Origin of the sequence: Uliginosibacterium sp. 31-16 (assembly GCF_030730865.1) — a bacterium.
Taxonomy (GTDB): Bacteria; Pseudomonadota; Gammaproteobacteria; order Burkholderiales; family Rhodocyclaceae; genus Uliginosibacterium.
In genome coordinates, this window is sequence record NZ_JAVALZ010000003.1 from 342,574 (window position 1) to 573,259 (window position 230,686).

Below are 230,686 nucleotides of genomic sequence, written 5' to 3' on the forward strand. Positions count from 1 at the left end.
CTCGCAGAGGCCGCTGCGTCTGGCCGCCATGACTGCGAGTTTTCCCTTATTCTACCGGCCGAGCGGTTTTTGACCAACGCGGGTGCCTGCCCGCCTGGTTTGTGTCTGTCCCGGGGGTGGAATGAAAGTCCTGTTGAAGGTGGCGCACGGCATTGATGCGCTGAATGAATGGGTGGCCAGGATCGCGATCTGGCTGGTGCTGATCGTGACCCTGGAGACAGCGGCCAGCGCCATCGTGCTGAAGGTGCTGGATGTGGGTTCGAATGCCTTTCTGGAAATCCGCTGGTACCTGTTCTCGGCCATTTTCCTGCTCGGCGCGGGCTATGCGCTGCAGAAGAATGCACATGTGCGCATCGATGTGCTGACGGGGCGTCTGAGCCGGCGTGCCCAGGCCGCCATCGACATCATCGGCACCCTTTTCTTCCTGTTTCCGGTCAGCCTGATGGTGATCTGGATGTCCTGGGGCGTGTTCGCCGAATCGTTTGTTTCCAGCGAGGTGTCGAGCAGCGCCGGTGGTTTGTTGCTATGGCCCGCCCGCCTGCTGGTGCCGGCCGGCTTTGGCCTGCTGCTGCTGCAGGGCGTGTCGGAAATGATCAAGCGCCTGGCCTTCCTGAGCAATCAGGGGCCGGACCCTCTGGGCGAGAAAAAGATGTCGGCCGAGGAAGAGCTGGCCAACGAAATCCGGCGTCAGCGTGAAGCCGCCGGGGAGGGCGTGAAATGATCGCCTTCATCGTCGACAACATGGCCCCGCTGATGTTCGCCACCATGGTGCTGTTCCTGCTGCTGGGGTATCCGGTGGCCTTCGCCCTGGGCGCTTGTGGCGTGGTTTTCGGCCTGATCGGCATCGCTACCGGGATGATCCCTGCCGCCCTGTTCGGCGCCCTGCCGGATCGCATCTGGGGCGTGATGAGCAACGACACCATGCTCGCCTTGCCCTTCTTCACCTTCATGGGACTGATTCTTGAGCGCAGCGGCATGGCCGAGGACTTGCTCGAAACGATCGGCCAGCTCTTCGGCCCGATCCGTGGCGGTCTGGCGTTTGCGGTAATTTTCGTGGGGGCCATGCTGGCGGCGACTACTGGCGTGGTGGCCGCCTCGGTGATCTCGATGGGCCTGATCTCGCTGCCCATCATGCTGCGTTATGGCTACAACAAGCAGCTGGCGAGCGGCGTGATTGCCGCGTCCGGCACATTGGCGCAGATCATTCCGCCTTCGCTGGTGCTGATCGTGCTGGCTGATCAGCTGGGCAAGCCGGTGGGGGACATGTACCGCGCCGCCTTCGTGCCGGGACTGGTGCTGACAGGCCTGTACGTCGCGTATGTGGCGGGTGTGGCCATGTTCAAGCCCGGCTGGGCACCGGCGATTCCGGTCGAGGCACGGACCTTCCGCGAGGCCAATGGCCGCAGCGGCATCCTGTCTCTCCTTGGCCTGTCTGCGCTGGCCGGCATTGCCACGTATTTCTTTGCACAGAGCAGCTGGCCCTTGAGCCTGATCGTGACGCTCTCCAAGGGCTCGGTGACCGAGGTGGCCAACGATGCACTGATCGTGCTGAGCCTGTGTGCATGGATGGCCGCTGCATTCTGCGTGGCAGGTCTGCACCGCGTGCTGAAGCTGCGTCTGCTTTCCCGCATGGCAGAGCAATTCACCTTCGTGCTGGTGCCGCCGCTGGGGTTGATCTTCTTGGTGCTGGGCACGATTTTTCTGGGCATTGCGACGCCGACCGAAGGCGGTGCCATGGGCGCCACCGCCGCGCTGGTGATGGCGTTGGTGCGCAAACGCCTGAATCTCGGCCTGCTCAAGCAGGCCATGGAATCCACCGCACGCCTGACCTCGTTTGCCGTATTCATCCTGGTGGGTGCGCGCGTGTTCAGTCTGGTGTTCTACGGCGTGAATGGTCACCTGTGGGTCGAGCATCTGCTCAGTGGTTTGCCGGGCGGGCAGATCGGCTTCCTGATCGTGGTGAACCTGCTGGTCTTCGCGCTGGCCTTCTTCCTCGATTATTTCGAGCTGGCCTTCATCATCATTCCGCTCCTGGCGCCGGTGGCCGAGAAGCTGGGGATCGACCTGATCTGGTTCGGCGTGCTGCTGGCCATCAACATGCAGACCTCCTTCCTGCATCCGCCTTTCGGGTTCGCACTGTTCTTCCTGCGCTCGGTGGCGCCTGCCACGGTGCGTACAGCCGAGATCTATCTGGGTGCGATTCCCTTCGTGCTGATCCAGATGCTGATGGTCGGGCTGGTGATTGTCTTCCCGCAACTGGTCAGCGTGGGGCTGGGTGAGGTCAAGAAGATCGACATCGATCAGGTGCAGATCGATATCCCGATGGGAGACCAGAGCGAGCAGTCGGTCGACGATCTGTTGCAGCAGCAACTGGAGGGCGGCAGCCCGCAATCGGCGCCCGCCGGAGGCGATCCGCTGGAAGATGCCATCCAGCGCCAGATGCAGCAGGAATCCGGCAAGTAGAAAAAAAGGGCGCTGCGGCGCCCTTTTTGCGGTGCCCGGAAACCCGCTCCTGACGGGCATCCTGGGCTACCCGCCTTGCACAGGCTCGTCGATATAGGCTGTCCGGGCAGGCATGCTGGAGAGGCTTGCTGCAAGCCGCTCTGCGGGCGGGATGCTGTTTTTACTGCCTTGCCCAGCCGATCTCGCGGGCGGTCACAGGGCCGATCAGGGTTTCGTCCAGACTGACGGGAATCTCGGCGTGTTCTTCATCACGCGGAATGCGCCCGGCCATGATTTCAGCCTGCAGCTGTGGCAGGCGCGGAGTGCGCGCCGGCTCTGCGTAGCCTTCGGGAAACCGCGGCAGCCCGTTGCGGGGCTCGTATTTGTCGGTGGCTCCCAGCGTGTGCAGCAGTTCATGCGTGCTCACCACGAGGTTGCTGCCGTGCATCGTGCGCGTGGCGAACAGGTGGGCAATGCCGATCTGCCCTTTGGCGAGACCCGCGGAATCCGGCACGCTGGTGTGGGTGGCCGGATCGTAGTAGAGCAGGTACAGGCGCACATCCGGATGAATCGCGGTGGCCGGCGTATGGCGCCAGGCCCACCAGCGCATCGACAGGCTCCAGCGAATGGCATCCAGCGCACTGCCACCACGCGGCTGGGGCGGTGGCAGGGTGCGGATGACCGGGCCAAGGCTGACCCGTACCGGGTAGAGCATTTGCAGGCCATGCGCGCTGGCCTGCTCGCCGAGGTATTTGCTGATGGGCTCGATACTCTCCGGCTGCAGCGCCTCGATGTAGCGCTGGCTGGCCGTGCTGCCATCTGCATTGATCGGAAAGAGCGCGACCTGCAGGGTGCTTTTCCAGCCGGTGACCTTGGCGTTGGCACGCCAGGCCGAGATGGCGACGGTGAGCAGGATGAACAGCAGGATGCCGATGCGCAGGCGTTTATACATGGTGTTTCCGATAACAATCTTGTGTTGCGGCGCGCAGCCGCGTTGTGCCAGCACGCATTACAATCACTGCCGACGCGGCAGAGACCGCTCATCAATTCAAAAACCGGAGACATTCTGGCACGCCTGTGCCAGCGGAGAAAAACATGCACACGATGAACCGATGGCCGGGCCTGGCCCTGCTGGCCCTGCTCGCGCTGGCTGGCTGCGACAGGCCGGTGACCGACGCCGCACCGCTCGCGCCGGCCGCGCGCGAAGTGCGTTACACCCCCGAAGTGATCAACCCGACCCTGATGAGCCTGGCGGTGGAGCCGCAGGGTGGCGCCATCCTCGCCAGTGGCAGCGACGGGAGCATCTGGCGCAGTCCCGATGCGGGCAAAAGCTGGCTCGGCACCCGGGTGCCGATGGCTGGCAACGTCCTCGCGCTGGCGGCCAGCCCGGATGGCAAACGCCTGTTCGCTGCAGGCGAGGGCGGCAGCATCCTGATCTCCGATGACAAGGGTCTGAACTGGCTGGCGCGTGGCAGTGCGGTAACGGAAAACCTGCTCGGTCTGGGCATTGATGACACGGGCAAGCACCTGCTGGCGGTTGGCACGCAAGGCGCCGTGACACATTCGGCGGACGCTGGCGAGAGCTGGCAGGCGGTTGATCTGGGCGTGCAGGTGGGGATCGGCTCCGTCCTGTTCGACCCGGCTCACCAGACCTGGCTGATCGGCGGCGAGAGCGGCCTGCTGGGCTGGTCTGATGACAACGCGGCGACCTGGACCTCGGCCAGCTATCGGACCACGGCAGCGATCACCCGTCTGCTGTTGCTGGCGGATCGCTCGGCGGTGCTGGCGACGACCTCTGACGGCAGGATCCTGCGCTCGACCGATGGCGGCAGGAGCTGGCAGCTGAGGCATGCGGGCCGCAAGGATGAGTATCTGACGCGCATCGTGCAGGCGCCCGATTCTGCCACCCTGATTGCGGTGACGGCGATTGGCAGCACGATGCGCTCGGAAGATGGCGGCAAGCGCTGGACCCCGGTGAAAACGCCCAGCAGCCAGTACATTTCGAGCATTGCCTTCATGCCGAATGCGCCGGGTGTAGTGGTGGCAGCGGGGGATCGCGGACTTTTCCTGCGCTCCGTGGATAGCGGCAAGACCTGGGCGCAGGTCGCGGCGCCCTCCCGCCTGAATGCCGAGTCCATGGTTCTGGAGCCCAGGAGCAATACCTTGCTGGTGGTGTCGCCCGGCGCGCAGGTGCTGGCTTCGACCGATGCCGGCCAGAGCTGGCAGTTGCGCCATGAAGCCACCACCGACTATGTGCATGCCATGGCACGGGACCCGCAGACTGGTGCCCTGATCACGGTAGGCGCCAACCGGGCGGTGTCGCGTTCAACCGATGGCGGCCGCAGCTGGCAGGTCAGTACGCTGACGCAGCTGGTCGAGCCGGCTTACCTGTTTGACATTCAGGTCGAGCCGAAAAGTGGTGCGCTGGTGGCGGCGGGCGGGCAGCGCTCGGTCATCGTGTCGAAGGATGGCGGCGTGAGCTGGCGCAGCTCCAGCAAGCTGGGCGAAACCTACCAGGGGCTGGTGGTCGACCGGCGCAGCGGCGCGGTGCTGATGTTTGGCGATCAGGGCGCGCTGGGGCGTCTCGATACGGTGGATGGCGAGGCGCAGCCGCTGGCGCCCTTCACGGACAAGACCCTGTTTGGCGGCATGAGTGATGGCGCCGGGCGCATCTGGGTTTTCGGCGAGAACGGCATGCTGGCCAGTACCGACGATGCGGGCAAGAGCTGGCAGATCGCTGCGCATGGCTACGACGCCAAACTTTTCTCGGGCTACAGCGATGCAGCGGGCAAGCTGTTGATCGTGCTGGGCGATGGCGGTGTCATCCTGCGCTCGGCCGATGCGGGCAAGAGCTGGCAAGTCGCCAATAGCGGCAGCACCCAGGCCTTGCGCGGCATCACCGCCACAGCCAGGGGGGATGCGCTGATCACGGTCGGCACCGATGGCCTGATCCTGCGCTCGACCGATGCTGGCGCCAACTGGCAGAGCATCGCCAGCGGTACTCACGAATCCTTGCGTGCTCCTGTGCTGGACCTTGCCAGCGGTGCGTTGCTGATTGCCGGGCGGGGCGGTGTGGTGTTGCGCTCCGTCGATGATGGTCTGAGCTGGACGCCGGTGGAAACCCACAGCACGGCGCGCTTCAAGCGGGTCTTCGTCGATCCGGCCAGCAAGGCGCTGTTCGCGCACGGCGACCGTCTGGTGCGGCTGGATCCGGTGCCCTGAGGAGGCGCTCCCCGCCTTGCTCTTCGGGCGCCTTGCCCGAAGAGCGTTGCCCTGCTTGGCTCTGCAGGAGTGAGGCCTGAAGAACCACGCTGGATGCGGCTCTTCAGACTGGGGTCGCTGCGAGAGCGGCAATCACGCTGTCCCAATCATCATGGCAGGGCTGGCGGAACAGGCGCATGCCCGGATACCAGGGGCTGTCGGTGCGCTCCAGCAGCCAGCGCCAGTCCGGCTTGGCGGGCAGCAGCAGCCAGGTCGGCCTGCCCAGCGCACCGGCCAGATGGGCGACCGAGGTGTCGACGCTGATGATCAGATCGAGCTGCTCGATCAGCGCGGCCGTGTCTTCAAAATCCCGGATCTCGTCGCGCAGCTCCAGCAGGGCCGGGCTGTTCGCCAGCGCGGGCAGATCGCTCTCCCGCACCTCGGGCTGCAGACTGATGAATTGCGCATCGCCTTCGAGCAGCGGACGCAGCCGCGCCAGCGCGATGCTGCGTTTGTGATCGTTGCTGTGACGCGGGTTGCCGGACCAGACCAGGCCGATCCGTTTCTTGCCGGGTGCGCAGCGTGCCGCCAGCACATCCCGCCAGTGCGCCAGCCGATCCGCCCGGGCGTGCAGGTAGGGCGTGTCGGCCGGAATGGTGTCGAGACCGGTGCCGAGCAGGCCCGGCAGATCCAGCAGAGGCACGCAGAAATCCACTGCGGGTGGCGCTTCGCCACGCCGCACGATCTGGCTGACCCCCGCCACCCGGCCCAGCAGGCTTTCCAGGGCGGGCCAGGTTTCCAGCAGGACATCCGCACCCTGTGCGGCGAGCAGGCGGGCGTAGCGGCAGAACTGCAGCGTGTCGCCCAGCCCTTGTTCGCTGAGCAGCAGGATGCGCTTGCCGGCCAGCGCTGTGGCGCCGTCCCAGCGCGGAGCGGGCAGGGGACGATCATTGAGACGGGCGTCTTCGGCGTGTTCGCGCCAGCGGTAAAGCGGCCAGCCCTGTTCGAATTCACCGAGCAGCAGATGGCACAGCGCGGCATTCAGGTGCGCCATCACGTGTTGCGGGTTGGCCGCGCGGGCTGATGCGTAGCTTGTCAGGGCCTGCGCGTAGTCGCCCCGCATTTCCAGCGCTGCGCCGCGGTTGTTCCAGCCCTCGGCATGGCTAGGGCTGGCGTGCAGCAGGGCATCGTAGGCGGCGACGGCGGCATCGAAACGGTACAGGGCACGCAAGGTGTTGGCGCGGTTGAAGAGGGCTTCGGCATAGGCCGGGCGCAGCTGCAGTGCCTGTTCGAAACTGGCGAGCGCTTCCTCGAAGCGGCGCAGGTCGAAGAGTACGTTGCCCCGGTCATTCAGGGCTTCCGGAGAATTCGCGTGCTCCGCCAGCACCGCATCAAGCACGGCGAGCGCTTCGTCGAAGCGGCTCAGGCGGCGTAGCGCATTGGCCCGGGCGATCTGTGCCCGCCGTAATCCGGGATGGATCTGCAGGGCCTTGTCGCAGGCGGCCAGCGATTCCTCGAAACGACCGAGGCCGCGCAGCGCATCGGCACGGCTGGTGTGGGCTTCGGCATTAGCGGGTTGCTGCGCGCAGAGCTGCCCGAAGCAGGCCAGCGCTTCGTCGTGGCGCTGTAACTGATTGAGGACTCCGCCCAGGTTGTTCAGCGCCGTCGGTTCGCCAGGCTGCCGTTGCAGGGCGCGCCCGATCAGTTCTGCCGCTTCGTCGGGCTGCCCGCGCTGGGCATGCAGGACGCCCAGCATGTGCAGGCTGTCGACAAAATCCGGTGCCTGTTTCAGGGCCTGTCGGTAAAGGGGGTCTGCTGCGTCGAGCTGACCGGCTTTGTGACGGATGAGGGCCTGAGCGTGCCATTGCGCCGCAAGGGTGGCGGCCTTGTTGCTGCCTGAGCTCTTCTTCATGTCGCAAAAACGAAGTGGATATGCTGCAGATTGTAGGGTGCGTGGGAGGCGGTAAACAGCAAAACCCCTTTCTCCGGAGAGAAAGGGGTTTTGCTGCAGAGACTGCGGGTATTACTTGTAAGTCACGTTCGACTTGGTGAGCTTGCAGTTGGCGGTGTTCCACTCTTCACCGATCTTCGGCGACTCGGAACCCTTCTGCACGCCCTTGTAGGTCACACAGACCTTGGTGCCGCTCGGAACGGTGATGGAGCTGACCGTGGCCACGTCGCCAAAGTTGCTGTTGATACCCAGCACGGTGCCGGAAGACGGCTTGTTGGTGATGGTGGTGCTGCTGATCGTCACCTTGCGCGGGCCGCCATTGCTGGAGCAGTTGCCACAGGAACGATACAGCTTGCCGATGCTGGTGGCGGTGAAGCCGGAGATCTTGACCGTAGAGCCGATACCGTTGTGCTGGAAGACCTTGTCAGCTGCGTTGGCCGCCGAGCCGCCGGTCACGGTCATGGTCTTGCCCGAACCGCCCTTCATGGTGGCAGCATCTTCGCAGACGTCAGGCCACTTCACGTTGGACAGGGTGCAGGAACCTGCGCAGTGCACGCCGTCAGCGGCGGCACCCTTCTTGATCACGACGTTCTTCAGCGTGCCGCCGTCCTTGATCAGGAACACAGGCGACTGGCTTTCGGACTGGCCGTCACAGGAGGTGCCGACGGTGGCGCCACCGTAGTCCTTGGTACCGGAAATGGTGGTGGTAGCAGAAACGCTCAGAGCAGAGATGGTGAGAACGAGGCCCAACAGAAGCTTGCTATACATGTTTTTTGTCTCCAAACAAAAGTACTTCTGGTTATGTATCCCGACTGCCCGGCCAGGGGCGGGCAGCACGGGATTGCGACATCACGGTCATTATTTCGACGAGCGGTAAGAGGTTCTCTTACTGCACATCTTCGTTACATGCTGACGTTGATGTGCATGCAATCTGGCTGCTCAGACTGGCTTCGTCAAGAATAATTGCGAGATGAAAATGTCTGACAACATTGCTGAATTTGCTTTTTTTGTTATCGGTACCAGCCAGTATGTTATCGGTTACATGCTCAAAGTTGTTGGAGCGGCCCGTCTTTGTGGGGTTTTGATAATTTGTTTGTTTGCCGGATTTTGTGGTTTTGGTTGTCAAGCCAATTTCGCTGGAGATTTTTGTTTTCGGACGAACGGTTGGCGTTTGCTGGCTGCGCAATCCGTGGTTTGCCTGTCTGGCCGCAGGTCCGCTTGCAGCATCGTCTGCATGGTGCGACAGCCGTGGCATGCATCGGCGATGCCCTTTTGATTTTATAAGTGTTTGTTTTTAAGTGGTTTAAAGACGCTTTTGGAGAGGTGTTAGGGTGGTTTTCCAGCCACAGGATGGCTGCCTTGAGATAGATGGATTTGTAGGAATTATTCTTACTTAAGTAATGGTTGTTTATCTGTCTTGTCGGGTGGGTTAAAAACCTGCCGTTTGTCGGATTCTTCCGGTTTTTTGAGTTCCGAGCCTGCGTCGCAAAAATCGCCAAGTGCATATTCATAACTAATTTGCAGCCCTTGCCAGGCGTGTTCTGGCGAACGCGTCAGCTTTTGCCAAAAGCATGTTCTGAAATTAAAAAACCTTTCAAATCAATTTGTTGTCATGCCTGCTTTCTTGATCTTCATGTCTCTGTGCGCCAGATTTCACTGGCCTCGGGAATTTCCGGACCGGGCTCCTGCCTGGACGGGCTTGAGGCTTCACATAAACAGACATACATCAGGAGACAGCACATGATTCACAAGCTCATTGGCGGCATAGCCGCCGTTCTCATGGTGGCGGGCGTGCAAGCCGCCACCGACTATCCGTCGGGCTATACCAAATGCGCCCAGAACACCGGCGCCACCTGCTCGATGTCGGGCACCCGCAATGTGGCGCTGGGCAAGTCCGGGTCCTTCGTTTATGCGGTCAAAACCGGCAGTTTTGCCTGTACCGGCTCCGCTTTCCCGAGCAACAGCTACGCCTCATCGGCCTGGTGTTCGTATGGCGCCACTGCGAGCTCCAGCAGCTCTTCATCGTCGAGCAGTTCGTCGTCCAGCTCCAGCAGCTCCAGCTCGGGTGGTTCCAGCAGTGGCGGCATTACTGGTGCGACCTGCACCTCCACCGGTTCCGTGTCGATCTCTTCGACCATCAACGTGACCGGCACCTATGACGGTGGTTGCAAGACCTTCAACCCGACTTCCGCAATGGGCGATGGTTCGCAGGACGAATCACAGTCGCCTGCCTTCAAGATCAGCGGGGGTACGCTGCAGAACGCCATCCTCGGCAACAACGGTGTCGATGGTGTGCACTTCTACGGTGGCGGCACGCTGAAGAACTTCAAATGGACCAACATCGGTGAAGACGCCTGGACCGTCAAATCCTCCGGCACCGTGAATATCAGCGGTGTTTCGGGTTACAACGGTGAAGACAAGTTCGGTCAGGTCAATGCGGCTTCGACGGTCAATGTTTCCAACTGCATCCTGGACGGCGCAGCCAAGTTCGTGCGCCAGAATGGCGGCACGACCTTCAAGATCACGGTCAATGTCGACAAGTGCAAGATCTCGAACCTGAAGGAAGGCGTCTTCCGTTCGGACAGCTCCAGCTCGGTGGCCAAGCTGACCAACAGTGTGCTGAGCAACGCTGGCTCCCTGTGTATCGGCAAGTGGGCCAGCTGCACAGGTTCGGGCAACACGGGTAAGTAAGTCTGTTGCAGGGCCGGCGCGCATCCCACACGCGCCAGCTGCATTCAGGAGGGCATATGGCGCTGGTCGTATGTCCTTCTTTTTTGTGCTTGTGCCACGATGCGCTGCTGCGCATGCGTTCAGGGTTTTTTCTCATGTCGATGGTGAAATTCATTCGGGTTTGTCGTGTGCTGTCTTTCCTGTCGGGAGTGCTGCTGGCCTGCTCGGCGCTGGCGCAATCTGCCGGAGCCTCGGCAGAGGGCATTGCCTATGCGGCCCAGGTCATCAATCCACACTACAAAGGCATATTGCTGGAGCCCCGTTCGCAGCATCTGCTGGCTTGGGGGTCTGACGGCATGGTGCGCTACTCGGCCGATGGCCTGAGCTGGCAGGCTGCCCGAACGCCGGTGAACCGGACGCTGACCAAGATGGCCGTGCACGAACGCAGCGGCCTGTTGATTGCGGTAGGCGATCAGGGCCAGATCATTCGTTCCACGGATGCCGGGCGGAGCTGGTCGCAGGCCGATTCGGGCAGTCGCGCAGACCTGCGTGATGTGCTCGCCTTGCCTGCAGAGGACGCATGGCTGGCGCTGGGCAGCAGCGGTGTCATCCTGCGCTCGGCAGATTCCGGCGCGCACTGGCAGCCTGTGGCGAGTGGTGTGACGCACGAGTTGCTGAGCCTGTATGCAGACCCCGTCGGAAAATTCGTGATGGCTGGCGGCGTGGAGGGCCGGCTGCTGCGCTCTACCGATGGCGGGCGCAACTGGCAGGCATTGAAGGTTTTGACCGATACACCGGTGACAGCATTTTTCCGGCAAGGGCGCTTCCTGTTCGCGCTGAGTGCGCTGGGGCGCCTGCTGCGCTCCAGTGACGAAGGTCGCAACTGGACGCTGATCCAGACAGCTTCCAAGGGTTTCATTACCGATCATGCCTACGACCCGCGACACAGGACGCTGCTGCTGAGTACCCACATCGGAGACATTCTCCGTTCCACCGATGGCGGGCTGCGCTGGCAGGTGGAGAAAGCCAGCCGACAGGTCTACGTGACAGCGATCAATTACGATCCGCCCAGCCGCACGTTGATCCTGAGCGCGCATCAGGGCATGGCCGCCCATTCGCCGGATGGTGGTACCAACTGGGCGCTGGGGCGGATCGCGGACAAGCCGGATTTCGACGCTGTGCTGCTGGATTCGCGGCGCGGCCTGATGCTGGGTGCGGGCGATGGCGGCCTGATGTACGTATCGACCGATCGGGGCGCCAACTGGCGCAGGCTCAGCCCGCAGCTTTCCGAATACATGAATGTGGTGACTCCTGCGCCGGATGCCCCTGCCATGCTGAGCACCGGCACGCTTGGCCTGACCCTGCGTTCGCAGGATGGCGGGCAGAGCTGGACGCCGATTCCGCTGGAGTGGCGTCAGCCCATGGTGCCAGCCAACATCCTCAGCCTGCAGACCGCGCCGGATGGCAAGACCCTGATCGGCGCCGGCCCGCCCGGCACACTGACCCGCAGCTCCGATGGCGGGCGCAGCTGGCAGGTGGTGCATGACACCTTCTTCGAGGAAGGGGCGACCTTTCCCCAGGTGATGCTGGATGACCGGCGCGAAGCCGTGCTGAGCTTCGAGACCAAGGGCGATGTCTTCCGTTCTACAGACAACGGTGGCAGCTGGAGCAAGACCGGCGTGCCGCTGGACAAGACCCTGCTGCGCACCGGGCTGGCCAACCCGGCGGCGGGCAGCCTCGTGCTGGCTGGCAAGGGCGGGCAGATCCTGCGCTCGACTGATCAGGGCCGCAGCTGGAGCGTGCTGGAACTGGGCGGCGACTACAACCTGTTCGGCGCCTGGCTGGACGCGCGCAGCGGCGCGATGCTGCTGGTCGGCGAGGGCGGAGTGATCCTGCGCTCTGAGGATGGCGGCACTCGCTGGCAACGCATCGAAACCCCCGCGCCGGCAGCGACGCTGCTCGCCGTGCACGCCGATCCGGTCTCTGGCGCCTTGCTGGTCAGCGGACGGGGCGGCAGCATGTTGCGCTCCGGTGATGGCGGCAAGCACTGGCAGCAGATCGATGCCGGTACGCAGGAGGATCTGCGCGTACTGCTGATCGAGCCGCGCAGCCAGCGTCTGATCGCCGTCGGGCGGGGCGGCACGATCCTGCGTTCGCCGGATGGCGGCCTTAGCTGGCAGCCGTTGCCCAGTCACAGCCTCGCCAATTTCCGCGCCGCCAGCTTCGATCCGGTCAGCGGGGCACTGATTGTTGTGGGCGAACGCATTGCCGTGCTGACGCCGCAAACCTGATCAGACGATGCCTGCAGAGCCGCTTGTGGCGGCCTTCTGCAGGCAAGCATCGCGCTCACGCGCTACACTGGAGCGTCTTCACTGACTCGGCCCCAAGATGCCCACCACAAGCCGCTCTCCAGTCATCCCTCTGACGCTTGCCCTGGTTGTGCTCGCCGCGCTGCTGGGCTCCGGCATTGCACCCTTCGACCGCCTTACCTGGATCATGGAAGTCCTGCCCGCCGTCATCGCGCTGGGCGTGCTGGCCGCGACCTGGCGCCGCTACCCGCTCACCGATCTGCTCTACGTCCTGATCGCCCTGCACGCGCTGGTGCTCATCCTCGGCGGCGCCTACACCTACGCCCGCGTGCCGCTGGGCTTCTGGCTGCAGGATCTGTTCGAGCTCGCGCGCAATCCCTACGACCGCCTCGGCCACTTCATGCAGGGCTTCGTGCCCGCCATGGTGGCGCGCGAAATCCTGCTGCGCGGCGGCTACGTGCGTGGCCGGCGCACGGCAGCCTTCCTCTGCGTGTGCGTCGCGCTGGCCGTCAGCGCCTGCTATGAACTGATCGAATGGTGGGCCGCCGTCGCGCTCGGCCAGGGCGCCGATGAATTCCTCGGCACGCAAGGCGACCAATGGGATACGCAGTGGGACATGTTCATGGCGCTCATCGGCAGTGCCTGTGCGATGCTCCTGCTCGGGCGCTGGCATGACCGACTGCTGACGAGGTTTGGCACCGGTCAGCCGGGTTGATCAGGGCTGGCGGCCAGACAGCGCAGCAACGGGAAAATGTGCTCCCAATCGTAGGAAACGAGCAGGTAATCCATGCCGGCGGCGAGTGCGCGGTGCGACGAATCGCACAGGCCACGGTTGAACACCGCACCCATGGTCATGTCATCAGTGATCAACGGGCCACGGTGTTGCCAGCCGTTGCGGATCACGCCGCCGATCACCGCCGGCGACAGCGTAGCGGGGTGCGCCGGGTCGATGTCCCGCACGACAACATGCCCGACCATCAGTAGCGCCGGCGTCTGCGCGAGGACCTCGCGAAACGGTCGCCAGTCGCGCGCTTCCAGTTCGCTGCGCGGCAGATCGAGGCTGGCACTGAAGTGGTGGGTGTCGCCCGTCACGCTGCCTAGCCCCGGAAAATGTTTCAGTGTTGGCCGCACGCCCTGTGCCAGCAGCCCCCGGCTGTAAGCCAGTGCGACGCGCGTCACGGAGGCTGGATTGGCCGAAATCGCCCGGGTGGCGATGCGGGTGTGGAAATCCAGTGCATCCGGCGCCTGCGCCGGTTTCAGATCGACGACCGGTGAAAAATTTACTGTCACGCCCAGGCTCGCCAGCGCCTTGCCCTGTTCGGCACCATAGGCTTCGGCGCGTCGCTCGGCTTCCTCCAGTGCCACGCCCGGTTCGAGCAGGTGAGCCAGCGCCGGCTGGCGCGGCAGCGGTGGTGAGAGCCGCGAAACCGGTCCGCCTTCCTGATCGGTCGTCACCAGCAGCGGCGGCAGCCCCGCCTCGCGGCTCAGCGCCTGCAGGTCGGCTATCTCGGCGCGCAGTTGGGCGAAGTCCTTGCCTTCGACGTTGCGCCGGGTCACAAAGATTCCGGCCACGAAACCACGCCGAACCAGCTCGCGGATCTGTTCCGGGCGCTCGTAGCCGATCACCAGATGGCGGCCGAGCCGAGAAAAATTTGCCGCGTCCGCGCCCTCGGCCGTGAGTACTGCATGCCGGTCCAGCCGGAAGGCAAGCTCGGCGAAAGTCGTGAGCCCGATTACGATGACCCAGATCAGCGCGAAGAGCGCCTGCCAACGTCGCTGCCGCGCCAGCCACAGGGAAAGGCCCAGCCCGGTCAGCGCGATGCTGCCGAGCAGCGCGGCCTCCCAGGCCCGGATCGGCAACAGATGCGGGTCGCGCAGATGCGTGGCCCAGAACAGAGCGGTCGCGGCGAGCAGAGCGTGCAGGATCAGACCGAAGGCGAGCAGGAGGCGGTGTAGCCAGTGGGGCAGGTGCATGATTCAGGGTACAGATTTTTTTCTGCGACGTTGGTTGGGTGGCCCTTCATCCAGTTCGAACAGACGATTGCGCTGGGCGGTAACGTCGAAGGCGTAGCGCCGGGCGGGGATCTGCCACAACGCCGAAAGCTGGCGGGCGAAGGCGAGGGATTCTTCTTCCGTTTCTGCCTGATGCAGCATGTTCAGGCGCGGGGCTTCGCTGTATTTCTCCAGCCCCTCGAATTCATTCGCCCGGCACAGGGCGATGTCGTAGGTCACACCTTGTTCCCAGTGCTGGTCGATGCACACCAGCAACAACTGATCCAGCGGTAGGCTGGCGTTCCGGGTGGGCAAGCTGCCATCCGGAGACGTGAGCCCCCGGCTTGCCCCTTCGGGATCAAGCCGCCCCCCGTGGGGGTCAGGAAAGTCTTGGGGCGGCCCGGCGACTTTCCCGAAAGCCTTGCGGGCGTGCCAGGTGCGGGTGCTGAAATCCAGCCATTCGGTGAGCTGCCAGACCTTGCCGGGCGTGCGCAATTCCCGCCAGGCGGCACGCGCCATCACGCCGAGCATGATGAGGATGAAGCCGGCCAGCGTGACCGGACGGTTGTCGGTGATATGGCGCAACCCGGCCATGATCAGCAGGGCGGGCAGCAGAGCTACGAAGGCATGGGCCAGTGCGCCGGCGATGGCGGATTTACGCCGGTCTTCCTCGGTCTGCCGCGCGTAGCCCAGCAGCAGGCGCTCGGGCAGGGGCGTACAGGCGGCGAGTACTTCTGCCGCACTGAAGCCGTAGAGCACATCGGTGCCGCCGTGGCGCTGGGAGAGTATCTCGCCGGCGGAGTAGTTCAGACCCTCCGCTGTGACGCTTGCGCCGTCGGAGCTGATTTGCGGAAGCTGACGCAGCGCAGGCTGCTCGCTCATGGCACGCCAGCCAGCGTCTTGCTCAGCGCCGCCAGCGTGCGCTCGCCCAGCCACTGGCATTGCGCCTCATCCAGCACGTAGGGCGGCATCCAGTACACCGTATTGCCGATGGGCCGCAGCAGCAGGCCTTCTGCCAGGGCATGGGCGTGGAAGCCGCGTGCAAAGCCACTCTCCGGGCACGCTACGTCGAAAGCCAGAATCATCCCTTGTTGGCGAAGGTGCTTCACGGCGGGGTGCGCAGCTATTGGCTCTGCAGCGCGAGCCAGCCAGGCGGCGCGCTGGGCGTTGGCCTCCAGTACACGCTCGTCGCGGAAGATTTCCAGCGTGGCCAGCGCCGCCGTGCAGGCCAGGGCGTTGCCGGTGTAGGAGTGCGAATGCAGAAAGCCGCGCGCCACTTCGTCGGCGTAGAAGGCCTGATAGACCGTGTCGGTGCTGAGCACCAGCGAGAGCGGCAGGTAGCCGCCGGAGATGCCTTTGGAGAGACACAGGAAATCCGGCCAAACCCCTGTGTGCTCCATCGCGAAGAACTTGCCGCTGCGCCCGCAGCCGACGGCGATTTCGTCGGCGATCAGATGCACCTCGTACTGGTCGCACAGCGCGCGGGCGCGGCGCAGGTATTCGGGGTCGTACATGGCCATGCCGGTGGCGCATTGCACTAGCGGCTCGACGATCAGCGCGGCGGTTTCGGCGTGATGCTCGGCCAGAAAATGTTCCAGTGCGGCGGCGGCGCGGATCGCCACATCAGCCGCGGATTCACCCGGCTCGGCGGCGCGCGCATCGGGCGAGGCGACGGTAGCCGCCGCGCGCACCAGCGGCGCGTAGGCTTCGCGGAAGAGCGCGATGTCGGTGACGGCCAGGGCGCCCACGGTTTCGCCGTGATAGCTGCCGGCCAGACTCACGAAGCGGGTCTTGGCCAGGCGGCCCGTGTTGCGCCAGTAATGCACGCTCATCTTCAGCGCGATCTCGGTGGCCGAGGCGCCATCAGACGCATAGAAGGCATGGCCCAGCGCGTGGCCGGTGAGGGCTGAGAGCTCTTCGGAGAGGCGCACCACCGGCTCGTGGGTGAAGCCGGCGAGGATGACGTGCTCCAGCTTCTCCGTCTGCTCGCGCAGGCGCTGGTTGATGTGCGCATTGCAGTGGCCGAAGAGATTCACCCACCAGGAGCTGACTGCGTCGAGATAGCGCTGCCCATCCTCGGCGATGAGCCACGGCCCTTCGCCGCGCGCGATCGCGATCAGCGGCAATGTTTCGTGCTGTTTCATCTGCGTGCAGGGATGCCAGACGGCGGCGAGGGAGCGCTGGAGCAGGGACATGGCTTTCCGGTTGATGGCGGCAAAGCGCGCAGTCTACGGGGCTGGCGCGGAGAAGGGGAGCGCCGCGCCAACTTTTCCTGCGATCCCTGCGTGTAGGATTCGTCTTTGCCTGTTGATTCGGCCCGATTTTGCCTGCGCTTTGCATACCCCGGAAGAGTTCGCGCCGGGCGCCAGGCGAGGTGCGGTGTATCGAGGAATTTCGCGCTCCGTGGCATGCCCGATTGAACGCCCCGCAAGGCATGGCCTGCATAGCCGCACCTGGCAAGCCTTTTCAGGCAGCCTGCCGTGAGAATCACGCAGGGCGGGCCTGTCTGGGGTGTGAGCCTGAAGAGTGCCGCTGCAAGCGGCTCTCCGGGGCATGCCTTTGCGCCAGGAAAATCCAGCCCGGCCGGGCGTATTGCCCGCCTGCAATCCTTTCGGCTCCTGTTCCTTGACGCACGGAAAATGCTCAACCAGTATTGTCTGTGCATCCCGCTGGCGGAAACCCGGCGGAGATCACCGGCCCGCAGCACAGAATCGGGTCGTCAAACATCAACAATTCAGGAGACAAATCAATGAATGCAAGACGCATCGCGCTTGCCGCACTTGCGCTGGGGCTGAGCTCCAGCGCGTGGGCGGCTAACCGGCCTGCCGGCTACACCACGATCTGCACCGAAGGCAAAACCTGCACGGTCGCCGCCAACACCACGGTGGCTTACGGGCGCTCTGACAAATTCACCTACAAGGTTCTCTCTGGCAGTTTCGTTTGCAGCGAAGCCACTTTCGGCGCCGGCACCAAGGTCGCCGGCGGCACCAACGAATGCTCGACTCCCTCCGGAGGCAGCGGTTCGTCCAGCTCTTCAAGCTCCTCCAGCTCATCGAGCAGCAGCTCCGGCTCTTCATCTTCATCCAGCTCTTCGTCCAGTTCTTCCAGCTCCAGCAGTTCGTCCTCGTCCAGTTCCTCGGGCGGCACGACCACCAGCACGGTCACGCTGCCGGCCTGGCCGGGTTGCCCGGCCTACGTGAATGTCGGCGCAGCCAGCACCGTGCCGCTCACCGCCACCCATGTCGTGCCTGCCGGCACCACCTATGACGGCGGCGGCAAGCGCTTCCAGCTTTCCAACGGTGGGCAGGCAGAAGGCCAGCCGCCGGTGTTTCTGCTGGAAGAGGGCGCCTCGCTGCGCAACGTGGTGATCGGCAACCTGGCCGCTGACGGCGTGCACTGCAAGGGCAACTGCTCGGTCTACAACGTGTGGTGGGAAGACCTCGGCGAAGACGCCGCTACCGCACTGGGTGGGCCAGGTACCACCATGCGCGTCGATTGCGGCGGTGCCTTCCTCGGCACCGACAAGACCTTCCAGCACAACGGCCAGGGCACGCTGCACATCACCCGTTTCGTGGCAGACAACTGGAAGAGCAAGGGCGGCAAGTTCTATCGTTCCTGTGGCGACTGCACCGGCAACAAGGGCCCGCGCACCGTCATCATCGAGAACTCGCGCATCCACAACCACCAGACCATCGTGGGCGTGAACAGCAGCTACTCCAACGGCTCGCCGCGCGACACCGCCACCCTGCGCAATGTGCTGCTGCTGCGCTGGAATGGTGAGATCGAGGTGTGCCATACCTTCAAGGGCGTGGAGAAGGGCTCTGGCTCATCGAGTGATATCGGTTCCGAGTGGAACACCGCCACCTGCAATCTCAGCGCCTCGGACGTGACCGCCATCGACAAGACTGGCGGCAGCAAGAAGACCGGCATCGCCCCCGGCAACGGGCCAGATCCGGCACCGGTGAAGCGCATCCAGGAAAGCTGGACCTACTGATCGGGCTGCGTCCCTCTCAGACTCTAACGCCCGGCTTTCCGGGCGTTTTTTGTTTCCGGATCAATGCCGTCAATCGTGTCCCGCTGTCGGCGTTGTGTTTGAAAATGAAGGTAAAGGTATGCAGCCAGCGCTTGGCGCTGTGCTCTCATTACTCATTCTTTCCTGAAAGGGTTTCCCATGTTTCGAACGACACCGGTCGCTTGCCTGAGCCTGATACTTGCCGCGCAGGTGGTGCATGCGGCGGAACCCGCCAGCCTGCCTGGATACACCGAAGGTGCGCAGGTCATCCGTGTCACGCAGGACTCCGGGCAGATCGACGCGATTAGCGGCGTCATCTATTCGCAGTTGAAGGGCACGCGTTCGGTTCGCCAGTTGCGGATGGCATTGCTCGTGCCCCGTACGACCGATCTCAAACCTGCCATCGTGTATTTTCCGGGCGGCGGCTTCATCTCCGCGGAGCATGAGAAATACATCGAAATGCGCATGGCCCTCGCAAAAGCCGGTTTTGTTGTCGCGGCCGTCGAATACCGCACGGTGCCGGACAAATTCCCCGCGCCGCTCGAGGACGCCAAAGCGGCTGTGCGTTACCTGCGTGAACACGCCGATGAATACGGCATCGACCCGGCGCGGATCGGCGCATTGGGTGATTCGGCGGGTGGCTATGTCGCCCAGATGCTCGGTACAACCAATGGCGAGCGGCGTTTCGACAAGGGCGTGTTCCTGGACAAGTCCTCGGACGTGCAGGCGGCGGTCACCTTGTATGGCATATCGAATCTGCTGAATATCGGTGCCGGACTCCCGGATAACATCCAGAAAGTCCATGAGTCACCGGCTGTGACCGAGGCGCTGCTGGTGAATGGTCCGGCATTTGCCCGTTTTCCGGGCGCAACGGTTCAGAGCGTTCCGGAGAAAGCGCTCGATGCGAGCCCCATGGGCCACATCGCCGGCAAGAAGCCGCCATTTCTGATTTTCCATGGCAGTGCGGACACGCATGTCTCTCCCGTCCAGAGTGCCCAGCTCTACAAAGGCTTGCTCGCAGGAGGTAATCAAGCGGAGTACGTGCTCGTGGAAGGTGCAGGGCATGGCGATCTCACCTGGTTCCAGAAGCCCGTCATCGAACAGGTCGTCAGCTGGTTCCAGCGGACGCTCGGCAAGCCCATCAAAGGCAAGGGGCCTGCCGGGGACGCAAACGCCAATCTGTGACCGGGAAGCCGGTTCTCCCGCATTCCCTGAGGTGGTGCTGTTGCGCTCTGTGGCGCGCAGGATCAGCCCTGATGGTAAGCCACACATTCCCGGGGCTATAGTGTATTTCAACGTACCCGTCGAGGAATGTCATGCTCCATCCCCCTCATGGTGAATGCAAGGTGTACTGGTGCGATCAGGCATGCTTCGCGGTGCTGCAGGGCAGTTTCAACCGCGAAGGCGTGCTGGTCATGACGGCTGCGATCCAGCAAGCCTGGCGTGACGCCGGCCAGCCCGGGCACTGGGCGCATGTCATGGATCTGCACCTGTGGCAGGGGGGCACCCAGAGCGGGTTCGCCGCTTCGCACGATCTGCTGGTATGGGCGACCAGCCATGGCGCACACGCCATTCTCCGCATCCACACAGCTCGTTTTCTCGCCCGTGTGACTGAAAACCAGGGAGTGTTCAATGGCATCGAAGTCCCTGTTGTCACCCTCAACACGCGTGAACAAGCCTGGGAATGGCTCAGCGCAAACGGGTTTGAATGCGATCCCCGCAAATTGCTTGAAACCGTCACAAACGGCCCTGCCGCATAAAAGGAGCAGGGTAGTAAAGCATTGAGGATCTGCAGGAATCCAACAGGCTGTTGAAAACAGCCCCTCCGCCTTCGGCGGCCTTTGAGCCGATTTCGCCCTGCGCACTCGACCGCCGCTACCAGCCGCGCGCATGAACGATCTTCAGGCACACGGTCTGAACCAGGCCCGGCGGACGCGACTGAGCGGGCAGGCAGGCTGTAGAGGCGCGCCGGGAGCCGCTCTGGGGGCAGACAAAAAAGAGAGCCGCAAATGCGGCTCTCCAAACCCAGTCCGGAGGACTGCAGGAGCTGGCAGATCAAGTCCCGCCCCCGGCTTCTCCGGACCCGGCGCTCCGACGAGCTAGCGCGCCATCAACGCGAACACGCCCCAGCCCAGGTACTCCCGCGTATACGTTGCGTAGCGCACGGGTTCCGAGTCGAGCCGGGCGCGCACCTCGGCGACCATCTCGTCGGCGGGGTTGGCGTTCAGCCAGCGGCGCATGGTCAGCCACTTCGCCGCCTCGTAGCGATCCCAGCCGTCCTGGTCCGCCAGCACCATTTCCACGACGTCGTAACCCAGCCGCTGGAATGACGCCAGCAGTTCCGGCAGCAGTAGAAAGTCCGCGCTCGAATGGGCCAGGCATCCCCTGGCGACCTCTTCGCTCGGTGGTGACTGGCGCCAGTAAGGCTCGCCGATGAGGATGGTCCCGCCGGGGCGCAGGCTGCGCGCCAGCAGCGCGATGCTGCCCGCCACACCGCCGGCGATCCACGTCGCGCCCACACAGGCCGCCACATCGACCTTTTCATCGGCGACATAGCCGGCCGCATCGGCGTGGATGAAGCTGAGCCGGTCGGCGACCCCGAGTTCTTCCGCGCGGCACTTCGCCTGCCCGGTGAACAACAGGCTCATGTCGACGCCGATGCCGCTGACGCCGTGATCGCGCGCCCAGGTGCACAACATCTCACCCGAGCCACAGCCAAGGTCGAGCACCCGCGCGCCAGATACCAGCCGCAGGGCAGATCCCAGCGTGGCCAGTTTGTCGGGTGTGATCGGGTTATGGATGCGGTGAGCACTCTCGGTGATGTTGAAAATCCGTGGAATATCCATTGCAGAAACTCCTCTCAGTCAGTCATGGTCAGGGTGTGCGGCAGCGAGCCGGCAACCGGGTGGATGGAGTCGGGCGCAAACAAGGCCGACATGGTCAGAACGATGATCGTCATAGCTGTGTTTCTCCAAAGCATAGGAGCAACGGCCAGTGGATGACCGTTGCCCACGTCGGCTTATTGATTGTCGAGTTGCGCGCGCACCGCACGCAGACCCGCCTTGTTGATCTGGTAGGGCTGCCCGTTCTTCGAACAGATGAGGCGTTTGCCGCGCAGCTTCTGGAAGACCGGAAGCGAGCATTCGGCGAGCAGCAAACCGTCGCGGGTATAGCAATCGACAGAAGAAATGTGACCCGATTCATCGCGGCAATGCACGATGCGGCCACCCTTGGCGAGGACATGCAGCGTCCTCTGCTCAGGCCTGGAAAGATTCATGTTGGAAACGCTTTCAGCAATCAAAATGCATGACAGGCGACCGACCCGCCGGGCCGTCACCGATTCTTTTGCATTGCGATAACTCACCACCCGGAAGCAGCGGGAGTTACCGGATCGCTACAATCTCCAACATATCCACAAACCTTTACGTTCGAAATCCGGCGACATTGCGCCTGCCGGAAGGGGCCGATTATAGGCCGGTAAGGCGCCCACGCAAACGCATCTGTGCGTGAGCGCTTCAGAGATATTCCTGGCGGAAGAAGAGAGTCTGGCCGCCTATCTGCGATTCAATTTGCCGGGGCCGGCAGGTACTCGACCTGCGCCGAGAATTCTTTCTCGCCGCAGCTGAATTTGAGTACATCCGGAGGCGGGAAAACGGTGTTCGAGGCGAACATCCAGTAAGCGTGCTCGCCGTCAAAGAAACGCTGGCTGCTGGAGCCCACCAGAATCGCCACGGGGTTTTCCTCGTTGAAATGCAGGTTGCTGGCACTCAGCGGACTGGCCGGAATTTCCTGCACGACATACATCAGCGTCATCGGAAGTTCCTCTGTTTTCAAATGAAAACCAAACCAGGCGCGTGTGGTCCAGGCGGAACTCTTTTCCAGCCACGCATCATGTACGACGCAATCCCCCTGATCGGCCGTATCAAACTTCAGCCGCGCCAGCAGTTGTTCGCGCTGCTGTGCCTGCTGGCTGGAGATGTTGGGGCTGGCGGATTCAAGTGTCGTCTCTTCGCGATAGCCCTTGAATGTAATGGCTGCCAGCCCGGCAAGCAGCAACAGCCCGGCAAGGGAGAGGCCGGCGCGTTTCAGGATTCGTTTCATTGACAGTCTGCTTTCATGCTGCGCGAGATTCATGTGTATCCGGCCACTCCAACCAGCCACCAGCGCCGGACGGGGAGCTCCCGGAATCTTATGCGGTTTGATGGAAACGATTAAACCGTCAATCAAATAGACATCGCTCGTCCTGCGTGTCTCGACGTCGCAGGCGCTGCCAGCGCAGCCTCAGGCGATCTGACTGCCGGGGTAATCATTCGCGACAGGTTCAAATCATTCCGCCGCCTGGCCTTGCCTGAAGAGCCGCACCTGACGGACTTCTTCAGGCACTGTGCCACAAGATGCCCGTCTAGATTAGCTCTTGGAGCGGCACGCCTGAAGAGGTCCGCTGGGCGCGGGGTTTCAGTGGGCTGATACAAAATTTCGGAATGCAGGAACTGGCCCCGCGTCCCTTGCTGGCTGCTTGCGTGCAATGCCATCAAGTTCAGGGCAAGCATCTCGATTGGCGTCATTCCGGCGAAAGCCGGAATCCAGCGCGGCCGCGCCGATCTCTGGGCTTTGGCATCCGCCGGGATGACGGCAAGGGACTAACTCAGTGGCTTGTTCCCACGGGGCGCATTTTGATCAGGCGGGCCGGCCCGGCGCGGAAGGATGGATTTCTCGCCGCTGCAGCCTGCATGTGCTCCGTTTTGCCATGTGCTGCCAGCGCCTCCTCCGACGCCCATTGCTCGACGAGAATGAATTTGTTTTCATCCTCTGCATCGCTGAAAAGTTCGTATTGAATACAGCCCGGCTCCGCGAGTACCAGAGGGCGGAGCTTCTCGAAAGCTTCGATCTGAATATCGCGTTTGCCCGGCTGCACCTCGATCAATACCAGCAGATTGACTTCTTTCATGACTTTTCCAGTTTATTCAGGGTGGAGAGGAAACACGCGGGGCGGCCTTGCCGATACGAACAGTTTAAAAAAGGTAAAAGGAAAGACCTGTTCCATACCTTGAAGAGCTGCACTCGTCGGGCGTCTAAGGCATGGCTATCGGCTCAGGCAAGCGGAATATGGCTGGCCGGGAAGGCTGCCTGAAGACGGCCGCTGGGCACGGTTTTTTTGGGAGCTAAAAGACCGGTTTATTTAAAATCAGGGGACAAAAGGCAAGACCTGCCCCCAGCTTTCGTGCCCCCGGCCTTCGCTATCAATTCGACCCAGGTCCATTTAATTCGTCTTGAGTGTTGTGGTAGTTGCGTAATTGAAGATTAACATTTGCGATGGAGTAAAAAAACAATACAAGCCCGAGAATTATAGCTGGCCACTTCGCATCAAAAAAATTCAACGTGTTAATGGCGAAATAGAATAGTGCACATGTCTGACCTATTACCGCAAACTGAAGCCATGTCTGACCGCTATACCACCACTTTGCAAACGCCTTGATGTTTTTGCTGGCAAGTCCATGTTGATGATGTCTGAATCTAACCAACGCGTTAAAAACAGCAGCCTGAAATACGAAGCAAACGGACAATACGATGCCTACGAACGTTGATTTTTCGGCAGCCAATTCAATGCTTTTGAAATCGGCTGTTGAAATATAGGCAACGCTGGTAATGGCGAGAAGGAATATTGCTGTGCTCCATACTGGAAGTTGCCATATTAAGTTATCAAAGTGTTTGTAGTCGCCACTGTAGCCTGGGTGATTTTCTGGATTTGTCATGGAGGTTGCCTTTCGTGATGATGATTTTGATAGTAATTTCGCTGTTGAGAAAGACGGGGTCAGGTCTTGCCTTTTACGGCAAAAGGCAAGACCTGACCCGGCCCTCGCTGGGGCTTTACTTACGCCGCTAGCGTTTACTGGTTTCCTTTGGGCGATGGTGCCAACAGGCCTGCCAGCGCACCAACGGCGGCCGAGCCCAGCGCGATGATGCCCTCGGAAACATTGGAACCCGATGTGGCCGTGATCACCATTCCACCGATGACGGTGGATAGCACCGTCAGGCCCAGAAAGCCGACGACCATGCGGTAAATCCATGGGTCCCACTGCAGCGGCGAGGCGACTGGCGTCAGCGTTGCCAGCAGATCCTGCTTGACCGTATCAGGAATGCCGGATTCGTCTGAAATCAGCGCTATGGCTTTGTCGATGGCAGCTTTCTGGTCCATTTTTGCACTCCCCTGTTAGCGATTGACGGTGATTTCCGGACGAAAATATTCCGCCGGAAAATCGATGCTGGTGATGACCTTCTTGTTCGCATCCAGGATCGATGCGTAGTAACGCCCGTTGATCGGTGTGGCTTTGTTTGCATGCGTGCGCCAGGTAAAAACGCCGCCGCCTTGCTGAGCCTTCCATTTGATCCCTGACTGAGCGGTTTGCCACTGCCCTAGCGTAATCCCCACGTCCATTGCCGGGTCGGTCAACCAACCGTCGCGTCCCCAGCGCAGATACACCGGCAGTTTGCCCAGCGAGCGAAGATATTTCAGCCCGCTCTTGTTGATCTGGATATTCAGCCACAGATGCAAGCGCTTACCCTTCTGTAACACGGCCGGGTCAGACAGAACGCCGACGGGTTCCAGATTCATCACCGAGCGGGAAAACGAATAGTTCACCACCGACACCATCGGTTCTGCCGCAGCCGTTAGATCGGCCAGCAGCAGACAGGCTGGGATCAGTAAAAACCGGAGCAGCGAGCGGATTGACGAGCAAGCTTTCATGAGCAGTGGCCCTGTAGCAAGTGCGATTTAACAACGTACGGGCGTTCGATAAGGCTCAAACCAGAAACAATGCACACGTTCATAAGAAAATAGAACTTGAATAGAACCCGAGTCCCTGTAATCGGTAATGGTAAAAGAAAGATCTAATCCCGGCCTTTTCGCCAATGGCAAATAAGAAACACTCGGCATCTGAATCGTTTTGACGGAAATTAATCCGAGCTGGCCCGTTTTGTTACGAAGCTTTTCGCGTGGCTACTTGCAAATTTTCCGCGCCTCAGATACTAAGATATCCCCACAAGTCGCAGGCGCACTCAGAATACGACGTGCCCGCGCAATTTCTTTACGTACAGGAATCCAAACATTCCCATCGCCACGACTGTAGAGCATCAGTAGGCCATGCTGTTGTAGAAGTCGAATTGCATCTGGAACTAGTTGACGATCATTTAGATCAAGACCCCTATAAAGCGCTGACTCTGCACGCCCACTCAGGCTTTGGATAAATAACTTGCGTAATATTGTAAAAACAAGCTTTTCTCCACGACTTAGATTTGAATTAAGTATTGCAGACTGGGTTTCCGACGAATCCGCAAATTTCTCATAACTACATCTATTGTCAAAACGTGAACTTGGCATATCTTCACGACAGGTTCGTCCGCGAACAAGAAGGAATATACAGCCTTGAAATTTTGGCAGAAAGCTAGAGTTGGCATCACTAGAAATTTCAATACACTCAAACAAGCAATCTCGAAAAATGAGATTGCTTAGATCCGTCTCGCCGCTTGGCAGTACCAGTGTGTAGTTCTCAAATATCTCACCGCTCACTACCGTTTCAGTGGCTAGCGGATGTGATGCCTCAACTGCAAGAGCAGCTAAATCAGCACGCAACGCACCGATTTCACCATTCGTTGCGGATGCTTGTAATGCAGCATCAATCTTTGAGGACGCAAGCTTTCTTTGTTCAAGTAAGTTCCGACTAACCCGAGTAATCGCTGTCTGCCCGGAGAACGCAGAAGCTAACTGCATAGCCCCTTTCCATCCATCATCCTGGAGCAGTCCATATGGATTAACAACAAAATCGGTGATGTCTCTAGCCCGACAAACTTCGGCCAATTCAACATCTACGAATGTTCTTGAATCATCTTCATCTCTGTAAACACCGAGGCCAGGCAATCGCTGGAGCAAAAGGTTGGCTTGCTCATCCGGTTCAGACTCACAGATTTGGATATAAGAAGCACGAATCTGTTGCTGTGTAATTGGCCCCAGCCCATCGTTGGTTGATCGAGCAACCGTTGCGAGCCTCTCGAGAATTCGACGCAGAGTAATTCCGTCGAGACTCGGGCTGATTTTTGACTCTCGCTCAAATATACGATCAAGCAACAAATGCCAGCCGTCAGTCGAGTCAATAGACTGCAAAACATCGCCTAGCTCGTCCAGTAATCCTCTGGTGGCGATGTATGCCACCAGAAGTGGTCGAGTTGGTAGCCACGGTGGCAGCGTAAGCTCTTTGCCAGCAATTTGCTTAAGATAGCTAGCAATCTGCTTTCTGGTGAGTTCACCAACGGCAATAGTCTTGGTATTCGTTCGAATACCAAGAGCTGAAAGGCGCTCGTCTGGACTGCTAAAAAAGTGATCTCTTCCAGCAATTATGAATCCTGCTTCACGCGGTGTTTGTGCGATCAGTGCTCGCACTGCCTCCAAAGAGCGACGTCGTGCTTCGCGGAGCTTGCTGCGCGCAGCTGAGACTCCTAGAGTAGTAATCTCATCAAACCCATCAAGGATTAATAACGCAAAGCCAGCGCGCCAAGCACTGACTAAACTATGGGGCTTATCAAAGCCTAATCGTCTAGCGTGTCTTTCAAGCACTTCAGATGGGTCGTCCTGCCCGGAATGCTCTCGAAGGTTTAGATAAATTGGAAACTTTGGCGTCCCCCCACTTCGATATTTGTCACGCAACTGAAAATATAGTTGGCGCAAAGTCATGCTCTTGCCCGCACCGTAATCCCCGAGCAATGTGTAACTCTCACCATTACTTAGGCCAGAGGCAATGGCATGAACATCAAGCAGATCACCATTCGAAAGCAAGGTCAAGTCAAGAGGGATGTATGATATTTTTGTTTTTAATTCTCCAGTTACCGGATCAGCGATACTCCCAAAAAAATGATTTTCGCGCTTCGAAAAATATTGCGGAACATCAACCAATGCTTGTTGAAATTGTGAAAATGAAACAGCCTTAACCTGTCCTTTTCCATACTGACGAACAGCCTCTCGTTGATCTGCGGTTGGTTCGTCTTGAGTAACAAACCAACCAATCGACCCCTTCATTGACCTTTGGCGTTGTTGCTCAGTCATTAGACCAAACATTTTCTTTGTATCGTCCTTTGCTTTCTCTTCTCGCCTAGACCGCGTTGTTTCGACGTAATGGATTACATCGTCGGTCTCAAAAACACCATCACGCTCGCGACCATCGATCATGGCTGAACCATCAAATTGCGCTTGTGGCCATCGTGCTCTAGCTATTCTTCTGACCTCATCCTCAAAGAAAGAGTCTTCTTCAAAAGTCATGTAGTTTCATCCCTTCTCTTACAAGGTGCGCGAGTCTGTTAATAGGGGGCGCAGACAGTCACCATCTGCGGAAATTTCAAAACAACGAGAAAACCGGGGTCAGGTCTTGCCTTTTGCCCCCAATATAAAAACATCAAACCCCACTCCCCACCAAAACCAAGCGCTCCGTCGCCCTTGTCATCGCCACATACATCAACCTCGCCTCTTCCTCATCCTCAGAAGACAAAGCGCCTGCCCCCGGTATCACCACCAGCGAGAACTCCAGCCCTTTGCTGCTGTGAAAGGGCAGCAGGCGCACGGTGTCTTGCGCGGAGTCGAAGCGGATATCGTCTTTCCAGGTGGCGGGGATACCGAGTTTGTTCAGCTCGGCACGCACGGCCTTGCAGGTGGGGTAATGCCGGTACAGCACAGCCATCTCGCGCCAAGGTGTGCCGGCGGCGTGCGCTTCCTTGAGGTGGCGGGCGATCCATTCGCCTTCATCCTCCACCTTGGGCAATTTGATCAGCAGTGGCGCGTCGCCATGCCGGCCGGCTGACATTGGCGCCAGGCGCGGCACGCCGTCTTCGTCGGCGTCGCTGGCGGTGAGGCATTCGGCGGCGAATTGCTTGGCGAAGTTGAGCACTTCGCTGGTGTTGCGGTAATTCACCTTGAGCACGGTGGTGCGGCCCTGCGCCTGGATGCCGACGCTCTTGAAGCTGAAGTTGCGCTTCTTGCCCGCGTCGTAAATGGATTGGGCGTCGTCGTAGAGCACCAGCAAGGCGTTGCTCGCTGGATCGACCATTTGCACGATGAGGCGCAGCCATTCGGGGCGGAAGTCGTGGCCTTCATCCACCAGCACGGCTTCGTATTGCCCGGCGGGGATCTGGCCGCGCGCGGCGGCGTCGATCACGGCTTGCACCTGCGCGGCGAAGAAGGCGTCCGCATCCTCGCCTTTGGGCGGCGAATCGACGTGGTAGGTCTTGAGCTGGCTGGCGCACCAGCTGTGGAAGGAGCGCACATTCACCTTGTGCGCTACGCCCCGGCTTTTCATCCATTCTTCAAGGCGGGCGGCGAGCGCTTTGTTGTAGCAGAGCACGAGGATGGGCTTGGTGGCGGCGCGGGCGAGATGCTCGGCGCGGTAGCCGAGGATCAGCGTTTTGCCGGAGCCGGCCACGCCGTGAATCACGCGGTGGCCGTCGCCCAGACTGCGGGCGAGCTGCTCTTGCTGGAGGTCCATGACCTGCATGATGTCTGGCAGCGCGGCGGGCTCGGCTTCAGGCTCGGCCTCAACACCAAAGAGCGGGGCTTGCACGCCGATGCGCACTTCGGGAAAGAGCTGCCAGCGCACGCGATCAATCTGCGGCAGGCTCAAGAGGCAGGTAAAGCGCACGCGGAACATCTGCCACAGGCGCTCCTGAAAGGCCTCGGGCTCGACGGCTTCGGTCATTTCGTCGGAACAGATGACGAGGTTTTCCGGGATCACCTCATTGAGCTGGCCGTCGTCGAACTGCTTGCGCGTCATGTGGCTGAACACCACGCCATATGCCCAGGGCAGGCGCAGCTTGCCTTGCTCGCGGCCGCTGCTGAAGGTGAGCTGCGGATCGCGCTGGAGGATGTTGGATACGGCCTGCGCGTAGTGCCGAGCCTGCTCCAGCGGGTTGAGCACATGCTTCACGCCATTGGGCGTGAGGATGGCGGCATCGCTGCGCGTGATGGATTGCAGCGTATCGGGCTTCCAGTCTTTCACCTCAAGGATGAGGATGCCGCGCCGGGGATGCAGGATGATGAAATCGGGGTGATCGTTGCGCGCGCTGCTGAGCGCTACGTCGTACCAGCACAGGTAGTCGTCTTCGAGCTTGGCTTCGAGGCGCTGCGCCAAACGCCGCTCGCCGGCCTGCATGCGGCCGGCGCAAGTGCTATACGCTGGAATCAATGTTGCCACGCGTCGCCCCTTCGGTATTTATCCGGGATTCTACGAGCCATGCCGTGTCACGGGGCGGCCAGAAAGACGATCTGGGTCAATCCTTACGGGATATTCCGGCGTGATCGTGAATTCCGTCACGATCGACTGAGTGATGGCGATGCCATCCAGCTGGAAGAGCGGCGCCGCCCAGATTTTCCGCAAGGGTGGTGTGAGGGCGGGGGTGAGGGCGAGAGCGGGCCGTTGCCGGAGATGAAAATTTTCGGAGAGCGGCTGGTCTTAAGTTTCGGCTAAGTGAGCCTCGTTAAAGTGCTCTCCACGGACAGGCACACAGCCTGACCCGCTTCCCCTACATAAAAGAAACAGGAGTTTCATCATGAACAAGAATGCATCCATCATCGCTGCCGTGCTCGGCCTCGCCATCGTCTCTGCATCGGCCCAGGCGTCTGTCGCTGTTGAGCAGACCAAACAGGTCAGCAGCGGTTTGACGCAGGACCAGGTCATCCAGCGTCTTGGCAAGCCGGACAATGCACCGACCTGGCTGGATGGCAGCCAGTCTCTGGTGTATGAGCTGCGCAATGGCGACAAGTCTGGCTCGCGCGTCTATGTGAATCTTGGCCGCAACAAGACTGTTACCAGCGTCCAGTTCGGCGACGACGGCAGCAACTGAGCGCTTGCGTGCGCGCCGTGGCAGTTGCCGCAGCGCTGCACGAGCACTTTCAGAACAGGACGGAGGCCTCATAATGGGCGCTCCGTCCTTGTCGTTCAGGAAAGACCTCGGCCATGCGCCTGCTGCTCGTTGAAGACGACCTGATGATTGGCGAATCCGTGCTGGACTTGCTGCGCGCCGAGGGCTATGCCGTCGATTGGGTGCGCACCGGGCAGACTGCCGATAGTGCGCTGATTACCGAAGAGTATGACCTTGTACTGCTTGATCTGGGCTTGCCCGGCAAAGACGGTCTGGACGTGCTGCGCGATCTGCGCAAGCGCAAGACGCGTACGCCGGTGCTGATCGCCACCGCACGCGATGCAGTGCCACAGCGCGTGCTCGGGCTGGATGCGGGGGCGGATGATTACATCGTCAAACCGTATGATCTTGAAGAGCTGCTCGCGCGTATCCGTGCTTTGCTCCGGCGCAGTGCGGGGCGGGCCGAGCCGGTTTATGAATACCAGAATGTGAGCATCAATCCGGTGACGCGGGAGGTCAGCGTCGACGGACAGGCCGTGCTGCTGTCTTCGCGCGAATGGGCCGTGCTGGAGCCGCTGCTGGCTCGTCCGGGCCTGATTCTGTCGCGTGCCCAGCTGGAAGAGAAGCTGTTCAGCTGGAAAGATGAAGTCAGCAGCAATGCTGTCGAGGTCTACATCCATGGCCTGCGCAAGAAGCTGGGGGCGCAGCTGATCCAGAACATCCGTGGCGTCGGCTACCTGATTCCCAAAGAGTGAGCAATTCCATGACCTCCTTTTGTTCGGTGCGTTCGCGCCTGCTTTTCGTGGTTGGTTTCGGTGTCGTGGTCGCCACGCTCGCTCAGGCTGTCGTGGCGTACAGGGTTGCGCTGACGGAGGTCGATACGATCTCCGACTTTCACATGATCGAAATGGCGCGGGCGGTGGGCCGCAGCATGCCGCAGACCATGACCCAGATTGTGCCCATGCCCGCAGGTGATCGTCTGCCGGTCTCGGAAGACAACTGCTTCACGCTGCGTATCCAGCGCAAGGAAGGCGTGCCCTCTGTTAGCGTTGCGCCACAGCATGTGCAACGCGTGTTCTCCATCCGGAAAGACGGCAGCAAATCGCTGCGGGTGCTGGAGGTGGATGCTCCGGACGTTCACATCGAGGTGTCGCACGACCTGGCTGTGCGGGCGCAAACCGCCGGTGCGCTGGCCTTCAGAACCATCTTGCCGGTGATCGCCACGGCGCCGCTGCTGCTGCTGTGCGTGGCCTGGGGGGTGAGGCACGCGCTGCGTCCCCTGCGCAAGGCGCGGCGTGAGATCGGCGAACGCGCGGCCGATGATCTGCGCCCGCTCACCACCGAAGGCGTGCCGGATGAAGCCCAGCCCTTCGTGCGGGAAATCAATTCCCTGTTTGCGCGGATCAATACCGAGTTCGAGGCCCGCCGGAATTTTGTGGCCGATGTTGCGCATGAGCTGCGCTCTCCGCTGGCCGCCCTGAAGCTGCAGGTCGAATGCCTGGCACGCGCCCAGACGCCTGAAACACGCAGCCTGGCGCATGAACGCGTGGTCGCGGGCATCAGTCGCGCCACCCGTCTGGTCGAGCAGTTGCTGGTGCTGGCGCGCGAAGATGCGGCCCCGCCCGGATACTCCGTCACGACCTTGCCGCAGGTTGCGCGGCTGGCGCTGTCTGACGCATTCACCCTGGCGCATGCCCGCCAGATCGATCTGGGGGCCGACCTGCAGGAGAATCTGCCCGAGGCCGTGTTCACGGTTTGCGGGGATGTTGAAGCGCTGCGCACGCTGCTGCGCAATGTGCTGGACAACGCAGTCAAATACACGCCGGCAGGTGGCGTGGTGAACATGACGCTGCAACGCGAGCCGGAGGCGATCATCCTGCGCATTGAAGACAGCGGTCCCGGCATTCCGGCAGAGGAGCGCGAGCGGCTGTTCGAGCGCTTCCAGCGCGGGAGCAGTGGTCAGGATGCGGGTGGTAGCGGTCTGGGGCTGGCTATCGTGCGAACCATCGCGAACCGGCAAGGCATTGAAATGACACTGGATACGTCCGCCACGCTGGGTGGTCTGGCCGTTGTGCTGCGTTTCCGGCCGGCCACGCCGCCTGGCAGTGCAGGTGGGCCGGTGGAGACGAGCAGGTCTGAAGCTTGAAGGCGGCGGGTTCGGGAGAACTCAGCCGCGGCCCTGCACGAGGATCGAGGCCAGCGGCATGCAGGCGACGATCAGTGCAGCGATCCAGGTCGCCATTTCGGCGAAGCGCTGGGTGCGGGGTGAAAGAGTGTTTTTCATGAGACTGGCGATGATCACGCCGGCCTTGTGCAGTCGGGCATCAGCCCGGGCTGCGGCAAGACCGGTTCAATCAGAGCGCATTGTGGAAGGTCAGCACGATCGCCGGGGTGAAGGCGACGGCAACGGCGGCGCCCCATGCGGCAACACTGGAAGCGGCGGATACTGCGGAATTGACGGCTTTGCTCATTTTTTCTCTCCGTGGGGTTAGGGATATCACTGTCAGCGCGGATGTCACGTTGACGGCTTCATTATTTGAGACATCGGGGCTGAAGTCCAAATGAGCTTTTGGATCTTGATATCCAATTGATTTATAAAGGTAATATGCGTTTTTTGAATGCCCTCAATACATTCTTCTATGCGGCCTGTACGACAAGGCTTGCGCTATCATTCGCAGCCCGGCACCCGTTTGATTGAGTCCATGCTGATCGTCGTTTCTCCCGCCAAATCGCTTGATTACCAGAGCCCGCTTCCGACCCGGAAATTCACCCAGCCGGCCTTTCTCGACCAGAGCGAAGCGCTGATCGGAATCCTGCGGGAGAAGAGTCCGGCCGAAATCGCCCAGCTGATGACGATCTCCGATGCGCTCGCCACGCTGAACTTCACCCGCTATGCCGAGTGGTCGCGTCCCTTTACGGCGAAGAATGCCCGCCCGGCGATGTTTGCCTTTGATGGCGATGTGTATGGGGGGCTGGATGCGTACAGCTTCACGCCTGCGCAGATCGACTTCGCCCAGACGCATTTCCGCATGCTCTCCGGTTTGTACGGCGTGCTGCGCCCGCTGGACCTGATGCAGGCTTACCGGCTGGAGATGGGTACGAAGCTCGCCAATCCGGCGGGCCGCGATCTGTATGCGTTCTGGGGCGACACGATCACCCTGGCGCTGAATGCGGAACTGGCGCAGCAAGATGGTGAGCCGGTGCTGCTGAATCTGGCCTCGGAGGAATACTTCAAATCGGTGCGCCCGAAAAAGCTCGCTGCGCGCGTGATCACTCCGGTATTCGAGGAGAAGAAGGGCGCGGGCTACAAGATCGTGAGCTTTCATGCCAAGCGCGCACGCGGCCTGATGAGCCGTTACGCCATCGTCAATGCCATTACCGATCCCGAGGCGCTCAAGGCGTTCGATGCGGAAGGCTATGCGTTTTCGCCCGCCGCGTCGGATGGTGAGCGTTGGGTATTCCGGCGCGAGGCAGCGTGAGCATGCGCGGCCTGCTGGCGCTGTGCGCGCTGCTGTTCTGCGTGGCCGCGCAGGCTGATCCTTGTGCTGGCGCTGATCGCAGTCTCGATGCGGCACGTCGCGAGGCACTGGCGCCGGTGGTGTCGCGTGACGTGACTCTGCTGCTGTGGCCGCATTTCAAGGAGCGTTTCGATCTGGCGCCGGAGCAGGTGCGGGCATCCTTGCGCATGCGCGGCTGGTCTGTGCTGTACGTTGAAACGGGCAAGACCGATGCGGCCGTCCTGTTCTACGCGGGCGATCCGGCCAGCGGCGGGCGTTACGCGGGGGAGTGGGGCGGCTCGGCACCCATGGACGAAGGCCCGCAGCTGCGGCGTGCGCTGCAGCGCGATATTCGTGGTCTTCCGCCTGCGCTGGCGCGGTGCTTCGCCTGGCTGGTGACCCAGCACCCCGAGCACCATTCCTGGCCATGATCCGTTTTTCGCCGCCGCGTGCGTGACGCGGGCGATCCCTCATTTTTACTCTCCACTCACTTTTCACTTCCGACTCATCATGATCCACATCAGCAGCCAGTTCGACAGCGGCAACATCGAAGTCCGCGACGCTTCCAATCCGCAAGACATCCGCCTGGCGATCCGTCCCGATGCCGGCGGCGAGTTCCTGCAGTGGTTCCACTTCCGCCTGCATGGCGTGCGCGGTGTGCCGCTGCGGCTGGTGATCGAGAATGCCGGCGCGTGCAGCTACGCGGCCGGCTGGCACGGCTACCGCTGTGCGGCGAGCTACGATCGTGCGGACTGGTTCCGCATTGGGCAGACGAGCTACGACGGCCAGCAACTGGTGATCGAATTCACGCCGGAATCCGACACCGTGTGGCTGGCGTATTTCGAGCCGTATTCGCAGGAGCGCCGGCTGGACTTCCTCGGTCGTTGCGCGCGCTCGCCGCTGGTGCGCGTGGCGTGCATCGGCACGAGCCTGCAGGGGCGTGATCTGGATGTGCTGCACATCGGTGAGGGGCCGAAGAATGTGTGGGTGCAGGCGCGCCAGCATCCGGGCGAGAGCATGGCGGAGTGGTTCATGGAAGGCTTCATCGAGCGCCTGCTGGACGCGGCCGATCCGGTGGCTCGCGAGCTGCTGCGGCGCGCCAGCTTCCACCTGATTCCGAACATCAATCCGGATGGCAGCGCGCTGGGCCATCTGCGCAGCAACGCCGCCGGGGTGAACCTGAACCGCGAATGGCATGCGCCGACGCTGGAACGCAGCCCGGAAGTGCTGCATGCGCAGGCCGCGATGAAGCCGGTGGGGGCAGATCTGTTCCTCGATGTGCACGGCGATGAGACCCTGCCGTACGTGTTCATCGACGGCAGCCACATGGTGCCGGGTTATGGCGAGAAGAATCTGGCCTTGCAGGCCGCGTTCCTCGAAAACCTCAAGCGTGCCAGCCCGGACTTCCAGACCGAGCAGGGCTACCGCGACGATCGCTTTACCGGCGAGATGATGACGCTGGGCTCGAAGTGGGCCGCTGCGACGTTCGGCTGCGTGTCGCTGACGCTGGAAATGCCGTTCAAGGACAACGCCAATGCGCCGGACCCGCGCACGGGCTGGAATGGCGCGCGCAGCCAGCGCCTGGGTGCGGCCTTCCTGCAGCCGGTGCTGGAGCACCTGCGCGCGCTGGACTGAGCCTGCCTGAAGAGCCTCTTGCAGTGGGCGTCTTCGCGGCTGTGCCGTGAAGACCCGCGTGGCGATTGGCTGTTCAGGATGGAATGCTGAAGAGCTACGCCGGACGCGGCTCTTCAGGCATGAGCCTACTGCAGTGTTGAGTTGATGATCTGTGGCGTGCCGGCACCCTGAACGAAGATCCCCGGGTAGCCGGAAGTCTCGAAACGCTGGCTGACGTTGCTGCTCAGCGTCGAGTCAGTGATGCTCATCGAGCCGGTGTAATCGTTGCTGACGAAGAAGATCGCGCCGCCGCCTTCGTTCGCGTGGTTGTTGCTGATCCGCGTGCCGCACAGGTTCAGGCTGAAGGTGTTGCCGTCGGTGTAGATGGCGCCGCCACTGCCACCGCCGGGCGTGCCTGCACGGGCCGGATTGGCGCCGTTGCCAACAGCGCTGTTGTAGCTGAACAGGCTGTTGCGCACGTGGTACGACACGCCGATGGCGGACAGGCCGCCGCCATTCGAGCAGCTGTTGCCCAGATCGCTGCGCCCGCCGAAGGTGCTGCCGGTCACGTAGAGTGGCAGACCGTTGTATTGCTGGAAGGCGCGCACCGCAGCGCCGCCGACATCCGGCCCGGTCGCGTCGCAGCTGTTGCTGAAGAAGCGGCTGTTGACGATCTTGAGCCGCCCGCCCTGCGCGTAGATCGCGCCACCGCTGCCTTCAGCGTCGCTGCTGCCGCTGCTGGCCTTGCCGTTGATGAATGTGAGGTTCTGCACAGTCAGTTGCGGGTGATCCTGATTGTCGCAGTGTGAGGTGGTCCACACCTGATTCTGGTCACAGGTATTCATGTACAGGATGCGCCGGGCGCCGCCACCGGAAAGGGTGATCTTGCCGCCACCGTCGATGACGATCTTCGGCCCGGTGTTGTTCACGATCTTCGCTGTCTGGCTGAGCGTGATGGTCAGCGGATTGGCTCCGCAGTTGAAGGTGATGATGCCGCCCTTGGCGATGGCCGCTACCACCGCGGCCGAGGTGCAGCTGGCGGGTGTTCCGTTGCCGATGACGGTGGTGGGGCTGGCCACGCTTTCGGCGGCGGCTTCGGTCGGCACGCTGCAGTTGCCATCCGGGTTGCCGGCGGCGGGGTAGCTGTCCGTACTGCCGCCCGAGCTGCTGGAGCTGGAGGAGGAGCCTGACGAGCCGCCGGAAGAACTGCTCGACGAACTGCTGGAAGAGCTGCTGGAGCCACTGCCGGGGCTGCCACCACCACTCCCGCCCCCGCCACCGCCTCCACAGGCCAGCAGGAGGGTACTCAACAGGACAGGGACAAGCAGACGTGATCGCATGGCGGGCTCAGTAAATCGTGAAGTACGTCACGTTTAGCTGGCCGCTTGGTTCGGGTCAAGAATTCTCCGGCAGGCGTCTCCCGGCGCCGCCGGGTGGGGGCGTGGCGAGCATTCCGGGGATGTCGCGAGTGCCTGCTCAGTGCGGGAAGTAGTCCTGCAGCGGACGCTTCAGATGGATCAGCCAGAGCTGGGTCGGCTCGCCATTCGGCCCGAGCTGGTAGCTGCCTCTGTCGCTGAGCTGGCCGGCGCGGATGGTGTAGGCCCCGGCGTCGGAGCCCTTGTCGCCGCTGATGCGGGTCTGCATGCTGAAATCGTTGTCGTTGATGACGGCAATGCCTCCGGGGATGAGCGCCAGCCCCTCGGCTTTCTCCGCTTCCCAGCCGAGTTCGCGCAGGTCGAACACGCGCTGTTTGCGGATGAACTGTAGCTCGGCCAGCTCGCTTGCGCTGGCGTATTCGAGCGCCTGGCCGCTGTGTGTCTGACGCGTGCTGATGTCTTCTGCGGTGGCGATGTCGATCACGTACACCACATTGCGCATGCCATGCTTGCCCAGGCCCTGATCGATCAGGGCAAAGTGGCTGTCGTCGATGGCGACCAGATCGCCCAGTTTGGTGTCGCCGGGGCGCGCGTAGTCGTTCAGATCAAGCGGGTACGCAAACTGGCGGGTGACGCCACTGGCAGGGTCAAGTTCGACGATGCGGATGAAACGGGCGGTGTTTTTCGTTTTGCCATCCACATCCAGTGTGGATTGCACGGCTGCATAGATCTTGCCGGATGGGGTGATCGCCAGACCCTCAAAACCGCGGTTGGGCTGACGCTGGGCGAGGATGGCCGGCAGTCCCTTGCCCGGCGCGAACTGGCGCAGTACACGGCCTTGCGGATCGGCCTGCACGATGAAGGGTCCGTATTCGTCGGAGAGCCAGAAGTTGCCGGCACGGTCGGTAGCGATGGATTCGGGGTCCAGCCCGCGCGGGCTGAAGGGCAGGGGCTGCAGCCGCTCGTCCAGCGCCACTTCACCGGTGGCGCCTGTGTTGCCCGGCGCTATCGGCAGGCCGGAGGCGAGTTGACCGTCGTAACTGAGCGGGATGCTGCGTGTCACACGGGCCTGCTGGCCGGGTGTGACGAGGATTTCGGCGAGGCGCGGCACGAAATCCGGGGTCAGGAAAACCTTGCTGGCGTGCAGCTTGCCGTTGATGTCAATCCTGGGTGAGTCGCCATTCGGACCACGATCACCGATGCCCCAGAACAGCAGGCTGCCATCGGCTTGTGTGCTGCGGTAGCTGAGGCCGGAGCCCGGTGCGAAAGGCAGGCTGGTGCCGAACTCGCTGGCATGGCGGCCCTGATAAGGCAGGCGTTCGCGAGCCGGCAGCAGCACTTCGTAGCGGTCAATATGGCTGACGGCCGGCGTGGTGCCTGCGCTGCGCGCAAAGCCCTTGCCCAGCGGGGCATCCAGGCGTTCCGGATTGCCGGCGCAGGCAGCCAGCAGGGCGATGGCTGGAATAAGGGTGAGCTTGAGGCGCAACGCGTGGGTCATCATGGCATTCTCCAGGTAGCCCTGCAGGATCACCCGGAGGTATTACAGCTGTATTACGGCGGGAGCTACGGGCCCCCGCGTTATCGCTGCAGAGGGCCCCCGTGCCGATGCGTCATGCCAGGCTCTTGTAGTGCGCCTCGATGGCCTGATAGCGTTGATTGGCACGATGCAGATTGATGATCCACAGGGTGCCGTGCAGGAACAGGAAGGCGGCGCCGATCAGCAGGGCGAGCAGGCGCAGCAGCGCCGGCAGGGCGTTGTCAGGGGTGCGTTGCGGATCGATGGCGAGCACATGATCACCGCGCTCGTTCTTGCCATTGCTTACCAGCAAGCCGGTCAGCTCCACGCTCTTGGTCTTCTCCGGGGTGGCGAGTGTCTGGTAGGCCGCCCACTGGGTTTGCCAGTCGGAAGACTGCTCGATTTCCTCTGCCGGGGCTTCTGCCGCGGGAGCGGCTTCGGCGGCGGGAGCCGCGCTGTCGGTGGCCGGCGCCGTGTCAAAGGGGGTGTCACCGAGCGGCAGGATGATGCCTCCGCGCTGGCTGGCCAGTGCCGTCTGCAGCGGTTTTTCGTAGAGCTGGCGCATGCGCGGCCGGGCCAGATCGCGCAGGCCGGAACGCAGGCTGCTGATCACCATCTGGTTGCCCAGGGCGGAGTCACCGCTTTCCTTCAGACTGCCATCCCTGGCTTTCTTGAGCAGTGTTTCCCAGCCGATATCCTTGTCGCTGTCATCCACGATGAGCTTGCTGCCCAGTGCGTGCTGCAGGTCCTGACACGGCACGCGGCTGTCGGCGGTGAAGTCGCGGCATTCCCGCTCGATGGTCAGGACCAGTGCGCTCAGATTGCTGATGGTCTGGACGGATGTGCGCGGCGCATAGGGGTTGTAGCTGTTGCCTTCACGTGCCATCTGCATCTGCAGCATGATGTCCAGCATCGGATTGCTGCGTGCTTCCAGCAGCTTTCCGCTGTAGAGATCCAGCAAGGCCTGGTCCGGCGTCACCGCGTCGATTTGCGGAATCTCGCCGCCCCAGCGCACCTGCCTGCAGTCAATCGGTGCAGGGTCGTTGCCGTTGGCAGCCGTGATCTGGCAGCGCGCCCGGGCCTGCACGTGCACCATGCTGCCGGGGGCCGGCGGCTGGGCGAGGACTGCGTCAACGCTGGCGTAGCTTTGCACAGCTCCGGGCTGCAGGCTGGCACGGGCGTGCGCCAGGTCGGCATCCAGTCCGGTGCTGAAGAAGAACCAGGCGGCAAACAGCATGACGCCGCCGGCCAGTGCAAGGGTCAGATGGCGGCCCCAGTAGACCGAGGGGCTGCGCTGCTCTTCGGCATCAATCGACAGCTTCTTGCCGAAGCGTACGATCGAGTAGTCCTCCACCCGCATCTCCAGCGTCACCTGGCTGTCTGGCGGCACGAGAGCCCATTTCCTCCAGTGTGCAGGCAGTTCCAGCGGGAATTTGTCTCCCAGAAAGAGCTGGCTGCGTGTCATGTTGGAGTTGCTCGGGCTTTGCAGGGTGACCGCCGTCAGCGTGCCTTCGACACGATTGACCTTCTGCGGCACCGCTGGCTTGCGTGGCCGCCAGATCAGCCACAGGGCCAGGGCCAGCAAGACCAGCGCAGGAGTCAGCCAGGGCCAGACCGTATCGGCGTAGCCGGCGATCAGCAGCAGGATGAAGGCGGGGGTCAGAAGCAGCAGGGGCAGACCGCCCCAGCCGGGATTGGCGCGCACGGCGGCTTCGGCAGGCGTTTCATCACGCTGGCTGAGGATGCGTACGCGGTTGATGTCCTCTCCGGTTTCGCTGGCGTCGGCAGTCTTGTCTGTTTCGTCGCTGCCCGCCTGGGCGTTCAGTCCGCCCGGTAGCTCGCCGTGCTGGCCGGCATTCCACTGGTGTTGCTGGGCCTGTGCCTGCTGCGCGCGCTCCCGGCCACCTTTCAGGTCGAAGCTCTTGTTCAGGGTGATGACAAGGGCAAATTTGGGCGTCAGCACGACCTCTGCGTGATTGCCCGAACCGAGAAAGTCGCGTGCGTCATAAGGCAGCACCACATCCACATCGCCCAGCGTGTCGTGCAGGGTGTCGCCGCCATTGCTGACATGCAGGCCATGGCGGACGAACTCGCCATACAGGTCGTACACGTTTGCACTGAGCAGCTCGACGATCTTGCCCGGTTTGGCCGGGTCCACCAGGAAGGGCTGCAGCAGGCTTCGCTCTTCGGCGGTCAGTCCCCGCGTCGGCTTGCCCTGGGTCTTCAGCTCGTGCAGCGCGTTCTTGTTGCCGGAGCGGCGCGCCGTGTAGGCGATCAGGCTGTAGATGGAATAGAGGGTGACGCCGATGAAAAGGAGGAGTTGCAGGGTTTGCATGGCAAGGACTCGGGCATTCGGGGGCGGGAGAAAACTGCGCGCGATTCTATCCGGACAGCCTGTGCGGGCTGGCTGAAGACAGCCCGACGGCTGGTTTCATCCGTCGGAGCGGGCGGGGGCGTGCCGAAACAGTCCGGCGCTGATGCGGCTTGACCTTGGTGCACTGCAGCGTGCATCATTTGCCCATGCATTCCGCACACGCCACCATCATCCGACGCCGCGCAGCCCGCCGATCAGGCAGGCTGTGGCGCGTGCGTACGGGCGGGCTGCGGAACCCGGCAAGGCTGACTTAGCGCCTTCCAGTTCTTCACCAGTTTTCCCCAGCGGGCCACGGCTTCAACCGTGGCCCGCTTTTTTTCGTCTGTCGTTTCCGGAAAGGATGTTTCCATGAATACCGCTGTCGTTTCGCATGCCCTGATGCAGATTACACCCAGACCCGAACTGGTCTTCGTGCGGGGGGCTGGTGCCCGCCTTGTTGACGATGCCGGGCGCAGCTATCTGGACTGGGTGCAGGGCTGGGCGGTGAACAGCCTCGGCCATTCGCCGGCGGTGGTGGTTGAGGCACTCGCACAACAGGCAGCCCGCCTGATCAATCCGAGCCCGGGCTTCTACAACCAGCCAGCACTGGATCTGGCGGCCCGTCTGTGCGCGCATTCCTGTTTTGATCAGGTCTTCTTTACCAGTTCCGGGGCAGAGGCCAACGAAGGGGCGATCAAGCTCGCACGCAAATGGGGACGCGTGTACAAGGGCGGCGCGCACGAGATCATCACCTTCAGCAATGGCTTTCACGGCCGCACTCTGGCCACCATGGCGGCGACCGGCAAGGCGGGCTGGGACCGCCTGTTTGCACCGGCGATGCCCGGCTTCGTGAAGGCGCGCTACAACGATCCGGATTCCGTGCGTGCGCTGATCGGGCCGCAAACCGTGGCGGTGATGCTGGAGCCGATTCAGGGCGAAGCCGGGGTGATCGCAGCGGCGCCGGGATTCCTGCAGGCTTTGCGCGCGCTGTGTGACGAGCACGGCCTGCTGCTGATCGTGGATGAAGTGCAGACGGGCTGTGGCCGCACCGGCACACTCTTCGCCCATGAACACGATGGCGTGCGCCCGGACATCATGACCCTGGGCAAGGGGATCGGCGGTGGCGTGCCGCTCGCCGCATTGCTCGCACGCGAGTCCGTGTGCTGTTTCGAGTACGGCGACCAGGGCGGCACCTATTGTGGCAATCCGCTGATGTGTGCAGCAGGTCTCGCGGTTATGCAGAGTCTTGCCAGAGCGGACTTTCTGGCCCGGGTGAATACGCTTGGCGAGCAGCTTGCAATGGGGTTGCGGAGGCTGAGCCAGCGCTTCGGGCTGGGCGAGGTGCGCGGCCGCGGCTTGTTGCTGGCGCTGGTGTTGTCGCGTGATCTCGGCGCAGAGGTGGTGTTGCAGGCACGCGAGCGGGGTCTGTTGCTCAATTCACCGCGCCCGGATCTGCTGCGCTTCATGCCGGCACTGAACAGTACGCATGCCGAGATCGAGGAAGGCCTGGAGTTGCTCGGCGGCGTGCTGCAACAGCATTTCTGAGCGTTTGCCGGCACGGTCGCCAGTGGCGGCTGTGCCGGACGTGTGACAAGGCTGCAGGAGGTCAGCCGGCGTGTTGCCTGATTCGGGCGCCGAGGCGGGCTTTGCGCAGCCGGGATTGCGCCTTGTAGCGGAAATGGGCGTGGCTGTGCAGCGCAGTGAGCACGCAGAACACCAGCACAGTGAGCAGCAGGATGAGGGCGCGCAGCATCACCCCGATGGTGACCTTGTCATCCAGTTCGATCATGTGCTTGCCGTGTGCGTCGGTCCCGAAGCGCACCAGCATGCCTTCGTACTGCATTTGCGGCTGGCAGGCTTCCCGATCCAGCGCACGGAATTCCTGCCAGAAGCCTAACCAGTCCAGTTGGGATTCGCTGATATCTTCCAGCGGGATGCGCTTCCAGTAGGGTTCTTGCGCGTCCCGGACAAAACCGGCATCGCAGCGCTCGCTTGATCTGTCGAAGCGCGTGCGGGCGTTGCGGATCAGGATGCTGCCGCGCTCGTTCGCCAGCGCGTTCTGCAGGGCCTGACCGTAGTGCGCCTGCATCGCGGCAGGCGCGACTCCATAGAGCGCCGCACGCAGGTGCCGCAGGTTCGCGCGTGTGATCAGGGCGCGGTCGCTGTCAGGTCCTGCGGTCTGGCGCCCGCTGCGGGCCAGCGCCAGCCATTCCGGCCAATCGACAGGCTTTGCGGTGCCGTCAGGCATCACCAGGCTGTCGCGGAGCGTCATCTGCAGATGCCTGCAGGCCGCTTGCGCATCAGGGCCGGCCTGAGCGCAGTGCGCGTCGATAGCCAGCAGCAGGGCGCTGACTTCCTCGACCAGCATGGGCGATCCGCCCATCTGGCTCGCCTGAAGGGCGGCTTGCTCGCGTGGATCGACGGGGCGGACCTTCAGCGGCGCACCACTGGCCAGGCGCAGTGCCGGATCGCTGGGCGAGATATCGGTGACCCGCAGGGGCTCGCCGCCCCAGCGCAGTTGGGAACAGTCGATGCGGGGTGGATGCGGGGAGGTGGTCGCTTCGACGCCGCAGCGCGCCTTACCGCTCAGCGTCACCTTGCTGCCCAGCGCTGGCGGATCGGCGAGAAACTCTTGTGCACTGTCATATACCAGCAGTTCGGCGGGCCGGAACAGGGCCTTGGCGTAGAGCGTCACGATGTCGAGGTTGCCGCCGACGTACAGCGTCGTGAAGAGCAATAATGCTGAGATGCTGGCAAACAGACCATGCTCGCCAAGCGGCACAGAAGGCATGCTTTGTTCTTCGGCTTCGATGGAGAGCTGATCGCCCGCGCTCACCAACGAGTTGTCGGACGAGCGCAACTCGACGCGCAACCGGCGATTGAGCCGGGCACGCAACCAGGGCTGCCAGTGATCGGGTGCCTGTAACTGATACTTGCCGATACAGAGGTATTCGACACGTCCGCCCTCGGTGTATTCGCCTTCCACCTTGCGCAGCGGGCCGGAGATTCTCAACACCTCTTGCGCGGCAGGTGACTGCTGTTCGCGCCGCCAGGCCAGCCCGCACGCGCTTGCAAACAGGGGAAGGCCAAGGAGCAGCCACCAGGCCGAGCCGTTTCTCAGGCCGCTGATGAACAGCAGAAAGCCACCTAAGAGATACAGCCCCAGTGCCATGAGGCCCGGGCCGCTATGGCTGCGTGCGGCAATTTCTCCCGGGGTTTCCGGGCGGCGGTCGAGCTCTTCGACTTCGTCCTGTGACGGATCGCCGGGCGGGACGAGGGGCGCTTCTTCGTCAGCCGCTAGCGGTGCCGGGTCCCCGTCAAACGCCTCGGTATCGGGGATGGGCTGGGCGAACCAGAACAGGGCATAGATGATTCCGCCAAGGGTCACGCACACGAGGACGACGATCTCTGGCAGGGAAAGACCGTTGGCAACCCCTCTGAAAATGAGTGCCAGCAGCTCAAGTACTACGATGATGCCAAGCAGAACGTTCATGAGAGTGCGGAGTCAGGCGGAAAAAGGACGGAGCAGCGTTTGCTGCGCGCGGCGAGGCATATTAAGCGAAATGGTTCGGGCCGGAGATGTCCGCCGACGTTGGTCCTGGGCAAGGTGGGCGGCGGCGTAATGCTAGCTGCATCGCTGCTGCTGGTGTTGTCGCGCGAGGTCGGTGCCGAGGTAGTGACGCGGGCATGTGAGCAAGGCCTGTTGCTCAATTCCCCCCGCCCGGATCTGCTTTGACAACCTGATGCTGATCATACAGGGAGTAAGTATCGGGTCAGGGACGAACGTGTGTTCGTGCCCTGACCCGGTGTCGTGCTTATTGCAGGCGGAAAGTGTACTGATATGTTCGCGAGCTGCCACCCACCACCACGTTGCTGATCGTCACGCTGTAATCGGTGTTGGCCGTCAGGCCGGCGACTTTCCATTGCAGGTGATTGGGCAGGCCGTAGCCTTCGTAGTTGGCAGACTGCTCGGAGATGGCGAGGCTTTGTCCGCTGCCATTGGACACGGTGACGCTGGCGTTGGCATAGCTGACCTGGCTGGCGCCATTGGCCCACACATTGGTTTTGCTGGGCATGGCCGAGAAGGACAGGAACCAGCTCGCGGAAAACTCGCTGCTCGGGTAGGTACCGTAGGGGTAGGCCACGAAATCATTGCTCATGCTGACGCTGCTGACGCCATTCTGGGCCTTCATGGCCGAAGCCATGTAATAGGTGCTGCCGTTCGGCTGACCATCCACGCGGCCATAAGTGGTCTTGCCTAGATAGGGATTCAGTACCCAGCGGCGGTGACCCAGCGAGGCAACGCCGCTGTCGATCAGATAGCCGACGATGGCATTCGCACTGGGCGTGCTTTCGGTGCTGCCGCTGCCCCAGGTCATGTGCAGGTTGCTGGTGCTGGCCAGGCGATAGGCATTCGCGGAGTAGCACTTGCCGGTGCTGTCAGGTGCGTGGGTCAGGGTCTGGTTGGCGGCCATATACAGCGCCGCTTCGGCGGCAGCACCATCGTCGCTCGCGTCATAACTGACCGCAGGCAGACCATGGCGGGCGCGGATGGCGTTGAGTTTGGCCAGAACCGAGGTGCGCTCAGCGTCTTTCAACTGCCCGGTGATGCAGCTGGAGATATTCGGCAGGCTGGAGTACAGACTGTTGCCGCCTGCACCGGAAGAAGAGCTGGACGAGGAGGATGAACCGCCGGAGCTTGAACTCGAAGAAGAACTCGACGATGAGGACGAGCTGCCCTGACCCGAGGATGAACCCGAACCTGACGATGAACTGGAACTCGCGGTACCGTTACCTGAGTCATTGCTGCCCGAACCACCCCCCCCTCCGCCGCCGCAGGCTGCAAGCATAAGGGTCGCGCAGAGTGCGGTCATGGTGGGTGCAAGACGATGGTGATGCCAGGAGGGGGTCGGGCGCATGATGAGATTCATTGATTGGATAAGTGCTGCGCATTGTGCAGCCCGCCTTCAAGTGAGCGACGTACTTGCCGCTGGTCTGCGATGACTGATTGGGCGACGAACGGATAAGCGTGTGTGGTCGATCTTCCTGACCATCGGGTGCTGTCAGGCCGGTCAGGGCAGGATGCGATGGCTGGTTTGACAAAGACCTGCCGCAAGGCGGTGTTTCAATTGGAGGGCAGGAGCAGCCCACCGTCCAGCGCAGCTTTCCAGGCTGCGAGTTTTTCAGCCGGACGCATGCCGGCGTGAGCAGGGCTGGTCGAAGGCAGGCGCAGGAAATCGACAGGGCCCGACGCGAGAGGCGGGCGAACGTGACGACGGAACAGGGATTCGGCCGTGCCGCCGTTGAAACACACGCGCCGGATCTGCGGATGCGCAGCGAAGAAATCAGTGAAATCGTTGATCAGTACGCTGGTCGCATCAATGTCGGCATCCAGACTGCCGGGACGCACGCAGCTTTGCAGCACATCCCATACGGCGACGCCTGCAGCGACAAGGTGTGTGCAGCGTTCGGCATAAGGCGCTGCCGGATCGAATCCCAGCGCTTCACCCATGATCGGCCAGAACCGGTTGTGCGGATGAGCGTAGTAGCGTTGCGCCTGCAGCGAGGCCACGCCGGGCATGCTGCCGAGGATCAGGATGCGTGCATTGGGCGCCGCAAGCGGAGGGAAACTGCAGACGCGCATCACGCGGGTTCAGACGATGAAGCCGGGGCCGTCGCCCATCTTCGCGTTCATCTCGTTCTTCCGCGAGGCAGAGACATTTGCGCGCAGGGTATAAGCCTCGCCGAAGCACGGACTGCTCGCCAGCAGTGCCTGCTGACGCGCGAGATAGTCGGCTGTCGTGCCGAGCACGCGTGCCGGATTGCCGGCTGCCAGGCTGCCGGCCGGGATGTCGGCGGTGACGACGCTGCCAGCGCCGATGATTACGTCGCTCCCGATTTTCACGCCTGGCAGCACGATGCTGTCTGCGCCAATGAACACCCGGTGGCCGATCGCCACCTTGCCCAGGCGCACGTAGCCCAGCGCGCGTTTGGTGCTGGCGTCGTGCGCGAGGATGGTCACGTTCGGGCCCAGCGTCACATCGTCACCAATCGTGATGTGCCAGCAATGGCAGGCGTCGATCACGCAGCCATCCTGCATGTAGAAATTGCGGCCGACAACGAGGCCGCGGCGGACCAGCGTGGCGAGCGGGTCGCGGCCGCTCAGACGGCGGAACAGGCGGCGAAAGAGGCCGAGAATCAGGGATGGCATGCTGAGATCAGATGGCTGCGTCGCAGGTGCAGAGGACGAAATCGGCCTTGAACGGCGCTTCGGGCAGAGTGCGGCCGTATTCCACGATCCAGTCTGCGTGTTCGATTTCTTCCCGGAAACGCTGCCGGTACGGCGCCGGCACTTCGGCCAGTGCGAAGACTTCCCGGGCAACCGTACTGTCTTCGTCCAATACATAGCGGTAGGAAATCATTCCGCCGGACAGTTTGCTCAGTTCCTCGTTTGCCATGGTGTCTCCCGTGCCGGGTTGCAGGCTTCAGTGCCGCCTGCATTCTGCGGTCATCCAGCGGCGCTGTCATCCCCATGGCGTGATTCAGCCCTGATCGCCACCACAGAAACCGGCTTCGTCCGCAGACTTGAAGCGTTTGCCGCGTCTGTCGCCATCCGCATGCCAGAAGAATTGCCAGCGGTAATCCGCCTGGCCCGGCCGGGTCTGATAGCGGATCGAGAGCCGACCGGAATACTCGTCATGACACGGCCGCCCGCTGCGGTAATCGGCTTCTGAAAAGCACGCCCGGATCATCTTGTTGCAGCTGAAGGGAATGCCGGCGTGCAGTGCGGCATCTGTCCCCAGGGGGATGAAGTCGGCGCGCTCGAAGCTTGCGCCGCCGCCCGAATACATCTCGCTGCGCCGGCTGAGCAGCGCCACGGCCCATTGCGTGGGGCTGACCGGGTAAAGCGCCGGAAAGATCCGCCGTGGCCCCTCATCGGCCCAGCCCGCGGCTGTTTCGGTGCTCTCTTCAACCCCGTCCGGCTGACCGAAATCCTGCCGGAACTGCAATTGCAGCGCACCCGTCGGACCGAACTTTGCCGCGAGCAGCGCGGGCTTGCTTTCGTCGATCAGATACAGGTCCACAGGCATCGGGCGGGAAGGCACGAAGGCGCTCAACTGCGCCGGATCACATGGCTCCGGCAGGCTCGCACAGAGTTGCGCAATGGCCTCGGGTGCAGGCTTGCCTTTGGGGGCGGGCTTGAGCAATACCGCACGCGGCGCAGCGGGCGCCGCGGCGAATGCCGGCTGCCCTGACAGGACAGCCAGAATCAGGGAGGCCGATGCGCATGAGGTCGAGATGCGTGTCACGCGTGCCTATTTCTTTTCCGACTGCTGCAGCCACTCCGTCAGCATGGGCTCCGGAGCGGCATGCTGGCTCAGCGCGCCATCGTATTTCACCCGGGGTTCGCGCAGCGTGTTGGGTTGGTTGGGCAGATATACCGTGCCGCTGTCGCGATCAAGGCGCAGCAGCATGTAATCGCGGCCGTTGCGCGTTGTCGTATAGCTGCGGGTGCCGTCCCGGTCTCCGGCGTCGACGCGTGCTTTCTGGATCACGCCATCCAACGGATGGTCGATGCCTGCAATCTGCACCAGCGCTTCGGCTTTCTCCGGAGCGCCCAGGCGCAGAACGAAGACCTTGACGCCTTCTTCACCACTGTAGGCTTTCACATAGCGGCCCACTTCGGGGCGATCTGCTGCATGGGCCAGCGCGGTGATGCACAGACTGGCGAGGAGGAAGAGTTTTTTCATGGGAATTCCGGTTGGGGAGAGAGGCAGAAAAGCTTGCGAGGATAAGCGCCTCGTCCGCGCAATGCTGCGCTGACGTGCCCTTGGGCAGACCTTGGGGGACGAGCGGTTTGAATCATTTTCTGAGAAATTGCCTGCCTTGTTAGGTAGCGCGTCGGAACGGATTGTCTGCGCGGGGGCTGGCTCATTAGCGATGTCTGGCGTGTTCAGTCCGGAAACGAGTCGCGGATCCATCCGCTCAGGCTCGTACAAAACTCGCTCTGCGAATTTTCCCGGGAGCAGCGGCGCTGATAGGTGTCCTGGGCGGAGCGAAGCGTCTCGTCGGCTTCCTTCTTGCGCCGTGCCTTCTCGTGTTCGATCGCCCGTTGCACCGTTTCCTTGTGTTCCGGGTGTTGTTGTTCGTACTGCCGAAGGCCGGATCCGGGCTGGTGTGCCAGGGCGTTGAGCAATGCCTGCAGTTCGGCTTCGGGCAATTGCGACATCGGGATGTTCTGGGGAAGTGCCGGGCTGCCCGGGGTTTCCTGCGCAGCGCTACGAAGCGCAGTGTCGGGCGAACGAAAGGATTCACGACTATTGCTGACGACCGCCTGGGTGCTCATCTGTTTCAGGGCTTGGCTCATCACCTCGGGCGGCGTGTTTTTCACCGCGATCCAGTCCAGCGAGACGAGTTTGTGCCGTCCGAAGAGGCCTGAGTTCAGGGTAACACGTGCCACTTCGCCGTTGCAGGGCATGGCAGGATCCTGAGGGCACTCGACGTGTCGCGTTCCCCGGTTGTCTCTCAGTTCAAACAGCTTCCGGTTCCATTGACAGGACGGGATGGAGGCACGCACAAGCTTGCCGGTCGCCAGGTCTGCAAACTCGATTCCCTTGCATGAATAGGACATCGGTTGCGCATCGTAGGGGAGGTCCCCGGCGTCCGGTCCTAAATCCTGTCGGGCTGTATTCCAGTCTCCCGTGACGCGAACAAAAAAGTGCTCTTCGGCGCGCCCGAAACGATCCACGATGTTGATGCCAATGGAAATGACCGTCAGGCCGCTCAGCGCAGACCACATTATTTTCGAGATGATCCTGCTGCGCGCCTTCGAGGGATCTTCGGGACGCTTCTCATCGATGGATTCAAGGAAAAACTTGCAGGTGAGGAGGACGTACAGCGTCAGGCCGTAATGGCAGAGCCTGGTGAGCTCCGTTGACCAGCCCAGCGGCGTCGCGATCAGCCCGTAAGCCAGAAAATCCATTAAGAACCAGGCGGGAATAGCGAGAAGCAGCATGGCGTTACGGACTTCTCTGCTTATCGCGTGGCCGCTATATGGGTGATCGTACGTATGGACTGCAAGCTCATTTTTCTGCCGGTTGATTCATCTGCCGCAGCAGCTGCCAGGCCATTGCCACCATGCCCAGTACGCCCAGCACCAGCACGCCCCACAAGGCGATCTTCTTCCAGTCGCGCTCGCCGTCGGCGGTCTGCGCGACGCTTGATGTGCTGCCTGAAGACGCGCTCTGGGCGCCGTTCTTCGCAGCATCCTCGAGGACGCTGGCGGAGACGATTTCCGGGCTGTCCGGCTTGCCGAAACCGGGCACCAGCGTGGCGGCGCCCAGGGCGGCGTCTTTCGCTTCCTTGTTGCCGACGGCCAGTGTGTAGGGGCCTTCACCGCTGGCGAGGAACACCAGTTGCGCAGGCTGCACGGCGAAGCTCAGCTGCGGGCCTTCCGCGAGCGGGTTCAGGCGCGGGTCGACGCGCAGCACGAATTCCTGCAGCGCGTAAGCGGGCAGGGGGATCTCGCTGTTGCTCCACTCCCGGCCCTTGTTGCTGATGCGATAGACCACCGTGCTGGCGAGACTGTTCCAGTAACGGCGCTCGCGCCCCGGGGCGAGGATTTCCACCGGCAGGAGTTGATTGCCCGGTGGCAGGGTGAGGCGCAATTTCGTCAGGGGCAGAGGATGGGGCAGGCGGAAACGGTATTCGCCGGGCTTCAGGTCGCTCCCGCCCGGGCTCGCTGCCAGTGGCGCAGACCAGGCCAGCGGGGCGGCCAGGTAGCGCGAGCTGCTTTGCTCCAGGGTGGCGCTGGCGAGCTGCGGCGCGGCGGCGGGCTCACGCCAGAGCAGGCGCAGGTAGCGGTCACGGAAGCCATTCAGTTCGATGCGCCGGTTCTCGATGCGCGCGCCGTTGTAGTCCAGCCGGGCCAGCTGCACGTGCCTGGCCAGACGCTGCCAGTGCTGCAGATCGTCGCTGGACTCCACATCAAGCAGCTGGAAATCGCCGCCGGCCTTGTTCCAGTCCAGCTCCAGCGCCCGCACGGCCTGCCGGTCACTGATCTGGCTTGCGTCCAGCACATAGCCGGAGAGCCGCGTCCCGCCTTGCTGTGCAGGCTGCTTGCCTGCAGAACCGCTCCGGGAATTGATCTGCACAAGGGTGCCGTCCGGACCCTGACGCAGCGTGAGATTCAGGGCTCCATCGTCGGAGACTGTTGCGGTGTGCGCGTCTTCGCGGGCCAGCAATGGAAACCAGCGCAGGGATTGTTTCTTCACCTGCTCCTCGGTACTCCCGCTGGCGGCCAGCCGCGCATACGGCACGGGCTGGCCAGCCGCGTTGAAGACGCGCAGATCGCGCAGGTCGCCATGCGCGGAAGCCAGATAAGCCGCCAGCGGCACGCTCAGGCGGTAGTAGGGCGCAGCCGCTTCGGTACGGATCGGCAGATGGGTGGCGAACTGTGCGGGCTTTTCCTGCGCCATTGCGCTCAGCGAAAGCAGGGCGGCAGCGCAGCTGGCCAGATGCTTGAAAATGGGCATGGCGTGACTCCGGATCATTGGTTTTCTTCCTTGCTCGGTGGCAGCGGCGCGAAGTAGCCCACCACCAGCAGCAGCACGCCCACGCCGATGAAGGAGATGATGCGTTCCAGCCCGCCGTGGTTCGACAGCTCCACGAAGAACAGTTTGGCGACGACCACCGCGACCAGCACCGCGCCGCTGACCCACACGGCGCGCCGTGCGCGGCGGTGGCCACTGATCATCAGGCCCAGCGCGAGCAAGGCCCAGGCTACCGACAGGCTGGCCTGTACGGTCATCGAATGCAGCAGGGCATCGTTGTTCCACGCCACCCCGGCGAAGTGATGCGCTGCGCGCAGTACCACGCAGGTATAGGTGAGGAAGCCGCCTGCCAGCAGCGCGACCTGCAGCGGCGCATGCAGGGGCTGCCAGGCGACAAGGGCCGGATCTTGCGTGCGCAGTTGCCCAACCCACTGCCAGCCGGCGAAGAGCACCAGCAGCAAGGCAATTTCCAGCGGATTGATCAGCGGAATGAAAGGCAGCGGCGCGGCGTTGCCGGTGGATTGCAGATTGACCATCAGCAGCCATGCCAGCAGGATGACGAGCACGGGCAGGGTGCTGCTGAAACGGTAGATCTGCGGATGGGCCGCTGCCGGCCACAGCCTGGGCGGTGCTTTGCGTGCGTTCCACAGCAGCCAGGCCGCCAGCGGCAGCGTCCAGCCCAGCCAGCGCCAGGTGCTGCCGGGTTCGCCCAGGCTGAGGAAGAGGTAGCGCAGCTCCAGTGCGGCCACACCCAGCCAGACCCAGGTATTGACGAGGTGCAGGAGCTTGTCACTGCTGCTGGCGAGCAGATTCTTGCTGACGCGCAGCAGACCGAAACCGGCGATGAGTGCGAGACCGAATGCCACCCAGCCAGACTCGCCGAGCAGGTTCGCGTCGGCGCTGTAATCGAAGGCGGCGACGGCACCCGCCAGCGGCAGCAGCAGGCCGCACAGGCCAGCGAGCCGCGCCCAGCGCCATTTTCCGGCAATCGGCAGGAGCAGCAGGACAGATGCCGCCATCACCGCGAGGAACTGATGCGCCAGCACCTGATCGTTGCCGGCCTGCCAGCGCAGCTCCATCCACCAGCCGAACGCCCACCAGCAGGCGGACCACAGCAGCGCCGGGAAGCTGATCCAGTCGCCATCGATCTGCAAGGCATCCGCATCGGTGGCCGCTGGCGAGCGCGCCCAGGCGTGCAGTCGCCAGGCCACGGCGAAAGCGGCCAGCGCAATGACGATTGGCGTCCAGAAACCGGCGTGGGCGAAGGGCGTCGTGCCTTCGGGTGGCGGCAGGTGGCCGAAGAGGAAGAACACCGCGCTGTTGGCCTTGAGGAAGGCAGCGCCGGCGATGACTTCCAGCGCCAGCGCGAACCAGAAGGCCTGCTTCAGCTTCAGGCGCATGGCGGCCCACATCAGCACGAAGCCGCAAGCCGCCCATACTGCGGTGGCGGTCTGCCAGGGCAGTACGAAGAGCACCGCCAGGGCGATGAAGCCCAGACCGAAGAGCATGGCCCAGGCGAGACGCGCGACCTGCGCCGGGTCATTGGCTTTGCGGGCCTCACGGATGGCCGCGCCCAGGCTGACCAGCGAAGCCAGCCCGATCAGCGAAGCGATGACCAGCCCCTTCCAGCCGGAGCTGGCCAGCATCAGCACACTGCCTTCGGCCGCCCGATCCATGTTGTTGAGGAACAGCAGGCCCGTCGCCAGTTGCAGCAGCAGCGCATTGGTGAGCCAGCCGCGTGCCTTCAGACGCAGGCCGATGAAGACCGTGAGCATGCCGGCGATGGCCCAGACGGCGGCTGTCGTATCCGCCAGCCAGGTGAGCGGTGCGATCAGATAGAGGAGCCACAGCCCCAGCGTGCTGAACAGCGGCTGCAGGCTGCTGGTGCCGGCCTTGCTGTCCTGCCGTTCAAACCGCACCAGCAGGGCGCAGGCCAGCATCACCACGCCCAGCAGGAGCGCCACAAGCGGTTTGCCGTACAGCAAGGTCGTGGGCTCCGGCAATTCCCAGCTGTGATTCACTCCGAGGGTGCCGCCGAAGGCGAGGAGGGACAGCAGCAGTATGCCTACGCCATTGGCCAGCCAGGCCGGTGGCCGGAAGCGGGTTGCAACGAAGACCGTGGCGAACCCGGCGATGCCCCAGATGATGGCGCAGCCCTCGGCCAGCCGCATCAGGGGGGCAATCAGGTACAGGCTCCACAAGCCTGCTGTGGCAAACAGCAAGCCCAGACCGCTATCCCAGGATTCCGTATCGCCCTTGGCGCGGGCTGCGTTCAGCACCAGCATGTTGGAGAGCAGCGACAGCCCTAGCATCAGCGCGCCGAGTGCCGATCCGCTCAGCAGCGTGTCCTGCCCGACATCTAGTTTCTGCAGGAAGGCAATGATGGCGCCGGCCTGCAGCAGCAAGGCGAAGGCGCGTGCGAAGGGGCGTTGCTGGCGGTGGCCGATCCAGTAGATGCCGGCGGCTTCAACGGCCCAGGCGGCAGAGGTCCATTGCGCGTCCAGCCCCAGCGGAATCGCCAGCGAGGCGAAGATCATGCCGAGCGCAAGGAAGATTTCGGTGAGCAGGCGATGGCGCAGCGGATTTGCACCGTGAGCCAGTCGCGCCAGCAGCAGATAGAAACCGCCCAGCGCCAGCGCGCTGAACGCCGTGCCGTATTCGATATGCCGGATCAGGCCGACTTGCAGGCCGAAGGCGACGATGGGCGTGCCGAACAGGATTGTTCCGTCCACGTAGCGCTGTGCGGCGTGACCTTTCTGCGCCAGCCAGGCGGTCCATTCCGCCGTATCGCGACCGCTGGGCGTGTCCGGATCATCCAGCAGCACGCGGCGTGCGAAGAGCAGGCCGATGGTGACGAACATCAGGAAGAACAGGATCAGGAAAGGCTCGGTATTGCCGAAATGCAGGGCCGGATCGTAGCTGCGCAGCCCCCAGGCCAGACCGATCAGGAAGGTGCCGAAGAAGCCGATCAGGTTCAGCGGACGCCAGGCCTTGAACCAGGCGATGCCGAGGATGCCGCAGTTGAGCAGGGCGAAATACGTGAACAACGCAACGTGGTTGCCGCCACCGGTCGACACCAGAACCGGCGTGGCAAAACCGCCCAGTGCGCCCGCCACGGCGAGCGACAGGGAATCCTGCATCACCGCGAGCAGGCCGGACAGTGCCACCACGGCGACCAGCAGGGCAAAGCCGACTTCGGTGGAGAGCAGCGGCTGATCATGCAGCTTGAGCGCCGCAAACACGGTGAGATACATCACCGCCACCGCGCCGCCCTGCATTAGCAGTGCATAGGCCTGGCGCTTGAAGCGTAATTTCCAGCCCAGTGCCAGCGCGACCAGCGAGGTGGCCGCCACGCCCAGATAGCGCAATTCGAGTGGAATCACCACGCGCTCGGAGGCGTAGCGCAGCAGGAAGGCCAGGCCGAGGAAAACCAGCAGCATGCCGACGCGCACGATGGTGTTGCCGCCAAAGAGCCAGTCTTTCGCCGCATTGAACCCGCGCTCGATGAGCGACGGCTCGGCGGGAACGCGTGGCTGCGGAGGGCGGCGGGCTGGAGAGGGGCGTGCAGCGGGCCTCTGCGGGATGGGAGGCTGCACAACGGCGTCCGGCCTGGTTTGTGCGGCAGGCGTGCTGGAGACCGTTTCTGGATGCGGCTCTGCAGGCAGGGGTGTTGGGCTGGCGGGTGCGTCCAGCGGCAGAATCTGTGCAAAATCCGGTTCTGTCGTGCTGCTTACCGGTGTCCAGGCAGGCTGGCCGGAGGTTGCGACCGGAGCGAGCGCTTCCGGCAGGATGGCTTCCCCCCAGGGGACAGGCGCTGCGTCGAGTGCGGGCACGTTGTCCTGGATCTGCAGCGGGGTGTCGTCCACCGGTAGGGATGCCTGCATGGCCTCGGGCAGGGGACTGTCGACATGCGCAATGCTGGTACGCAGGGTGGTGAATGTCGGCTCGGCAGGGCGCTGCAAGGGCTGGGCCGGTGTGCTCTGAGCGGCTTCCGGCTGGGCCGCTGGAGCTTGCTGCGCAACGACCGTGGCGGCGCTGCTGGCCGGCCCGGCGGGCGCGCTGAAGGGCTGTGGCGCCTCGGTCTCGCGCCGCTCGTTCAGCGTTTTCACGCTGGCTTGCAGCGCGCCCAGGCGGGTTTCCAGACTGCTGGCGCGGGCCTCGGCATCCTTCAGGGCCTTGCGCAGCTTGTCGATCTGGTTGCTGTGTTCCCCGCTGCGCGACCAGGCGATCAGGGTGAGGATGGGTAATACGAGCAGATATCCCGCACTCAGCAGGATTGCCAACAGGATCAGTCCTTCCACGCTCACTCCCCCGTCATGATGTCACGCGATGGTAACAGAGCAGCGCGGCAGGCTTGCGGCAGGGCGGATGGAAGGAACGAGGCGGTGCCTGCTGGGGGCTAGCCTTGTGGTGGTGCGCTCAGTTCGGCGAGCTGCTGACGTGTCCAGCGCAGTGCGGCTTCGCTGGTCTGGACGATTTCAAAGGGCATCACGCCCGCGTAGATCTCGCGCCAGACCCGGTCGGTGATGCGATAGCCCTCAACTTCCGGACCGATCACGTAGCAGGTGCACGCGCGCTGCCAGTTCCGGGCATGTTCGCGCGCGCCGATACGGATGCGCTCGATGGCGTCCGGCGGGCACAGGGCGGCACCGCTGATCTCGATGATCAGCCCCCAGGGACCGCGTGCGGCCAGTGCCGGGACATGGGCGGCCATCGCTTTCTGGTATTCGCCGATCAATTCCGCATTCCAGGGGCCAACGATCTGGCTGATGAGGATCTGCCCCTCTTCCCTGACTGCCACTGTGCCGTGTACGCGAAAAGTCATTTTTCCTTGTCCGGGAGCTGGCGCCAATGCGAAGCGCGTGGCACAGCATACCTGCAGGCTCGCTTCCGGTGCAATTCACCCCCTCTGGCGAGCCGCATGCAATGGCGCTGTGCGGCATGCCACCGCGCCCGGCCATATCTGATGCTGCCGGGCGGGCAGGGTGGCTGGAAAGGCCCGCCGGGCGCGGGTTTGCAGAATGCTTTAGATGACCACGCCGACAGCAGCCAGCTGGGCAACGATTTCGGTGTGCAGCGGTACGCCCTGAACGAGGTTTTCGTCGCGCTCGGTCCAGCCGCGTTCGCCCGGCCAGGTGAAAGGCGCGGCGTCCTGACCAAGGTAGGCGAGGTAGTCGGCAACGCGCGCTTCAAAAACGTCGGTCCCGCCAAAGGCGGCAGGGTTCAGGGCGATGAAGAGCTTGCAGGAGTCCGGATCGAGTCCGCTGCGATCGCCGGCAATGATCTCGTTGCCGAAGGCGCCGCCCGCCAGCGCTGCGGTGAGCAGTTCCATCATCAGGGCGAGGCCGGCGCCCTTGTGACCCCCAAAAGGCAGCACGGCGCCACCCAGGATCGCCTTGGCATCGGTGCTGGGCTGACCGCTGGCATCCAGCCCCCAGCCTTGCGGGACTTCGCGGCCTTCGCGCAGCCAGGTGCCGACCTTGCCGACGGCGGCCTGGCTCATGGCCATGTCCAGCACCAGCGGGGCCTGGGTCTCTGCACGCGGAATGCTGATGGCCAGCGGATTGTTGCCGATGATCTTGCCGGTGCCGCCCCAGACGGCCATGGTGGGCATGGCATTGGTGGTGCAGATGCCGATCATGCCTTGTTGTGCGGCGCGGTAAGCGTAGGCATGGGCGCGGCCCCAGTGGGTGGTGTGCATCGCCAGGCAGGCGCCGATACCGAACTGGCGGGCGCGGGCGACTGCATCGTTCATGGCGTGGCAGGATGTCGTGCGGCCCGGGCCGTTGTCGCCATCCAGCAGGCTGGTGGCACCGAATTCGCGTTTGAGGCGGATGTCTGGTGCTGCTGTGACCCGACCGTCTTTCAGGGCGGCGAGCAAGGGGGGCAGCATGCGCACGCCATGCGAGGGCACGCCGGTGAGGTCGGCTTCGGCCATGACTTCAGCTTCCAGTGCGGCGATCACGGCAGGCACGCCGGCCGCTTCGAGAGCGGTGGCAACCTTGCGGCTCAATTCGGCGTAGGCAATGCGAACGATTTCACTCATGACAGGTTCTCCGGATGTGGTCATAGCTTGACCGGATCAGTGTATACCCGCTGCTGTCGGGGGCCTCTCCGGGGGAATGCCTACGCGGGCCTACGTACCCGATGGGGAGCTCAAGGGCGAGCCGGAATGGCCGTTACATCTTCTACAGGTTCTCACTTCCACACGAAGCAAATCCTGTTTGGGCCGCGTTGAGCGGCCCTTTTGTTGCAGCGGCAGACCAGAGGCTGTTGTCATGTCTCCGGCAAATGCGTGCATGGCAGCGGAGCGTGCCCTTTTTGCCAGCTATTTCAGGCTTGTACTGGCCGCACGAATTCATAAAATCATATTTCCGGCGCAGAACATCCGGGGGCGAAAGATGAATGCGGTTTCGATTGAACTGAACACGCGTCAGTTGCAGTTGCTGGCCATCAATACCCTGTTCGAGCAGGCTCGGCTCGGTGTGCAAGACGGAGAGTCGTGCATCGAAGCGCTGCAGAACATCATCGATCTGGGCAGTCGGGCCGCAGCGGACCCGCACGCCGTACGCAGCCATGAGCTGGATGACGCCGAGGCTGAAGTCCTGTTCCACGCTTTGCGCTCCTGAATCGCACGCCGCATATCACCCAGCCACGCAAATAGCGTGGCTTTTTCATGCCTGTTCCGGGCGGCAAGCTTTGCCGTTCCGGCAAATAATGCCTCCATCCCCTAGAGGCATCCCATGGCTGAGGAAAGCGATCTCGAAAAGACAGAACCCGCGTCGCAGCGCCGAATAGATCAGGCGCGCGAGGAGGGGCAGGTCCCGCAATCCCGTGAGCTGTCGACTTTTCTGGTCCTGATCGTCGGTGTGCTGGTGATGTGGGTGAGTGCACGCTGGATGAGTGCGCGCATGAGCAGCCTGATGCGTGATGGTTTGTCCTTCGGGCATGCTCAGGCCTTCAATCAGGATGCCATGTATGAAACCTTGACGCGCATCAGCACCGGGGCCTTGATCACCCTGACGCCGTTTTTCGTGGTGATGCTGATAGCTGCCGTGGCTTCACCGGCATTGCTGGGCGGACTGGTTTTCTCGACCAAGGCTTTTGAACTCAATTTCTCCCGGATGAATCCGGCCAGCGGGCTCAAGCGGATGATTTCCCTGCATGGCATGGCAGAGCTGGTGAAGGGGTTCCTGAAGTCGGCACTGGTCGGGGCGGTCGGGGCCTGGGTAGTGTGGAGCCGGCGCGACGAGATTCTGGCCTTGATGAGCTCCTCGCTGGAAGTCGGGATGGCTCAGTTCGGTCACATGCTGCTGGTGGCCAGCCTGAGCGTTGTGGCCAGTCTGGCACTGGTGGCTGGAATCGATGTGCCTTTCCAGCTCTGGCAGTACTACGACAAGCTCAAGATGACCAAGGAAGAGCTCAAGCAGGAAAACAAGGAGCAGGAGGGCGATCCGCAGATCAAGGGGCGGATTCGTGCCAAACAGCGCGAGATTGCCCGCCGCCGGATGATGGCGGCCGTGCCCAAGGCAGATGTGGTGGTGACCAACCCGACCCACTATGCCGTGGCGCTCAAGTATGAAGCCGGCAGCATGGGCGCGCCGACGGTGGTTGCCAAGGGAGCCGATCTGGTCGCTCAGGTGATCCGCGAACTGGCTGCCGAGCACAATGTGCCGCTGCTGGAGGCGCCGCCACTGGCTCGTGCGCTGTTCCACCATACCAAGGAAGGCGACCAGATTCCGGCCGCGCTCTACACGGCGGTGGCCGAGGTGATGGCCTACGTGTACCAGTTGAACCATTTCATGAGCGAAGGTGGCTTGCCGCCTGAAGTACCGAACGATCTGCCGGTGCCCGAAGGCATGGACCCGGGGGCTCCGGCGGCGGCTGAACCAGACTTGAGCAGGCACTAATCATCATGGCTACCAACCAGAACCTGATCGAACTTCAACACCTGTTCTCGCCGAAGAACATCCGCCAGCTCGCCGCTCCGATCCTGCTGCTGCTGGTTCTGATGATGATGGTGCTGCCGCTGCCAGCCTTCGTGCTTGACGTGGCGTTCACGTTCAACATCGCGCTGTCGATGATGGTCATGCTGGTCGCAATGTATACGCGCAAGCCGCTGGACTTCTCGGTCTTCCCGACGGTGCTGCTGGTTACCACCCTGTTGCGGCTGTCACTGAACGTGGCTTCGACCCGGGTGGTGCTGCTGCATGGGCACTCCGGCGCCGACGCGGCGGGCAAGGTGATCGAAGCCTTCGGTCATTTCCTGGTGGGCGGCAACACGGCGGTCGGTATCGTGGTCTTCATCATCCTGACCGTGATCAACTTCGTGGTGATCACGAAAGGCGCCGGGCGCATCGCCGAAGTGGGTGCACGATTCACTCTGGACGCCATGCCGGGCAAGCAGATGGCCATTGATGCGGATCTGAATGCCGGCCTGATCGACGACAAGGAAGCCAAGCGTCGCCGCGCCGAAGTGTCGCAGGAGGCCGATTTCTACGGCGCCATGGACGGTGCCTCGAAGTTCGTGCGCGGTGATGCGGTGGCTGGCATCCTGATCATGGTCATCAATATCGTCGGTGGCCTGATCGTCGGTGTGATCCAGCACGACATGGATTTTCAGCGTGCTTCAACCGTGTATACCCTGCTGGCCATTGGTGATGGTCTGGTCGCGCAGCTGCCCTCGCTGATCATCTCGGTGGCGGCCGGCATGGTGGTCTCCCGCGTGGGCGACGAAGGCGGGGATGTTGGCGGGCAGTTCGTCAATCAGCTCTTCAACAACCCGACCGTGATGCTCCTGACCGCGGCGATTCTGGCTGTCATGGGGATGATCCCCGGCATGCCGAATTTCGTGTTCTTGCTGCTTGCCGGCTTGCTGGGCTGGGGTGCATGGCGGATGAAGAAGAAGGCCGAGCAACCCGTCGAGGAAGAGGCTGCGCTGCCGGCTGCCGCGCAGGTGACGCAGGCGGTGGAGAGTCTGGAAGCCAGCTGGGCGGATGTGACGCCGGTCGATGTGCTGGGGCTGGAAGTGGGCTATCGCCTGATTCCGATGGTGGACAAGGGGCAGGATGGCGAATTGCTCAAGCGCATCCGCGGCCTGCGCAAGAAGTTCGCCCAGGACATCGGTTTTCTGGCTTCGCCGGTACACATCCGCGACAACCTGGAGCTGCGCCCGAACAACTATCGCATCACCCTGAAGGGGGTCGAGATCGGTACCGGCGAAGCCTATCCGGGGCAGTTCATGGCGATCAATCCGGGACGGGTTTCCGGCCCCTTGCCGGGTACCCAGACCAAAGACCCGGCCTTCGGCCTGCCCGCGATCTGGGTGGACAACAGCCGGCGCGAACAGGCGCATGTGCTCGGCTATACCGTGGTGGACGCCAGTACGGTGATTGCCACCCACCTGAACCACGTGATCATGAGCCACGCCGCCGATCTGCTCGGGCGGCAGGAAACCCAGGCGCTGCTCGACCATATTGCCAAGGATTCGCCCAAGCTGGTCGACGATCTGGTGCCCAAGGTGCTGCCTCTCCATGTATTGCAGCGCGTGCTGCAATACCTGCTGGAAGAGGGCATCAACATCCGCGACATGCGCAGCATCGTCGAAACCCTGGCCGAGCACGCGCCCCGCACGCAAGATCCGGTCGAACTGGCTTCCCGTGTGCGCATGGGGCTGGGACGGGCCATCGTGCAGGGGCTGTTCCCGGGCGCGGCAGAGATCGACGTCATTGCGCTGGATCCGAGCCTGGAGCGTGTCCTGTCGCAAGCCATTGCCAGCGGTGGCGGCGATGGCGGGGTGATCGAACCGGGCCTGGCGGATTCCCTGCTGCGCGAAACCGCTACGGCATCGCAGCATCAGGAAGACCTGGGTCTGCCGCCGGTGCTGCTGGTGCCGAATCACCTGCGCTGGCTGCTTGCCCGCTTCCTGCGCCGGGCTGTTCCCACGCTCAAGGTCATCGCCCATTCCGAGGTGCCGGAGAGTCGTACGATCCGGGTGGCGGCGGTGGTGGGGGGCTGATCCGGCTGAGGCGGCAATTCCGGGCGCAGCAGGGCGCAAAAGGCCGTCCGGAGAGCCGCATCTGGCGGACTTCTTCAGGCAGGTATGCTGGAGAGGCTTGTCCGCAGCGGGTCTTGAGGCAGGTGTGCCGAAGAGCCCGGACAGGTGCGGCGCTTCAGATACCCGCCTGACGCACTTTGCACCCAAAATCCGGCACTTGATGCCCCGAGTAAGACAGTCTCCTACAGCCTTGCCGGGCGCGGCAGAAGTTGCCGGAAACTCTTGCCGAATTGCCGTATTTTTCCCCTGTTGTTCCCTCGCTTCGAGTGCCCGCGGACAGCGAATAATGCAGTCGTGGAAGGCTCGTATGGATGAGCTTCCGGTGCAGGGTTCGGAGCGGGGTATTCATCATGGTCAAGGTCAATCGGTATGTCGGCAAAACAGCACGCGAAGCTCTCGCAGCGGTCAAGGCGGAGCTCGGCCCGGATGCGGTGGTGCTCTCCAACCGTGCGGTCGATGGGGGTGTCGAGATTGTGGCAATCCCGTCCGACCAGATGGGTGAGCTGACTGCGACCGTGCGTGAGGCACGCGAAGTCAAGCCGGCGCCGGTTCAGCGCCCGGCGCCCGCAGTGCGGCCGGCCACACCGGCTGCCGCTGACGAAGATGACTTCACGGTAACGCTTGGCCAGCACATTGCCCGCATGGCGCGCGAGACCCAGCAGAGCCTGCCCGCACGGGCTCGCCCGACACCGCAGTTCGAACAGCGGCTGGATGCTCGCCCAGCGCAGGAGGCGGCCGGCAGTCAGATGAATGTGCGCGCGTTCAACCCGCCGCGCGTGCTGCCCAATGGCGAGCCGTATCCGCAGGAGCCGGCCCAGGTTGCTGCGCCACAGGTGCGCAAGCCGGAGTCCTCGCGCTTGGCCATGCCAGTTGCGCAGATCGAACGTGATGCGCAGATTCAGGCTCTGGAGAATTCCAATGCGCGTCTGGCCGATGAACTCGGCTCGATCAAGGGCATGCTGGAGCGCCAGCTGGCGGGGTTTGCCTGGAGCGAGATTTCGCGCAATGCGCCAGCACGAACCCAGATGATGAGCGAGCTGCTGGAAGCGGGTTTTTCGGCCCAGCTGGCACGCAGCCTGACCGACGAGCTGGCAGGCGATCTGACGCCGGCTGATGCGCGCAGCGCCGTCAAGAACCGTCTGGACCGTCAGCTCAAGCTCGTTGACAGCGATGCGGACATTATCGAACGCGGCGGCGTCTACGCGCTGGTGGGGCCTACCGGCGTGGGCAAAACGACAACGGCCGCCAAACTTGCGGCACGATGCGTCGTGCGCCATGGCGCCGACAAGCTGGCTCTGATCACGACCGATGGCTACCGGATAGGTGCGCATGAACAGCTGAGAATCTATGGCCGCATCCTCGGTGTGACCGTGCATGTGGTGCGCGACGCGGCCGATCTGCGCCAGACGCTGCAGGATCTGCGCAACAAGCACATGGTGCTGATCGACACGGTGGGCATGAGCCAGCGTGACCGCATGGTGCTGGAACAATCCTCGATGCTGACGGCGGCCGGCGTGGTGCGTCGCCTGCTGGTGCTGAACGCCACGGCGCGCGGCGATACGCTGGATGATGTGGTGCGCGCCTATGATGGCCCGGATCTTGCGGGGTGCATCCTGAGCAAGGTGGATGAGGCGGCATCGCTGGCGCCGGTACTGGATGTGGCGTTGCGTCGCGAATTGCAGGTGTTTTACGTGGCCAACGGGCAGCGGGTGCCGGAAGATCTGCATCTGCCCAATCGCACATACCTGATTCATCGCGCCTTGCGTGAAGTGGGCGCCGATTCGGCCTTCAAGCTGGATTCGGCAGAGGCTTGCATGCTCATGGCAGGCCAGCAGACAGGAGCCAGAACAGCCATGCGGGGAGCACGCTGATGAAGAAACAGATGGATCAGGCGGACGGACTGCGCCGCCTGTTCCGCACGGCACCGCCGGAAGTCATGGCTGTGCTGCCGTGCGGAGCGGTGACGACACGTTGGGTGGCGCTCCAGGCGCAGGCCCGGGCGCGGGCCGGCCGGCAGGTGCTGGCCTTGGATGAGCGGCAGGCTTGTGGCAATCTGGCTGATTGCCTTGGCGTTTCGCCGCGTTTCGATCTGCTGCAGGCGGTGACCGGACAGATCGGCGAAGCGCAGTGCGTACAGGATGTCATGCCGGGTTTGCAGCTGGCACAAGTCGGCCAGCTGGTGCGCGAACTGGGTGCCGAACGGGTCACCAATCAGCGAACCGTGAATCTGCTGCAAAGCCTGCAGGCAGGCTGTGACGAATGGTTGCTGCTGGCGCAGCCGGGTGAAATGGAGGGACTGTCGCCGCTGGTTCTGGCTGCGCCGCGTCTGACTTTGGTGGTAGATGCGCATCCGCAGTCGGTGACCGCAGCCTGGGCCAGCCTCGCGCGTCTGGTACGCGAGGCGCCAGAGATGAGTTTCGTGCTGTGTCACGCCGGCGAGCATGATGCACGGGCCAGAGCTACACTGGACAGATTCTGTCAGCTTGCCGCCCAGCGTCTGGGCCGGCGGGTCGAACAGGCCGGCAGTCTGGGCGAAGCCCTGCTGTTGCGGCACGGCATGGGCGAGCTGACCACACGTTATTTTTTGCAAAGAATCCTTCAGACTTGTCGTCCCCCTGCCGTTAAACCTTTTGAAGCCCGATTTCCGGGCACTCCTGCGCACGTGCGGATGAGTCTGCCCTAGAGTTGGAATAGAGCCCGCCGGAGCTGTCTGTTTGACGGTCTGGTGGCACACTGCAGCGTGACAATGAAACCAGCGCCTTGAGTGCTTGCCACTCCAGGCAGACCGCAGCCCGGAACAAGAAGAGAGATCACGATGTATAACGCGGCTGGAACCCTCGATAAAAACCAGCTCATCACGCGCTACGCGCCGCTGGTCAAGCGGATTGCCTATCACCTGATGGCCAAGTTGCCGGCCAGCGTGCAGGTGGAGGACATCATCCAGAACGGCATGCTCGGTCTGCTCGACGCGATTACGCGCTATGAGGAAGGGCTGGGGGCACAGTTCGAGACTTATGCAGTACAGCGCATTCGCGGTGCCATGCTTGATGGGCTGCGCGAGAACGACTGGCTGCCGCGCAGCCTGCGCCGTGAAATGCGGCGCATTGAAGGCGCCGTGCATACCCTTGAACAGCTGCATGGCCGTCAGCCGACCGAGCGCGAACTGGCCGATGTGCTGGGCATGGAACTGCCGGAATACCAGAAGATGCTGCAGGAAGCCCGCGGTTATCAACTGGTGTATTTCGAGGATTTCGGCGACGACGAGGACGATGATTTCCTTGAGCGGCACATGGTAGGGGATTCTGCCGATCCGCTCTCCCTGCTGGAGGATCAGAACATGCGCAATATCCTGATTCTGGCCATTGACGATCTGCCCGATCGCGAAAAAATGGTGATGGGTCTCTACTACGAGGAAGACATGAACTTGCGCGAAATCGGTGAGGTTCTGGGAGTATCCGAGTCGCGTGTGTGCCAGCTTCACAGCCAGGCCATCGCGCGTCTGCGTTCGCGCATTTCGGGCGGCCGCGAGGCGGCGCGCCGTCGTCCTCAGCGCGCCAGCGCCGCCTGACGCAGCAAGCTTTCCCGGGGGAAACGCTGGATGGATATCATCAGCATCATTGGTCTGCTTGTCGGTTTGCTGGCGATCATTCTTGGTCAGATCCTGGAAGGTGGGCATCTCGGTTCGCTGGTGCAGCCCACAGCTCTCCTGATCGTTTTGGGCGGCACGACCGGTGCGGTGATGCTGCAGACTCCCTGGCGGATCTTCAAGCAGGGCATGCAGATGGCCGCATGGGTGTTCAAGCCTCCCGTGCCACACATTCCGGATCTCATCGCCGAGGTGGTGGTCTGGAGCGGGATCGCACGTCGGGAGGGCTTGCTGGCGCTGGAGGCCCGTATCGACGCGCAGTCTGACCCTTTCGTACGCAAGGGGCTGCAGTTGCTGGTTGATGGGCTGGAGCCCGAGCGCATCCGCGATGTGCTGGAGGTCGAGATCAGCATCTGGGAAGCAGACATGAAGCAGGCCAGCAAAGTGTGGGAGGCTGCTGGGGGCTATGCTCCCACCATCGGGATCATTGGCGCGGTGATGGGCCTGATTCACGTGATGGAGAATCTTTCCGAACCCTCAAAGCTGGGCGCCGGGATTGCCGTGGCTTTCGTGGCAACGATCTATGGGGTCGGGTCGGCCAATCTGGTTTTCCTGCCGATGGCCAAAAAGCTGCAGGTAACCCTGAGCCATCTCGTATCGGTGCGCGAGATGCTGGTGGACGGCTTGATCGGAATCGCGCGTGGCGATAATCCACGCCTCATCGAGAGTCGGCTGGAGAGCTACATTCTCGGTCCTCGCTGAGTACAGGCCACTCTTTTTCGACCACCCCTGAAGACCCGCGTGGGTATTCGTTCTCGCGGTGCAGGGGCTGAAGAGGTCCGCTCCATCCGTGTGGGCAGGGCTGCCGCCTGAAGAGCCTTCTCCTGTGCGGCTCCTGGAGCAGGCTCTGGTGTGCATTGGCTGATCGTGCCCGCAAGGCGTGCACCGGTGATGACAGCAAGGGCGGATTCATCCGCTCATCCGCGCACGGATCAGGCTCTCTTTAAGAACCCCGCAGCAAGCGAATTGACCTGGTAATTACTGGATATTGCTGGATGCCGGCAGCAGCTGTGGGCTGCCGTGTACGTTGGCGGCGCTGTCATCCGTGTGCGGTGCTTCCAGCGGGAGGTGGATGATGAAGCAGGTGCCCGCGCCCGGGGAACTGACCAGCTGGATGTGGCCGCCCAGCAGGCTGGTGATGATGTTGTAGACAATGTACAAGCCCAGCCCGCTGCCACCCTGACCCAGGCGGGTGGTGAAAAACGGATCGAACACCCGTCCTTGCTTTTCGATCGGGATGCCCGAGCCATTGTCGGAGAGCATGAGCACGACATCCTTGTCACCCAGGCGGCTGGCTGAAATCAGCAGACCTCCGGCCTGGCCCGGCTCGAAGGCATGCACCGTGGCATTGGTGACGATGTTGGTGATGACCTGATCCAGGGGCCCCGGATAACTGTTCAGAACGATGTTCTCGGGGATGTCGATGCTCAGGCTGTGCTGCTGTTTGCGCAGGGTCGGGCTGAGCGTGGCGACAACTTCCTGCACCGTTTGCAACAGGTCGAATTCGCGGCGCTGGGCACTGGTCTGATCGACTGCGACCTGCTTGAAGTTGCCTACCAGCGTGACGGCGCGATAGGCATTGCGTTCGATCAGCAGACAGCCCTCTTCACAGATCTGCATGAATTCGGTCAGGTCGGATTTTCGCAAGCTGCCGGCGTCGATGGCACGATTCATGTCGCGGACCTGATCACGCAGGGAGGTGGAAGCCACCAAAGCATTGCCCAGCGGGGTGTTCAACTCATGTGCCACGCCGGCAACCAGATTGCCCAGAGAGGCGAGCTTTTCGCTTTGCACCAATTGCTCCATGGCCTGCGATAACTGATCGTTGGACTGGCGCAAAGCAGTGGTGCGCTCAACGACACGTTGCTCCAGGGTCTGATTGAGCTGACGAATTTCGGCTTCGATGGCTTTCTGTGCCGAGATGTCCTTGGCGGTGCCACGGTAGCCGGTGAATTCTCCGTTCAAACCAAAAACCGGGTCGCCGCTGGCCAGCAGGTGCAAAAGTCGTCCATCCGGCATTTGCAGGGCGAGTTCGAAATCGCGGAATGGCTGGTGGGCTTCGGCTGTCTTCCGGTGTTGTTCCCAGGCTTCTTCGTAGCCCAGGTTGCGCGGGTTTTCCCAGGCCCGCAACCCCAGCATCAGGACATTGCGTGCCAGCAATTCACCGGCTCGCTGACCGGAGAAGGCGGTGTACTGCAGCAACTCGTTCTGCTCCCAGAAAAAATCGCTGGACATGTCCGAAAGCGCCCGGAAGCGTCCCTCGCTGTCGCGCAGGGCGTGCTCGGCCAGGGTGCGCTGCATGGCACTGAGGCGAAAGTCCTTCAGGCCGCCGGCAAGCTGTCCCAGTTCGTTGTTGCCGACTTCAGGTACCGGATGTTCGAAATTACCCGAAGAGAACGCTTCCACGGTGCGCAGCAGCTCGGTCAGCGGGGTCTGGATGGAATTGAACACCAGTGCGCCAAACATGAAAGTGACCGCTACGATCAACAGGCTGGTCACGACGGCGAACGTGTTGATCAATGTCAGCCGCTGCAGATAGCGGCTGCGCAAAGTGCCTTCTATTTCGGCATAGCGTTTATCGAGATTTGCTGCCGCATTTGAAATGGCTTGCTGGCTGGCCTCGATCCGGGTTTCCATGATCTGGTTGCGGATGGCATAGTTTCGCTGCAGGCTGCCCAGGCCCGAAATCATGGTGTGGACCTGTTTTTGCAGGTTTTTCAGTGCCTTGCGTTCAAATTCACTGGGGGCGAGCGTTTCGAGCAATGGGGCGAGCTGGGCCACGCGCTCCAGCGATCCCCGGGTACTCAGGCTGATGGTGGTTTCGCGTTTGGCATAGTAGGCATTCATCTTCAGCAGTGAGTCGATGAAGGCATTGACAGCGACGACCGAGGCAGGGCCCAGCAGCGTCTGGCCTTTCTTCTGACTGGTGGCGCTGATCACCACGGCCAGAAGTTCGGCTGCATGCCGGCTGGGTTCGATCAATTCATTCTGGTAGATCTTGTCGATGTCCTGATTGAGCTGTTTGAGCTCCCGGTAGCCGGTGATGAAGTTTTGCAGGGACTGACGCAGCATCAGCAGGTTTTCGCTGTATTCGTTCCTGGATTTGTCCAGTTGCGAGAATTCCAGGAAGAGCTGCTCGGTCGCCTTGTCGATCTGTTGCTGCAATGCTTCATCCGAGGAGGTCAGATAGTTCTGGATGGCAACCTGCAGGCGCGCTGTTTCGGTGTTGAAGTGCTGCAGTTGACGTTGCTGCAGGTTCAAACCCTCGATGGATTCAAAGTAGCTGTCTTTGAGGGTGCTGGCGAGCAGGCTCAGTGTCAGCAGCAGGATCAGCCCGGCTACGTTCAGCAGGGTCAGGTAGCGCAGGCGCTGCTGGATCGAGGTGGCGTTGAGCCAGTCATGAATGCGCTCCAGCAGGAGGGTTGCCGACGGACGGATCATTTAATGGCCCGGATCCTCTTGATCAGGTTTTGCTGCTGTGGGTCGCTCGCATATCGGGCATAGACAGGCTGAACCGCGGCGGTGAATCGGGCTATCTGCTCCTTGGGCAATTCATTGAATTTCACGCCTGCCAGTTTGAGTGTGGCCTCTACGCGCTCTTCGCGCTGCTGCCACATGTCGCGCATGACAGCGACGGATTCACGGGCCGCCTTGCGCAGCATTACCTGCTCGGACTGGGAGAGTTTGTCCCAGGAAATTTTTGACATTACCAGCACCTCGGGCGACATGGTGTGGCGGGTCAGACTGAAAATCGGGGCGTATTTGTAATGCTCGGTGCTGCTGTAGGAGGGCAGATTGTTTTCTGCGGCCTCGACCAGATCATTGTTCAGTGCCCGCGCGGTCTGGGCAAATGGCAGGCGCACCGGGCGTGCCCCGAGCAGATCAAAGACCATGAGTGACATTTCAGAGGGTTGTACGCGGATGTTCAGATCTTTCATGTCTTCGAGTTTCAGAATCGGCTTCTTTACCGTGTAAATACTCCGGATGCCTGCGTCGTAATAAGCCAGACCGATCAGTCCCTTGCTGGCGAGCGAGTCGAGTACTTCCTGACCAATCGGGCCATCCAGTACCTTGTGCAGATGCTCGGTGTCGCGGAACAGATAGGGCAGGGAGAATACCCGGCTGAGTGGAGCTATCGAGTCCAGCGCCTGAATGCTGACCCGGTTCATGTCCAGCTCGCCTGATTGCACGAGTTGCAGCAAGGGGCCTTCGTCGCCAAGCAGACCAGAGGAGAAGACGCGGATGCCCAGCTTGCGACCGGACGTTTTCTGAATCTGCTGATTCATGAATTGCACGGCCTGTACTGTCGGATAATCGTCCGGATGTACATCCGCTGAGCGCAAGGTGCGCATTCCATCCGTCGTATCGATGGCTCCCGCGTTGCCTGCCAGCAGTGCCAGTATTGTGACCATCCCGATCAGGATTCTTGTGCCTCTGGTCATGGGTTTCCCCTTTCTGCCTGACGTGGTTTTGCGTTGGGCCGCAGCTCGGGCGGCAAATCACGTCCGTGATATCTGCGGTAAATGTCATTGAGCCGTCCGTTGCGCAGATTTTCGACAACCCAGTCGCTGATCCACGCTCGCAAGGCTTTCTCGGATCTGGGGATGCCAATGGCCAGCTCAAACTCTTTTTGCACAAACTTCTCCTCGAATGGAGGGTTTGCCCCTTGACGGTTTATTTCGTCGATGACGGCCTGCTGACTGGAGAGCAGATCCAGCTTGCCTGCAACAGCAGCCTTGATGAGCAAGGCATCGTCGTCAAACGGCACCATTATGGCATCTGGCGCATGCTGCTCTATCTGTGCTGCATTGGATGTCAGGCGTGTGACGCCGATTCGCAGATTTGCCAGATCGGCGTAGCCAGTTATCTTCAGCGAGGGGTGCGCGGCGACAACGGTAAAGAGTTTGGCATATGGCGGTGAAAAGCTGATTATCCTCTCGCGTTCCGGAGTGATCGAAAGACTCGAGATCACGATATCAGCGCTGCCGGTTTCAAGGGTTTTGAGCCGACCGGCATTGCTGGTGCGGACGATCTCCAGTCTTACGCCCAGATCACGTGCCAATATCCCTGCCGTATCGACATCCGAACCGCGCAGCTCCTGTTTTGCGTCCAGATAGCTGAAGCGGGGAACGCCAATCGCGATTCCGACCCGTAATCTGCCCTGGTTTCGGATGCTGGCAAGATCTGCCTGTGCCGCCCCGCACAGGCAGAAAAGCAGAGAGCCAAGTCCCAGAGTACGGATCAGGGCGGTCGCCAGAACCTTCATTTGCCCTCCGCGGTAGTCGTGGGCGGAATGATTGTGCCCGGCAATTTTTGACCATGATGCCTGCGGTAAATTTCTCCTAGACTGTTGTCGCGCAAGCGGCTGACGACCCAGTTGTTAACCCATTCACGCAGACTCTTTTCGCCCTTGGGCATGCCAACGGCTACGTCGAACTCCATCTGGGTGAACTGGACGATCAAAGGGCGTTTCGGGTTCATCCGGTTGGTGTTGATCACCACGCTTTCCGGGGCCGTCATGATTTCAAATTCGTTGGATATGTAACCCATCCCCAGTTTGTCATTTTCGGGGTATTCGACCACTTTGCTGTTTGGGGCGTTTTTCCGCAAATGAGCCAGGTTGGAACTGGCAGCAAGTGCTCCGATAGTCTTGTTTGACAGGTCGAGCATTGAGGACAGCTTGTGGGGGTGAGGTGCTGCGATCACCACCGCGATGCGTGCGTAGGGGACAGAAAAGGCAATCAGACGTTCGCGTTCAGGTGTGATCGACAATGCCGAGACCACCAAATCGGCCTGTTGCTCTTGCAAAACCGAGATTCGTTCCGAATTGGTAATGCGCACGATCTGCAGTCTTACACCAAGATCCCGAGCCAGCAGGTTTGCCGTTTCCACGTCCGATCCGACCAGTTCCTTGTGGCCATTCTCGAAATTGAAAGGAGGGACTGCTCCCGCTATCGCAATGCGGACCGTACCTGCATGACGGATGCGGGAAAGCTGGTCTGCATTGGCTGGCAGGCTTGTCAGCAGAGCCAGCCCCGTCAGCAGGATTGTTCTCGGATGCATGCGGATAACTCTACGAACTCTTTCAATGCCCGCTCGTTCCGCGGCGGTGCGAGGCGGATGAAGCGTGTCTGCGGTTTTTTCAGAAGATTTGGCTGGCTTCAGCACTGATGCGGTGGACTGTTTCAAGCTTGCCTGCGGGGGCTGATGCGATGGTGCGGTGCGCCGGTGAAATTGCATCAGAGGTTTACCGCGGAGTGACTATCTTGGGCAGAACAGATTCGGGCAGATCATGTCCGTGGTGACGGCGGAAAACTTCATTCAGCTTGCCATTAGCCAGATTGGTGACAACCCAGTTGTTGATCCACTCACGAAGCGGGCGTTCGCTTTTGCGCATGCCGATGGCGATCTGATATTCACGCTGGATGAATTTCGCTTCCAGACGGCGATCTGTCACCATGTTGTTGATTTCCTTCAGGGTTGCATGCTGGCAGGAAATGATGTCGAACTGACGCTTCAGATAGCCTTCGATCAGGCTGCGCTCGTCTTCGTATTCAACAATCTCTACCCCGCTGGTGTGCTGTTTGAGTAGCGTGCCGTTTGAGGTGTTTCTCCCGACACCGACTTTTTTGCCGCGCAGATCCATGTAGCTGGTGATCTGGTACTGGCGGGGAGCTCCTACGATCAATGCGATGCTGGAGTAGGGGACGGAAAATGAGATGAGCTGTTCGCGTTCGGGCGTGATCGACAGGGCCGAGATGATCAGGTCGGCTTTTTTCGATACCATGGTTTCAATGCGGTCAGCGTTGGCGACGAACACGAACTCCGGTGTGACGCCAAGATCCTTGGCCAGCAATCGGGATGTGTCTACGTCAGAACCGACGAATCCGGCTTTCGGTTCGGTCACGCTGAAGCTGGGGAGCCCATTGATGATGGCAATGCGCAGTTTGCCGGCGGCCTTGATGTCCGCCAGCTGATCGGCACGCGCCAGATGCGGCATGGTGCAGGCACACAGTGCCAGTCCCCATGTGACAAGACTTACCGCAAGCGTTTTCATTAGCCAGCCTCCTTTGCGGGCAAGTATAGGGTTTTTCGCCAACCTGCCGTCTGCGCTTTGTTTTAGCCTTACATATTACGGAAAAGCAGGCCTGCAACTTGAGTCGTAGCCCGGCTTGCAGGGTTTTGGGCCCGATGGATTTGAGTGCGGCCACGCCTCTGCGGTATCATTCGCTTTTCCAGCACCCGTACTTCCATGACCAAGTTCGTTTTCGTCACGGGCGGTGTCGTGTCCTCACTGGGCAAGGGCATTGCAGCCGCATCACTGGGGGCCATCCTCGAATCCCGAGGCATCCGCGTCACCCATCTCAAACTCGATCCCTACATCAACGTCGATCCGGGCACCATGAGCCCCTTCCAGCACGGCGAGGTCTTCGTGACCGAAGACGGTGCGGAGACCGACCTTGATCTTGGTCACTACGAGCGCTTTACCAGCGCCAAGATGACCAAGCGCAATAACTTCACCACCGGTCAGATCTACGACACCGTGATTCGCAAGGAGCGGCGTGGCGAATACCTGGGCAAAACGGTGCAGGTGATCCCGCACATCACCGACGAAATCAAGGCCTCGATCAAGCGCGGTGCTGAAGGCGCCGACGTTGCCATTGTCGAAGTCGGCGGCACGGTGGGCGACATCGAGTCCCTGCCGTTTCTGGAAGCCATTCGCCAGATGGGCTTCGAAGAAGGCCGCAGCAACACCTGCTTCATGCACCTGACGCTTCTGCCCTACATCGCGACGGCGGGCGAACTGAAAACCAAGCCGACCCAGCACTCTGTCAAGGAGTTGCGCGAGATCGGCATCCAGCCAGACATCCTGCTGTGCCGCTGTGATCGCGAGATCCCGGTTGAAGAACGTCGCAAGATCGCCCTGTTCTGTAACGTGATGGCCGAGGCCGTGATCGAAGTGCAGGATGCGGACTCGATCTACAAGGTGCCGGGCATGCTGCATGAACAGATGCTGGACGAGATCGTCTGTCACAAGCTCGATATTCTGGCCAAGGCTGCCGACCTGTCGATCTGGGACAAGCTGGTCTATGCGCTGGAGAATCCGCAGCGCGAAATCGACGTGGCCTTCGTTGGCAAATATGTCGACCTGACCGAATCGTACAAGTCGCTGATCGAAGCCTTGAAGCACGCCGGCCTGCACACCCAGAGCAAGGTCAACCTGCACTATCTCGACTCCGAAGACATCGAGAAGGACGGCTGCGGGGCGCTCAAAAAGATGGACGCGATCCTCGTGCCCGGCGGCTTCGGCAAGCGCGGCACCGAGGGCAAGATCGCGGCGATCCGTTTCGCTCGTGAGAACAAGATTCCCTATCTGGGCATCTGTCTGGGCATGCAGCTGGCGACCATTGAGTTCGCTCGCCATGTGGCTGGGCTGGAAGGCGCCAACAGCACCGAATTCGAACCGCAAGGTCCGCATCCGGTCGTGGCTCTCATCACAGAATGGCTGGATCGTGAAGGTCGTGTCGAGACGCGCAGCGAAGGCTCCGATCTGGGTGGCACCATGCGCCTGGGCGCGCAGAAGTGCCCGATCAAGGCGGGTACTTTGGCTGCGAGCATTTACGGCCCGAGCGTGACTGAGCGCCACCGTCATCGCTACGAAGTGAACAACGTCTACGTGCCCAAGCTTGAAGCTGCCGGCCTGATCATCTCGGCGCGCACCCCGACCGAAAACCTGCCGGAAATCATGGAGCTGCCACAAGACATGCATCCCTGGTTCGTCGGTGTGCAGTTTCACCCGGAATTCACTTCCAACCCGCGCAATGGCCACCCGCTCTTCATCGCCTACGTGAAGGCTGCCATTGCCCAGCGTGAGGGCAAGCAATGAAACTCTGTGGATTCGACGTCGGTCTGGACAAACCTTTCTTCCTGATCGCCGGTCCCTGCGTGATCGAGTCACGCGAGATGGCGCTGGAAACTGCAGCTGAACTGAAGGCCATCACCAGCGAGCTGGGGATTCCCTTCATCTACAAGTCGAGCTTCGACAAGGCCAACCGTTCTTCGGGCAAGAGTTTCCGTGGTCCGGGCATGGATGCCGGGCTGGAAATCCTCGCCGAAGTGCGTTCGACCCTGAATGTGCCGGTGCTCACCGATGTGCACGACGAAGCCATGATTGCCCGCGTGGCGTCGGTGGTGGATGTGTTGCAGACCCCCGCCTTCCTGTGCCGCCAGACCGACTTCATCCACGCTGTGGCCACCTGCGGCAAGCCGGTGAACATCAAGAAGGGCCAGTTTCTGGCGCCGGGCGACATGAAGCAGGTTGTGTTGAAGGCTAAGGAAGCCAATGGCGGCGCGGATAGCATCATGGTCTGCGAGCGCGGCGCATCCTTCGGCTACAACAACCTTGTCTCCGACATGCGTTCGCTGGCAATCATGCGCGAAACGGGTTGTCCGGTGGTGTTCGATGCCACTCACTCGGTGCAGTTGCCGGGCGGGCAGGGCGACAAGAGCGGGGGCGCGCGCGAGCATGTGCCGGTGCTGGCGAGGGCGGCGGTGGCGGTCGGGATTTCCGGCCTGTTCATGGAAACCCACCCGAATCCGGAATGTGCGAAGTCCGATGGCCCGAATTCCTGGCCACTGGGCAAGATGCGTGAGCTGCTGGCGACGCTCAAGGCGATTGACAGCATGGTCAAGCAGCAGGGTTTTGCCGAGCTGCGCCTGTGATTACGCACGTTGTCCTGTTCAAGCTGCTGCCCGGCGTCTCCCCGGAGAGCCGCGCGGCGCTTGAGTTTCACGCAGCCATGCTCGAATTGCCGCGCCAGATCCCGCTGATCAGGGCATGGCGCTGCGGATTCAATACAGTGGCTGATGCGCAGGCTGCCGATTATCTGCTGGTGGCCGAGTTCGATAATCAGGAAGATCTTTTTGCCTATTTCGAACACCCGGCTCATGTTGCGGCGGTGCGCTGTCTGGATGGAGTGGCTGATCTGCAATTTGCTGACCTTGCGGGCTGAAAACGCCTTGTTTCTGCGTCCGGTCAAGCAGACATGATCTTCCTTGCGTAGAATTACGCAGTTTTTCGCGTCGGCAGCACTCCCCCGTGCCAGGACGCACCCCGGCTCAGGCCGGTCGAGACCGGCTGCGATGGCAGCTCGCTCATTGAACAGATTGACTAACTAGGGAAAAAACATGAGTGCAATTATTGACGTTATTGCCCGCGAAATTCTGGACTCCCGCGGTAACCCCACCGTTGAAGCCGATGTGCTGCTCGAATCCGGCGTGATGGGCCGTGCGGCCGTGCCGTCCGGCGCCTCCACCGGCTCGCGCGAAGCCATCGAACTGCGTGATGGCGACAAGGCTCGCTATCTGGGCAAGGGCGTGCTGAAGGCTGTTGAAAACGTCAACACCGAAATCTGCGAAGCGCTGGTCGGTCTGGATGCTGAAGAGCAAACTTACATCGACCGCGTTATGATCGAACTGGACGGCACCGAGAACAAGAGCCGCCTGGGCGCCAACGCCATGCTGGCCGTGTCGATGGCCGTGGCTCGCGCCGCGGCTGAAGAAGCCGGCCTGCCGCTGTATCGCTATTTCGGCGGTTCGGGCCAGATGAGCCTGCCGGTGCCGATGATGAACATCATCAACGGCGGCGCGCACGCCAACAACAGCCTGGACTTCCAAGAATGCATGATCCTGCCGGTGGGTGTGCCGAGCTTCCGTGAAGCCCTGCGTTGCGGCGCTGAAATTTTCCATGCGCTGAAGAAGATTCTGGACAAGAAGGGCTACCCGACGACCGTGGGCGACGAAGGTGGCTTTGCCCCGAACGTATCCGGCGCTGTTGAAGCCCTGGAACTGATCATGGAAGCCATTGCCGCAGCCGGTTATACCGCAGGCAAGGACGTGATGTTGGGTCTGGACTGTGCTGCTTCCGAGTACTACAAGGACGGCAAGTACGAAATGCACGGCGAGAAGCTCACGCTGACTTCCGCGCAGAACGTGGATTTCCTCGCCAGCCTGGTCGACAAGTTCCCGATCATCTCCATCGAAGACGGCATGGCCGAGCAAGACTGGGATGGCTGGAAGCTGCTGACCGACGCGCTGGGCAAGAAGGTGCAACTGGTGGGTGACGATCTCTTCGTGACCAACACCAAGATCCTGCAGGAAGGCATCGACAAGGGCATCTGCAACTCGATCCTGATCAAGGTGAACCAGATCGGTACCCTGACCGAGACTTTCGCTGCTGTCGAAATGGCCAAGCGTGCTGGCTACACTGCCGTGATTTCGCACCGCTCTGGTGAAACCGAAGACAGCACCATTGCCGACATCGCTGTGGGCCTGAACGCTGGTCAGATCAAGACCGGTTCGCTCTCCCGTTCGGATCGCGTCGCCAAGTACAACCAGATCCTGCGCATTGAAGAAGATCTGGGCGACATCGCCGTGTATCCGGGCCGTGCGGCCTTCTACAACCTGCGTCTGAAGTAATCAGCCGAAGCTTGTAAGCAGTTACAATCGGGGCGCACCACATGGTGCGCCCTTTTTGTTTGCGAAACGCCCGGATTACGAACCATCATGCGCTGGCCTGCCATCTTTTTTCTTGCGTTGCTGATTGTGCTGCAATACCCGCTGTGGGTCGGCAAAGGCAGCTGGCAGGAAGTGCGCGAAGCAGAAGCCCGGCTCGCGGACTTGCGTGCGGAAAACCAGATACTGGAAAAGCGCAATGCTGATCTGGCCGCCGAGGTGAAGGATCTCAAGTCCGGCTATGAAGCGATGGAAGAGCGTGCGCGGCTGGAGCTTAATCTCGTCAAGCCTGGTGAGGTTTTTGTGCAGATTTCCGATGGTCCGGTAGATTACAAGTAACCTTTTCCTCTTTGGCTCTGATTCGGATTCAAATGCTGAAAAAATTAATTCAAAAGTTTGCATCAAAGGATGCTGCTCTGCCAGTGCCTGAGGTTCCGACAGTCTTAATCCCAGAGGCTGAGCGTAAGCAGATTCTTCGCAAAGCGAAAGTTGCTTTGCTCGAACGGAAAATGGAGCTGACCAAAGAATTGCTGGATCCTTTGTTGCTTGCCAACAAAAAAGATGGCGACGCTCTGGCTATTGAAGGATTCCGGCTGTTTGAATTAGGGGCGGATGAGCTCGCCGCGGGAGTTCTTCAACGAGCGCGTGAGTGTGGCTCTGATGACCCTCTTGTGCTCAAATTTCTGGCCTCTGCGCTTGCTAGGCTTGGGAAACGCATGTTTGCCTTGCCCATCGCAGAGCAGGCGAGGCTGCATCTGCCTACCGATGCAGCATTGCTGAATATGCTGGGTTCTCTTTATACGTCTGTTGATAATTACGAGGCTGCTGCAGAAGCTTTGAATAAGGCTTTGGAATACGCAACCTTGGATTTGGGGCTGGTTATCGTCTGTAATATTGCGATGCTGGAAGGTCGTGGCTTAGTCAATTTGCGAAAAAGGGTGGCATCCAGCAAAGGAGAACAAGTCCGAAAGCAATTGATGCGCCAGTTGTTGTCCGAAAGAAAACGACGCTCCTTGAAAGACAATGAAGCGAGAGCTCTGCTTATCCTCTGTGGAAGCGGTCCGGAATACCTTGATGTTGCAAAGCAGGAAGCTGATCGGCTTTATCTTGAGCCTTTGCTGGATGAATATACGGCAGTGCAGTTGGGGCGTTTTTATGCAACTTTCGGCGATTTAGGCCGTGCCACAGAAATGACAGAGCAGGCTGTCGACACGGGGGAAGGTGTTACTCGTTATTTTCTTGGCTTTCTGCTGGTAGCTGCTGGAGGCAAGCGTTGGTTCTCTGCCTGGGAAATGATGGATGAAGGCTTTCTGGGTATGTATGCCGCCTCGCGTGTGGTATCCGAAGTGCCCGTATGGAACGGACGAAGCTTGGGGAAAAAACGGCTTTTTGTATATCAGGACCAAGGCTTTGGCGATATTTTGATGGGTTTGCGTCTCCTCAAAGAGCTTGCTGCCAGAGGCATTCAGGCTGTTTTCATGTTCAAGCCAGGAATAGAAGCTGTGCTTGCTACTGCTGATACGGGCGTTGAGCTTCTGGCTTCCGAAGTCAGGCCTAATCCTAAGGACCTGGATTGTGCTGCCGCAGTACCCATGTTCAGTCTCGTTCGCTTATTGAAATTACAGCCAGAGCAATTGAAAAAACCGACCCTGATCAAAGCCTTGCCTGAGCGTTGTGTGTCATGGCGTGCGAAGCTGCAAGCAGAAAAACGGCTGCGTGTCGGTGTGGTGGTTACCGGAAATCCTTGGCGGATGGATGACTGGTATCGATCTCTGTCACCTCAGGATCTGGAACCCTTTTCAAAAATTGAAAACATTTGTTGGGTTAATCTATCTGTGGATGCGCGTCTCGAGCGCGATGCAATAATAAAAAAATTCGGAATGTTGGATCCAACTCCGAAGATAAACGACTTTGCTGATACCGCGGCAGTAATTGATGTTTTGGATGTGATCGTTGCGATTGATTGCTCCGTAGCGCACTTGGCTGCCGCCCTTGGAAAACGCGTCCTGGTGTTGGTGCCTGCCTCAATTGATTGGCGTTGGCAGATAGGTGACGATCATCAGCCTTGGTGGCCGACGTCCCAAACCTTCCGAAGTGCTGTTCCAGCAAAATGGAAGGATGCTGTCAGTGCTTTGACTGGGGAGTTGCAGGCTCTCGCGGTTTTGCATTCCGGGAGTCGTTGATAGTTGCCGTAACTGCTGTGCGCCTGCCGTTTATCAAACAGACCCATGCAGACGAATCGTTCGGGGCATAGATTAACTACGGCGCCATTTTCGAGCCCGGATCCGGTTTGATCCATCGTTCTGACCACAAAGATTTTTTGCGCACAATTGTCTATCGGATGTGAGTACTGTCTTATTTTTGTGTGTAAAAGCTGTGTAGTACAGAAATAACCTATTGCGAATCGGTTTTTTCTGCAGCGGGGGATGCTGTCAGTCGCGTAGCTATGCTATGACTGATTTTGTGGGCTAATGTTTTTTCGTAGCCGTTTTCAATCAAAGCCCATTGAAAACCATTGATCAATCTTGCTTTTCCAAATGTTCCAAGTTTTTCCTTGCGTTGAAAACCTTGGATGTGCCCTAACGCAATTTCAAACTCCCCAGAAAATCTTTTCTCATCGCCTGCTCGGTGGAAGGGCAGTCTTTGTGTGAACTGTTTGCCCAGTCTTTCCGCAAGCTCATCAATCTTTTTTCGATTCAGGAAATCAGAAATGAAACCCATTATTTTCTCACTTGACGATAGGTGGAATTTTTGACCTGACAGTGGTTGCCGGTTGTTTTTTATGGCTAAGTTGTTTAATCGACAAGGTCCGTGTATGGACCAAAGTCCGCAGGGTGGCCTATGTTGCGGTAGTGGTCAAATGTCAGCCAGTAGCGCGGGGGGTTGTACAGATTTTCTGGTGTAGAGATCTTGTCGAATGCATCGCCTACCAAATCATTGCGGACAAAAAAAGCATTTGATCCGGTAATGTTGGTTGCTACCAAAGTGTAATTCTTGTTTTTTGCCATCTCATCAAGTGCTACCAAGCTTGATCCCATGTAGTCGCCTCCGCGCCAGCTATTGTTGGGGTCAGGGACGGGCTTTTTTGAAACAGGGGGTGGAAATTTCGCATTGTATTCAATGCATATCACTTTGGGGTTGTATGAGAGGGCTTCCAGAAGATAAATATCGTTGCCGTCGATGTCGATCGACAGGAAATCCAGATTGTCACCGGTCATCCCTAGTGGGGTTAGTGTTCCCTTGATGCATGCGTTGATGTTGTCCGGGTATACGTATCCGATATCCACAAAAAGCCTGTTGGAATTTATCAATGATTCAAATTTGTTGAATATAGGATCTCTCTGTGCTTCATTCCCTTCGATCCAGGATCCACGCCACCCTTGGTGGATTAGATAAAGACTGTTGCACTCTAGCCCATTTTCGACGCCAATCTCGCAAAAAAAGCCTTTGCCTATTTTCAGACGCTTGAATATTTCATGAAGAATTCCGTCTTCATCGTTCTGGCTGTAAACCTTGTAGCCAAAAGGTTCCAGTCGCTTTGGGTTGCTGCGAAGGGGCGAAACCAGATTTTCTATTTCCTGACGTGCGAGGTAGCCCGCGTTTCTGCTGATTAGCGAGTAGAACGCACTGGCTAATTGATTCAGTTGCTCATCCATGGGTCATCTTTCGTGGGGCGGAGGTGTGTAAATACTACTCGAAGCCCGTTTTGCGGGGCAAACAATTCCAGACTATTGGATGCTATTTGAAAAGACTTCGAGCTCCCGTGAAGCGCTGCGCGTAATACGCCATATCTAGCCGGTCGACGCGTACTCGTCCTTTGCTCGACGGGGCATGCACGAAGCGACCGTCGCCCAGATAGATGCCCATGTGAGAGAATGTGCTGCCGTTGGTGTTGAAAAACACCAGATCGGCGGGCTGCAGTTCGCGGCGGCTGATCGTGCGGGTCTCAGCGGCGATCCTTGCGGCGTTGTGCGGCAATTTGCGTCGGGTTACCTGTTCCACGACTAGGCTCACCATGCCGCTGCAGTCCAGGCCTGCCTCCGGATTGCGTCCGCCGAACTGGTAGCCGGTGTCCAGCAAGCCCATTGCATACAGCACGATTTCATTGGCTGTTTTCTGATCCTGCTCGCGCAGCCGCTCCGGGCGGTCGTTTGCAGCAGGTGTGCCCGAAGAGCCAGGCGGAGCAGGCGTGTGCGAGCAGGCGGCCAGAAGAAGCAGTCCCAGAGAGGTTGTCAGAGCTGCGAGAAGGCGATGTCCTGGAATTCGGTGTAGATTGAGTTGTCGCCCGGCCGCATGAGAACCATGCCACAACCTTTGTCGGGCTGACGTCCGTACAGAGGCTTGTGGGGTCAAAGGCATGGAGGCGTTCCCTGCAGAAAAGCGTGTGATGCCGTCCATTACACCTCCAGCCAGAAAGTTACTGGCCCGTCATTGACCAGGCTGACCTGCATGTCTGCCCCGAACTCCCCGGTTTCCACCGTCGGGTGCGCCGTGCGGGCCAGATCGCACAGGTGATCAAAGAGCTCGCGAGCCTCCTCGGGCGGCGCGGCAGGGGTGAAGCTCGGGCGAGTGCCTTTTTTCGTGTCGGCTGCCAGCGTGAATTGCGAGACCAGCAGTAGCCCATCGCCCGTGTCGGAGAGTGAGCGGTTCATGCGCTGGGCTTCATCAGGGAAGACGCGATAGGCCAGCAGCTTGTCAAGAATCCGCCGGGCATGGCTCGCATCATCATCACGTTGCACCCCGATCAGGGCCAGCAGACCGGGGCCAATTTCGCCGACGCAACGTTCTTCGACCTGTACAGCTGCGTGGGAGACTCGCTGGATCAGGGCAATCATTGTCAGATCTGACGCAAGCCTGTGCGAAAGCGCTCCGCATTGCTCACGTAACCCTCGGCGCTCGACCAGATGCGTGCAACCTCGTCTTCGGTCAGCTCGCGGATGATGCGTCCCGGCGTGCCTACTACCAGCGAGCGATCCGGAATCACCTTGCCCTCAGGGATCAGTGCCTTGGCTCCGATCAGGCAGTGCTTGCCAATCACTGCACCATTGAGCACCACCGCGTTCATGCCGATCAGCGTGCCATCGCCTACCGTGCAGCCGTGCAGCATGGCCATGTGACCGACTGAAACATGACTACCTAGCGTCAGCGGGATGCCTTCGTCGGTGTGCAGGATGGCGCCATCCTGAATGTTGGTGTGCTCGCCAACCGTGATCGGGTCATTGTCACCGCGCAGCACTGCGTTGAACCACACACTGGCGTTGCGTGCGAGTTGTACGCTGCCGATTACCGTGGCGCTATCCGCCACCCAGGCACCTTCATCCAGCTCTGGCACGCGATCATCCAGCGCAAATACCGTCATTCTGTACACCTTTGAGTTGCATGGATTGGAGCTGTTCCCAGCTGCGTCGGCATGATAGCAGGCGACCCGGTTGGGACCAACGCGCGCCTTGTAGTAAGGGAATGGGCGTGAAGTGCCGTGCTGCGGCAGTAAAACTGACGAAAAATGTCACTTGGCTTGTCGGGATAAGTTTTGGCTGTGGCTGGATGAACGGTTTTGTTGTTTTTAAGTCTTTGATGTCAAATAGAATAAATGCTATTGCGACGAGCGGTTAAGTTGGTGGCATGCGCTTAGCTCTGAGTGTCGCAGCGGAACTCTTCCGTTTCTTTCCTCAGGAGATTACTCATGAAACGCGTTCAACAAGGCTTTACCTTGATCGAATTGATGATCGTGGTAGCTATCATCGGCATTCTGGCCGCAATCGCTCTGCCGGCTTATCAGGACTATACGGTCCGCTCGAAGGTTACTGAAGGCCTGGTTCTGGCTGAGGCCGCCAAGTCTGTTGTGTCGGAAACCTGGCAAAACAACGGTAGCTTGGCAACCGTGACCCAAGAAATTACGACCAACCCCACTGGATGTGCTGCCAGTGTTGTGTTCTGCTACACGGCAACCAAGTATGTTTCGTCGATTTCGATCAATACAGCCAACGGCGAAGTGTTGGTGACCTATGACACCAGTGCAACAGGCATTCCGCAACTGGCTAGCGTCAATACTGCTTTCCTGATCCCAACGATTGGCAATGCTGTTCTTACCGCTACGTCGCAAGGTAATATCGACTGGCACTGCAAAGGCGCTGCTTCGACTTATGCGTCTGGATCTACTGGCACTCTGCCGGGCCGCTATTCGCCCACGCAATGCCGCTCGAACAACTGATGTTCTTGTGATTCAAGAAAAGGGCCAACATTGTTGGCCCTTTTTCATTTCTTTGGCGATAAGTGATGATTACGCGTAAAAAATTGCTTGCTTGGCATCTCTCGACCAGTGCAGTGGTTGTGCTGGCTTTTGTTTTGTTTGCCGTGTTCGTCTGGTGTCCTCCTCCGCTGACATCAGCAACAGGGCTCACTAAGATACTGCTGACATTGTTTTGTGTTGATGTGGTGCTCGGGCCTTTTCTGGGGTTTCTGTTTCTCAAGCCCGAGCGCAAAAGTTTTCGTCTTGATCTGATTGTGATCATAGGGCTACAGGTTGTCGCATTTGCCTATGGTGCCTGGACTGTCTATCAAGGTCGCCCTGCCTATATCGTGTTTGCGGTAGATCGCTTCGAGATCGTTTCGGCGTCCCAGCTCGAAACGTCAGAACTTGCCAAGGTGAGTTTGTCTGAGTTCAAGTCCATTCCTTTTTTGGGTACGCAATATGTTTTTGCTGAGCAACCCCAAAACACGGAAGAGCGTAACCGGATCCTTTTTTCTGCTCTCAATGGTGCTGATCTGCAGGTCTTTCCACAGTACTACCGCCCGTACGCTGCGCATTTTCAGGACGTACTCGCGCAATCCAGGACAATGAATGAGTTGCTGCAATTCAATCCGGCTGCTGCGGACGTGCTTGCCAATGTAGTGAGGAAGCATGAGAAAAAAATGGAGGATGTACGCTATGTGCCTATGGCAGCAAAGCGTCAGGACCTGTCTGTTCTCGTGGACGCCAAGAATGCCGAGGTGCTGGAAGTTGTTTCCTTGAGACCTTGGAAATAATTCTTTTCTCCTTTGGCTTTGGATCCAAATATTGATCCGGCCCGATTTTGTTTGAATTTTGCGCCCCCAAAACCGTTCGTGCCGAGTGGCCGGCAAAGCCGATTGTATCGAGGCTTGGCTCCGCCCTCGATACACGCCCTGCGGGCGCACTTGGGCCGAACGAGCTTCAAACTTCACCAGGCCGAATCAATAGTGTTGGTACGTTGATCCAGAAGTCATGCCGGATGGAATCTCGAGTATTCCTGTAGCTAGACAGGTAAAATAGGCGCTCTTCGAGACATCAATTTCTCTTGCGTTTTTTCTATGCCTTTTCGTTTGTTAAGTGCATTTGCTCTGTTTCTCGGCCTCGCCCTGGCTACCCTGATCAACCTTCACCCCAACCCACAAACCGTGGTGTATGCGGAGTGGAGTATTGCGCTGGCTGCGGTGCTGGGATTCGGTGTGTGGGTAATCTCCCGGCCGGAGGGCTTGGAGTTCCGCGTGGGCGGCGCGCCCTGGCTGGTGCTGTTGGTGATCCTGGTGTGTCTGGCCTGGCAGGCGTTGGCGCCAGGTCTGGGTTACGCGGTGTATCTGGGTTTGTTCCTGCTTTGCTATGCGCAGGGGGCAGCGCTACGCGGCGAGGAGGCGCTGGAGTGGTTCGCGGCGGGGATGCTGGTGTGTGCGCTGCTGCAATCTTTGGCGGGGCTGGCGCAACTGGCCGGCTGGAGTGTTGGCGGGCTGGTGATGGGCAAGATCTATCTGCAGGCCTTCGGCAATATCGGGCAGGCAAATCATTATGCAGATCTGGTTTTTCTTGGGCTGGCGTCCTTGTGTTTCCTGCATGCGCGCAGCTGCCTGAATGCCGGTGTGCTGATCGTACTGACCGCCTGGCTGGCGCTGGCAGGCGCGGCCTCGGCCTCGCGTGGCTCTCTGCTGTATACGGCAGCATTTCTGGTACTGGGGGTCTGGAGCCTGTGGCGCGGTGATGTGCTTGCCCGGCGCAGCGGGCGTGCGCTGTTGCTGGTGGTGGCGTGTTCCGTGGTGGCGCAGGCACTGGTGACCTACGGCCATATTCTGGATACCTTTGGTGTCACAACCGCTCTGGACCGGGCCGGAGATGCGGGCTCGAACGGTCAGCGTCTGTTCAACTGGACGGCCGCCTGGCAGACGATTCAGGCGCATCCGTGGATCGGGCAGGGGCCCGCCACTTTTTACAAGGCGTCGATTGACGCAATGTTTACCACTGCGCCGGCGAATTTCCCGAAGTTTGCCGAGCACGCGCACAACCTGCCTTTGAACATGGCCGCAGAGCTGGGAGTGCCGTTGACGGTGCTGGTGATTGGCTGCTTGCTACTCTGGTATTTGCGCCACCTGCTCGCCGTACCTACTGCTGCGCGGATATGGGCGTTGGCCTGCGTGGCAGTGGTGGGGCTGCACAGCATGGTGGAATATCCGCTGTGGTATGCCTATCTGCTGGTGCCGACAGGTTTGGCCATTGGCGTGGCAGACGCCGAGAACCTGCGCCTGCCGGTGCTGCGTGTGCCACGCTGCTTCGGCGTGGGTGTGGCTGTCGTTGCGATGCTGGGATTGACCTGGGTGGCACATGACTGGTGGGCGGTTCGTTCAGCCTATGTGGCACTGGCGGCCGAGGAGCCGGATACCCGGCTGGCAACTCGCGAAAAGGCGCGCCGTGAACTGGCGCGAGTTTCCCCGTATTCGGTGTTCGCCCTGCATGCCGAGAGTCTGCGCTTGCAGAGTTGGCATCCCGACGAAGGGGCTGCCGCGCAGATGGCTGATCGGTGCGACGCGCACTGGCAGTACAAGCCGGGCTGGTATCTGATGATGCGCTGTGGCGAGGCGTATGCGCTGGCCGGGCGCGAGGCAGCACTCAAACGGCTGAGCGTGGCTTTGTGCGATGGTTTTCCTGCATATCGCACTTCGCTGAATGATTGGGCAAGTGCTTACGATGCCAAGGCCCAGAGCGGTTTGCGCCTTGGCGGGCACGCCTGTTTGCGGTGAGGATGCCGGCGTGTGGGCCGGCTGCCGGGCTGAAGTCTGATCTGTTGAAGTCGGGCCGCTTTGCGCCCTCCAACGTATACTGCGCGCTTCGCTTTTCTTAGCCTGCAGCGCTCTGCATGAAAATCCTTGTCGTGATTCCCCTTGTGTATGGTGGTGGTGCCGAGCAGGTGGCTGCCGTGCTGTCACGCGAGTGGGCTCAGACACATGCGGTGCGGGTTCTGGCGTTCAATGCGGCGGGCGAGCAACTGGATTTTGGTGTGCCCATCGAGGACATGGGCCTGCCGGCGCAGGCCGGCGTGTGGCGGCGGCTCAAAATAGCCTGGCAGCGCGTGGCGCGCGTGGGCTGCGTGGCCCGCGAATTCAAGCCCGACGCGGTGATGGCCTTCATGGATGAAGCCGGCATGGTCTGCGCGCTGGCCGGCCTGCGCAGCGGCTGGCTGGGGCGGCTGGTGGTGAGCGTGCATCACAATCCGCAATGGCTGTCGCGTGGGCGGCGTGCCTTGCTGGCGCTGTTCTATCGTTTGCCGGCGGCGGTGGTTGCCGTGTCGCAAGGTGTGCGCGATGAACTCGCGGTGGCACTCGGTTTGCCCGCGACGCGCTTGCGGCACATCCCGAATCCGCTGGTGTTGCGTGAGGACGAGGGCGTGGCCGAATCGCGTCAGCTGGCCGAGTCGCTGCCCGCCGATTTCGTCCTGTTTGTCGGCCGCCTGGATCGGCATACCAAGGGTCTGGATGTCCTGCTGGAGGCCTACGCGGCTTTCCCTGCGGCGCGGCCCGCACTGGTGATCGTCGGCGACGGGCCGGACCGTGACTGGCTGGCTGCGGAGCTCGTGCGCCTTGATCTGCATGATGTGCATTGCGTGGGCTGGCAGCGTGACCCGCAGCCCTTCTATCGCCGCGCGCGGCTCTTCGTGATGTGCTCGCGCTTCGAGGGCTGGTCGAACGTGTTGATGGAGGCAATGGGGCAGGGCTGCCTGGTGCTGGCTTCGCGTTGCCCGTATGGTCCGCCGGAAATCCTCGGCCCGGATTTTCCGGATCGGCTGCTGCCGGTGGGCGATGTGATGGCCTTGTCTGCGGCCATGCAGGCGCAACTGGCGCTGGATGATGATGCGCGTGTCGTCCTGCAAGGCCGCCTGCGCCAACGCGCTGCGAGCTTTGCCGCGCCGGCCGTAGCGCAGCAGTGGATCACGCTCGCCGAGGGCCTGCGATGAGCTTGCGCACCTCGGCGGCTTACATCGCGGTGCGCATTGCCTCCGGAGCGCTGGCCATGGCGAGTCTGGCGCTGATCGTGCGCGGGCTTGGCCCGGCCGGCTATGGTCAGCTCACGCTCGGGTTGGCCGCGTCGGCGGTGGTGACGCTGGTGCTGTTCAATCCGCTTAACAGCATGCTGGCCCGGTTTTATGGAGATGTGCCGCTGAGACCCGCTCTGCTCGGGCTTCTTCGGGTAATCATGTTGGGAACGGGCGTTCTGCTTGTCTGTGCCGCATGGGTGGCTGAAGAGGCCCGCTGGACGCCGCTCTCCAGCCATGTTCTGCTCGCCGCTGCCGGCATGGCTCTGGCGCAGGGCATGTTCGATTTCACCGGTCAATATCTGGCGGCCGCTCAGCAAAGCCTGCGTTATTCGCTGCAGTTTCTCAGCAAGGCGCTGCTGACGCTGCTTCTGGCCTGGCTGGTGCTGCGCGCAGGCGGTGGCGCGGTGGCCGTATTGCTGGCGATGGCGGCGTCATTCCTGATTGCCGCCTTGTCGGGCGGTGGCGTGCGCGGCTGGCTGTGTCGGCCCGGGGCAGCGGAGCGTGCCCTGCTGCCGACACTGGTGAGCTTTGCCGGTCCGCTGCTGATTACGTCCTTGCTGGGGTATCTGCTGCTGTGGGGAGATCGCTACCTGCTGCAACAACTGGTGCCCCTGGCTGAACTGGGGCGCTACAGCGCCGTGGCCGATCTCGCGCAGCAGACCCTGGGCCTGATCTTCAGCGGGCTGTGCACCGCCTGGTATCCGCGCATGGTGCTGGCCTGGGGGCAGGAAGACTTTGCCGAGGCGCAGCGCCTGCTGGGCCGTTACGCTGCCCTGGGTTTTGCCGTGGCGTTGCCGGCCGGGATCGGCTTTGCCCTGTTGCTGCCGGCTGTGGTGCCCTTGATGTACGGCGCGGCCTACACACAGTTACCCACTGGTTTGCTGCCGCTGGTAACGGCGGCGGCCTGTGTGGCGGCGGTGAAGGCGTATTACTTTGATTTGCCGCTGCTGCTGGCGCGCCGCGTCTGGCGGCATTCTGCGAGCATCGGCGGGGCGGCGCTGGCCTCCCTGCTGATGGGCTGGCTGCTGGTGCCGGCGCTTGGTACCACAGGCGCTGCGCTGGGCCTGCTGCTCGGGCAGACGCTGGGAATCGGCCTGAGTCTGTGGGCCGGGCGTGGCGTTTTGCGGCATCGCCTGGCGCTCGCCCTGCTGTGGCCGCCGGTGCTGGGGGCGGCGCTGATGGGGGCGCTGTTGCTGAACTGGCCAGTAACCGGCTGGTTCGATGTGCTCGCCAAAGCGCTGGTGGGGGCTGCTGTTTACGGAGTGGTGATGCTGATTGCGGATTTTGATGGTGTGCGGACACGCCTGATGGGCCGGCGGACATGAAGATCGTGTTGTTCGCCAATACCGACTGGTTTCTCTACAACTTCAAGCTTTCGCTGGCGCAGGCTTTGCGTGCGCGCGGTGATGAAGTCGTGCTGCTCAGCCCGCCTGGCGAATACGGCCCGCGTCTGCGCGCACTGGGCTTCCGCTGGGAGCCCTTGCCGGTGTCGCGCAGCGGGGTGAATCCGCTCGCCGAACTGGCCGTGATCCAGCGCATCACGGCTTTGTATCGCGCCTTGCAGCCGGATCTGGTGCATCACTTCACGATCAAGTGTGTGATCTACGGCTCGTTCGCCGCGCGCCGCACGGGCGTGCGCGGTGTCGTCAATTCGGTGACCGGGCTGGGCTTCGCCTTGCTGGCCGACACACTCAAGGCGCGCCTGATCCGGCCGGTGGTGCTGGCGCTGTATCGGCTTGCCCTGCGCGGCACGCAGGTGATCTTCCAGAATGCGGACAATCGCGACACGCTGGCGAGTCATGGCGTACTGGCAGATAGTGGCGTGCAGGTGATAGCCGGCGACGGCATCGATACGGCGCACTTCCAGCCTGCGGCAGAGCGGAGCGAGGCGCCCGTCGTGCTGATGATGGCCCGCCTGCTGCATTCCAAGGGAATTGCGGACTTTGTGACGGCCGCGCAGCGGGTGCGCAGGCAGATGCCGGGGGTGCGCTTCCTGCTCGCTGGCGCGCCGGATCCGGGCAACCCGGAGAGCGTGTCCGAGACGGAGTTGGCGGCCTGGCGTGCGGCGGGTGAGGTGGAGTTCCTAGGGCAGCGCAGCGACGTGCTGGCATTGAATCAATCGGCCAGTATCGTGGTGCTGGCCAGCACGCAAGGTGAAGGCATTCCGCGTGCGCTGCTCGAAGGTGCCGCGTGTGGTGTGCCGATGGTGGCGACCGATGTGCCGGGCTGCCGCGATGTTGTCGTGCCCGGCGAGACGGGGTTGCTGGTGCCGCCAGGCGCACCGGCGCAATTGGCCGAGGCCTTGCTGGCCTTGCTGGCGGATGCCGGCTTGCGGAGGCGCATGGGCGCAGCGGCGCGGGCGCATGTTGAGCAATGTTTTGCGGATGCGGTGGTGATTGAGCAGACCTGCGCTGTATACCAAAAGGCTCTGGGAGCGCAGGCATGATGTTGCTGTTCTGCTTTCTGGCCTTTGTGAGCAGTGCTGGAGCCTGTCTGCTGCTCGCGCGCTGGGCGCCGGCGCTGCGGCTGGTTGACCTGCCGGATGAGCGCAAGCGCCATGCCGCGCCGATTCCGCTGGTGGGCGGCATGGCAGTGTTGCTGGGGTTTCTGCTTGCCGCGTTGGCGAGCGGACGAAGCGTCACGCTGTTTGAAGTGCTCTGGCCGATGCTGCTGATGTTCGCTGTCGGTGTGGTGGATGACGCACGCAATTTGCCGGCCAGGCTGAAACTGGCGGCGCAGATCCTTGCCGCTTGGTGGCTGGTGCATAGCACGGGTGCGGCGCTGTACGCGATGCCGATTCCCTTTCTGGCAGGGCATCTCGATCTGGGTTGGTCTGCCGTGCCGCTGACGGTGCTGATGATCGTGGCGATCCTGAATGCGATCAACATGATTGACGGGCTGGATGGTCTGGCAGGGGGCTGCATTGCAATTGCGGCCGCAGCCCTGGGCTGGGCCGCAGCGCTGACCGGGCGGCATGATCTGGCGCTGGTTGCTGCGCTGTTGTGCTCGGCCGTGCTGGGTTTCCTGCTGTGGAACGCACGCTTTCCCTGGCAGGCGCGCGCCAGGGTTTTTCTGGGCGATGCAGGTGCGCTGGCGATCGGGACCTTGCTGTGCTGGCTGATCCTGAAGCTGTCACTGTCCTGGCAAGGTTTTGACGTGGCACGCGTGCCACTCACGGTGGTGCTGGCGCCGGTGGCCGTGCCGGTGATCGACCTGATCGTGGTGGCTTTCTGGCGGGTGGCCGAAGGGCGCAACCCCATGCAGGCTGACCGGGGGCATTCGCATCATCTGCTGCTCGAAATGGGCCTGACCACGGTGGTGGCGGTGCGTCTGATCTGGCTGGCGGCGGCCGTCATTGCGCTGGCTACTTTTGCAGCCTGGCGCCTTGGGGTGTCTGAAGGACGACTGCTGGGCGTACTGGTGGCGGCCTCGCTGGCTTATCTGGTGTGGTTCCGCATGAGCTGGTTGCGGGTGCGCGGTCGTCAGTCCGGGGCAAGCCCGCGCGTGCTGTTTGTCACGACAGGTCTCGGTGTGGGCGGCGCCGAGCGCTCGCTGGAGCGCCTGCTGCCGCGTCTCGTTGCACAGGGCCTGGCGGTGGCAGTGGTGTCCTTGCGTGAGCCGCAGGAGGTTGGCGCCAGCTTACGGGCACTGGGGATTGATGTGACCGAGCTGGGCATGGCGCCTTCGCGCCCTTCGCTGGCAGGTTTGTGGCGCTTGTGGCGGACGGTGCGGGCTTTCCGGCCGGATGTGATCCAGGGCTGGATGTATCACGGTGATCTGGCGGCACATCTGGCCCGGCTGGCAGCGCCTCGTGCAAGGCTCGTGCTGGGCATTCACCAGACGCTGGCCCGGCTGGAACTGGAGAGCCGGGCGACCCGGGTGGTGATCCGCGCCGACGCCTGGCTGTCGCGGTGTGCGGCGCGTGCCCTGTATGTGGCGCGGGCGGCACAGGTTCAGCATGAAGCCGCCGGCTTCCGGGCGCTCGGCGTGGTCTTGCCGAATGGTGTGGATACCGGGCAGTTCCGGCCCGATCCGGCACAGCGCGCGGCGGCACGCCGGCAGCTCGGGGTGGCTGATGAGAACTTGCTGGTTGGCATGGTCGGGCGCCTGCATCCAGCCAAGAATCACGCGGGCTTCCTGCGTGCGGCTGCCCGGGTGGCGACGGCAAATCCCGCCGCGCGCTTTCTGCTGATCGGCCTGAATGTGACGGCAGACAATCCCGAGCTGGCGCCCCTGCTGGCCGACCCTGCCTTGCAGGGCAAGGTGATTCTGCTCGGCGCGCGCGAGGATGTGCCACAGCTGCTGCCCGCGCTGGATCTGTACGTGCTCAGTTCGATCCAGGAGGCCTTGCCGAACGTGGTGGCCGAAGCCATGAGCTGTGGCGTGCCCTGCGTGGTGACGGATGTAGGTGATGCGGCCTGGATGGTGGGCGACACAGGATGGGTCGTGCCACCGGCTGAAGACCGGCTTCTGGCGGACCTCATCGGGCAGGCCCTGCGCGAAGGCGCATCTGCATTGGCTGTGCGGGGGGATGCCGCCAGAACCCGCGCTGCAAGCCACTTGGCGGCCGATACCGTGGCGACGCGCTACGCCGAACTTTACCGGAACGTGCTGAATGAGCGTGCATGAAAAAGCCGCCGGAATCGCTTCCGGCGGCTTTTTGTTTGAGGCAATTGCCGCTCAGGCGGGCAGGGCGACCTGGCCGTTAACGCTGAACTGGTAGTCCTTGAACACATGCTCGGCGGAGAGGGACTTGTAGCTGCCGTCCTCATTCTTCGTCGTGGTGTCCTTGAGGCGATAGACGTAATGGCCGCAGGTCCAGGTGTCGAAGTTGCGCATGTGCGTACACAGGCAGGTTTTCTCCATGACGGAGACTTTCTTGGCTCCGGGATTGGCTTCTACCGCCTTGTTGTAGGCTTCGATGTAGGAGCAGTGGCCCTTGGCGTCGAGCAGGTAGCCGTAGGCTTCGCAGTTCGGGCGGGTGCCGGCGCCGATTGACGGGCTGTTCTTCAGCATGCGCATCGGATAGCCGGTCGGAGACGTTTCATTGACCTCCACATCCTCTTCGCTGGCCTTGAAGTATTCCTGCTTGACCTTGTCCGGCAAGCCACATTCGTCGGTGACCGTGAAGCGCGTGGCAACCTGCACGCCGGCCGCACCCATTTCCATGTAGCGTACGGCGTCCGAGCCGGTGAAGATGCCGCCGGCGGGGATGACGGGAATGTCGAGCTTTTCGTTCTTCAGCCAGGCCAGGACTTCAGTCACGATATTGGAAAGTTCGTACTTGGCCCAGTCCATGCCGAAGCCCAGGTGGCCGCCGGCCAGCGGACCTTCGACGACCACGTAATCGGGCAGGCGGTTGGTGCGGGCGCTCTTGCGGATGAACAATTGCAGGGCACGTGCCGAGGAGACGATGATGCCCAGCTTGGCGTGGCGGAAGCGCGGGTGGTCTTCCATCAGCGAGAAGCTGCCCAGGTGCAGACCGGCGGCCAGCGTGATGCCGTCGATGCCGGCATCCAGCGCTGAACGCAAACGCACCGCCAGGGTTTCCTTGGGGGCGTTCATGGTCAGCTTTTCCATGCAGTTGATGAAGATCATGCCGGCGCCGCGCACCGATTCCATGGTCTTGCCAACATGCAGCCGGGTGGCTTCAGCCAGTTCGGCCAGACGGAACTGGACGGCTGACTTGTCGGAATTGGCAACGTTGAATTTGTAACGCTGCAGCTTTTCCTTGACGTAGCTGGTGTTGAATTTGGTGTCCGACACGGCCTTGATCATGGCGTCGGAGATGTGGCCGATGCCGCCAAGGCGGGCCGCTTCCAGTGCAAGGCCGGAGGTCGAAATATCGACACCCATGCCGCCGATCATGATCGGCACCAGTTCGCGATTGCCGAACATCAGGCGGAAATCATCAAGTTTCTTCATAGGGGCTTCCTGAATGGCCACCAAGGGTGGCGGACGACCAGTTGTCCAGCCGTCATTTGTGCAGGCTGTGCGACCTGCGCTCTCTGTTGCACGCGCGAATTGTACCGGCGCCATCGTCGCAGCGGGAGAAAACTCGGCGCGCCGCCGACGGGTTCCAGCCGTAAAACCAGAGCAGCCGGCTATAATCCGGGCCTGACGCTTCTTCCATATTTACCGGAACTTTCATGTCCTCCCAGCTCAATACCCTGCTTGCCCTGTCTCCGCTTGATGGCCGTTACGCCGGCAAACTTGATGCCCTGCGCCCGCATTTCTCCGAATTCGGTCTGATCCGCAATCGTGTGCGCGTCGAGATCGAATGGCTCAAGGCGCTTGCAGCATCACCCGAAATCGCCGAGGTGGCGCCTTTCTCGGCTGAGACGCTGGCAGACTTCGAACGTGCCGTGGCCGCGTTTTCCGACGCCGATGGTGAGGCGATCAAGCAGATCGAAGCCAAGACCAATCACGACGTGAAGGCCATGGAGTACTGGATGAAGGAGCAGCGTTTCGGGAGCAACCCCGAAGTGACCAAGGCTGCCGAATTCATCCACTTTGCCTGTACCTCGGAAGACATCAACAACACGTCGCATGCCCTGATGCTCAAGGAGTCGCGTGACGAAGCCTACCTTCCGCAGTTTGACAAGGTTGTCGAGCGTTTCGTTCAACTCGCCCACCAGCTGGCTGATCTGCCCATGCTCTCGCGTACCCACGGCCAGCCCGCCAGCCCGACGACCTTGGGCAAGGAAATGGCCAATATCGCCTATCGTCTGAAGCGCGCCCGCAAGGCAATCGCGGCGGTGGAAATGACGGCCAAGTTCAATGGTGCCGTCGGCAACTACAACGCCCACCTGTCGGCCTACCCGGAGGTGGACTGGGCTGCGTTCAACCAGAAGTTCATCGAGTCGATGGGCCTGACCTTCAATCCCTATACCATCCAGATCGAGCCGCATGACTCGATGGCCGAGCTGTTCGATGCCATTGCGCGCGCCAACACCATGCTGATCGACGCCTGCCGCGACATCTGGATGTACATCTCGCTGGGCTTCTTCAAGCAGAAGCTGAAGGACGGCGAAGTCGGCTCCTCGACCATGCCGCACAAGGTCAATCCGATCGACTTCGAGAATGCCGAGGGCAATTTCGGCGTGTCGAACGCCGTGCTGCGCCACTTCAGCGAAAAGCTGCCGATCTCGCGCATGCAGCGTGATCTGACCGACTCCACCGTGCTGCGCAATATGGGTGTGGCGATTGGTCACAGCCTGCTGGGCCTGGATTCCTGTCTGCGCGGTCTGAACAAGCTGGAAGCCAATCCGGCGGCGCTCGCTGCGGACATCGACAACGCCTGGGAAGTGCTGGCCGAGCCGATTCAGACGGTGATGCGCCGTTTCGGCTTCGAGAATCCGTACGATCAGCTCAAGAAGATGACGCGTGGTGCCGGCATCAGCAAGGAAGCTCTGCAGGAATTCGTTGCGGGCCTCGACATCCCGGCGGCCGACAAGGCGCGCCTGCTGGCTATGACGCCGGCCAGTTATATCGGTGCAGCGGCTGAACTCGCCAAGAAGATCTAAGCGGCTTCGATGAGCGATCCGCGTCCCATCGGCGTATTTGATTCCGGCGTGGGCGGCTTGTCCGTCCTGCGCGAGATTCGTGCGCTGCTGCCGGCCGAGGATCTGCTCTACTGTGCGGACTCCGGTCACGCACCCTATGGCGAAAAACCGCAACACCTGATTGCCGCGCGCTCGCTTGAATTGAGCGGCTTTTTGCTGGAGCAGGGTGCCAAGGCGCTGGTGATCGCTTGCAATACTGCGACGGCTGCGGCCGCGCAGGCAATTCGTGCGCAGTGGCCGGATGTGCCGGTGATCGGCATGGAGCCTGCCGTCAAACCTGCCACGGCGGCGACGCGCAACGGTGTGGTCGGTGTGCTGGCTACCACGGGTACGCTGGAGAGTGCACGCTTCGCTGCGCTGCTGGATCAGTTTGGCAAAGGGGTGAAAGTGCTGACACGCCCTGGCACCGGCCTGGTTGAAGCGGTGGAGCGCGGAGAGCAAGGCTCCGTGCGGCTCTTCAGCCTGCTCAAAGCCCATCTGGAGCCCTTGCTGGCGGGCGGGGCGGATGTAGTCGTGCTTGGCTGTACGCATTACGTGTTTCTGCGTGAACAGGTTGAGGCCATCGTCGGTCCCTCGGTGCAGGTGATTGATACCGGCGCAGCCGTTGCGACACAGGTACAACGCAAACTGCAGGGGCGGGAGTGGCTTGCCAGTCCGTCGCGGGTGGGGTGCGAGCAGTTCTGGGCGAGTGGTGAGCTGTCGGCGGTTGAACGCACCATGCGCTTGTTGTGGCCCGGGTTTTCAGGGGGCAAGGTTTTGCCCGCTTCTGATTGCATGTCTTCCTTTACGGAGAAGTCTTCATGAATCAAGCCTATGTATGCATTCTGCTGGCCGCTGTCTGCCCTCTGGTGCTGGCCGGATTGGCCAAAGCCGGTGGCAAGAAACATGGCGTGGCGTATGACAACGCCGCGCCGCGTCAGTCGCTGGCTCGCCTGGCAGGCTGGCCACAACGGGCCAACTGGGCCCAGCAGAACAGCTGGGAGGCCTTCCCGGTGTTCGCCGCTGCGGTTCTGATGGCTCTGCAGGCCGGGCTCCCTCCTGGCAGCGTCGCCTTGTGGGCATGGGTATTCATTGCTGCGCGATTGGCGTATGCGGCGTGTTATCTGCTGAATCTGGCGACCGCACGTTCACTTTGCTGGGTGCTTGGCTTGGGTGCTTGTTTGCGTTTGATGGTCGCGGCCATCTGAATTGTGCTCAGGGCGGTCGCTGCTTTTTGAGATGGTTTTTCACTGCGGCAGAGTTCAGTTTTCGTGTGTGCGGACGATATCTGCCAGATGAAGCCAGACATCCATCACTCTCTTGATGAAGTAGATGCCGAAGTAGCCCGGCTGATTTCTTCGGGCATTCGCATTCCTCCGCAGCCCAGCGTCGTACAGGAAGTACTGGGCATGCTGCAAAACAGCAACATGGATCTGCGGGCGATGGCCGATGTGATCGGACAGGATGCCGGCCTGACCGCCATGCTTTACAAGATCACGCGCTCGGCGGCCTTTGCACGACGGCGGGCTCCGCAATCGATCGAGCAGATTCTTGCGCTGGTCGGGATTCGGCAGGCTGCTCTGCTGGTGCAGTCCTACGGTCTGACTACGGCACTGGAAGGCAAGCGCCCGGTGCTCCAGCAGTTCTGGAGCCGTTCAGGTGATATTGCCTTGCTGGCCTCCCTGGTGGCGTATGAGCGTGTCTCGGTGTGCAACATCTTTCCCGAGCAGGCATATATGGCTGGCATCTTCCATGATTGTGGCGTACCGGTGCTGATGCAGCGCTTCCCGGAGTACTGCAAGGCGACCGGGGTGGACGGCTCGGCTGGCAAGTGGGCGGATGTCAGGGATGAAGATCATGCCTTCAAGGTCGACCACTGCTCTATCGGCTATCTGCTGGCCCGTCACTGGCGCTTGCCGGATTTTGTGGCGGATGCGATCCTGCATCATCATGAACTGAACCGCCTCAGTGCCCAGGCGTCGCGTTCGATGGTGGCTGTACTGCAACTGGCAATTCATATCTATTCCGAAGAGCGGGGACTGAGCAATCCGGAATGGCCGCGCATTGCGACCGGCGTTCTCGAAGAACTGGGTCTTCATCCCGATGATTTGAACGAGTTTTGTGACGGAGTGCTCGATGCGTTTTGTGGCGTGCAGGCAGAATAGGGGACTATTTTTGTGACCGGTTATCGCATGGAGTGAAACGCGGCAGGATTCTGGCTTTAGAATTATCAAAAACACCAAAACCATATAAAACCAAATAATGCCCTTTGCCATCGATACCTGCGCTGCCATGCACATTGGCGACCGCCACGACCAACAGGACCGCGTTGCCATCCTGCCGCATCCCACGCGTTCTGATTGCCTGCTGGCGGTGCTGGCAGACGGCATGGGGGGGCACACCGGCGGGGCGATTGCCGCCCAGCAGGTGATCCTCAAGGCGAAGCAGAATTTTTCGACTTACCAGCCCTCCGGCGATGAATCGATCCACGAATTCCTGCGCAGCGTGATTGACGAAGCGCATGTGGTGATCAAGCTCACGCGGTTCACCAGCGAGGCCGATCCGCACAGCACGGCGGTGGTCATGGTCCTGCGTCCCGGCCATGCTGACTGGGGGCACTGCGGTGATTCGCGGCTGTATCACTTCCGGCGCGGCAAGATGGTGTCACATACACCGGACCATTCGCTGGTCGGTGAGCTGATCCGCACCAACCGCATTACCGAAGAAATGGCGCTGCATCACCCTCAGCGCAACCTGCTGCTGTCCTGTCTGGGGGCCGAGAAAGAGCCGCGCATCGATCTGGATGGTCTGTCCGATCTGGAGCCGGGTGATTGTTTCCTGCTTTGCTCGGATGGACTGTGGGGCCTGGTGGGTGACGAGGAGCTGGGCCGTACCCTGCATGAACTGGATGCACGCGCCGCAGCACGCGTGCTGATCAACGCCGCACGCAGTCGCGGTGAGGGTGTGGGCGACAACATCTCCCTGGCGATCATCAAGATCATGCCGACCTGATCGAATGGATGCCTGAAGACCCGCTTCTGGCGGACTTCTTCAGGCATGCCTGCGGCTCAGGGATGTCTGGTGACGGGTTGCCGATGCCTGCCCGTAGATCAAGGCGGGGCGAGGCTCTCCGGGCATGGCTAGCCAGAAACTCTTGTTTCAGGCTTTCAGTAGCTGCCCAGCAGGCGCGAACCCGGACGGGTGCGCGAGGAGCCATCCGGCCCATATACCGTAGGTTGGTCGGAATGGGCCAGCAACACGGCCAAGGCCTGATGGTTCTGGGCCAGGCGCTCGGTGATGTGCGTGCCGTTTTCCTGATTGAGCTGGCGGGCACGGGTGGCTGCTGCCAGATAGGTGTGCCAGATTTGCGTGCCTTCGCTGCCGATCAGGCTTTCGATACCGGCTTTGTCGTGGGGTAGCCCGGCCTGTGCCAGCACGGCGCTGCGACTGTCGGCGAGCTGTTGAAGCTGGCGGGCCTGACGGGATTTCTGTTCCGAGAGCGGATACAAAGGCTCTACATCGCGCCCCGACAGGATCTGGCGTTCCTGTTCCAGGGTCGCGACGAATTCATTCACCTGCTGCGTTTCCGCAACCAGAATGGTCAGAAGGCGCTGGCGAAGCGCTTTTTTGTCAGGGGTGCCTGTCACGCGCTACGCGGCTGGGCAGCCAGCATCTGGCGCACGCTGTTGAGCAAGCCGTCGGCAACCTTTTCCGGGTTGACCTGGAATCGGCCTTGCGAGATCGCGGCTTTGATTTCCTCGACCTTGCCGCTGTCGACGACCGGAGTGTCGGCTATGGTTTGCTCAAGCTGCTGCAGGTGGCTGGCCAGTGAGGAGAGCTGGACTTTTGATCCACTCGCAGCACTGGAGCTGGACGACGCCTCGCGCGGGGAGCGAGTTTTGGTCTCGCTGACCACGGATCCGGGCGACTTGATTGATGAATTATCGATTTTCACGGCGTTTCCCTTCGGCTCAAGGTATGCGTGATACCAGCGAGGCCTGTTTTTATATAAGGCATTCGCGATGCCACACCAAGCTTATCGGAGGCAACGGCGAAAACTTTAGGCGTTTTTACCGTGCCTGACAACCTGCTCTGCCTCTGAAAACGGCTTGTGGCGGGATTCCTTGAGAAATTTGCCGATGAATGGCCGGGCGGCTGATCAGTTGCGGACCTCCACGACTCCATTGTCACGCGCTATGGCGCTGACCACATTGCCATTGGCAAGTTTGATCCGCACGGATTGGCCTGCTACGGCGGCGGCCAGTGCCTGTCCTTCATTGCTGACCGTAAAGCCCTGGCCAAAAGAAATCACCTGGACGCGCTGACCTGCCTGGATGATCGGCTGCGGACGGAGCAGGGTCGCTTGGAGCGGACGTTCGGCGGCTATGGCGCTGCGGGCGATCTGACCGATGACCTCTTTTTCGTTGAGGAGCAGATCGGGAGCCTGTGCGGTGAGTTCGCCCTGAACCACTTTCACATCGCCGGATTCGATGGTCTGGCCGTTGCCGATGGGACGGGCCGCCACCAGATAACTTCCCTCAACCCGCACCCGAGCGGCTACATACAGCGCCGAGCGCGTTCCGGCCAGGCAGCGCAATCCCACGGATACACGTCCCCAGGCGCGTGCTCCGGGAGGGAGAAAGGCCTGCCAGCGCTGGCAGCCAGCGTGTCGCTCGTCCTCCGGCAGCTTTCCGGTTTCGATGCTGACCTTGCCGGGCAGGTTTGCTGTCTGTGCACGCAGGAAGTCTCCGATAGCGATCTGCATGGCTGCCTGCGCTGTCGATGCTGACTGAACCTCAGCACTGCAAAGGGCTGGCAGAAATAGTTGCAGAAGGAGTGCAAAGGCTGCACGCATGGCATGACCTGGAGCGGTGACTGGCGTATTGAAACATGTTTGTCCGGTCGTCGAAGCGGCAAACAGGCGCTGTAGTACAGGCCTATTCACTTCCTTTGGCGATTGCCGGCAAACATTGCCGCCGGGGTTTTGCCGGATGCCGGGAATGCAGGTGCTTTTGCCGCTTTATCGGCCGCTGAAGCACTGTTTGCGGCGCGTAGGATGGCTGGCATAGAAGCTGCAATGAGTTCGTCGAATACCCGTGCAATGCTCTGAACAAGGGAACGACGACCATGTTTGAAGAACTCTTGAATGGAGTGGAAGAAATGAACGTCCAACTCGACAACGCCCTGCGCTTTCATCAGACCGCCCTCAACCTGCGCGCCCAGCGCCAGGAAGTGCTGGCGGCCAATATTGCAAATGCCGATACGCCGAATTTCAAGGCGCGTGACATCGAGTTCGGCAGCGCGCTCGCCGGTGCGTTGCAGGGCCGTGTGGGGCGTCCGATAGCACTGGCCACGACGTCGGCCCGGCACCTGAATGCAAGCGGCACGGCAACTTCGCCGCAGCTCATGTATCGCAACGAAGAGCAGTCGAGCGTCGATGGCAATACCGTCAACATGGATACCGAACGCGCCGCTTTTGCCGAGAACGCTGTGCAGTATGAAGCCAGCCTGTCCTTTATCAGTGGAATGCTGCGCACCATGCAGCAGGCAGTTTCCGGTCAGTAAGGGGATTCGTCATGAGCATGCTCAATGTCTTCAATATCGCGGGTTCTGCGCTCAATGCGCAGTCGATGCGGCTGAATACCACGGCCAGCAATCTGGCCAATGCGGAAAGCGCAGTGGGGGCCGACGGCAAGCCTTACAAAGCCAAGCAGGTGGTGTTTCAGGCCGTGCAGATGGGGCCGAGCGGGCAGGGCGTGCGCGTGCAGCAGGTGGTCGACAGTGCTGCGCCGGGGCGCATGGTTTACGACCCGAAAAGCCCGGTCGCCAACGCTGAGGGCTACGTCACCATGTCCAATGTGGATGTGGTCGAAGAAATGGTGAACATGATTTCCGCTTCGCGTGCATATCAGACCAACGCCGAAGTGATGAATACCGCCAAAACCCTGATGCAGCGCACGATCGCGCTGGGCCAGGGGTAATGGCTCTGAGCAGGAGTAATTGAGATGACAACGACCTCTACGGTAAACAGCGCGGCGCAGGATATCTACGCTTCCCTGAACGGAAGTTCGGCGACGAAGACCACGACGACTGTCGAGGATCAGCAGAATCGCTTCCTGAAGCTGCTGACCACGCAGCTCAAGAATCAGGACCCACTCAACCCGATGGACAACGCCCAGACCACGTCGCAGTTGGCGCAGATCAGTACGGTCGATGGCATTACCCAACTCAATGCGACCCTGAAAACCCTGATGGGCAGCATGCAGTCCAGCGAGGCTCTTCAGGCGGCGACGCTGGTCGGGCATGCCGTGCTGGTTCCGGGAACTGGCATGCAGGTGATTTCAGGCCAGGCCGCTGGCGGTGTGGAGCTCGAATCGGCGGCCGACAAGGTGAGTGTGACGATTACCGACAAGAACGGACTTGAAATCAAGCGGATTGATCTGGGGGCCCTGACTGCGGGTACCCACGAATTTGTCTGGGACGGCAAGAACGAAAGTGGCACGGCTGTTGCTGATGGGATGTACAAGGTTTCGGTCACTGCTTACAAGGGCGATACCAAGGTGACGGCAAGCACGCTGCAACTGGCTTCGGTCAATAGTGTGATTACCGGTGGAAGTGAAATCCAGGTTGACGTCGGCAGCCTGGGACGTGTGTCGATGGGCGATATCAAGCTCATCCTGTAACCGGGAGCAGAATCATGGCATTCCAGCAAGGTCTCAGCGGGCTCAACTCGGCATCGAAAGCCCTCGATGTCATCAGCAATAACGTGTCCAATGCCAGCAACGTTGGCTTCAAGCTATCCGGTACCCAGTTTGCCGATGTATACGCTTCTGCCCTGAACGGGGCTTCAGCCGGCTTGCAGATCGGGATCGGAACCCAGATTGGTCAGGTCTCCCAGGTCTTCAATCAGGGCAACATCACGCCGACCAACAACCCGCTTGATGTCGCCATCAACGGCGCGGGATTTTTCCGTATGGACAACAATGGCGCTGTGGCTTACACGCGCAACGGCCAGTTTCAGGTCGACAAGAACGGCTACATCGTCAATACGCAGGGCTATCAGCTGACCGGCTACCCGGCAAGTTCTACCGGCGCAATTTTGCCGGCCAGTCCGACGAGCATCTATATCGACACCTCCGATCTGATGCCGGCGCAGTCTGCCAATATTGCAATGGGGCTTAACCTGGATTCGCGCAGCACGGTTCCGACCAATCCCTGGGTTCCCTCCAGTGCCAACCCCGATCCGTCGACCTACAACTCTTCGACCTCAGTGACGGTGTACGACAGCCTGGGTAATGCACACATCGAGACCCTGTATTTCCGCACGGCAGGAGGCGGAAACTGGAACATGTACACCCAGCTCGACGGTGGAGCAACGAGTGCTGCTGCCACACCATTGACGTTCTCCAGTACCGGTCAGCTGACGACACCAATGCCGCTGACGATTGCAGGTCTGACTGTCACGACAGGTGCGGTTTCTCCCTTCAGTGTTGCGCTTGATCTGACCTCCAGTACCCAATACGGCAGTGCTTTCGGGGTCAACAAGCAGACTCAGGATGGTTTTGCCTCCGGGCGCCTGTCCGGTATCACCATCGGTGATGACGGGATCATTCAAGGACGTTACAGCAACGGGCAGACCCGCAATCTTGGACAGGTAGTGTTGGCCAATTTTGCCAATCCCCAGGGCTTGCTTTCGCTTGGTAACAACCTGTGGGGCGAGTCGCCACGCTCGGGGCAGCCGCTGGTGGGAGCTCCATTGACGGGGAGCCTGGGGCAATTGACTGCAGGTTCGGTGGAAGAATCCAACGTGGATTTGACGGCAGAGCTGGTCAACATGATCACGGCGCAGCGCAATTATCAGGCGAATGCGCAATCGATCAAGACCCAGGACCAGATCATGCAGACATTGGTCAACCTGCGTTAATCAAGAGAGTGAAGTCTGCATAAAGCATCGGGGCACGCGTCATGGACAAGCTGATCTACACCGCAATGACTGGCGCCAAGGCCACCATGGGCCAGCAGGCCGCCGTGGCCAACAATCTGGCCAATGCGTCGACGACCGGTTTTCGCGCCGAACTGCATCGCCTGCGCGCGGTGCAGGTGCAATCCCAGGCGCAGCCAACACGCGCCTTCGTGGTCGATGCCACGGTAGGCAGCGATTTTTCGACCGGGCCTTTGCAGCGTACGGGTAACGAGCTGGATGTGGCCGTGAATGGCAAAGGCTGGCTGGCCGTAACCCTGCCGGATGGCAAAGAGGCCTATACCCGCTCTGGCAGCTTCACGATTGATGTGAATGGAGTCCTGCGTACGCAGGGCGGGCTGGAAGTCGCTGGTGATGCCGGGCAGATTTCGATTCCGCCGGACAACTCGGTTGAGGTCGCTGCCGACGGAACGATCACGGCGGTACCACTTACCGGTTCACGCAACGCTGCCAATGCCGTGGGACGCCTGAAGCTGGTGAATCCGCCAGAGGATCAGCTGGTGCGCGGCGGGGATGGCCTGTTCCGCCTCCAGAGTGGTGAAGCGGCCGAGGTGGATGAGGCGGTGCGCGTAGGCGGTGGCTATCTGGAAGGCAGCAATGTCAATCTGGTCGAACAGATGGTCAGCATGATTTCGCTGGCCCGCAATTACGAAATGCATACGCGCATGCTGCAGGGTGCGCAGGAAAACGACAAAGCTGCCACCCAGGTGCTGGCCATGGGCTGATCGTCGAGGAAAGCCGGTGAAAACCGGCGGTTATCGGCGTGATGGCTGGCCCGCGCAGGCATAAGCTGTTGGCAACAGGAGAAGCAAAATGATCAGAGCTTTGTGGGTAGCCCGAACCGGCCTGGATGCACAGCAGACGCATCTGGATGTGATTTCCAATAATCTGGCCAACGTCAGTACCAACGGCTTCAAGCGTGCGCAAGCTGTCTTTGAGGATCTGCTGTATCAGACCATGCGGCAGCCCGGGGCACAAAGCTCGCAAAGCACCCAGATTCCCTCCGGCCTGCAGATCGGAACCGGCGTGCGCACCGTGGCTACGCAGCGCATCCAGACCCAGGGCAACCTGCAGCAGACGGGCAACACTCTGGATGTGGCAATCCAGGGCTCGGGCTATTTTCAGATCCAGCTGCCGGATGGCACGACCGCCTACACCCGCGATGGTGCGTTCCAGAAAGACTCTCAGGGACAGATGGTGACCTCCAGTGGTTATCCTGTTCAGCCGGCGATCACCATCCCATCTGATGCGTTGAGCATCACCATTGCAAAGGATGGCACGGTTAGCGTTACCCAGCCCGGGCAGGTCGCTGCCGCGCAGATCGGCACGATCCAGATCGCCAATTTCGTGAATCCAGGCGGTCTGCTCAGTACGGGCGAAAATCTCTTTCTGGAGACGGCGTCCAGCGGAACCGCGACGCCGAGTACCCCGGGAACCAATGGTACCGGTGTGCTCAACCAGAACTACGTTGAGACCTCCAACGTCAATGTGGCGGAAGAGCTGGTGACCATGATCGAAGCCCAGCGCGCCTACGAGATCAATTCGCGTGTCGTGTCGACGGCCGATCAGATGCTGGCCAAGCTGGCGCAGCTCTGAGGCAGGACTTTGATCATGAGCTCCGCTTTTTCCCGTTACGCCTTCTTGCTGGTGCCGTGCATGCTGTCTGCCTGCAGTTTTCTGCAGCAGACAACCAACGTGCACCAGCCGATGACGGCGAGGCCCGTGCCACCGGCGCAGGCTGTCGAAGCGACCGGTTCGATTTTCAGTGCGAGTTCGCGTTCCTTGTTCGAAGACCGCCGCGCACGCTACATCGGCGATACGCTGACCATCAATCTTGTTGAAAAGAATCAGGCCAGCAAGTCTTCCAACGCCTCGGCCAACCGTGCTTCCTCTGTCGAAATGGCGGCTCCCGTCATAACAGGGGTCATGGGGAAAAACCTTGCAACGAACATGAGTGCCACCGCCGGGGCTGATCAGACCTTTGCCGGCAAGGGGGGGGCTGCGGCCAACAATGCCTTCACCGGCACGGTGACAGTCACCGTGATCGAGGTCTATCCCAATGGCAATCTGCTGGTCTCGGGCGAAAAACAGGTGGCCATCAATCAGGGGCAGGAGTTCATCCGTTTTTCCGGCGTGGTGAATCCGACCTATGTGACGTCCTCCAATACCGTGCAATCCACGCAGGTGGCCGATGCGCGGGTGGAATACAAGGCCAGTGGCTACATGGATGAGGCCCAGACCATGGGATGGATGCAGCGCATTTTCATGAATGTTTTGCCGTTCTGATCGATCCGCCTGCGGCGGAGTGCGGAGCAGGGCATGCCTGAAGAGCCGCGCCCTGCTTGGGTTTTCAGACAGGGCTGCTGAAAAGGCAATACGGGCGCGGCTTTTCAGGCTGTGCTTGAGTAAAGGATGCTGAGATGATGAATATTCTTCTGGACTGCTGGCGATCGGGCTCACGGGCCGTGTGCGCGCTTGCGCTGATGCTGCTTCTCACCCCTCACGACTCACTCATCAGCGCAGCGCAAGCCGAGCGCATCAAGGATCTTGCGACCATCGCCGGGGTGCGCAACAACCAGCTTGTCGGCTACGGGATTGTCGTGGGCCTGGATGGAACGGGTGACCAGACTTCTCAGGCGCCCTTCACCACCCAGAGCCTGATCAACATGCTTGGCAACCTCGGTGTGACGATTCCTCCCGGCACTACGCTGCAGCTCAAGAACGTGGCGGCCGTGATGGTCACCATGCAGATGCCGCCGTTTGCCCAGCCCGGGCAGCAGTTCGACATCACCGTATCTTCAATGGCCAATGCCAAGAGCCTGAAGGGCGGTACGCTGCTGATGACGCCGCTCAAGGGCGTCGATGGACAGATCTACGCGATTGCCCAGGGCAATCTGATCGTGGGTGGCGCCGGTGGTTCGGCCGGTGGTGCCAGAACCCAGATCAACCAGTTGTCTGCCGGCCGTATTCCGGCGGGCGCAACAGTCGAACGTGCCGTGCCCACCGCCGTAGGTTCCGCTGATCACGTACTGTTCGAGTTGGCGACGGCCGACTTCGGTACGGCACAGCGCGTGGCTGACGCCATCAACATCGGAATGGGCGAAACCATGGCCTGGCCGCTGGACGGGCGCCGCATCCAGGTGCGCGCCCCTCAGGTGCCCTATGAACGCGTTGCCTTCCTCGGACGTGTCGAGAATCTCGAGGTTACGCCGATCACCGCCGCAGCACGGGTTACAGTCAATTCACGCACCGGCTCGGTGGTGATGAACCAGAACGTGTCACTGCTCGAATGTGCCATTGCTCACGGCAATCTCACTGTGACCGTGAATACCGAAACCCAGGTCAGTCAGCCCAATCCGCTGGCGGCGGGGCAGACTGTCGTGGCGCAGGCCGGGCAGGTCGATATCAAGCAGGATCAATCCAGCCTGATGCGTTTCAAGCCCGGCGTCACGCTCACCGAAGTGGTCAAGGCGCTCAATGCCGTGGGCGCCACACCGATGGACCTCATCAACATCCTGCAGGCCATGAAGGCTGCCGGCGCCCTGCGTGCCGAACTGGAAGTGATCTGAAACCATGATCGACCAGATCAACGTCCTCGATCCGGGCAGTCTGAGCAACCTGAAGCTGGCGGCGAAGAACAAGTCGCCCGAGTCCAATAAGCTCGTTGCCCAGCAGTTCGAAGCCATGTTCCTGCAAACCGTGATGAAGAGCATGCGTGAGGCTACTTCATCGATGGGCAGTGACAACATGTTCGAGAGCGACTCCACGCGCTTCTACCAGAGCCTGCACGACCAGCAACTCACGGCCGTGATGGCCCAGCGTGGTGGTGTCGGTCTGGCGAAATTCATCGAACGTCAGCTTGATGGCAGCTATTACCAGCGTCCCGCCACCTACGACCTGAAAGGCCCGCCAGTCAACGCACTGCCCCAGACTGTCGGCAGTAGCCCGCAAGCAGCGGCGACAGCCAGTCTGGGCGTGCCTTACAGTGCCAATGCGCAGGATTTCGTCAGCCAGGTCTGGCCACAGGCTGAACAGGCCGCGAGCACGCTCGGCGTGCCCGCACATTTTCTTGTCGCGCAGGCTGCGCTTGAAACCGGCTGGGGAAAATCCGTCATCACCCGCGCCGATGGAAGCTCCAGCTACAACCTCTTCAACATCAAGGCGGGCAAGGACTGGAAGGGCGCTGTTGTCGAGGCGCGTACCCTTGAATACGAAAACGGCCAGCCCGTCACCCGTACCGAACGTTTTCGCGCTTACGGTTCGTATGCCGAATCCTTTCAGGATTACGCCAGCCTTGTCGGCCAGTCTTCGCGTTACACCGCCGTGCGCGGCCAGACCGACGCCGAAGGCTTTGCTCGCGCCCTGCAGCAGGGCGGCTATGCCACTGACCCGGCGTATGCCGACAAGCTCACCCGCGTGATCAATGGCAACACCCTGCGGCAGGGAATGATCGGATCAGCACGCTGAAACCCCGTGTCTGGCGGACCTCTTCAGCATGCCTGCCCGCAGAGCAAGGCTGCATGCGGCTCTTCAGAAAGCCTTTAGCTCCCTGTCAGGATGCTTTCCCCGCTGGTTTGAATGCCCTTGCCGGCCAATATTCCATGAGCGTCAGAAACCCAGTTCGCGGATCAGAACGGCTGCGGCTTGGCGCAGGTAAGGCCAGGCGGGGGCTTCCCAGCGTGCGTTTATGGTGAGACGCCCGTTCGGGAATCCGTTGTCCGCCTTTTTCCCGTGTGAGGATGTGCCCGCCCAGTTCGGCGGCCAGTTCTGTATGGATGAGTGTTCGGGAGGCATCGTGGTCCACACTGGCCACCGTCAGATGCAGGGCTGCTCCGTCAGCCGCGTCGCTGATGAACAGGGCCGGATTGCCGGGGGCAATCCGTTGCACGGCCTCCTCATCGAGCCAGGTTTCAACGACCTGGCGACCATCGTCGCGGATGAGCAGCGCAATCTTTTCTCGTCGGGCAACCCACTGGCCGGGTTGCATGTCGGGGTCGAGCAGACGGAATTGGCCGCTGAACGGAGCGCGCGGCGCGTACTGGAATGATTCGGCCGCGAGGCTGGCGGCCTCGGCTTGTGCGGAGGCGAGCAGATTTTCGTTTTCCAAGAGATGGCTGCGCGACTCGGAGTCGAATCCGGATGCGGCGGCTTGCCAGCTCAGACGTTCGATTTTGGCCACTTGCGTCTGGCGGCACATTTCGAGGTCGGGCACATGAAGCTGGATGAGTACGCTGCCTGCTGCAACCTTGTCTCCATCACGGAAGGGCATTTCGTCGACATGGGCCCCCGAAGGTGAGAATACCGGCCACAACTCTGCGGGGCGCAGAATTGCACTGGCGCTGATGCGGCCGGGCCAGGGAAGCACAAGCAGCACGATCATCATGGTCGAAGCGATGGCGCTGTAGAAAGTGCGCTTGCTATTCCGGATGGTCGGCCAGCGTTGCTTCCACGCCAGCCACTCCTGCCTGAAAGGAGCCAGTACGAACCACAGGATTTCAACGGCAAACAGTACGATGCCGATCAGCTTCACGGAGAAGTGATAGACCAGCAGCGCAATCCCGAGAAACAGGCTCAGGCGATTCAACCAGGTGGTCCAGGCGAAGGCGATCAGCGCACGTTGTTTGGCCCGGCCGATGTGCTCGGGAGGCGCTTCGCCAAGCGCGAAAAGCAGCTCCCTCAATTTCCAGCGGGCCAGCGCAAAACTGCGCTCGTGCAGGTTGGGCATGTCGAGCCAGTCGGACAGGATGAAGTATCCGTCAAAGCGCATGAAGGGGCTGGCGTTGATGGCCAGAGTAGCAACCCAGCTGGTTGTGGCCAGCATGAAGGCTGCCGAGCGCAAGGCGCCGTCGGGCAGCAGCGCCCAGGCCAGTGTCGACCAGGCCGCAATGATGAGTTCGGTCACGATGCCTGCTGCGGCGACCTGCAGGCGCTGGCGCGAGTCGGTAAGGCGCCAGGTTTCGTTGGTGTCGGTGTAGGCCACGGGCCACATCACCAGAAAGGCCACGCCCATGGTGGGCACGCGACACCCCAGACGCTTTGCCGTGAAGGCGTGCCCCAGCTCGTGCAGTAGCTTCACGCAGAACAACGCGACACCGTAGGCGGCAAGTCCTTCCATGTTGAAGGTGTCGATGAGCGTGGCGGGGAAGAATTCCCAGTACTGCAGGATGTGCGTGCCCCAGCCCCAGCAGCAAGGCTGCAATGGTCAGCCATGCGAATGTGCGTGTGTAGAAGAACTTATGTTCAATTCAGTCGGGCTGAGTCTTCCCAGACTCTGCTCCCAAGCGCTAAAAGAGGCTTGAAGGGATATGGTAGAAAGATGGGTAGAAACAAAAAAGCGCCCCGAAAGGCGCTTTTTATCTGCATCTGTGGCGGAGAGGGTGGGATTCGAACCCACGGTAGGCTTACACCTACGCCTGATTTCGAGTCAGGTACATTCGACCACTCTGCCACCTCTCCGCGAGCCGCGAATTATATAGGGCTGACTGGCTTTGTCCAGCTTTCAGGGCAGGATTTTTCAGCCTTTGGCGAGGATCGCCTTGCCGTCGATGAGCGCGTCGACTTGCGCCAGGGTAACGACCGGTACGCCGGCTGCTTCCAGCATCTTGTGACCTTGCTTGAAACTCTTGGCTACGAGGAAGGCTGCGGCGACCGGGGTGCAGCCTGCTTCCTTGGTGATTTCGACCAGTGCAGTGGCGGTGCGGCCGTTGGAGAGAAAGTCATCCACGATGGCGACGCGCAGCCCCGGAGTCAGGTACTTCTGGCTCACGACCATCTTGACCTGCCCGCCCTTGGTGGGCGAGGGGATGACACGCGAGATGGAGGGGATCTCGACATCTGGATGGTATTTCTTGGCGTAGACCATCGGCACGTCCAGTTCGAGTGCCACCATCAGCCCTGGCGCGATGCCGCTGGCTTCCGCGGTGAGGATCATGTCCGGCTTGAACTGACGCAGGCGCTCGGCGATCTCCCGGGCCATGCGCTGCATGAAACCGGGCTCGATGCGGTGATTCAGGAAATGGTCGATCTTGAGGATTTCATTACCCTGGACGATGCCTTCGCGTTCGATGCGTTCGGCGAGTTCGGGCATTGGGCTGATCAGTGAGATATTCATGCTGTGGCCTGCTGGTGGATTCGATGAAGTGGAAACTGGGTTCTCAAAGCGCAAACCGGGCTCGTGTTGCCGCGAGCCCGGTTTGTCTGAAGGGTGTTTTGCGCGCGCTTACTCCGGACGCATCTGCGGGAAGAGGATCACGTCCCGGATTGCCGGGCTGTCGGTCAGTAGCATGACCAGGCGGTCGATGCCGATGCCGCAGCCGCCGGTGGGCGGCAGGCCACTTTCCAGCGTGCGGATGTAGTCGGCGTCGTAGTACATGGCTTCTTCGTCACCGGCATCCTTGGCCTTGGCCTGCGACAGGAAACGCTCGGCCTGATCTTCCGGATCGTTCAGCTCGGAGAAGGCGTTGGCGATTTCGCGGCCGACGATGAAGAGCTCGAAGCGCTCGGTGATGCCGGGGTTGACGTCCGAGGCGCGGGCCAGCGGGCTGACTTCCACCGGGTAGTCGATGATGAAGGTCGGATTCCACAGTTGCGACTCGGCGGTTTCTTCGAAGAACGCCAGTTGCAGTGCGCCGATACCGACTTCGCCCTTGGGCAGCGCCTTGCGTTTGGTCAATTCTTCACGCAGCCAGACTTCGTCGGTGAGCTGGGCCTCCGAATATTCCGGGCAGTACTTCATCACCGCTTCGATCACCGTGAGGCGGTCGAAGGGCTTGCCCAGATCGAGGTCGCGGCCTTGATACTGGAACTGCTCGGTGCCCAGCGCTTCACGCGCGGCGTGGCGCAGGAGACCTTCGACGAAGTCCATCAGCGTGCGGTAGTCCGCATACGCTTCGTAGAACTCGATCATCGTGAATTCGGGGTTGTGGCGCGGTGAGAGGCCTTCGTTGCGGAAGTTGCGGTTGATCTCGTAGACCTTCTCCATGCCGCCGACCACGAGGCGCTTCAGATACAGCTCCGGCGCGATGCGCAGGAACATCTGCTGGTCCAGCGCGTTGTGATGCGTGATGAAGGGCTTGGCCGAAGCGCCGCCGGGGATGGGGTGCATCATCGGGGTTTCCACTTCGAGGAAACCATGGCCATCCATGTAGCGGCGGATTGCGGAGATCAGCTTGCTGCGGGCGATGAAGGTGGCGCGCGATTCGTCATTGGTGATGAGATCCAGATGGCGCTGGCGGTAGCGCATTTCCAGATTCTGCATGCCGTGGTGCTTGTCCGGCAGCGGGCGCAGGCACTTGCTGAGCAGGCGCAGGGATTCGGACTTGACCGAGAGCTCGCCAGTCTTGGTCTTCACAAGGAGGCCGGTGGTGCCGACGATATCGCCCATATCCCAGGTCTTGAAGCTGGCGTACAGCTCTTCGCCCACGTTGTCGCGGGTGATGTAGAGCTGGATGCGGCCGGACATGTCTTGAATGGTCACGAAAGAGGCTTTGCCCATCACGCGCTTGAGCATGATGCGGCCGGCGACAGTTACGGTCAGCGGCGTGGCTTCGAGCTCTTCGGCGCTCTTCTCGCCATAGCTGGCGTGCAGTTTGTCGGCGAAGTTCTCGCGGCGGAAGTCATTCGGGTAGGCTGCGCCGGTCTTGCGCCATTCGGCCAGTTTGGCGCGACGCTCCGCGATGATGTGGTTCTCGTCCTGCACGCTTTGTTCGGCGGGGATGTTGTTCTGTTCTGACATGGTCGTTTCCCGGATTCAGGGTGTCGCAGACATGTTGGCTGCGGAAAGTCCGTTATTTTGACCGATCAGAGCAGAAATCGCGAGTCGCACGTCGAAAATCGGGGTGATGACGGCGGTTTTGCGATACCGCGGCTAATCAAACAGCGAATCAATATCCGCCTGCAGATCAGCATTGGTGATCTGGGCCTCCACCGGTGCGGCGATCAGCCCTTGGGCGACCAGATCTTCGTAGCGTTGAACCTGGTTGCGTCCGTTTTCCTTGCAGAAGTACAGGGCTTCGTCGGCGCGCCCCAGAATTTCGGCGGGGGTGAGCAGTGGATCGATCTGCACATAGCCCAGCGAACAGGTCACCTGACCGACCTGCGGGAACTCATGCTCTTCAACCGCAAGCCGGAAGCGCTCCAGGACGTGCTCGGCGTTTTCGGCCGAGATGAAACGCAGCAGTACGACGAACTCCTCGCCGCCGAAGCGGAACAGTTTGTCGCTGCCACGGAAGCTCTTCTTCATCAGATCGGCGACGCGAATCAGCACTTCATCGCCGAACAGGTGGCCGAAGTTGTCGTTGATGCGCTTGAACTTGTCGATATCTGCCACCGCCAGCCAGCAATGGCGATCCTGAATCACGTCGGCACTGACCCCTCCTTCGCGCCGCTGGACGGCTTGCTCCACCATGCCAATGAAGCGGTCGAAGTTTTCGTCAAAGGTCTTGCGGTTGTGCAGACGGGTCAGCGTATCGAGCTCGGCGTAGTCGAGCAGACCCAGATGTTCGGCGTAAATGCCCAGCAGCTCGTGGATGCAGTCGCGCAGCGCGTCGGTCGGGGCACTGTCGCAATGCACTTCGACGACGGCGACCGGCGCGCCGACCGGACCGATGGCAAACGCCAGGGTGCAGCGCCCGTCTTCCTCAATCAGGGCATAGCCATTGCTGGCCAGGGCGCATTCCTCCAGCAGCGGCTCGGCTGCCAGATGGGTTTCCTCGACGTCCAGATGGTCGAGATTGGTGGTGGCAGATTCACCTTCCGACACGGCCCAGGACAGCGGAGCCGTCACGTAGCCGTGCGGGGTGGCACGAAAACCGTGCAGCAAGGCAAAGCGTGCATCCAGGATTTCCAGCGTGGCAACTACTACGGATTCGGCAATGGACAGCCGGTCACGCGAAGCTTCCAGGGACTGGATCTTCTTGAGCAGGCGCAGCAGGGCGATCTCTGTTCTCATCTAGGCAGGGTCCGGGGACAAGCGCATCTCCGTTTTGTATCGGCGCCGGCAAGGGAATCTTTACCTGCTTTTGCATCTGCCGAAAACCCTGATCTGCAGCCCCCTTCCCGGAAAGCCGCTTGTGGCGGACCTGTGCAGACAGGTGTGCTGCAGAATAAGGCAGCATGCGGGTCTTCAGGCATGCTTCGTGTAGATGTCCGCCACAAGCGGCTTTTCACTGTGCTCAATCAATCTGCCGTCGCAATACCCCGATGGGCGGTGCCCAACTGTCTGCCGGTTTCTTCTTACGCGTGATCAGCGTGAGCTGCGCGGGCTGGAAAACGTTGGCGTTGTGGGTGACTGGCGTGGTGATCAGGTATTGCGCGCGGGTGGCGCGCAAAAACGCTCCGACGCGGTCGATGTTGGCCACGTCCAGGTGCGCGAAGGGCTCGTCAATGAACACAAAACCGCCGGGGCGGGCGTCGTCCATCAGCAGCGCGATCAGCAGGATCAGTGATTTCATCACCTGCTGGCCGCCGGAGGCTTCGCCGTCGTTGAGGCTTTGCGCGCCCTTCTGGTCGAAGTCGAAGGCCACTTCCAGCCCGGCTGCAGCGAGCGTGGCGTCGTCGTTCTCCAGCACCGGCACCGGGCATTCCACGCCCACGCCGGAGAGGTCGCCCAGCGCGCGCAGGTTCTTGCCGTACTGGCGCACGGTGGCGCGGAGCCGCGCGATGTAGGCAGCGCGGGCTTCGTCCACCATGGTCTTGGTGCGTTCGGAATAGGCCATGCGCTGGCCGTAGTCGCCCTCGCGCTGGGTGAGTTCCAGCGAGAGTTTTTCCTTCACGATCAGCACGGCCTCGTCCTGCGGCCAGTCGCCGTCATGCAGGCGGCGCTTCAATCGCGTGAGTTCATTTCGCGCACCCGCCAGCCCGCCGTAGTGCTCGGCGAGCTCATTCAGCGCATCGGCTTCCAGCCAGTGCTTGGGCATGCCGCGGCGCTTGCCGCGCAGGCGCAGCAGGCGGGCGGTCTGCTCCAGCCGCTGGGGGCGGGTTTCGCCAGCCACGCGCTTGAGCACCTCGCGCGCCTGCGCCAGATCGCGGGCGCGGCGGTCGGCTTCGATGGCGATGCCGGCGAGGCGCTCCTTGCAGCGATCGACCTCGGCACGCGCAGCAGTGAGATCGGCTTCGGCGCGCTTGAAGGCGTCCTGCAGCGCGGGCTTGTCCTGCGTGGCGGCTTCGAATTCGGCGGCGCGGGCCAGCATCAGCTCGGCGGCCTGCATGCCGAGCAGCTTTTCGCGCGCGGTCTTCATCGCGGCTTCATGCTCGTCCTGCTTCTTGCGCGCCCAGTTGAGCTGTTTGTCGAGTTCGCTGATTTCCTGTTGCAGGCCTTCCAGACGCGCCGTGCGTGCCAGCTCGCCAAACCAGAAGTCATGCGGCACGCCAAGGTGACGCGCGCCACGGCGCTCGCGGTGGTAGCCCTCGCGGGTGATCCAGTCCTGATCGCGCGGCAGCTTGCCCGCGGCTTGGGCGTTATCGACGCGGCGGATGCGGTTGAGCAGCTCGGCCAGCCACTTCGGCGGCTCGCCGGCAAAGCGCACCACTTCGAGCAGGCTGCCGGGCAGGGCATCGGGGCAGGGCGCGCGGTCGGCCACGACGAAGTGGCGGAAGCGCTCGCGCTCGCCCAGCGCCCAGGCTTCGTGCCGGTCGCCATCGTTTTCGAGCAGGATCAGCGAGCGGTAGGGGCGCAGGATGGCTTCCAGTGCGCCTTGCCAAGCCGGGTCGGTGATTTCGGTGATCTCGGCGAGCAGCTTGTGCTCGATGCCTGCGTCATTGAGGGCGCTGCGGAAGCGCTGCACCTCGTGGTCCTGCGGCGTGGCGCCCTTGCCTTGCGCCTCGCGCAGACGGGTGCTGACTTCCTCGAAACGCTGGGTCAGTTCGCGCACCTTGGTGCGGGCGGCCTGCCAGTCGTTGTAGGCATTGGCGGCGGCGTCTTCGGAGTCCAGTGCGGCTTCGCCGTGTTCCTTGGCGACGCGTTCGCGCAGGGCATCGCGCTCGGCGAGCTTCTTGTCGATATCGCGCAGCGCATCGCGGGCGGTGAGCCACTGCGCGTCGAGTTCCTTCTGGCGGGCGCTGGCTTCACTCAGGCCAGCTTCGGCCTGGGCTTTTTCGCCGGCCAGCGAAGCCATGCGCGCGTCCGAGTTGTTCAGGGTGTGCTCGGCTTCGTACACGTCCAGCCGCGCACGGCGCAGTTTGCCGCGCCAGCTGTCGATCTCGGTCTGCAGTTCGGCCACTTCCAGACGCGGGATGGCTTCGGCTTCGAGATCGGTCGCTTCCTTGTACAGCTCGCGCCACTCCAGAAAACGCTCGGCTTCCATGCGCTTGCCCTCGGCCTGCGCCTTGAGCTTTTCGAGGTCCAGTGCCAGCGCTTCGAGCTCGCGCTGGGCGGTCTTCTGCTCTTCGCGGGCGGCCTGATAGTTGTCCAGTACTTCCTTGTCGCCGAACACGTCGAAGACCAGATCGAGCAGGGCGCGTGGCGAGTATTCGCAGAGCTTGTCGGTATCGCCCTGTTCGAGTGAGAGCACCTTGGCAATCGCCGGGGTCAGCCCAGCGTAGGCCAGCCGCGATTGGTAATCACGCAGACCGACGAATTGGGCCGTCTCTTCCAGCTGCTCGACCGTGACGAGGCCATCCTCGATGCAGTATTCGCGGGTCCAGTCACCGCCCGCGCGCTTGATGCGGCAGGCCAGGGTGACTTCGTCTTTCAGGCAGGGAAAGAATGGGCGCTTGCCGGTGCTGCCGGGCTTGTTCGACACCGTGGTGCGGATCCACGCAAAGCCCGCGTTGGCGCGGCGCACGTAGCGGCGAAAATCGCGCTTGCCCGAGCACTTGAGCGCAAACAGCGTGCGCATGGCGTCCAGCAGCGTGGTTTTGCCCGAACCGTTGGGCCCGACGATGGTGATGATCTGGGCGTCCAGCGGCAGCGTGAAGCGGCGCCAGAAATCCCAGTGAACGAGTTCGATATCGCGGATGTGGAACATGTTTTATTGGCGTGAAAGGAAGTGTTGGCTATCGCGCGAAACGCTGGAAAAAGAAAGGCTCATTGCACATGTCCCCGACTTGCGGCATGTGCGTATTGCAGTAGTTTTTCTGGCAGGTTTGGTTGGCCCTTGAGAAACCGTTCGATTGTGGATTCGACGACATCAAGGGCGTAACTATGGATGTGGCCAAGGCCATGCAGTGCACTCTCAATACAGGCAATGTTTTCTGATCTCAAAATCTTGCCAAGCATGTTAACGATGGCTGCATAGGTGACAGATCGATCTTTGTGCCGGGGGTCTTCCCAGTACGCAAGATTGGATATATCCCAGAACATGTAACAGACATCGTTGAGCGGGCTTGGGCTACGCTCCGAAATGTGCCCCAAGACTGGAGTGCATCGTTTAGCGAAGCAGTCTCTATATAAATTTTCGATTGAATCGATTAGTTCCAAGCGCTTTGTTTGCGGCTGTGCTTCATCCATCAATGCAAAAGGAATGTCCGAACACCCGGAATAAATAAGATATTTGATGCCGTCGTTTACTTGCTTGTCTGAGTAAGCAACAAGGTCTGTTCCTGCGAGGGTGAAAGTCCTGGTTACCAACTCCATTAGGGTTTCTCGGTTTGCATCAAAGCCTGGGTCGTCTGTTTCGAAAAACCAGCCTTGATTGCATTCCGGGCGGTCAAAGACATGCTTCAGCCATTCCTGATAGCGACCGTCCGACACAAGCCATCTAGGGGGCTTGTTTTTGGATTTCATCGGCGCGATTCCACTTCGTTGTCCAGATCGATGTCTTCTTCGATCTCTTCCTCAGTGAGGTTGGCCGGCAGGGCGCGGCCAGCGGCGGCGAGCACGTCGGCGAGGGTACCGTTGATGATGCGGTCGGCGAGCACGCGGTAATCGAGCAGCACGTCGAGCAGCGGCCCTTCGAACAGGTAGCCGTTGCGGCGCTCGATGAAGCCCAGGCGCGCGAGCTTGCCCAGCGCGAAGTTGCGGATCTTGGTGCGGCCACCGAGCTGGCTGCCGAAGTCGGCGAGCAGCGAGGCTTCGGAGATGGCACCGGAGACTTCCTCGCCGTGCACGATGGGTTTTTCCTGACCGAACATGTCGTTCTGGCCGTCGTCCTCCACCGTGCGGCGGCCGAGCTGGCGCTCGCGCTTGGGCAGGATAATCAGCGCCCAGATGACGATCAGCAGCGCGATCTCGTCGCGCGTGAGGCCCATGGTGCTGGCCTGATAGTCGCGCCCGCCGAAGACGGCGTCGGTGACTTCATCCTGCAGGCCGACGGCGACATGTTCGGCAAAGGGGTTGTCGAGCAGTTGCAGGCCAACCGCCGCCAAGCGGGTTTCAAGCTCGAGGCGGAAAGCTTCGTCGACCAGCGCGCGGCGCACTTGCGCATCGGAGCGCGGCAGCCAGCGGTGGGCCAGCAGGCGGGCGGTGAGTTCGGTGATTTCGTGGCTCATGCTTCGGGTTCCACAAGCGGAGTTTCGCGGCGAACAACGTTGCCAGCGGAGATATGCGAGATTTCGTCTTCCATGACCTCGACCAGCCAGTCTTCCAGCATCAGGTCGTAAGGCATCTGGGTCAGATCGGCGACCGGGCCGGAGGCGCCGGCTTCTTCGTTGCCGAGCAGCGATAGGAGCGAGAGGCGATAGCTGGCCGGGCCGAAACCGCCGCCTTGTACCAGCCTGGCGGCAGGGGCTGCGCTCGGGATCCCGGCGAGGCGCTCGGAGAGCTTGATCAACAGGCCCAGGTCTTCGGTCGGCGGGGTTTCGTCCTGCGGTGCTTCAGCAGCGGGGGGCAGACGGGTGTCCGCTTCCATCTGACGGACTTCTTCAGACAGCGAGCTTTCCGCCCGGTCGAGCAGTTCATGCCCGCCGGCGACAAATTGCATCTGCGGTCCAGCGGTCAGCGCGCTGTCAGCCAGTGCCGCGATGCGGCGGATATCCAGATTGCGCAGCCAGGCGGCAGCGTCGGAAGACGACACACCCGAGGCGCCCAACGTGACGCGCTGCGCTTCGATCTTGTTCAGCGCACGCTGGAAAGCCGCGTCGACGCGTGCCAGACGACTTTGCGCAAGACCGATGGCGTGTGCGATGCGACTGGTTTCCGGGGTGATTTCCTCGGTACCCAGCAGCCCGCGCAGCACATTCGTGCCTTTTTCCAGCCAGCGCATGTTGCCGGAGAGGCGCGAGCGCGCATCGAGGATGCGGAATTCGGAGCCCGAGGCGATGGCTTCTTCAAACGAAGCGGTCAGCGCATTGAGCTTGGCCAGCAGATGCTGCAGAAGTTCCGGCGTGACGGTGCCAGTGGCCTGCATGCCGGCGAGCTGGGTGGTGAGGAAGCCAAGTTCGGAATCTTCGTTCTCGCCGAATCTCAAGAGCACGGCCATGGCCGCAACCGCGTTGCGACCTGCGTCCGAGAACTGGTAGGCGCCGTCTTCACCGTAGATCAGCAGGTTGTTGGCACGCAGGCGCCCAAGCACGGTTTCGAGCTTGATCGGGTCGATATAGGCGAAGTGGCGGCGTAGCTCTTCGGGCAGCCAGCGCGGGTGGTCGGCGCGGCCACCGACTTCACGCAGCACGTGGAGCCGAATGAACACTTCTTCCTCGCCGCCACGGAAGAGCGTGATGAATGTGTTGATCAGCTCGCGCGAACGCACCAGCGACCACAGCGCGGGTACGTCGTCGGGCTCGATGCCGGGGGTCAGGAATTCGGCGATGTCAAAATCAGGCAGTTCTGTCATCAGCTTGGGTTGTCAGTGCAGCAGGAGTCAGGTTCTTCGCCGGGCATGTCGTCCCAGCAGTCATGACGTTGCTGGCGTTCGAGCCGGTAATTGGTGATTTCCAGGCGGAGTCCATCCGGATCGGCGAAAAACGTGGCGACATAGTCGGGAGCGTAATCTGGATAAAGCCGGGCGCCGGACGCCGGGATACCTGCCAGATTGAGCTCCCGTGCCAGTTGTTCGACTTCGGCGGCGGTGTTCACCCGGAAACAGAAATGGTGCAGGCCCGGCGCATAAGCGTCATGCGGCTGAGCCGAGCGGGCGGGTCTCAACACGTAACCGAAATGCCGGTTGTAATACTGGACGTGTGGCTCCCCACCCAGCTGGAAGCTGTTCTTGCGGAAGCTGAGCAGGGCGAAGAGCGTGTCGTAGAAAGCTTCCGAACGTGCCAGATCAGATACGGCAATGTAGAGGTGATCGATGCCGATCACCTCACATTGCACGCGGTCTGCTGACTGCGTTGTAAGCATGCTGCGACCGGACCTCAGACGCCCTGTTTCAGGCTGGCCTCGATGAAGCCATCCAGATCGCCATCGAGCACGCCCTGGGTGTTGCCGACTTCGTAGTTGGTGCGCAGATCCTTGATGCGAGACTGGTCCAGCACGTAGGAGCGGATCTGGTGGCCCCAGCCGATGTCGCTCTTGGTGTCTTCCAGTTTCTGCTGCTCGGCCTGACGCTTGCGCAATTCCAGCTCATACAGGCGGGCACGCAGCATTTTCCAGGCTTCGTCCTTGTTCTTGTGCTGCGAACGGTCGTTCTGGCACTGCACCACGGTGTTCGTGGGCACGTGGGTCAGACGCACGGCGGAGTCGGTCTTGTTGATGTGCTGACCGCCCGCACCCGAGGCGCGGTAGGTGTCGGTGCGCACGTCGGCCGGGTTGATCTCGATCTCGATCGAGTCATCGACTTCCGGGAATACGAACACCGACACGAAGCTCGTATGGCGACGTGCATTCGAGTCGAACGGGCTCTTGCGCACCAAGCGATGCACGCCGGTTTCGGTGCGCAGCAGGCCGTAAGCGTATTCGCCGGTGATCTTGATGGTGGCGCTCTTGATGCCAGCCACTTCACCTTCGGATTCTTCCATCAGCTCGACCTGGAAGCCCTTGCGCTCACAGTAGCGCAGGTACATGCGCTCAAGCATCTGGGCCCAGTCCTGCGACTCGGTGCCGCCCGCACCAGACTGGATTTCGATGAAGGCCGGGTTCGGGTCCATCGGGTTGTTGAACATGCGGCGGAATTCCAGCGCGGCAACGCGCTTTTCGACATCGCCTACATCAGTTTCCACCGAGACAAAGGTTTCTTCGTCGTCTTCCGAGGTGGCCAGTTCGAACATGTCGGCGCAATCGACCAGTCCCTGGCTGATGCTGTCGAGCGTGAGCACCACGCCTTCAAGTTCTTTCTTCTCGCGACCCATGTCCTGGGCGCGCTTGGGGTCATTCCAGACCGCCGGATCTTCCAGTTGCTTGCTGACTTCGATCAGCTTCTCTGCCTTGTTATCGTAGTCAAAGATACCTCCGGAGTTCTTGATCCCGGGTCTTCAGCTCGGCGATCTTGTTGGCGACGGCGTTGAGGCGTTCTGCTTCCATTGTTGGCTTTCCGTGACAGTTTCGATTATCAGGGGCCGGATTATACCCGCTGGGCTTGGGTTTCCCTGCATCCCCCGGCTATCCTTGCCGATGCGGCAGACAGGGGGCACATGCGCTCCGTAACCGACTGGAAAACCATGACTTTTGCCTCGCTGGGCTTGCGTGCCAAGCTGGTCCTGATCTTTGTGGCCATCAAGGTTGTACCGCTGGTATTGCTGGCCTGGCTGGCCTGGTCGGCAGCGCATCAACTGGCGCTGGCTCTGGGCACGCGGGCCACCGGCATGGCCGACAACATGGTTGGTGCGATCCGCGAGGTGGGCGACAAGGTCACGACGGACGCCATCCATGCGCTGGATGACCGTTCGCGTGAGGGGATAGAACGCCTGACGACCGATATTGCCCGTTCGCTGGCGGCTTTTCTCTATGATCGGGACAACGATATCCGCAGTGCGGCCCTGCTGGAGCCTGGCGAGGCAGCGTATGGCCAGTTTCTCCAGGGGCAAGTGCGCGAGCATTTCGTCCATGGCGCCTGGAAGCTGGCCGCAGATGGCAGCAAGTGGGAGCCGGTTGTGTCGGTCAAGCCTGATCCGGCGACGATTGCCGATGCGCATCAGGCGCTGCCAGACAATGCCCGCTCCTTCAGTGCCCGGCCGCCCGAATATCTGGGCGAACGTGCGTTGCGCCCGCTTTACCTGGAAATGAGTTTCATCGACCTCACCGGGCGTGAGCGGTTCAAGGTGGCATCAACGGGCAAGACCCTGGTGCCGGGCCTGCGCGATATCAGTCAGCGCCAGAACACCTTCGTCAAGGCCGAAAACTACTGGCCGGAACTCAAGCTGCTCAAGCCCGGTGATATCTACGTTTCCGAAGTCATCGGAGCCTATGTCGGCAGCCATGTGGTGGGGCCGTACACGCCAGTCAGTGCGCAGAAGGCCGGGATTGCCTACGCCCCCGAGCTCTCTGCCTATGCAGGTACCGAGAATCCTCTCGGGCGACGCTTTCAGGGCATCGTGCGTTGGGCCACACCGGTCGTGCGGGGCGGCCGGATCATGGGTTATGTGAGTCTGGCACTGGACCACGATCACATCCGCCAGTTTACCGACCGGATCAGCCCCACCGATGCGCGTTACACCCCGATCATTGATGCCATTGCGGGGAATTACGCGTTCATCTGGGATCACAAGAGTCGTTCGATCGCTCATCCGCGCGACTATATGATCGTTGGCTACGATCCTGCGACGGGTGAGCAGGTGCCACCCTGGGTTGACCAGAAAACCTACGCTTCGTGGACCTTGTCCGGCCTGTCCTGGGCCGAGTATTCGCGCGGGCTTGTGCCGTTCAAGGGCCAGTCCCTCCAGCTCAAGCCTGCGCCCGAGCAGATCAAGGCCGGCACGCTGGGGCTGGATTGCCGTTATCTGAACTTCTCGCCACAGTGCTCAGGCTGGAATCAACTCACCGAGAAAGGCGGTTCCGGTTCGTTTGAAATCAATTTCAGTGGTCTGCACAAGCTGACCACGGCCGCCGCAATTCCGTACTACACCGGCCAGTATGGCAAGAGTCCGCAGGGCTTTGGCTTTGTCACCATCGGTGCCAATGTGGCGGATTTTCACCGTGCGGCGACCGAGTCCGCGCGCCAGATCGGCGAAACGATTGCCGAAAAAGACCGGGCCTTCCAGCAGGAGCGGCAAAGCATGCTGGATACGGTAGGGCAGAGTATCCGCAGCATGGCGCTCTCGCTGGCCTGGTCTACGCTGGCGATGATCTGCATGGTGATCGGGATCGCCTATTGGATGGCGGGGTTCATCACCCGCCAGATCCGCAATCTGGTGAGTGGCATTCGTCGTTTCGAGACCGGTGATCTGAGCCGTCGCTTCGAAGTGCACTCACACGACGAAATGGGCGAGCTCTCCGAAGCCCTGAACCGCATGGCTGACAGCGTGGAAGAATCCTTCCGGCTCTCGGAAGAGGCGCGCGAGAAGGCCGAAGATGCGAACCGGACCAAGAGCGATTTTCTAGCCAGCGTGTCGCACGAGCTGCGCACCCCGCTCAACGGCATTCTTGGTTTTGCCGAACTGCTGGAGCTGGATCTGCAGGACCCGATGCAGCGTGAGCATGCCCTGACCATCAAGAGTTCCGGCCGGCATCTGCTGGGGGTGGTCAACGATCTGCTCGATCTGGCCAAGGCCGAGTCCGGCAAGATGCTGCTGCATCCGGAGCCGATCGATCTGGCCCCCTTTGTGGGGGATGTGGTGCAGGTGCATCGCGCGCATGCTGCAACCAAACGCCTTGATTTTCATCTGGATCTCGGTCAGGACGGCCCGCTGCCGGTCATTCAGGCGGACCCGGTACGTCTGCGCCAGATGATCAACAATCTGATCAACAATGCCATCAAGTACACGGATGCCGGCAGCGTGCGCGTGGCGGTGGAGAGCGTCGGTACCGAGGTTTACTTTGAGGTTTCTGACACGGGCTGCGGCATTCCGCCCGAGCATCAGCTCGCGGTGTTCGAGAAGTTCGGCTGGGTTGGTGGCAAGATCCAGCGCGACAAGGGTGGCACTGGTCTGGGGCTGTCGCTGGTGCGCAATCTGGCCTGTCTGATGGGCGGACGCATCCTGCTGGAGTCCGAACTTGGCAAGGGCTCGATCTTCACGCTGGTGATCCCCGTCTGTGCGCCGCGCAGTGCCGATCCGGATCCGGATGATGAAAGTGACGACGCTCAGAATGACTTGCGCACCCTGACATAGCCGGGGAAGCGCGGCAGGCCGCCGGCGGTCAGCGACTGGTAGCGGTAGGTGATTGTCTCGCCGATGGCGGGCGGGGCTTCACGTTGTGCGTCCGTGAAACCACTGCCCACGCGAAAGCGGCGCCCATCGGGCCTCTCCACGATGAGTGCCCCGAGACGCCCGTCGTGCCTGCCTTTGCCGGGCACATGCCCTACAACCCGCGCCTCGGCGTCCTCCCAGGACTTCAGCTTGAGCAGTGCGTTGCTGCGCCCGGTGAGATAGGGCGCATCCGCCCGGTGCAGCATCAGGCCCTCACCACCGGCCTTCACTACCGCCGTCATGCGCTGCTTGAGTTCCGTGGCGTCCTTTACGTGGAACTGCTCGATGGCTTGCAGCCAGGGCTGCTGTGCCTCGCTGACCAGTTCCCGGATGCGCGTGGCGCGGGCACTGAAATCTCCCGGTGCCTCCGGTAGCTCGAAAATCATGTAGCGCACATCGCGCCACTCGGCGTCGACCGGCACATCCTTGCGCACGATGCCCGACAGCCGCTCGAAGCTGCCACGTCCCGCCCACAACTCGCCATCCAGCGGCGCGGCTGGCAGCCCGGCGATGAACCAGGCAGGCGCCTGCACCGGATTACCGCTGCGAAAACGCAAGGCCTTGCCATCCCAGATCGCACGCACTCCGTCCAGTTTCTCGCTGACCAGATAGTCCGCCGGATTGATGCCGCTGCGATACACCTCCGCCAGCAGGATGGGGGCCTCGGCGCGTACTGAGGCACACAGGCCAATCAGCAACAAGGCAAGCAGGATGCGCATGAAGTCTCCACAGTTGGCAGGAGCCTCAGACTAACGCTCTGGCCACCTGTTGCGAGCTGTCCTGACGGGCCATGGTCATTGCCATCGTTTCCTCCTGCGAGCAACGCAGGCGCTGGTGATCAGCCCCAATGCAGCCATGCTCAGCACCACCACGGCACCGCTGGGCAGATCGAACACGGCGGACAGTGCCAGTCCGAGCAGATAGGCCAGTGCCCCGAGTGCCCAGGCGGCAGGCAGGCGAAACTGTTGCCAGTTGCGCGTGGCCAGTGCCGGCACGATCAGGCTGGCAAATACCAGATACACGCCGACCAGTTGCACGGATTGCGTGACGGCCAGAGCGAAGAGCAGGTAGAAGCCGGCGCGTCCCAGTCGTTCGCCTGCCGCAAACCAGATCATCAGTACGGCGAATCCGGTGGCCGCGGCGAGGGTCAGTTGCTCAACGGTCACCCACAGGATCTGCCCCACCAGCAAGTCCTTCAGATGCTCACCACCGTGTGGATTGCCTGCCAGAAGGAGCAATCCCGTGCAGGAGGCGATGACGAAGAGCACGCCGATCAGGGCTTCCTGAATGTCCGGCCAGCGTTTCTCGGTCCAGGTCAGCAGCAGGGCTCCGAGCGCAGCCGCCGTGAGCGCCGAAACCTGTACTGCCCAGCCCTGCGGCTCGAAGCCCAGCGCATCCGCCGCGATGACGCCAATGCCGGCAATCTGTGCGATGGCCAGATCGATGAAGACGATGCCACGTTCAAGCACTTTCATGCCCAGCGGCACATGCGTGGCCAGCACCAGCAGCCCCGCCAGGAAGGCGGGGCCGAGGATGCCGGCATCGAGTCCGGCGAGGCTCATCGGGCAGCTTTCAGCAGTTGTGCAAGGGTGTCGTCAAACAGGCTGAACAGGTCTTTCGCCCGTGCATTGCCGCCTACCGTAAAGGGCAAGATGACGACCGGGATCTTTGCCCGCTCGGCCAGCCAGTCCGCGCTGCGGCCATCGTTGTACGCCGCGCGGAGGATCAGCTTTGCCGGAGTCTGTTGCAGGCGCGCCATCAGCTCGGCCAGATAGGCGCTGCTCGGCTCCACACCCGGCTTGGGTTCCAGCGTGGCGACTTCTTTCAGGCCCAGCCAGTCCTGCAGATAGGGGAAGGCCTTGTGCTGCACGACAATCGGCACACCGCGCAGTGGTGCGGCCTCCTTCTCCCAGCGGCTGATGGCTGCCTGCCAGCGGCTGGCGAAGTCGCTCTGGCGGGCAGCGTAGTGCGCCGCGTTGGCGGGATCGATCTGCGCCAGGCGTTTGGCCAGCGCCTCGGCGACCCGTGCGATGTTGCGTGGATCGGTCTGGATGTGCGGATTGCCGGCGGCATGTACGTCACCATCGGCGCGATCCAGACGCGTCGGCACTTCGAGCATGCGTACCTGTGTGGCGGCTTCAAAGTAACCTGGCTGGCCCGGCTGAACCTTGCTGTTGCCTGACTGGCGCTGCAGCACTGGCAGCCAGCCAACCTCCAGCTCGGCGCCGGTGCATATCAGCAGGTCGGCATTGCGCACGGCGGCGATCAGGCTGGGGCGGGCCTGGATGTGGTGGACGTCCTGCAGCGCGGTGGTGGCACTATGGATACTGGCTTTGTTACCGGCCAGTTCCTGTGCCAGCGCGGCCCACTCCGGTTCGCAGGCGACGATGTTCAGCGCTGCATGTGAAAACGGACTCAGCAGCAGCAGGGCAAGCGTGATCAGATGTTTTTTCATGGCAGGCCTCTTCCTTAGTAGCTGTGCGCGCCGTGAGCGCCCAGACTCATCTGGTATTGCACGAAGATCTGGTCATCCTTCACGCCTTGACGTGCCTGATCCTTGGCGTATTGCAGGCGGATGCGCGAAAACTCGCTGGGCGACCAGTCCAGCATCAGGCTGCTGCGCTTGGGTTTGTAATTTGTGTTGGCGAGGAAATCACCGTTGCTGGCGTAATCGACCGTGCCGCTGTCGAGCTGGTCGAAACGTGCGCCCACGCGCCAGCGCGGCATGAACTGATACACGCTCTGCACATACCAGCCGGACTGCGCAGAGCGATAGCTGTCGCTGAGGTTCTGAGCGGCAGTGTCGTAGGCGAGCTCACCGGTTTCGCGTCGACGGAAGTATTCGCCCTGCAATTTCAGGTTGATGCGCTCGGCATTGCCGTTGGGCGCCCATTTCCAGACGCCGTCCACGATGTAGAGCTGGCTGCGACCGGAGAAACTGTTGCTGACTTCATTGCCGGCCAGATCGGTCGCGTCGTAAGTGCGGTCACGCGGCGCCGCACGCAGCCAGGAGGTACCGACCTGCCAGCTCTGGCTCGCGCCGATGTCACCACCGAGATGGGCGAACAGGGCTGTGCTGCCGGCGCCGTTCTTGTTGCGTGTCGTGCCCGGGAAGCGTTCGCCTGCGCCGACATCCATGCCGAGTTCAAGGAAGGTGCTGGTCGGGGCAACCCATTTCAGCTGCGCACCATCCTGCGAATACTGGCCGCCGAGGAAGGCCTGGTAAGCCAGTGGCGCGTCGACAAAATCCCAGGTGTGGGCATGCTGGCCGTTCAGATAGCCGATACCGGAGAAGAAGCGGCCTGCTTTGGCTTGCAGGCCTTTGGGCAGCGAAGTGGTCTGTACGAAGGCTTCTTCCACGCCGATTTCGTTCTCGCCGGAAACAGCCAGCGTGGCTTGACCATAGAAATGCTGGTCGATGTTGGCGCGGAAACCCAGTTCGGATTCACCCAGACTGAAGCCACGCTTGCCGGGACCGATCTCGTCACCAGAAGGCATGAAGTTGCTCATCTGCCAGTTCTTCGGATCTTTTGAAAGATTGGCGTAGGTGCCAGAAAGCACCAGAGATATTTCCGGGTTGAAGGCATTGCCACCCGCAGCTTGGGTCGTCGCATTCGCGGCAGGAGCAGAGGCAGTCTGGGCTGGCAGGTTGCTGGTCGCCTGCTGTGCAGCACTGGCTTTGACATCGGTTTGCTGCAAGCGGGTTTCCAGCTCGCGGATGCGTGCCTCGTAGCTTTGCCGCAGTTGCTCGATGTCTTGGCGGATCTGCTGCAGTTCAGTGGAATCGGCAGCAATGGCATTCAGCGGGGCCGCGCTCAGGGCGAGCACAGCCAGCGCAAGGGTGTTGCGTTGGAACATGGTTAATCCTCGGGTGATCTTGATAGAAGGCGTGCGCAGGGCGCGCGCCACAGGCCGTTGGGCCGGGGGCAGTCAGGAGTTCAGACGAGGAGGGTGGGTGGTGCGCGGGGGTTGTAGGCGTGCCAGCCCGTGGGGAGGGCCGTGACGCCGAAGAATGGGAGGCTCAGGGGTCGGGAAAGAGCAACGCCGAAGGCCTGCGGGCTGGACGGGATGGCCGAGGCCAGCGCTGCGAACGCAATGCAGCTGGCGCAGACATGTTTGTCCGCGTACTTCGGGTGCTGCAAATCCTGTCCGGACGATTGGCTCTCTTCCTGCCAGTGGCTCGCAGCATGCACGAGCGCCGCCTGCTGGGCGAAGAGAACGCAGAAAATCAGCAGGAAGGGGAGGAGGCGCCTCTGCAACATGGGCGCGAGGATAGATGAAGCGTCTTTTACATGCAACCTTGTTGCATGAGTGCTGGATCTTGTCTCAGTGAGCGAGCTTGAGCCCGACGATGCCGGCGAAGATCAGTGCAAGGCTCACCAGCCGCAAGGTGGCAGCGGATTCGCCAAGCACGAAAATGCCGAACAGTGCCGTGCCGATGGCACCGATGCCTGTCCATACTGCATAGGCTGTGCCCAGCGGCAGGGAGCGCATGGCCACGCCGAGCAGCAACACGCTGCCGATCATGGCGGCGACAGTGCCGACCGATGGCCACAGGCGGGTGAAACCTTCCGTGTACTTGAGGCCGACGGCCCAGCCCACTTCCATGAGGCCGGCGATGATGAGGATGAACCAGGGCATGAAAGACTCCAGCGTTTATTTTGAAGTGGCCAGACGCAGGCTCAGTGCAACAAACAGGCCGCCAGTGAGTCGGCTCAGCCATTGGCCGGCTCGTCGGCCGATGCCCAGCGATGCGGCACGGGAGCTGAGCCAGGCCAGGGCGATGCAGTAGAGCGCGCTGTTGAGCGTGAAGATCATGCCCAGATAGATGAAAGCCAATGCCTTGCTGGGGGCCGCAGGGGTGATGAATTGCGGTACGAAGGCGAGAAAGAACAGCGCCATTTTCGGGTTCAGCACATTGGTCAGAAAACCCTGACGAAATACGGCGCCCTCTGACTCTGCAACGGAGGCGGGAGTGGCAGAGCCGGTTTTCGTGCGCTTGAAGAGCAGGCCGATACCGATGTAGAGCAGATAGGCCGCACCCGCGAGCTTGACGAAGGTGAAGGCCGTTGCGGAGCTGGCCAGGAGCGCCGAAAGTCCGAGTGTGGCGGCCAGCACATGTACCAGACAACCCGAGCAGATCCCCAGTGTGGCAGCAAGGCCGGCCTTGAAGCCTTGCGAGGCGCTGCGCAGCGCGATGAACAGACAGTCGGCGCCCGGCGTGAGGTTGAGCAGAAAGCCGGACAGGATGAAGAGTGCGAGGTCGTGGGTGCCGAACATGATTGAGCTGCTTTCTCGAGTCGGGTGCGATGGCCGTTGGCGTCAGTCTGTTGCGCCGGCTGCTGGCCCGTGCGACAGCGCATGAGTGATGGTAAGTCCTGGCCAGCGCGAACGATAGGAGGCAGCCTTCCGCTCGAAAAGTTCCTGATGCGGCGTCAGCGGGTTGGGGCTCAGGATGCCGTCGTAGAGGAGGCGCAAGCCGTTGGGCGCGTAGAGGCTCCCTGGCCGGATGCCGACGCAGGTTGAGGGAATCAGGAAGCGGTCGATCCCTTCGCGCGAACTGTGCAAGGGAGCATAGGCTTGGCCGAAGTGGGACTCGTACCAGAGATGAACGCGGGCCTGATTGATGGCTTCGACGGTGACGCCCAGCCCGCCCAGTAGCGACTCGACATGCGCCTGAACCTTGCGCTCGCCAGCTTCGCTCAGGTCGGAAGGGTCAAAGTAGAAAAGGTCGTAATCCTTGATATGGGCTTCGGGAGGCTGCCCGGCCTGAATATTCCACACAGTCTGGAACAGGCAACCCGCCACAAGCCAGCCGTCGGGCAGGGCCAGTTCGTCCCAGCATGCCAGAATCGCACGGTTGTGCCGGTTGCTGAGCACGTCACGCAGAAAACGGGCTTCAAGCTCGTTCTCTGCGTCCCGATCCTGCCGTATCGGCATCTGCGCGCAGATGATCAGTAGATTTCGCGTGTTTCCAGGAACTTCACATTCGGGTGCCGCTCCTGTGCCATCTGCAGGTTCACCCGGTTCGGCGCGAGGTACACGTAGTCGCCCGCGCCATCCAGCGCCATGTTCGCCGGCGCCTTGTCGAGCAGGGCCTTGATGTCCTCGTCCTTACCGCGTAGCCAGCGCGCGGTGGCCCAGGTGCAGCCCTCGAATACGCATTCCACGCCGTATTCGTGTTCCAGACGGTGGGCGACCACGTCGAACTGCAGCATGCCAACTGCACCCAGGATCAGATCGTTGGACGCCAATGGTTTGAAGAGCTGGGTCTGGCCTTCTTCGGCGAGCTGCTGCAAGCCCTTCTGCAGCTGCTTCATCTTCAGCGGATTCTTGATCTGCGCGCGGCGGAAGAGGTCTGGTGCGAAAGACGGAATGCCGGTGAATTTCAGGTCTTCGCCTTCGGTAAAGGTGTCGCCCAGACGAATCGTGCCGTGATTGGGTATCCCGATGATGTCGCCGGAATAGGCCACATCGGTGGTGTTGCGGTCCTGCGCCATGAAGGTGATGGCGTTGTTGATCGCCATGCTCTTGCCCTGCGAGACCTGCTTGATCTTCATGCCGCGCTCGAACTTGCCGGAGCACACGCGCAGGAAGGCGATGCGGTCGCGGTGCTTGGGGTCCATGTTGGCCTGGATCTTGAAGACGAAGCCGGAGAACTTGGCTTCATCCGGCGCCACCACGCGGTGCTCGGTCGCGCGCGCCAGCGGACGCGGCGAGAGGTCGACGATGGCATCCAGTACGGATTGCACGCCGAAGTTATTCACCCCGGAACCGAAGAACACCGGGGTCTGCTTGCCGGCGAGATAGGCGGCCTGATCGAAGGTGTGCGAGGCGCCGCGCACCAGCTCGACTTCAATGCGCAACTCTTCGGCCTGATCGCCGATAAGCTCGTCCAGCCGCGGATTGGCCAGCCCTTCGATGATTTCGGAGGTGCCTTTCTCGGCGTGCGGATCAAAGAAAAAGATCTTGTCGGAATACAGGTGATACACGCCGCGGAAGCGTTTGCCCATGCCGATTGGCCAGGTCATCGGTGCACACTGCATGCCCAGCACCGACTCGATTTCGTCGAGCAGCTCGATGGGCTCGCGGCCTTCGCGGTCGAGTTTGTTGATGAAGGTGAGGATCGGCGTGTCGCGCAGGCGGCACACGTTGAGCAGCTTGATGGTCTGCGACTCCACGCCATTCACCGAGTCGATCACCATCACCGCCGAGTCCACGGCGGTCAGCGTGCGATAGGTGTCTTCCGAGAAGTCTTCGTGCCCCGGGGTGTCGAGCAGGTTGATGATCGCGTCGCGATACGGGAACTGCATTACCGAGGAGGTGACCGAGATGCCGCGCTGCTTTTCCAGCTCCATCCAGTCGGACGTGGCATGGCGCGCGGCCTTGCGCGCACGTACTTCACCGGCGACCTGGATTGCGCCGCCGAACCACAGCAGTTTTTCGGTCAGGGTGGTTTTACCCGCGTCAGGGTGGGAGATGATCGCAAAGGTGCGGCGGCGGGCGAGTTCGTGCTTCAGATCGGTCATGGCGTACGGCTTTCGGGCAAGGCGCGGATTATACAGAGGGCACCCCGAAAACGCCGATTTCGTCGTAATTACGGCGTTGCGCCACAGCGCCTTGTCCGGAACGGGCGAGGGGGGGCGGGGCCTGTGCGAAAATACCCGCGTTGTGCTGTCAACCGGACCTGCTCATGCCCAGCGCCTTGATCCTGTATTCCAGCATTGATGGCCACACCATCGTGATCTGTCAGCGTCTGCAGACGTTCCTCAGCGAGCGCGGCCACGCGGTCTGGCTGCAGGAGATCCGTGCCTGTGATGAAGCCTTGCTGCGTGCTGCGGATCTGGTCGTGATCGGCGCGAGCATCCGTTACGGCCGCCACCGGCCTTGTGTGGCCGCGTTCATGCGCCAGCATCAGACCTTGCTGGAGGGCAAGGCGCATGCCTTTTTCTCGGTGAACGTGGTGGCACGCAAAGCGGCGAAGAATCAGCCTGATACCAACCCCTATCTGCGCAAGTTTCTCCATCAGATCGGCTGGCGCCCGGCGCTGCTGGACGTGTTTGCCGGGCGGATCGACTATCCGCGCTGCAGTTTCATTGATCGCCAGATGATCCGCCTGATCATGTGGATCACGAAAGGGCCGACCGATCCACTCGGTGTTTTCGAGTTCACGGACTGGCGCCGGGTTGAGGAATTTGGCCAGCGGCTGGCTACGCAACTTGAGGTTCGATGAAGGGATTGTCCGGAGAGCCCCTTGCAGCAAGCCTCTTCAGACTCACTGCCCTGAGAGTTGCATGGCGCCTGCGGCCTGGAGAGGGGTGTCTGTAAAGGCTTTTCAGGAGCGGGTCTTCAGCAGGAGCTCATTCCTGCCTTGCTCTGGCCGCTTTTCCGTTTGCGTCTCGGCCGAGTGCTTCAACCTTGCCTGACCTTGAAGCCGGCCACCGAATTCATCAGATCATCGGCCAGATTATTCAGCTTGGTTGCCGTGTCTGAAGTCTGGCTGATTTCGCTGCATACATGCTCGGACATGCGTGCGATGAGTTCCACGTTCTGTGCAACGCTGTCGTTGGTGCTGCCGTGCTCACGCAGTGCCGAGTTGATCTCGGCAACCGAGCCCAGAACCTGGCTCACGCTGCTGCAAACCGCGTCCATGCACACCCCCGAATTGCGACTCAGCTCCATGCCCTGATGCACCTGTTGCACGCCGCGCTCCATGTTTTCCGCGGCGTCGACCGTATCGTGACGGATGGCATCCACAGTTTTCACGATCTCCGCCGAGGCCAGTGCGGTGCGTTCTGCCAGCTTGCGCACTTCGTCGGCTACCACGGCAAAGCCGCGCCCCTGTTCGCCTGCACGAGCGGCTTCAATCGCCGCGTTCAGCGCCAGCAGATTTGTCTGGTCGGCTATTTCGCGGATGACCGCAATCATGTGGGCAATTTCATCCGAGCGCTCGCCGAGCCGGCGGATGGCACTTGCCGAGGAGTCCACGCCGGCTTCTATTTTCTGCATCTCCTGAATGATGCCATTCACCAGCTGTCGTCCTTCGCTGGCCTGATTGTGCGACTGTGAGGAGGCTCTTTCCGTATCTGCCGCATGATGGGTGATTTCTCCCAGACTGACCGACATCTGTTCGGTGGCGGCGGCCATGGCCTGAGTCGAGTCACTTTGCTCGCGGGCATCCTTGCTGACCGAACCTGCGGCGCCGTTGAGGGCGGAGGAGGCGTCGCGCAAAAGCTCGGCGTTGTGAAGCACGACCTGCAAAACGCCTTCTATCTTTCCCGCCATGGTATTGAAACTGTTGGCGACGACGAGCATCTCGTCCTGGGTGGCGAGTGTTATGCGGTGAGTGAAGTCGCCCTGATGCAGGGCTGCCGTGCCGCTCACGATGGCGTCCAGCCCGGTGCGCAGACTACGGTAAAGCGCTACCAGGGCCAGCATGATCAGGACGGCGCCAAGTCCGCTGATGCCGATTACCAGAAGCATCAGCCGGTAGGCGTGTGTGGCACGGTCATTGAGTTGCTCGCGCAGGTTTGGAAGGTGGTAATTGCGGGTTTCGTCGACCAGCAAGGAGATGCCTTCGGTGATTTTGGCAAACCACGCAGCGGGTTCAATGCCGAAACGTCCGCTCAGGAGTTCTTCCCGTACGAGACGGCGGGCGTCCTGAACGTGGGCGTCCATTTTCGGTACGAAAGCATCCAGTTTCTGCCTAGCTTCAGCCTTTTCGGCAGCGCTGTAGGTGAGTGCTTGTCGCATCTGGTTCCAGGCCATGCCGGTCTCGCCAGCCAGTGCGGCCAGCGCTTCACGCTGTGAGTCGTTGATCTGTTTGCTCGCCAGGATGCCGTTGGCCATCCCGCGCAGCTTGCCCATGCGCTCTGACAGCGCAGGCATGTAAAAACTGATCGCTACGATGGCATGGTAGGTGTGCGTGTCCGGGTCCAGGATCAGCCCGGATTCATTATCGACATACCCGATCAGCTCGATCATCAGGTCGATCAGTTCGGTGTGGGCGGCAAAATTTTGCGGCCCGCTCATGCTCAGGCCACCGCTGTGCAGAGGCTGCCACAGATCCCGGACACGCTTGGCCTGTGCCGGCAACTTCCAGGCCGCAGGTGCTTGAGCGAAGGATTTTTCCAGCGCCTGCACGGCAGACTCTACTTCGGGAGTTTTTTTCTCCAGCCCGGCACGCATGCCTGCATTGCCACCCAGCGCGCCTGCCGACATTCCACGGTGCTGCTGCAGCTGGATCAGCAGATCCAGGCTGGGCTCGAAGGCGGCCAGCCCTTGTTGCTCCGCCTGTGCCGTTTTCCAGATGGTGTATTCATTCATGCCCGAAAGCACGACAAGAATAATCATGACCAGACCGGTACTGACGCCGACAATGGCAAATTTGAGCGGATATTTCATCCGGTTCAGCAAGGCGACCAGCGGCAGCATCAGGTATTTCATCATGTACTCCCCGGGGTATGGCATATCAGGTGCGTCAACGGCAGACGAATCCGCTTGCAGGAGAGGACGGAAGGGTAGAAAGGCCTTGTTTCCGGACAGGTTACTGGCTGTGTCTGCCGGTCGCTTTGCGCTGCCGGTCGTAATGACGGGCTACATCTGCCGGTAGCCAGCCACGATAGGCCTGGGAGGCTACTTCGGGCAGTTTGCCTGCGCGGATGAGTTCGTTGATCTGGCTGATGATCTGTTCTCCGATCGGGCTGCGCGAACAGGCAACATGTACCGGAAGAAGATCGGTTTGTCCCTCTACCGGGAGGAACCAGAAACGGTCCGGCGGCAGGTTGAAACGTTGGGCCGCCCAGCTCAGTTCCATGGCATAGCCGGGCAGTGCATCAATCCCCTGTTTATTGAGAATTTGCAGCAAACCGCTTGAGAAGAGGTCGCTGGTGGTGAATGGGACAAGCTTGCCATCCTCGTGTCCGGCCAGCAGGGCTTCATCGATGACGTGCCCGAAGCTGCGCCCGGCCGCCGCTGCGATCCGGAATTTTTGCGTTGCAATCAGGGCCTGCAGACGCAATTCCCCGCGATCATTCAGAAACGGAGCCAGTTCTTTTTCCCTGCTGCGCAAAGTGATCAGGCCGCTGGGTTGAATGCTTGCCAGCGGTTCGGAGAATAGAAACAATTTTTCACGTTCTGCTGTTTTCAGGAAAGCGTAATTGCAGGCGTTGTCGCGGTGTTTCATCTCCTCCTGGATGCGCAGCGTGTTTGCTGCGATCAGTTCGTGCTGGAAATCCGGTAGCTGCTGTTGCAGGAATACGCCCCACTGATCGGCAGCCCCACGGCCTTTGTCAGGCCCGTTCACAATGGAAAGAGGTGGAAAGTCGCTGTGAAACCACACGATGCTGCCGGCTGCCCGGGCGGCTGCAGACATGCCGATTGGCATGCACATCACGATGAAGAAGAGCAGGGGGCGCAGTGAGATCATGGTGGCGGATACGGATGACATTCCATCAAGCGTAGTTGCCCGAGGGGGCATATCGCAAGGAGCGTTCCGGAGCTGGGCCGGTTTGGGCGGGCCGGATAGGGGGCAGAGGCCGGTCGCTCTTGTAGGGTTGTCATGGATGTGTGCAGGGGCGCGCCATTTTGCCGCTTCCGGCAAGGGTCTGCAGAGACCCTGCTTGAGAACGTCCGCCAATCCATGCTCTCAGGGCATAGATGGGGGAGAAGCCCGCTGCGAGAGGCTCTCCGGGAGGGGGGTGTGGAAAGACAGCAACGGTTTGCGGGCAGACTGCACGATGGCATTCTGCCCGCGTTGATTCCGGATCAGCCCTCGCTCTTTGTTTGCGGAGGTTGTTTCATTCCGTCGCGGATCAGGTTTCCCAGCAGCACATCGACCAGCGTGCCACCGCTTGCGCCCGAGCCGCCTCCGGCGACGATGTCCGGCACCAGCTTGACGCCGGCTTTGGCCAGCGCTTCGGCAACCTGGACCATTGCGTAATTGCCGGATTCCATCGAGGCGATCTTGAGCTTGATAACCTCGGCTTCGGCACCGCCCACGGCGTGGGTCTTGGCGGCTTCGGCTTCACCCACGGTACGCAGCACGTTGGCGTCCGCCTCGGCGTTGATCTTCTTGGCCGCAGCCTGACCTTCGGCGGACTTCACCGTGGCCTTGGCGTTGAATTCGGCAATCGTCACCTGACGTTCGGCATCCACCACACGGGCCTGCGTGGCCGCCAGTGCGGTGGCCTGTTCGAGCTGCTGCTTGATGTCCTGGGCCTGACGCTGGGTGTCGTAGGTGACGCGCTCCTGCTCGGCGAGTTTGCGGTCGGTCAGCGTCTTCATCAGTTCATCCGGAGGCACGATGTCGCCGATCAGGGTATCGACCGCACCGACGTTGTATTCCTTGAGCGCCGTGGAGATGGCTTCGCGGGCCTCGTCCTGCCGCTTGGAGCGGTTCTTCAGGAAGTCGATGACATCCGAGCCCTGGGCGGTGTTGCGGAAGTAGTTGCCGATGGTCGGCTCCAGCACCTGGGTGACGAGCGCGGACATGCTGCCGAAGCGGGCGATGACCTTGGGGGCATCGTTGCGCGGGATGTGGATGATCTGCGACACGTCGAGGTTGAAGGTGAAGCCGTCGGCCGAGCGCACGGTAATGGTCGACAGGTTGGCGTCGAGGTTGTGCGCCTCGCTCTTGCCGGTGGCCCAGTTCAGCACCACGTTGGCGGTCGGTACGTTGGTGACTTTGTGCGTATAGGGATTGATCGGGTATTTACCCGGGTCCAGCGGTTCGACCCACACACCTTTCTCGCCGCGCGAGACGAGGTTGCCATGGCGGAAGGATTCGCCGGTGACGTCGCGGCCTTCCTTGCCGACATAGGCGATGACCACGCCGACGTGGGCAATCGGCACTTCGACCATGTCGACGATCTCGACCGTGGCAAAGCGCGGGTTGATGAAGTAGCGTCCGGCCAGCAGCACCTGCTCCTGCAGACCCTTGCGGCCACCCTGTTCGACGAAGGCCTGGGCGTTCTGGAACATGTTGTGGCCGTCGACTGCCGCCCCGGCAATTTCGCCCGGAGCGAGGGGCTCGCCTTCTTTAGTGGTGACGATGCCGACCTTGTTCTGCGGGATGTCGAGCACTTCAGCGAGCTGGACTTCAAACAGCAGCGGGTTGATGCGGTACGTGCCGGGGGTGATCAGACCCATCTGCGGGCCGCGTTCACCAGCGCCTTCGAGGAAGATATGACCGTCCTGATAGGAGTTGCAGTCGACCTGGCGCGCGATGATGCGCCCGCTGGGCAGCGGCTTGCCGTCGAGTGCCTCGACCACGCCGATCTTGCCGGGCGGGATGCTCAGTGCCTCATCCAGCGTGACGGTAAACAGCAGTGGATTGATGCGGTAGGTGCCGGGCGGGATGACGACCATCTGCGCGCCGCGTTCGCCGCCGTTCTGCAGGAAGGCGCGGGCATCCTGATAGGTGTCGCAATCCACCTTGCGGGCGATGATGTGGCCGCTGGGTAGGGGGGCTCCGTCGCAGGCTTCGACGACGCCGATCTGGTTTGGCGGCACGGTGAAAAACTTCACCAGTTCCACTGTGTACTGCCAGGGCCACAGGGCAATATGCAGGCCGGGAGGCAGCGTGTCGGCCTGATAGCCGGCTTCGCCATTGAGGGCGATGATGCGGCCGTCCGGCAGGCTCTTGTTGGTACCGAACAGTACGAATTTCTTGGTGACGATGCCGACCGAATCATCCGGCACGATGATCACGCCGAACAGCCACAATACCCATTTGTAACCCACAAGCACGATCAGGATGATGGCGGCCGTGATGACCGCATTCAGGTGTGCAAGGACGAATTCCACAGATCCTCCGGTACGAGATGCAGGGCGGTGCGCACAGGTTGCGCTGCAGGCCGGACCCCGCTGGCATGTCAGGGCCGGGCCGTGACATACCGCGGGATTCTACGTGGATTTGGTGAGGGGCTTTTGACTGGTGCTACGGACGGTGAGGGCCTGCCCGAAGGTCGGGGTTCTGCAGTGCCAGCGCACGCCCGGCGATGCCGGGCTGGCAAAGGATCACGAACGCCGTCTTACACCACCAGATCAATCTGTTGCAGAGTTTTGGCCACGCCGTCTTCGCTTAGGAAAAGTCCGGTCGTGCGTACTGCCCCCGCCGTTTCCCCACCGGCTTTGAGCGTGAAAGCTGTCCCGGCGCGATCCAGCGCTATTGCGCCGACATTGGCCGCCTTGAGGCTTTGCGCCTGCTCATCGGGGCGCCACACCTGCAACTGACCAAAGGCTGCATCGTTCTCGTCGATCCAGCCATTGCCGTCCTGATCCAGCGCGGCAAGTTCCTCGAAGCCGTCGCCCGTGCTGGGGCCGAACAGTTCGCTGCCATTGTCGATCTTGCCATTGCCGTTGCGGTCCAGCGCGAGAAAGGCGCTGCCGGCTGCCAGGCGTGCCAGGGTTTCGGTCTTGCCGTCGGCATTCAGGTCGAAACTGAATTCTTCTGCCTGCAGGCGCACCTGATCGGTGGAAAGATTCAGCACCAGCGGGTCCTTGCGCTTTGGCGCATTGCCGGCCTCGAACACCGTGCTGGTTTCCTGCCGCTCGTAGCGCTGCATCGCCAGGTCAAGCGAGAAGTCGATCTGGCGGCCATCGGCGGTCGTGACCTGGCCGCGGGCGCTGTAGCGGGCGGTTTCCATTTCTTCGTGCACGGTGGTCTGGGTGATTCTCACGCTCCAGACGGGGTCGTTGCTGGTGTTCTGCGCGGGTGCTCCCGGTTCGCCGGATGGATTGGCGGCGGCTTCGGCCGACGCCTGGGGCTGCTGCAGATCTGTGCCATTGAAGAGCTCGATCTTGCGACCGGTCATGGCTTCCAGAATGGCGATCAGCAATTGCAGGCGCGGGTCGGTCGAGTCTTCGTTTGTGAGTTCGCCAACCGCTTCGCTCTGCTGAGCCGCGGCCAGACCTGCTGACGAGATGTCGGCACGTGTGGCTGGTTCGGGCTCGGGTCGCGCGGCACGGCGCTCCGGCAGGGTGATACTCAGGCTGGTTTCACTGGACCGGCGGGTGGATTGCCAGGCGAGTGCCTTCCCCTCCGACTGGAGGCTGGATTGCTCGATCTTCATGCGTTTCTCCTGCGGCGCTTGAGTGCGACCGTCTATGCACGGATTACCGGCCGCAGACCGACGAGCTTGAATTCCTGATGGGGGGACGCCCCCTTCAAGGGCAGGGGGCATCGCGCGCGACGCAAAGGCGCTACCATCGCCACTTCATCAATCAGGGAGAAGTGTCATGCCGGGCTTGATCGTCGTTGTCGCATTACTGGTGTTTCTGGTCGTCACCCTTGCCAAGGGGGTGCGCATCGTGCCGCAGGGGGAAGAGTGGATCGTTGAACGCCTGGGCAAATACCTCGTGACGCTGACTCCGGGTCTGAGCGTGCTGATTCCCTATTTTGACCGGGTGGCTTACAAGGTCACGACCAAAGACATCATTCTCGACGTGCAGGAGCAGGAGGTGATCACACGCGACAACGCAGTGATCCTGACCAACGCGATCGCCTTCATCAAGGTGACTGACCCGGTGCGCGCCGTATATGGCATTACCAACTTTCAGGAGGCGATCCGCAACCTGGTGATGACCACGCTGCGCTCGATTGTCGGTGAGATGGAACTGGATGAAGCGCTGTCTTCACGTGATCGCATCAAGGCGCGCCTGCGCGAGAGCATTTCGGACGAGGCGCTGGACTGGGGCATCAGCATCAAGACCGTTGAGATTCAGGACATCAAGCCAACCGAGTCCATGCAACGCGCGATGGAGTTGCAGGCCGCTGCCGAGCGCGAGCGCAAGGCGGTGGTGACGCGCGCCGAAGGCAGCAAGCAGGCCGCGATTCTGGAAGCTGAGGCACGCCTGGAGTCCTCCAAGCGTGATGCCAACGCACAGGTGGCACTGGCGACGTCTTCGGCTGAGTCGATCCGCCGCGTGGCCGACGCAATTGGCGAGCAGAGCACGCCGATGATGTTCATTCTGGGCGAGAAGTACATTCACGCGATGGAAAAACTGGCAGCCTCGGACAATGCCAAGATGATTGTGCTGCCGGCTGACCTGCAGGAAGTGGTCAAGCGCTTCGTGGGCATGCGGGGCTGATTCGAGGCAGGAAGCTGCTTGGCAGACCCGCATGCAGGCTCGTTCTTCACGATGCCTCGCCTGCATGCCGCATGGGGCGGACTTCTTCGGATGGCATGCCTGAAGAGGTCCGCTGCAGGCGGATCTCCAAGGTGTCCCCGGCAGGGCCTGTCTGTAGCGTTTTACTCTTGCGGGGAGTTGCCCGGCAGAGGGCGTTGCGCGATCTGGGTGACGGCTTCGAGCGTTTTTCCGCGTCGGATCAGACTGAGCTTGGCCAGTTGGCCGGGTGGCAGGCGGGCAACCGACTCCAGCACGCCATGAGCGTTGACGATGGGCTGGCCGTCAATGGCGGTGAGCACATCACCGGGCAGTACTCCCGCCTTTTGCGCCGGGCTGTTGCGGGCGATACCGGCAATCAGGGCTCCCTTGGCCGGCAGCTTGAACGCTTCGATCAGGTCCGGAGTGATTTCCTGTACCTGGACGCCAATCCAGCCGCGAGTGACCCGTCCGGTCTTGATGATCTGCTCCATGATGCTTTGTGCCGAAGCCGCCGGAATCGCAAAGCCGATGCCCAGCGAACCTCCGGAGCGGGAGTAGATCGCCGTGTTGATGCCGAGCAGACGCCCTTGGGTGTCGACCAGTGCACCACCGGAATTGCCAGGGTTGATCGCGGCATCGGTCTGGATGAAATTCTCGAAGGTGTTGATCCCCAACTGGGTGCGCCCCATGGCGCTGACGATGCCCATCGTGACGGTCTGGCCGACGCCGAAGGGATTGCCGATGGCCAGTACAACATCGCCGACATGAACGCTGCTGGCGGGCGAGAAGCTGATGGCGGGCAGCTTTTCCTTACTGTCGATACGCAGGACGGCGATGTCGGTCTCGGGGTCGCGGCCGACGATGCGGGCGGCGAATTTCTTGCCGTCGTTGAGCGCGATCTCGATGGCATCGGCGCCTTCAATGACGTGATTGTTGGTCAGGATGTAACCATCGGTGCTGACCAGCACGCCTGAGCCCAGGCCTGAGCTGCGCTGGGTTTGCTGTTGCCCGGAGTCGCCGAAGAAATGCTTGAAGAAAGGGTCGTTGAGCAGGGGGTGCTGGGGCGCCACGACTTCCTTGCTGGTGAAAACATGAACCACGGCGGGCAGTGCGCGCTGGGCCGCTGTTGCATACCCTCCGGTAGTGGGCTGCTGGCCGTTGTTTTCTGCTTGTGACTCGGCGCTGCTTGCCACAGGCACGCCACTGGATGCAGGCATCAAGCGGGTGCGGGGCAGCCATTCCGGTTTGAACGTGACGATGACGAACAGCACGGCCAGCGCGATCGTGACGGTTTGCGCGAAGATCAGCCACAGACGTTGCATAATTTCCAATCGGCGGAAAACGTGTCCGCCCCAGAATTCAAAAAGGAGAAAAGGCCATGCACCGCACTGAACTGCAAGCTCGTCTGGAGATTCTGCTGGAATGCGGCCGCTTCAATGATTATTGCCCAAACGGTTTGCAGGTGGAAGGGCGAGCCAAGGTCCAGCGTGTGGTATGCGGGGTTTCGGCCAGCCGGGCGCTGATCGAGCGGGCGATTGAATTGCAGGCCGATGCAATCATCGTGCATCACGGCTGGTTCTGGCGTGGCGAGGATTTCCGGGTGACGGGCATTCGCCGTCAGCGTCTGGGTTTGCTGCTGACACATGACATCAACCTGTTTGCTTACCACTTGCCGCTGGATGCCCATCCGGAACTGGGTAATAACGTCCAGCTGGCGCGGGTGCTGGGCTGGCAGCTGGAAAGCGTCTGCCGTGAGCAGCCGCTGGTGCTGCTCGGGCATCTGCCGCATCCGATGCCGGCCGGTGAGGTGGCGCGCTCGGTGGCGGCCCGGCTGGCGCGCGAACCCTTGTTGATTGGCGAGCCGCAGCGTGAGATCAGACGGGTGGCCTGGTGTACCGGTGGGGCACAGGATTATCTGGAGTCAGCCGTCGCTGCGGGCGTGGATATGTTCCTGTCCGGAGAAATATCCGAGCGCACTGTTCATCTGGCGCGTGAGAGTGGTGTGACCTATCTTGCTGCCGGGCACCATGCGACCGAGCGCTATGGCATTCAGGCGCTTGGTGCATATCTGGCAGAGCACTGCGAACTGGACGTGACGTTCGTGGATATCGACAACCCGGCATGAGCCGGAGAGGTTCAGATTGAGTCGGTATCCTTCATGAAGTTGCCGTCTTCACCAAGATCGTCAAGGTTCAGGTGCAGGGTTTTGCTCAGATCTGTCATGTCCAGTTCGAAGTCGAGCTGGTGCAGGCCGGTGCCTGTTGCAAACGCTGAAGAGGCTGCCGCTGGAGCAGACGCCCTGTGACGCGAAGCCGGCTGTGGAGAACGAATCGGCTGCATGATCGGCTGGGTTGGTGTTTCCGTGGTCATGATTGGCGGCACATTCAGGCTGGCGCTCGTCGAGATATGGGTGGCCGAAGCGGGAACGGGGTCTGCCCCAGGACTCTGGATGTCCGGGCGGTAGGGGCCGATCTGGCTTTCCAGCACACCCAGCAGAGTGAGGATTTCATCAACGATGGCGAGCGGGAAGCCTTGACGGGTGCCTTGCCGGTTGTCACGCAGCAGTCCGTGCAGATAGGCCTGGCATTCACGTTTGCCCCAGATTTCGTTCAGCCTGGCGAGAATGTGCGGCATGCTCTCAAGGGATTCAGGGGTCTGCCTGGCGAGCTCGAAAGCGTCCCACTCCACCGTCTTGACGTTGAAGGTCTTGTTCAGCTGAACGGTCAGCGCGTCAAACTCGGTGCGCATGTTGGCTGCGCGGTAGACCTCAAGCAGTTTGAGCCAGGGTTTGACGGCCTGTTTCGGGTTGCTGCGGATGAAGTCCGCAAGCGTTTGCGCTGCGCCATGTACGCGACCGAAAGACATCATGATCTCGGCCAGTTCAATGGCTGAGTCATGTTCTTCAACGTCGTCATCAATGATCTGCAGCAGCGAGGCCGGACCGAGGCCGGATGCGGTGAACTGGCCAAGCGCGCCCTCCATTGCGCTGGCTGTACGCGCTGAGGCCTTCGGGGCGTGACCCTCCTCATCGGGCCAGATATCCGCCTCGGACAAGGGCGTGATCAGATGTTCGACCACATCCATGTCGCCAGCAACGTCTGGTTGGTGGGCTGTGCTGATGGCGTCGCCTTCCAGAGCACTGCTGTTGCGACGACGTCGCCCAATCCAGAGCGCAGCAGCAATCCCGCTGGCGATTGTCAGCAAGCCGGCCGCGATGAACGTGCTTGAGGTATACCAGGGCGCCGGTGTTTTGCGGTTTGTCTGTTCCGCTGATGATGCTTGAGGTGCAGGCGCTGCCTGGATGGTGATGGGCACATCGGCAGCATTCTGTGGTGTGCTCTGCAATGCGCGTGCGGTTTGCAGCTCGCCTTCGAGACGCGTGGCATCCTGTTTGAGGCGTTCCTGCATGGCCTCCAGTTGACGCAGGCGTTCGGACAGCTCGATCTGTGTTGCGATCTTTTCGTCCAGCGTCGCTATCAATTGCATTTCCGCGCGCAGGCGCGAACGCTGTTCCTCATTGAGCTCTTTCCGCGGCCCGATGCTGGTCACCATGCGCAGTGAGTCTTCGGTGCCGCCCGTGACGAACAAACGGTCACGATTCGTACCGGCTCCGTTGACCTTGCTGCTACGCGGAGCAGGGGTTGTGCTGCCCGCCCGGGGGCTGGGCAGAGTGTCCTGCGGGGCGCGTTCAGGCAAAGCGGCGAGGCCTGGAGTCGGCAGGGTGGGCAGATTGAGTTCAATTCCCACAGGAAGAGGGCTGCGCAAAGTCATTCCGCTACCCAATCGAGCGACATTGCGGTTCAGGATGGCACGCGCAAATCGGCGCTGGGTGTTACGGTCATCAGGTATCAGGCTTTCGGCAATGCTGTGGACCGAGTCTCCCGACTGGACCAGCCAGATGCGTTCTGCAGTGATTGCCGGGGGGTAGGTCGGCTCTTTGGCTGCAACCGTGTTGACCGACGCAGGCATTGACGGCAGGAAGGCTTCCTCGGCGCCGGGCGGGTTGAGCAACAGCGTGTAGTCGCGACGCAAGCCCATGCCACAGTCGATGCGCAAGCCGAGCATGATTGCCGGGTGACTGCTTGGACGGGCCTTGATGATCAACACACGACCGTGTGGTCCTGATTCAAAACTGAGGCTGCCATTGTTCAACCAGGGTACGTCGTCGCTATAACCTGGCGGAGCTCCGGCCAGACGGATGCAGCTGAGTTCGATGCGTTCGGCATCATCAGCCAGCATCTGGATTTCGACTCGCAGCGGGGCGCCGATGCGACTGCTTGTATTGGCCTGGCCCAGGCCGACCGCAGATGCGGTCAGAGGGGATAGAACGCTCCCGATACTTGCCACCAGAGCAGCCAGTATTACTTTACGCATGCGTGGCGGCGTCGATGGTCTGGCGGTATCGGCAAACATGGTCGGAATGGGAGTTTTATCCTGCCTCATATGCTTTTCATTCTAATTCCGGAGGCGTCCATTTAATACATAGTGCTTCCGTAAACCGGCGTCAAACCGTGCTGTAGTCGAGGTTTTTGTCACGAAAGCATTTGGCATTTTTGGCGTTGTTCTGCATGAAAATACAAAATACGGGAATACCCTCGAAAGCCTCTCATTTTGTTCAAATTTGATGTCCTTTCCTGACTTGCGTTGTCCGGGTGTGGTGTTGGCAGTGTTTTTTTGATGTTTCGGTATAAAATCCAGTCACCCTGCAGAGATACACGTGCCCTGATCGAAGGTTGCAGCAATGCAATTGAAAGCGGAGGTCGTGAGCCCGGGGTTCCGTCGTGCGTTTCAATCCATAGACGACTCAAACCGTGCCGGTTCCCCCGGGTTTTCGGGGCGGCGGCGCGAAACAAGGGCATAAAAATGAAGATCCATGAGTACCAAGCAAAAGAAATCCTGCGCAAATATGGCGTAGTCACTCCACGCGGCATTCCGTGTTTCAGTGTGGATGAAGCGGTCAAGGCTGCCGATGAACTCGGGGGCTCCATCTGGGTGGTGAAAGCCCAGATTCATGCCGGCGGGCGTGGCAAGGGTGGTGGTGTGAAGCTGGCTCGTTCAAAAGATGAAGTCCGCACGATTGCCGGCCAGATTTTGGGCATGCAACTGATCACGCACCAGACCAGCCCGGAAGGTCAGAAGGTTCGTCGCCTGATGATCGAAGAAGGTGCCGACATCAAGAAGGAATACTACGTTGCCGCGCTGACCGACCGTGCTACCCAGAAGGTCGCCATGATGGCTTCCTCCGAGGGCGGTATGGATATCGAGGAAGTGGCGCACAACACGCCCGAGAAGATCATCAAGGTCTTTGTCGATCCGGCGACCGGCCTGACCGAAGCTCAGGGCCAAGAGCTGGCCAAGGGTATTGGCGTGCCGGAAGGCTCGATTGCCAAGGCGATCGATACCTTCCAGAAGCTCTATACCTGTTACATGGAAACGGATGCTTCGCTGGCGGAAATCAACCCGCTGATCCTCGAAGGCAACGGCAACATCAAGGCATTGGACGCCAAGTTCAACTTTGATCCGAACGCGCTGTTCCGTCACCCGGATATCGTGGCCTATCGCGACCTGGATGAAGAGGACGCGGCTGAAATCGAAGCTTCCAAGTTCGATCTGGCCTACATCTCGCTCGACGGCAACATCGGCTGTCTGGTGAATGGTGCGGGTCTTGCCATGGCGACCATGGACACCATCAAGCTGTTCGGTGCCGAGCCGGCCAACTTCCTCGACGTGGGCGGCGGAGCGACCACCGAGAAGGTGACCGAAGCCTTCAAAATCATGCTCAAGAACCCGGCCGTGAAAGGCATTCTGGTTAACATCTTCGGTGGCATCATGAAATGCGACACCATTGCCAATGGCGTGGTGACGGCGGCTCGCGAAGTGCATCTGCAGGTGCCGCTGGTGGTGCGCATGAAGGGCACCAATGAGGATCTGGGCAAGAAGATTCTTGCCGAGTCCGGTCTGCCCATCATCTCTGCCGATACCATGGCAGAGGCCGCCCAGAAGATCGTTTCCGCAGTGGCCTGAGCCACGGCGAGGAGTTCAAGACATGTCGATTTACATCAATAAAGATACCAAGGTCATCACCCAGGGCATTACGGGCAAGACCGGCCAGTTCCATACCGAGAAGTGCCAGGAGTACGCCAACGGCAAAAACTGTTTCGTTGCAGGCGTAAATCCCAAGAAGGCCGGTGAGTCGATCTTCAATATTCCGATCTATGGCACGGTGAAAGAGGCTGCGGCCGAAACCGGCGCTACGGTTTCCGTGATTTACGTGCCGCCAGCTGGAGCTGCCGCAGCAATATGGGAAGCGGTCGAGGCGGATCTCGATCTGGCAATCTGCATCACCGAAGGCATCCCCGTGCGCGACATGCTGGAAGTGCGCAACCGCATGAAGGCCAAGGAAGCCGCAGGTGGCAAGCGCACCCTGCTGCTCGGCCCGAACTGCCCTGGCCTGATCACGCCGGATGAAATCAAGATCGGCATCATGCCGGGTCACATCCATCGCAAGGGGCGCATCGGTGTCGTATCGCGCTCCGGCACCCTGACCTATGAAGCCGTGGCACAACTGACCGAAATCGGTCTGGGCCAGTCGTCAGCGGTCGGCATCGGTGGTGATCCGATCAATGGCCTGAAGCACATCGATGTAATGAAGGCATTCAACGACGACCCCGATACCGATGCGGTCATCATGATTGGTGAAATCGGTGGCCCGGATGAAGCCGAAGCTGCGTTGTGGTGCAAGGCCAACATGAAGAAGCCGATCGTGGGCTTCATCGCGGGCGTAACGGCCCCGGCCGGCAAGCGCATGGGGCACGCGGGTGCGTTGATCTCGGGCGGCGCCGATACGGCTGATGCCAAGCTCGCCATCATGGAGGAATGCGGTTTCACTGTGACCCGCAACCCGTCGGAAATGGGCAAGCTGCTCAAGAGTCTGCTCTGATCACTAATTTTGTTGTGTAAACGAAAGCGGGTAGCTTGGCTGCCCGCTTTTTTTGCTTGGGATATACCCTTAGTCGGGCTGACGGTTACGCTCTGTTTGCGTATCGTCACTGGTTTTATGATCGAACCAGCTAGGATCGTGTCTGGTTTTCATTCATTAACAAGGCAGGAAGAAGCACATGGAAGTTATTCAAACCAGCGCATTCTGGATCGGTTTGTTCAAAATCATCTGGGTCAATATTCTGTTGTCAGGCGATAACGCGGTCGTTATTGCGCTCGCGGCGCGTTCCTTGCCGCCAGTTCAGCAGCGCCTGGCCGTGATATGGGGTTCGGTGGCCGCGATCATCATGCGCGTGGTGCTGACAATATTTGCTGTTCAACTGCTTGAATTGCCTTGGCTCAAATTGATCGGCGCCGTGCTGTTGCTGTGGATTGGTGTGCAACTGCTGTGTGACAGTGATGGTGAAGGTCACGTCAAGGAAAGCAGCACGATCATGTCGGCCATCAAGACCATCCTGATAGCCGATCTGGTGATGAGCCTGGACAACGTGCTGGGGGTAGCTGCTGCGGCTGACGCAGCCCCGGCAGAAGCCAAGACGATCCTGCTGATCATCGGTCTGGCCCTGTCGATTCCAATCGTGATCTTCGGCAGTGGTGTTGTGCTCAAATTGATGGAACGCTTCCCGATTATCGTGACACTGGGCGCCATGCTGCTGGGCTGGATCGCTGGCGAAATGGCGGTCAAGGAAAGCATTCTGGCGGGCGCGGTGCATGCTATCCCGTTTGCTCACTATGCGGCTCCTGCTGCGGGTGCCTTGCTGGTGCTGGCAATCGGCCGTATTGTGCAAAGCCGTTCCAAACCCGTGGGTGTGGACGACGTCTGATTGAGTGCCGTTCCGGCAGATTTGCCTGCCCCGTCAGGGCAGACAAATCTGGTGTTGGTCCGGATCTCGATCCGCTGGGTGAGCAGGGACTGCCGGAACTGCTCATCCAGTGCCATACTTACGGCTTGAAGGGGTACATTCTGTTGCGATGCGGTTCTGGCTCGGTTACAGGTATGGCATCTGCGGAAAAATCGTGACGAGGATACGATGGCAAAGCTGATTCTGAGTATGGATGGACTGGTGCTGAAAGAGATTCCGCTGAACAAGGAGCGGACCAGCATCGGACGTAAACCGCACAACGACATCCAGATCGACAACCTGGCGATCAGTGGTGAGCATGCGGTAATCGTTGCCATCCTGAACGATGCTTTCCTGGAAGACCTCAACAGTACCAACGGCACCTATGTAAATGGGCAGTCGGTCAAGAAACACGTGCTCAAGGACAACGACGTGGTTGAACTGGGCAAGTACCGGCTCAAGTTCCTCAAGGATGCGCCGGACATGAGTGCCAGCAATACCTTCGAGAAGGCCTTCGTGTCTGCGCCTGAAGCGGCGGCACTGGGAGCCAGCCCACGCGCTCACACTGAAACCATGGTTGGTTTTGCGGCCGATGCTTCGGTGACCAGCGAGTGGAAGGCACCGATTGATGCCGCGCCCAGTTCTGTCGGCGAGCCGATGGGGGTTGTGCAGATCATCAGTGGGCGCAATGCAGGCCGCGAGCTGGATCTTTCAAAATCGCTGACTACGCTGGGCAAGCCCGGGGTACAGGTGGCGGTGATCACCCGTCGGCCGCACGGCTATTTCATCACGCACGTGGAAGGCGATTCTTTCCCTGTTCTCAATGGCAAGCAGCTGGATGCGCAAGCTCACCTGCTCGGCGATCATGATGTGATCGAAATCGCCGGCGTGAAGATGGAGTTCTACCTGCGAACGCCTGCTTCAGGCGCCTGAAGCCTGGTTATTGGACGCATGAAAATTCGTGTGCTGGGGTGTAGCGGAGGAATCGGGGGAACGTCCCGCACGACTTCCCTGCTGGTCGACACGGATATCCTTGTTGATTGTGGCACCGGTGTGGGCGAGCTGCCGCTGGAAGAGCTGCTGCTTGTCGATCATGTATTTCTGACGCACTCCCATCTGGATCACATCGCGCTGTTGCCGATGCTGATCGACACGGTGGGTGATCTGCGCGCGAGGCCGATCACGGTGTACGCCGCAGAAGAAACCCTGCGGATCTTGCGCGCGCATATCTTCAACTGGTTGGTATGGCCGGATTTCACCGCGATACCCGATCGCATTCACCCCATGTTGCGAATGCAGCCGGTGCAGGTGGGGGAGGTGGTCAGCTTGGGCGAGCGATCGGTGCAGGTTTTGCCTGCCTTGCACTCGGTTCCGGCTGTGGGGTACTGCCTGAGTTGCGGCGGAGACCAGTTGGCGTTCAGCGGAGACACCTCGGTGTGTGACCAGCAGATCGCCGCACTCAATGCGCTGGAAAATTTGCGCTACCTGCTGATCGAAACCGCCTTTCCGAACGAGCATCAGGATCTCGCGCATGCGGCCCGGCATCTGTCGCCGAGTATGCTGCATAGCGTACTGGAACGCCTGACCGGCAACCCTGACGTTTTCGTGACCCATTTCAAACCGGGCTATTCGGATGTGCTGGCGCAGGAAATCCTGCTCTGCAACGGGCGCTTGCGTCCACAGGTACTATTGAACGAACAGTGCTTCTATCTCTAGGCTGAATCTTCCTTCTGGAGACTCAGCATGAGCACCCCCATCGCCCGCTCTGGCAGTGCCTTGGCACGCCGCCTGGCTTTTTTCAAGGGTTTGCAGGGCCTTAATACGCGGATTCACGACACTTCAAATATCGACGAGATCATTTTCGAGGTCTCCACCGAAGTGTGTGCGCTGTTTGGCGCCGAACGCATGACCATTTATGTGGTGGATGACGCCGGCAATACCATCAGTTCGCGAGTGAAAACCGGGCTGCATGTGGCGAAGAGCATTCGCCTGCCGATTTCAGACAAGAGTGTTGCGGGTTTTTGTGCCCAGCATCGGCGCATGCTGAATATCCGCAATGTCTACGATGGGCAGGAACTGCAGCAAATATCGGACAGCATCGAATTCCGCCGCGAGGTGGATGAGCGCAGTGGTTTTCACTGTCAGCAGATGCTGGTTGCGCCCCTCGTGCACCCGGAAGGCAGTCGCCTGTTGGGTGTGATCCAGTTGATGAACACCCAGGATGGCGAGCCGTTCTCCTCGGTTGAAGAGGAGGGCGTGCTGGCGCTGGCGCAGACTCTGGCGATTGCCTTTGCGCAGCGTATGCAGGCTACCGTGCCCTTGCGTTCGAAATATCATCAACTGGTGCTCAGGGGACGTCTGTCCGACAAGGAACTGGACCAGTCTGCAGAAGATGCGCGCACCCGCAAGATTACTCAGGAAAGCGTGCTGGTCGATGATCGCAAGATCAGTCTGGCCGAAGTCGGCGAAGCCATGGCGGCCTTCTACGGCGTGCCTTACGAGCCATTCCGGCCGGACCGCATCAAACCCATGGATCTGCTGCGCAACATCAAACGCGAATATGCGATCCAGAATGGCTGGCTGCCGCTGGAGGAAACCCAGGAGGGCATCATCATCCTGGCGGTTGACCCCGAGCAGGTGATGGGCACGCGTGTCGTCCTGAATGTCTTCCAGAACGCCCGGCTGGTCTATCGAGTGACCACCCGTGCCGAGTTCGAGCAGACGGTTGGGCAGTATTTTGATCAGAGTTTCGAAGAATTTAGCGTGGGAGATCTGCTCTCCGATCTGGCCGATGGTGATGAAGCGCCTTCTGCTGGCGACGAACTGAGTGCGGCGGCAGACAACGAACTGGTCAAGCTGGTCAATCGCATCATCATTGATGCGTACCGGCAGGGGGCGTCAGACATCCATATCGAGCCCCGTCCCGGCAAGGAAAAGATGCTGGTGCGCTTTCGCAAGGACGGGTTGCTGGTGCCCTATGTCGAAGTGCCGGCGGCCTACCGCAACCCGATGGTGGCGCGCATCAAGATCATGTGCGATCTGGATATTTCCGAGCGCCGCAAGCCGCAGGACGGCAAGATCAAGTTCCGCAAATACGGGCCGCTGGATGTCGAGTTGCGGGTTGCCACCATTCCTACGGCTGGCGGCCTGGAAGACGTGGTCATGCGCCTGCTCACGCAGGGCGAGCCGATTCCCATCGACAAGCTGGCCCTGTCTGATTACAACCTGCAGCGCCTGACCGCGACGGTCACCAAGCCTTACGGCCTGTTCTTTGTCTGCGGCCCTACCGGCTCGGGCAAGACCACCACACTGCATTCGCTGCTGAAATACATCAATAAACCCGAAACCAAGATCTGGACCGCCGAAGATCCCGTGGAAATCACCCAGCGCGGCTTGCGTCAGGTACAGGTCAACCGCAAGGCCGGGCTGAATTTCCCGACCGTGATGCGAGCGTTCCTGCGCGCCGATCCGGACGTGATCATGGTGGGCGAAATGCGCGACGCCGAGACCGTGCAGATCGCGATAGAGGCATCACTGACCGGGCATATGGTGTTCTCCACCCTGCACACCAACAGTGCGCCGGAGTCTGCCGTACGGCTGCTCGACATGGGCATGGACCCCTTCAATTTTGCTGACGCCCTGCTGGGCGTGCTGGCCCAGCGTCTGGCCCGACGCCTGTGTAAACACTGTCGTGCGCCCGAGGTGGCGACCGACGAGGAAATCACCGCGCTGCTCGACGAATACTGCGAGGATCTGCGCAAGACGCGGCAGTTCCGCGAAGCGCCGGGAGAGGCTCGCAGCGAGATTCTGGCGGACTGGCACGAGCGCTTTGCTGACGAACAAGGCCGTTTCGTGCTGTTTCGCCCCACAGGCTGTCCCGAATGCAGCCAGAGCGGGTATCGCGGGCGTATCGGTCTGCACGAGTTGATGCTGGGCTCTGATGCGATCCGGCGCCAGATCCAGACCCGGGCGCTGGTTTCGGACTTGCTGGTGAGCGCGCTGGAAGAGGGCATGCGCACCCTGCGCCAGGATGGCATCCAGAAAGTGCTCAGCGGTGACACCGACATGGCGCAGGTGCGCCGCGTGTGCATTCGCTGACGGGGGGCTGGAGAGCCGCCTGTGGCGGGCCTCTCCGGCCTGCTGTTCGGCACAGGCCGGTTTGATGAGGCTGCACAGGCAGGCGTGCCGGAGAATGGCTTCCGGAGCAGGTCTGCGGGCAATGAAAAAAGGCCGGCAATGCCGGCCTCTGTTCGTCAGCGACTGCGGTTCATTGCGCGCCGCCAATGGATTCCAGCACCTCCCACTTGCCACCGACAACCTTGTAAACGGTGATGCCACCGTTCTCCAGATCGCCCTTGGTGTCGTAAGAGATTTTCGGCGCGGTCACCCCGGCGTGACTGATGCCTGCCAGCATCGGCAGGTATTGCGCCGGCTGCACCGAATCCGCCTTGATCATCGCCGCGATCAGGATGCGCGTGGCATCGTAGCCGTAGGGCGAATAGATTTCCGGCTCGCCGAAGCGGGCCTTGAAGCGGGTTTCAAAATCCGGGCCGCCCGGCATCTGGGCCAGCGGCACGCCGGCCAGTGAGGCGATGCTGCCCTCTGCCGCGGGGCCGGCGAGCTTGATGAAGGTGTCGGAGCGGGTCATTTCGCCCGAGATCAGCGGTGCTTTCATGCCGATCTGGCGCATCTGCTTCACCAGCGGGCCGGACTGTGCGTCGGTGCCCCCGAAAAAGATGGCGTCCGGCTTTTTGCTCTTGATGCTGGTGAGGATGGCCATGAAATCGCTGGCCTTGTCATTGGTGAATTCGCGGGCGACGATTTCGCCCTTGACTTCCTTGGCCGCCTTTTCAAACTCGTCGGCCAGACCCTGACCGTAGGCAGTGCGGTCGTCAATGATGGCGATCTTCCGGGCGGCGAGTTTCTCCACCACATAGCGACCCATCACCGAGCCTTGCTGGGTGTCGGAGGTCATCGAGCGGAAAACGGTCTTGAAACCCTGCTGGGTGAGCGCCGGGGCGGTTGCCATGGCGATCTGCGGCATGCCGGCGTCCGAGTAAACCTTTGACGCCGGGATCGAGGTGCCCGAGTTGAAGTGCCCGATCACCCCTGCCACACCCGCATCCAGTACGCGCTGGGCCACCTGGGTGGCGGTCTTCGGATCGGCCATGTCATCTTCGGCAACCAGTTCGAACTGCACCAGCTTGCCGCCGATCATCGGTTTGGTGTCATTGACGTCATCGATGGCCAGTTGCACGCCATTCTGGTAGCCCTTGCCATAGTGAGCCTGCGGGCCGGTCAGCGGGGCCGAGAAGCCGATCTTGATGATCTGCGCAGCAGCGGCCGCTTCGGTGGTTGCCGCGGAATCTTCCTGTTTCGGACTGCAGGCAGCCAGCACAAGAGCCAGGCCGAGGGCCGGGGCAAGGAGCTTCGGAAGGTGGGTCATGAGGACTCCGGTCGGTTCGTTTGGGGAAGAAAGACAGAATGCTGCCGCAAGTCTATCCGTATGGCTGCGGATTGGATCAACAAAGCCATGGGTTTAGACTTGCCGCAGGCTCGGCAAGCGTGCCGGACGCAACAAGACAGCGCAGCGAAGGAGCAGGGCACATGAAGGTATCCGTCATCGGCATGGGTGCGGTGGGCACCGAAATCGTCGGTTTCCTGGTGAACATGAGCGAGGTGACCGAGATTGTCGCCGTCGACAAGAACCGGGGCAAGGCCGAAGCCGAGATCTGGGATTTTGCCCATACCACCGCCTTCACCTACGCCAAGAATCCGGCGCTGGTGGCGGGCGATTACGCCGACTCCAGGGACAGCGACATCGTCGTGATCACCGCTGGCGCGCAGCTGCAGCAAGGCCAGAGCCGGGATGATCTGGTGCGCATCAACTGCGTGATCCTGCGCGAGATCATTGCCGAGGTGGAGCGCTACTCGCCGGGTGCCATCGTCATCAATGTGACCAATCCGGTCGACGTGATGACCCAGGTGATGCTGCAGGCTTCCAGCTACCCGCCCAGCCGACTGATTTCTGCCGGCACCCTAATCGATACGGCACGGCTGCTGCGGATCATCAGCGAGCATGTGAAGCTCGACCCGAAGAACATCGTCGGCTATCTGCTGGGCGATCACGGTGCCACCGGTTTCATACCCTGGAGCGTGGTGAACGTGGGCGGACAGGATATCGACAGCTATTGCCGGCTCAACGGCATTGCGCCGGTCGACAAGGCGGCCATCCGTCAGCAGACGCTGGACGCCGGCTTTCGCATCTTCGAGCGCAAGGGCAACACCAATCACGGCATCGCGGCCAGCGTGTTCCGCATCATTCGCGCCATCGAGGCCAACGAGCATTCAGTGCTGCCGGTCGGCGTGCTGCTGCAGGGCGAGTACGGCGTGCAGGATCTCGTCATGAGCGTGCCCTGTGTGGTCGGGCGGCAAGGTGTGCACAAGATTCTCCACTACGAATTCACGGCCGCCGAGCAGCTGGAATTCCATCGCTCGGAGCAGCACCTGCGTTCGCTGCTGGCCCTGACCTGAACCGATCTGCGGAATTCATCTGCCCGGAGAGCCGCCTGCAGACTTGTTCTTCAAGGATGCATCAGGGAAAAGCTTGCTTGGAAAGGGTTTCGGGATGACATGCCTGAAGAAGTCCGCCAGATGCGGCTCTTCAGACTGGCAGCTGTAGCGCACGCAGGCTGTCGCGCAGCATCTCCGGCCCGGTGAAATGGATCGCTTGCATGCCGAGCTGGCGCGCGGTGGCGACGTTGGCGGCGCTGTCGTCGATGAATACGGCCTGTTCCGGCACCACCCCGTAGCGTGTGCACAGTAATTCGTAGATGGCCGGATCGGGCTTGATCAGGCCTTCCGCTCCGGACACGACGATTCCCTCGAATTCCTGCAGGAAACCGTACAGGCGCTGCGCCCGCGGGAAGGTTTCGGCGGAGAAGTTGGTCAGCGCCAGCAGGCGGAAGCCGGCTGCTTTCAACTCATGCAGCAGGCTCACGGATTCCTCGAAAGGCGCGGCGACGGATTCCTCCCAGCGCTCGAAATAGGCTTCGAGCAGGTGGCGGTGCTGCGGGTGCTTTGCCCCGTGTGTTTCGATGCCGATGGCAAACGGCTGGCCGGCGTCGTGGGCGGCGTTCCAGGCATTGAAATCGACTTCCTGCAGGAAGTGCTCCACCTGTGCCTCGTCATTCAGCAGTTTGCGGAACAGCCAGCGCGGCTCCCAGGGGATGAGAACATTGCCGAGGTCGAAGATGATGGTGTTGATTTTCATGGTGCCTACTTTCCGGCCCGGCGCTTCACGTTCTCGACGTAGGCCAGCGCATCCATGGGTTTGCCGCTGCGCTGGGCTTCAAAGATGGTTTCGCCCAGTGCATCGAGTACATCGTGCAGTGCCGCGTGACGATCATCGCCGCGGCGGCGCAGGCAGGCGTCATAGGCATCGCGGATGCCCGGCGGCTGGTTGATCGAGAGCTGTTCATGAATCGCCAGATGCAGCGAGAGGTGCAGGAAGGGATTGATCTGGCCATCTTCCGGCTTGAAATCCTTGTCCACCGCTTCCGGATTCTCCAGCAAGGCGTGGTATTCCGGATGCTGGAAGACCAGTTCGGCAGCGACGTCTTCCATCGCCGTCAGGTTCTCTTTGGCCTGATGTTTGCGCCAGCTGTCGATGAAGAAGAGGCGGGCCTGGTCGCGGGTGGGGTTGAACATTCTTGTCGGGAGTGAAAAGTGGGAGGTTGGGAGTGGGTCAGGACGTTTTGTCCATGTTCTGGCACAGATCGCGAACCCTGCATTCTCCGCATTTCGGGCTGCGTGCGGTGCACACATAACGGCCGTGCAGGATCAGCCAGTGGTGCGCATCAACCAGATATGCCTTGGGGATGCGCCGCATCAGGGCGTCTTCTACTGCGCGCACATCCTTGCCCGGAGCCAGCCCCATGCGGTTGGCGACGCGGAAAATGTGGGTATCCACCGCCATTACCGGCTCGCGCCAGAGTGCATTGAGCACCACGTTGGCGGTCTTGCGGCCCACGCCGGGCAGGGCTTCGAGTGCTTCGCGCGAACGCGGCACCTCGCCGGCATGACGCTCCAGCAACTGGCGGCTGAGCATGGCGACGTTCTTTGCCTTGTTGCGGAACAGGCCGATGGTCTTGATGTGTTCGGCAATACCCGCTTCGCCCAGCGTGACCATGGCCTCGGGAGTGGGAGCGGTCGGGAAGAGCCGGCGTGTGGCGAGATTCACACCCTTGTCGGTGGCTTGCGCCGAGAGCACCACGGCCACCAGCAATTGGAAGGGGGTGGCGTACTCCAGTTCGGTGACGGGGGCCGGGTTTGCCGCCTGCCAGCGAGCGAAAGCCTCACTGATCTCGGCCTTCGTCATCAGGCGGGGCATGGTGGTTCCGGAAAGTGAGGAGTGGAGAAAGTCGGGCGAGTGATCAACACTCCCCCTTTGCCTCAGTGCGCAGCGGGTGCGCAGCCGGCTGCCTCGACAGGCTTGGCGGAGCCTTTGCGGGCCTCGAACCAGTTGCGTGCCGCAATCAGGCAGGCCAGGGTGATGAAGGCGCCGGGCGGCAGGATGGCGAAGAGGAAACCGGGATAGTCCGCAGGCAGTATCTGGATGGCATGCGTGCCGGGGATGACCATCTCGATGCCGGCGAATAGGGCGCCAGTGCCGATCAGTTCGCGCACTCCACCCAGCGTGGCCAGCACCAGCACCAGGCCCACGCCCATGCCGATGCCGTCGATCGTCGAGGCGAGCGGGCTGTTCTTGGCGGCAAAGGCTTCCACGCGGGCCAGCACGATACAGTTGGTGACGATCAGCGGCACGAAAATGCCGAGCACCAGATACAGATCATGCAGGTAAGCGTTGAAAGCCAGATCCAGCACGGTGACCAGCGCCGCAATGATCAGGATGAACACCGGAATGCGGATTTCATAGGGGATGAAATTGCGCAGCGCCGAGACGACGGCATTCGACATGGCCATGGCTGCAATGGTTGCCAGGCCGAGACTCACGCCATTCACGAGATTGGTGGAGACCGCCAGAATCGGGCACAGGCCGAGCAATTGGGCCAGACCGGTGTTCTGTTTCCAGACGCCGTTCCAGAAAATGTCTTTCAGGTTTTGAGTCGCCATGTGTGGGCTCCTTACTGATAGAGCGCATCGCGCTGCGCGTGGGCATAGGCTACGGTGCGGGCGACGGCATTGGTCACGGCGCGAGCCGAAATGGTGGCGCCGGTGCGGTAGACAAAGTCGCCACCGTCCTTTTTCACTTTCCAGCGCTCCAGCGGCAGGGTGGTCAGTGTCTTGCCGACGAATTGAGCGATCCACGGCTCGGCCTTGTTCTTGTCCTTTTTGGGATCGATGTAATCGCCGAGCCCCGGCGTCTCGTGGTGTTCGGTGACGCGCACGCCGCCCAGCGTGCCATCCGCACTCACGGCAATCACCAGACGGACTGCGCCGGCATAGCCATCCGGCGCCACGGTCTCAAAGACCAGCGCAGCGGGCTGGCCGGCCTTGCGCGCACGCCAGACCTTGCCACCCTTTGGCAGGCCCAGTTCAGGCGTCGAGCCGAGGATTTTTACATCCTGCAGCAAGGCGTTGTCATAGCCCGCCGGCGGCAGGATTTCGTTGATCAGGCGAAGCTGCTCGGCTTCCGCGCTGGCGGCGATGGTGTCACGCGTGAGTTCGTAGGTGCCAGCCATGAGCCCGGTGAACACCAGTGTGAACAGCAGCATCACACCGGCCGTACTGGCCGAGAGTTTCAGCGGAGAAGGCTGGGGAAGGTTCTGTTCGCTCATGGTTTTTCTGGTGTGTCGGGTTTGCCGGCGGGCAGTGCGGCGAGTTGCTCCAGCGAGCCGCCGGAGGCCAGCAGCATGGCTTCCAGGCGCGGCAGCAGCGGGCCGAGGCGCTCGTCGAGATAACTGCGGATGGTGTCGACGGTCACCTGAGTGGCGCGTTCGATTTCAATGTTGACCGCATCGCCCGGCTTCTTGGCGTCAAACGTCGTGGCGCGCAGGGTTTCGGGAATGAACCACACGGAGAACTGGCCGCTGGCGCGGTCCATGTCACTCACCGTCAGGCTGCAACCATTCACTGCAATGTAGCCCTTGGCGAACACATAGCGCGCCCATTCCGGAGTGAGCTGGAAGCGCATCACCTTGTTGTTCTCCGGGGTGTCGATGGCGACGATGCTGGCGGTGCAATCGACATGACCGGAGAGCGGGTGGCCGCCGATTTCGGCGCCATCGCGCGCGGCGCGCTCAACGTTCACCTCACTGCCTGCATTCAGATCAATCAGGGTGGTGCGTGCGAGGCTCTCCTGCATCACATCGAAGCTGGCCCGGCCGGAGCTGTGGTGGGTCACCGTCAGGCAGCAGCCGTCCACGGCCACGCTGGCGCCGGTTTCCAGCCCGGCGTCGAAATCCGCCGGGAAAGCCAGTTCCAGGGTGTAGAGGCCTTGCTGACGTTCGATTCTGCGCACACTGGCGCGGCCTTTGACGATTCCGGTGAACATGGCGGGCTCCTGATTATTGCTTGTGGCCGAAGACCGGCGGCTGGGTTTTCATGTCGATCAGCGGGACCACGATGTTCATCAGCAAGGTGGCAAAAGCCACGCCATCCGGGTAGGCACCAAAAACGCGGATCAGATACACGATCAACGCCGCACCGGCCGCGTAGATCAGCTTGCCGCGTGGCGTGGTGCTGGCGGAAACCGGATCGGTGAGGATGAAGAAGGCGCCGAGCATTGAGCCGCCCGCCGCCAGATGCAGCAATGGCGAGGCGTAGTGCGCGCTGTCCACCAGCCAGAAAGCGCCCGAGATGATTCCCAGGCCGACAATGAACCCTGCCGGGATGTGCCAGGTGATGATCTTCTGCTGAACCAGCCACAGGCCACCGACGAGGTAGGCCAGAGCTATCCATTCCCATCCACGGCCGGCAACGCTGCCGAAGGTTGCCGAATCGCTGCTGACACTGGCGACCGTGGCGCCGGCAGCACGCAGGCCAGTGCGCAATGCATCCAGTGGCGTCGCGCTGGTAATGGCATCCAGCGTCATGGCCGGACCGTTCGGGAAAACCTGGGCATGCTCGGCCAGTGCGGCGGCCTGTATGTTCAGATCGCCGGGCCATTGGCTCATCAGCGAGGGGAATGCCACGATCATCACGCAGTAGGCCACCATTGCGGGGTTGAAAGGGTTCTGCCCCAGCCCGCCATACAGATGTTTTGCCACGACGATGGCCAGTGCCGTGCCGGTGACAACCACCCACCAGGGCGCCAGCGGCGGGAAAGCCAGGGCGATCAGCCAGGCCGTGACGATGGCGGACAGATCGGTGAGGAAGAGTGCCTGCGGCTTGCCGCGCAGTTTCAGCATGACCGATTCGCAGACCAGCGCGGTGGCGGTGGCAAGCACCAGCTTGACCAGAATCGCCGGGCCGAATTGCCACACATATACGGCAATTGCCGGCACGAGGGCGGCAAGCACCTTGAGCATCACGCGGGTGACGCTGGCCTGGGCGCGGACGTAGGGGGAGTTGTTGATCATGGTGTTCAATGTGCTTTCAGGCTGGCGCGAATCATGTCCAGCACTTCCAGATTGCGGATGGATTCTTCCAGTGACAGCAGGGGGGGGCGGCCCTGCAGAATGGCGGCGGCAAAGTCGCGGACCTGCGATGTGTAGCGGTCGGTGGCGGCCACCGGGATGCTGCGGGTTCCCTGAGCGGTGATCAGGGTCAGTTCGCCGGCTTCGCCAAGGAAAGGGTCCGGCACCAGCAGGCGGCCTTGGGTGCCAACGATTTCGGCGCCCATCTGGCCGAAGGCATTGAAGCCGCAGTGGATCGTGGCGAGCATGCCTGATTCGTAACGCAGGAGCGCCGAGGCGTTCACGTCCACGCCGTCGGTGAACTCGCCTTCGGCATGCACGGCAACCGGCAATGCTCCGCCGCTGATGAGGCCCAGCAGGTTTACCGGATACACCCCGACGTCATACATTGCGCCGCCGCCCAGCCCCGGCTGCATCTTGATGGTGCCGGGGCGGTCGAGCAGGAAACGGAAACTGATGTTGGCGTGGCGGATTTCGCCGAGCACGCCCGACTCCAGCACCGTACGCACCTGCTGCGTGCGGTCGGTGTAGCGGTACATGAAGGCTTCCATCAGCAGGCGCTCGTTGCTGCGTGCGGCGGCAACCATGTCCCGTGCCTCGGCGGCATCCAGGGCCAGCGGTTTTTCGCACAGCACATGTTTGCCCGCGTCCAGCGCGGCAATCGCCCATTGGCGATGCAGGGAATTGGGCAGCGGAATGTAGACCGCTTGAACTGCCGGATCGCGCAGGACTTCACCGTAATTCGTGTAGACGACCAGATCAGGAAGCTGTGCCCGCGCTTCGGCCTGTTTGCCTGCATCGCGCGAGGCCAGGGCATGGACGCGGCCATTGCCCGAGGCAAGGATGGCCGGAATGACCTGCAGGCGGGCAATGCGGGCGTAGCCCAGAATGCCCCAGTTGATCAGGTGACTCATGATTGCTCCTTGTCTGTGGCTGCAGCGGCAGCTTTTCTGGCCGTGGCGCGCGCCAGGGCGGCATCAATCAGCGCCTGTTTCTCTTCGGCTGACAATTCCTTCTTTGCGGGCCTGGCTTCGGCCACCGATGCGTCAGCGCTGGCGGCAGCCTCCTTTTTAGCCTTGGCGCGGGCGATGGCGGCTTCGATCAGGGCGTCCTTGTCGGTCGGCGCGGACGCTCCGTTTGCTGTGTCTGCCGCCTGAGCCGCGGCCTCTTTTCTGGCCTTGGCTTTGGCCAGTGCTGTGTCGATCAGGGCTTGTTTTTCCTCGGCCGACAATTCCTTCTTCACCGGTTTTTCTGCGGCCGGTGCGGCCTCGCCATTGGCGGCGGCTTCCTTCTTGGCCTTGGCACGTGCAAGTGCAGCTTCAATCAGCGCTTTTTTCGCGTCATCGCCTGAAGAGCCGCTTGTGGCGGGCGTCTCCAGAGGGCTGCCCGCAGAAGCAGGCGCCGCGCCGCTCTCCGGGCTGGGTGTCGCGGCAGCGGCTCTGGATGCGGCTGTGCGGGCAGCCAGTTTTTCGGCCTTCTCCCGCTTCTCGCGCTCGGCGCGTTCGTTGCGTGCCTCGAAGCGGACGCGGGCTTCGTCGGCGGCGTCCTTCTGGCGCTCGCGCGCCCAGATTTCGGTCTTGGAAAAACGGTAGTAATCGACCAGCGGGATGTGTGAAGGGCAGACGTAGCTGCAGCAGCCGCACTCGATGCAGTCGAACAGGTTGTATTCCTGCACCTTGCCGAAATTCTTGGCGCGGCTGAACCAGTACATCTCGAAGGGCTGCAGGTCGGTCGGGCAGGCGCGGGCGCACTCGCCGCAGCGGATGCAGGGCATCTCGGGGGGCGGTGGAGCGAAGATGCGCGGGCTGGCGGCGATGATGCAGTTGGTGGCTTTGACGACCGGCACGTCGAAGGCCGGCATGCGGAAGCCCATCATCGGGCCGCCCATGATGAAGGCGTTGGTATCACTCTGCCAGCCGGCCTGCCGGACGATGAAATCCATCGGCGTGCCGAACAGCACTTCGTAATTGCGCGGCTGACCGACGTTGCCGGCAATCGTGACCATGCGCGAGATCAGTGGGCGACCGAGTTCGATGGCCTCATGGATCGCATAGGCGGTACCGACGTTGAAACACTGCACGCCGTAATCGGTGGAACGTTCGCCGTGCGGCACTTCGATGCCGGTGAGCACGCGAATCAGCTGTTTGGCGCCGCCTGCCGGGTAGCGCGTGGGCACGGCAATCGTCTGGATCGTGGCGTCGTTGTTGGCGGCACAGGCCGCCTGCATGGCGGCAATGGCTTCGGGTTTGTTGTCTTCGATGCCGATCAATACTTCCTGCGCACCGAGCAGTCCGCGCATGATCTTGACGCCGGCCAGCACCTTGTCGGCACGCTCGCGCATCAGCAGATCATCACAGGTGATGAAGGGTTCGCACTCGGCACCATTGATGATCAATGACTTCATCGGCGTATTGCGGCCGGCACGCAGTTTGATGTGGCTGGGGAATACGGCGCCCCCCAGACCGACCACGCCAGCGTCGCGCAGGTGTTCGCGTACGCCGTCGGCATCGGTATTGCGCCAGTCCAGCGGTGTGGATTTGATCCACTCTTCCTTGCCATCCGGTTCGATGACCACGCTGAGCATCGACAGGCCCGAGGTATGGGCCATCAGGCGCGGCTCGACCGCCAGTACGGTGCCGGAGGTCGGGGCATGCACAGCAGCGGAGAAGTTGCCGTCGGCCGCACCGATGCGCTGGCCCTTGAGCACGTGCTGGCCGGCTTCCACCAATGGCTGCGGAATGCCGCCCACGCTCTGATGCAGCGGCACGACGAATTGCGGAGGCAGCGGCAGATCGGCGAGCGGCACAATCGGCAGACGCGAGGATTCGATCTTGTTGGTGGCCGGCTTTACGCCGCCATTGAAGGTGAAGAGCTTGCGCAGCGCGTTCATGCTGCACTCCTTGCTGCGACGGGTTTGAGCTGGAAGGCAGGGTAGCGCCACTTCCAGGTGTCTACGGTTTCTGCAACGACTTCCATCGTGATGCAGTCCACGGGGCAGGGGGCGATGCACAGCTCGCAGCCGGTGCAAAGCGGAGCAATGATGGTGTGCATCTGTTTGGCTGCACCCGAGATGGCATCGACCGGGCAGGCCTGCAGACACAGGGTGCAGCCGATGCAGGTTGCCTCGTCAATGAAGGCGACGGCCTTGGGCTTTTCCGTGCCGTTCTCGGCGTTCAGCGGCTTGAATTCGCGCCCGAGCAGATCAGCCAGCTTGTGGATGCCGTCTTCGCCGCCGGGCGGGCAGCAGTTGATGTCCGCCTCACCGTTGGCAATCGCCGTGGCATAGGGTTTGCAGCCGGGAAAGCCGCACTGGCCGCATTGCGTTTGCGGCAGGATGGCGTCGATCTTGTCGACCAGCGGGTCGCCCTCGACCTTGAATTTGAGTGAGGCGAAACCCAGTGCGGCGCCAATGAGGATGGCGAGGCCTGCCATCACGAGCAGAGCTGACAACATCAGAATTTATCCAGTCCGGCAAAACCCATGAAGGCGAGACTCATCAGCCCGGCCGTAACCAGTGCGATCGCCGTGCCCTTGAAGGGCAGAGGCACTTCCGCACCCTCCAGGCGCTCGCGGATGCCGGCAAACAGTACCAGTGCCAGTGAGAAGCCCAGTGCGCTGCCTGTGCCGAAAAGCAGGGCTTCCATGAAATTGTGCTGGTAATTCACCGACAGCAACGGGATGCCGAGCACGGCACAGTTGGTCGTGATCAGCGGCAGGTAGATGCCCAGCACCTGATGCAGGACCGGACTGGTTTTCTGGATCACCAGTTCGGTGAGCTGCACGATGGCGGCAATCACCACGATGAAGGCCAGGGTGCGCAGGTAGCCGACATCAAAGGGCTGCAGCAGGTAGTGCTCGATCAGGTAACTGGCGCCGCAACTGACTGTCAGCACGAAAGTCGTGGCCGCGCCCATGCCGATGGCGGTTTCGAGTTTCTTGGAAACGCCAAGAAACGGACACAGGCCGAGAATGCGCACGAACACGACGTTATTGACGAGAACGGCGCCGATGATCAGGAAAATGTAGTGAGCCATGGATTTTTGCCCGGAGATTGGCCGCGATTATCCGCCCCGCAAGGCCTAATCCCAAGCGGGAAGGTGTTATAGGGGTATGCGAATGTGGCATAAAGCCGCGTCAGGACGGTGTCACAAAGACTGACCGACGCTTTCGCTGGCGGGTGCCGTTGCAGTTTTCGCCGACCGGTTCGACAGAAGGCGGAGTGTTTCAATCCGACGCGGGCGTTGCTACCCGGGAGACCTGTCTGCCAGGGTAGCCGAAGAGCCTCGTTCAGCGAGGTTCTTCAGGCAGGGGTGCTGAAGAGGCAGGCCCGGAGCGGGTCCTGGGGCATGCGTGCCGAAAAGCTTTGGCAGACGCGGCTCTGCGGCCTCCTGTGCCGTTTCAGGCCTCGGTTTCCGGAGCGTCGCGCTCGTATTTGCGGGTAGCGTCCACGCAGTCGGCTACCAGCTTGGGGCCGCCGTAGATGAAGCCGGTGTAGAGCTGGACCAGCGTGGCGCCCGCCTGCAGCTTTTCGAGGGCATGGTCACCGGTTGTGATGCCGCCGACGCCGATGATGGGCAGTTCGCCGCCCAGCTTCATGGCCAGCGAGCGCACGACTTCGGTGGAGCGCTCGCGCAGGGGCGCGCCGGACAGGCCACCGGCTTCGTTGCAATGCGTCAGACCCATCACGGCGTCGCGCGAGAGGGTGGTGTTGGTGGCGATCACGCCGTCGATGCGGTGGCGGCGCAGCGCGTCGGCAATGTTGGTGAGCTGGGCTTCATCCACATCCGGTGCGATCTTCAGGGCGATCGGCACGTAGCGGCCGTGCTGCTCGGCCAGCTCGGTCTGGCGCTGTTTGAGGCGTTCGAGCAGGGAGTCCAGCTCGGATTCGCCCTGCAACTGGCGCAAGTTCTTGGTGTTCGGTGAAGAAATGTTGGCCGCCACATAGCTGGCGTGACCATAGACCTTGTCGAGGCAGGTGAGGTAGTCGTCGGCGGCGTGCTCGATGGGCGTGTCGAAATTCTTGCCGATGGAAATGCCGAGAATGCCCTTGAAACGACTGGCCTTTACTTGGGCAACGAGGTTATCGACTCCCTCGTTGTTGAAGCCCATGCGATTGATGATGGCCTGTTTGGCGGGGATGCGGAACATGCGCGGTTTCGGATTGCCGGGCTGGGCGCGCGGGGTGACGGTGCCGACTTCGATGTGGCCGAAGCCGAAGGAGGCCAGACCGTCGATTGCGTCGCCATTCTTGTCCAGCCCTGCGGCCAGCCCCACCCGGTTGGGAAAGCGCAGTCCCATCACCTCGACAGTCTCACCTTCCTGATTGCACACCGAGGGCATCCAGCCACCCAGATTGCGCATGCCCCACAGGGCCAAATCATGTGCGCATTCAGGGTCGAGTGAAAAAAGGACGGGACGGGCAAGTGAGTAGAACATGAGCTATTCCTGTAGCTGTCCCGCAGCAGAGGCGGGCGATCCGGTTTTGACGACGCAATATACCGGCTCCAGATGGGTTGTGGTTTGCGTGCCGTAAACTTCCGTCGCAATCCGGGCTTCGATTTCATCGAGCAGTTCGTGAGCGCGTTCGACGGTCCAGTCGCCGGGCACGAGGATGTTTACATGCGCAAATCGCCGGGTGCCGGCCCGTCGCGTACGCAGGTACCGGTAATGCACGTTCTGTCCGGCATAGCTGCGCAGGATCTGCTTGATCTGCTGGATTTCGTCTTCGTTCATGGCCTGGTCCATCAGCCCACCCACGGCCCCGCGCATGAGCTTCCAGCCCTCGGACAGGATGTGCAGGGCGACCAGGATGGCGATCACCGCATCCAGCCACAGCCAGCCGGTCAGCAGATAGCCGAGCAGACCACCGACGACGCCGACCGAGGTCCAGACGTCCGTCATCAGGTGGGCGGCATCGGCTTCCAGCACCACCGAATGCAGGCGCTTGCCGGCGTGGCGCAGGGCCAGCGCGGTGAAAAAGTTGATGGCGGTACTGGCGCCTGAGAACCACAGGCCAATGCCCAGTTCTTCCAGCGGCTGGGGATGCAGCAGGCGTGGAATGGCGGCCCAAAGGATAGCGGCGGCGGCGATGAAGATCAGGCTGCCTTCGAAGCCGCTGGAGAAGTACTCGGCCTTGTTGTGCCCCCAAGGGTGTTCGGCGTCCGGCGGCTCCGCGGCGACTTTGAGCATTACCAGGGCGAATACCGCACCGGCCAGATTGACGAAGGATTCCATCGCATCCGACAGCAGGCTGACGGAGCCGGAGAACCACCAGGCCAGGAACTTCAGGACGATGGTCGCCACCGCCGCAGCCACCGACAGGTGGATCCAGGCGATGGCGTGGGAAGGATCGTTGGTGTCGGCCATGTTCAGACCTTGCGGCTTGCGCGCTCCTGCTCGGCACGCAGGATGTAGCGCTGGATTGCGGTAGCCATCGGGGCGCTCAGGTTCTCGAACTGGCAGCCGGCGCGCAGCATTTCCTGACCGTTGCGCTGGGTGATGCGGAAAATGTTGCGCACGCGTACGGTCGCAATGACGCTGCCGAACTCGGGCAGTTGCAACTGGCAGTTCTGGAAGCGCATGTCGGGCTGGAACAGGGTGTTGTCCGGTGGTGCGAGTACGGCAATGCCGCCGCCGGAGATGTCGATGATCCGGGCCGTGACGCGGTGCTGGTCTTCCAGCGTGATCTGGCAGCTCAGACTGTCCGCTGCCGGTGCGGCGAGACGATAGTATTCACGTCGCTGCAGGCGCAGCAGCAGCCCTGGCAGTGGCGCGCGCAGGGCCGGGAAGCCTTCGTGGCTGGTGCGTTCAGGGCGTTCGAGCTGGAACTGGATTTTCACCTTGTCGATCTGGGTTACACACAGCAGGCGGCCGCTGAGCAGCGCACTGGCGATCACGGCTTCGTCGCGGCCCAGATCGAGCAGCAGACTCCTGTTGTCGGCCGCCACGTCGATGACGGTGGTGAGCAGGAACTCGTTGTGCTCGCCATAGTGCGCGGTCACCATGGCCCGGCGGGCGGCGAGCTGGCGCAGGATATAGGCGATCTCGCGAGCTTCGCGCAGCAGGTACTGGGAATAATCGTCGGCTTGCAGCAGCTCGAACTTGGGTTCGGGGGTGTTGGCTTTGCTCATTCCGGAAGCTCTAGAAAGATGCCTCCCGAAACCGCTCGGTCACACCTGGGCGGGTGTCATTCTGGCGCTGGTCAGATCCAGACTGTGCGTCTGCTGGATTCCGGCGGGCGGCATTCGAGAGGGTGTCGGGTGCTGCCGGGCTTCGTTACAACTGGGCAGCTTGCTGGACTATATCACCGGGCAGTTCAGGAGGGGGTGAGTCCTGTCCACCTTGCTCCAGCTTGTACAGCCATGCCAGCAGCTCGGCGATTGCGATATAGAGCTGAGGCGGGATGTTCTGATCCAGGTCGACCTGCATCAGCAGTGCGACCAGCTCGCGTGATTCGTGTACGTACACGCCCGCGGCGCGGGCACGATCGATGATTTCCTGCGCGATCAGGCCATTGCCCTTGGCTACGACGCGTGGTGCGGCGTCGCCATCCTGATAGGCCAGCGCCACGGCGGTGGCGCGGTGGGCAGATTCTGTGCGGGACTCAGACGCTGGCATGTTCGCTGACCTGCATGTTGATGACGGATACGCCTGCAGCCTCCAGTGCGTTCAGCAATTCGGTCTGGGCTGCCCGCATGCGCTGGGCAGACGCGTCGCTGTTGGTGTCAATCAGTACGGACAGACCCTGTGGCCCCAGGACAAGCTGGGCCTGGATGTCACCCATATGGGGCAGCTGCAGGCGCAGTGCGCTGCGCCAGAAGCGCATGGATTCCTCGTCACCAGCTCCTGGTTTGCTCTGCTGTTCCGGGTCGATGATGTCCCACTGCATCTGCATGCCTGGCCATACCTGGCCTTGCCAGCTCATTTGGTGGGTTGCCAGCGCCTCAAGTTGCTGCTGCACAACCGGCATCAGCGGTTCGGCAACGTTACGGGCCGTGGTGCTCTTGCCGGCTTGCTCGGCAAAGGCTTCAAGCTGGGCCGGGCGAGCCGGCGGAGCCTCGGCCGCTTCGTCTGTGGTCGCAGGTTTTGTCTGCGCGGCAGGAATGGCGGCCTCGGTGCTTGCCTTGGAGAGCGGCTTTGCGCCTGCCTCTTCAGGCAGGGGCTGTGGAGAGGCTTGCTGGACGCGGTTGTCCGGACGGGGGGCTGATGGATCGGGGAGTGGCGCCTGCTGAGCCTGGGGCTCTTGTTGCAACGCGCTCAGTGGCAACTTGCCTTCCACCCACTGACGCAGGTGGGATTCGTAAAACAGTCCGCTATTGCTGATGGCCTGCTTGAGCAGGGGGGCCAGTTCGGCAGCCTTGGCCGGCGCTTCAGGCAGCAGGCTAACGCCTCGCGCAAGAGGAACCGGTTCCGGTTCGCCGAAGCGGCCGGTCAGCAGCTGGCTGATGAGCTGGCCGGTCTGGCTCAATACCGGCCTGGGCGTGTCGCCTGTATTCAACGCTGGCTGGGGCGCTTCGCCAGTCTGACGCGCGATGATGGCGCTGCCTTGCCGGCCGCTTACCACCAGCTCCATTACGTCACCACTCTTGGCTGAGTCCGGCAAGGCCAGCGTGATGGTCTTGCCCGCTACGAGGGCGCGAAAGCTGCCATCGGGCAAGGGGTTCTGGATCTGGGCGGTAAAGCGTTCACCAGTCTCGAAACGGGGCAGATTGCCCGGAATTTCGTGTACAACCGACAGTGGCTGCACACTTGCTTCAAGCATCGTACGCAAACGGGCGGCAAGGTCACCAGGAATCATCGGAAGGTGCCTCGCCCGGAACGCTTAACGCCCCACGCCGTAAGCTTGCTGCACCGAGCGTTGCCGTGCATTGCCGGCGAGCAGTGTCTTGACGTTCTCCATCCATGGACTCGTATGGCTGCGGATCTCGCGGTCATCGGCAAGGATCTGGCGAATCAGGCGGATCTTGCGCTGACGATTGGCTTCGTCAAGCGAGACCTGGTCAGACGGGGGATCTTCGCGCTGCAGGCGATCACGCAAGTCAGCCACCTCACGCTCCAGCTCGCACAGGCGATCCCAGTCATTGGCCTGGGCAGCTTCGAGCATCTGGCTGGAGATCAGCCCCATTGATTCATACAGGGTGATGGACGTGTTCATCATGCCTCCTGAGTCATTTTTTCATCGCGTGTCGCATCTGAAATCTGTGCCCACGCTTCGCGCAGATCACGCAGCAGACCTGAGACCTCAATCAGGGGCGCGACATTGCTCTGGGCGTTGGCCAGTGCCAGGCGTACACCCATGTAGTCGTAAAGTGCGCTCAGGCGATCCGTCAGTTCGCCGCCCGACGAATCCAGGCTTGCCTTCAGGCCCATGGTGATGATTTCGATGGCCTTGGTGATATGCCGGATCTTGGCGGGATTGTCCTTGCCCTCAATCGCAGCTGCCGCAGAGTTGACCGAAAGAAGCGCCCCGTCGAAGAGCATCAGGATCAATTGATGCGGATCTGCGGATGACACGTTCGTTTCGATGCCGACTTTGGCGTATGTGGCAGCAGAGTTGCGTGCGAACATGGTTGTTGATCCCCTTGATGCCGATTAATTGCTGCTGGAGTAGTTGCTCAGGCTGGAAAGTGCCGAGAGCTGTTGTGTGAGAAAGCTGCTGGTGCTGTTCATGCTGGAAACGGTTGAGTCGAGAGCTGTAAATTGCGCGCGGTACCGTTTTTCTATGCTGACCAGACGATCATTGAGTGTGTCGATGCGCTTGTCGATGTTCTTGATCGTGGAGTTGATGCCGGCGGTACGCGTTGTGACCACCCCGTCGGTGCCCAGCATGGAAGCAACTTTGGTGGCGATCTGGCTGGCAATGCCGGTGACCCCGGTGATCGTGTCCTTGGCGAAAAGTCCAGCTACATCCTTGGTGGTGTCCGCCAGTGCTGCCTGGAATTTCGTGCTGTCCAAGGCCAGGCTGCCATCTTTCTGGAAGGCAATACCGATCTGGGCCAAGCGATTGGTTGATCCGTTTCCCACCATGCTGGTGAGCGTGCTCTTGAGCTGGCTCTGGATACTGCGGACGCTGGCGTCGCCGTTGAGGGTGCCGGCTACTTTGGTATCCGCGTTGTAGCTGGTCTGTACCTTGATGACAGAGGCTACTGCGTTGTAAGCACTTACAAAGGCAGCTACCTTGGTCTGGATCGCGGAAGTGTCAGTCGTTACCGTGAGTTTGGTTGCACTGCCTACATTGGTTTTACTCAGATTCAGGGTGACTCCCTGAATGGCGTCAGTAACGACGTTTGAACTCTTGGTTATGGCGATGCCATCAACAGTCAGTTTCGCATCTGCTGCGTTGCTGACTGTGCTCAGGCCCGAGCCGGTAGCCGTGGCTGGGTTGTAGCTGAAATCGCTCAGCCCGGACAGTTTGAACGTGTTGGCGGTGCCCGTGTTGTCCGATGTAAGGACCAGACGATAGGGACTGCTGCCTCCATCATTGATCAGGCTGGCGCTGACCCCGCTCTTGCTGGCATTGATGGCATCCCTCAGCCCGGTCAGCGTGTTGTTGCTTGAATCGATGGTGATGGTTTTGGTTTTGTTGCTGTCAGCAGTGAATACGCCGGCGGCTGTTGAGCCAATTTCAAGCGTCAGGGTCTTGGGCAGGGTGTCCGATGTGATCGCTGTGCTGGTGCTGGTATATCCGGCGGACTTGATCTTCTGGCTTGCGGCAAGCTGACTGACTTCGATCGAATAGGACCCTGCAATGGCACTGGAACTGACCGATGCGCTTGCGACCGTGCTGTCAGCGATGCTGCTGCTGTAGGAAACGAATTCACTGCGGGTATCCAGTGCCTGAGCAGCTACCTGAAGGCTGGATAGCGCACTTTTGATCTGCCCCCAGGATGAAAGCTTGGTGGTTTCCTTGCTTTCTTTGGTCTGAAGAAGCGTGACCGGTTTTTGTTCGGCCGCCATCAGGCTGGAAATCAGACTTTCGATGTTCAGGCCTGAGCCCAGACCTGACGATGTTATGGATGCCATGGTGTCCCTCGCATTCCGTCACCGGGACGGAAAATTCCTGTTACGCCTTCTGCTTGAGCAACAGGCCCGTCAGTTTGTCCAGCGTCCGCGCGATGTTCAGCAATTCTTCGCTGGGCATCTGGCGGATCACTTCATGGGTCGTGGCGTCCACGACCTTGACGACACTGCGGCCTGTTTCCTCGTCAAGCGAGAATTGCAGGTTTCGTGCCACCGGTGGCAGTGCTTCGCGCATCTGCTCCATGGCGGCGTCAATCTGCTGGCGGCTGGGCTGTTGCACCGCGGAATCCGCTACTGCAGAGAGGGTGACCGAGGTCGTCTCGGCGATCTCTCCACTGCGGGCTGTTCGCACCAGTGGCTGGGCGACGGCAGGTTTTGCCGCCGTAGCGGCAGGAAGCGATGCTGAAAGGGAAGGAATTGCCATGGTGCTAACCTCCTGTCTGGGCAGGAATACTCATCCGGTACGGCCCTCAGCCTTGGTTGCCACGGTAGTGAGGATCCGGTTCCGGGCTCTTGTCTCTACCTTGGTGGTACACCAGCGCATGAAGGCTTTCTCCGATTGATGAATGCGTTTCTCTTGTTACAGGTCAGTCCGGGAAATATTCACTTACGTCCCGGTTTTACCCCTGCTGAAGGGATTAACGGAGCCATCCGGTACTTCTGCAGGGTTACCTGAGCTTCTAGGGAGAATCAGGTGCCGAATGGCCTCTGGATTGGGAGGTGGCGTTATGGGGCGTTAAAGTGAAGCACTCAGCGCGGGCGAATGAGTAACGACGCGGCAAAGAAAACGGGGGCCATAGCCCCCGTTTGATACTGATGCTAGCAAGCAAGCCGGATCAGCCTTTCAGCAGCGAGAGTACTTGCTGTGGCAGAGCATTCGCCTGGGCAAGCATCGCGGTACCTGCTTGCTGCAGGATCTGGGTGCGACTCATATTGGCCGTTTCTGCAGCAAAGTCTGCGTCCAGAATGCGGCCGCGAGAAGACGAGAGGTTTTCCGTGGCAGTCTGCAGATTCGTGATGGTCGAAGTGAAACGATTCTGGATTGCGCCCATTTCCGCTCGCGAAGAATTGACTTCCGTGAGCGCCGTATCAACAATTTCCAGAGCACGCTGACTGCCAATGAAGGTTGTGATATCCATATCTTCAACATGAACGGCCGTTTGCGAGGCTGCTGTGCCCGCGACAATGCCCGTCATGGCCGCCGCGACCCCGGTACCGGCGGTTTGCGTGCCTAATGTTATGGTCAGATCCCGACCCGCTTTCAGGGAGTTCAACGTGAGAACGCCTGTTGCACTGTCGACCTCGGCGAAGACGCCGGTCTGGTCCATTTTTGCGTTGATGGCGTTGGTGATCTTGGCTGAGACTTCACTGCTGGTGTCACCGATGGCGATATTCACCGTGTCGATAGTGACACCATTGATGACCGTGCCACCGAAAGAGCCTGCTGCTGTGGCGGTACCGCCCGATGCAACAAGGGCTGCAGAGGTTGCTGATGCTGCGGCAAACTGGGACGTGCCCAGCGCGTTTACATTGGCATCGACAATGCTGTTGATGCCAATGGTTTGGCCTGCGTCGGCGCCGACCTGGAAGAGCTTGCTGGTGAAGCTGCCGTCCAGAATCTTGGTGCCGTTGAAGGCGGTCTGATTGGCGACCCGATCAATTTCGGAGACCAGCTGCTGGACCTCCTGATTCAACGCGACACGGTCCGAGTCCGAATTCGTGGCATTGGCGGACTGGACTGACAATTCCCGGATGCGCTGCAGATTGTTGCCGATTTCTCCCATGGCGCCTTCTGCCGTCTGGGCCAGCGAAATGCCATCGTTGGCATTGCGGGTGGCTTGGGTCAGGCCACGAATCTGGGTTGTCATGCGTTCCGAGATTGCCAGACCGGCGGCATCGTCTTTGGCGGAGTTGATACGCAAGCCTGAAGACAGGCGTTGCAGCGAGGTGGCAAGCGAGCTCTGGGAGGTTGTCAGATTCCGCTGGGCGTTAAGCGACGCCACGTTGGTGTTGATGGTCATGGCCATGATTCAGTTCTCCACTGGGCATATTGATCGACAGAGCCAAGAGCTCTTGCCTGAGGCTCCGAGCAATGCTGGCTGCTTGCGCCTGCCACTCCTGGCAGATCGACTTGACCTGTCTATGCAAAGAGCGGACCAGTTTTTTAAAACCTATATCTGGCAAGGGTTTGAGCCTGATGGTTTATGCTTTTGACAGGCTTCTATAGTGACCAGTCTGCTGCAGGTTTTGCCGCGCTGGTGTGTTCAGGCGGCAGGTGGGCGGCAATGATTGCCGTGTTTCCTGCAAGGCAGAGAATTTGACGGTATACCGAGGGCAGGGCAGAAATCAGCAGGAGCAGTTACGTGCGGTCACCTTTTGAATGGGGACCGCACGTAACTGCTCCTGAAAGGGGAGTTTGATGAATGGGGTGCAGAGCCGAATTGCTATTGGTTCAGCCGGATGAGGCGTGAATTCTGGGTCTTGCCTTCGACTGGGTCTGTCCTGTCGAATGGTGCCCGCCGTGCATCCGGGCCGAACGGATTTAACAAAGCCTGACTGGATCCATAGGTTTTCAGTGTGCGGACAACAGCCAACCTTCTTGCCACTGTATGAGGTTCTCCCCCTCCAGCATCCAGCGCTCCCTGACCTCCGCCTGCAATACCAAGCCTTCCTGACGCAAGGACTCCATGTCGGAGAGCTTGCCTTCGATGGCCTCAAGCCAGTCCCTGAAGCGATTTTTGACCAACGTGACGGGCAAGCCGCAGCGATACGGTAAAGCATCCGAGGCAATCACGGGGTAGCCGCAAATGCCATATTCCAGCAATCTGAGATTGCTTTTGCATTCATTGAAACGGTTGTCTTCCAGAGGGGCCAAAGCCAGATCCAGATCTAATCTTGCGAGGCATTCCGGGTAGCCCGCGATGTTTACTCCAGGATAGAACTCGGACACGTGCTCCTGTACGCCCTCTGGCTGCATGCCGAAGAACACCCAGTCCACGCGGTCACTTAACGCGCGCACGAGGTCTGTGATCAGACGCAGATCTCCGGTGTGTCCGGCGCCACCAGCCCAGCCCACACGGGGCTTGCGCGAAGCCTGGCGCACCGCGCGTGGAGATAGCTTGCCCCACATGGATATGGGGAGGTAGTTGGGCAAAACGACGATTTCCGGGTGTAACTTGTCCAGCGCGTGCTTCAGCGCCTCTGTCGATACGACCACTCTGTCACACAGATCCATTGCCCGGCGCATGCTTCGCATCACGTCCTTGGGTGTCGCACTTTTGTGCAGACTGGCAACCGGCAAGTTAGGCAAATAGTCATCAAGTTCGAAGATCAGCTTGGCACGCGTGTAACTTCGATAGTTCTGCATGTGGCCGATCTGAGCCTCCGTGATCTGGCGCTGGAAGACGATCGTGGAAGGATCGGCCTTGACTGCGTTTACCGTGTCCAGATAGGCCCTGCCACAACCGCCCACGGCATAACCAGCGTCGATAAGTGCTGAGGTTGGAGCGATCGTTCGGTAGAGTCCGGATCCGAAGTTGTCGGCACACAAGGCATAAATCTTTGCTTGCCCTTCCTGCGGGTGTTGAAACAGCGGGCTGCTTTCCAGTTCGAATCCGCTGCCACTCAGGCTCAGATTCCGATTATAGGCCGGATCGTTTGCCAGCAAGGGCATCCACTTGCGATACATCGCCTGCTTTTCGGATTCGAAGCGCTGTCGTTTGGCCTCCTGCTTGGCAGAGTCCTCGGCTTTCTGGCTGACGCTGCCAACGTGCATGACTTTTGCGTGAGGCGTCCAGATCACCTCATGGCCGGATTGACGAATCTTCAGACAGAGGTCGACATCGTTGTACGAAACCTTGAAGTCGGTTTCATCCATGCCGCCAACCTTTTCATAGACAGATTTGCGCACCAGCATGCAAGCGGCTGTCACGGCGCAGTAGCGCTGATCCAGCAGGAGTCTTCCGGCATAGCCTGGAGCATTCATGGCTTCGTTCAGGAAAGGATGGTCAGCCGGCCCGCGCAGACCGAGAACGACGCCTGCGTGCTGAACCTTTCCGTCTGGATAGAGCAGTTTGGCGCCTACCGCTCCAACTTCCGGACGCTGTCCGTGGTTGAGCAAGGCTTCCAGCCAGTCTGCCTGGATGATGGCTGTGTCGTTGTTCAGCAACAGCAGATACTCGCCACGCGCTTCACGCGCAGCCAGATTATTCATCGCGGCGAAATTGAACGGATGTGGATACGAATAGACGCGGATCTGCTCGAGACCAAGGTTTTCGAGGCCTCGCAAGTAAGCGATAGCATCAGGATCATCACTGCCATTGTCGATGATCAGAATTTCATAGCGCGGATAGGTTGTCCGTTCGGTCAGACTTTCCATGCAACGGCTGAGCAGTCCGGCCTGATTCTTCGTGGGGATGATGATGGAAACCAGAGGCTGCTGCTGATGTTCGTATCGCACACGCAGGCTGTTTGCGAGAAAACCAGGTTCAATCGTCGCCAGGACTCCCTGATTGATGAAATGTCTGGCGAGAATTTCCTGTCTTGCCGCAGCGGACAAGTCTGCGTCGTGTTGCTGTCGTGCGTGAAAGACCAGTTCCGGATGGTGAATGACCCTGTCCGTCTGGTTTTGAGGGGAGGCTTGCAATGCCAGTGCGTACAGTGCTTCCTGTATGGTGAAGGAGTCGTTCAGGCTCGCGTCACGAAAGAAGCTTCCGGTAAACAGAGGAATGCGCCCGATGTAATGGGTGGCGGCCAGCAGATCCGGATCGTAGTCTGGTTTGAAACTTGGTGAGTGGCGCCCATAGCGCGCGTCCAGAGCGTCTTCATCAGCGTAAGCGAAACGTGCGGCTGGCGTTTCAATGAGCTTGCGGAAGAGTTCCGCGAAAGCCATGGGGGAAACAAGGTCTCCTCCGTACATCAGACAGAACCAGTGCTCAGGCCGGTTTCTGGTCAGTCCCTTCAGCTGAGGAACGTCGAGCGCATCAGCGTCGATCCAGACACAGTTGGTCGCAGGCTTTTCGCGTGAAACCACAATGACGACAGCGCCAGCCGTCTGCAGGGGACGAAGATTGTCCAATGTGACCTGCAACAGCGTACTGTTTGCTTGCATGGCATGGACAACGAAGCACGCACGGGACAAATCATCCTGCAAGGGGCTGATCGGTCCGGTACCGACGGGGCCGCGTGCGGCGAGCCAGTCCTGGTAAGGCTTGAACAGCCTTTCGTAATCAACGTCCAGAGTCTTGCATGTGTCGAGCGCCTTTCTAGTTGCTTCGAGATAGGCGTAGCCGTGCTTCAGATCCGGCTCGAGATGGCAGCCTTCGCCCCACTCGTTCCAGGCATTGATGAACAGCAGTCTTTCGTCTCCGTCAAAATCCAGCATGCTGCGTCGCAGGGCGTTCTCCATCCACCCTTGGTAGCGTGCAGGGGACGCGTTGACGAACAAGGTTGCACCACCCTTGTGGCGGCGTGCCGCGTTGTCCCACGAAGGGATAAGACCGGGGAAAAGTTTGTAAGGACGACTGCTGCGATGCTCTATCTGGCGAGCGAGTTTTTCATAATCGCCAATTCTGCATTCGGCATCGGCTATTTTTTGTGGAAAGGGGAAGGGGCTGATCGCCGAAAAATCGACCTGATGCGGGAAGAACTCGCATGCAGCATCGAATCCGATGTTGTCTGGAATTTCTATCTTGAAGCTTTCAACCCTGACCAGATAGACCTCGCCTATCCCGAGTTTGCGCCAGGCTTCACGCCAGGCCTGACTGCGCTCGGCGACTTCCGGAATGATGTCGGTCCGGTAGACCAGCAGCAGCGGCTTGCCGTTGACGCGGATGTAACGAGGGTCGCGAAAATATCGGGCCAGATCTTCAGCGAACTTGAAGTCCAGTTCCGGAGAATAGCCTTGCTTCATCAGGATTTGGCTTTCGCCACCATCCCAGCGACGGGTCCAGTTCTCGTTTGCCCAGTTCAGACAGAACGGCAAATCGATTTCCGGGTGCTGCAGCAGTTGATCGACAGGTCTTTCCAGCAGGCGGCGTCCATCAAACCAGTAGTAATAAAAGCAGAATCCCGCCAGGCCGAATCGGCGAGCCATATCAGCTTGCCGGGCAAGTACGGAGGCATTGCTCAGATCGTAATAACCCAGCTCGTCCGGGACGTGAGGCTGGTAATGCCCTTCAAACAGTGGTGCGCCTTTGCGAACGTTATTCCATTCGGTAAATCCGGGGCCCCACCACGCATCATTTTCCGGAATTGCGTGAAACTGTGGCAAATGGAAAGCCAGCGCGCGAACCGGGAACTTTGGGTAGGAAGTTCCCGCATCTTTTGTGACCGGAGAGTGATCGTGATTGCTTGCCAGAAGCATCAGATAGCGGTCGAGATCCTCAATTTTGAAAGAGGCGGCTGTCTGATCAAGCGTGATGCGTTTGCGCAAATCTGAAGCCTTGGAGAAAGCCAGCTCAACCGCGGCGATGAAGGCCGCCGTGTCATGGTTTCTCAACAAGTAGTCCCGCATGACTGTCGCGAGTTCTTGTCGCTTGATTCCACTTTCTATCAGATCACTCAGCGCCTGCCGATAATGCGCCGCATCGCTGAAAATATATGTTTCTGCGGGGATGTCATCGCAGTCCAGCGAAATGCCGCAGTCACGCATTTTCTGTGGTGCATACTTGATTGCCGGCAGGCCGGCCATGATGGCATCCAGGATAGCCAGACCGGATGGGAAAGGTGCGGAGTCCAGATAGATGTCACTGGCAGAAAACAGGGTGTTCAGGCGTGATTCATCCACCTTCCCGAGCAGATGGATCTGGCCGGCACACTGTCTGCATAGATTTTCCCAGCAATTTTCTGCCGTTGTGGGGCCTGCGACGATCAGATGCAGCTTCGTGTTGGCTTGCATGAGCGGAAGCACGAGATCGTAGAGTGCTTCGGTCCCGGCCATCGGGCGGAACTTGTAGGGCCAGCCAGAAGATAGCAATACGACGGCATCGTCAGGGATTGCAAGTTCCGTGCGGATCGTTTCAGCCTGAATGGGTGAGGTTTGAGTATCGGGACTTCTGAGGGGCAAGGGAAGGAGGCTCAGTTGCTCCTTTGGAATGCCGCGGCGTAGATGACAGATTCTTGCGTTTGATTCCAGCAAGGGGATGGCCAGATGTGCAATGCCTGCACCAAGCCAGAAAGTGTGCGAGGCGTGATCGACCAGCAGGACAGGGGGCGTGGTTTTGCAGGCCGCCAGCGCAATCGAAGGAAGCGGATCATCGGGGTGAGGCAGCAATACAACAGCACTGAGTTGACTGATTAAATGGCGAAGCGTGAGCGCGCGGTCACATTGCGACGTAGCGATCTGGTCCAGTCTGAGGATTTGAAGCCGGCCCGCCTCGTTCAGATGGTGAATGCTCTCGGGTATGGGGTACTGATCTTGCCGGGTCAGAATCAGTACGTAGTCGCGTTGCGTATCCTGCTCGATCCACCGCTCGGCGAGTCGTGAGTGTCCGCCCGCCTCGTGGATGCTTGAGAGCAGTAAACCCGTTTTTCCGTGAAGATCCATTTCCGGCTGGTGTTTGCTTTCGAGCACCAGTTGCCCGGAGATTCGCTCGCAAGCTGACTCGAGGCGAGGGCTGGAGAAAATCCCGCATCCATTGTTCCAAGCCCAGTTTGCCGCCTGCTGAATCAGCCTTATGCCTGCTTCTTGGTCTCCCTCAGCAATGGTCTCTTCGATTTTTACCAAAAGCGTGATCAGGTACTCATGGTTGGCCGCAATGCTTGATTCAGTGCGCATGAGCGGGTCACAGATCTGCATGATTTGGTTCTCAGTCATCCGGTATCGCCGTCTTTGATGGCGTTGCATTGAAGAAGGAGGCAAGGGCGTTCAGAACCCGCCTGACATCGGCTGGACGCATTTCAAAAAATATTGGCAATCTGACAAGCCGGTTGCTGATGTCATCAGTGACCCGCAGCGTTCCATGAGTGCGGCCGAATCGCAGCCCTGCGGGCGATGAATGCAGTGGGAGATAGTGAAAAACAGCGCTGATTTCCTGTTCTTTCAGCTTGGCAATCAGTGCGCTGCGTTCTTCCGGCGTTCTGGTCAGGAAATAAACAATGTGCCCATTCCCTTGAAGGCTGTCTGCGCTTGCAGTCAGCTCGATCACCCCCTGCTCCTGAAGGTGACTCAAGCCGGCATGATAGTTGCGGGCAATAGACAGGCGGTGACGTATGATTTTTCGTGCGTTTTCAAGCTGTGCAAACAAAAATGCAGCAATCAGTTCGCTAGGCAGAAATGACGAGCCGAGGTCTACCCAGGTGTATTTACTGGCTTCATGGCGGAAAAACTGGGTGCGATTGGTACCCTTCTCCCGGATGATTTCGGCGCGTTCGATATAGCGCGAATCATTGATGAGCAATGCGCCACCTTCGCCAGAAATGATGTTCTTTGATTCGTGAAATGAAAGGCAGCCAAAGTTGCCCCAGCTGCCAAGCGCTTTGCCTTCGTAGCTGGACAGGATGGCCTGGGCTGCATCTTCGATCAGAATCAGGTTGAAGCGTTGGGCGATGTCGACCAGTTTCTTCATCTCGCAGGCTACGCCAGCGTAATGTACGGCGACGATGGCGCGGGTGCGTGGCGTAATGGCAGCTTCAACCAGATTTTCGTCAATATTCAACGTGTCTGGCCGGATGTCCACGAAAACTGGGATGCCGCCCCGCAAGACAAAGGCATTGGCCGTGGATGAAAACGTGAACGACGGCATGATGATTTCGTCGCCTGGCTGGATATCGGCCAGAATCGCCGTCATTTCCAGCGCCGCTGTGCAGGAATGAGTGAGTAATGCCTTCTTGCAACCTGTTTCTTTTTCAAGCCAGGCATGACATCGGCGCGTAAAGTTGCCGTCGCCTTGCAGCCACCCGTTCAGGACAGCTTGCGAGATATAGTAAAGCTCTCTTCCTACGATGAATGGCTTCCCCGTTGTGAGCGCCCGCATGACCTTGTTCCGGATGATTCTTTAGGTTAATTCTTTGTCAGTACATATGCTTGCTGTATACCGAATCCGCCGCCGGAATAGTCTTTTTCTATGTTGTAGAAGATCTCGTTTATTGGATTCGAGTAGCCGGGGTAATCGTCCGGGTTGGTTACCAGTTCGCGAATGAAGCGTGAGCCGAGGTAATAGATTGAGGAAAAATCGATAACCTTGAAGGTCTGGTTGAGAGACCCAAGAAATGTTTCGAGCGCGGATTTTTTCAGATAGCGGTTGAAGTCGTGTTCAACCAGAGGAGGCAGGGACTTCAGTGTGCGCATCGCGTTGAGAAGAACCAGTGGCTCCCAGAAGGCTTCTGACAGGATCACAGTGCCTCCCTTGCGGCAGACTCGAAGACATTCACTGATACCGATTTTCTGTTCATCCCACGAGGGGAGATTGATGAGTGTTCGAGTCGTGTAAACCAGGTCAAAACTCTCGTTCTCGAACCTGAGCTTTCTGATGTCGCCCGCTTCAAAGCGATAGCGTTCGGGCGTTATGCTGGCCAGTCTGTTCTTTTCGGCAGCATCAATCATGGCCTCGCTGAAATCCACTCCGGTGAGAGAGTCGAAGGTTTTCCCCTCGTGTTGAATTGCAGAAAAACCATTTGCGCATCCGATATCCAGAATCCGGTCGCCTTCCTTGATGAAGCTGCCGATATTCTCTGTCTCCAATCGAATTGCGTGGATATCCCCCCAGCTTGCCTGGTGCGTTGCGCCGAACTTTTCGGCCTGGGTGTTCCAGAAATCTAGAATGCGATCGCTCATGGATGCCTCTTGCTGTTATAAGTTGGAAAGTCTATTTTTTATCGTATTTATCACATCTTCCGGGCAGTCAGAAGAGAACTTTCGTATATCCGTTTGGATGTCTGCCTGAAATTCTTCAGCGTCAATTCCGCAGTATGCTCCTATGCTTCGAACGACTTTGGGCAGATCGTCACAGATGTCTTCATAGTCGATACAAAGCGGGGAAATCTCTCTCCGCGCAAAGTAGTCGACCCAAGCGGCTTTTTCTTCTGTGATCCAGTGATATTCCTTGATGATGGCATCGACATCCCATTCGGAAAGTCCTTGCTGCTCGTCTCCTGAAAGAAGGTGCCATTGACTGGTTTGCTTCGCGCGGTAGTTGGAAATGGCCTGGCCAATCTGATCTTTTCTGTCAAGGTAGACCACCGTCGCATCTTTCAGGTGTACCCGGTCGAATCCGCTATCAACCAAAGGGGCAAAATCAAGCCAGCATGTTTTGAACCCGGTGACTCCATTGCTGCTCTGTGAGTTTAGGCGGATGTTTCGCCAGTGAGCGAACACATCAACATTTGATGGGAAGTCTGTGTGGCGCGGGTTGAAATACTCTCGCACATCACCGAAGCAACCTGCGCTTGTCAATGCGGACGCCAGAGCGGTGCTGCCAACACGCGGACTCATGGCCAGCATCAAGGTTTCGGGTCTGAATGTCCTCTTGGCTACGCCTTGGGCCGTGATGCTGGCCGGTTGGGCTTCATGCCAGCCAGCAAACATTGCGCGACGCTTTCTGCGTAAAACGAAACAGGCTTGTGGCAGAACGCCTCGATCATCGACGAAATGCACAAGTTCGAAGTCTTTCTGCCAATGTTTCTCGATATAGCCTTTGGAAATCAGCGCTTCGCCATACGTCTTTTCTTGTGTCGTGCCGGAAAACAGGAATCCACCGTTGTCGTAATCATCAAATGCGGCTCTGGTATCGATGAATGATTCTGCAAGGCATTTGAACCACGGATGAGACATGTCCCCCGACTGGCGCTTCTCCTCGCAAAAGTCGATGAAACTGCGTCCTTGCGTTGTCATGATGACTAGTCCGCCAGGGCGAACGATCCGCGCAAATTCTGCAATCCATGCGTCAGCGCATGCTGGAGCAAGGTGGGAAAAGACTGAGTACCCGAAAATTAAATCAAAGAAATTATCCCGTAATGCAGTAGGAGGGTAAGGCTCCACCTTGATGAAATTTGCCCGGCCGAATTCCTTGCGACTGCGCTCGACCATGGATGCCTGGACTTCGAGCCCATAGAGGTTGTCGGGGTGGGCATATTTCTGCATGAAGCGGGTGTAACGTCCCCAGCCTGAGCCGAAGTCTCCGATGCGAACCTGATCATTGCCAAGTGCGAGACCGTTTTCACTCGCCATTTTCAGCAGGAAGGAAATGAATCTGCTGCCTTCCGTCATGGCGGTGCGGCCGCTGGATCCTACAAACATGCTCTGCGTATCTGCAGGAGCGAAAACAGGCATCAGATGATTGTTCCAACTGCCACTGTCTACGCTGTCGATTACGGCTTGCAGCCACTCTGCATCCGAGAGTTTTTTTGCATCCTCATGGAGTACTGCCGCACTGTCTTGGCACCAGTTTTCCATGACTTGCGAAAACAGGCGCTGACCCAGATCGTGCAGCAGATCTTTGGCCTGACTTTTGCCGCTTGAGGCGCCAGGTGTGCGCTTGGCTTTATGTAGTTCCTGAATGATCTTTTTTTGCTCTTCGATGACATCGAAGAGGTTATCGGTGACGATGGTCTTGCCCTCAAGCTCTGTTGCTTCTTTGAAGCGCGCGATGGACTGATTGAGCTGACCTGCCTTGAATAGGGCGACTGCAATGTCATTGGAGAGTTGGGCGTTGGTGCCAAGCCTAAGCTCCAACTGCAGAAGGGTTTTGCAGGCCTTTTCATACTCCTGGCTGGAAAACTCTTCATAGGCTTGTTGTTGAAGCCGCTCGACGTCGCTCATTTGAATCTCTCCATGATCTGCCTGGGGGACGCGTGCCTTTGGCAGCTCGTCCGCAGCAAGCGTAAAAGAAAAGCATGTGCTGCGTGCGTGACCGGGATGTTTGGGCACGTGTATTTCCGTACGATATGTTAAGCGTCGGCGGCAGGATGGGATGTGGGGTAAGAAGGGCTTTTAGGGGCTTAATTCGACGGATTGCGGCTGGGGAGTTGGCTGGCGTGAACCCTGCGGGCAAGAAAATGCCCACCATCTTGCGATGGCGGGCATTTACGATCCAGTATTCCGAATCGGTGGTTCGCGTGCTTACTTGAGCAGGCTGAGCACTTGTTGCGGCAGCGAGTTGGCCTGTGCCAGCATCGCGGTACCGGCTTGTTGCAGGATCTGCGCCTTGGTCATGTTCGCGGTTTCCGAAGCGAAGTCTGCGTCGGTGATCCGGCCCTTTGCGGCCGAGATGTTCTCCGAAGACGTTGCCAGGTTGGCGATCGTCGAGGTGAAGCGGTTCTGTACGGCACCGAGATCGGCACGTGCGGAGTTCACCGAGGTCAGGGCCTTATCGACGATTTCCAGTGCGCGTTGCGAGCCGACGAAACTGGAGATATCGACATCGATGGCATGTACGGCAGTCTGGGATGCCGCGGTTCCGGCTGCAACACCTGTCAGCGCTGCGGTGATGCCGGTACCAGCGGTTTGTGTCCCTGCCGTGAAGGTCAGATCCTTGCCTGCTTTCAGCGATGTCAGGGTCAGTACACCGGTCGTGCTATCAACAGAAGCATAGACGCCAGTCTGATCCATCTTGGCATTGATGGCGTTGGTGATGTTGGACGAGACATCGCTGGACGTGTCACCCACCTTGATGGCGACGCTATCGATGGACACACCGTTGATAACCGTGCCTGCGAACGAGCCGGTTGCCGTTGCGGTACCGCCGGATGCGACGAGGGCTGCAGACGTGCTTGTGTTGGCTGCAAACTGGGCGGTGCCAAGCGAATTCACATTGGCATCGACAATGCTATTGATACCGATGGTCTGGCCTGCATCGGCACCGACCTGGAACAGTTTGCTGGTGAAGCTGCCGTCCAGAATCTTGGTGCCGTTGAAGGCGGTCTGATTGGCGACGCGGTCGATTTCCGAGGTCAGCTGCTCGACTTCAGCCTGCAGTGCATCACGGTCGGACTGGCTGTTGGTGGCGTTGGCCGACTGAACGGACAACTCACGAATACGTTGCAAGTTGTCGCCGATGGTCTGCAGAGCGCCTTCTGCGGTCTGAGCCAGCGAGATGCCGTCATTGGCGTTGCGTGCGGCGACGGTCAGGCCCTTGACCTGAGCACTCATGCGTTCCGAAATTGCCAGGCCGGCGGCGTCGTCTTTGGCGCTGTTGATGCGCAGACCGGAGGACAGGCGTGTCAGCGAAGTAGTCAGCGAGGACTGGGACGTCGTCAGGTTGCGTTGTGCATTCAGCGACTGGACGTTCGTGTTGATGGTCATGGCCATGGTAAAGCTCCTTGTATGTGCGTTTCTCACTTCCGGCTGCTTTGGCAACCGCTCACGGGCTTGTAGCTCGTGTGTCTCTTACGTCAGTGCTGGCCGGGACTTTAGAACTGCTTGATGCGTCACATGTTCAGCGCTGCCATGGGTCAATCTACGGGCCGAATCGGGCACTTATTTAGGGTGAGGTGATAGTGCAGGCAGAAATTTTTTTTGTGCTTCTTTTTCCGGATGCGGAGAGCAAGCTGTGGCGCGGGTTTGCAAGGAGTTGTGGGGGGCAGAAAAAAGACTGAAGTGCCTCAAGTTTCCAGAATCGCTGTCGAAAATGACAATAAGGCCGGAGTACGACCTGAGCGTGACAAGCCCCTGAAAGCTGCCCGAATAGTTGCTTGCAGGGGCTTTTTTTTTGGGACAGGTCAGCTTGCCGCAAATCGCAAGCTTGGGATTTTTAGATCTTGAGGCGCAGCAGGAGACGGTCTGGACAGCCGCACTCAGCCTTCCTCTTCAGGGAGTGGCTGCGCTGAGCCGCCTGCGGCGCTTCTCCCGGTGGGGGATGCCTGAAGAAGGCCGCTGGGGGCGGCTCTTCAGAGGTATGCCAGAGCCTGCTGCATGCATTCATCGCGATTCGCCGAATGCATGGCGGCAGACTTTAGCGCCGCATGTGTGCCTGCCTGTCGCCCAGGGCCAGGTCGACCAGCCAGGTGAGAACGCTGTAGACCAGCGCTCCAGCCATCGCTGGCCAGAAACCGGGCACGTGAAAACCGGCGACGAGACCAGAGGCCATCCAGAACATCAGGGCGTTGATCACCAGAATGAAGAGGCCCAGGGTGATGAAGGTGATCGGCAGGGTCAGCAGCAGCAGGATCGGGCGGATCAGGGCGTTGAGCAGACCGATGAACATTGCCGCGATCAGTGCGGCGGTGAAGCTCTTTACGGTGATCGAGGTGACGATTTCCGGCACCAGCATCAGGGCGGCTGCGTTCAGGGCCCAGCGGAGAAGCGTCATCATGATTGTGATCCGAGTGTTCTGGCACGGGCGGCACTTGCCACCAGTTCTGTGGCGGTGGGGGCAGGGCTGGCGAGCCAGTCCTGCATGTGGGTCGTGCTGATGTTGCGCAGCGCTCCGATGAAATCGGGCTCTTCATTCAGACAGGGGATGTAGCGGAATTCCTTGCCGCCAGCCGAGAGGAATGCAGCTTTGCACTCCATGGCGATCTCTTCGAGGGTTTCCAGACAGTCGGAGACGAAGCCCGGACAGATCACGTCCACGGTTTTCACGCCGTCCTTTGCCAGCTTCTGCAGCGTGGGTTCAGTGTAAGGCTGCAGCCATTCGGCGCGGCCGAAGCGGGACTGAAAGGTCAATACATATTGCTCGGGCTTGAGCTGCAGGTATTCGGCCAGCAGTCGTGCGGTCTTGTGGCATTCGCAGTGATAGGGGTCGCCCTTGTCCAGCGAGAAGCGCGGAGTGCCGTGGAAGCTCATGACCAACCTGTCCGGCAGGCCATGCGTCTGCCAGTGGCTGGCGATGCGCTGACCCAGTGCGCGGATGTAGTCCGGATGGTCGTGAAAGCTGCGTACGAAGCGCAGTTCGGGCAGGTTGCGGATCTTCATGCCTGCTGCTGCCACCGCATCGAAGGCGCTCGCGGTGGTGCTGGCTGCGTATTGCGGATACAGCGGCAGAATCAGGATGCGCGTGCAGCCGCGGGCCTTCAGGCGCATCAGTGCCCCCTCGACATCGGGCTGCCCATAGCGCATGGCCCAGTCCACCTGAACATTCTGGACGCCGGCCTTGAGCAGATAGCCCTGCAGGTATTTGGCCTGACGTTCGGTGTGGACGCGTAGTGGTGAGCCTTCCTTGTCCCACACCTTGGCGTATTTTTCGGCCGATTTCTTCGGGCGCGTATTCAGGATGATGCCGTTGAGGACCAGCCACCACAGCGCGCGTGGAATTTCCACTACACGCGGGTCGGAGAGGAACTGCTTCAGATAGGGGCGGACGGCCTTGGCAGTCGGCTCGGCAGGCGTACCCAGATTGATCAGCAGTACGCCGATGCGTGAGGCTTTGCCGTGTTCGAATTCAGGTTCTGCGAGGAAGCGGGACATGAAGTTCCTTTGTGTTTTGCAGGTCGGGCTTGAGCCCGACGTCAGGCGTTCGTATGTGGGGAAGGGCGTTGGGCTGAAGGCTCTCCTGGGCTTGTCGGAGGACCTGCCTGCAAAATCTTTACGTGTTGTTCGACAAGGCGCTCGACAGCAGCCGCGCCGTGATGTCGACGATGGGGATCACGCGCTCATAGGCCATCCGGGTCGGTCCGATCACGGCAACGGTGCCGACGATCTGGCCATCGACTTCATACGGCGCGGTGACCACGCTGCATTCGTCGAGCGGGCTGATGCCGGATTCGCCGCCGATGAAGAGTTGTACGCCCTCGGCACGGTTGGAAATGTCGAGCAGCTGCACCAGCCCGGATTTCTGCTCGAACATCCGGAACAGCTCGCGCAGGCGGTTCATGTTGGACGAGATGTCGTCCACTTCCAGCAGCTTGTGTTCGCCGGAAATCAGGTAACTCTCGTTCTGCGCTTCCATTGCTTCCTGACCAACCGTGATGGCGGCGGACATCAGCTCGGTCATGTTCTGCTGCAGCTGGACGAGTTCGCTGCGCAGATGGCCGACCATTTCGTGGAAGGCCAGGCCGGCGCAGTGGTGATTCAGGTAATTGGCTGCCGTGACCAGTTCGGATGCGGAGTAGGGGCGCTGGGTGAACAGAATGCGGTTCTGCACGTCGCCGCTCATGGTCACGATGATCAGCAATACCCGTGTTTCTGACAGGCTGACGAATTCGATCTGGCGGATCTTGGTGGCTTCGCGGCGCGGCGCGGCGACGATGCCGGCGAAGCTGGTCAGCTCGGAGAGCAGGCTGGACGCTGCACTCAGCACGCGGCGTGGTTCATCCGGGTGGATGTGGTGCTGCAGTTCGCGGACTTCGGTCTGGGCCAGCGGCTTGACGGTCAGCAAGGTATCGACGAAGAGGCGATAGCCGCGTGCGGTGGGGATGCGCCCGGCCGAGGTGTGCGGGCTGGCGATCAGGCCCAGCTCTTCCAGATCCGACATGACGTTGCGGATCGTTGCCGGTGACAGCTCCAGGCCGGACTGCTTGGAGAGTACGCGCGAGCCGACAGGCTGGCCTTCGGCGATGTAGCGCTCGACGAGCGTTTTCAGAAGGAGTTGGGCGCGTTGATCAAGTTGCGGCATGACGGGATTGTAAAGGCAGGGCGGGCACAGTGGGGAGTGGGATGTGATCTGCCCGAAAAGGCGCTCTGTATCTGCCTCTGCGAAGGGTGTGCCGGGAGAAGTCCGCTTGATGCGGGTCTTCGGCAGGCTGATGCTTGACCCCGGTTTCTGCAGGTGCGGCGTCCTGCCGCGGGGGCCTTCGCGACGGGAAGCTGTTCCTGCAGAAACAAATCCCCCCGCCTGTGGTTTAATCCCGGGCCATGAGCGAGGAATTCCGGATCGTTGCCCTTGTCGGGAAATATCAGAGCGCGGATGTGGCCGAGGCCTTGTCACGCATGGCGGGTTTTCTGCAGGGCAGGGGGCTTGAAGTCTGGCTGGAGGCCGAAACGGCGCAGTCCGTGGGCCACGCTGGTCCGGTGCGGGTAGCCAGCTTTGACGAGATTGGTGAAGGTGCCGATCTGGTGATCGTGATGGGTGGCGACGGCACCATGCTGACTGCCGCGCGCACCCTGGCGGGGCATACCTTGCCGCTGATCGGCGTGAACCAGGGCCGGCTGGGCTTCCTGACCGATGTGCCGCACGACGAGATGCTGATTCGTGTTGGCGAGATTCTGGATGGCTTGTATCTGCGTGAGCGTCGTTCCCTGCTCGAAGTCGAGCTATGGCGCGAGGGCGCCTGTGTCCACTCCGGCATGGCTTTGAACGACATCGTGCTCTCGCGCGGCGAGATCGGCCGCATGATCGAATTCGAATTGCACGTGGATGGCGAATACATCTATTCGCAACGCTCCGACGGCATGATCATCGCCACCCCGACGGGCTCCACGGCGTACGCGCTGTCGGCCAACGGGCCGATCCTGCACCCGCGTCTGGCGGGGATCGTGCTGGTGCCCCTGTGCCCGCATGCGCTGACCTATCGACCGCTGGCGCTGGCGCAGGACAGTGCGGTGGAACTGGTCATTCTGGGCTCGCGTGACGCGGTCGTGCACTGCGATGGACAGACCTTGTTTGAAGCCCGCGAGGGGGATCGTTTGCGCGTCGTGCGTTCCCTGCAAGGGGTGACCCTGCTGCACCCCGAGGGCTACAGCTATTTCGCCGTGCTGCGCGAGAAACTGCACTGGAGCGCACTGCCGCATCTGTCCTGAGACGGGCATTGCCAACGTAGCGCTCATTACACGACAACACATTCAGGCTGAGGGCATCTCCGGTCTTTGCCGGGATGACCGAATTTTTCAGGACTTAGTTCATGCTGCGTCGTTTGCTGATTCAGGATTTCGTACTGGTAGATCGCCTTGAGCTGGATTTTCGCGCGGGTTTTGGCGCGCTGACCGGCGAGACGGGGGCGGGCAAGTCCATCCTGCTCGATGCCTTGTCGCTGCTGCTGGGCGAGCGGGCCGAGGGCAGCGTGGTCCGCACGGGGTGTGACAAGGCCGACCTGGCTGCCGAATTCGACATCTCCGCCGACTCTCCTGTCCACGCCTGGCTGCACGCCAATGACCTGTCTGCCGACGAAGGCGTGCTGCTGCGGCGCGTGGTGGACGCAGGCGGGCGTTCGCGGGCCTACATCAACGGCACGCCGGCGACGGCCACCCAGTTGCGCGAACTGGGCGACTTTCTCGCCGACATTCATGGTCAGCACGCTCACCAGGCGCTGCTGCGGGCCGATGCGCAACGCGAGCTGCTGGATGGACATGCAGGTCTGCGCGGGCTGGCAAAGGAGGTCGCCAGTCTGTGGCGTGACTGGCAGGCTGCCCGTCGTGCGCGCGAGGAAGCCGAAAAAGGCATGGAAGCCCTGCAGCACGAGCGTGATCTGCTGGCCCATCAGGTCAAGGAACTGCAGGATCTGGCGTTTACCGCGGCGGACTGGGACGCGCTGAATGCCGAGCACGCGCGTCTGGCCCATGCCGCGTCGCTGCTGGAAGGCGCCGAGATGGCGCTCGAAGCAATCAGCGAAGGCGAAGCGCCGCTGGGCAGCGAGGCCGAACGCATCGCCGCGAAGCTCAGTGAGCTGTCCAGCTACGACAGCAGTCTTGGCGAGATTGCCGAACTGGTTTCCGATGCAGCCATTCGCCTGGATGAGGCCAGTCACGCCTTGCGGCGTTATCGCGACAGGGTGGATCTGGATCCGGCGCGCCTGAACGAGGCCGAGCAGCGCATCGAAGCCGTGGTGAATCTGGCGCGCAAATATCGTGTGCAGCCCGACGGCTTGCCGGAGTTGCTGGAGCAATCTGCCGGGCGCCTGGCGAGTCTCGCCGAACTGGCGGACCCCGCTGCGTTGCAGGCGCGCGAGGCGGCGGCTCACAAAGCCTTCAGCGTGCAGGCGCAACGCCTTTCGGCAGGGCGCGCGCAAGCTGCCAGAGAGCTCGGTGCGGCGGTCACGGCGGCGATGCAGGAACTGGCCATGGCGGGTGGACGCTTTGAAATTGCCCTGCTGGCGGAACCCGAGGGTTCTGCCGTCGGCTTCGAGCGCATTGAATTCCAGGTCGCCGCCAATCCGCATCAGCCTTTGCGGCCGCTGGCCAAGGTGGCCTCCGGCGGCGAACTGTCGCGGATCGGCCTGTCCATCCAGGTAATCACATCCGAATCGCAATCCACACCGACCCTGATTTTCGACGAGGTGGATTCCGGCATTGGCGGCAGCGTGGCGGAAATGGTCGGCCGGCGCTTGCGTGAATTGGGTAACAAGCGGGGCAGCGCGCGCCAGGTGCTGTGCGTCACTCACTTGCCGCAAGTCGCTGCACAGGCCAACTGGCAGTGGCGCGTGCTCAAGGAAACAACGGCGACGGGTACTTTCTCGCGGCTGATTGATCTGGATGACGAGTGCCGCATCGAAGAAATCGCCCGCATGCTGGGTGGCGTCAACATCACCGAAACGACACGCAGTCATGCTGCCGAGTTGTTGGGCGCGCACGGGGCCGGATAGAGCAATTGCGATCAAACACGCACTGCTGGCTTCCTTGATACTGACGCCCCTGATTTATTCCTTGAATGGTTTGCCATGATGCAAAGTCTTACCCACCTGCAGCAGATTCCCTTGTGGCCTGACGTGCCGCCCGGCTCAAATGGCGTCGAACTGACCGAAACCATTGAAGAGCGCAGCCCGGATACCCGCGCTTTTCTGGATCGTGCCGTCACCGGTATCGGGCGTCCGTATCTGACGGCCTATGTGCCGGCCAATCCGAATGGCACGAGCATCGTGCTCGCCCCCGGCGGCGGCTATATCCGTGTGGTTCTCGACAAGGAGGGGATCGAGATCGCCGAGTGGCTCAACACCTTCGGCATCACCGTATTCCTGCTCATGTACCGCTTGCCCGGCGAAGGTCATGCCAATCGTTCGGAGGTTCCGCTGCAGGACGCGCAGCGCGCGTTGCGGCTGGTGCGTGCCAATGCCGCGGCCTGGAAACTGGCGCCGGACAAGCTTGGCGCGATGGGCTGCTCGGCGGGCGGCCATGTGATTGGTTCTCTGGCTACCCTCTTCGCCAAGCCTGTGTACGCGCCGGTCGACGAGGTGGATGCTGTTTCGGCCCGGCCGGATTTCGTCTCACTGCTGTACCCGGTCATCAGCATGGATGCGCGCTGGGCGCACCCCGGTTCGCGCGAAAAGCTGCTGGGAGTCGAGCCGGACGAAGCATTGGTCAAAGCCTGGTCCTGCGAAGAGCAGGTGGGTCTGGACACGCCTCCGTGCTTCATCTGCCATGCGGCGGATGATGCTTCGGTGCCGGTGGAGAATTCTGTTTATCTGTACAACGCCTTGCATCACAAGCGCATTCCGGCCGCTTTGCATGTCTTCGAAAGCGGCGGCCACGGGCATGGCATCCGGCTGGCGCGGGGAAAGCCGGTCGAACGCTGGACCGATCTGTTTGCCGACTGGTTGCGCGTGCACGGTTATCGGCAGGCCTGAGAGGCTGTTCATGATCTTGCTGCGAGGCCATGATCAGGGCTCATGCGCTGCTCGGAATCCTCATTTATCAACATAAACTCCGGTTCCTGTGCTGCTCTTCACCCTGCTGACGGCCTCTCGCTACAGATCGTGAACAGCCTCTGACATCAACGTACTCAACGCGAAAGGTTTGACCATGGCACTCGATCAGGACATTGCCCAACTTGCCCTACAGGAAGAACGCCTGCAATTTCCCGCTTTTGATGCAGACACGGCCTGGGCGCTGGGCAACACCTTGCGCGCAGCCGCCGTCGCACGCGGTTACAGAATCGCCATCGAAGTCCGGCAGTTCGGCTTTCCGCTCTTCTACAGCGCGCTGCCCGGCACCTCGCCGGACAACGCTGACTGGCTGCGCCGCAAGCGCAACGTGGTCGAACGTTTCCACAAAAGCTCCTACGCCGTGGGCCTGAGCATGGAAAAGCGCGGCATGACGCTGGTGGAGCGCTACGGCATCCCGCTGGCGGATTTTGTCGGCGCGGGTGGCGGCTTCCCGATCCGTGTGAAGGGCACCGGCGTGGTCGGCTTTGTCGGCGTATCCGGCCTGGCGGCGCGTGACGATCATGGCTTCATCGTCGAGATCATCGCCGGCATGCTCGGGGAGTCGATCAGCGAACTGGCTCTGGCCGCCGAGTAAAGCCGCATGCGCATCACCCTGGTCCATCCGGCTGGTTTCAACTTCGTACCGGGCCAGCCGGATTTCACCGTGCTGGCCAACCGCATGGCGCCCATCGGCATCCTGCAACTGGCTTCCTGGCTGGAGAAGCATGGCCACCCCACCGCCGTGCACGATTGCCTGGGGCCGAACGCCCCGCGTGGCTGTACGGCCAATGTCGAGCGCATCCTCGCCACCCGGCCCGAGCTGGTCGGCTTCTCCGCGACCACCTCCGGTTTCATGGATGCGGTGGACATGGCAGCGGCCATTCGCGTCAAAGCTCCGCACATCCGTATTGCCTTCGGCAACGTGCACGCCTCGTCCATTGGCGCACCACTGCTGGAGCACTTCCCCGAGATCGACTACCTGACCATCGGTGAAGGCGAGGGCGCCATGCTGGACCTTGCCGAAGGCGTGGCGCTGAAAGACATCGGCAATCTCGTCTGGCGAGAGGGTGAGCGCATCGTTACCAACCCGCGTCGCGACCGCATCAAGGATCTTGATGAGCTGCCTTTCCCCGCCTGGGAAAAGCTCGATGGCTTCCCGCAGGGCTACCACCTGCCGCTGTTCTCCTACGCCCAGCGCTGGGGCGCGACGATGATCACCTCGCGCGGCTGCCCCTACACCTGCTCCTTCTGCGACCGCACGGTGTTCGAGCGGCTCTACAAGGTCAATTCCGCGCAGTACATCTACGATCACATGAAGCATCTGCGCGACCGCTTCGGTGTGCGCCACATCAATTTCTACGACGATCTCTTTACCGCCCAGAAGAGGCGCGTCGACGAGCTGTGCCGCCTGCTCATCGAGAAGCCGCTGGGCATGAATTTCAACTGCGCGATCCGCACCGGCCACACCTCTGACGAGATGCTGCGCCAGCTCAAGGCCGCGGGTGCGCTGATGGTGTCGATGGGCATCGAGTCTGCCGACCCTGCCATGATGGCGCGCCACAAGGCGGGCGTGAGCCTGGAAGCGGTGCGCGAGACGGTGGAGAAGATCCACGCCGCCGGCCTGCGCGCCAAGGGGCTGTTCATCTTCGGCCTGCCTGGCGAGACGCCGGAAACCGTCAAGGTCACCAGCGATTTCGTCCTCTCGCTGGATCTGGACGACATGAACATGACCAAGTTCAGTCCGCTCTACGGCGCACCGCTATGGGAGGAGTGCGTCAGCGGGAAGGAGGGCGATTTCGTCGAGGACTGGCGCCTGATGAACTGCCTGAACTTCGTCTTCAAGCCGAATGGTTTTTCCTCGCGCGAAGAGATGGATGCGCTCTACAACTGGCACGTCAAGCGCTTCTATAACAGCAAGGCTTACCACCGCCGCTTTGCCGGGCGTCTGTGGGAGCACCGCTGGAGCCTGTGGCATCTGCTCAAGAATGTGCCGAAACTGGTGCAGGCCGCGCGCTACTTTCACGCCAACAAGGCCGAGCTCGAGAGCATGAAGTCTGACTTCCCGCTCCACCCGCGCCAGCCACAGGGACTGCGTGCGTCGCTTTCGGCGGAGCTGCAGGCCGATGCGCTGGCCGCGATGGCGCCGGCAGAGATCAAGGTGTCGCGGCGGGTGAAGCCTTCGCAGCTCGATCTGCTTCCCGCGCAATCTGTAGCGTCTAGCGAGGCGGGCTGAAGAGCCGCATCCCGCCGGGTTCTTCAGGCAGGCTATCTGAAACGCCATGTTGGGCCTGGGTTTTCAGATGGGGTGTCTGAAGAGTCAGACGGGGCGCCGCTCTTCAGCAGGGCGTTCGAGCATGATCACACCATGCTCTCTGCGTGAAACGCGTCCCTGCGCTTGCGCTGTTTGCAAGGCTCTGCGAACCTTGCGCGTCCCCACGCAGGTTTTTCCCCATGAACGAAAACGACAAGAATTTCCCCGCCTGGCTGCTGCTGGCTCTTGCCGCTGCGGCGATGCTGGCGACCACCATGGGCGCACGTCAGTCGCTGGGGCTGTTTCTGTCGCCTTTGAATACGGCGACCGGTCTGGGGGTGGCGAGCATCAGTCTGGCCATGGCTGTCGGGCAGTTCGTGTGGGGCGCGGTGCAGCCGGTGGCGGGGGCGGTGGCGGATCGCTACGGGCCTGGCCGGGTGCTGGTGGCTGGCCTGTTCATTCTCTCCGCCGGGCTGGCTCTGACGCCCTTCATGCACTCGACCTTCGGCCTGAGCCTGACGCTGGGCCTGCTGATGGCGGCGGGTTCCGGTGCGGGCAGTTTCTCGGTGCTGATCGGCGCGGTGGCCCTGCGCATCCCGGCGAATCACCGTGGCATGGCCTCGGGCATCATCAATGCGGGCGGCAGTTTCGGCCAGTTCGTGTTTGCGCCGGTGGTGCAGGGGCTGATTCTGCTCGCCGGCTGGATGGGGGCGCTGTGGGCGCTGGCAGCCATTACCTTGTGTGCGCTGCCACTGGTACGCGTGCTGAAGAAGCCCGTCAGCATTGCCTCTTCAGTCACCCATGCTGCAGAGACAGGCGCGGAGCGGCTCTCCTGCGTGCTGCGGCGCGCACTCCAGGATCGCTCTTATCTTCTGCTGCACGCCGGCTTCTTCACCTGTGGTTTCCATATCGCTTTCCTGGTGACGCACCTGCCCGGCGAGGTAAGTCTGTGCGGTTTGCCGGCCGGCGTAGCGAGCTGGACGCTGGGTATCATCGGGCTGTCCAACATCTTCGGCAGCATTGCCGCAGGTTGGGCGGTGCAGCGCTACCGCAGCAAGATGGTGCTGTTCTGGATGTATGGCTCGCGCGCCGTGCTGATCCTTGTCTATCTGGCTGCGCCCAAGACCGAACTGACCTTCTACCTGTTTGCCGCCGGGCTCGGTTTCACCTGGCTGGCCACTGTACCGCCGACGGCGGGGGTGGTCAGCAAGCTGTTCGGCAACCGACACCTGGGCACGCTCTTTGGTCTGACCCTGCTATCGCACCAGACCGGCGGTTTTCTCGGTGCCTGGCTGGGCGGGCTGGCGCTGGCGCGCTGGGGCTGTTTCACCCCGATGTGGTGGGCAGACATCGTACTGGCCGCTCTGGCAGCCGTGCTGAATCTGCCGATCCGGGAGGCTAAGGTGCTGCGAAACACGGCTCCCCATACGGTTTGAGGCGGCAGACAGGGCATTCCTTGTGGTATGGGCAAACCGGAATTCAGCCCTTCTTTCCTGACTGGACGAAGGCTGGGGAAGCATTTGCATGACAAACAACAGCTCGTTGCCAGCTTCTGGTGGCTGCCTTGCAGCTTGTCGTGTGCCGGTGATTGCTTGAGAGATGCCATTGGTCAGTGTGTAGGATTAATTCCTACACAAAACATTCACAAAGTCTCGATCAACTGCTATTTTCCGTTCCGGAACTGTGAAATAAGTCACATTGTTTTTCAGTTTCACATAAGAAGACGCGACGCCAAGGCAGCACAAAAGGAGTCCGGAGACAGGCAACAAAACGCACATTCTTTCGAGTCGTGCGTTGCTGCAGTCGGGTGGCAGGCATTGAAGCTGATGTCTGTCATCCGCTCAGCTAAAGCGTTCTCCGTGCAGCTGGCTGCCATGGAAGAACCGCAATCCCCATCAAGTCCGGAATTCTGCCGGACGCTATGCTGTGAGCACTCATTTTCCGGAGTCTCCCGCATGACAATCACCCGTCGTAATCTTCTGGCCCTGTCCGTGTCCGCTGCTATTCTTGGTCTGGCGGGGTGTGCCTCACCCGGTCTGGGCAGTGGTCCGAGCATCAGCGGCGTTGTTGCCATTGGCGGCCCGCTGGCGAATGCCACGGTGACGGTGGTGGATGCCAGGGGCGTCAAGAAAACCGCCGTGGCGGATGCAAAAGGCGCCTACGCGATCAACGCCGAAGGCCTGAGTGCGCCGCTGCTGATTTCGGCCATCGAAGCCGGCAGCAATACCAATTGCCGTTATAACGCCACGTTGCGGGCGCGCTGCCTGTCTTCCGTGCTGACCAGCCTGGGCGCTGGCAGCAACGTCGCCAATATCAATCCGATCACCGACCGCATCGTGTCCGACGTGGCCGTGCAGCTCAAATTCATCGGCCCGCAGCAGCTGGTCGATAGCGGCAAGACCGCTGGCATCACGCCGGAAGCCGTGGCGGCAGCCAAGAAGACTTCCATGGCCGGATTCGGCGCGGCACTCAAGGCGGCCGGGGTGGACGATGTCGAGAAATTTGATGCCGTGAGCACGCCGATGGCGGCTAACCGCCAGGGTGTGGATGCGGTGCTGGAGGTGGTGAACCACAACCGTAACTATGACAACCCGACCAGCGAATCCGCCTACACGGTGCTCACCGACATCAGCTTCCGCCCCATCGTGGGCCTGAATGGTTCTGGTCCTTACGAGCCGCTGGATTTTGCCCGTGCCCAGCGCGAACTGGCGGCGATCAAGTCCGCGAAAGTGCGCGTGTTGGTGGTGGGCGATTCCACTGCCGCCACCTACGAGCTGCAGCGCTTGCCGCGCATGGGCTGGGGGCAGGTGTTCGAGAACGAATTCAAGGTCGATGCCGGTGTGAAGGTGCTGAACGCGGCGCGTGCCGGGCGCAGCTCCAAGGATTTCTACATGGGTGCCTGGTACCAGCAGATGGCGCGCTTCATGCAGCCGGGCGATCTGGTGCTGATCAATCATGGCCATAACGACCAGAACTGCGATTCGACCAAGAAGGATCGTGGCCCGGCCGACGTGGCGGGCCTGTGTTCCTACCCGAACGATGTGAATGGCAAGTCGCAGTTCCCGGTTGGCAAGCCGGAGATGAGCTTCCAGAAATCACTGGAGCGCTACATCGAGCTGGCCCGCGCTGCGGGCGCCATGCCGGTGATGCTGACGCCGACCACCCGGGTGTGGAACAAGGATCGCAAGCCGGGCTTCCCGGTCGTGCCGCAACACATGACCAGCCAGAATGCGACTCAGGGTTTTGCCTTCATCGGCGACTACAGCCGCACAGTGAAGGACACGGCCACTGCCAACAGCGTGCCGCTGATTGATCTGGAGGCAAAAACCATCGCCTTTGCGAATGCACACGAAAAGGACTGGAAGGATTACTGGCTGGCCGTGGGAGATTTCAAGACCTGGCCCTGGTATGCCACCCAGAGTGCGGGCACTTTCGACAAGCCGGATACCACCCACTTCCAGCAGAAGGGTGCCGAAGCCGTGGCCGGCATGGTCGCGCAGGGCATCAAGGAAACCCCGGCACTCAAGGCCTGGGCCGCGCTGCTGAAATAATTTCTGCGGCGTCGCCGTGTCTCTTTTTGCCCGGCTGCCGCCAGCCGGGCATTTTTACGCCTGCCTGCAGAGCCGCCTCCCGCCTTGGTTTGCAGGCAGGCATGCTGGAAAGGCTCGCCAGACCTTGATGCGCTGGATGGCTGCCTGAAGAGCTCCGCTGCATGCGGCTCTCCAAGGTTGATCGTGTCGGGCACAAGCCCGTGTCACGAAAACCGGATGGCTCTGTTAACATGGCGGCCCTTGGCGAAACCGGTTGGACGGCTGGTTTGCCTGTGTTTTTTCTGGATTACGCCATGCTGCGCCTCACCGAAATCAAGCTGCCCCTCGACCATGACGATGCTGCCCTGCACGCGGCGATTCTCGCGCGACTTGACGCAAACGCCAGCGAGCTGCTGCGCTACAGCGTGTTCAAGCGCAGCCCGGATGCGCGCAAGCGCAGCGACATCAAACTGATCTACACGGTGGACGTGGAACTGCGTGACGAGCCGGCCGTTCTGGCGCGTCTGCAGGATGTACCGCACATCACGCGCACGCCGGACATGAGCTACCGCTTCGTGGCACAGGCACCTGCCGGTCTGAGTGAGCGACCCATTATCATCGGTTTCGGCCCCTGCGGCATTCTTGCTGCGCTGACGCTGGCCCAGATGGGCTTCAGGCCCATCGTGCTGGAGCGTGGCAAGGCCGTGCGCGAACGCACGCAGGATACCTGGGGCCTGTGGCGCAAGAACAAGCTCAACCCGGAATCGAACGTGCAGTTCGGCGAGGGCGGGGCCGGCACCTTTTCCGACGGCAAGCTCTACAGCCAGATCAAGGACCCGCGTTTTCTCGGCCGCAAGGTGCTCGCCGAGTTCGTGAAAGCGGGGGCGCCGGAGGAGATCCTGTGGATCAATCGTCCGCACATCGGCACTTTCCGCCTCGTTGGCATGGTCGAGAAGATGCGCGCCGAGATCATCGCGCTGGGTGGCGAGATCCGTTTCGAGAGCCGGGTCGAAGATATCGTGATCGAAGACGGCGGCGTGCGCGGGGTGCAGGTGAATGGCGAATACCTGCCCAGCCGGCATGTGGTGCTGGCGGTGGGCCACAGCGCGCGCGACACCTTCCAGATGCTGCACGGGCGCGGCGTGCATATCGAAGCCAAGCCTTTCTCCATCGGCTTTCGTATCGAACATCCGCAGAGCCTGATCGACGAGTGCCGCTACGGCGCGGCGGCCGGCCACCCGATTCTGGGTGCAGCCGATTACAAGCTGGTGCACCACTGCAAGAACGGCCGCTCGGTCTACAGCTTCTGCATGTGCCCGGGCGGCACGGTGGTGGCGGCCACTTCGGAAGAAGGGCGCGTCGTCACCAACGGCATGAGCCAGTATTCGCGCAACGAACGCAACGCCAATGCCGGCATCGTTGTCGGCATCAACCCCGAGGATTTTCCCGGCTATCCCGAGAATCCGCTGGCCGGGATGGATTTCCAGCGCCACTGGGAAAGCCGCGCCTTCGAACTGGGCGGGCGCAATTACAACGCCCCGGCGCAACTTGTCGGCGATTTCCTCGCCGGGCGGCCATCGACGAAACTCGGCGAGGTTGAGCCGTCCTACAAGCCCGGCGTGACGCTCACCGATCTGGCGACCGCCTTGCCCGATTACGCCATCACTGCCTTGCGCGAAGCGATTCCCGCGCTGGCCCGCCAGATCCGTGGCTACGACATGCCGGATGCGGTGCTGACCGGGGTCGAGACGCGTACCTCCTCGCCGATCCGTATCCGGCGCGGGGCGGATTATCAAAGCGTGAACACGCGCGGCCTGTATCCGGCAGGCGAAGGTGCGAGCTACGCCGGCGGCATCCTGTCGGCGGCGGTGGATGGCATCGAAGTCGCCGAAGCGGTGGCCCTGAGCATCCTCGAAGCCCAATAAAAAAAGCCCGGAAAGCGGCGCTGGGCGCGGGTCTCCGGGCATGTGTGGGCGGCTGTTTTCAGTCTTCGCCGGGGATTTCCTTCATCAGGCGCAGACGGTGCTCGGTCTTCTTGCGCAGGCGGATGTTGATCATTTCCACGCCCAGCGAGAAGGCCATCGCGAAGTACACATAGCCCTTCGGGATATGCGTGCCAAAGCCTTCGGCAATCAGGGTGATGCCGACGATCACGAGGAAGCTCAAGGCCAGCATCTTGATGGTCGGGTTTGCATCGACGAAGTCGCCAATCGGCTTGGCGGCGAACATCATCATCGCTACCGACAGCAGGATGGCCGCGATCATCACCCCGACCTGATCGACCAGGCCCACGGCGGTGATGACCGAATCGAGCGAGAACACGATGTCGATCACCGCGATCTGCAGCAGCACGGCACCAAACGCCGCACGCGCGGCAGCCCCTGAGTCGTGGTGCTCTTCCTGGCCTTCGAGCGAGCCGTGAATCTCATGCACGCTCTTCCACAGCAGGAACAGACCACCAACGATCAGGATGATGTCGCGCCCGGAGATTTCCTGGCCGAACACGGCAAACAGCGGATCGGTGAGTTTCATGATCCAGGCCAGCGACAGCAGCAGCAGGATGCGACTGATCATCGCCAGACCAAGGCCCAGACGACGCGCCAGATTGCGGCGGGATTCCTCGACACGGCCGACGAGGATGGAAATGAAAATGATGTTGTCGATGCCGAGCACGATCTCCAGCGCGGTGAGCGTGGCGAGGGCGATCCAGGCATTCGGGTCTGCAAGCCATTCAAACATGATGAAATCCGGGTTTTGTACGAAGAGCGTCAGACTAGCGCATTTCGCCGAAGTTCAACTGCATGAGCAGGGTTTACCGCAGAAGAAAAAGAGGCATGCCGGGGCCGCCTGCAGCGGCCTTCCCGCAGAGGCATGCTGCAGACCCGCTTCCGGCGGCGTTCTCCGCGATGCCTTCCCGGGAATCCTTGCTGGATGCGGGTATTCAGGCAGCGGCAGTTTGGCTTTTCTGCGTGAATTCCGGGGGATTCCGGCGCCTTTCCCGCCTCCCGCCCGCAGGGCCGGTTACGCTCATCAGGCCTGCATGAAACCCAGATCGCTCGTCGCGAAGTTGCCGATGTTGGGCAGCACCAGCGGCAGGTCGCGTTCAGGCACCCCCATCCAGCGCGCCAGCGTGGCGGCGTATTGATCGACCGCAGTGGTGGGCAGCAGGCGCCCGTTGCCCACATCGGTGGCGGTATTCAGGGCGATGTCCGGGAACTGGCCGTAGACGCGCCCGCCCTTGACCGCGCCACCGACGATGAAATGGTGGCTGCCCCAGCCGTGGTCCGAGCCGTCGCCGTTGCTGAGCAGGGCTCGGCCGAAATCCGAGGCGGTGAACACTGTGACCTTGTCGGCCACGCCAAGCTCTGCCATGGCGTCCTGAAAGTACGCGATGGATTGCGCCACGCTGCGCAGCAGTTCGCCCTGCTTGTCGAGCTGGTGATCGTGGGTGTCAAAGCCGTTGAGTGAGACGAAAAATATCTGGCGCCGCTGCTGAATGTTCTCGTCATCTCGCACGCCGATCATGCGCGCCACGATGCGCAACTGCTGGGCGAGTTTGTCCTGCGCCAGCTCCGGCGGCAGCGCTACGCGCGGATCGGTTTCGGGCAGCCGGGCGAGTGCTGCGGAAACGAGTCCGTGCGCCTCGATGCTGCGATTGACCACGGTAGCGTATTCCTGGCCGAAGAGATCGCCTTGCGCGGCGGCGATCTGTGCGCGCAGGGCTTCGGCGCCTTTGGCCGAGCCGTAGATGTTGCCGGCGTTCGTGCGGTTGAAGCCGATCGCGCCGCTGTTGCTGATCTGGTACTGGATGGTCCTGTCGCTGGCCAGGAAGACGGCGTTGCCGGCGGCCGAGATGGCGGTGAACAGATGCTTGCCGTTCTGGGCAGCGAGCAGGTCGGCGATGCGCCCGCCCCAGCCGATCTTCGCGCCTTCCGGCGAGAAGGCCTGCCAGATGGCCTGCTGATCATTGTGCGAAAAGAGTTTCGGCGGGCGTGCGATGTTCGTGCCCTTGAAGGTGGCGGCGTCCTTGATCGGCACGACGAGCGGGCCGACGTTGGCGAGGATAGCTGCAGAGCCGCGCTGATAAAGGCTCTGCAAGGGACCTAGCTCGGGATGCAGGCTCAACGCGGGTGTCCGGCTGGCCTGCTCCGTGGGCAAGGCCAGAAGCGCCTCGCGGGGCAGGGCGATGACGCTGCGCGCGGCGGCGTAGGTCTTGTAGGCCTCGCTATCCAGCGAAATGACGGTGTTATGGCCGTCATTCGCCCCGTACATGAACAGGCAGACGATGGCGCGGTAATCATCCGGCTGGGTGGCTGCTGCGGCAGCACCGATGCCGGCGAGCTGCAGACCGAGCGGTCCCGCCGCACGCAGGAGGCTCAAGGCGCCGGCGTGGCGCAGGAATTCACGACGGGAGGCTTGCATGGCGGGCTCCTCATAAGCTTGCGGGTGGTCTTCGTAAGTAAGCGGAGGTGAGAACGCAGAGCTTCGCAAGCCGTTCGGCCCGAGTGCCGCGCGAAGCGCGGTGTATCGAGGGCGGGGGATGGCCAAAGCCTTTGCCTCGATACAGCGCTTCGCGCCACTCGGCACGAACGGTTTGGTTGGAGGCAGGAAGCCGCAGGCGGCTTGTCATTTCTGCACCAGATATTCGGGCGACACCATGATCAGCAAGGTGGCGAGCTTGACGCGGTTGCGCCGGGCATTTTCCGCCGCCTGCGGATTGTTGGCGGGCAGGGCGATGCTCGCCACGGCCTCGTTGATGCGCGTGCGGCTGGCGGCGGACAGGCGCTGTCCGGTGAGCAGCAGATCAAGTTGCTCGACGAGTTGCGCAGGTTTGTCGGCGATGGCCATCTGCGCGCTGTAGTCGGGTTGCACGTCGCGCTTGCCGGCTTCCACCCGGCCCACGCCGGCCTCGATGGCGGTCTGCATGAAATTGGCGTAGCCGGCCACCGCGCTTTCCGAGACGATCTGCATCTCTGGTGCGACCATGTTCTGCCGGGCGATCCCGGTACCGGGAGGCATGAAGCCCGGTCGGTAGAAATTGAACACGGAAGAGGCGCGCAGCGGGCTTTGTCCCAACGAGAAACCCGGATTGTCGGTGTTCGGGATGCGGAACTCGCCCGAAATCGAAGTGGCATTGAAGGCCCGCAGCCACTGGGACAGGCGCAGGATCGGTTCGCGCAGTTTGCCGCTGGCATCGGGTGGCGGCTGGCGCGCTTCCGGGTCGAGCAGCACGGCGCGGATTACCGCCTGCATGTCGCCGCGCACCCCGGCGCCGTTGTCGTTGAAGGCACGGGCCACACGCTCGACATAGGCCGGGCTCGGGTTGCTCGTCACCAGCCGCTGGATCAGCTGCTTGCCGAAGAAGGGGCCGACGTTGGGGTGATTGAACAGGCGATCAAGCGCGATCTTCAGATCACCTTCCGGATTGGCCGGCGTCTGCGGCGGGATGGTGACGCCGAGGAATTTCTTCTCGCTGGCGGAATGGAATTTCGGGTAGCCCTTCATGGGCAGGATGTCCCAGCGCGGTTCGCGCCCCTGATTGTTGAAGTGGGCGTCAGTGTCGCCGGGGCCACCGTAGGAAAAACCGGTGAACACCTTGGCGAGGCCCGTGATGTCCTCGTTGCTGTAGGTCTCGATGGGCTGGCTGTTCCTGAGCCTGGGTGTGCCATCCGGATTCAGTTCATGCAGGCCGATGGTGAACAGCTGCATCACTTCACGCGCGTAGTTCTCGTCCGGTACGCGCCCTCTGGCCGGATCTTCCTTCTGGTTCTTCAGATGCGAAAGATAGACGCCCATCATCGGATGCCGACTGACTTCCTCGATCAGCGTACGGAAGTCGCCGAAAGCATTGCGCCCGAGCATGTCGTAATACGACGCCATGCCGCGGATCTTCACGTCGAGCTGGCCTTCGAAGGAGACCACGAAGATCTCGGACAAAGCGAAAGCTACGCGCTGGCGCAACTGATCCGGTGCCGTGGCGGCGTTCTTCCAGAACAGGCGGAAGAACAGCTCCTGGCGCAGGTTCTGGCCCTTGGCCAGTTTTGCGTGCTCGGGTTCGACTTCCGGCAGGAACAGGGTTTGTGGCGTGGCAAACTGGGTTTTGAGCCAGGCTTTGTAGTTGCTGCGGCTCAGCGCGTCGATTTCTGCTTGCGTCGGGCCGAAACTGGCTTGCTGCAGAAAGCGCGAAGCCTCGACGAGGGAGGGCGTCTGGTAATTGGGTCCAGGTGAAATGAATGGGCGTTTGAGTGCATGGGGCTGCGCTGGGTAGGCCCAGCTATCGACCGGGTGCTCCGGAGTGCTGGAGCAGGCTGCCAGCAGAAAGAACGCGCAATACAAACCCGGTCGTTGCAATGGCATGGCGCCGCCTCTTCGATAAGTCCTGTTGGCTGTAACGTGATGATTGATGCTTTCGGGGCTACGAAAGAAGTAGGGGTTATCCCCCCGGAACAATAAATTCTATGTTACCGAAACCATTATTAACCCGTCTGAACAAACCAGTCTTCTTAAGACTTTCGTTTATTGCGTTGCGCCATTGAAAGACGTTGACATGGGAAAACGGTTTCTCTATTTTGCAGGCACTTGTCTGACTTTATTTGTAGGATTTTGTCTTACTTTATTTTCTGGCAAGCCATAACAACGAACGGCAGCAGAATCCGGGACTTTCCCGAAATTCCGTGTGAGGAGACAAATTCATGATTCGCAAGATTATCGGTGGCGCAGCCGCCGTTTTGCTGGTATCCGGTGTGCAGGCAGCGACTGACTACCCGTCCGGCTATACCAAATGTGCGCAGAACACCGGGGCAACCTGCACGATGTCGGGCACCCATACAGTGGCACTGGGCAAGGCGGGCTCGTTTGTTTACGCCACCAAGACCGGCAACTTTGCCTGTTCAGGCTCGGCATTCCCGAGCAATAGCTACGCCAGCTCGGCTTGGTGCTCAGTGGGGCCTGTAGCATCCAGCTCCTCTTCGTCCAGCTCTTCGTCTTCCAGCAGCTCTTCATCCAGCTCAAGCTCCTCGTCGTCCAGTTCGAGCTCCAGCAGCTCTTCCTCCTCTTCAGGTGGCACGGGCACGATCAACATGACCATCCCGTCGGCCACTTCGACTGTCACCAACAGCGGCACCACCACGATTCCGGCTGGCACGACCAAGAGCTATGGCAATCAGCGCGTCGGTGTGAAGAATTCCGTGGGCAATTGCACCAGCGAAGGCCAGATTCCGGTGTTCATCCTTGAAGAGGGTGCAACGCTGAAGGATGTCATCATCGCTGGCGGCACCCCGGGTTCGGATGGTGTGCATTGCAAGGGCTCCTGCACGATCCAGAACGTTTACTGGGAAGATACCTGCGAAGATGCTGCTTCGAACCTGGGTTCGGGCGCAACGATGACTGTCAAGAACGTCATCATCGCCGGCGCGACCGACAAGGCGCTGCAGCACAACAGCAAGAACAGCCTGACCGTTCTGCAGGATTCCTACATCGTGGATACCGGCAAGGTCTGGCGTTCCTGCGGTAACTGCACCAACAACGGCGGCCCGCGCAAGCTGACGCTGAACAACGTGAAGGTCGGTAAGGCTGGTTCGATCGCCGGTGCCAACGGCAACTACGGTGACGTGGTGACCATCCGCAAGCTGCAGATCAAGGGTTACAAGTCTGGCAGCCCGGCTGTTTGCGTCGAGTACAAGGGGATCGAGAAGAACGGTAGCGCTGAATCGCCGAAGATCGGCGAAAAGTGGAATACCTCGGTTTGCAACGTCTCGACTTCTGACGTGACGGCATACTGATCCGCTTCGCAAACTGTTTTGAAAGATACGGGCGCTTCGGCGCCCGTTTTTCATTCTGGTGCCCGGCGAGCATGTTTGCCCATTCCTGATCATCAGGCGCGTTCGCAAGGCATGGAGGCGTTGGTGCGATGCCGCGTCGTCTGCCTTTTCAACGACTCTCGGTCTCTGTGCCTGGCTTCGCCCCGAGGCGCCATGCACGTGAGCCATGGATGATTGCACCAGCGTCTGGAGTGCGGCATGCAGACAGGGATAAAGGATGCCGATGTGTGGCTCGCGGGCGCACCTTGTGGATGGGGGATGGGGCTTCAAACGGTGCAGCAGGACGCGCAGAGGGGTGCGGCTAGAGCTTCAGCGTGTCACACGCAGGATGCGGTCACCCCAGAACAGTACACTGCCGGTCGCCGGATTGCGCCAGCCACCCGTGTAGCGCGAGGATGATGCGTCGCTGGCGGGCTGCCAGCTGCGGCCCAGATCCTGCGACTGCAGCAGCGGGCCACCGCGCCCGGCAACCAGCAGGCTGTTGCTGGCAGGCTCATGCACAACCGTGCGCAAGGTTTCCGCACCGGGCGTGCTTGTCGTTTCCCAGTGGAGGCCGAGATCGGTCGAACGCAGGATCTTGCCCTTGCTGCCCAGAGCGAGAACGCCACCGCTCTGACCGGGAATTCCCGAGAAATCATTGATCGTGGTGAAAACGGGCAGTAGGATGCGGGTGAAGCTCTGTCCTTCATCTGTTGAGCGCAGGATGGCACCTTCTTCGTTGCCGGCAGCGAGAAACACGCCGTCGATGTGGCGAAGCTTCACGATGCCATTGGCTAAATCGCCGGGCTGCTTGCTCCAGGTCTTGCCACCGTCGGTGCTGCGTGCCAGGGTGTTCTCGCGGCCGGCTGCGATCAGTATTCCGCTTTGCGGCGCTTCGGCGACCGACAGCCAGATCGTATCCCGATCCGCATCGCTCGCCTGCCAGGTGCTGCCACCGTCGTCCGAATACAGGATGCCTTTGTCGGTCGTCAGAGCCAGGATGCGTCCGTTGCCGAGCAGGCTGAGCTGGCCGATCGTGCCTTCGCCGGCGACGGAACCACCGGTCCAGGTCTTCCCGCCATCGGTGGAACGCATGACGTGCCCCATGGAGCCCGCGGCGACAAAAGCACCACTTTGCGGATGATGGAGCGCGGTGAAGAAATAGACGTTTTCAGGAGCCTCTGCCGGGTCCCAGCTTTGCCCGTCATCGACGGATCTGGCCAGATGCCCATTGACGCCCACGGCAATCAGGACTTTCTGGTCCGGCGCTGCCGCGATGGCGTGGGTGTATTTGTTCAGACCACTGCGTACCAGTTGCCAGCTCTTGCCCTCGTCTTCACTGCGCGCGATGACGCCGCCACCGGCGGGGGCGAGCAGCTGCCCGCCGGGCAGGCGGGCGATGGATTCGAACTCCTGCTGCGTGGACATGCGGGTGAGTTGCCAGTGCAGTCCGCCTTGCGTGCTGCGCAGGAAGCTGCCTGCGGCGCCAGCCGCAATGAATTCACCATCAGGCAGCGCGAGAACGTTCGACAGAAAGACCTTGCTGCCGGTTTCCACCCAGGCCCAGTGCAGCCCCTTGTCGCTGGAAGTCAGGGCGCGCCCATCCGCCGTGACGGCGACGATCCGGCCTGTCGGTGATTGCGCGATCGAGTTGATGACGGCAGGCGTGGGAGTGGGCGCGATGCGGGCTGTCTGCCAGTGCAGGCCTGTATCGCTGGAATGCAGGATCTGGCCGCTGGCGGTGGCTGCCAGCAGGCGGCCGTCCTGCAACTCAGCCAGTTGGGTGATGTCTCCAATGGCTGGCGTGCGCAGTGCTTGCCAGCGGGCTCCCGCGTTGGTCGAGCGCAGAAGCTGGCCTTTTTCGCCACCCGCAATCAGGCTGCCGCTGCGCGTGTGCTGCAGCATGTGCCCGATGTAGCCTGCACCGCTGACGAGCACCTGCCAACTGTGACCACCGTTGTCTGAACGCAGGATCGTGCCACGCTCGCCTGCTGCAATCAGCAAGCCACGCTGCGCGTCGGCCAGCACGAGAGTGCGCAGACTGACGTCTGCAGGAATCGCTACCGATTGCCAGCTTGCGCCGCAATCGGTGGAGCGCAGGACATTGCTGTCGGCACCGACGGCGATGAATTGCTTGCGCGTCGCGTCGTGGATGATCCTGGCAATGCTGGATGTATTCAGGCCGCCGACTGGCGCCCAGTGCAGCCCGGCGTCGCGTGAGAGCAGGATCGCGCCGTCGCTGCCAGCGACAACCGTGGTCCGGCAAACCGGATCGCTGGCGCTGACGAAGAGATTGGCGTTGCTGGTTTCAAACCGCCAGTGCGGCGCTTCGGCAGCATGGGATGCGCTGCAGAACAGGCTGGCGAGCAGTCCGAGACGGGCAAGTCGACGCATGGTAAGGATCGGAGCCGGAAAGCCCCGATTATCCCCTGATCTGCGCAGCTGCGCTGTGCGCCTGCAGCACGTTCCGGCGAGTCATCAGACCCGCCGGAACGCAGCTCAGAATTTCTCGTGCTCGCCCAGATAGCGCCATTGGCCCAGCGGCAGTTTGCCCAGCGGGATCTTGCCGATGCGGATGCGCTTGAGGCCCACGACCTTCAGGCCGACCAGCTCGCACATGCGGCGGATCTGGCGCTTGCGGCCTTCCTGCAGCACGAAGCGCAGTTGGTCCTCGTTCTGCCAGCTCACCTTGGCGGGCTGCAGTTCAACGCCGTCCAGCTCCAGGCCGTGATGCAGCAGACGCATGCCCTCCTGCGACAGCTCGCCTTCCACGCGCACCAGATATTCCTTCTCCACCTCGCTGGTCTCGCCGATCAGCTGCTTGGCGACGCGGCCATCCTGCGTGAGCACCAGGAGACCCGTGGAGTCGATATCCAGACGACCCGCCGGAGCCAGCTTGCGCACAACTCGGCTCTCGAAACGGCGCCGGGTCGGATCGTCGGTCCAGTGATTTTCGGGCGTGATCAGCACGGCGGCCGGCTCGTAGCCGTCTTCCGCTTGCCCGGAGACGTAACCGATGGGCTTGTTGATCAGGATCGTGATGCGGCGCAACTGGATTTCTTCGGCCACCGGCAGCAGCTCGATGTGCTGGTGCGGCAGCACCTTGCTGCCCAGTTCGTCGATCACCTCGCCGTCTACCTTGACCCAGCCACGCTCGATGTAGTCATCGGCTTCGCGGCGCGAGCACAGACCCATTTCGGCCATCAGCTTGGAGAGCCGCACTGCGCCTGGCTGATCAGCCGGGGTGTCTGCAGAGCGCCTGTTGGCAAAGCTCTCCGGAGGGGCTGGCCGATGAGGCTTGCTGGGAGCGGCTTGCGGGGCATCGCTGGTCTGAGTCTCGCGTGGCTCTGCGCGGCTGCGACCGAAGCTGCTGCCGCGCGGCGCGGCGGGCATCTGGTCGTCGCCGAAAGTCGGGGCCGGTGCCGGGCCGTCGCGTTCGATGTCGCGGCGCGGGCGTTCGCCGTAGCTGCGCGGTGCTTCGTCACGCCGCGGGCGCTCCGCGCTCGGGCGGCGCTCCTCGAAACTGCGGCCTGCCGGGCGACGATTGTCGTCACGGAATGCCGGGCGCGCCGGACGCTCACCAAACGCCGGGCGATCGCCTTCGTGACGCGTTGCCGGACGATCGTTGTCGTAGCGCGGGCGGTCGCCTTCACGTTGCGAGCGTTCGCCGTAGGGCCGACGCTCTTCAGCGTTGCGACCTTCGGGGCGACGATTGTCATCACGAAAAGCCGGGCGTGCAGGGCGATCCCCGTCACGTTGCGGACGATCACCGTAGGGGCGACGTTCGTCAAAGTTGCGTCCCTCGGGACGACGCTCGCCGCCTTCACGGAAGGCCGGGCGCTTGGTCCGCTCGCCGAATGCAGGGCGATTCGAGCCGTGTGCGCCTTCAAAGCGCGGCTTGTCGTTCGGGCTGAAGCGGCGATCCTCACCGTTGTCGCGGTAGCTGGGGCGCTCTGCGCTGCGCTGTGGACGATCTCCGTTGCGCGATGGGCGCTCGCCATCGCGGTTGAATGCGGGGCGACGCTCCTCGCCACGCCCTGCGCCGCCACGGAATTCTTCGCGCGGCAGACGGTCACCGAAGGGTGTGCGGTCTTCTTCGCGACGCGGGCCACTCGGCCGTGCCGGACGATCCCCCCAGGACGGGCGATCTCCATCACGCCGCGGACGCTCTCCGAAAGACGGGCGATCCCCATCGCGACGTGGGCGGTCACCGCCGGGACGGCCTTCGCGGGCGGGGCGTTCGGCGCCCGGAGCGCTTTCGTCAAAGGCGCGGTGCCGGCCGGGACCGGGCGCGCGCGGTTTGCTCGAACCACGCAGCGGCGCGCGTTTGCGGACTTCATCGCTGGGTGCATCGGCTGCTCTGGCGGGCAGGGAAAGTTTGGAGCGCTTGCTGTCGTCAGCCATGGTCTTGATTTTCTTCAGAGGTAATTTTTAAGCGTAGCCGGATTCCCGGACGCTGCTTTGCTTGTCCGGGCTACGGAGTGAGTCTCAGGGTTTGTAACCCAGCAACTCCAGATGCTTCGGGCGCAGATAGCACCAGTCTTCCAGCTCCAGCTCCGGCAGTGAGCCGTCTTCCATCGACAGTGCGCCCACGGCGTAGCGGTGCAGGGCATCCACGTGGTTGCCGGCGGCGGCGATCATGCGTTTGACGAGGTGATACTGGCCGTGGTCGATGACCAGCTCGATTTCCTTGTCACCGCTCTTGCGGGCTTCGAGGGCATGGATCGGTTCGTTGTCGTCGTAGAGCTTCACGCCGGTGAGCAGCGCTTCGATCTGTGCGTCTTCCACGGGCTGATTGGTGGTGGCGCGGTAGCTTTTGGTGACCTGACGTTTGGCGCTGGAGATGGCGTGAATGAACTGGCCGTCGTCCGAGAACAGCAGGAGCCCGGTGGTATCCACGTCCAGCCGGCCGACGCTTTGCACGTCGCGTGCCACCAGCGGGTCGGGCAGGAGCATGTAGACGCTGTCGTTGTGCTTGGGCTTGTGCGAGCATTCGTAGCCCGCCGGCTTGTAGAGCGCAATGTAGACCTTGGCGGAATATTCCCACTCCCAGTCGCCGATTTCGAAAGTGAAACCGTTTTCGTCGTACTCGGCGAAGGGATCAGTGGCGACCACGCCGCCGATCTTCACTTCGCCGTCGCGGACCAGTGCCCGGCATTCCTTGCGGGAGCCGAAGCCCTGAGACTGGAGAATTCTGTCGAGTTGCATTGAAGGAGGCAGGAAAAAGCAGGTAAAGGGGGCGGATTATCGCACTTCGCCCGTGCCTGTTGCGTCAATTTTGCGCAATTATCACCCTGCACAAGGTTTTTCAGGCTGTCCAGACCGGAAATGCCTGTCCCGGGTGTTTCGTTCAGCAGAGGCGAGGCCGGTCGTTCAAGACCTTTCCCAGCAGCGCACTGTAGCGTTGCAGAGAGGATGGGTTGTAGAAATGCGGACGCTCGCGCATGCCGCAAGCCAGTTCGGCCGGCGACAGATCGGCAAGCTTGCGCAGTTCGTGTACGAAATGGGACTGATCGAAAAAACCAGCGTCCAGGGCACTGAGTGCCGCGCTGCTGGTAGGCTCCAGCGCCAGTTTGCGGGCGACCCGCTGCAAACGGGCTACCCTGGCGAAAAACTTGGGCGTCACGCCGTAGGTGCTGGTGAATACGCGTTCGAACTGGCGCAGGCTCAGGCCGGCGTCATCGGCCAGATCGGAGATACGGCGTTCGGGACCCAGATAGAGCAGGTCCATCAGTGCATCGAAGTGGGATTGCCGATTCTGCTGGATCAGGCCGGAGAGAAAGTGGCCCAGCAAGCCGGTGCTCTCTGTCAGGCCGGCCGAATCTGCCAGCTGTTCGCTCAGCGGTTCGACCGGTTGGTGCCAGAGGTCATACGCGGGCGTTACCCGGTCTTGCAGGTCGGCAAAACAGGCCGCGCCGAAGTGGCGCAGGCGGCCTGGCCGGAAGCTGATCACGAAGAATTGGCCCGGCGCATCGGTGGACAGATCGAGCACATGGTGCCGGTTGCACAGAATGAACGCTTCATCCAGCACATGCTGCTGCCCGGCGTGAACGTCGCGCAATGTGAGGGTGGAACGACACGGAATGATGCACAGGGCGCCGTTGCCGGGCAGGATGCGTGGCAAAGGGCCTGCCTGCGGCATCTGGATGTGCTGGAAATTGTCGACATGGCTGACCAGACCCGCCGGCGGCAGGCAGCGCTGCAGCGAAAACCCGCTTTCGCGACAAGGGTCGATCAGTTTCATGCTGCGCAGTTTAGCGCCGAAGGATGAAATTGAAGCCCGGAGATACGATTGTTTTGTGCTCGTCCGGGCTCCATGGCTCAGATGACAGGAAGCTGGGCCAGATACAGCGCTGGCTCGCCTTCGTAATCCGAGGTGTAGAGCACCGCTTTTTCGTCCGGAGTGAAGCCCGGATGAGGATGAGTTACCTGGCGGTTGGCGCGATATTCACGCCAGGATGAGTTGTGCGCGCAGATGCGATGCGTTTGCTTGTGCTTCAGGTCGAACAGGTAAAGATACGGGTCCGCTTCATGCTCGTGGCCGCTGGTGTTGGCCATGTCCTGCGGGGTGCCTGATCCGTCAGCCACGGCCAGCGAGCCGTCGAAGTTGCTCATCAGATGCGAGCAGGCCGGCATCGGCATGATCACTTCGTTTTCCAGCGTGAGCGGATCGGCCGTGCAGATCCAGCGGTCTCCGCCCGGACGTTGCTTGTACGAAACGTACATCAGCTTCGAACCGTCCGGCACCCAGAATTCGTGGGTGCAGCGCTCGCCCGGCTCTTGCTGTTTGACGCGGCGGCGGTTTGCGCCTTGTTCGTCACACAGCCACATGCGGTTGTCGACCAGATCCAGCGGGCCTTCGTGGCAGTAGCCCACGGTGTTGTCGTCAAAGGGGCGATAGATCGGGTGCCCGGTCCATACCGCCTGCTCAAAAAGAACATGTCGATTGCCGCTGGCGATATCGATGGAAATCATGCGGCAGCGCGGATTGCGCAGGTATTGCTCGCGGAACTCCTGCCAGGTGGCCAGCGCCATCAGGTCCGAGGACATGACTTCGATGCCGACCAGCTTGGTGCAGGCCGAATTGACGCCCCAGGTGCCGTAGCCATCGTAGCCTTCGGGGACTTGATAGATCACGGTCTCTTCAAGCGAGTCCAGCGCGACGCGGCGCAACGCCCGGCCGCCTTTGACGTAATAGAGGTATTGATCGTCGGGCGACAGAAAGCAGCCAAAGGTGTTGTCTCCCGCGCCTTCGGTGAGCTGGCGCGCGCTTTGCGTGTCCAGATCCAGCAGATAGCAGTTCCAGTTATTGTCGAACCACGCACCGAACAGCAGCTTGCGACCGTCGTTGGTAAAGCACTTCTGATAGAAATAGTTGCGATGACAGGTGACATCGGTTGGGGTCAGGCGCAGGATGCGCGCGCCGGTTTCCGGGTCCCAGAACTGATGGAATTTGAGCTGGAAAATATCGCCTTTAGCCACGGTCTCTTCCTTTGAAGCAGGTTTGGGCGGCAGGCTTTCGGACCTGCCGCAGGGGAGTCAGAAGGGCGTGATTACTTTGCGTAGAACCATTGTTGCGGCAGGGACGGACCTGGCGTCGGGTAGGTCCAGCCGGCCGGCATGGCTTCATACACGTTGCTCAGATTGGTGCGGCGGATGGCGTTGTCGCGTGGCGGGCGGACAGCGCCCAGCACCTCGAACTCGTCGGCGGCGATGCTCAGTATGTCGCGGAACAGACGCTCGGCTTCGGCACTGCTCTTGGCTGCGCGCCATTGCTCATACAGGGCCAGGCGCTTCTTCATCGAAGCGTTAGGCTCTTCCCCTTGTTTGCCACCCGAGAGGTACCACTTGGCCCATTGCACGCTCTGGCGGGCTTCGGGGTGGATCGTCAGGTAGGGACGCGGGTTCATCGTGGCGTCCATGCCGCCCGGTGCTACATCCACGCAGATGTCGTAGTCGTTGGAGTTGGCCCGGTCAAAGGTCAGCGAGCGCTCGGCCGCCTGGATCACCAGCTCGACCCCGATCTTTGACCATTGCTTGCGCACCAGCTCAAGCACCTCGATCTGCTGGGCGAGCTGGATCGCGACAATCGCATCCAGCGAGACCCTGCCACCGGCCGGGAAGGTCCGGTAGCCATCCGCGCCGCGCTTGGTGAGGCCCAGACGGTCAAGGATCTCGTTGGCCTGTTTCACGTCATGCTGGGTGTACTGGGTGCCCAGTTTCTCGTTGTACCACTTCGATTCCTTGAACGGCCCGGTCTGCCAGGGCGCGCCCTGACCCATGTAAACGATGTCGTTGATCTCCTTGCGATCCATGCCCAGCGACAGGGCGATACGGAAATCCTTGTTGCGGATCTGCTCGCGCAGACGATCCTTCTTGGTCGACTGGTTCAGGTAGATGCCCGCCGAGTTGGCGTTGAGCGACTGCAGGCTCATCACTGTGTAATTGCCTTTTTTCGCGTTCTCGGCCAATAGCGGACGATTCTGGATCGGGAAAATGTGACGGTGCTGGAAGTCGAGCTGGCCGTTCAGAACCGTGAGCATGATGGTCTCGATCTCGGAGATCACCGCCAGCTGCAGGGTGTCGATGTAAGGCAGCTGCTGACCCGCCTTGTCGACCTGCCAGAAGTAGGGGTTGCGGCGCAGCATGACCTGAGAGGCGCTGCCGTTGTACGGGCGCTCGATCACCCAGGGGTCCAGGGTGGGTTTTTCCGGGTTGCCCCAGCGCGTCGGCACCTCGGCGTCGCCGCACTTGATGCGCATCAGGGTGCCCCAGTTCTTGGCGTTGTTCTGGGCGACCAGTTCGTCCACCTTCGGGTTGTAGTCGGGGTGGAAACGGGAACAGTATTTCTTCTGCCACATGACCGGATACTGGCCCAGCGGCGTGGCCAGCACTTCCGGGAAGCTCACGTAAGAGCCGGCAAACCGGAATTTGACGGTGTAGTCGTCCAGCTTGGTGACTTCGGCCATCTTGTCCTTGACGACCAGAACGTCGGGCGGGTTGGTCAGGAACTGCTTGTTGCCGGATAGATCGTTGACCGAGAAGAGCACGTCGTCTGCCGTGAAGGGGCTGCCATCAGACCAGCGCATGCCGCGGCGCAGCTTGAAGATGTATTCGCTGGCGTCGGCGTTGACCGTCCAGCTCTCGGCAATGTTCGGCTGCACGCTGTTGAAATCCAGTGACCAGCGCGACAGGCCCTGATTGCCGACCAAGCGCAGGATCGCGTGGTAATCCGCATTGCCGCGCAGGGCCGAGCGCAGCACGCCGCCGTACTGGCCGTTGCGTTGCACCGGGGTGATCACCTCTGGCTGGGCAGGCAGGCGCTTTTCGACCGGGGGCAATGCGCCGCTGCGAACCAGTGCGTCAAGGCTCGGGGCCTGCTTGTAGGTGTTCGCAAATCCGGGCTGCAGGGCGAACAGCAGGGCGAGGGAGAGTCCACCCTTGAGCGTGGATTGAATCAGGGATCGGGTCATACCGGGCTTGCCTCCATGTTTTTGAACTGATGAGGCAAGTTTCCGGAAGGCTGGCAGGGCTGTCTTGTACGTTTACGACATGGCTGCGGGCGGTCGTCTTACTGGCCACGCATGAAGAGTTTGTCCAGATCGCTCATCGACAGCTGGGTCCAGGTCGGGCGACCGTGGTTGCACTGGTCGGCACGCTCGGTCGCCTCCATGTCGCGCAACAGGGCGTTCATCTCTGGCAGCGTGAGCTGGCGGTTGGCGCGCACGGCACCGTGACAGGCCATGGTGGCGAGCAGTTCGTTGCGCCGTGCGGCGATCACCTCGCTGGCCGGGAAGTCGCGCAACTCGGCGAGCAAGGCACGCAGCAGTTCGGTGATGTTGGCGCGGCCGAGCAGTGCCGGCACGCTGCGCACGGCCAGCTCGTGCGGCCCGGCCGCGGCGATATCGAAGCCCATGTGGTTGAGGGTGTCGGCATGTTCCTCGGCGGTGGCCAGCTCCATCTTGCTGGCATTGAACACCGCCGGGATCAGCAGGCGCTGTACACCGGGATTGCCGTTGAGCACATGCTTGAGTTGTTCATAGAGGATGCGTTCGTGTGCGGCATGCATGTCGACCAGGATCAGCCCGCTGGCGTTCTGGGCCAGCACGTAGACGCCGTGGATCTGGCCGATGGCATAGCCCAGAGGCGGCGCCTGGCCTGGCTCTTCAGGCGGCCGGCCTGAAGAGTCACGTACTGCAAGGCTCTCCAGCATGGCAGGGCTGACAGGGCCGCTGGATGCGGGTCTTGAGAAGCTCGTCGGGTAAAAACCGTTCCGGCTTGTGGACCCGTCAGAGACTTCCGGCGCAGACCATGCCGGGTGACGGGGCTCTTCCACGGCCATGCGCATCTGCTCGGTCGGGCCGGTGTAATGCGTCAATTCCGCTGCGTGGGTCGGAGCGAGGGCGGCCTGTACCGGCACGGCGAGACTGCGGGAAAGGGCGTGAAACACGAACTGGTGAATCGCCCGGCCGTCGCGAAAGCGTACTTCGGTCTTGGCCGGATGCACGTTCACGTCCACGCCGGCCGGGTCCATGTCGAGGAACAGCACGAAAGCCGGATGCCGTGCGCCGTGCAGGATATCCGCATAGGCTTCGCGCAAGGCGTGCTGGATCAGCTTGTCGCGCACGAAACGGCCATTTACGTAGAAAAACTGGGCATCGCGGTTGGCACGCGCGTAGGCCGGCAGGGCGGCAAAACCGGAGAGACGTAGCGCGCCGTTTTCCACTTCGACGCGGCGGCTGTTGGCCATGAAATCGTCGCCGAGAATTTCGCGCACCCGGCGCTCGGCGTCGCCGGCAGCCAGACGCAGCGACACGCGGCCATTGTGGGCGAGCTGAAAGCCTACGTCCGGCCGCGCCAGCGCAATGCGGCGGAATACGTCGTCACAGTGACCGAACTCGGTGGATTCGCTCTTGAGGAATTTCCGCCGCGCCGGCGTGTTGTAGTAGAGGTCTTCGACCTCGATCACCGTGCCGCCATTCAGCGCGGCAGGGCTGGGGACACGCTCGCGCTCGGTCACGCGCCAGGCATGAGCGGCGCCCGGCGTGCGGCTGGTGATCTGGGTGCGGGCAACCGAAGCGATGGCGGCCAGGGCTTCGCCGCGGAAACCCATGGTGCCGACGGCTTCGAGATCTTCCAGTGAGCGGATCTTGCTGGTGGCGTGACGTTCCAGGGCGAGGGCCAGATCGCCTTGTTCGATGCCGCAGCCGTCGTCGGTGATGCGCAGCTGCTTCACGCCCCCCTGCGCGAGTGCGACCTCAACCGCGCGGCTGCCGGCATCCAGACTGTTCTCCAGCAGCTCCTTGAGCACGGATGCCGGGCGCTCGACGACCTCGCCAGCAGCGATCTGGTTGATCAGGACTTCGGGGAGTTTGTGGATGGCGGGCATGCGGCGAACGACCAGGAGGCGAACGCGACATTATCCCGGAAAATCGGCAGCGAAGAGTGGGGATGCTCCGCGCTGACTGCCGGCTTATTCGGCCTCGGTCTCTGCGTCGGCGACGGGCTGCCAGTATTCTTCCGGTACGCCGATGCGTTGCATGACGACGCTGCGCTTTACACGCAGCAACTCGCTGATGGCAACGTAATCGTCAGGCAGGGCCGGATCATCCCAGCCGTTGGCGGCATGCCGGGCCAGATCGCAGGCAAGGATGACATTCTTCACCCGCGGATTTTCGGCGTTGTCCTCGTTCATCAGGGTGATCAGCAGTTCCGGCAGATGCCATTCACGCACCAGCGCGAGCTGGGTATCACGGGTATTCACGCCGAGAATGGCCTGTTGGGCGACTGCGCTGCGAATGCCGGAGTGGTCACGCTTGAGCTGCTCCACCTTGAGCATGCAGGTCGGGGCGAAGCACCAGAAGAGGATCTCTGCCGCATCATGGAGCAGGGCGGCGACGGTGACTTCGTCAACGTCGATGTCGTGGCGCATCAAGGCGAATTCGCGTGCCCAGCGCGCTGCGTGCTTGGCGCGGCTGACCACCTTGAGCAGGCCGACCAGTGCTTTGGGATGGGTGGCGAGCTTTTCTTCCACGGTTGGCAGATTGCCGAATTTCTCGAAGAACGGCGTGATGCCCATCATCATGATGGCGCGATCCGCAGTGGTAATGTCGTGGTTCTGGCGCTGGTTGCGGTGCGCCTCCAGATAGACCAGCACCCGCAAGGCCAGCATCGGGTCCTGCAGTACCACGTTGGCTAGCGCACGACCGCTGACGGAGTCCTCGTCCTTCTGCAATTCGGCGAGCGTGCGCATGCTGCGCCTCAGCACGGTAATGTCCTTGTGGCTGAAGTAGTTGATGTAGCTCTCAATCGAATCGAGGGGCGCTGCGAGCATGGTCCATTCCATAAAAGGTGTCGGCTGCGTGCAGGGTTCTACGGCAGTTGTGCGCTGCAACTTTAGGTGTCGTCACCAGACGCGTGTGCATGGCCATCAGGGTTTACACGCGGTTTGCCGTCGGTCGTGTCTGTCGCTACGTGCGCCGGAAGGCGCCTTGCCTGCCTATCTCTTTCGCAATAAAACAACGCCACGATTGCCAGTCGCTGAAGCAGACGCCAATATCCCGCCCTCGCATCAACCGAGCAGAATCAGACAGGTGAAACCGTTCAAGGCTTTCCGTATAGAACAGGTTGGAAACCCCGCAACCGGGAGCGTTGGCGGGCGTTTTGTCGACATGGACGAAACCGCGCTGGATCACGGGGATGTGCTGATCCGCGTCGAATGTTCGTCCGTCAATTACAAGGATGCGCTGGCGGCTACCGGCAAAGGCCGCATCGTGCGCCGTTTCCCTTGCGTAGGCGGGATTGATCTGGCCGGTACGGTGGTGCGCAGTGCTGCGCCACGCTTTCAGCCCGGCGACAAGGTCATTGCCACCAGCTATGAAATCGGCGTGGCTCATCATGGCGGGTATGCCGAATACGCTCTGGTGCCTGGTGGCTGGGTATTGCCTTTGCCCGCCAGCCTGAGTCTGCAAGAGGCCATGGCCATCGGCACTGCCGGTCTGACGGCGGCGATGGCGATCAACCGCATGGAAGACAATGGCCTCAAGCCCGAACGCGGGCCGGTGATGGTAACCGGCGCGAGCGGCGGGGTTGGCTCGCTGGCCATCGACATGCTGGCCGGGCGCGGTTATGAGGTTGTGGCGCTGACTGGCAAGCCGGAGCAGGCTGACTGGCTCAAATCGCTGGGCGCGGCGCGGGTCATGCTGCGCAGCGAACTGGTGCTGGACGCGAGCAAACCGCTGGACAAAGGGATCTGGGCGGGTGCCATCGACAATCTGGGCGGAACGGTGCTGGCCTGGCTACTGTCAACCAGCAAACCCACCGGGGTAGTGGCGAGTATCGGTCTGGCGGCCGATACTGTACTGAATACGACGGTCATGCCCTTCGTTTTGCGTGGGGTCAGCCTGCTGGGAATTGACTCGGTGTACGCTGGATTCGATGTGCGGGAACGAGCCTGGACGCGCCTGTCCGCGGATTTGCGTCCGCGTCACCTGGCAGCGATCACCCGGACCATCAGGTTTGAAGAGTTGCCGCAGGTGTTTGACGATTTCATCGCGGCCCGTGCTACGGGGCGCACTGTTGTACAGATAGCTTCGTTGGAAGAAACAAAGGAAACGCCATGAGCGAAGTCATAGCGCAATTGCCGCGGGTGCTGATCGTCGATGATTCGCGCATGGTGCGTGCATCGCTGGTCAAGCAGATACGCGACAAATTTGACGTGCGTGAAGAAACCGATGGTGAAGCCGGCTGGCAAAGCCTGCTGCTGGATCCGACCATCGAAGTCGTGATTTCCGACATCGGCATGCCGCGCCTGGACGGTTTCGGCCTGCTCGCCCGGATTCGTGGCTCGCGGCTGTCGCGTGTGAACACCTTGCCGGTGCTGATCATCTCCGGCGAAGACGAGAACGAGGCGCGCATGAAAGCCCAGGCCATGGGCGCCACCGATTTCATCACCAAGGGTACGCCGCGCGTCGAACTCGTCGCCCGGATCGAAGCGCTGGCGAAACTGGCCCAGACCCGCCGCGAGCTGGAAGAAAGCCGCGAACAGCTGGTGCGCCGCAACCGTGGCGATGTGTCGGTAATGGTCATCCAGGTGGATGGCTACGACAAACTGTGCGAAAGCTATGGTCACAGCGTCGGTCAGCTTGTACACCGCAAGCTTTCCAAGCTGCTCTCGGCCAAGGTTCGCAAGGAAGACACCATTGCCCACCTGGCTGAAGGCCAGTTCGCGATCATCTCGCCTTCCGCCGATCTCGATGCCTGTGGCGCCTTTGCGCTGAGACTGCGCCGGGCCATCGACACCATCGTGATGACCTACAAGGAGCACCGTATCCGCATCAGCCTGACTGTCGGGCTGGCCAGTGCGCACGGGGATCCGAACCTCTCACTCGAAGAGCTGCTGCAGCTGGCGGCCTCGCGCGTGGCCGATGGCGTACTGCTCGGTGGCAACCGGGTGGTGTCCGAGTCCGGCGAAGTCAATGCCGACAACATCGGTCGCTTCAGCCGTCTGGCCGTCAGCATTGATCACGCCCTGACCCAGATCCGTACCGGCAGCAGGGATGAACCCCGCAAGCGCCTGCGCGAACTGGTGCAGACCGTGATGCCGCTGCTGGAGCTGTTTGAACAGGATTTCCGTATCGATCTGCGTCTCGCCCAGCTGGCGGAAAAAGCCCAGGTCACCTCGCTGGAAATGCACACCACCACAACGATGACAGCGACGATCACCAGCAACCCGACTGAATGGCGAGGCTGAACCAGCATGTCGTGCAGAAGACAAAAAAAGCCGCGCTCTTGAGCGGGCTTTTTTTATTGCCTGAAGAGCCGCATACAGCCTTGGCTTGCAGACAGTCCGTCTGCAGAGTGGCGCCGGATGGACCTGAGCGCGCAGGCTACCCTGAAATCAAGGCTGGGCGCGGCTCTCCAGCTTATCCACCAAGCGCTGCCGTAACGATCTCCTGCGCTTCTTTCACGATCCGTTGCAGGTGCTCGGCCGAGACGAAGCTTTCGGCGTAGATCTTGTAGATGTCTTCGGTGCCCGAGGGCCGCGCGGCAAACCAGCCGTTGGCGGTCGTGACCTTCAGGCCGCCGATGCTGGCGCCGTTGCCCGGCGCGGTGGTGAGGCGTGCGGTGATGGGCTCACACGCCAGCGATTGGGCTGCCACCTTGTCGCCAGTGAGTTGCTTGAAAGCGGCCTTCTGCGCCGGGGTGGCCGCCGCGTCGATGCGGATGTAATGCGGCGCGCCGTATTGAGCGGTGAGTTCGGCGTAATGCTCGGCCGGGTTCTTGCCGGTCACGGCGGTGATTTCGGCAGCGAGCAGGCCGAGGATGATGCCGTCCTTGTCCGTGGTCCACTCCGTGCCGTCGCGGCGCAGGAAGCTCGCGCCCGCGCTCTCTTCGCCGCCGAAGCACAGGCTGCCATCGAGCAGGCCCGGCGCGAACCACTTGAAGCCCACTGGCACTTCCAGCAGGGTGCGGCCGAGGCCCGCCACCACGCGGTCGATCATGCTGGAAGACACCAGTGTTTTGCCGACTGCGCAATCGGCCCACTGCGGGCGATGCGTGAGCAGATATCTGATCGCGACTGCGAGGTAATGATTGGGGTTCATCAACCCGCTGGGCGTGACGATGCCGTGGCGGTCCACGTCCGCATCATTGCCCCAGGCAATGTCGAAGCGATCCTTGAGACCGACCAGGCTTGCCATCGCATAAGGGCTGGAGCAGTCCATGCGGATCTTGCCGTCGTGGTCGAGGGTCATGAAGGCAAAGGCCGGATCGACCTTCGGATTCACGACCTCAATGTTCAGACCGTATTGCTCGGCGATGCGCGCCCAGTAAGCCACGGCTGCGCCGCCCAGCGGATCAACGCCGATCTTCAGCCCCGCCTTGCGGATCGCCTCCATGTCGATTACCTGATCCAGATCGGCGATGTAGCCTGAAGCAAAGTCCATCTGGGTGATGCAACTGGCCTTGATCGCTTCAGCGTAAGGAGTGCGCTTCACTTCCACGTTGCCGGCTGTCAGCAGAGCATTGGCGCGCTTCTCGATCCAGCCGGTCACATCGGTGTCGGCCGGGCCGCCATTGGGCGGGTTGTACTTGATGCCACCGTCCTGCGGCGGGTTATGCGAAGGGGTGATGATCAGGCCATCGGCCAGATCTGTCGTGCGGCCCTTGTTGTAGCCGAGGATTGCGTGGGAGATCACCGGTGTGGGCGCAAAGCCGTCCTTCGCCTGCATGCGCACCTGCACGCCATGTGCGGCCAGCACTTCGATCACCGAACGCTGAGCAGGCGCGGAGAGGGCGTGGGAATCCTTGCCGACGTAGAGCGGGCCGGTGATGCCGTGCGCTGCGCGGTATTCGCAGGTGGCCTGGGTAATGGCGAGGATGTGCGCCTCGTTGAAGCTGCGCTTGAAAGCCGTACCGCGATGGCCGCTGGTGCCGAAGGCCACGCGCTGCCCGGCGATGCTCACGTCCGGCACATCGGCATAGGCGGCGAGAAGGGCGGCAATGTCGGTCAGGACTTCGACTGGGGCCGGTTTGCCGGCGAGGGGGTGAGCCATTGCTGTCTCCAGAGAAAAGGTAGGGTGCGCATCGCGCACCCGGATTCGGGAGGGATTTTACGGGGAGGATTGGTGTGGTGCGCAGTGCGCACCCTACACAAGCACTTCCTTCGCCTGTGGATGCCCCAGAAAATCCCGTGGGCTGGCGCTGAAGCCGTAGGCGCCGCTCTGATACACGGCCACCAGATCGCCGGGTTCGGCGGCGGGCAGCTCCATGCGGTCCGCCAGAATATCCAGCGGGGTGCACAGCGGGCCGACTACGCTGGCGATTTCAGTTGCTGGTGCAGCGGCCTTGTTGCCGATGATGACCGGGTAGTTCTTGCGGATCAGCTGACCGAAGTTGCCGGAGGCGGCGAGGTGGTGATGCAGTCCGCCGTCGCAGACGAGGAAGACCTGGCCGCGCGAGACCTTGCGGTCGATCACGCGGCAAACGTATACGCCCGCCTCGCCGACCAGATAGCGGCCGAGTTCGATGACCAGCTCCGCCTGCGGCAGATCGGTTTGCGCTCGCGCCACCAGTTCGGCCAGATTCGCGCCGATGGGGGTGAGGTCCAGCGGCGTGTCGCCGGGGAAATACGGAATGCCGAAGCCGCCGCCCAGGTTCAGCGTGCGCACCGGCGCGGGTGCATCGGCTGCGAGCCGCACGGCCAGCGCGTAGCAGGCCTGCTGGGCTTCGACGATGGCCTCGCTGCGCAGATTCTGCGAACCGGCGAAGAGGTGAAAACCCTCGAAGGCCAGCCCCAGCTCGCCGATGCGGCGGAGCAGAGCCGGAACGACTTCCGCATCGACGCCGAAGGGCTTGGGGCCGCCACCCATCTTCATGCCCGAAGACTTGAGTTCGAAATCCGGATTCACGCGCACCGCGACGCGAGCCGGCAAGCCCAGACGCTGCGAGATCGCTGCGAGCAGCTCGACCTCGCGGGCCGACTCGACGTTGAGCAGCACGCCCGCCCGCACCGCCGCTTCCAGCTCGGCCTCGCGCTTGCCGGGGCCGGCGAAGCTGATCTCCGCCGCTGTCATGCCGCTGGCCAGCGCCACGGCCAGCTCGCCGCCCGAGGCCACGTCGAGCCCGTCGACCCGCCCGGCCATGTGCTGCACGAGTGCCGGCAGCGGGTTGGCCTTGATCGCGTAGTGCAGCTTGATCTGCGCCGGCAGCGTCGCACGCAGGCTGGCGATGCGCGCGGCGATCACTGCGCGATCGTAGGCGTAGAAAGGCGTGCCGAGCTCCTCGGCCAGCTGCGAGACGGGCTTGCCACCAATCACCAGTTCGCCATCGAGGACGGGGAACTGGGTCATGGGGGCGTGGCGAGGTTTGGCGGGGGTAGTCATTGTGCAGTCGCGAACAGATCGGCAAATTCACCCGCCAGCGCCTTGCGATCTATCTTGCCGTTGGCATTGCGTGGCAGGGCTTCATGGCGCAGCGCAATCTGCGCGGGCACCTGATAAGCCGGCACGCGGGTCTTCAGTGCAGCGAGCAGGGCGGCGGCGTCGATGTCTGTGTGGGCGGGCGTAACGATCAGCACGATGGCCGCGCCGAGCTGTGGGTGCGGCACGCCGACCGCGGCGCATTCGGCGACCAAGCCGGTGGCATAGGCTTCCTCCTCGACTTCGCTGGGGCTGACGCGGTAGCCGGAGGTCTTGATCATTTCGTCCGTGCGGCCGATGAAATAGAGGAAGCCGTCTGCATCGCGGCGCACGGTGTCGCCGGAGTACACGGCGATCTCGGGCAACATCAGGCCATGCGGGCGCAGGTGAGCGGGCAGCGGGCGGAAGCGTTCGGCGGTTTTCTCGGCGTCGTTCCAGTAGCCCATCGCTACCAGTGGGCCGCGCTGGACGAGCTCGCCGGGCTCGTTGGGCGCGCATTCCGTGCCGTCTTCGCGCAGCACCAGCACTTCGTTGTCCGGGATGGCCTTGCCGATGGAGTCGGGCCGGCGGGCGATCTCGGCCGGGTCGAGGTAAGTCGCGCGGAAGGCTTCGGTGAGGCCGTACATCAGATAGGGGGTGGCTGAAGGCAGGCTCTGCATGAGCGTCTTCAGGGTGGTCTCCGGGAGATGCCCGCCGGTATTGGCGATGTAGCGCAGGTGGCTGGAGATGCCCGCCGGGAGCGGCTGTGCGGCTAGCTGCAACCACAGCGGCGGCACCGCGGTGAGGCCGGTAATTTTTTCGCGCTCAAGTGCCTTCACGATGTCGCGCGGCATCAGGTAGTTCAGCAGCACCACGCGCGCGCCGGCGTGGAAGGCGGTGGTGAGCTGCGAGAAGCCGGCGTCGAAGGAGAGCGGCAGGGCGGCGAGCAGACTGTCGCCGGGGTGGTTGCCCAGATATTCGGCCACGCTCCTGGCGCCGGCCACCATGTTCCGATGCGAGAGCACCACGCCCTTGGGCCGGCCGGTGCTGCCCGAGGTGTAGAGAATCGCGGCCATGTCCAGCTCGGTTGGCACGTCATGCGTCGGGGGCTGGCGATTTTCTTCGTCAAGCACTTCCTGCCAGCTGTGGGTGGCATGGGTGTTGGTTACAGTGCTGCTGGCGTTGCCTGTGACAACCAGGTGTTGCAGATCCGGGCATGCGGCCAGTGCATCACGCAGGGTGAGCAGACGCTCGGGTGAGGTGACGAGCACGCGTACATTGCAGTCGCGCAGGATGTAGGCGACCTGATCAGGCTTCAGCAGTGGATTGATCGGTACGAACACGCCACCGGCAGCGCTTGCGCCGAAACTGGCGACGACGGTTTCGATGCGCTTGTCGAGATAGATGCCGACCCGCTGGCTGCGCGCCAACCCCAGGCTGGCGAAACCACGCGCACAGGCTTGAACAAGCTGCCACAGGCTGGCGTAATCCTGCGTGCTGCTACCTGCAGTAAGGGCTGGAGCAGTCGGCGCACGCCTGGCGCTGCGTTCGATGAGATGGTGAAGGAGCCAGGAATCGCTCATGTCTCGTGCAAGTACTCGGCTGGGTGATCGGAGGAATCGGGGCTTATAATGCCGCCCTTTCGTGCAGTCAATCCAAGGAATCGATTTTGTCTTCGCTCGATAATACCCGGCACGCCGTGTTGCAAGTGCTGGAAGAAGTACTGGGGCTGGGCGGCCGTGCCGCTTCATTCAATGACGCGACCCCTTTGCTGGGTGCCGTGCCTGAACTGGATTCCATGGCGGTCGTTGGCGTGATTGCAGGATTGGAGGAGCATTTCGGCTTCCACCTGGCTGACGATGACATCGATGGTTCGACTTTCGAAACCGTCGGCACCCTGACTGCTTTTGTGGCGAACAAGCTGGCGGCCTGATAGTTTCGTTGCAGGCGCGGCCAGAGGCCGCTCCTGCAAAAACCTCCGGGCCGTCATCCCGACGCGCAGGCCGGGATCCAGCGATAGCCCACCGTCTCCCGTTTCTGGAGCCCGATCTTCATCGGGATGATTTCAAGCTGCGTTCTGCTGCTTGAAATCACTTGCTCTTGATCATCGTTCCGACGCCGTGGTGCGTCAGAATTTCCAGCAGCAGGCAGTGCTCGACGCGACCGTCGATGATGTGCACCGAGTTCACGCCGCTGCGGGCAGCGTCCAGCGCGGAACTGATCTTCGGCAGCATGCCGCCGGAAAGCGTGCCGTCAGCCACCAGATCATCGATCTGGCGCGGAGTCAGGCCCGTGAGCAGCTTGCCGGCCTTGTCCAGCACGCCCGGGGTGTTGGTCAGCAGCACCAGCTTCTCGGCCTTGAGCACTTCAGCGAGCTTGCCAGCCACCAGATCCGCGTTGATGTTGTAGGTCTCGCCGCTTTCGCCCACACCGATAGGGGCAATCACCGGGATGAAGTCGCCGGAGTCGAGGAAGGTGATCACCGAGGGGTCGATCGAGGTGATTTCGCCGACCTGGCCGATATCCAGCATCTCTTCCGGCTTGTCCTTGTTCGGCATCATCATCTTCTTGGCGCGGATGAAGCCGGCATCAGCACCGGTCAGGCCGACAGCCTTGCCCCCGTGCTTGTTGATGAGGTTGACGATGTCCTTGTTGACCTGACCGCCGAGCACCATCTCGACGATGTCCATGGTCTCTGCGTCGGTGACGCGCATGCCCTGGATGAATTGGCCTTGTTTGCCAACACGCTTGAGCAGGTCGTCAATTTGCGGACCGCCACCGTGCACGACAACCGGATTCAGGCCTACCAGTTTGAGCAAGACCACATCACGGGCAAAACAGTCTTGCAACTGCGGATCGGTCATCGCATTGCCGCCGTATTTGATCACGATGGTCTTGTCGAAGAAGCGCTTGATGTAGGGCAGGGCTTCCGCGAGGATTTCAGCCTTGAGGGCGGGAGCAAGTTGCTTGAGATCGATGGTCATGGCGACGGGGCAGCTGGGTGAGCAAAGCGCGATTTTAACGCATGAAAAAAGGCAGCGTCCGTTTGACGCTGCCTTTAATGATTGGCGGTTTGTCTTGTGTCACCGCCACAGGAGCAAACCCGTGCGTCCGACAACGCCGGACTACAAGTGGCGGGCGCTGGCGGGCTCGCTCCTGCAATCCGCCCGGCTTATGAAATCATCAGTCGTTTGGTCTTCGGCCCGGCTTTCTTGGGCAGGGTCAGCTCCAGTACGCCGTCAGTGAATTTCGCTGTGGCACGGGCTTCATCCAGATCGGAGCCCAGATCGAATTTGCGGGCGACCTTGCCGAAGCTGCGTTCGGAGCGAAGGATGTGCTCGCCTTCTTTCACTTCATGCGTCTGGGTGCGCTCGGCTGTGATGGAGAGCACGCTGCCGTCGATCTGGACATGAATGTCTTCCTTCTTCATTCCGGGCAGATCGGCGTGCACCATGTAGGCGTCACCTGCTTCACGCACATCAACCTTGATATGCGGTGTTTCGACCATGCCGGCGCCGAATTCGACGGGGTGGACGAAGAAACCGCGCAGCAGATCCTCGAAAGGATCAGTACGGACGATGTTTGCCATGATTGACTCCTTTCCTTGTCGAAGGAGGAATGATCCCTCCTGCACTACGAAGATGGAGGCCGGCGGGTGGCGATTCAAGGGTGAAAGGGGCTTGCAGGCAGGCCCGATGCCTGTCTGGAGAGCCTCTTCTGGCCTGGTTCTTCAGGCTATATGCTCGCACAGCAAGGCGGGGCGATGACGTACGGGGATGCGTGCTGGAGAGGCCCGCCAGAAGCGCCTCTCGGGGAAGGGTACGAACGGAGTCGCGCGCCGGTCCGCCACAAGGGCGTGTCTGTATTCTGGCGCTAAAGAGGCCTGAAGGACGTGCGGCGCGGCAGCATCAGGATGGCATCCTGATTGCTCCACGAGAAGCATTTGCGTGCAGCATCCTGCCAGCTCAGCCAGCACTGGGCGCGGTGCTCGTTCGGGGCCAGGCGTACTTCAACGGGTTCGGGCAGGCACAGGCTGAAGACGTGCTCGGTATTGTGCGTAACGCCCGGCGCATAGCGCTGGCGCCATTGTTCGAGAATCTCGAAACGATTGCTGATGTGCCAGTCCTCAAATGCGCTGGCCGGCGCGCAGAGCCCGGTTTCTTCCTCGACTTCGCGGCGGGCTGTTTCACGCAGAGGCTCATCGCCTTCGCGGCTGCCCGTAACCGATTGCCAGTAGCCGGGGTGGGCTGCGCGCTCGATCAGCAGAACCTGGCGCGCCGGGGTGTGGATCAGAACCAGAACCGAAACGGGTTGCTTGAAGCTGGGGCTCAAGTGCGGACTCCGAGTTGCGGCAGTTCCGGATGCTGCCCGACGAGCAGGCTCCAGAAAGGCATTTTCTGGGCTTGCCAAGCCATGACCGTGTCTTTGAGAACATCAAGCAGTGCCTCAAAGCAGGCCGGGTCGGCGGCCTGCAGAATCTCGGCGCGTTGCAGGATCAGCAGATAACCGTCGGCCTCATTCCAGGACATGTCAGCCAGACTGTCCGCCAATGCGTCCCAGTTGGCGCCGTACCAGTCCGGAAAATGCAGGCCTTTGGCAAGGGTGCGGTGCAGGCTTTCGGCATCGTGGGCGTGGGCCAGATCGATGCGGTAAACATTGAATCCTGCTGCAGGGCCCGCCTGGAAAAGGGCACTGGCGGTCTCATCGGCGGCCTGATATACGCCGGCGCATTCGCGTTTGCGGAGCAGTTGCGCGGCGTCCGGGAGCTGTGCGGTGATCTTCATGGCTGGATCCGCTGGAAGCTTCGATAGTGGTTGGCGGTGTAATAGTATTCGTGCGCTTCGCCAGCAATGATGCGACGCGCCCCTCTGTCCTGAGCGCCTGGCGTGGGGACGGTGTACTCGCGGTAGTAGCCGCGGGCCTGCCGTGGCAGGCGACGCTCACGGTTCTGGAACACGACGCCATCGCGCTGATAGGGGAAGGGGCCGCCGCGCTGGATCAGGGCGAGCGTGGCCCGTGCTTCGGGCGGCAGACTGTGCAGCGAGACGGATGGAAGTTCATCCTGACTGGACCAGAAGCTGCGTGCCTCGGCCATTGCACTGCCTGATGTCAGCAGGGCAACAAGCAGCCAGACCAGGAATGTGCGCAGGAACGTTTGCGGATGAGGCATGACGGATCGTGCCCTGACAGGGAAAACCCGAGTGTAGCAGCGCGACCTGACTATTTGACAGGTCCCCGGGAGGGAACCTCAGCGCACCTGCTCGGGCTTGATGCCGTTCTTTTTGAGCAGCGCGTGGAAGTAATTGATCAGCGCTGCCAGTCGTTGATTGCCCGGATCCTGCTTGCGCACACGCTCGATGAAATCCTTGGCGTTGCTGGCGAAGTGATCATTCCAGCCAATGTTCTCGATATGCTTGAGCAGCGCCAGCGAGGCATTGAACAGCACATTGGTGTTGCCCGGCAATTTGTCGACAGCCTGCAGCATCTGACGCACGGCGCCATCGTAGTCTCCGCTCTGGGCAAGCTGGGCACCTTCGGCCATGATGTTGCGTACTTCGGTACGTGCGCGTTCGGCCAGTTGTGCTCCCAGTTCAGGGCGGCCCAGATCGACGAGCATTTCCTTGATGGCTTCCACCGCCTCGTCGTCGGCGGCGTGGCGCATCACGTCCATGATGACAACGGCCGCCTTGTCGTCCTGCTGATTCTCCAGGCAGATGCGGGCCAGATCCTTCTTCAAACTGACGGTGGCCCCAAGCCGTGGATCATTGAAGCGGATGGCTTCATCGAGTGCGGCATTGGCCTTGTCCGTGTCGCCGGCGTGGGTGGCGACCATCGCGGTACTCAAGGCTTTGCACAGAGCGGTCTTGGGCAAGCCGTCCATGCTGCGCTCCAGATCACGCAGGGTATTGGCAGCACCTGTCGCATCGCCCGAGCCAAGTTGTGCCTTGACCAGTGAGACATGATCTTCCGGATCACGGAAATCCGAGTACTTACCTTTGTTGACCACGGTGGTCATCATTTTTGTGGCGGTTTCCATGTCGCCGCATTCTGCTGATACCTCACCAAGCTTGCGCAGGCGGCGCACCGTGTGTGGCGAAACCTTGACGGCTTCCTCCAGGGTTTCCTTGGCTTCATGGATGCGTCCCGATGCCTCGCGAGTCTTGGCCAGCCAGTCGTAGGCGTCCAGATACATGGCATTCTCATCCAGCAGGCTTTGCAGCTGTTCTTCTGCTTCGCCAAAGCGTTTCTGCATGTAGAAGGTTTTGGCCAAACCCAGCTTGGCCCAAGGGACAACTCTGGATTCAATGACCTGCCGATACGCCTCCTGCGCCTCATTGGCTTGTCCGGCAATCAGGTGCAGTTCGGCCCGCAGGCGCATGAAATCAATTACATACTGGGGGTTATCGGTTTCACCCTGCCGACAGGCGGAGATCGCTTCCAGCGTATTGCCCGCTTCGATCAGCTTGTAAATGGGCATGAACAGATCGCGTTTTTCCAGCGCGCGCGACAGGCGACTGAGTAGCTTGTCAGATGAAAATGGCTTGAGAATGTAGTCGTTTGGCGCCAGTTCGGCGGCGCTGATGACCTTCTCGTGCTGGCTTTCGCCGGTGATCATCAGAAACAGGGTGGCCAGCGGGATGAGATGGTGGCTGCGCAGGTCTTCGAGCAGGTGCTGACCGTCCTGGCCTTCGCCCAGGTGGTATTCGCACAGGATGATGTCGAAATTCTGGTCGCGCAGCTTGCGCACGGCGACACCCGCCGAGACTGCCAGCGCTATCTTGGTTATGCCACACAGGCTGAGCATGTTGCGCAACTGGGTGCGCATGCCACCGTTGGACTCGACGATCAGTACCGAGATTTCTTCAATATTCTGGGGCATGGATCCGCCGTCGCCTGCAGACGCTGAAATGCGCCTGATCTGGCTGTGGCTACGGCAGGGCGCCAGCTTTCTTTAGGGCGCTGTGCTTTCGGACGGTTCTGCAGGCTGAAGGACTGCGAGGGCAAACGCAATTTGCCGGGCGCGTTCATGCAGCGCATCGTAGCGCCCGGACGCGCCGCCATGCCCGGCCGCCATGCTGGTGAGGAAGAGCAACGGATTGCTGTCGGTCTTCAGGGTACGCAGCTTGGCGACGTATTTGGCCGGTTCCCAGATCATCACCTGGTTGTCGTGCAGCCCGGCCTCGACCAGCATCGGCGGGTAGTTGCGAGCGGCCAGATTGTCGTAGGGCGAATAGCTGAGCATGCGTTTGTAAGCCGCTTTGCTGGCCGGATTGCCCCATTCTTCGTATTCCCCCACGGTGAGTGGCAGGCTGGGGTCGAGCATGGTGGTGAGCACATCCACGAAAGGTACTTCGAGGATGGCCGCACCAAACAGATCCGGTGCCAGATTCAGCACCGCGCCGATGAGCAGCCCGCCGGCGCTGCCGCCGTTGGCGAGAATCCGGCCTTGCGTGGTGAAGCCTTGCTGGATCAGGGTTTGCGCGCAGGCGATGTAATCCGTGAAGCTGTTGCGCTTATCTTCGAGTTTGCCGGCTTCATGCCAGGCTTGGCCCAGATCGCCGCCGCCGCGCACGTGGGCGATGGCGAAAACCCAGCCGCGATCGAGCAGCGACAGGCGGGTGGCTGAGAACCACGGATCATTGACGATGCCGTAGGCGCCGTAGCCGTCCAGCCACAGCGGCGCCTGACCGTTGCGTGCCAGATCCTTGCGATAGACCAGCGAGACGGGGATGGCCGTGCCGTCGGTAGCGCGGGCTTCGATGCGCTCCGAGGCGTAATGTGCCGGGTCGAAATTGCCCAGCACCGGCTGGCGCTTGAGCAGGGTGGCTTGGCGCGTCAGCGGATCGTAGTCGTAGATCGAGGGCGGGGTGGTCAGCGACTCGTAGGTGTAGCGCAGGATGGGTGCGTCCCATTCCGGCAGATCTTCCATATCCACCACGTAGGCCGGGTCGCTGAAGGCGATGTGGTGCGTCTCGCTGCTGGGCAGATGAGTGATGGCGAGTTGCGGCACGCCGCCCTTGCGTTCGCTGGCGATCAGCCAGTCGCGATAGAGGTCGACGCCTTCGAGGACCACGTCGGCGCGCTGCGGTAGGCGCTCGACCCAGTTGGCGGGCTGCCAGTCGGCCAGCGGCGCCTCGATCAGGCGGAAATTCGGGCCGACGTCATTCGTGCGGATATACAGCTTGTCGCTGTGGTGATCAATTTCGTACTCCACCCCGGCGCGGCGCTTCACGACGATGCGCCAGCGCCCGCGCGGCTGATCGGCGGGCAGAATGCGCGATTCGCTGGTGGTGTGGCTGGTCGAGGTGAGAATCAGCAGCCCGCGCGAACGGGTGCGGGCGACGAACAAGTTGAAACGCTCGTCGCGCTCCTCGAAGAGCCGCGTCGGCTGGACTTCTTCAGGCCCCTGCCGCCACAATTGGCTTGCACGCTTGGTTTGCGCATCCTCCGTGACGAAGAACAAGGTGGGGCGCGGGTCTTCGGGATGCAGACCTTCGTCTTCCGCCCAGGAGAGGCTGACGACACCTTTGTGTGCGAGCTTCAGATCCCGGCCGCGCTGCAGGTCGCGTACGCGCAGCCGGTAGCTGCGCTGGCCACGCGTGTCTTCCGTCCAGGCGAGGAAGCGGCCCGACGGGCTGATCTCGTAATCGCCGACCTCGTAGAACGCCTTGCCCGTCGCCTCGACGTTTTCGTCCAGCAGGATTTCCTCGGGAGATGCTTCCCAGCCCGTCGGCGTGATGCGTTTGCGTACATGCACGGCGTACTGCGCGCCCTGCACCGTGCGACTGTAGTACATCCATTCGCCGTATTTCACCGGCACCGACAGGTCCGCCTCCTGAATCCGCGCCAGCATCTCGGCGTAGAGTGCGTCCTGCAGCGGTTTAACCGGCGCCAGTGCGGCTTCGGCATAGGCGTTCTCGGCCTTCAGGTAGTCCAGCACTTCGGCGGACTTCACTTTGCACAGCCCGTGGAAAGGATCGATGCGCGTGTGGCCGTGGGCGACGAGTTTCTTCGGGCGTAGCGGGGCGGCAGGCGGCGTGGGCGAGAGATCGAGGTTCAACTGGGGCAGTTCCGAGGTTGAAAAGCACAAGGGCCGCCAAGGAAAATCCTCGCGGCCCTTGCGTGGTCTAGCGTTGTGACAACTTACGCAGTGCCATCAGCCTTCTGCACATTACGCAGGCGGATATGCAGCTCGCGCAGTTGCTTCTCGTCGACCGGGCTTGGGGCTTGGGTGAGCAGACACTGGGCGCGCTGGGTCTTCGGGAAGGCGATCACGTCGCGGATCGATTCGGCGCCGGTCATCATGGTCACGATGCGGTCCAGACCGAAGGCGAGGCCGCCGTGGGGCGGGGCGCCGTACTTGAGCGCGTCGAGCAGGAAGCCAAACTTGAGCTGGGCTTCTTCTTCGCCGATACCGAGGGCGGCGAAGACCTTCTCCTGCACGTCGGCGCGGTGGATACGCACCGAGCCGCCGCCGAGTTCCCAGCCATTGAGCGCGAGGTCATAGGCCTTGGCCAGGCACTTGCCCGGATCGGTGGTGAGCAGCTCGAGGTGCTCATCCTTCGGCGAGGTGAATGGATGGTGGCAG

197 protein-coding genes and 1 tRNA gene (1 of these 198 cut by a window edge) are annotated in these 230,686 nt (G+C 61.2%); 74 read left to right on the forward strand and 124 right to left on the reverse strand.

Going from position 1 to position 230,686, the window contains the following annotated elements; translation table 11 throughout:
* Positions 1–121 precede the first annotated feature (121 nt).
* Complete coding sequence (locus Q9Q94_RS13395) at positions 122–721, forward strand: TRAP transporter small permease subunit (protein ID WP_305980597.1); 600 nt, start codon at positions 122–124, stop codon at positions 719–721.
* Positions 718–2,463, forward strand: coding sequence for a TRAP transporter large permease subunit (locus Q9Q94_RS13400; RefSeq protein ID WP_305980599.1), 1,746 nt, complete (start codon positions 718–720; stop codon positions 2,461–2,463). The genes Q9Q94_RS13395 and Q9Q94_RS13400 overlap by 4 nt, the downstream gene beginning before the upstream one ends.
* A gap of 160 nt (positions 2,464–2,623) precedes the next feature.
* Here Q9Q94_RS13400 and Q9Q94_RS13405 read toward each other — a convergent pair whose 3' ends face one another.
* The gene (locus Q9Q94_RS13405; RefSeq protein WP_305980600.1) at positions 2,624–3,394 is read right to left on the reverse strand and encodes a hypothetical protein; all 771 of its coding nucleotides are present in this window, start codon (positions 3,392–3,394) and stop codon (positions 2,624–2,626) included.
* Between the two features lie 143 nt (positions 3,395–3,537).
* On the opposite strand from Q9Q94_RS13405, the gene Q9Q94_RS13410 reads away from it, so the two are divergent.
* Positions 3,538–5,664, forward strand: a complete 2,127-nt coding sequence (locus tag Q9Q94_RS13410) for a YCF48-related protein (protein ID WP_305980601.1) — start codon at positions 3,538–3,540, stop codon at positions 5,662–5,664.
* Between the two features lie 103 nt (positions 5,665–5,767).
* Here Q9Q94_RS13410 and Q9Q94_RS13415 read toward each other — a convergent pair whose 3' ends face one another.
* Both Q9Q94_RS13415 and Q9Q94_RS13420 read right to left on the reverse strand, forming a co-directional pair.
* On the reverse strand, positions 5,768–7,555 hold the full coding sequence (locus Q9Q94_RS13415; RefSeq protein ID WP_305980602.1) for a tetratricopeptide repeat protein: 1,788 nt from the start codon (positions 7,553–7,555) through the stop codon (positions 5,768–5,770).
* A gap of 111 nt (positions 7,556–7,666) precedes the next feature.
* Positions 7,667–8,362: a pectate lyase gene (locus Q9Q94_RS13420; protein ID WP_305980603.1), complete on the reverse strand. Its 696-nt coding sequence runs from the start codon at positions 8,360–8,362 to the stop codon at positions 7,667–7,669.
* Positions 8,363–8,570: 208 nt separating this feature from the next.
* On the opposite strand from Q9Q94_RS13420, the gene Q9Q94_RS13425 reads away from it, so the two are divergent.
* The 4 genes from Q9Q94_RS13425 to Q9Q94_RS13440 all read left to right on the forward strand — a co-directional run bounded on the left by Q9Q94_RS13425 (position 8,571) and on the right by Q9Q94_RS13440 (position 13,288).
* Entirely contained in the window at positions 8,571–8,870 is a 300-nt protein-coding gene (locus Q9Q94_RS13425) for a hypothetical protein (RefSeq protein WP_305980604.1), read from the forward strand.
* Positions 8,871–9,334: 464 nt separating this feature from the next.
* Positions 9,335–10,285, forward strand: coding sequence for a pectate lyase (locus Q9Q94_RS13430; protein ID WP_305980605.1), 951 nt, complete (start codon positions 9,335–9,337; stop codon positions 10,283–10,285).
* Positions 10,286–10,419: 134 nt separating this feature from the next.
* Entirely contained in the window at positions 10,420–12,555 is a 2,136-nt protein-coding gene (locus tag Q9Q94_RS13435; RefSeq protein WP_305980606.1) for a hypothetical protein, read from the forward strand.
* Between the two features lie 97 nt (positions 12,556–12,652).
* Complete coding sequence (locus Q9Q94_RS13440; RefSeq protein WP_305980607.1) at positions 12,653–13,288, forward strand: DUF2238 domain-containing protein; 636 nt, start codon at positions 12,653–12,655, stop codon at positions 13,286–13,288.
* On the opposite strand, the gene Q9Q94_RS13445 is transcribed toward Q9Q94_RS13440, so the two are convergent.
* Genes Q9Q94_RS13445 through bioA form a run of 3 tightly spaced genes read right to left on the reverse strand, consistent with a single transcriptional unit; the run spans position 13,276 to position 16,760 of the window.
* On the reverse strand, positions 13,276–14,547 hold the full coding sequence (locus Q9Q94_RS13445) for a glycoside hydrolase family 3 N-terminal domain-containing protein (protein ID WP_305980608.1): 1,272 nt from the start codon (positions 14,545–14,547) through the stop codon (positions 13,276–13,278). The genes Q9Q94_RS13440 and Q9Q94_RS13445 overlap by 13 nt on opposite strands.
* A gap of 3 nt (positions 14,548–14,550) precedes the next feature.
* Entirely contained in the window at positions 14,551–15,447 is an 897-nt protein-coding gene (locus Q9Q94_RS13450) for a hypothetical protein (RefSeq protein ID WP_305980609.1), read from the reverse strand.
* The gene (bioA, locus tag Q9Q94_RS13455) at positions 15,444–16,760 is read right to left on the reverse strand and encodes an adenosylmethionine--8-amino-7-oxononanoate transaminase (RefSeq protein WP_305980610.1); all 1,317 of its coding nucleotides are present in this window, start codon (positions 16,758–16,760) and stop codon (positions 15,444–15,446) included. The genes Q9Q94_RS13450 and bioA overlap by 4 nt, the downstream gene beginning before the upstream one ends.
* A 554-nt stretch (positions 16,761–17,314) precedes the next feature.
* On the opposite strand from bioA, the gene Q9Q94_RS13460 reads away from it, so the two are divergent.
* The 3 genes from Q9Q94_RS13460 to Q9Q94_RS13470 all read left to right on the forward strand — a co-directional run bounded on the left by Q9Q94_RS13460 (position 17,315) and on the right by Q9Q94_RS13470 (position 20,337).
* Positions 17,315–18,559, forward strand: coding sequence for a pectate lyase (locus Q9Q94_RS13460; protein WP_305980611.1), 1,245 nt, complete (start codon positions 17,315–17,317; stop codon positions 18,557–18,559).
* A gap of 177 nt (positions 18,560–18,736) precedes the next feature.
* On the forward strand, positions 18,737–19,762 hold the full coding sequence (locus Q9Q94_RS13465; protein ID WP_305980613.1) for an alpha/beta hydrolase: 1,026 nt from the start codon (positions 18,737–18,739) through the stop codon (positions 19,760–19,762).
* A gap of 131 nt (positions 19,763–19,893) precedes the next feature.
* Positions 19,894–20,337 (forward strand): hypothetical protein, encoded by a 444-nt coding sequence (locus Q9Q94_RS13470; protein ID WP_305980614.1) that lies wholly within the window; start codon positions 19,894–19,896, stop codon positions 20,335–20,337.
* A 339-nt stretch (positions 20,338–20,676) separates the two neighbouring features.
* Here the strand turns inward: Q9Q94_RS13470 and Q9Q94_RS13475 are convergent, their stop codons facing one another.
* The 9 genes from Q9Q94_RS13475 to Q9Q94_RS13515 all read right to left on the reverse strand — a co-directional run bounded on the left by Q9Q94_RS13475 (position 20,677) and on the right by Q9Q94_RS13515 (position 29,805).
* Entirely contained in the window at positions 20,677–21,423 is a 747-nt protein-coding gene (locus Q9Q94_RS13475) for a cyclopropane-fatty-acyl-phospholipid synthase family protein (protein WP_305980616.1), read from the reverse strand.
* 173 nt (positions 21,424–21,596) lie between these two features.
* Entirely contained in the window at positions 21,597–21,854 is a 258-nt protein-coding gene (locus tag Q9Q94_RS13480; RefSeq protein ID WP_305980617.1) for a YjhX family toxin, read from the reverse strand.
* Between the two features lie 287 nt (positions 21,855–22,141).
* Positions 22,142–22,678: a hypothetical protein gene (locus Q9Q94_RS13485; protein ID WP_305980619.1), complete on the reverse strand. Its 537-nt coding sequence runs from the start codon at positions 22,676–22,678 to the stop codon at positions 22,142–22,144.
* Between the two features lie 544 nt (positions 22,679–23,222).
* Positions 23,223–23,525 carry a putative quinol monooxygenase gene (locus Q9Q94_RS13490; RefSeq protein ID WP_305980620.1) on the reverse strand — a complete coding sequence of 101 codons (303 nt, stop codon included), beginning with the start codon at positions 23,523–23,525 and terminating at the stop codon, positions 23,223–23,225.
* Between the two features lie 292 nt (positions 23,526–23,817).
* Positions 23,818–24,330 carry a hypothetical protein gene (locus Q9Q94_RS13495; RefSeq protein ID WP_305980621.1) on the reverse strand — a complete coding sequence of 171 codons (513 nt, stop codon included), beginning with the start codon at positions 24,328–24,330 and terminating at the stop codon, positions 23,818–23,820.
* A 134-nt stretch (positions 24,331–24,464) separates the two neighbouring features.
* A complete protein-coding gene (locus Q9Q94_RS13500; RefSeq protein ID WP_305980622.1) occupies positions 24,465–24,773 on the reverse strand; it encodes a hypothetical protein in 309 nt (102 codons plus the stop codon).
* Between the two features lie 15 nt (positions 24,774–24,788).
* Complete coding sequence (locus Q9Q94_RS13505; RefSeq protein WP_305980623.1) at positions 24,789–25,229, reverse strand: hypothetical protein; 441 nt, start codon at positions 25,227–25,229, stop codon at positions 24,789–24,791.
* 345 nt (positions 25,230–25,574) lie between these two features.
* Positions 25,575–27,884 (reverse strand): NACHT domain-containing NTPase, encoded by a 2,310-nt coding sequence (locus tag Q9Q94_RS13510; RefSeq protein ID WP_305980624.1) that lies wholly within the window; start codon positions 27,882–27,884, stop codon positions 25,575–25,577.
* A gap of 133 nt (positions 27,885–28,017) precedes the next feature.
* Complete coding sequence (locus Q9Q94_RS13515; RefSeq protein WP_305980626.1) at positions 28,018–29,805, reverse strand: 3'-5' exonuclease; 1,788 nt, start codon at positions 29,803–29,805, stop codon at positions 28,018–28,020.
* Positions 29,806–30,160: 355 nt separating this feature from the next.
* Here Q9Q94_RS13515 and Q9Q94_RS13520 point away from each other — a divergent pair, with 355 nt between their 5' ends.
* The 6 genes from Q9Q94_RS13520 (at position 30,161) to Q9Q94_RS13545 (ending at position 35,604) form a co-directional block, all read left to right on the forward strand.
* The gene (locus Q9Q94_RS13520) at positions 30,161–30,454 is read left to right on the forward strand and encodes a hypothetical protein (protein ID WP_305980627.1); all 294 of its coding nucleotides are present in this window, start codon (positions 30,161–30,163) and stop codon (positions 30,452–30,454) included.
* 113 nt (positions 30,455–30,567) lie between these two features.
* Positions 30,568–31,227, forward strand: a complete 660-nt coding sequence (locus Q9Q94_RS13525) for a response regulator (RefSeq protein WP_305980629.1) — start codon at positions 30,568–30,570, stop codon at positions 31,225–31,227.
* Positions 31,228–31,235: 8 nt separating this feature from the next.
* Positions 31,236–32,618, forward strand: a complete 1,383-nt coding sequence (locus Q9Q94_RS13530) for an ATP-binding protein (RefSeq protein ID WP_305980630.1) — start codon at positions 31,236–31,238, stop codon at positions 32,616–32,618.
* Between the two features lie 556 nt (positions 32,619–33,174).
* The gene (yaaA, locus tag Q9Q94_RS13535) at positions 33,175–33,951 is read left to right on the forward strand and encodes a peroxide stress protein YaaA (RefSeq protein WP_305980632.1); all 777 of its coding nucleotides are present in this window, start codon (positions 33,175–33,177) and stop codon (positions 33,949–33,951) included.
* 2 nt (positions 33,952–33,953) lie between these two features.
* Positions 33,954–34,400 carry a hypothetical protein gene (locus Q9Q94_RS13540; protein ID WP_305980633.1) on the forward strand — a complete coding sequence of 149 codons (447 nt, stop codon included), beginning with the start codon at positions 33,954–33,956 and terminating at the stop codon, positions 34,398–34,400.
* A gap of 79 nt (positions 34,401–34,479) precedes the next feature.
* Positions 34,480–35,604: a M14-type cytosolic carboxypeptidase gene (locus tag Q9Q94_RS13545; protein WP_371929852.1), complete on the forward strand. Its 1,125-nt coding sequence runs from the start codon at positions 34,480–34,482 to the stop codon at positions 35,602–35,604.
* 125 nt (positions 35,605–35,729) lie between these two features.
* On the opposite strand, the gene Q9Q94_RS13550 is transcribed toward Q9Q94_RS13545, so the two are convergent.
* From Q9Q94_RS13550 to Q9Q94_RS13560, 3 genes are all read right to left on the reverse strand, one after another.
* Entirely contained in the window at positions 35,730–36,923 is a 1,194-nt protein-coding gene (locus Q9Q94_RS13550) for a hypothetical protein (protein ID WP_305980634.1), read from the reverse strand.
* 136 nt (positions 36,924–37,059) lie between these two features.
* Positions 37,060–38,460: an esterase-like activity of phytase family protein gene (locus Q9Q94_RS13555; RefSeq protein ID WP_305980635.1), complete on the reverse strand. Its 1,401-nt coding sequence runs from the start codon at positions 38,458–38,460 to the stop codon at positions 37,060–37,062.
* A 109-nt stretch (positions 38,461–38,569) separates the two neighbouring features.
* Entirely contained in the window at positions 38,570–40,810 is a 2,241-nt protein-coding gene (locus tag Q9Q94_RS13560; RefSeq protein ID WP_305980636.1) for an IgaA/UmoB family intracellular growth attenuator, read from the reverse strand.
* Between the two features lie 387 nt (positions 40,811–41,197).
* On the opposite strand from Q9Q94_RS13560, the gene Q9Q94_RS13565 reads away from it, so the two are divergent.
* Positions 41,198–42,373 (forward strand): acetylornithine transaminase, encoded by a 1,176-nt coding sequence (locus Q9Q94_RS13565; protein WP_305980637.1) that lies wholly within the window; start codon positions 41,198–41,200, stop codon positions 42,371–42,373.
* A gap of 61 nt (positions 42,374–42,434) precedes the next feature.
* On the opposite strand, the gene Q9Q94_RS13570 is transcribed toward Q9Q94_RS13565, so the two are convergent.
* From Q9Q94_RS13570 to Q9Q94_RS13625, 12 genes are all read right to left on the reverse strand, one after another.
* Positions 42,435–44,321, reverse strand: a complete 1,887-nt coding sequence (locus Q9Q94_RS13570; RefSeq protein ID WP_305980638.1) for an IgaA/UmoB family intracellular growth attenuator — start codon at positions 44,319–44,321, stop codon at positions 42,435–42,437.
* A gap of 322 nt (positions 44,322–44,643) precedes the next feature.
* A complete protein-coding gene (locus Q9Q94_RS13575) occupies positions 44,644–45,747 on the reverse strand; it encodes a CAP domain-containing protein (protein ID WP_305980639.1) in 1,104 nt (367 codons plus the stop codon).
* Positions 45,748–45,953: 206 nt separating this feature from the next.
* Positions 45,954–46,472 (reverse strand): DNA-deoxyinosine glycosylase, encoded by a 519-nt coding sequence (locus Q9Q94_RS13580; RefSeq protein WP_305980925.1) that lies wholly within the window; start codon positions 46,470–46,472, stop codon positions 45,954–45,956.
* 9 nt (positions 46,473–46,481) lie between these two features.
* Positions 46,482–47,039, reverse strand: a complete 558-nt coding sequence (locus tag Q9Q94_RS13585; protein WP_305980640.1) for a DapH/DapD/GlmU-related protein — start codon at positions 47,037–47,039, stop codon at positions 46,482–46,484.
* A gap of 7 nt (positions 47,040–47,046) precedes the next feature.
* Positions 47,047–47,286 (reverse strand): hypothetical protein, encoded by a 240-nt coding sequence (locus tag Q9Q94_RS13590; RefSeq protein WP_305980641.1) that lies wholly within the window; start codon positions 47,284–47,286, stop codon positions 47,047–47,049.
* An 84-nt stretch (positions 47,287–47,370) separates the two neighbouring features.
* On the reverse strand, positions 47,371–48,138 hold the full coding sequence (locus Q9Q94_RS13595) for a hypothetical protein (protein ID WP_305980643.1): 768 nt from the start codon (positions 48,136–48,138) through the stop codon (positions 47,371–47,373).
* A 6-nt stretch (positions 48,139–48,144) separates the two neighbouring features.
* Positions 48,145–48,579: a hypothetical protein gene (locus Q9Q94_RS13600; RefSeq protein WP_305980644.1), complete on the reverse strand. Its 435-nt coding sequence runs from the start codon at positions 48,577–48,579 to the stop codon at positions 48,145–48,147.
* A 203-nt stretch (positions 48,580–48,782) separates the two neighbouring features.
* Positions 48,783–49,844, reverse strand: coding sequence for a hypothetical protein (locus tag Q9Q94_RS13605; RefSeq protein ID WP_305980645.1), 1,062 nt, complete (start codon positions 49,842–49,844; stop codon positions 48,783–48,785).
* A 67-nt stretch (positions 49,845–49,911) separates the two neighbouring features.
* On the reverse strand, positions 49,912–51,363 hold the full coding sequence (locus tag Q9Q94_RS13610; protein WP_305980646.1) for a DUF3999 domain-containing protein: 1,452 nt from the start codon (positions 51,361–51,363) through the stop codon (positions 49,912–49,914).
* Positions 51,364–51,377: 14 nt separating this feature from the next.
* Complete coding sequence (locus Q9Q94_RS13615) at positions 51,378–55,682, reverse strand: DUF2339 domain-containing protein (protein ID WP_305980647.1); 4,305 nt, start codon at positions 55,680–55,682, stop codon at positions 51,378–51,380.
* 98 nt (positions 55,683–55,780) lie between these two features.
* On the reverse strand, positions 55,781–56,206 hold the full coding sequence (locus tag Q9Q94_RS13620) for a hypothetical protein (protein WP_305980648.1): 426 nt from the start codon (positions 56,204–56,206) through the stop codon (positions 55,781–55,783).
* Positions 56,207–56,407: 201 nt separating this feature from the next.
* A complete protein-coding gene (locus Q9Q94_RS13625) occupies positions 56,408–57,427 on the reverse strand; it encodes an Ldh family oxidoreductase (protein ID WP_305980649.1) in 1,020 nt (339 codons plus the stop codon).
* A 355-nt stretch (positions 57,428–57,782) separates the two neighbouring features.
* On the opposite strand from Q9Q94_RS13625, the gene Q9Q94_RS13630 reads away from it, so the two are divergent.
* The 7 genes from Q9Q94_RS13630 (at position 57,783) to Q9Q94_RS13660 (ending at position 65,786) form a co-directional block, all read left to right on the forward strand.
* Entirely contained in the window at positions 57,783–58,010 is a 228-nt protein-coding gene (locus Q9Q94_RS13630; protein ID WP_305980650.1) for a hypothetical protein, read from the forward strand.
* Between the two features lie 114 nt (positions 58,011–58,124).
* Entirely contained in the window at positions 58,125–59,291 is a 1,167-nt protein-coding gene (flhB, locus tag Q9Q94_RS13635; RefSeq protein WP_305980651.1) for a flagellar biosynthesis protein FlhB, read from the forward strand.
* A gap of 5 nt (positions 59,292–59,296) precedes the next feature.
* A complete protein-coding gene (gene flhA, locus Q9Q94_RS13640; RefSeq protein ID WP_305980652.1) occupies positions 59,297–61,399 on the forward strand; it encodes a flagellar biosynthesis protein FlhA in 2,103 nt (700 codons plus the stop codon).
* A 389-nt stretch (positions 61,400–61,788) separates the two neighbouring features.
* Positions 61,789–63,309 carry a flagellar biosynthesis protein FlhF gene (gene flhF / locus Q9Q94_RS13645; RefSeq protein WP_305980654.1) on the forward strand — a complete coding sequence of 507 codons (1,521 nt, stop codon included), beginning with the start codon at positions 61,789–61,791 and terminating at the stop codon, positions 63,307–63,309.
* Positions 63,309–64,121, forward strand: coding sequence for a hypothetical protein (locus Q9Q94_RS13650; RefSeq protein ID WP_305980655.1), 813 nt, complete (start codon positions 63,309–63,311; stop codon positions 64,119–64,121). Before flhF ends, Q9Q94_RS13650 begins: the two co-directional genes overlap by 1 nt.
* Before the next feature lie 132 nt (positions 64,122–64,253).
* Positions 64,254–65,006 (forward strand): RNA polymerase sigma factor FliA, encoded by a 753-nt coding sequence (locus tag Q9Q94_RS13655; protein ID WP_305980656.1) that lies wholly within the window; start codon positions 64,254–64,256, stop codon positions 65,004–65,006.
* Between the two features lie 30 nt (positions 65,007–65,036).
* On the forward strand, positions 65,037–65,786 hold the full coding sequence (locus Q9Q94_RS13660) for a flagellar motor protein (protein WP_305980658.1): 750 nt from the start codon (positions 65,037–65,039) through the stop codon (positions 65,784–65,786).
* A 276-nt stretch (positions 65,787–66,062) separates the two neighbouring features.
* Here Q9Q94_RS13660 and Q9Q94_RS13665 read toward each other — a convergent pair whose 3' ends face one another.
* Genes Q9Q94_RS13665 through Q9Q94_RS13685 form a run of 5 tightly spaced genes read right to left on the reverse strand, consistent with a single transcriptional unit; the run spans position 66,063 to position 72,141 of the window.
* Positions 66,063–68,525 carry an ATP-binding protein gene (locus Q9Q94_RS13665; RefSeq protein WP_305980660.1) on the reverse strand — a complete coding sequence of 821 codons (2,463 nt, stop codon included), beginning with the start codon at positions 68,523–68,525 and terminating at the stop codon, positions 66,063–66,065.
* A complete protein-coding gene (locus tag Q9Q94_RS13670; protein ID WP_305980662.1) occupies positions 68,522–69,526 on the reverse strand; it encodes a TRAP transporter substrate-binding protein in 1,005 nt (334 codons plus the stop codon). The genes Q9Q94_RS13665 and Q9Q94_RS13670 overlap by 4 nt, the downstream gene beginning before the upstream one ends.
* Entirely contained in the window at positions 69,523–70,350 is an 828-nt protein-coding gene (locus tag Q9Q94_RS13675; protein ID WP_305980664.1) for a transporter substrate-binding domain-containing protein, read from the reverse strand. Before Q9Q94_RS13675 ends, Q9Q94_RS13670 begins: the two co-directional genes overlap by 4 nt.
* Positions 70,347–71,273 (reverse strand): transporter substrate-binding domain-containing protein, encoded by a 927-nt coding sequence (locus Q9Q94_RS13680; RefSeq protein WP_305980665.1) that lies wholly within the window; start codon positions 71,271–71,273, stop codon positions 70,347–70,349. Before Q9Q94_RS13680 ends, Q9Q94_RS13675 begins: the two co-directional genes overlap by 4 nt.
* A gap of 58 nt (positions 71,274–71,331) precedes the next feature.
* Positions 71,332–72,141, reverse strand: coding sequence for a transporter substrate-binding domain-containing protein (locus Q9Q94_RS13685; RefSeq protein ID WP_305980666.1), 810 nt, complete (start codon positions 72,139–72,141; stop codon positions 71,332–71,334).
* 195 nt (positions 72,142–72,336) lie between these two features.
* Here Q9Q94_RS13685 and Q9Q94_RS13690 point away from each other — a divergent pair, with 195 nt between their 5' ends.
* The 6 genes from Q9Q94_RS13690 to Q9Q94_RS13715 all read left to right on the forward strand — a co-directional run bounded on the left by Q9Q94_RS13690 (position 72,337) and on the right by Q9Q94_RS13715 (position 78,781).
* Positions 72,337–73,971 carry a CTP synthase gene (locus tag Q9Q94_RS13690; RefSeq protein ID WP_305980667.1) on the forward strand — a complete coding sequence of 545 codons (1,635 nt, stop codon included), beginning with the start codon at positions 72,337–72,339 and terminating at the stop codon, positions 73,969–73,971.
* Positions 73,968–74,807 carry a 3-deoxy-8-phosphooctulonate synthase gene (gene kdsA / locus Q9Q94_RS13695; protein ID WP_305980668.1) on the forward strand — a complete coding sequence of 280 codons (840 nt, stop codon included), beginning with the start codon at positions 73,968–73,970 and terminating at the stop codon, positions 74,805–74,807. Before Q9Q94_RS13690 ends, kdsA begins: the two co-directional genes overlap by 4 nt.
* Entirely contained in the window at positions 74,804–75,097 is a 294-nt protein-coding gene (locus Q9Q94_RS13700; RefSeq protein WP_305980669.1) for a Dabb family protein, read from the forward strand. The genes kdsA and Q9Q94_RS13700 overlap by 4 nt, the downstream gene beginning before the upstream one ends.
* Before the next feature lie 175 nt (positions 75,098–75,272).
* Complete coding sequence (gene eno / locus Q9Q94_RS13705; protein WP_305980671.1) at positions 75,273–76,562, forward strand: phosphopyruvate hydratase; 1,290 nt, start codon at positions 75,273–75,275, stop codon at positions 76,560–76,562.
* 87 nt (positions 76,563–76,649) lie between these two features.
* Positions 76,650–76,937 carry a cell division protein FtsB gene (gene ftsB / locus Q9Q94_RS13710; protein ID WP_305980672.1) on the forward strand — a complete coding sequence of 96 codons (288 nt, stop codon included), beginning with the start codon at positions 76,650–76,652 and terminating at the stop codon, positions 76,935–76,937.
* 32 nt (positions 76,938–76,969) lie between these two features.
* Positions 76,970–78,781, forward strand: a complete 1,812-nt coding sequence (locus Q9Q94_RS13715) for a hypothetical protein (RefSeq protein WP_305980673.1) — start codon at positions 76,970–76,972, stop codon at positions 78,779–78,781.
* Between the two features lie 211 nt (positions 78,782–78,992).
* Here Q9Q94_RS13715 and Q9Q94_RS13720 read toward each other — a convergent pair whose 3' ends face one another.
* The 5 genes from Q9Q94_RS13720 to Q9Q94_RS13740 form a co-directional block, all read right to left on the reverse strand.
* Positions 78,993–79,319, reverse strand: coding sequence for a hypothetical protein (locus Q9Q94_RS13720; RefSeq protein WP_305980674.1), 327 nt, complete (start codon positions 79,317–79,319; stop codon positions 78,993–78,995).
* 74 nt (positions 79,320–79,393) lie between these two features.
* A complete protein-coding gene (locus Q9Q94_RS13725; RefSeq protein ID WP_305980676.1) occupies positions 79,394–80,254 on the reverse strand; it encodes a hypothetical protein in 861 nt (286 codons plus the stop codon).
* Positions 80,255–80,336: 82 nt separating this feature from the next.
* Positions 80,337–80,996: a C40 family peptidase gene (locus Q9Q94_RS13730; protein ID WP_371929853.1), complete on the reverse strand. Its 660-nt coding sequence runs from the start codon at positions 80,994–80,996 to the stop codon at positions 80,337–80,339.
* Positions 80,996–81,433 carry a D-aminoacyl-tRNA deacylase gene (dtd, locus tag Q9Q94_RS13735; protein ID WP_305980677.1) on the reverse strand — a complete coding sequence of 146 codons (438 nt, stop codon included), beginning with the start codon at positions 81,431–81,433 and terminating at the stop codon, positions 80,996–80,998. Before dtd ends, Q9Q94_RS13730 begins: the two co-directional genes overlap by 1 nt.
* Positions 81,434–81,435: 2 nt before the next feature.
* Positions 81,436–81,957, reverse strand: coding sequence for a gamma carbonic anhydrase family protein (locus Q9Q94_RS13740; RefSeq protein WP_305980678.1), 522 nt, complete (start codon positions 81,955–81,957; stop codon positions 81,436–81,438).
* A gap of 324 nt (positions 81,958–82,281) precedes the next feature.
* Between Q9Q94_RS13740 and Q9Q94_RS13745 the strand changes: the two genes are divergently transcribed.
* The 7 genes from Q9Q94_RS13745 (at position 82,282) to Q9Q94_RS13775 (ending at position 91,543) form a co-directional block, all read left to right on the forward strand.
* Entirely contained in the window at positions 82,282–82,809 is a 528-nt protein-coding gene (locus tag Q9Q94_RS13745; protein ID WP_305980679.1) for a pilin, read from the forward strand.
* Positions 82,810–82,874: 65 nt separating this feature from the next.
* Positions 82,875–83,624, forward strand: coding sequence for a TfpX/TfpZ family type IV pilin accessory protein (tfpZ, locus tag Q9Q94_RS13750; protein ID WP_305980927.1), 750 nt, complete (start codon positions 82,875–82,877; stop codon positions 83,622–83,624).
* Between the two features lie 303 nt (positions 83,625–83,927).
* Positions 83,928–85,622: a PglL family O-oligosaccharyltransferase gene (locus tag Q9Q94_RS13755; RefSeq protein WP_305980680.1), complete on the forward strand. Its 1,695-nt coding sequence runs from the start codon at positions 83,928–83,930 to the stop codon at positions 85,620–85,622.
* A gap of 116 nt (positions 85,623–85,738) precedes the next feature.
* Complete coding sequence (locus tag Q9Q94_RS13760; protein ID WP_305980681.1) at positions 85,739–86,833, forward strand: glycosyltransferase; 1,095 nt, start codon at positions 85,739–85,741, stop codon at positions 86,831–86,833.
* Positions 86,830–88,239 (forward strand): lipopolysaccharide biosynthesis protein, encoded by a 1,410-nt coding sequence (locus tag Q9Q94_RS13765; RefSeq protein WP_305980682.1) that lies wholly within the window; start codon positions 86,830–86,832, stop codon positions 88,237–88,239. The genes Q9Q94_RS13760 and Q9Q94_RS13765 overlap by 4 nt, the downstream gene beginning before the upstream one ends.
* Positions 88,236–89,360 (forward strand): glycosyltransferase family 4 protein, encoded by a 1,125-nt coding sequence (locus Q9Q94_RS13770; protein ID WP_305980683.1) that lies wholly within the window; start codon positions 88,236–88,238, stop codon positions 89,358–89,360. Before Q9Q94_RS13765 ends, Q9Q94_RS13770 begins: the two co-directional genes overlap by 4 nt.
* Entirely contained in the window at positions 89,357–91,543 is a 2,187-nt protein-coding gene (locus tag Q9Q94_RS13775; RefSeq protein WP_305980684.1) for a glycosyltransferase, read from the forward strand. The genes Q9Q94_RS13770 and Q9Q94_RS13775 overlap by 4 nt, the downstream gene beginning before the upstream one ends.
* A gap of 51 nt (positions 91,544–91,594) precedes the next feature.
* On the opposite strand, the gene Q9Q94_RS13780 is transcribed toward Q9Q94_RS13775, so the two are convergent.
* Positions 91,595–92,839 (reverse strand): nitronate monooxygenase, encoded by a 1,245-nt coding sequence (locus Q9Q94_RS13780; protein ID WP_305980685.1) that lies wholly within the window; start codon positions 92,837–92,839, stop codon positions 91,595–91,597.
* Between the two features lie 224 nt (positions 92,840–93,063).
* Here Q9Q94_RS13780 and purB point away from each other — a divergent pair, with 224 nt between their 5' ends.
* The 5 genes from purB (at position 93,064) to Q9Q94_RS13805 (ending at position 97,470) form a co-directional block, all read left to right on the forward strand.
* Positions 93,064–94,440 (forward strand): adenylosuccinate lyase, encoded by a 1,377-nt coding sequence (gene purB, locus Q9Q94_RS13785; RefSeq protein WP_305980686.1) that lies wholly within the window; start codon positions 93,064–93,066, stop codon positions 94,438–94,440.
* A gap of 9 nt (positions 94,441–94,449) precedes the next feature.
* Positions 94,450–95,283: a glutamate racemase gene (gene murI / locus Q9Q94_RS13790; RefSeq protein WP_305980687.1), complete on the forward strand. Its 834-nt coding sequence runs from the start codon at positions 94,450–94,452 to the stop codon at positions 95,281–95,283.
* Complete coding sequence (locus tag Q9Q94_RS13795) at positions 95,280–95,666, forward strand: MAPEG family protein (protein WP_305980688.1); 387 nt, start codon at positions 95,280–95,282, stop codon at positions 95,664–95,666. The genes murI and Q9Q94_RS13795 overlap by 4 nt, the downstream gene beginning before the upstream one ends.
* Positions 95,667–95,753: 87 nt before the next feature.
* Entirely contained in the window at positions 95,754–96,623 is an 870-nt protein-coding gene (locus tag Q9Q94_RS13800) for an HDOD domain-containing protein (RefSeq protein WP_305980689.1), read from the forward strand.
* Positions 96,624–96,720: 97 nt separating this feature from the next.
* Complete coding sequence (locus Q9Q94_RS13805) at positions 96,721–97,470, forward strand: PP2C family serine/threonine-protein phosphatase (protein ID WP_305980690.1); 750 nt, start codon at positions 96,721–96,723, stop codon at positions 97,468–97,470.
* A 155-nt stretch (positions 97,471–97,625) separates the two neighbouring features.
* On the opposite strand, the gene Q9Q94_RS13810 is transcribed toward Q9Q94_RS13805, so the two are convergent.
* The 4 genes from Q9Q94_RS13810 to Q9Q94_RS13825 form a co-directional block, all read right to left on the reverse strand.
* On the reverse strand, positions 97,626–98,105 hold the full coding sequence (locus Q9Q94_RS13810; protein WP_305980691.1) for a flagella synthesis protein FlgN: 480 nt from the start codon (positions 98,103–98,105) through the stop codon (positions 97,626–97,628).
* Positions 98,102–98,413 (reverse strand): flagellar biosynthesis anti-sigma factor FlgM, encoded by a 312-nt coding sequence (flgM, locus tag Q9Q94_RS13815; RefSeq protein ID WP_305980692.1) that lies wholly within the window; start codon positions 98,411–98,413, stop codon positions 98,102–98,104. The genes Q9Q94_RS13810 and flgM overlap by 4 nt, the downstream gene beginning before the upstream one ends.
* 204 nt (positions 98,414–98,617) lie before the next feature.
* Positions 98,618–99,223, reverse strand: coding sequence for a flagellar basal body P-ring formation chaperone FlgA (gene flgA / locus Q9Q94_RS13820; RefSeq protein WP_305980693.1), 606 nt, complete (start codon positions 99,221–99,223; stop codon positions 98,618–98,620).
* Positions 99,224–99,399: 176 nt separating this feature from the next.
* The gene (locus Q9Q94_RS13825) at positions 99,400–99,630 is read right to left on the reverse strand and encodes a hypothetical protein (protein ID WP_305980694.1); all 231 of its coding nucleotides are present in this window, start codon (positions 99,628–99,630) and stop codon (positions 99,400–99,402) included.
* Between Q9Q94_RS13825 and flgB the strand changes: the two genes are divergently transcribed.
* From flgB to flgJ, 9 genes are all read left to right on the forward strand, one after another.
* On the forward strand, positions 99,619–100,023 hold the full coding sequence (gene flgB / locus Q9Q94_RS13830) for a flagellar basal body rod protein FlgB (protein WP_305980695.1): 405 nt from the start codon (positions 99,619–99,621) through the stop codon (positions 100,021–100,023). The genes Q9Q94_RS13825 and flgB overlap by 12 nt on opposite strands.
* 11 nt (positions 100,024–100,034) lie before the next feature.
* Positions 100,035–100,439: a flagellar basal body rod protein FlgC gene (gene flgC, locus Q9Q94_RS13835; RefSeq protein ID WP_305980696.1), complete on the forward strand. Its 405-nt coding sequence runs from the start codon at positions 100,035–100,037 to the stop codon at positions 100,437–100,439.
* 24 nt (positions 100,440–100,463) lie between these two features.
* Positions 100,464–101,141, forward strand: a complete 678-nt coding sequence (locus Q9Q94_RS13840; protein WP_305980697.1) for a flagellar hook assembly protein FlgD — start codon at positions 100,464–100,466, stop codon at positions 101,139–101,141.
* A gap of 14 nt (positions 101,142–101,155) precedes the next feature.
* Positions 101,156–102,382 (forward strand): flagellar hook protein FlgE, encoded by a 1,227-nt coding sequence (gene flgE, locus Q9Q94_RS13845; protein WP_305980698.1) that lies wholly within the window; start codon positions 101,156–101,158, stop codon positions 102,380–102,382.
* A 41-nt stretch (positions 102,383–102,423) separates the two neighbouring features.
* Positions 102,424–103,164 carry a flagellar basal-body rod protein FlgF gene (gene flgF / locus Q9Q94_RS13850; RefSeq protein WP_305980699.1) on the forward strand — a complete coding sequence of 247 codons (741 nt, stop codon included), beginning with the start codon at positions 102,424–102,426 and terminating at the stop codon, positions 103,162–103,164.
* 88 nt (positions 103,165–103,252) lie between these two features.
* On the forward strand, positions 103,253–104,035 hold the full coding sequence (gene flgG, locus Q9Q94_RS13855; RefSeq protein ID WP_305980700.1) for a flagellar basal-body rod protein FlgG: 783 nt from the start codon (positions 103,253–103,255) through the stop codon (positions 104,033–104,035).
* A 15-nt stretch (positions 104,036–104,050) separates the two neighbouring features.
* Positions 104,051–104,725, forward strand: a complete 675-nt coding sequence (locus Q9Q94_RS13860) for a flagellar basal body L-ring protein FlgH (RefSeq protein ID WP_305980701.1) — start codon at positions 104,051–104,053, stop codon at positions 104,723–104,725.
* 197 nt (positions 104,726–104,922) lie between these two features.
* On the forward strand, positions 104,923–106,008 hold the full coding sequence (locus Q9Q94_RS13865; protein WP_305980928.1) for a flagellar basal body P-ring protein FlgI: 1,086 nt from the start codon (positions 104,923–104,925) through the stop codon (positions 106,006–106,008).
* A gap of 4 nt (positions 106,009–106,012) precedes the next feature.
* A complete protein-coding gene (gene flgJ, locus Q9Q94_RS13870) occupies positions 106,013–106,906 on the forward strand; it encodes a flagellar assembly peptidoglycan hydrolase FlgJ (protein ID WP_305980702.1) in 894 nt (297 codons plus the stop codon).
* Between the two features lie 85 nt (positions 106,907–106,991).
* Here flgJ and Q9Q94_RS13875 read toward each other — a convergent pair whose 3' ends face one another.
* The 11 genes from Q9Q94_RS13875 to prfB all read right to left on the reverse strand — a co-directional run bounded on the left by Q9Q94_RS13875 (position 106,992) and on the right by prfB (position 119,777).
* Positions 106,992–108,638, reverse strand: a complete 1,647-nt coding sequence (locus Q9Q94_RS13875; protein ID WP_305980703.1) for a site-2 protease family protein — start codon at positions 108,636–108,638, stop codon at positions 106,992–106,994.
* Between the two features lie 167 nt (positions 108,639–108,805).
* Positions 108,806–108,895, reverse strand: a tRNA-Ser gene (locus Q9Q94_RS13880).
* A gap of 58 nt (positions 108,896–108,953) precedes the next feature.
* Positions 108,954–109,550, reverse strand: a complete 597-nt coding sequence (xpt, locus tag Q9Q94_RS13885) for a xanthine phosphoribosyltransferase (protein WP_305980704.1) — start codon at positions 109,548–109,550, stop codon at positions 108,954–108,956.
* A 108-nt stretch (positions 109,551–109,658) separates the two neighbouring features.
* A complete protein-coding gene (gene lysS, locus Q9Q94_RS13890; protein ID WP_305980705.1) occupies positions 109,659–111,173 on the reverse strand; it encodes a lysine--tRNA ligase in 1,515 nt (504 codons plus the stop codon).
* 132 nt (positions 111,174–111,305) lie between these two features.
* Positions 111,306–112,388 (reverse strand): GGDEF domain-containing protein, encoded by a 1,083-nt coding sequence (locus Q9Q94_RS13895; protein ID WP_305980706.1) that lies wholly within the window; start codon positions 112,386–112,388, stop codon positions 111,306–111,308.
* 223 nt (positions 112,389–112,611) lie between these two features.
* Entirely contained in the window at positions 112,612–115,404 is a 2,793-nt protein-coding gene (locus Q9Q94_RS13900) for an ATP-binding protein (RefSeq protein WP_305980707.1), read from the reverse strand.
* A 59-nt stretch (positions 115,405–115,463) separates the two neighbouring features.
* A complete protein-coding gene (locus Q9Q94_RS13905; protein WP_305980708.1) occupies positions 115,464–116,162 on the reverse strand; it encodes a hypothetical protein in 699 nt (232 codons plus the stop codon).
* The gene (locus Q9Q94_RS13910; protein ID WP_305980709.1) at positions 116,159–116,866 is read right to left on the reverse strand and encodes a hypothetical protein; all 708 of its coding nucleotides are present in this window, start codon (positions 116,864–116,866) and stop codon (positions 116,159–116,161) included. The genes Q9Q94_RS13905 and Q9Q94_RS13910 overlap by 4 nt, the downstream gene beginning before the upstream one ends.
* On the reverse strand, positions 116,863–118,149 hold the full coding sequence (locus tag Q9Q94_RS13915; RefSeq protein ID WP_305980710.1) for a hypothetical protein: 1,287 nt from the start codon (positions 118,147–118,149) through the stop codon (positions 116,863–116,865). The genes Q9Q94_RS13910 and Q9Q94_RS13915 overlap by 4 nt, the downstream gene beginning before the upstream one ends.
* A complete protein-coding gene (locus tag Q9Q94_RS13920) occupies positions 118,149–118,658 on the reverse strand; it encodes a VOC family protein (RefSeq protein WP_305980711.1) in 510 nt (169 codons plus the stop codon). The genes Q9Q94_RS13915 and Q9Q94_RS13920 overlap by 1 nt, the downstream gene beginning before the upstream one ends.
* 14 nt (positions 118,659–118,672) lie before the next feature.
* Positions 118,673–119,777 (reverse strand): peptide chain release factor 2 gene (gene prfB / locus Q9Q94_RS13925; protein WP_305980712.1). Its coding sequence is split into 2 segments (ribosomal slippage): positions 118,673–119,695 and positions 119,697–119,777, totalling 1,104 coding nucleotides; the frame shifts between segments, so codons are not numbered across the junction.
* A gap of 110 nt (positions 119,778–119,887) precedes the next feature.
* On the opposite strand from prfB, the gene Q9Q94_RS13930 reads away from it, so the two are divergent.
* On the forward strand, positions 119,888–122,521 hold the full coding sequence (locus Q9Q94_RS13930; RefSeq protein WP_305980713.1) for a HAMP domain-containing sensor histidine kinase: 2,634 nt from the start codon (positions 119,888–119,890) through the stop codon (positions 122,519–122,521).
* Here the strand turns inward: Q9Q94_RS13930 and Q9Q94_RS13935 are convergent.
* The 9 genes from Q9Q94_RS13935 to Q9Q94_RS13975 all read right to left on the reverse strand — a co-directional run bounded on the left by Q9Q94_RS13935 (position 122,494) and on the right by Q9Q94_RS13975 (position 130,128).
* On the reverse strand, positions 122,494–123,318 hold the full coding sequence (locus tag Q9Q94_RS13935; protein ID WP_305980714.1) for a DNA ligase: 825 nt from the start codon (positions 123,316–123,318) through the stop codon (positions 122,494–122,496). The genes Q9Q94_RS13930 and Q9Q94_RS13935 overlap by 28 nt on opposite strands.
* A gap of 75 nt (positions 123,319–123,393) precedes the next feature.
* Positions 123,394–124,161, reverse strand: coding sequence for a metal ABC transporter permease (locus tag Q9Q94_RS13940; RefSeq protein WP_305980715.1), 768 nt, complete (start codon positions 124,159–124,161; stop codon positions 123,394–123,396).
* Complete coding sequence (locus Q9Q94_RS13945) at positions 124,158–125,054, reverse strand: metal ABC transporter solute-binding protein, Zn/Mn family (RefSeq protein ID WP_305980716.1); 897 nt, start codon at positions 125,052–125,054, stop codon at positions 124,158–124,160. The genes Q9Q94_RS13940 and Q9Q94_RS13945 overlap by 4 nt, the downstream gene beginning before the upstream one ends.
* Before the next feature lie 14 nt (positions 125,055–125,068).
* A complete protein-coding gene (locus tag Q9Q94_RS13950; protein ID WP_305980717.1) occupies positions 125,069–126,457 on the reverse strand; it encodes a TonB-dependent receptor in 1,389 nt (462 codons plus the stop codon).
* 80 nt (positions 126,458–126,537) lie between these two features.
* The gene (locus Q9Q94_RS13955; RefSeq protein ID WP_305980718.1) at positions 126,538–126,861 is read right to left on the reverse strand and encodes a hypothetical protein; all 324 of its coding nucleotides are present in this window, start codon (positions 126,859–126,861) and stop codon (positions 126,538–126,540) included.
* 64 nt (positions 126,862–126,925) lie between these two features.
* On the reverse strand, positions 126,926–127,240 hold the full coding sequence (sugE, locus tag Q9Q94_RS13960) for a quaternary ammonium compound efflux SMR transporter SugE (RefSeq protein ID WP_305980719.1): 315 nt from the start codon (positions 127,238–127,240) through the stop codon (positions 126,926–126,928).
* Positions 127,241–127,255: 15 nt separating this feature from the next.
* Complete coding sequence (locus Q9Q94_RS13965) at positions 127,256–127,879, reverse strand: LysE family translocator (protein ID WP_305980720.1); 624 nt, start codon at positions 127,877–127,879, stop codon at positions 127,256–127,258.
* 42 nt (positions 127,880–127,921) lie between these two features.
* Positions 127,922–128,539, reverse strand: a complete 618-nt coding sequence (locus Q9Q94_RS13970; protein ID WP_305980721.1) for a nucleotidyltransferase family protein — start codon at positions 128,537–128,539, stop codon at positions 127,922–127,924.
* 14 nt (positions 128,540–128,553) lie between these two features.
* Entirely contained in the window at positions 128,554–130,128 is a 1,575-nt protein-coding gene (locus tag Q9Q94_RS13975; protein WP_305980722.1) for a peptide chain release factor 3, read from the reverse strand.
* A 164-nt stretch (positions 130,129–130,292) separates the two neighbouring features.
* Here Q9Q94_RS13975 and hemG point away from each other — a divergent pair, with 164 nt between their 5' ends.
* A complete protein-coding gene (gene hemG, locus Q9Q94_RS13980; protein ID WP_305980723.1) occupies positions 130,293–130,832 on the forward strand; it encodes a menaquinone-dependent protoporphyrinogen IX dehydrogenase in 540 nt (179 codons plus the stop codon).
* Positions 130,833–131,011: 179 nt separating this feature from the next.
* Here the strand turns inward: hemG and Q9Q94_RS13985 are convergent, their stop codons facing one another.
* The 4 genes from Q9Q94_RS13985 to Q9Q94_RS14000 all read right to left on the reverse strand — a co-directional run bounded on the left by Q9Q94_RS13985 (position 131,012) and on the right by Q9Q94_RS14000 (position 137,673).
* Entirely contained in the window at positions 131,012–133,048 is a 2,037-nt protein-coding gene (locus tag Q9Q94_RS13985; protein ID WP_305980724.1) for a methyl-accepting chemotaxis protein, read from the reverse strand.
* Positions 133,049–133,145: 97 nt separating this feature from the next.
* A complete protein-coding gene (locus Q9Q94_RS13990) occupies positions 133,146–134,048 on the reverse strand; it encodes a TIGR02285 family protein (RefSeq protein WP_305980725.1) in 903 nt (300 codons plus the stop codon).
* A gap of 317 nt (positions 134,049–134,365) precedes the next feature.
* Positions 134,366–136,405 (reverse strand): SPFH domain-containing protein, encoded by a 2,040-nt coding sequence (locus Q9Q94_RS13995; RefSeq protein WP_305980726.1) that lies wholly within the window; start codon positions 136,403–136,405, stop codon positions 134,366–134,368.
* A 227-nt stretch (positions 136,406–136,632) separates the two neighbouring features.
* Positions 136,633–137,673: a VCBS repeat-containing protein gene (locus Q9Q94_RS14000; protein WP_305980727.1), complete on the reverse strand. Its 1,041-nt coding sequence runs from the start codon at positions 137,671–137,673 to the stop codon at positions 136,633–136,635.
* Positions 137,674–137,839: 166 nt separating this feature from the next.
* Between Q9Q94_RS14000 and Q9Q94_RS14005 the strand changes: the two genes are divergently transcribed.
* Entirely contained in the window at positions 137,840–138,691 is an 852-nt protein-coding gene (locus tag Q9Q94_RS14005) for an SPFH domain-containing protein (protein WP_305980728.1), read from the forward strand.
* 161 nt (positions 138,692–138,852) lie between these two features.
* On the opposite strand, the gene Q9Q94_RS14010 is transcribed toward Q9Q94_RS14005, so the two are convergent.
* Positions 138,853–140,031, reverse strand: a complete 1,179-nt coding sequence (locus Q9Q94_RS14010; RefSeq protein ID WP_305980729.1) for a trypsin-like peptidase domain-containing protein — start codon at positions 140,029–140,031, stop codon at positions 138,853–138,855.
* A gap of 56 nt (positions 140,032–140,087) precedes the next feature.
* Between Q9Q94_RS14010 and Q9Q94_RS14015 the strand changes: the two genes are divergently transcribed.
* A complete protein-coding gene (locus tag Q9Q94_RS14015) occupies positions 140,088–140,834 on the forward strand; it encodes a Nif3-like dinuclear metal center hexameric protein (RefSeq protein ID WP_305980730.1) in 747 nt (248 codons plus the stop codon).
* 11 nt (positions 140,835–140,845) lie between these two features.
* On the opposite strand, the gene Q9Q94_RS14020 is transcribed toward Q9Q94_RS14015, so the two are convergent.
* Positions 140,846–143,083: a FimV family protein gene (locus Q9Q94_RS14020; RefSeq protein WP_305980731.1), complete on the reverse strand. Its 2,238-nt coding sequence runs from the start codon at positions 143,081–143,083 to the stop codon at positions 140,846–140,848.
* A gap of 489 nt (positions 143,084–143,572) precedes the next feature.
* Between Q9Q94_RS14020 and sucC the strand changes: the two genes are divergently transcribed.
* From sucC to Q9Q94_RS14050, 6 genes are all read left to right on the forward strand, one after another.
* On the forward strand, positions 143,573–144,733 hold the full coding sequence (gene sucC, locus Q9Q94_RS14025) for an ADP-forming succinate--CoA ligase subunit beta (protein ID WP_305980732.1): 1,161 nt from the start codon (positions 143,573–143,575) through the stop codon (positions 144,731–144,733).
* Between the two features lie 22 nt (positions 144,734–144,755).
* Complete coding sequence (gene sucD, locus Q9Q94_RS14030) at positions 144,756–145,649, forward strand: succinate--CoA ligase subunit alpha (protein WP_305980733.1); 894 nt, start codon at positions 144,756–144,758, stop codon at positions 145,647–145,649.
* Between the two features lie 178 nt (positions 145,650–145,827).
* Complete coding sequence (locus Q9Q94_RS14035; protein WP_305980734.1) at positions 145,828–146,532, forward strand: TerC family protein; 705 nt, start codon at positions 145,828–145,830, stop codon at positions 146,530–146,532.
* Between the two features lie 207 nt (positions 146,533–146,739).
* Positions 146,740–147,483, forward strand: a complete 744-nt coding sequence (locus tag Q9Q94_RS14040) for an FHA domain-containing protein (RefSeq protein WP_305980735.1) — start codon at positions 146,740–146,742, stop codon at positions 147,481–147,483.
* 18 nt (positions 147,484–147,501) lie between these two features.
* Positions 147,502–148,266: a 3',5'-cyclic-nucleotide phosphodiesterase gene (locus Q9Q94_RS14045; RefSeq protein ID WP_305980736.1), complete on the forward strand. Its 765-nt coding sequence runs from the start codon at positions 147,502–147,504 to the stop codon at positions 148,264–148,266.
* 27 nt (positions 148,267–148,293) lie between these two features.
* Positions 148,294–150,648, forward strand: coding sequence for a GspE/PulE family protein (locus tag Q9Q94_RS14050; RefSeq protein ID WP_305980737.1), 2,355 nt, complete (start codon positions 148,294–148,296; stop codon positions 150,646–150,648).
* A 169-nt stretch (positions 150,649–150,817) separates the two neighbouring features.
* Here Q9Q94_RS14050 and Q9Q94_RS14055 read toward each other — a convergent pair whose 3' ends face one another.
* The gene (locus tag Q9Q94_RS14055) at positions 150,818–151,996 is read right to left on the reverse strand and encodes a branched-chain amino acid ABC transporter substrate-binding protein (protein WP_305980738.1); all 1,179 of its coding nucleotides are present in this window, start codon (positions 151,994–151,996) and stop codon (positions 150,818–150,820) included.
* A gap of 161 nt (positions 151,997–152,157) precedes the next feature.
* On the opposite strand from Q9Q94_RS14055, the gene Q9Q94_RS14060 reads away from it, so the two are divergent.
* Positions 152,158–153,084: an L-lactate dehydrogenase gene (locus Q9Q94_RS14060; protein ID WP_305980739.1), complete on the forward strand. Its 927-nt coding sequence runs from the start codon at positions 152,158–152,160 to the stop codon at positions 153,082–153,084.
* A gap of 130 nt (positions 153,085–153,214) precedes the next feature.
* On the opposite strand, the gene Q9Q94_RS14065 is transcribed toward Q9Q94_RS14060, so the two are convergent.
* The 29 genes from Q9Q94_RS14065 to hrcA form a co-directional block, all read right to left on the reverse strand.
* Entirely contained in the window at positions 153,215–153,823 is a 609-nt protein-coding gene (locus Q9Q94_RS14065; protein WP_305980740.1) for an HAD family phosphatase, read from the reverse strand.
* Positions 153,824–153,828: 5 nt separating this feature from the next.
* Positions 153,829–154,260 (reverse strand): DUF1841 family protein, encoded by a 432-nt coding sequence (locus Q9Q94_RS14070; RefSeq protein ID WP_305980741.1) that lies wholly within the window; start codon positions 154,258–154,260, stop codon positions 153,829–153,831.
* A gap of 37 nt (positions 154,261–154,297) precedes the next feature.
* Positions 154,298–154,930, reverse strand: coding sequence for an endonuclease III (gene nth, locus Q9Q94_RS14075; RefSeq protein ID WP_305980929.1), 633 nt, complete (start codon positions 154,928–154,930; stop codon positions 154,298–154,300).
* A gap of 74 nt (positions 154,931–155,004) precedes the next feature.
* Positions 155,005–155,685, reverse strand: a complete 681-nt coding sequence (gene rsxE, locus Q9Q94_RS14080; RefSeq protein WP_305980742.1) for an electron transport complex subunit RsxE — start codon at positions 155,683–155,685, stop codon at positions 155,005–155,007.
* A gap of 11 nt (positions 155,686–155,696) precedes the next feature.
* Complete coding sequence (gene rsxG / locus Q9Q94_RS14085) at positions 155,697–156,350, reverse strand: electron transport complex subunit RsxG (protein WP_305980743.1); 654 nt, start codon at positions 156,348–156,350, stop codon at positions 155,697–155,699.
* Complete coding sequence (locus Q9Q94_RS14090; RefSeq protein WP_305980744.1) at positions 156,347–157,066, reverse strand: riboflavin synthase subunit alpha; 720 nt, start codon at positions 157,064–157,066, stop codon at positions 156,347–156,349. The genes rsxG and Q9Q94_RS14090 overlap by 4 nt, the downstream gene beginning before the upstream one ends.
* Before the next feature lie 13 nt (positions 157,067–157,079).
* Positions 157,080–158,090 (reverse strand): RnfABCDGE type electron transport complex subunit D, encoded by a 1,011-nt coding sequence (locus Q9Q94_RS14095; RefSeq protein ID WP_305980930.1) that lies wholly within the window; start codon positions 158,088–158,090, stop codon positions 157,080–157,082.
* Positions 158,091–158,098: 8 nt separating this feature from the next.
* Complete coding sequence (locus Q9Q94_RS14100) at positions 158,099–159,064, reverse strand: Gfo/Idh/MocA family protein (protein ID WP_305980745.1); 966 nt, start codon at positions 159,062–159,064, stop codon at positions 158,099–158,101.
* Positions 159,061–161,040 carry an electron transport complex subunit RsxC gene (rsxC, locus tag Q9Q94_RS14105; protein ID WP_305980746.1) on the reverse strand — a complete coding sequence of 660 codons (1,980 nt, stop codon included), beginning with the start codon at positions 161,038–161,040 and terminating at the stop codon, positions 159,061–159,063. The genes Q9Q94_RS14100 and rsxC overlap by 4 nt, the downstream gene beginning before the upstream one ends.
* A complete protein-coding gene (rsxB, locus tag Q9Q94_RS14110; protein WP_305980747.1) occupies positions 161,037–161,603 on the reverse strand; it encodes an electron transport complex subunit RsxB in 567 nt (188 codons plus the stop codon). Before rsxB ends, rsxC begins: the two co-directional genes overlap by 4 nt.
* Positions 161,603–162,184 carry an electron transport complex subunit RsxA gene (gene rsxA / locus Q9Q94_RS14115; RefSeq protein WP_305980748.1) on the reverse strand — a complete coding sequence of 194 codons (582 nt, stop codon included), beginning with the start codon at positions 162,182–162,184 and terminating at the stop codon, positions 161,603–161,605. Before rsxA ends, rsxB begins: the two co-directional genes overlap by 1 nt.
* Before the next feature lie 364 nt (positions 162,185–162,548).
* Positions 162,549–163,586 carry a quinone-dependent dihydroorotate dehydrogenase gene (locus tag Q9Q94_RS14120; protein WP_305980749.1) on the reverse strand — a complete coding sequence of 346 codons (1,038 nt, stop codon included), beginning with the start codon at positions 163,584–163,586 and terminating at the stop codon, positions 162,549–162,551.
* Between the two features lie 3 nt (positions 163,587–163,589).
* Positions 163,590–164,516 carry a cation diffusion facilitator family transporter gene (locus Q9Q94_RS14125; protein WP_305980750.1) on the reverse strand — a complete coding sequence of 309 codons (927 nt, stop codon included), beginning with the start codon at positions 164,514–164,516 and terminating at the stop codon, positions 163,590–163,592.
* Between the two features lie 2 nt (positions 164,517–164,518).
* Positions 164,519–165,280 (reverse strand): flagellar brake protein, encoded by a 762-nt coding sequence (locus Q9Q94_RS14130; protein ID WP_305980751.1) that lies wholly within the window; start codon positions 165,278–165,280, stop codon positions 164,519–164,521.
* Positions 165,281–165,425: 145 nt separating this feature from the next.
* Positions 165,426–165,767 carry an EscU/YscU/HrcU family type III secretion system export apparatus switch protein gene (locus Q9Q94_RS14135; protein ID WP_305980752.1) on the reverse strand — a complete coding sequence of 114 codons (342 nt, stop codon included), beginning with the start codon at positions 165,765–165,767 and terminating at the stop codon, positions 165,426–165,428.
* Entirely contained in the window at positions 165,754–166,947 is a 1,194-nt protein-coding gene (locus tag Q9Q94_RS14140) for a flagellar hook-length control protein FliK (protein WP_305980753.1), read from the reverse strand. The genes Q9Q94_RS14135 and Q9Q94_RS14140 overlap by 14 nt, the downstream gene beginning before the upstream one ends.
* Positions 166,948–166,971: 24 nt before the next feature.
* Positions 166,972–167,307 (reverse strand): flagellar protein FliT, encoded by a 336-nt coding sequence (locus Q9Q94_RS14145; protein ID WP_305980754.1) that lies wholly within the window; start codon positions 167,305–167,307, stop codon positions 166,972–166,974.
* Positions 167,304–167,717 carry a flagellar export chaperone FliS gene (fliS, locus tag Q9Q94_RS14150; RefSeq protein ID WP_305980755.1) on the reverse strand — a complete coding sequence of 138 codons (414 nt, stop codon included), beginning with the start codon at positions 167,715–167,717 and terminating at the stop codon, positions 167,304–167,306. Before fliS ends, Q9Q94_RS14145 begins: the two co-directional genes overlap by 4 nt.
* A 24-nt stretch (positions 167,718–167,741) precedes the next feature.
* Entirely contained in the window at positions 167,742–169,172 is a 1,431-nt protein-coding gene (gene fliD, locus Q9Q94_RS14155) for a flagellar filament capping protein FliD (RefSeq protein WP_305980756.1), read from the reverse strand.
* Positions 169,173–169,212: 40 nt separating this feature from the next.
* The gene (locus Q9Q94_RS14160; protein ID WP_305980757.1) at positions 169,213–169,593 is read right to left on the reverse strand and encodes a flagellar protein FlaG; all 381 of its coding nucleotides are present in this window, start codon (positions 169,591–169,593) and stop codon (positions 169,213–169,215) included.
* Positions 169,594–170,005: 412 nt separating this feature from the next.
* Entirely contained in the window at positions 170,006–171,196 is a 1,191-nt protein-coding gene (locus tag Q9Q94_RS14165; RefSeq protein ID WP_305980758.1) for a flagellin, read from the reverse strand.
* A 545-nt stretch (positions 171,197–171,741) separates the two neighbouring features.
* Positions 171,742–176,985: a glycoside hydrolase family 99-like domain-containing protein gene (locus Q9Q94_RS14170; protein ID WP_305980759.1), complete on the reverse strand. Its 5,244-nt coding sequence runs from the start codon at positions 176,983–176,985 to the stop codon at positions 171,742–171,744.
* Positions 176,978–178,144, reverse strand: coding sequence for a dTDP-4-amino-4,6-dideoxygalactose transaminase (gene rffA, locus Q9Q94_RS14175; RefSeq protein ID WP_305980760.1), 1,167 nt, complete (start codon positions 178,142–178,144; stop codon positions 176,978–176,980). The genes Q9Q94_RS14170 and rffA overlap by 8 nt, the downstream gene beginning before the upstream one ends.
* A gap of 26 nt (positions 178,145–178,170) precedes the next feature.
* On the reverse strand, positions 178,171–178,944 hold the full coding sequence (locus Q9Q94_RS14180) for a class I SAM-dependent methyltransferase (protein WP_305980761.1): 774 nt from the start codon (positions 178,942–178,944) through the stop codon (positions 178,171–178,173).
* A gap of 15 nt (positions 178,945–178,959) precedes the next feature.
* Positions 178,960–180,927: a Stf0 family sulfotransferase gene (locus Q9Q94_RS14185; protein ID WP_305980762.1), complete on the reverse strand. Its 1,968-nt coding sequence runs from the start codon at positions 180,925–180,927 to the stop codon at positions 178,960–178,962.
* Positions 180,928–181,227: 300 nt separating this feature from the next.
* Positions 181,228–182,415 (reverse strand): flagellin, encoded by a 1,188-nt coding sequence (locus tag Q9Q94_RS14190; RefSeq protein ID WP_305980763.1) that lies wholly within the window; start codon positions 182,413–182,415, stop codon positions 181,228–181,230.
* Between the two features lie 643 nt (positions 182,416–183,058).
* Positions 183,059–183,418, reverse strand: a complete 360-nt coding sequence (locus Q9Q94_RS14195; protein WP_305980764.1) for a phage holin family protein — start codon at positions 183,416–183,418, stop codon at positions 183,059–183,061.
* Positions 183,415–184,512 carry a ferrochelatase gene (hemH, locus tag Q9Q94_RS14200; RefSeq protein ID WP_305980765.1) on the reverse strand — a complete coding sequence of 366 codons (1,098 nt, stop codon included), beginning with the start codon at positions 184,510–184,512 and terminating at the stop codon, positions 183,415–183,417. The genes Q9Q94_RS14195 and hemH overlap by 4 nt, the downstream gene beginning before the upstream one ends.
* Positions 184,513–184,630: 118 nt before the next feature.
* A complete protein-coding gene (hrcA, locus tag Q9Q94_RS14205) occupies positions 184,631–185,659 on the reverse strand; it encodes a heat-inducible transcriptional repressor HrcA (RefSeq protein ID WP_305980766.1) in 1,029 nt (342 codons plus the stop codon).
* A gap of 239 nt (positions 185,660–185,898) precedes the next feature.
* Here hrcA and Q9Q94_RS14210 point away from each other — a divergent pair, with 239 nt between their 5' ends.
* From Q9Q94_RS14210 to Q9Q94_RS14245, 8 genes are all read left to right on the forward strand, one after another.
* A complete protein-coding gene (locus Q9Q94_RS14210; RefSeq protein ID WP_305980767.1) occupies positions 185,899–186,783 on the forward strand; it encodes an NAD kinase in 885 nt (294 codons plus the stop codon).
* Positions 186,784–186,884: 101 nt separating this feature from the next.
* Complete coding sequence (recN, locus tag Q9Q94_RS14215) at positions 186,885–188,561, forward strand: DNA repair protein RecN (protein ID WP_305980768.1); 1,677 nt, start codon at positions 186,885–186,887, stop codon at positions 188,559–188,561.
* 75 nt (positions 188,562–188,636) lie between these two features.
* On the forward strand, positions 188,637–189,539 hold the full coding sequence (locus tag Q9Q94_RS14220; protein ID WP_305980769.1) for an alpha/beta hydrolase: 903 nt from the start codon (positions 188,637–188,639) through the stop codon (positions 189,537–189,539).
* Between the two features lie 175 nt (positions 189,540–189,714).
* On the forward strand, positions 189,715–190,212 hold the full coding sequence (locus tag Q9Q94_RS14225) for a heme-degrading domain-containing protein (protein ID WP_305980770.1): 498 nt from the start codon (positions 189,715–189,717) through the stop codon (positions 190,210–190,212).
* Positions 190,213–190,218: 6 nt separating this feature from the next.
* Entirely contained in the window at positions 190,219–191,850 is a 1,632-nt protein-coding gene (locus Q9Q94_RS14230; RefSeq protein WP_305980771.1) for a B12-binding domain-containing radical SAM protein, read from the forward strand.
* 218 nt (positions 191,851–192,068) lie between these two features.
* Positions 192,069–193,304 carry an MFS transporter gene (locus Q9Q94_RS14235; protein ID WP_305980772.1) on the forward strand — a complete coding sequence of 412 codons (1,236 nt, stop codon included), beginning with the start codon at positions 192,069–192,071 and terminating at the stop codon, positions 193,302–193,304.
* Positions 193,305–193,823: 519 nt separating this feature from the next.
* Positions 193,824–195,419: a GDSL-type esterase/lipase family protein gene (locus Q9Q94_RS14240; protein WP_305980773.1), complete on the forward strand. Its 1,596-nt coding sequence runs from the start codon at positions 193,824–193,826 to the stop codon at positions 195,417–195,419.
* A gap of 293 nt (positions 195,420–195,712) precedes the next feature.
* On the forward strand, positions 195,713–197,323 hold the full coding sequence (locus Q9Q94_RS14245) for an NAD(P)/FAD-dependent oxidoreductase (RefSeq protein ID WP_305980774.1): 1,611 nt from the start codon (positions 195,713–195,715) through the stop codon (positions 197,321–197,323).
* A gap of 58 nt (positions 197,324–197,381) precedes the next feature.
* On the opposite strand, the gene Q9Q94_RS14250 is transcribed toward Q9Q94_RS14245, so the two are convergent.
* From Q9Q94_RS14250 to Q9Q94_RS14265, 4 genes are all read right to left on the reverse strand, one after another.
* Positions 197,382–198,137: a TerC family protein gene (locus tag Q9Q94_RS14250; RefSeq protein WP_305980775.1), complete on the reverse strand. Its 756-nt coding sequence runs from the start codon at positions 198,135–198,137 to the stop codon at positions 197,382–197,384.
* A 291-nt stretch (positions 198,138–198,428) separates the two neighbouring features.
* On the reverse strand, positions 198,429–199,820 hold the full coding sequence (locus Q9Q94_RS14255) for a DUF1501 domain-containing protein (RefSeq protein ID WP_305980776.1): 1,392 nt from the start codon (positions 199,818–199,820) through the stop codon (positions 198,429–198,431).
* 204 nt (positions 199,821–200,024) lie between these two features.
* Positions 200,025–201,755, reverse strand: a complete 1,731-nt coding sequence (locus Q9Q94_RS14260; protein WP_305980777.1) for a DUF1800 family protein — start codon at positions 201,753–201,755, stop codon at positions 200,025–200,027.
* Between the two features lie 559 nt (positions 201,756–202,314).
* A complete protein-coding gene (locus Q9Q94_RS14265; RefSeq protein ID WP_305980778.1) occupies positions 202,315–202,479 on the reverse strand; it encodes a hypothetical protein in 165 nt (54 codons plus the stop codon).
* Here Q9Q94_RS14265 and Q9Q94_RS14270 point away from each other — a divergent pair.
* On the forward strand, positions 202,478–203,179 hold the full coding sequence (locus Q9Q94_RS14270; protein ID WP_305980779.1) for a pectate lyase: 702 nt from the start codon (positions 202,478–202,480) through the stop codon (positions 203,177–203,179). The genes Q9Q94_RS14265 and Q9Q94_RS14270 overlap by 2 nt on opposite strands.
* Before the next feature lie 348 nt (positions 203,180–203,527).
* Here Q9Q94_RS14270 and Q9Q94_RS14275 read toward each other — a convergent pair whose 3' ends face one another.
* The 8 genes from Q9Q94_RS14275 to Q9Q94_RS14310 all read right to left on the reverse strand — a co-directional run bounded on the left by Q9Q94_RS14275 (position 203,528) and on the right by Q9Q94_RS14310 (position 215,531).
* Positions 203,528–205,591, reverse strand: a complete 2,064-nt coding sequence (locus tag Q9Q94_RS14275; RefSeq protein ID WP_305980780.1) for a YCF48-related protein — start codon at positions 205,589–205,591, stop codon at positions 203,528–203,530.
* A gap of 105 nt (positions 205,592–205,696) precedes the next feature.
* The gene (locus Q9Q94_RS14280) at positions 205,697–207,601 is read right to left on the reverse strand and encodes a pseudouridine synthase (RefSeq protein ID WP_305980781.1); all 1,905 of its coding nucleotides are present in this window, start codon (positions 207,599–207,601) and stop codon (positions 205,697–205,699) included.
* 84 nt (positions 207,602–207,685) lie between these two features.
* Positions 207,686–208,405, reverse strand: a complete 720-nt coding sequence (locus Q9Q94_RS14285) for a pseudouridine synthase (protein ID WP_305980782.1) — start codon at positions 208,403–208,405, stop codon at positions 207,686–207,688.
* Between the two features lie 142 nt (positions 208,406–208,547).
* Positions 208,548–209,441: a helix-turn-helix domain-containing protein gene (locus tag Q9Q94_RS14290; protein WP_305980783.1), complete on the reverse strand. Its 894-nt coding sequence runs from the start codon at positions 209,439–209,441 to the stop codon at positions 208,548–208,550.
* Between the two features lie 77 nt (positions 209,442–209,518).
* Positions 209,519–210,679, reverse strand: coding sequence for an oligogalacturonate lyase family protein (locus Q9Q94_RS14295; protein ID WP_305980784.1), 1,161 nt, complete (start codon positions 210,677–210,679; stop codon positions 209,519–209,521).
* Positions 210,680–210,750: 71 nt separating this feature from the next.
* Positions 210,751–212,670 (reverse strand): ABC transporter substrate-binding protein, encoded by a 1,920-nt coding sequence (locus tag Q9Q94_RS14300; RefSeq protein ID WP_305980785.1) that lies wholly within the window; start codon positions 212,668–212,670, stop codon positions 210,751–210,753.
* A gap of 98 nt (positions 212,671–212,768) precedes the next feature.
* Positions 212,769–214,586: a DNA mismatch repair endonuclease MutL gene (gene mutL / locus Q9Q94_RS14305; RefSeq protein ID WP_305980786.1), complete on the reverse strand. Its 1,818-nt coding sequence runs from the start codon at positions 214,584–214,586 to the stop codon at positions 212,769–212,771.
* A gap of 84 nt (positions 214,587–214,670) precedes the next feature.
* Positions 214,671–215,531: an HDOD domain-containing protein gene (locus tag Q9Q94_RS14310; RefSeq protein WP_305980787.1), complete on the reverse strand. Its 861-nt coding sequence runs from the start codon at positions 215,529–215,531 to the stop codon at positions 214,671–214,673.
* Positions 215,532–215,790: 259 nt separating this feature from the next.
* On the opposite strand from Q9Q94_RS14310, the gene Q9Q94_RS14315 reads away from it, so the two are divergent.
* Together Q9Q94_RS14315 and Q9Q94_RS14320 are read left to right on the forward strand one after the other, a co-directional pair.
* Entirely contained in the window at positions 215,791–216,819 is a 1,029-nt protein-coding gene (locus Q9Q94_RS14315) for an oxidoreductase (protein ID WP_305980788.1), read from the forward strand.
* Entirely contained in the window at positions 216,816–217,949 is a 1,134-nt protein-coding gene (locus Q9Q94_RS14320) for a response regulator (RefSeq protein WP_305980789.1), read from the forward strand. Before Q9Q94_RS14315 ends, Q9Q94_RS14320 begins: the two co-directional genes overlap by 4 nt.
* A gap of 172 nt (positions 217,950–218,121) precedes the next feature.
* On the opposite strand, the gene pgm is transcribed toward Q9Q94_RS14320, so the two are convergent.
* From pgm to Q9Q94_RS14335, 3 genes are all read right to left on the reverse strand, one after another.
* Positions 218,122–219,753, reverse strand: a complete 1,632-nt coding sequence (gene pgm, locus Q9Q94_RS14325) for a phosphoglucomutase (alpha-D-glucose-1,6-bisphosphate-dependent) (RefSeq protein ID WP_305980790.1) — start codon at positions 219,751–219,753, stop codon at positions 218,122–218,124.
* A 93-nt stretch (positions 219,754–219,846) separates the two neighbouring features.
* Positions 219,847–221,082: a pyridoxal-dependent decarboxylase, exosortase A system-associated gene (locus tag Q9Q94_RS14330; RefSeq protein WP_305980791.1), complete on the reverse strand. Its 1,236-nt coding sequence runs from the start codon at positions 221,080–221,082 to the stop codon at positions 219,847–219,849.
* Positions 221,079–222,680 (reverse strand): acyl-CoA ligase (AMP-forming), exosortase A system-associated, encoded by a 1,602-nt coding sequence (locus tag Q9Q94_RS14335; RefSeq protein WP_305980792.1) that lies wholly within the window; start codon positions 222,678–222,680, stop codon positions 221,079–221,081. Before Q9Q94_RS14335 ends, Q9Q94_RS14330 begins: the two co-directional genes overlap by 4 nt.
* Positions 222,681–222,766: 86 nt before the next feature.
* On the opposite strand from Q9Q94_RS14335, the gene Q9Q94_RS14340 reads away from it, so the two are divergent.
* The gene (locus Q9Q94_RS14340) at positions 222,767–223,030 is read left to right on the forward strand and encodes an acyl carrier protein (RefSeq protein WP_305980793.1); all 264 of its coding nucleotides are present in this window, start codon (positions 222,767–222,769) and stop codon (positions 223,028–223,030) included.
* A gap of 157 nt (positions 223,031–223,187) precedes the next feature.
* Here the strand turns inward: Q9Q94_RS14340 and argB are convergent, their stop codons facing one another.
* From argB to aspS, 8 genes are all read right to left on the reverse strand, one after another.
* On the reverse strand, positions 223,188–224,081 hold the full coding sequence (argB, locus tag Q9Q94_RS14345; protein WP_305980794.1) for an acetylglutamate kinase: 894 nt from the start codon (positions 224,079–224,081) through the stop codon (positions 223,188–223,190).
* 188 nt (positions 224,082–224,269) lie between these two features.
* Entirely contained in the window at positions 224,270–224,686 is a 417-nt protein-coding gene (locus Q9Q94_RS14350) for an Hsp20/alpha crystallin family protein (protein ID WP_305980795.1), read from the reverse strand.
* A gap of 284 nt (positions 224,687–224,970) precedes the next feature.
* Positions 224,971–225,429, reverse strand: coding sequence for a dihydroneopterin triphosphate diphosphatase (nudB, locus tag Q9Q94_RS14355; protein ID WP_305980796.1), 459 nt, complete (start codon positions 225,427–225,429; stop codon positions 224,971–224,973).
* Positions 225,426–225,881, reverse strand: a complete 456-nt coding sequence (locus Q9Q94_RS14360) for a barstar family protein (RefSeq protein ID WP_305980797.1) — start codon at positions 225,879–225,881, stop codon at positions 225,426–225,428. The genes nudB and Q9Q94_RS14360 overlap by 4 nt, the downstream gene beginning before the upstream one ends.
* Positions 225,878–226,192 (reverse strand): ribonuclease domain-containing protein, encoded by a 315-nt coding sequence (locus Q9Q94_RS14365; RefSeq protein WP_371929857.1) that lies wholly within the window; start codon positions 226,190–226,192, stop codon positions 225,878–225,880. Before Q9Q94_RS14365 ends, Q9Q94_RS14360 begins: the two co-directional genes overlap by 4 nt.
* 153 nt (positions 226,193–226,345) lie before the next feature.
* Complete coding sequence (locus tag Q9Q94_RS14370; protein ID WP_305980799.1) at positions 226,346–227,977, reverse strand: tetratricopeptide repeat-containing response regulator; 1,632 nt, start codon at positions 227,975–227,977, stop codon at positions 226,346–226,348.
* A 72-nt stretch (positions 227,978–228,049) separates the two neighbouring features.
* Positions 228,050–230,158 (reverse strand): S9 family peptidase, encoded by a 2,109-nt coding sequence (locus tag Q9Q94_RS14375; protein ID WP_305980800.1) that lies wholly within the window; start codon positions 230,156–230,158, stop codon positions 228,050–228,052.
* 83 nt (positions 230,159–230,241) lie between these two features.
* Positions 230,242–230,686 carry the 3' portion of an aspartate--tRNA ligase gene (aspS, locus tag Q9Q94_RS14380; protein WP_305980801.1) on the reverse strand. Its footprint extends 1,349 nt past the window's final position, so 445 of the gene's 1,794 nt are visible here — the last part of the coding sequence; the start codon falls outside the window, past its right edge; the stop codon is at positions 230,242–230,244.

Coding starts and splice junctions, on each gene's coding strand:
- Q9Q94_RS14020 (WP_305980731.1), bottom strand. CDS start 143,083: ATGCGTAAAGTAATACTGGCTGCTCTGGTGGCAAGTATCGGGAGCGTT.
- flhB (WP_305980651.1), top strand. CDS start 58,125: ATGGCTGAGGAAAGCGATCTCGAAAAGACAGAACCCGCGTCGCAGCGC.
- Q9Q94_RS14035 (WP_305980734.1), top strand. CDS start 145,828: ATGGAAGTTATTCAAACCAGCGCATTCTGGATCGGTTTGTTCAAAATC.
- nth (WP_305980929.1), bottom strand. CDS start 154,930: ATGACGAAGGCCGAGATCAGTGAGGCTTTCGCTCGCTGGCAGGCGGCA.
- lysS (WP_305980705.1), bottom strand. CDS start 111,173: ATGTCAGAACAGAACAACATCCCCGCCGAACAAAGCGTGCAGGACGAG.
- Q9Q94_RS13780 (WP_305980685.1), bottom strand. CDS start 92,839: ATGAAGAAACTTGATGATTTCCGCCTGATGTTCGGCAATCGCGAACTG.
- Q9Q94_RS13610 (WP_305980646.1), bottom strand. CDS start 51,363: ATGCCCATTTTCAAGCATCTGGCCAGCTGCGCTGCCGCCCTGCTTTCG.
- Q9Q94_RS13975 (WP_305980722.1), bottom strand. CDS start 130,128: ATGACCGATCTGAAGCACGAACTCGCCCGCCGCCGCACCTTTGCGATC.
- Q9Q94_RS14065 (WP_305980740.1), bottom strand. CDS start 153,823: ATGAAAATCAACACCATCATCTTCGACCTCGGCAATGTTCTCATCCCC.
- Q9Q94_RS13805 (WP_305980690.1), top strand. CDS start 96,721: ATGCCCTTTGCCATCGATACCTGCGCTGCCATGCACATTGGCGACCGC.
- Q9Q94_RS14055 (WP_305980738.1), bottom strand. CDS start 151,996: ATGACCCACCTTCCGAAGCTCCTTGCCCCGGCCCTCGGCCTGGCTCTT.
- Q9Q94_RS14285 (WP_305980782.1), bottom strand. CDS start 208,405: ATGCAACTCGACAGAATTCTCCAGTCTCAGGGCTTCGGCTCCCGCAAG.
- Q9Q94_RS14210 (WP_305980767.1), top strand. CDS start 185,899: ATGAGCGAGGAATTCCGGATCGTTGCCCTTGTCGGGAAATATCAGAGC.
- Q9Q94_RS13410 (WP_305980601.1), top strand. CDS start 3,538: ATGCACACGATGAACCGATGGCCGGGCCTGGCCCTGCTGGCCCTGCTC.
- Q9Q94_RS14360 (WP_305980797.1), bottom strand. CDS start 225,881: ATGAAGATCACCGCACAGCTCCCGGACGCCGCGCAACTGCTCCGCAAA.
- Q9Q94_RS13525 (WP_305980629.1), top strand. CDS start 30,568: ATGCGCCTGCTGCTCGTTGAAGACGACCTGATGATTGGCGAATCCGTG.
- purB (WP_305980686.1), top strand. CDS start 93,064: ATGTCCTCCCAGCTCAATACCCTGCTTGCCCTGTCTCCGCTTGATGGC.
- Q9Q94_RS13545 (WP_371929852.1), top strand. CDS start 34,480: ATGATCCACATCAGCAGCCAGTTCGACAGCGGCAACATCGAAGTCCGC.
- Q9Q94_RS14005 (WP_305980728.1), top strand. CDS start 137,840: ATGCCGGGCTTGATCGTCGTTGTCGCATTACTGGTGTTTCTGGTCGTC.
- Q9Q94_RS13415 (WP_305980602.1), bottom strand. CDS start 7,555: ATGAAGAAGAGCTCAGGCAGCAACAAGGCCGCCACCCTTGCGGCGCAA.
- Q9Q94_RS13555 (WP_305980635.1), bottom strand. CDS start 38,460: ATGATGACCCACGCGTTGCGCCTCAAGCTCACCCTTATTCCAGCCATC.
- Q9Q94_RS13565 (WP_305980637.1), top strand. CDS start 41,198: ATGAATACCGCTGTCGTTTCGCATGCCCTGATGCAGATTACACCCAGA.
- Q9Q94_RS13965 (WP_305980720.1), bottom strand. CDS start 127,879: ATGTTCGGCACCCACGACCTCGCACTCTTCATCCTGTCCGGCTTTCTG.
- Q9Q94_RS14225 (WP_305980770.1), top strand. CDS start 189,715: ATGGCACTCGATCAGGACATTGCCCAACTTGCCCTACAGGAAGAACGC.
- Q9Q94_RS13530 (WP_305980630.1), top strand. CDS start 31,236: ATGACCTCCTTTTGTTCGGTGCGTTCGCGCCTGCTTTTCGTGGTTGGT.
- flgJ (WP_305980702.1), top strand. CDS start 106,013: ATGATCGACCAGATCAACGTCCTCGATCCGGGCAGTCTGAGCAACCTG.
- Q9Q94_RS13690 (WP_305980667.1), top strand. CDS start 72,337: ATGACCAAGTTCGTTTTCGTCACGGGCGGTGTCGTGTCCTCACTGGGC.
- Q9Q94_RS14180 (WP_305980761.1), bottom strand. CDS start 178,944: ATGAGCGATCGCATTCTAGATTTCTGGAACACCCAGGCCGAAAAGTTC.
- Q9Q94_RS13430 (WP_305980605.1), top strand. CDS start 9,335: ATGATTCACAAGCTCATTGGCGGCATAGCCGCCGTTCTCATGGTGGCG.
- Q9Q94_RS14350 (WP_305980795.1), bottom strand. CDS start 224,686: ATGGCAAACATCGTCCGTACTGATCCTTTCGAGGATCTGCTGCGCGGT.
- Q9Q94_RS13675 (WP_305980664.1), bottom strand. CDS start 70,350: ATGAAGGTTCTGGCGACCGCCCTGATCCGTACTCTGGGACTTGGCTCT.
- flgC (WP_305980696.1), top strand. CDS start 100,035: ATGAGCATGCTCAATGTCTTCAATATCGCGGGTTCTGCGCTCAATGCG.
- fliS (WP_305980755.1), bottom strand. CDS start 167,717: ATGTTCGCACGCAACTCTGCTGCCACATACGCCAAAGTCGGCATCGAA.
- Q9Q94_RS13930 (WP_305980713.1), top strand. CDS start 119,888: ATGCGCTCCGTAACCGACTGGAAAACCATGACTTTTGCCTCGCTGGGC.
- Q9Q94_RS13550 (WP_305980634.1), bottom strand. CDS start 36,923: ATGCGATCACGTCTGCTTGTCCCTGTCCTGTTGAGTACCCTCCTGCTG.
- Q9Q94_RS14125 (WP_305980750.1), bottom strand. CDS start 164,516: ATGGCCGACACCAACGATCCTTCCCACGCCATCGCCTGGATCCACCTG.
- rsxC (WP_305980746.1), bottom strand. CDS start 161,040: ATGAACGCGCTGCGCAAGCTCTTCACCTTCAATGGCGGCGTAAAGCCG.
- rsxG (WP_305980743.1), bottom strand. CDS start 156,350: ATGAGCGAACAGAACCTTCCCCAGCCTTCTCCGCTGAAACTCTCGGCC.
- Q9Q94_RS13745 (WP_305980679.1), top strand. CDS start 82,282: ATGAAACGCGTTCAACAAGGCTTTACCTTGATCGAATTGATGATCGTG.
- Q9Q94_RS13440 (WP_305980607.1), top strand. CDS start 12,653: ATGCCCACCACAAGCCGCTCTCCAGTCATCCCTCTGACGCTTGCCCTG.
- Q9Q94_RS13740 (WP_305980678.1), bottom strand. CDS start 81,957: ATGACGGTATTTGCGCTGGATGATCGCGTGCCAGAGCTGGATGAAGGT.
- dtd (WP_305980677.1), bottom strand. CDS start 81,433: ATGATTGCCCTGATCCAGCGAGTCTCCCACGCAGCTGTACAGGTCGAA.
- Q9Q94_RS13650 (WP_305980655.1), top strand. CDS start 63,309: ATGAAGAAACAGATGGATCAGGCGGACGGACTGCGCCGCCTGTTCCGC.
- Q9Q94_RS14045 (WP_305980736.1), top strand. CDS start 147,502: ATGAAAATTCGTGTGCTGGGGTGTAGCGGAGGAATCGGGGGAACGTCC.
- Q9Q94_RS13915 (WP_305980710.1), bottom strand. CDS start 118,149: ATGACAGAACTGCCTGATTTTGACATCGCCGAATTCCTGACCCCCGGC.
- Q9Q94_RS13670 (WP_305980662.1), bottom strand. CDS start 69,526: ATGACCAGAGGCACAAGAATCCTGATCGGGATGGTCACAATACTGGCA.
- tfpZ (WP_305980927.1), top strand. CDS start 82,875: ATGATTACGCGTAAAAAATTGCTTGCTTGGCATCTCTCGACCAGTGCA.
- Q9Q94_RS14170 (WP_305980759.1), bottom strand. CDS start 176,985: ATGACTGAGAACCAAATCATGCAGATCTGTGACCCGCTCATGCGCACT.
- flgE (WP_305980698.1), top strand. CDS start 101,156: ATGGCATTCCAGCAAGGTCTCAGCGGGCTCAACTCGGCATCGAAAGCC.
- ftsB (WP_305980672.1), top strand. CDS start 76,650: ATGCGCTGGCCTGCCATCTTTTTTCTTGCGTTGCTGATTGTGCTGCAA.
- Q9Q94_RS14220 (WP_305980769.1), top strand. CDS start 188,637: ATGATGCAAAGTCTTACCCACCTGCAGCAGATTCCCTTGTGGCCTGAC.
- Q9Q94_RS13685 (WP_305980666.1), bottom strand. CDS start 72,141: ATGAAAACGCTTGCGGTAAGTCTTGTCACATGGGGACTGGCACTGTGT.
- Q9Q94_RS13775 (WP_305980684.1), top strand. CDS start 89,357: ATGATGTTGCTGTTCTGCTTTCTGGCCTTTGTGAGCAGTGCTGGAGCC.
- Q9Q94_RS13945 (WP_305980716.1), bottom strand. CDS start 125,054: ATGAAAAAACATCTGATCACGCTTGCCCTGCTGCTGCTGAGTCCGTTT.
- Q9Q94_RS14185 (WP_305980762.1), bottom strand. CDS start 180,927: ATGAGCGACGTCGAGCGGCTTCAACAACAAGCCTATGAAGAGTTTTCC.
- argB (WP_305980794.1), bottom strand. CDS start 224,081: ATGACCATCGATCTCAAGCAACTTGCTCCCGCCCTCAAGGCTGAAATC.
- fliD (WP_305980756.1), bottom strand. CDS start 169,172: ATGGCATCCATAACATCGTCAGGTCTGGGCTCAGGCCTGAACATCGAA.
- Q9Q94_RS13510 (WP_305980624.1), bottom strand. CDS start 27,884: ATGACTTTTGAAGAAGACTCTTTCTTTGAGGATGAGGTCAGAAGAATA.
- flhA (WP_305980652.1), top strand. CDS start 59,297: ATGGCTACCAACCAGAACCTGATCGAACTTCAACACCTGTTCTCGCCG.
- Q9Q94_RS13520 (WP_305980627.1), top strand. CDS start 30,161: ATGAACAAGAATGCATCCATCATCGCTGCCGTGCTCGGCCTCGCCATC.
- Q9Q94_RS13760 (WP_305980681.1), top strand. CDS start 85,739: ATGAAAATCCTTGTCGTGATTCCCCTTGTGTATGGTGGTGGTGCCGAG.
- Q9Q94_RS13405 (WP_305980600.1), bottom strand. CDS start 3,394: ATGTATAAACGCCTGCGCATCGGCATCCTGCTGTTCATCCTGCTCACC.
- Q9Q94_RS14040 (WP_305980735.1), top strand. CDS start 146,740: ATGGCAAAGCTGATTCTGAGTATGGATGGACTGGTGCTGAAAGAGATT.
- Q9Q94_RS13460 (WP_305980611.1), top strand. CDS start 17,315: ATGAATGCAAGACGCATCGCGCTTGCCGCACTTGCGCTGGGGCTGAGC.
- Q9Q94_RS13580 (WP_305980925.1), bottom strand. CDS start 46,472: ATGCGCGTCTGCAGTTTCCCTCCGCTTGCGGCGCCCAATGCACGCATC.
- Q9Q94_RS13920 (WP_305980711.1), bottom strand. CDS start 118,658: ATGCTTACAACGCAGTCAGCAGACCGCGTGCAATGTGAGGTGATCGGC.
- flgB (WP_305980695.1), top strand. CDS start 99,619: ATGAACGTCCAACTCGACAACGCCCTGCGCTTTCATCAGACCGCCCTC.
- sucD (WP_305980733.1), top strand. CDS start 144,756: ATGTCGATTTACATCAATAAAGATACCAAGGTCATCACCCAGGGCATT.
- xpt (WP_305980704.1), bottom strand. CDS start 109,550: ATGAATATCTCACTGATCAGCCCAATGCCCGAACTCGCCGAACGCATC.
- Q9Q94_RS14365 (WP_371929857.1), bottom strand. CDS start 226,192: ATGGCCGAGGCACGCAGCTTCTGGTCCAGTCAGGATGAACTTCCATCC.
- Q9Q94_RS13600 (WP_305980644.1), bottom strand. CDS start 48,579: ATGAAAAAACTCTTCCTCCTCGCCAGTCTGTGCATCACCGCGCTGGCC.
- Q9Q94_RS13400 (WP_305980599.1), top strand. CDS start 718: ATGATCGCCTTCATCGTCGACAACATGGCCCCGCTGATGTTCGCCACC.
- Q9Q94_RS13910 (WP_305980709.1), bottom strand. CDS start 116,866: ATGAGCCACGAAATCACCGAACTCACCGCCCGCCTGCTGGCCCACCGC.
- Q9Q94_RS13590 (WP_305980641.1), bottom strand. CDS start 47,286: ATGGCAAACGAGGAACTGAGCAAACTGTCCGGCGGAATGATTTCCTAC.
- Q9Q94_RS13950 (WP_305980717.1), bottom strand. CDS start 126,457: ATGTTCCAACGCAACACCCTTGCGCTGGCTGTGCTCGCCCTGAGCGCG.
- Q9Q94_RS13475 (WP_305980616.1), bottom strand. CDS start 21,423: ATGGATATTCCACGGATTTTCAACATCACCGAGAGTGCTCACCGCATC.
- Q9Q94_RS14270 (WP_305980779.1), top strand. CDS start 202,478: ATGACCATCCCGTCGGCCACTTCGACTGTCACCAACAGCGGCACCACC.
- Q9Q94_RS14235 (WP_305980772.1), top strand. CDS start 192,069: ATGAACGAAAACGACAAGAATTTCCCCGCCTGGCTGCTGCTGGCTCTT.
- Q9Q94_RS13860 (WP_305980701.1), top strand. CDS start 104,051: ATGAGCTCCGCTTTTTCCCGTTACGCCTTCTTGCTGGTGCCGTGCATG.
- Q9Q94_RS13940 (WP_305980715.1), bottom strand. CDS start 124,161: ATGAGCCTCGCCGGACTCGATGCCGGCATCCTCGGCCCCGCCTTCCTG.
- Q9Q94_RS14160 (WP_305980757.1), bottom strand. CDS start 169,593: ATGGCAATTCCTTCCCTTTCAGCATCGCTTCCTGCCGCTACGGCGGCA.
- Q9Q94_RS13480 (WP_305980617.1), bottom strand. CDS start 21,854: ATGAATCTTTCCAGGCCTGAGCAGAGGACGCTGCATGTCCTCGCCAAG.
- Q9Q94_RS13560 (WP_305980636.1), bottom strand. CDS start 40,810: ATGCAAACCCTGCAACTCCTCCTTTTCATCGGCGTCACCCTCTATTCC.
- Q9Q94_RS14145 (WP_305980754.1), bottom strand. CDS start 167,307: ATGATGAACACGTCCATCACCCTGTATGAATCAATGGGGCTGATCTCC.
- Q9Q94_RS14195 (WP_305980764.1), bottom strand. CDS start 183,418: ATGATGACGCTTCTCCGCTGGGCCCTGAACGCAGCCGCCCTGATGCTG.
- flgF (WP_305980699.1), top strand. CDS start 102,424: ATGGACAAGCTGATCTACACCGCAATGACTGGCGCCAAGGCCACCATG.
- hemH (WP_305980765.1), bottom strand. CDS start 184,512: ATGTCCCGCTTCCTCGCAGAACCTGAATTCGAACACGGCAAAGCCTCA.
- Q9Q94_RS14370 (WP_305980799.1), bottom strand. CDS start 227,977: ATGCCCCAGAATATTGAAGAAATCTCGGTACTGATCGTCGAGTCCAAC.
- Q9Q94_RS14330 (WP_305980791.1), bottom strand. CDS start 221,082: ATGACTACCCCCGCCAAACCTCGCCACGCCCCCATGACCCAGTTCCCC.
- Q9Q94_RS13425 (WP_305980604.1), top strand. CDS start 8,571: ATGTCTGACAACATTGCTGAATTTGCTTTTTTTGTTATCGGTACCAGC.
- Q9Q94_RS13655 (WP_305980656.1), top strand. CDS start 64,254: ATGTATAACGCGGCTGGAACCCTCGATAAAAACCAGCTCATCACGCGC.
- Q9Q94_RS14165 (WP_305980758.1), bottom strand. CDS start 171,196: ATGGCCATGACCATCAACACCAACGTGGCGTCGCTTAACGCCCAGCGG.
- Q9Q94_RS13985 (WP_305980724.1), bottom strand. CDS start 133,048: ATGATGAAATACCTGATGCTGCCGCTGGTCGCCTTGCTGAACCGGATG.
- Q9Q94_RS14300 (WP_305980785.1), bottom strand. CDS start 212,670: ATGACCCGATCCCTGATTCAATCCACGCTCAAGGGTGGACTCTCCCTC.
- Q9Q94_RS13770 (WP_305980683.1), top strand. CDS start 88,236: ATGAAGATCGTGTTGTTCGCCAATACCGACTGGTTTCTCTACAACTTC.
- Q9Q94_RS13395 (WP_305980597.1), top strand. CDS start 122: ATGAAAGTCCTGTTGAAGGTGGCGCACGGCATTGATGCGCTGAATGAA.
- Q9Q94_RS14240 (WP_305980773.1), top strand. CDS start 193,824: ATGACAATCACCCGTCGTAATCTTCTGGCCCTGTCCGTGTCCGCTGCT.
- sugE (WP_305980719.1), bottom strand. CDS start 127,240: ATGCCCTGGTTCATCCTCATCATCGCCGGCCTCATGGAAGTGGGCTGG.
- Q9Q94_RS13435 (WP_305980606.1), top strand. CDS start 10,420: ATGTCGATGGTGAAATTCATTCGGGTTTGTCGTGTGCTGTCTTTCCTG.
- Q9Q94_RS13725 (WP_305980676.1), bottom strand. CDS start 80,254: ATGGATGAGCAACTGAATCAATTAGCCAGTGCGTTCTACTCGCTAATC.
- Q9Q94_RS13720 (WP_305980674.1), bottom strand. CDS start 79,319: ATGGGTTTCATTTCTGATTTCCTGAATCGAAAAAAGATTGATGAGCTT.
- Q9Q94_RS14000 (WP_305980727.1), bottom strand. CDS start 137,673: ATGAAGATCGAGCAATCCAGCCTCCAGTCGGAGGGGAAGGCACTCGCC.
- Q9Q94_RS14140 (WP_305980753.1), bottom strand. CDS start 166,947: ATGATTCCTGGTGACCTTGCCGCCCGTTTGCGTACGATGCTTGAAGCA.
- sucC (WP_305980732.1), top strand. CDS start 143,573: ATGAAGATCCATGAGTACCAAGCAAAAGAAATCCTGCGCAAATATGGC.
- Q9Q94_RS14070 (WP_305980741.1), bottom strand. CDS start 154,260: ATGTTCAACCCCACCCGCGACCAGGCCCGCCTCTTCTTCATCGACAGC.
- Q9Q94_RS13495 (WP_305980621.1), bottom strand. CDS start 24,330: ATGACAAATCCAGAAAATCACCCAGGCTACAGTGGCGACTACAAACAC.
- Q9Q94_RS13990 (WP_305980725.1), bottom strand. CDS start 134,048: ATGTCATCCGTATCCGCCACCATGATCTCACTGCGCCCCCTGCTCTTC.
- rsxA (WP_305980748.1), bottom strand. CDS start 162,184: ATGGCTCACTACATTTTCCTGATCATCGGCGCCGTTCTCGTCAATAAC.
- Q9Q94_RS13465 (WP_305980613.1), top strand. CDS start 18,737: ATGTTTCGAACGACACCGGTCGCTTGCCTGAGCCTGATACTTGCCGCG.
- Q9Q94_RS14050 (WP_305980737.1), top strand. CDS start 148,294: ATGAGCACCCCCATCGCCCGCTCTGGCAGTGCCTTGGCACGCCGCCTG.
- hrcA (WP_305980766.1), bottom strand. CDS start 185,659: ATGCCGCAACTTGATCAACGCGCCCAACTCCTTCTGAAAACGCTCGTC.
- Q9Q94_RS13485 (WP_305980619.1), bottom strand. CDS start 22,678: ATGAAACGAATCCTGAAACGCGCCGGCCTCTCCCTTGCCGGGCTGTTG.
- Q9Q94_RS13905 (WP_305980708.1), bottom strand. CDS start 116,162: ATGAAATCCAAAAACAAGCCCCCTAGATGGCTTGTGTCGGACGGTCGC.
- Q9Q94_RS14135 (WP_305980752.1), bottom strand. CDS start 165,767: ATGCCAGCGTCTGAGTCCCGCACAGAATCTGCCCACCGCGCCACCGCC.
- Q9Q94_RS13795 (WP_305980688.1), top strand. CDS start 95,280: ATGAATCAAGCCTATGTATGCATTCTGCTGGCCGCTGTCTGCCCTCTG.
- Q9Q94_RS14130 (WP_305980751.1), bottom strand. CDS start 165,280: ATGAGCAAAGCCAACACCCCCGAACCCAAGTTCGAGCTGCTGCAAGCC.
- Q9Q94_RS13765 (WP_305980682.1), top strand. CDS start 86,830: ATGAGCTTGCGCACCTCGGCGGCTTACATCGCGGTGCGCATTGCCTCC.
- Q9Q94_RS13585 (WP_305980640.1), bottom strand. CDS start 47,039: ATGCCATCCCTGATTCTCGGCCTCTTTCGCCGCCTGTTCCGCCGTCTG.
- Q9Q94_RS13955 (WP_305980718.1), bottom strand. CDS start 126,861: ATGTTGCAGAGGCGCCTCCTCCCCTTCCTGCTGATTTTCTGCGTTCTC.
- Q9Q94_RS13895 (WP_305980706.1), bottom strand. CDS start 112,388: ATGAGAACAGAGATCGCCCTGCTGCGCCTGCTCAAGAAGATCCAGTCC.
- mutL (WP_305980786.1), bottom strand. CDS start 214,586: ATGCCCGCCATCCACAAACTCCCCGAAGTCCTGATCAACCAGATCGCT.
- Q9Q94_RS14230 (WP_305980771.1), top strand. CDS start 190,219: ATGCGCATCACCCTGGTCCATCCGGCTGGTTTCAACTTCGTACCGGGC.
- Q9Q94_RS13840 (WP_305980697.1), top strand. CDS start 100,464: ATGACAACGACCTCTACGGTAAACAGCGCGGCGCAGGATATCTACGCT.
- Q9Q94_RS13620 (WP_305980648.1), bottom strand. CDS start 56,206: ATGACTTTTCGCGTACACGGCACAGTGGCAGTCAGGGAAGAGGGGCAG.
- bioA (WP_305980610.1), bottom strand. CDS start 16,760: ATGTCCCTGCTCCAGCGCTCCCTCGCCGCCGTCTGGCATCCCTGCACG.
- Q9Q94_RS13575 (WP_305980639.1), bottom strand. CDS start 45,747: ATGCGCCCGACCCCCTCCTGGCATCACCATCGTCTTGCACCCACCATG.
- hemG (WP_305980723.1), top strand. CDS start 130,293: ATGCCCAGCGCCTTGATCCTGTATTCCAGCATTGATGGCCACACCATC.
- Q9Q94_RS13630 (WP_305980650.1), top strand. CDS start 57,783: ATGAATGCGGTTTCGATTGAACTGAACACGCGTCAGTTGCAGTTGCTG.
- Q9Q94_RS14290 (WP_305980783.1), bottom strand. CDS start 209,441: ATGAAACTGATCGACCCTTGTCGCGAAAGCGGGTTTTCGCTGCAGCGC.
- rsxB (WP_305980747.1), bottom strand. CDS start 161,603: ATGTTGTCAGCTCTGCTCGTGATGGCAGGCCTCGCCATCCTCATTGGC.
- Q9Q94_RS13505 (WP_305980623.1), bottom strand. CDS start 25,229: ATGGTGTCGGTGGTGAACTATTCGTTTTCCCGCTCGGTGATGAATCTG.
- Q9Q94_RS13450 (WP_305980609.1), bottom strand. CDS start 15,447: ATGAGCGAGCAGCCTGCGCTGCGTCAGCTTCCGCAAATCAGCTCCGAC.
- Q9Q94_RS14010 (WP_305980729.1), bottom strand. CDS start 140,031: ATGCAACGTCTGTGGCTGATCTTCGCGCAAACCGTCACGATCGCGCTG.
- Q9Q94_RS13660 (WP_305980658.1), top strand. CDS start 65,037: ATGGATATCATCAGCATCATTGGTCTGCTTGTCGGTTTGCTGGCGATC.
- Q9Q94_RS13470 (WP_305980614.1), top strand. CDS start 19,894: ATGCTCCATCCCCCTCATGGTGAATGCAAGGTGTACTGGTGCGATCAG.
- Q9Q94_RS14310 (WP_305980787.1), bottom strand. CDS start 215,531: ATGCTCGCAGCGCCCCTCGATTCGATTGAGAGCTACATCAACTACTTC.
- Q9Q94_RS14320 (WP_305980789.1), top strand. CDS start 216,816: ATGAGCGAAGTCATAGCGCAATTGCCGCGGGTGCTGATCGTCGATGAT.
- Q9Q94_RS13500 (WP_305980622.1), bottom strand. CDS start 24,773: ATGGACCAGAAAGCTGCCATCGACAAAGCCATAGCGCTGATTTCAGAC.
- Q9Q94_RS13665 (WP_305980660.1), bottom strand. CDS start 68,525: ATGATCCGTCCGTCGGCAACCCTCCTGCTGGAGCGCATTCATGACTGG.
- Q9Q94_RS13445 (WP_305980608.1), bottom strand. CDS start 14,547: ATGCACCTGCCCCACTGGCTACACCGCCTCCTGCTCGCCTTCGGTCTG.
- yaaA (WP_305980632.1), top strand. CDS start 33,175: ATGCTGATCGTCGTTTCTCCCGCCAAATCGCTTGATTACCAGAGCCCG.
- Q9Q94_RS14335 (WP_305980792.1), bottom strand. CDS start 222,680: ATGAGCGATTCCTGGCTCCTTCACCATCTCATCGAACGCAGCGCCAGG.
- Q9Q94_RS13755 (WP_305980680.1), top strand. CDS start 83,928: ATGCCTTTTCGTTTGTTAAGTGCATTTGCTCTGTTTCTCGGCCTCGCC.
- Q9Q94_RS13970 (WP_305980721.1), bottom strand. CDS start 128,539: ATGCCGATACGGCAGGATCGGGACGCAGAGAACGAGCTTGAAGCCCGT.
- Q9Q94_RS13935 (WP_305980714.1), bottom strand. CDS start 123,318: ATGCGCATCCTGCTTGCCTTGTTGCTGATTGGCCTGTGTGCCTCAGTA.
- Q9Q94_RS13570 (WP_305980638.1), bottom strand. CDS start 44,321: ATGAACGTTCTGCTTGGCATCATCGTAGTACTTGAGCTGCTGGCACTC.
- Q9Q94_RS14190 (WP_305980763.1), bottom strand. CDS start 182,415: ATGGCCATGACCATCAACACGAACGTCCAGTCGCTGAATGCACAACGC.
- flhF (WP_305980654.1), top strand. CDS start 61,789: ATGGTCAAGGTCAATCGGTATGTCGGCAAAACAGCACGCGAAGCTCTC.
- eno (WP_305980671.1), top strand. CDS start 75,273: ATGAGTGCAATTATTGACGTTATTGCCCGCGAAATTCTGGACTCCCGC.
- Q9Q94_RS13900 (WP_305980707.1), bottom strand. CDS start 115,404: ATGTTCCACATCCGCGATATCGAACTCGTTCACTGGGATTTCTGGCGC.
- Q9Q94_RS14060 (WP_305980739.1), top strand. CDS start 152,158: ATGAAGGTATCCGTCATCGGCATGGGTGCGGTGGGCACCGAAATCGTC.
- rsxE (WP_305980742.1), bottom strand. CDS start 155,685: ATGGCGACTCAAAACCTGAAAGACATTTTCTGGAACGGCGTCTGGAAA.
- Q9Q94_RS13715 (WP_305980673.1), top strand. CDS start 76,970: ATGCTGAAAAAATTAATTCAAAAGTTTGCATCAAAGGATGCTGCTCTG.
- Q9Q94_RS14100 (WP_305980745.1), bottom strand. CDS start 159,064: ATGAGTCACCTGATCAACTGGGGCATTCTGGGCTACGCCCGCATTGCC.
- flgA (WP_305980693.1), bottom strand. CDS start 99,223: ATGCAGATCGCTATCGGAGACTTCCTGCGTGCACAGACAGCAAACCTG.
- Q9Q94_RS14280 (WP_305980781.1), bottom strand. CDS start 207,601: ATGGCTGACGACAGCAAGCGCTCCAAACTTTCCCTGCCCGCCAGAGCA.
- flgG (WP_305980700.1), top strand. CDS start 103,253: ATGATCAGAGCTTTGTGGGTAGCCCGAACCGGCCTGGATGCACAGCAG.
- Q9Q94_RS13490 (WP_305980620.1), bottom strand. CDS start 23,525: ATGAAAGAAGTCAATCTGCTGGTATTGATCGAGGTGCAGCCGGGCAAA.
- Q9Q94_RS13540 (WP_305980633.1), top strand. CDS start 33,954: ATGCGCGGCCTGCTGGCGCTGTGCGCGCTGCTGTTCTGCGTGGCCGCG.
- Q9Q94_RS13730 (WP_371929853.1), bottom strand. CDS start 80,996: ATGGACGGCATCACACGCTTTTCTGCAGGGAACGCCTCCATGCCTTTG.
- Q9Q94_RS14015 (WP_305980730.1), top strand. CDS start 140,088: ATGCACCGCACTGAACTGCAAGCTCGTCTGGAGATTCTGCTGGAATGC.
- rffA (WP_305980760.1), bottom strand. CDS start 178,144: ATGCGGGCGCTCACAACGGGGAAGCCATTCATCGTAGGAAGAGAGCTT.
- Q9Q94_RS14120 (WP_305980749.1), bottom strand. CDS start 163,586: ATGTTCTACTCACTTGCCCGTCCCGTCCTTTTTTCACTCGACCCTGAA.
- Q9Q94_RS13800 (WP_305980689.1), top strand. CDS start 95,754: ATGAAGCCAGACATCCATCACTCTCTTGATGAAGTAGATGCCGAAGTA.
- Q9Q94_RS14275 (WP_305980780.1), bottom strand. CDS start 205,591: ATGCGTCGACTTGCCCGTCTCGGACTGCTCGCCAGCCTGTTCTGCAGC.
- Q9Q94_RS14245 (WP_305980774.1), top strand. CDS start 195,713: ATGCTGCGCCTCACCGAAATCAAGCTGCCCCTCGACCATGACGATGCT.
- kdsA (WP_305980668.1), top strand. CDS start 73,968: ATGAAACTCTGTGGATTCGACGTCGGTCTGGACAAACCTTTCTTCCTG.
- Q9Q94_RS14260 (WP_305980777.1), bottom strand. CDS start 201,755: ATGCCATTGCAACGACCGGGTTTGTATTGCGCGTTCTTTCTGCTGGCA.
- Q9Q94_RS13420 (WP_305980603.1), bottom strand. CDS start 8,362: ATGTATAGCAAGCTTCTGTTGGGCCTCGTTCTCACCATCTCTGCTCTG.
- recN (WP_305980768.1), top strand. CDS start 186,885: ATGCTGCGTCGTTTGCTGATTCAGGATTTCGTACTGGTAGATCGCCTT.
- Q9Q94_RS13625 (WP_305980649.1), bottom strand. CDS start 57,427: ATGAGTGAAATCGTTCGCATTGCCTACGCCGAATTGAGCCGCAAGGTT.
- Q9Q94_RS13865 (WP_305980928.1), top strand. CDS start 104,923: ATGCTGCTTCTCACCCCTCACGACTCACTCATCAGCGCAGCGCAAGCC.
- Q9Q94_RS14265 (WP_305980778.1), bottom strand. CDS start 202,479: ATGTTGATCGTGCCCGTGCCACCTGAAGAGGAGGAAGAGCTGCTGGAG.
- Q9Q94_RS13605 (WP_305980645.1), bottom strand. CDS start 49,844: ATGCTGCTTCTCGCTATTCCCGCCTGGTTCTTAATGGATTTTCTGGCT.
- Q9Q94_RS14250 (WP_305980775.1), bottom strand. CDS start 198,137: ATGTTTGAATGGCTTGCAGACCCGAATGCCTGGATCGCCCTCGCCACG.
- Q9Q94_RS14255 (WP_305980776.1), bottom strand. CDS start 199,820: ATGCAAGCCTCCCGTCGTGAATTCCTGCGCCACGCCGGCGCCTTGAGC.
- Q9Q94_RS14090 (WP_305980744.1), bottom strand. CDS start 157,066: ATGTTCACCGGAATCGTCAAAGGCCGCGCCAGTGTGCGCAGAATCGAA.
- murI (WP_305980687.1), top strand. CDS start 94,450: ATGAGCGATCCGCGTCCCATCGGCGTATTTGATTCCGGCGTGGGCGGC.
- pgm (WP_305980790.1), bottom strand. CDS start 219,753: ATGGCTCACCCCCTCGCCGGCAAACCGGCCCCAGTCGAAGTCCTGACC.